Source organism: Halorarius halobius (assembly GCF_024298865.1).
Classification (GTDB): Archaea; Halobacteriota; Halobacteria; order Halobacteriales; family Haloarculaceae; genus Halorarius; species Halorarius halobius.
The window spans coordinates 2,580,313-2,799,937 of the sequence record NZ_CP101161.1 but is presented as its reverse complement, the minus strand read 5'-3'; the positions used below and the strand labels follow the sequence as shown (position 1 = coordinate 2,799,937).

233 protein-coding genes, 6 tRNA genes and 1 pseudogene (2 of these 240 running past the window's edge) are annotated in these 219,625 nt (G+C 69.0%); 106 read left to right on the top strand and 134 right to left on the bottom strand.

Translation table 11 applies throughout. The features are described 5' to 3' along the window. Positions 1-350, bottom strand: the 5' portion of a protein-coding gene (locus NL112_RS14965; protein ID WP_255149648.1) for a DUF5793 family protein. It extends 85 nt beyond the left edge of the window; only the first 350 of its 435 coding nucleotides appear in the window; it begins with the start codon at positions 348-350; its stop codon lies beyond the left edge, outside the window. A gap of 102 nt (positions 351-452) precedes the next feature. Here NL112_RS14965 and NL112_RS14960 point away from each other — a divergent pair, with 102 nt between their 5' ends. From NL112_RS14960 to NL112_RS14915, 10 genes are all read left to right on the top strand, one after another. Further along, positions 453-965: a DUF7549 family protein gene (locus NL112_RS14960; protein WP_255149647.1), complete on the top strand. Its 513-nt coding sequence runs from the start codon at positions 453-455 to the stop codon at positions 963-965. A gap of 78 nt (positions 966-1,043) precedes the next feature. After that, the gene (locus NL112_RS14955) at positions 1,044-2,669 is read left to right on the top strand and encodes a type II/IV secretion system ATPase subunit (RefSeq protein WP_255149646.1); all 1,626 of its coding nucleotides are present in this window, start codon (positions 1,044-1,046) and stop codon (positions 2,667-2,669) included. Continuing rightward, positions 2,669-4,756 (top strand): type II secretion system F family protein, encoded by a 2,088-nt coding sequence (locus tag NL112_RS14950; protein WP_255149645.1) that lies wholly within the window; start codon positions 2,669-2,671, stop codon positions 4,754-4,756. Before NL112_RS14955 ends, NL112_RS14950 begins: the two co-directional genes overlap by 1 nt. Positions 4,757-4,795: 39 nt before the next feature. Then, complete coding sequence (locus NL112_RS14945) at positions 4,796-5,440, top strand: class I SAM-dependent methyltransferase (RefSeq protein WP_255149644.1); 645 nt, start codon at positions 4,796-4,798, stop codon at positions 5,438-5,440. 108 nt (positions 5,441-5,548) lie between these two features. Further along, a tRNA-Gly gene (locus NL112_RS14940) sits at positions 5,549-5,619 on the top strand. A 346-nt stretch (positions 5,620-5,965) separates the two neighbouring features. Next, the gene (locus tag NL112_RS14935) at positions 5,966-7,762 is read left to right on the top strand and encodes a type II/IV secretion system ATPase subunit (protein WP_255149643.1); all 1,797 of its coding nucleotides are present in this window, start codon (positions 5,966-5,968) and stop codon (positions 7,760-7,762) included. Continuing rightward, complete coding sequence (locus NL112_RS14930; protein WP_255149642.1) at positions 7,759-9,780, top strand: type II secretion system F family protein; 2,022 nt, start codon at positions 7,759-7,761, stop codon at positions 9,778-9,780. Before NL112_RS14935 ends, NL112_RS14930 begins: the two co-directional genes overlap by 4 nt. 2 nt (positions 9,781-9,782) lie before the next feature. Next, complete coding sequence (locus tag NL112_RS14925; RefSeq protein WP_255149641.1) at positions 9,783-11,468, top strand: Ig-like domain-containing protein; 1,686 nt, start codon at positions 9,783-9,785, stop codon at positions 11,466-11,468. A gap of 175 nt (positions 11,469-11,643) precedes the next feature. After that, complete coding sequence (locus tag NL112_RS14920; RefSeq protein WP_255149640.1) at positions 11,644-12,231, top strand: response regulator transcription factor; 588 nt, start codon at positions 11,644-11,646, stop codon at positions 12,229-12,231. Further along, positions 12,228-12,842 (top strand): DUF7504 family protein, encoded by a 615-nt coding sequence (locus NL112_RS14915; protein ID WP_255149639.1) that lies wholly within the window; start codon positions 12,228-12,230, stop codon positions 12,840-12,842. The genes NL112_RS14920 and NL112_RS14915 overlap by 4 nt, the downstream gene beginning before the upstream one ends. 3 nt (positions 12,843-12,845) lie before the next feature. Here NL112_RS14915 and NL112_RS14910 read toward each other — a convergent pair whose 3' ends face one another. From NL112_RS14910 to NL112_RS14900, 3 genes are read right to left on the bottom strand one after another with little or no spacing between them, the layout of a single operon-like run. Next, a complete protein-coding gene (locus NL112_RS14910; RefSeq protein WP_255149638.1) occupies positions 12,846-14,141 on the bottom strand; it encodes an MFS transporter in 1,296 nt (431 codons plus the stop codon). A 60-nt stretch (positions 14,142-14,201) separates the two neighbouring features. Continuing rightward, on the bottom strand, positions 14,202-15,008 hold the full coding sequence (locus tag NL112_RS14905; protein ID WP_255149637.1) for an HD domain-containing protein: 807 nt from the start codon (positions 15,006-15,008) through the stop codon (positions 14,202-14,204). Between the two features lie 40 nt (positions 15,009-15,048). Then, on the bottom strand, positions 15,049-15,540 hold the full coding sequence (locus NL112_RS14900) for a redoxin domain-containing protein (RefSeq protein WP_255149636.1): 492 nt from the start codon (positions 15,538-15,540) through the stop codon (positions 15,049-15,051). Positions 15,541-15,640: 100 nt separating this feature from the next. Between NL112_RS14900 and NL112_RS14895 the strand changes: the two genes are divergently transcribed. The 3 genes from NL112_RS14895 to NL112_RS14885 all read left to right on the top strand — a co-directional run bounded on the left by NL112_RS14895 (position 15,641) and on the right by NL112_RS14885 (position 16,378). Next, entirely contained in the window at positions 15,641-15,898 is a 258-nt protein-coding gene (locus NL112_RS14895; RefSeq protein ID WP_255149635.1) for a twin-arginine translocase TatA/TatE family subunit, read from the top strand. A gap of 27 nt (positions 15,899-15,925) precedes the next feature. Further along, positions 15,926-16,219, top strand: coding sequence for a twin-arginine translocase TatA/TatE family subunit (gene tatA, locus NL112_RS14890; RefSeq protein ID WP_255149634.1), 294 nt, complete (start codon positions 15,926-15,928; stop codon positions 16,217-16,219). Between the two features lie 85 nt (positions 16,220-16,304). Then, a tRNA-Arg gene (locus tag NL112_RS14885) sits at positions 16,305-16,378 on the top strand. A 179-nt stretch (positions 16,379-16,557) separates the two neighbouring features. Here NL112_RS14885 and NL112_RS14880 read toward each other — a convergent pair. Next, positions 16,558-17,517 (bottom strand): phosphotransferase family protein, encoded by a 960-nt coding sequence (locus NL112_RS14880; RefSeq protein ID WP_255149633.1) that lies wholly within the window; start codon positions 17,515-17,517, stop codon positions 16,558-16,560. 60 nt (positions 17,518-17,577) lie between these two features. Further along, entirely contained in the window at positions 17,578-19,155 is a 1,578-nt protein-coding gene (locus tag NL112_RS14875) for a cytochrome P450 (protein ID WP_255149632.1), read from the bottom strand. A gap of 176 nt (positions 19,156-19,331) precedes the next feature. Here NL112_RS14875 and NL112_RS14870 point away from each other — a divergent pair, with 176 nt between their 5' ends. Next, entirely contained in the window at positions 19,332-20,081 is a 750-nt protein-coding gene (locus NL112_RS14870; RefSeq protein ID WP_255149631.1) for an endonuclease/exonuclease/phosphatase family protein, read from the top strand. A gap of 7 nt (positions 20,082-20,088) precedes the next feature. Here NL112_RS14870 and NL112_RS14865 read toward each other — a convergent pair whose 3' ends face one another. Continuing rightward, positions 20,089-21,099, bottom strand: a complete 1,011-nt coding sequence (locus NL112_RS14865; RefSeq protein WP_255152608.1) for an MBL fold metallo-hydrolase — start codon at positions 21,097-21,099, stop codon at positions 20,089-20,091. Between the two features lie 27 nt (positions 21,100-21,126). After that, positions 21,127-21,402: a ubiquitin-like small modifier protein 1 gene (locus tag NL112_RS14860; protein WP_255149630.1), complete on the bottom strand. Its 276-nt coding sequence runs from the start codon at positions 21,400-21,402 to the stop codon at positions 21,127-21,129. A 120-nt stretch (positions 21,403-21,522) separates the two neighbouring features. Here NL112_RS14860 and NL112_RS14855 point away from each other — a divergent pair, with 120 nt between their 5' ends. Further along, complete coding sequence (locus NL112_RS14855) at positions 21,523-23,502, top strand: CocE/NonD family hydrolase (protein WP_255149629.1); 1,980 nt, start codon at positions 21,523-21,525, stop codon at positions 23,500-23,502. Between the two features lie 69 nt (positions 23,503-23,571). Then, positions 23,572-24,465 carry a haloalkane dehalogenase gene (locus tag NL112_RS14850; RefSeq protein WP_255149628.1) on the top strand — a complete coding sequence of 298 codons (894 nt, stop codon included), beginning with the start codon at positions 23,572-23,574 and terminating at the stop codon, positions 24,463-24,465. Here NL112_RS14850 and NL112_RS14845 read toward each other — a convergent pair. The 3 genes from NL112_RS14845 to NL112_RS14835 all read right to left on the bottom strand — a co-directional run bounded on the left by NL112_RS14845 (position 24,462) and on the right by NL112_RS14835 (position 27,866). Next, positions 24,462-25,067, bottom strand: a complete 606-nt coding sequence (locus NL112_RS14845; protein WP_255149627.1) for a uracil-DNA glycosylase family protein — start codon at positions 25,065-25,067, stop codon at positions 24,462-24,464. The two genes, NL112_RS14850 and NL112_RS14845, sit on opposite strands and share 4 nt — an antisense overlap. 32 nt (positions 25,068-25,099) lie before the next feature. Next, on the bottom strand, positions 25,100-25,633 hold the full coding sequence (locus NL112_RS14840; RefSeq protein ID WP_255149626.1) for a halocyanin domain-containing protein: 534 nt from the start codon (positions 25,631-25,633) through the stop codon (positions 25,100-25,102). Positions 25,634-25,730: 97 nt separating this feature from the next. Continuing rightward, entirely contained in the window at positions 25,731-27,866 is a 2,136-nt protein-coding gene (locus tag NL112_RS14835) for an LVIVD repeat-containing protein (RefSeq protein WP_255149625.1), read from the bottom strand. A gap of 141 nt (positions 27,867-28,007) precedes the next feature. Between NL112_RS14835 and NL112_RS14830 the strand changes: the two genes are divergently transcribed. Further along, on the top strand, positions 28,008-29,531 hold the full coding sequence (locus NL112_RS14830; RefSeq protein WP_255149624.1) for a cryptochrome/photolyase family protein: 1,524 nt from the start codon (positions 28,008-28,010) through the stop codon (positions 29,529-29,531). Here the strand turns inward: NL112_RS14830 and NL112_RS14825 are convergent, their stop codons facing one another. Together NL112_RS14825 and NL112_RS14820 are read right to left on the bottom strand one after the other, a co-directional pair. After that, a complete protein-coding gene (locus NL112_RS14825) occupies positions 29,532-30,656 on the bottom strand; it encodes an MBL fold metallo-hydrolase (RefSeq protein ID WP_255149623.1) in 1,125 nt (374 codons plus the stop codon). Positions 30,657-30,700: 44 nt separating this feature from the next. Next, entirely contained in the window at positions 30,701-31,372 is a 672-nt protein-coding gene (locus NL112_RS14820; RefSeq protein WP_255149622.1) for a DUF2270 domain-containing protein, read from the bottom strand. Between the two features lie 298 nt (positions 31,373-31,670). Between NL112_RS14820 and NL112_RS14815 the strand changes: the two genes are divergently transcribed. Then, positions 31,671-33,314 carry a hydroxymethylglutaryl-CoA reductase gene (locus tag NL112_RS14815; protein WP_255149621.1) on the top strand — a complete coding sequence of 548 codons (1,644 nt, stop codon included), beginning with the start codon at positions 31,671-31,673 and terminating at the stop codon, positions 33,312-33,314. Here the strand turns inward: NL112_RS14815 and NL112_RS14810 are convergent. Then, a complete protein-coding gene (locus NL112_RS14810; RefSeq protein ID WP_255149620.1) occupies positions 33,311-33,580 on the bottom strand; it encodes a basic helix-loop-helix domain-containing protein in 270 nt (89 codons plus the stop codon). The two genes, NL112_RS14815 and NL112_RS14810, sit on opposite strands and share 4 nt — an antisense overlap. A gap of 43 nt (positions 33,581-33,623) precedes the next feature. Continuing rightward, the gene (locus tag NL112_RS14805; RefSeq protein ID WP_255149619.1) at positions 33,624-36,188 is read right to left on the bottom strand and encodes a heavy metal translocating P-type ATPase; all 2,565 of its coding nucleotides are present in this window, start codon (positions 36,186-36,188) and stop codon (positions 33,624-33,626) included. 155 nt (positions 36,189-36,343) lie between these two features. Between NL112_RS14805 and NL112_RS14800 the strand changes: the two genes are divergently transcribed. Beyond that, complete coding sequence (locus NL112_RS14800) at positions 36,344-37,009, top strand: DUF4396 domain-containing protein (RefSeq protein ID WP_255149618.1); 666 nt, start codon at positions 36,344-36,346, stop codon at positions 37,007-37,009. Here the strand turns inward: NL112_RS14800 and NL112_RS14795 are convergent, their stop codons facing one another. Both NL112_RS14795 and NL112_RS14790 read right to left on the bottom strand, forming a co-directional pair. Next, on the bottom strand, positions 37,010-37,579 hold the full coding sequence (locus NL112_RS14795) for a peroxidase-related enzyme (protein WP_255149617.1): 570 nt from the start codon (positions 37,577-37,579) through the stop codon (positions 37,010-37,012). A gap of 26 nt (positions 37,580-37,605) precedes the next feature. After that, entirely contained in the window at positions 37,606-37,728 is a 123-nt protein-coding gene (locus NL112_RS14790) for a hypothetical protein (RefSeq protein WP_255149616.1), read from the bottom strand. 83 nt (positions 37,729-37,811) lie between these two features. Here NL112_RS14790 and NL112_RS14785 point away from each other — a divergent pair, with 83 nt between their 5' ends. Both NL112_RS14785 and NL112_RS14780 read left to right on the top strand, forming a co-directional pair. Then, positions 37,812-38,300: a metal-dependent hydrolase gene (locus NL112_RS14785; RefSeq protein WP_255149615.1), complete on the top strand. Its 489-nt coding sequence runs from the start codon at positions 37,812-37,814 to the stop codon at positions 38,298-38,300. Positions 38,301-38,347: 47 nt separating this feature from the next. Then, positions 38,348-39,991 carry a class I adenylate-forming enzyme family protein gene (locus tag NL112_RS14780; RefSeq protein WP_255149614.1) on the top strand — a complete coding sequence of 548 codons (1,644 nt, stop codon included), beginning with the start codon at positions 38,348-38,350 and terminating at the stop codon, positions 39,989-39,991. A gap of 9 nt (positions 39,992-40,000) precedes the next feature. Here NL112_RS14780 and NL112_RS14775 read toward each other — a convergent pair whose 3' ends face one another. The 3 genes from NL112_RS14775 to NL112_RS14765 form a co-directional block, all read right to left on the bottom strand. Beyond that, positions 40,001-40,255, bottom strand: a complete 255-nt coding sequence (locus tag NL112_RS14775) for a hypothetical protein (RefSeq protein WP_255149613.1) — start codon at positions 40,253-40,255, stop codon at positions 40,001-40,003. A gap of 273 nt (positions 40,256-40,528) precedes the next feature. Beyond that, on the bottom strand, positions 40,529-40,780 hold the full coding sequence (locus NL112_RS14770) for an MTH865 family protein (RefSeq protein ID WP_255149612.1): 252 nt from the start codon (positions 40,778-40,780) through the stop codon (positions 40,529-40,531). Between the two features lie 159 nt (positions 40,781-40,939). Beyond that, positions 40,940-42,637, bottom strand: coding sequence for an acyl-CoA carboxylase subunit beta (locus tag NL112_RS14765; protein WP_255149611.1), 1,698 nt, complete (start codon positions 42,635-42,637; stop codon positions 40,940-40,942). A gap of 168 nt (positions 42,638-42,805) precedes the next feature. On the opposite strand from NL112_RS14765, the gene NL112_RS14760 reads away from it, so the two are divergent. Both NL112_RS14760 and NL112_RS14755 read left to right on the top strand, forming a co-directional pair. Then, positions 42,806-43,972 carry an acyl-CoA dehydrogenase family protein gene (locus NL112_RS14760; RefSeq protein WP_255149610.1) on the top strand — a complete coding sequence of 389 codons (1,167 nt, stop codon included), beginning with the start codon at positions 42,806-42,808 and terminating at the stop codon, positions 43,970-43,972. 181 nt (positions 43,973-44,153) lie between these two features. After that, on the top strand, positions 44,154-45,431 hold the full coding sequence (locus NL112_RS14755) for an MFS transporter (protein WP_255149609.1): 1,278 nt from the start codon (positions 44,154-44,156) through the stop codon (positions 45,429-45,431). On the opposite strand, the gene NL112_RS14750 is transcribed toward NL112_RS14755, so the two are convergent. Together NL112_RS14750 and NL112_RS14745 are read right to left on the bottom strand one after the other, a co-directional pair. Next, positions 45,432-46,316 (bottom strand): beta-keto acid cleavage family enzyme, encoded by an 885-nt coding sequence (locus NL112_RS14750; RefSeq protein WP_255149608.1) that lies wholly within the window; start codon positions 46,314-46,316, stop codon positions 45,432-45,434. A gap of 36 nt (positions 46,317-46,352) precedes the next feature. Then, positions 46,353-47,159 carry an enoyl-CoA hydratase/isomerase family protein gene (locus tag NL112_RS14745; RefSeq protein WP_255149607.1) on the bottom strand — a complete coding sequence of 269 codons (807 nt, stop codon included), beginning with the start codon at positions 47,157-47,159 and terminating at the stop codon, positions 46,353-46,355. Between the two features lie 144 nt (positions 47,160-47,303). Here NL112_RS14745 and NL112_RS14740 point away from each other — a divergent pair, with 144 nt between their 5' ends. Both NL112_RS14740 and NL112_RS14735 read left to right on the top strand, forming a co-directional pair. Next, positions 47,304-49,094 carry an acyl-CoA dehydrogenase family protein gene (locus tag NL112_RS14740; RefSeq protein WP_255149606.1) on the top strand — a complete coding sequence of 597 codons (1,791 nt, stop codon included), beginning with the start codon at positions 47,304-47,306 and terminating at the stop codon, positions 49,092-49,094. Between the two features lie 48 nt (positions 49,095-49,142). Beyond that, the gene (locus tag NL112_RS14735; RefSeq protein ID WP_255149605.1) at positions 49,143-49,787 is read left to right on the top strand and encodes a TMEM175 family protein; all 645 of its coding nucleotides are present in this window, start codon (positions 49,143-49,145) and stop codon (positions 49,785-49,787) included. 12 nt (positions 49,788-49,799) lie between these two features. On the opposite strand, the gene rbcL is transcribed toward NL112_RS14735, so the two are convergent. Both rbcL and NL112_RS14725 read right to left on the bottom strand, forming a co-directional pair. Next, entirely contained in the window at positions 49,800-51,047 is a 1,248-nt protein-coding gene (gene rbcL, locus NL112_RS14730; protein WP_255149604.1) for a type III ribulose-bisphosphate carboxylase, read from the bottom strand. Between the two features lie 39 nt (positions 51,048-51,086). Beyond that, entirely contained in the window at positions 51,087-51,251 is a 165-nt protein-coding gene (locus tag NL112_RS14725; protein WP_255149603.1) for a hypothetical protein, read from the bottom strand. A gap of 266 nt (positions 51,252-51,517) precedes the next feature. Here NL112_RS14725 and NL112_RS14720 point away from each other — a divergent pair, with 266 nt between their 5' ends. After that, complete coding sequence (locus NL112_RS14720; protein WP_255149602.1) at positions 51,518-54,370, top strand: penicillin acylase family protein; 2,853 nt, start codon at positions 51,518-51,520, stop codon at positions 54,368-54,370. Here the strand turns inward: NL112_RS14720 and NL112_RS14715 are convergent, their stop codons facing one another. From NL112_RS14715 to NL112_RS14705, 3 genes are read right to left on the bottom strand one after another with little or no spacing between them, the layout of a single operon-like run. Then, positions 54,371-55,150, bottom strand: a complete 780-nt coding sequence (locus tag NL112_RS14715; RefSeq protein ID WP_255149601.1) for an HAD-IIA family hydrolase — start codon at positions 55,148-55,150, stop codon at positions 54,371-54,373. A 44-nt stretch (positions 55,151-55,194) separates the two neighbouring features. Next, positions 55,195-55,539: a hypothetical protein gene (locus NL112_RS14710; protein ID WP_255149600.1), complete on the bottom strand. Its 345-nt coding sequence runs from the start codon at positions 55,537-55,539 to the stop codon at positions 55,195-55,197. Then, a complete protein-coding gene (locus NL112_RS14705) occupies positions 55,539-57,959 on the bottom strand; it encodes a penicillin acylase family protein (protein WP_255149599.1) in 2,421 nt (806 codons plus the stop codon). Before NL112_RS14705 ends, NL112_RS14710 begins: the two co-directional genes overlap by 1 nt. A gap of 122 nt (positions 57,960-58,081) precedes the next feature. Here NL112_RS14705 and NL112_RS14700 point away from each other — a divergent pair, with 122 nt between their 5' ends. Next, on the top strand, positions 58,082-59,734 hold the full coding sequence (locus NL112_RS14700) for a potassium channel family protein (RefSeq protein ID WP_255149598.1): 1,653 nt from the start codon (positions 58,082-58,084) through the stop codon (positions 59,732-59,734). A gap of 66 nt (positions 59,735-59,800) precedes the next feature. On the opposite strand, the gene NL112_RS14695 is transcribed toward NL112_RS14700, so the two are convergent. The 5 genes from NL112_RS14695 to NL112_RS14675 form a co-directional block, all read right to left on the bottom strand. Continuing rightward, positions 59,801-60,592 carry a DUF7537 family lipoprotein gene (locus NL112_RS14695; protein ID WP_255149597.1) on the bottom strand — a complete coding sequence of 264 codons (792 nt, stop codon included), beginning with the start codon at positions 60,590-60,592 and terminating at the stop codon, positions 59,801-59,803. An 87-nt stretch (positions 60,593-60,679) separates the two neighbouring features. After that, positions 60,680-61,021 carry a HalOD1 output domain-containing protein gene (locus NL112_RS14690; RefSeq protein WP_255149596.1) on the bottom strand — a complete coding sequence of 114 codons (342 nt, stop codon included), beginning with the start codon at positions 61,019-61,021 and terminating at the stop codon, positions 60,680-60,682. A gap of 519 nt (positions 61,022-61,540) precedes the next feature. Beyond that, positions 61,541-63,472: an archaea-specific SMC-related protein gene (locus NL112_RS14685; RefSeq protein WP_255149595.1), complete on the bottom strand. Its 1,932-nt coding sequence runs from the start codon at positions 63,470-63,472 to the stop codon at positions 61,541-61,543. A gap of 80 nt (positions 63,473-63,552) precedes the next feature. Next, entirely contained in the window at positions 63,553-64,191 is a 639-nt protein-coding gene (gene rdfA / locus NL112_RS14680) for a rod-determining factor RdfA (RefSeq protein WP_255149594.1), read from the bottom strand. Between the two features lie 44 nt (positions 64,192-64,235). Continuing rightward, positions 64,236-64,535 carry a DUF7344 domain-containing protein gene (locus NL112_RS14675; RefSeq protein WP_255149593.1) on the bottom strand — a complete coding sequence of 100 codons (300 nt, stop codon included), beginning with the start codon at positions 64,533-64,535 and terminating at the stop codon, positions 64,236-64,238. Positions 64,536-64,685: 150 nt separating this feature from the next. Here NL112_RS14675 and NL112_RS22915 point away from each other — a divergent pair, with 150 nt between their 5' ends. The 3 genes from NL112_RS22915 (at position 64,686) to NL112_RS14665 (ending at position 66,282) form a co-directional block, all read left to right on the top strand. Beyond that, the gene (locus tag NL112_RS22915) at positions 64,686-64,865 is read left to right on the top strand and encodes a DUF7563 family protein (RefSeq protein ID WP_350356129.1); all 180 of its coding nucleotides are present in this window, start codon (positions 64,686-64,688) and stop codon (positions 64,863-64,865) included. Between the two features lie 378 nt (positions 64,866-65,243). Further along, positions 65,244-65,459: a hypothetical protein gene (locus NL112_RS14670; protein WP_255149592.1), complete on the top strand. Its 216-nt coding sequence runs from the start codon at positions 65,244-65,246 to the stop codon at positions 65,457-65,459. 223 nt (positions 65,460-65,682) lie between these two features. Then, complete coding sequence (locus NL112_RS14665; protein WP_255149591.1) at positions 65,683-66,282, top strand: DUF7344 domain-containing protein; 600 nt, start codon at positions 65,683-65,685, stop codon at positions 66,280-66,282. A gap of 37 nt (positions 66,283-66,319) precedes the next feature. Here the strand turns inward: NL112_RS14665 and NL112_RS14660 are convergent, their stop codons facing one another. From NL112_RS14660 to NL112_RS14650, 3 genes are all read right to left on the bottom strand, one after another. Continuing rightward, the gene (locus tag NL112_RS14660) at positions 66,320-66,934 is read right to left on the bottom strand and encodes a DUF7344 domain-containing protein (protein ID WP_255149590.1); all 615 of its coding nucleotides are present in this window, start codon (positions 66,932-66,934) and stop codon (positions 66,320-66,322) included. 277 nt (positions 66,935-67,211) lie between these two features. Then, the gene (gene glmS / locus NL112_RS14655; RefSeq protein ID WP_255149589.1) at positions 67,212-69,026 is read right to left on the bottom strand and encodes a glutamine--fructose-6-phosphate transaminase (isomerizing); all 1,815 of its coding nucleotides are present in this window, start codon (positions 69,024-69,026) and stop codon (positions 67,212-67,214) included. A 232-nt stretch (positions 69,027-69,258) separates the two neighbouring features. Further along, positions 69,259-69,843: a DUF7344 domain-containing protein gene (locus NL112_RS14650; RefSeq protein WP_255149588.1), complete on the bottom strand. Its 585-nt coding sequence runs from the start codon at positions 69,841-69,843 to the stop codon at positions 69,259-69,261. 720 nt (positions 69,844-70,563) lie between these two features. On the opposite strand from NL112_RS14650, the gene NL112_RS14645 reads away from it, so the two are divergent. After that, positions 70,564-71,121, top strand: coding sequence for a helix-turn-helix domain-containing protein (locus tag NL112_RS14645; protein WP_255149587.1), 558 nt, complete (start codon positions 70,564-70,566; stop codon positions 71,119-71,121). Positions 71,122-71,143: 22 nt separating this feature from the next. On the opposite strand, the gene NL112_RS14640 is transcribed toward NL112_RS14645, so the two are convergent. Next, positions 71,144-71,455, bottom strand: a complete 312-nt coding sequence (locus NL112_RS14640; protein WP_255149586.1) for a HalOD1 output domain-containing protein — start codon at positions 71,453-71,455, stop codon at positions 71,144-71,146. A 344-nt stretch (positions 71,456-71,799) separates the two neighbouring features. Here NL112_RS14640 and NL112_RS14635 point away from each other — a divergent pair, with 344 nt between their 5' ends. Further along, positions 71,800-72,075: a winged helix-turn-helix domain-containing protein gene (locus tag NL112_RS14635; protein ID WP_255149585.1), complete on the top strand. Its 276-nt coding sequence runs from the start codon at positions 71,800-71,802 to the stop codon at positions 72,073-72,075. A gap of 899 nt (positions 72,076-72,974) precedes the next feature. On the opposite strand, the gene NL112_RS14630 is transcribed toward NL112_RS14635, so the two are convergent. Continuing rightward, complete coding sequence (locus NL112_RS14630; protein WP_255149584.1) at positions 72,975-73,898, bottom strand: polysaccharide deacetylase family protein; 924 nt, start codon at positions 73,896-73,898, stop codon at positions 72,975-72,977. A gap of 307 nt (positions 73,899-74,205) precedes the next feature. Between NL112_RS14630 and NL112_RS14625 the strand changes: the two genes are divergently transcribed. The 11 genes from NL112_RS14625 to NL112_RS14575 all read left to right on the top strand — a co-directional run bounded on the left by NL112_RS14625 (position 74,206) and on the right by NL112_RS14575 (position 86,568). Beyond that, positions 74,206-74,769 (top strand): metal-dependent hydrolase, encoded by a 564-nt coding sequence (locus NL112_RS14625; protein ID WP_255149583.1) that lies wholly within the window; start codon positions 74,206-74,208, stop codon positions 74,767-74,769. Positions 74,770-75,028: 259 nt separating this feature from the next. Further along, the gene (locus NL112_RS14620) at positions 75,029-75,997 is read left to right on the top strand and encodes a DUF1616 domain-containing protein (protein WP_255149582.1); all 969 of its coding nucleotides are present in this window, start codon (positions 75,029-75,031) and stop codon (positions 75,995-75,997) included. Continuing rightward, the gene (locus NL112_RS14615) at positions 75,994-77,103 is read left to right on the top strand and encodes a DUF354 domain-containing protein (protein ID WP_255149581.1); all 1,110 of its coding nucleotides are present in this window, start codon (positions 75,994-75,996) and stop codon (positions 77,101-77,103) included. The genes NL112_RS14620 and NL112_RS14615 overlap by 4 nt, the downstream gene beginning before the upstream one ends. Further along, a complete protein-coding gene (locus tag NL112_RS14610) occupies positions 77,096-77,752 on the top strand; it encodes a PHP domain-containing protein (RefSeq protein ID WP_255149580.1) in 657 nt (218 codons plus the stop codon). Before NL112_RS14615 ends, NL112_RS14610 begins: the two co-directional genes overlap by 8 nt. Further along, on the top strand, positions 77,731-78,696 hold the full coding sequence (locus NL112_RS14605; RefSeq protein ID WP_255149579.1) for an ATP-grasp domain-containing protein: 966 nt from the start codon (positions 77,731-77,733) through the stop codon (positions 78,694-78,696). The genes NL112_RS14610 and NL112_RS14605 overlap by 22 nt, the downstream gene beginning before the upstream one ends. Beyond that, entirely contained in the window at positions 78,693-79,325 is a 633-nt protein-coding gene (locus tag NL112_RS14600) for a PIG-L deacetylase family protein (protein ID WP_255149578.1), read from the top strand. Before NL112_RS14605 ends, NL112_RS14600 begins: the two co-directional genes overlap by 4 nt. Positions 79,326-79,562: 237 nt before the next feature. Next, positions 79,563-80,909: a nucleotide sugar dehydrogenase gene (locus tag NL112_RS14595; protein WP_255149577.1), complete on the top strand. Its 1,347-nt coding sequence runs from the start codon at positions 79,563-79,565 to the stop codon at positions 80,907-80,909. Beyond that, entirely contained in the window at positions 80,906-81,949 is a 1,044-nt protein-coding gene (locus NL112_RS14590) for a glycosyltransferase (RefSeq protein WP_255149576.1), read from the top strand. Before NL112_RS14595 ends, NL112_RS14590 begins: the two co-directional genes overlap by 4 nt. A 96-nt stretch (positions 81,950-82,045) precedes the next feature. Then, complete coding sequence (locus NL112_RS14585; protein ID WP_255149575.1) at positions 82,046-83,845, top strand: hypothetical protein; 1,800 nt, start codon at positions 82,046-82,048, stop codon at positions 83,843-83,845. Between the two features lie 12 nt (positions 83,846-83,857). After that, positions 83,858-85,327: a flippase gene (locus tag NL112_RS14580; protein ID WP_255149574.1), complete on the top strand. Its 1,470-nt coding sequence runs from the start codon at positions 83,858-83,860 to the stop codon at positions 85,325-85,327. A 56-nt stretch (positions 85,328-85,383) separates the two neighbouring features. Further along, positions 85,384-86,568, top strand: a complete 1,185-nt coding sequence (locus tag NL112_RS14575) for a DegT/DnrJ/EryC1/StrS family aminotransferase (protein WP_255149573.1) — start codon at positions 85,384-85,386, stop codon at positions 86,566-86,568. Positions 86,569-86,570: 2 nt separating this feature from the next. Here the strand turns inward: NL112_RS14575 and NL112_RS14570 are convergent, their stop codons facing one another. Together NL112_RS14570 and NL112_RS14565 are read right to left on the bottom strand one after the other, a co-directional pair. Continuing rightward, positions 86,571-87,434 (bottom strand): ParB N-terminal domain-containing protein, encoded by an 864-nt coding sequence (locus NL112_RS14570; RefSeq protein WP_255149572.1) that lies wholly within the window; start codon positions 87,432-87,434, stop codon positions 86,571-86,573. A 105-nt stretch (positions 87,435-87,539) separates the two neighbouring features. After that, entirely contained in the window at positions 87,540-89,300 is a 1,761-nt protein-coding gene (locus NL112_RS14565) for a hypothetical protein (protein ID WP_255149571.1), read from the bottom strand. 437 nt (positions 89,301-89,737) lie between these two features. On the opposite strand from NL112_RS14565, the gene NL112_RS14560 reads away from it, so the two are divergent. From NL112_RS14560 to NL112_RS14550, 3 genes are all read left to right on the top strand, one after another. Beyond that, positions 89,738-91,357 carry an alkaline phosphatase family protein gene (locus tag NL112_RS14560; protein ID WP_255149570.1) on the top strand — a complete coding sequence of 540 codons (1,620 nt, stop codon included), beginning with the start codon at positions 89,738-89,740 and terminating at the stop codon, positions 91,355-91,357. Positions 91,358-91,362: 5 nt separating this feature from the next. After that, complete coding sequence (locus NL112_RS14555) at positions 91,363-92,421, top strand: lipid II:glycine glycyltransferase FemX (RefSeq protein WP_255149569.1); 1,059 nt, start codon at positions 91,363-91,365, stop codon at positions 92,419-92,421. A gap of 72 nt (positions 92,422-92,493) precedes the next feature. Next, entirely contained in the window at positions 92,494-93,579 is a 1,086-nt protein-coding gene (locus NL112_RS14550; protein WP_255149568.1) for a lipid II:glycine glycyltransferase FemX, read from the top strand. Here the strand turns inward: NL112_RS14550 and NL112_RS14545 are convergent. The 3 genes from NL112_RS14545 to NL112_RS14535 all read right to left on the bottom strand — a co-directional run bounded on the left by NL112_RS14545 (position 93,539) and on the right by NL112_RS14535 (position 96,972). Beyond that, positions 93,539-95,296, bottom strand: a complete 1,758-nt coding sequence (locus NL112_RS14545; protein WP_255149567.1) for an asparagine synthase-related protein — start codon at positions 95,294-95,296, stop codon at positions 93,539-93,541. The genes NL112_RS14550 and NL112_RS14545 overlap by 41 nt on opposite strands. Positions 95,297-95,362: 66 nt before the next feature. Further along, the gene (locus tag NL112_RS14540; RefSeq protein WP_255149566.1) at positions 95,363-96,685 is read right to left on the bottom strand and encodes a hypothetical protein; all 1,323 of its coding nucleotides are present in this window, start codon (positions 96,683-96,685) and stop codon (positions 95,363-95,365) included. Positions 96,686-96,887: 202 nt separating this feature from the next. Continuing rightward, positions 96,888-96,972, bottom strand: a tRNA-OTHER gene (locus NL112_RS14535). A 191-nt stretch (positions 96,973-97,163) separates the two neighbouring features. Here NL112_RS14535 and NL112_RS14530 point away from each other — a divergent pair. From NL112_RS14530 to NL112_RS14520, 3 genes are all read left to right on the top strand, one after another. Continuing rightward, on the top strand, positions 97,164-98,171 hold the full coding sequence (locus tag NL112_RS14530; protein ID WP_255149565.1) for a glycosyltransferase family 2 protein: 1,008 nt from the start codon (positions 97,164-97,166) through the stop codon (positions 98,169-98,171). Between the two features lie 83 nt (positions 98,172-98,254). Then, a complete protein-coding gene (locus tag NL112_RS14525; RefSeq protein ID WP_255149564.1) occupies positions 98,255-99,178 on the top strand; it encodes an NAD-dependent epimerase/dehydratase family protein in 924 nt (307 codons plus the stop codon). 112 nt (positions 99,179-99,290) lie between these two features. Continuing rightward, on the top strand, positions 99,291-99,425 hold the full coding sequence (locus NL112_RS14520) for a hypothetical protein (RefSeq protein ID WP_255149563.1): 135 nt from the start codon (positions 99,291-99,293) through the stop codon (positions 99,423-99,425). Here the strand turns inward: NL112_RS14520 and NL112_RS14515 are convergent. The 6 genes from NL112_RS14515 to NL112_RS14490 all read right to left on the bottom strand — a co-directional run bounded on the left by NL112_RS14515 (position 99,419) and on the right by NL112_RS14490 (position 104,120). Next, positions 99,419-100,051, bottom strand: coding sequence for a DUF998 domain-containing protein (locus tag NL112_RS14515; protein ID WP_255149562.1), 633 nt, complete (start codon positions 100,049-100,051; stop codon positions 99,419-99,421). The two genes, NL112_RS14520 and NL112_RS14515, sit on opposite strands and share 7 nt — an antisense overlap. A 15-nt stretch (positions 100,052-100,066) precedes the next feature. Continuing rightward, the gene (locus NL112_RS14510) at positions 100,067-101,515 is read right to left on the bottom strand and encodes a PH domain-containing protein (protein ID WP_255149561.1); all 1,449 of its coding nucleotides are present in this window, start codon (positions 101,513-101,515) and stop codon (positions 100,067-100,069) included. Further along, entirely contained in the window at positions 101,512-101,961 is a 450-nt protein-coding gene (locus tag NL112_RS14505) for a PH domain-containing protein (protein WP_350356176.1), read from the bottom strand. The genes NL112_RS14510 and NL112_RS14505 overlap by 4 nt, the downstream gene beginning before the upstream one ends. A 157-nt stretch (positions 101,962-102,118) precedes the next feature. Continuing rightward, positions 102,119-102,838, bottom strand: a complete 720-nt coding sequence (locus NL112_RS14500; RefSeq protein WP_255149559.1) for a YqjF family protein — start codon at positions 102,836-102,838, stop codon at positions 102,119-102,121. Between the two features lie 51 nt (positions 102,839-102,889). After that, positions 102,890-103,663 (bottom strand): inositol monophosphatase family protein, encoded by a 774-nt coding sequence (locus NL112_RS14495; protein WP_255149558.1) that lies wholly within the window; start codon positions 103,661-103,663, stop codon positions 102,890-102,892. A 46-nt stretch (positions 103,664-103,709) separates the two neighbouring features. Continuing rightward, positions 103,710-104,120: a hypothetical protein gene (locus tag NL112_RS14490; RefSeq protein WP_255149557.1), complete on the bottom strand. Its 411-nt coding sequence runs from the start codon at positions 104,118-104,120 to the stop codon at positions 103,710-103,712. Between the two features lie 90 nt (positions 104,121-104,210). On the opposite strand from NL112_RS14490, the gene NL112_RS14485 reads away from it, so the two are divergent. Next, a complete protein-coding gene (locus tag NL112_RS14485) occupies positions 104,211-104,711 on the top strand; it encodes a macro domain-containing protein (RefSeq protein WP_255149556.1) in 501 nt (166 codons plus the stop codon). A 49-nt stretch (positions 104,712-104,760) separates the two neighbouring features. Beyond that, positions 104,761-105,249 carry a hypothetical protein gene (locus NL112_RS14480; protein WP_255149555.1) on the top strand — a complete coding sequence of 163 codons (489 nt, stop codon included), beginning with the start codon at positions 104,761-104,763 and terminating at the stop codon, positions 105,247-105,249. Between the two features lie 24 nt (positions 105,250-105,273). Here the strand turns inward: NL112_RS14480 and NL112_RS14475 are convergent, their stop codons facing one another. Both NL112_RS14475 and NL112_RS14470 read right to left on the bottom strand, forming a co-directional pair. Next, complete coding sequence (locus NL112_RS14475; RefSeq protein ID WP_255149554.1) at positions 105,274-106,143, bottom strand: hypothetical protein; 870 nt, start codon at positions 106,141-106,143, stop codon at positions 105,274-105,276. Between the two features lie 63 nt (positions 106,144-106,206). Then, positions 106,207-106,857 (bottom strand): helix-turn-helix domain-containing protein, encoded by a 651-nt coding sequence (locus tag NL112_RS14470; protein ID WP_255149553.1) that lies wholly within the window; start codon positions 106,855-106,857, stop codon positions 106,207-106,209. 108 nt (positions 106,858-106,965) lie between these two features. Between NL112_RS14470 and NL112_RS22845 the strand changes: the two genes are divergently transcribed. Further along, entirely contained in the window at positions 106,966-107,916 is a 951-nt protein-coding gene (locus NL112_RS22845) for a PGF-CTERM sorting domain-containing protein (RefSeq protein WP_286672165.1), read from the top strand. Between the two features lie 3 nt (positions 107,917-107,919). On the opposite strand, the gene NL112_RS14455 is transcribed toward NL112_RS22845, so the two are convergent. Genes NL112_RS14455 through NL112_RS14440 form a run of 4 tightly spaced genes read right to left on the bottom strand, consistent with a single transcriptional unit; the run spans position 107,920 to position 112,642 of the window. Beyond that, complete coding sequence (locus tag NL112_RS14455; RefSeq protein ID WP_255149552.1) at positions 107,920-108,897, bottom strand: aldo/keto reductase; 978 nt, start codon at positions 108,895-108,897, stop codon at positions 107,920-107,922. A 46-nt stretch (positions 108,898-108,943) separates the two neighbouring features. Next, positions 108,944-109,990 carry an ABC transporter permease gene (locus NL112_RS14450; protein WP_255149551.1) on the bottom strand — a complete coding sequence of 349 codons (1,047 nt, stop codon included), beginning with the start codon at positions 109,988-109,990 and terminating at the stop codon, positions 108,944-108,946. After that, positions 109,980-111,770, bottom strand: coding sequence for an ABC transporter permease family protein (locus tag NL112_RS14445; RefSeq protein ID WP_255149550.1), 1,791 nt, complete (start codon positions 111,768-111,770; stop codon positions 109,980-109,982). Before NL112_RS14445 ends, NL112_RS14450 begins: the two co-directional genes overlap by 11 nt. Beyond that, positions 111,767-112,642, bottom strand: coding sequence for an ABC transporter ATP-binding protein (locus tag NL112_RS14440; protein ID WP_255149549.1), 876 nt, complete (start codon positions 112,640-112,642; stop codon positions 111,767-111,769). Before NL112_RS14440 ends, NL112_RS14445 begins: the two co-directional genes overlap by 4 nt. A gap of 72 nt (positions 112,643-112,714) precedes the next feature. Here NL112_RS14440 and NL112_RS14435 point away from each other — a divergent pair, with 72 nt between their 5' ends. Beyond that, a complete protein-coding gene (locus NL112_RS14435) occupies positions 112,715-113,110 on the top strand; it encodes an SRPBCC family protein (RefSeq protein ID WP_255149548.1) in 396 nt (131 codons plus the stop codon). On the opposite strand, the gene NL112_RS14430 is transcribed toward NL112_RS14435, so the two are convergent. The 5 genes from NL112_RS14430 to NL112_RS14410 all read right to left on the bottom strand — a co-directional run bounded on the left by NL112_RS14430 (position 113,107) and on the right by NL112_RS14410 (position 116,073). Then, on the bottom strand, positions 113,107-113,343 hold the full coding sequence (locus NL112_RS14430) for a transcriptional regulator (RefSeq protein ID WP_255149547.1): 237 nt from the start codon (positions 113,341-113,343) through the stop codon (positions 113,107-113,109). The two genes, NL112_RS14435 and NL112_RS14430, sit on opposite strands and share 4 nt — an antisense overlap. A 118-nt stretch (positions 113,344-113,461) precedes the next feature. Further along, the gene (locus tag NL112_RS14425; protein WP_255149546.1) at positions 113,462-114,043 is read right to left on the bottom strand and encodes a flavin reductase family protein; all 582 of its coding nucleotides are present in this window, start codon (positions 114,041-114,043) and stop codon (positions 113,462-113,464) included. Between the two features lie 50 nt (positions 114,044-114,093). Then, positions 114,094-114,555 (bottom strand): DoxX family protein, encoded by a 462-nt coding sequence (locus NL112_RS14420; RefSeq protein WP_255149545.1) that lies wholly within the window; start codon positions 114,553-114,555, stop codon positions 114,094-114,096. A gap of 114 nt (positions 114,556-114,669) precedes the next feature. Then, positions 114,670-115,707, bottom strand: coding sequence for a tyrosine--tRNA ligase (locus NL112_RS14415; RefSeq protein ID WP_255149544.1), 1,038 nt, complete (start codon positions 115,705-115,707; stop codon positions 114,670-114,672). 237 nt (positions 115,708-115,944) lie between these two features. Continuing rightward, positions 115,945-116,073 carry a hypothetical protein gene (locus NL112_RS14410; protein ID WP_255149543.1) on the bottom strand — a complete coding sequence of 43 codons (129 nt, stop codon included), beginning with the start codon at positions 116,071-116,073 and terminating at the stop codon, positions 115,945-115,947. Positions 116,074-116,215: 142 nt separating this feature from the next. On the opposite strand from NL112_RS14410, the gene NL112_RS14405 reads away from it, so the two are divergent. The 4 genes from NL112_RS14405 (at position 116,216) to NL112_RS14390 (ending at position 118,491) form a co-directional block, all read left to right on the top strand. After that, complete coding sequence (locus tag NL112_RS14405) at positions 116,216-116,602, top strand: nuclear transport factor 2 family protein (protein ID WP_255149542.1); 387 nt, start codon at positions 116,216-116,218, stop codon at positions 116,600-116,602. Continuing rightward, the gene (locus NL112_RS14400) at positions 116,602-116,859 is read left to right on the top strand and encodes a DUF8527 family protein (protein WP_255149541.1); all 258 of its coding nucleotides are present in this window, start codon (positions 116,602-116,604) and stop codon (positions 116,857-116,859) included. Before NL112_RS14405 ends, NL112_RS14400 begins: the two co-directional genes overlap by 1 nt. An 82-nt stretch (positions 116,860-116,941) precedes the next feature. After that, positions 116,942-118,108 carry a thiolase C-terminal domain-containing protein gene (locus NL112_RS14395; RefSeq protein ID WP_255149540.1) on the top strand — a complete coding sequence of 389 codons (1,167 nt, stop codon included), beginning with the start codon at positions 116,942-116,944 and terminating at the stop codon, positions 118,106-118,108. After that, positions 118,105-118,491, top strand: a complete 387-nt coding sequence (locus tag NL112_RS14390) for a Zn-ribbon domain-containing OB-fold protein (RefSeq protein ID WP_255149539.1) — start codon at positions 118,105-118,107, stop codon at positions 118,489-118,491. Before NL112_RS14395 ends, NL112_RS14390 begins: the two co-directional genes overlap by 4 nt. A 9-nt stretch (positions 118,492-118,500) precedes the next feature. Here the strand turns inward: NL112_RS14390 and NL112_RS14385 are convergent, their stop codons facing one another. Together NL112_RS14385 and NL112_RS14380 are read right to left on the bottom strand one after the other, a co-directional pair. Continuing rightward, the gene (locus NL112_RS14385) at positions 118,501-118,881 is read right to left on the bottom strand and encodes a thioredoxin (RefSeq protein ID WP_255149538.1); all 381 of its coding nucleotides are present in this window, start codon (positions 118,879-118,881) and stop codon (positions 118,501-118,503) included. 40 nt (positions 118,882-118,921) lie between these two features. Further along, positions 118,922-119,341, bottom strand: a complete 420-nt coding sequence (locus tag NL112_RS14380) for a DUF488 family protein, N3 subclade (protein ID WP_255149537.1) — start codon at positions 119,339-119,341, stop codon at positions 118,922-118,924. A gap of 91 nt (positions 119,342-119,432) precedes the next feature. Between NL112_RS14380 and NL112_RS14375 the strand changes: the two genes are divergently transcribed. After that, positions 119,433-120,356 (top strand): PLP-dependent cysteine synthase family protein, encoded by a 924-nt coding sequence (locus NL112_RS14375; RefSeq protein WP_255149536.1) that lies wholly within the window; start codon positions 119,433-119,435, stop codon positions 120,354-120,356. On the opposite strand, the gene NL112_RS14370 is transcribed toward NL112_RS14375, so the two are convergent. Genes NL112_RS14370 through NL112_RS14360 form a run of 3 tightly spaced genes read right to left on the bottom strand, consistent with a single transcriptional unit; the run spans position 120,308 to position 121,910 of the window. After that, a complete protein-coding gene (locus tag NL112_RS14370) occupies positions 120,308-121,120 on the bottom strand; it encodes a hypothetical protein (RefSeq protein ID WP_255149535.1) in 813 nt (270 codons plus the stop codon). The genes NL112_RS14375 and NL112_RS14370 overlap by 49 nt on opposite strands. A 44-nt stretch (positions 121,121-121,164) precedes the next feature. Then, positions 121,165-121,620, bottom strand: coding sequence for a DUF5804 family protein (locus NL112_RS14365; protein WP_255149534.1), 456 nt, complete (start codon positions 121,618-121,620; stop codon positions 121,165-121,167). Between the two features lie 38 nt (positions 121,621-121,658). Further along, positions 121,659-121,910, bottom strand: coding sequence for a hypothetical protein (locus NL112_RS14360; protein WP_255149533.1), 252 nt, complete (start codon positions 121,908-121,910; stop codon positions 121,659-121,661). Positions 121,911-121,987: 77 nt separating this feature from the next. Between NL112_RS14360 and NL112_RS14355 the strand changes: the two genes are divergently transcribed. Next, positions 121,988-122,353 (top strand): hypothetical protein, encoded by a 366-nt coding sequence (locus NL112_RS14355; protein WP_255149532.1) that lies wholly within the window; start codon positions 121,988-121,990, stop codon positions 122,351-122,353. Between the two features lie 64 nt (positions 122,354-122,417). Here the strand turns inward: NL112_RS14355 and NL112_RS14350 are convergent, their stop codons facing one another. Then, positions 122,418-123,629 carry a methionine adenosyltransferase gene (locus tag NL112_RS14350; protein ID WP_255149531.1) on the bottom strand — a complete coding sequence of 404 codons (1,212 nt, stop codon included), beginning with the start codon at positions 123,627-123,629 and terminating at the stop codon, positions 122,418-122,420. 95 nt (positions 123,630-123,724) lie between these two features. Beyond that, on the bottom strand, positions 123,725-124,258 hold the full coding sequence (gene cyaB, locus NL112_RS14345) for a class IV adenylate cyclase (RefSeq protein WP_255149530.1): 534 nt from the start codon (positions 124,256-124,258) through the stop codon (positions 123,725-123,727). 91 nt (positions 124,259-124,349) lie between these two features. Here cyaB and NL112_RS14340 point away from each other — a divergent pair, with 91 nt between their 5' ends. Beyond that, complete coding sequence (locus NL112_RS14340) at positions 124,350-125,312, top strand: FKBP-type peptidyl-prolyl cis-trans isomerase (RefSeq protein ID WP_255149529.1); 963 nt, start codon at positions 124,350-124,352, stop codon at positions 125,310-125,312. 272 nt (positions 125,313-125,584) lie between these two features. Continuing rightward, on the top strand, positions 125,585-126,070 hold the full coding sequence (locus NL112_RS14335) for a histidine kinase (RefSeq protein ID WP_255149528.1): 486 nt from the start codon (positions 125,585-125,587) through the stop codon (positions 126,068-126,070). Between the two features lie 122 nt (positions 126,071-126,192). On the opposite strand, the gene NL112_RS14330 is transcribed toward NL112_RS14335, so the two are convergent. Continuing rightward, positions 126,193-126,819 carry an RAD55 family ATPase gene (locus NL112_RS14330; RefSeq protein WP_255149527.1) on the bottom strand — a complete coding sequence of 209 codons (627 nt, stop codon included), beginning with the start codon at positions 126,817-126,819 and terminating at the stop codon, positions 126,193-126,195. A gap of 52 nt (positions 126,820-126,871) precedes the next feature. Next, complete coding sequence (locus tag NL112_RS14325; protein WP_255149526.1) at positions 126,872-127,510, bottom strand: MinD/ParA family ATP-binding protein; 639 nt, start codon at positions 127,508-127,510, stop codon at positions 126,872-126,874. Between the two features lie 129 nt (positions 127,511-127,639). On the opposite strand from NL112_RS14325, the gene pyrB reads away from it, so the two are divergent. From pyrB to NL112_RS14310, 3 genes are all read left to right on the top strand, one after another. Next, positions 127,640-128,542: an aspartate carbamoyltransferase gene (gene pyrB / locus NL112_RS14320; RefSeq protein ID WP_255149525.1), complete on the top strand. Its 903-nt coding sequence runs from the start codon at positions 127,640-127,642 to the stop codon at positions 128,540-128,542. Next, the gene (gene pyrI, locus NL112_RS14315) at positions 128,539-128,997 is read left to right on the top strand and encodes an aspartate carbamoyltransferase regulatory subunit (RefSeq protein ID WP_255149524.1); all 459 of its coding nucleotides are present in this window, start codon (positions 128,539-128,541) and stop codon (positions 128,995-128,997) included. Before pyrB ends, pyrI begins: the two co-directional genes overlap by 4 nt. Positions 128,998-129,167: 170 nt before the next feature. After that, complete coding sequence (locus NL112_RS14310) at positions 129,168-130,037, top strand: alpha-amylase family protein (RefSeq protein WP_255149523.1); 870 nt, start codon at positions 129,168-129,170, stop codon at positions 130,035-130,037. Here the strand turns inward: NL112_RS14310 and NL112_RS14305 are convergent. Beyond that, entirely contained in the window at positions 130,027-130,587 is a 561-nt protein-coding gene (locus tag NL112_RS14305; RefSeq protein ID WP_255152607.1) for an NUDIX domain-containing protein, read from the bottom strand. The genes NL112_RS14310 and NL112_RS14305 overlap by 11 nt on opposite strands. Positions 130,588-130,743: 156 nt before the next feature. On the opposite strand from NL112_RS14305, the gene NL112_RS14300 reads away from it, so the two are divergent. Beyond that, positions 130,744-130,935, top strand: a complete 192-nt coding sequence (locus tag NL112_RS14300; protein ID WP_255149522.1) for a DUF1918 domain-containing protein — start codon at positions 130,744-130,746, stop codon at positions 130,933-130,935. A 4-nt stretch (positions 130,936-130,939) separates the two neighbouring features. After that, the gene (locus NL112_RS14295; protein ID WP_255149521.1) at positions 130,940-131,371 is read left to right on the top strand and encodes an RNA-binding protein; all 432 of its coding nucleotides are present in this window, start codon (positions 130,940-130,942) and stop codon (positions 131,369-131,371) included. A gap of 47 nt (positions 131,372-131,418) precedes the next feature. Here NL112_RS14295 and NL112_RS14290 read toward each other — a convergent pair. Beyond that, positions 131,419-131,502, bottom strand: a tRNA-Leu gene (locus NL112_RS14290). A gap of 39 nt (positions 131,503-131,541) precedes the next feature. Next, entirely contained in the window at positions 131,542-132,054 is a 513-nt protein-coding gene (locus NL112_RS14285; protein ID WP_255149520.1) for an MOSC domain-containing protein, read from the bottom strand. 75 nt (positions 132,055-132,129) lie between these two features. Here NL112_RS14285 and NL112_RS14280 point away from each other — a divergent pair, with 75 nt between their 5' ends. Beyond that, the gene (locus tag NL112_RS14280; protein ID WP_255149519.1) at positions 132,130-132,438 is read left to right on the top strand and encodes a transcription initiation factor IIB family protein; all 309 of its coding nucleotides are present in this window, start codon (positions 132,130-132,132) and stop codon (positions 132,436-132,438) included. Between the two features lie 30 nt (positions 132,439-132,468). Here the strand turns inward: NL112_RS14280 and NL112_RS14275 are convergent, their stop codons facing one another. From NL112_RS14275 to NL112_RS14250, 6 genes are read right to left on the bottom strand one after another with little or no spacing between them, the layout of a single operon-like run. Then, on the bottom strand, positions 132,469-132,966 hold the full coding sequence (locus NL112_RS14275; RefSeq protein WP_255149518.1) for a phosphopantetheine adenylyltransferase: 498 nt from the start codon (positions 132,964-132,966) through the stop codon (positions 132,469-132,471). A gap of 37 nt (positions 132,967-133,003) precedes the next feature. Further along, positions 133,004-133,459, bottom strand: a complete 456-nt coding sequence (locus tag NL112_RS14270; RefSeq protein WP_255149517.1) for a winged helix-turn-helix domain-containing protein — start codon at positions 133,457-133,459, stop codon at positions 133,004-133,006. Between the two features lie 49 nt (positions 133,460-133,508). After that, positions 133,509-134,657, bottom strand: a complete 1,149-nt coding sequence (locus NL112_RS14265) for a glutamate--cysteine ligase (RefSeq protein WP_255149516.1) — start codon at positions 134,655-134,657, stop codon at positions 133,509-133,511. A gap of 49 nt (positions 134,658-134,706) precedes the next feature. Beyond that, positions 134,707-135,270: a DUF3238 domain-containing protein gene (locus tag NL112_RS14260; RefSeq protein WP_255149515.1), complete on the bottom strand. Its 564-nt coding sequence runs from the start codon at positions 135,268-135,270 to the stop codon at positions 134,707-134,709. A 30-nt stretch (positions 135,271-135,300) separates the two neighbouring features. Then, on the bottom strand, positions 135,301-135,930 hold the full coding sequence (locus NL112_RS14255; protein ID WP_255149514.1) for a fibrillarin-like rRNA/tRNA 2'-O-methyltransferase: 630 nt from the start codon (positions 135,928-135,930) through the stop codon (positions 135,301-135,303). Next, positions 135,923-136,762, bottom strand: a complete 840-nt coding sequence (locus NL112_RS14250; protein WP_255149513.1) for an NOP5/NOP56 family protein — start codon at positions 136,760-136,762, stop codon at positions 135,923-135,925. Before NL112_RS14250 ends, NL112_RS14255 begins: the two co-directional genes overlap by 8 nt. Positions 136,763-136,909: 147 nt before the next feature. Here NL112_RS14250 and NL112_RS22910 point away from each other — a divergent pair. After that, a pseudogene (locus NL112_RS22910) lies at positions 136,910-138,363 on the top strand (APC family permease). 8 nt (positions 138,364-138,371) lie between these two features. On the opposite strand, the gene NL112_RS14235 reads toward NL112_RS22910, so the two are convergent. Genes NL112_RS14235 through paaA form a run of 6 tightly spaced genes read right to left on the bottom strand, consistent with a single transcriptional unit; the run spans position 138,372 to position 141,656 of the window. Beyond that, a complete protein-coding gene (locus NL112_RS14235) occupies positions 138,372-138,893 on the bottom strand; it encodes a hypothetical protein (protein ID WP_255149510.1) in 522 nt (173 codons plus the stop codon). A 54-nt stretch (positions 138,894-138,947) separates the two neighbouring features. Further along, positions 138,948-139,115, bottom strand: a complete 168-nt coding sequence (paaE, locus tag NL112_RS14230) for a 1,2-phenylacetyl-CoA epoxidase subunit PaaE (protein WP_255149509.1) — start codon at positions 139,113-139,115, stop codon at positions 138,948-138,950. Next, on the bottom strand, positions 139,112-139,567 hold the full coding sequence (locus NL112_RS14225) for a metal-sulfur cluster assembly factor (protein WP_255149508.1): 456 nt from the start codon (positions 139,565-139,567) through the stop codon (positions 139,112-139,114). Before NL112_RS14225 ends, paaE begins: the two co-directional genes overlap by 4 nt. Then, positions 139,560-140,381: a 1,2-phenylacetyl-CoA epoxidase subunit PaaC gene (gene paaC, locus NL112_RS14220; RefSeq protein ID WP_255149507.1), complete on the bottom strand. Its 822-nt coding sequence runs from the start codon at positions 140,379-140,381 to the stop codon at positions 139,560-139,562. The genes NL112_RS14225 and paaC overlap by 8 nt, the downstream gene beginning before the upstream one ends. A 1-nt stretch (position 140,382) precedes the next feature. Beyond that, positions 140,383-140,712 (bottom strand): phenylacetic acid degradation protein PaaB, encoded by a 330-nt coding sequence (locus NL112_RS14215; RefSeq protein ID WP_255149506.1) that lies wholly within the window; start codon positions 140,710-140,712, stop codon positions 140,383-140,385. 2 nt (positions 140,713-140,714) lie between these two features. Next, positions 140,715-141,656, bottom strand: coding sequence for a 1,2-phenylacetyl-CoA epoxidase subunit PaaA (paaA, locus tag NL112_RS14210; protein WP_255149505.1), 942 nt, complete (start codon positions 141,654-141,656; stop codon positions 140,715-140,717). Positions 141,657-141,739: 83 nt separating this feature from the next. Here paaA and NL112_RS14205 point away from each other — a divergent pair, with 83 nt between their 5' ends. Together NL112_RS14205 and NL112_RS14200 are read left to right on the top strand one after the other, a co-directional pair. Beyond that, complete coding sequence (locus tag NL112_RS14205) at positions 141,740-142,375, top strand: helix-turn-helix domain-containing protein (protein WP_255149504.1); 636 nt, start codon at positions 141,740-141,742, stop codon at positions 142,373-142,375. 186 nt (positions 142,376-142,561) lie between these two features. Further along, positions 142,562-145,909, top strand: coding sequence for a PAS domain-containing protein (locus NL112_RS14200; RefSeq protein WP_255149503.1), 3,348 nt, complete (start codon positions 142,562-142,564; stop codon positions 145,907-145,909). On the opposite strand, the gene NL112_RS14195 is transcribed toward NL112_RS14200, so the two are convergent. The 6 genes from NL112_RS14195 to NL112_RS14170 all read right to left on the bottom strand — a co-directional run bounded on the left by NL112_RS14195 (position 145,906) and on the right by NL112_RS14170 (position 153,018). Further along, the gene (locus NL112_RS14195) at positions 145,906-146,772 is read right to left on the bottom strand and encodes an amidohydrolase family protein (protein ID WP_255149502.1); all 867 of its coding nucleotides are present in this window, start codon (positions 146,770-146,772) and stop codon (positions 145,906-145,908) included. The two genes, NL112_RS14200 and NL112_RS14195, sit on opposite strands and share 4 nt — an antisense overlap. A gap of 43 nt (positions 146,773-146,815) precedes the next feature. After that, the gene (locus tag NL112_RS14190; protein WP_255149501.1) at positions 146,816-147,328 is read right to left on the bottom strand and encodes a hypothetical protein; all 513 of its coding nucleotides are present in this window, start codon (positions 147,326-147,328) and stop codon (positions 146,816-146,818) included. Between the two features lie 40 nt (positions 147,329-147,368). Further along, positions 147,369-147,839, bottom strand: a complete 471-nt coding sequence (locus tag NL112_RS14185) for a MaoC/PaaZ C-terminal domain-containing protein (protein WP_255149500.1) — start codon at positions 147,837-147,839, stop codon at positions 147,369-147,371. A gap of 117 nt (positions 147,840-147,956) precedes the next feature. Next, complete coding sequence (gene paaK, locus NL112_RS14180; RefSeq protein ID WP_255149499.1) at positions 147,957-149,237, bottom strand: phenylacetate--CoA ligase PaaK; 1,281 nt, start codon at positions 149,235-149,237, stop codon at positions 147,957-147,959. A 41-nt stretch (positions 149,238-149,278) separates the two neighbouring features. Further along, positions 149,279-151,042 (bottom strand): hydantoinase B/oxoprolinase family protein, encoded by a 1,764-nt coding sequence (locus NL112_RS14175; RefSeq protein WP_255149498.1) that lies wholly within the window; start codon positions 151,040-151,042, stop codon positions 149,279-149,281. Further along, the gene (locus NL112_RS14170) at positions 151,039-153,018 is read right to left on the bottom strand and encodes a hydantoinase/oxoprolinase family protein (RefSeq protein ID WP_255149497.1); all 1,980 of its coding nucleotides are present in this window, start codon (positions 153,016-153,018) and stop codon (positions 151,039-151,041) included. The genes NL112_RS14175 and NL112_RS14170 overlap by 4 nt, the downstream gene beginning before the upstream one ends. Before the next feature lie 111 nt (positions 153,019-153,129). On the opposite strand from NL112_RS14170, the gene NL112_RS14165 reads away from it, so the two are divergent. The 4 genes from NL112_RS14165 to NL112_RS14150 are packed head-to-tail and all read left to right on the top strand — an operon-like array spanning position 153,130 to position 157,173. Beyond that, the gene (locus NL112_RS14165; protein WP_255149496.1) at positions 153,130-154,308 is read left to right on the top strand and encodes a thiolase domain-containing protein; all 1,179 of its coding nucleotides are present in this window, start codon (positions 153,130-153,132) and stop codon (positions 154,306-154,308) included. Further along, positions 154,305-155,708, top strand: a complete 1,404-nt coding sequence (locus NL112_RS14160; RefSeq protein ID WP_255149495.1) for a zinc ribbon domain-containing protein — start codon at positions 154,305-154,307, stop codon at positions 155,706-155,708. The genes NL112_RS14165 and NL112_RS14160 overlap by 4 nt, the downstream gene beginning before the upstream one ends. Before the next feature lie 44 nt (positions 155,709-155,752). Next, the gene (locus tag NL112_RS14155) at positions 155,753-156,613 is read left to right on the top strand and encodes a 3-hydroxyacyl-CoA dehydrogenase family protein (protein ID WP_255149494.1); all 861 of its coding nucleotides are present in this window, start codon (positions 155,753-155,755) and stop codon (positions 156,611-156,613) included. Continuing rightward, entirely contained in the window at positions 156,613-157,173 is a 561-nt protein-coding gene (locus NL112_RS14150; protein ID WP_255149493.1) for a DUF2391 family protein, read from the top strand. Before NL112_RS14155 ends, NL112_RS14150 begins: the two co-directional genes overlap by 1 nt. On the opposite strand, the gene NL112_RS14145 is transcribed toward NL112_RS14150, so the two are convergent. Continuing rightward, positions 157,170-157,520, bottom strand: a complete 351-nt coding sequence (locus NL112_RS14145) for a DUF8070 family membrane protein (RefSeq protein ID WP_255149492.1) — start codon at positions 157,518-157,520, stop codon at positions 157,170-157,172. The two genes, NL112_RS14150 and NL112_RS14145, sit on opposite strands and share 4 nt — an antisense overlap. Positions 157,521-157,605: 85 nt before the next feature. Between NL112_RS14145 and NL112_RS14140 the strand changes: the two genes are divergently transcribed. The 3 genes from NL112_RS14140 (at position 157,606) to NL112_RS14130 (ending at position 158,376) form a co-directional block, all read left to right on the top strand. Continuing rightward, complete coding sequence (locus tag NL112_RS14140) at positions 157,606-157,785, top strand: HVO_2753 family zinc finger protein (RefSeq protein WP_255149491.1); 180 nt, start codon at positions 157,606-157,608, stop codon at positions 157,783-157,785. 2 nt (positions 157,786-157,787) lie between these two features. Beyond that, entirely contained in the window at positions 157,788-158,054 is a 267-nt protein-coding gene (locus tag NL112_RS14135; protein ID WP_255149490.1) for an elongation factor 1-beta, read from the top strand. Between the two features lie 157 nt (positions 158,055-158,211). Further along, positions 158,212-158,376: a DUF8066 domain-containing protein gene (locus tag NL112_RS14130; RefSeq protein ID WP_255149489.1), complete on the top strand. Its 165-nt coding sequence runs from the start codon at positions 158,212-158,214 to the stop codon at positions 158,374-158,376. 95 nt (positions 158,377-158,471) lie between these two features. Here NL112_RS14130 and NL112_RS14125 read toward each other — a convergent pair whose 3' ends face one another. Next, positions 158,472-159,641 carry a cystathionine gamma-synthase gene (locus NL112_RS14125; protein ID WP_255149488.1) on the bottom strand — a complete coding sequence of 390 codons (1,170 nt, stop codon included), beginning with the start codon at positions 159,639-159,641 and terminating at the stop codon, positions 158,472-158,474. A gap of 140 nt (positions 159,642-159,781) precedes the next feature. Here NL112_RS14125 and NL112_RS14120 point away from each other — a divergent pair, with 140 nt between their 5' ends. The 9 genes from NL112_RS14120 to NL112_RS14080 are packed head-to-tail and all read left to right on the top strand — an operon-like array spanning position 159,782 to position 166,228. After that, the gene (locus tag NL112_RS14120; RefSeq protein ID WP_255149487.1) at positions 159,782-160,012 is read left to right on the top strand and encodes a hypothetical protein; all 231 of its coding nucleotides are present in this window, start codon (positions 159,782-159,784) and stop codon (positions 160,010-160,012) included. A 54-nt stretch (positions 160,013-160,066) separates the two neighbouring features. Continuing rightward, on the top strand, positions 160,067-160,363 hold the full coding sequence (locus NL112_RS14115; protein ID WP_255149486.1) for a 50S ribosomal protein L21e: 297 nt from the start codon (positions 160,067-160,069) through the stop codon (positions 160,361-160,363). Next, the gene (locus tag NL112_RS14110) at positions 160,360-160,716 is read left to right on the top strand and encodes an RNA polymerase Rpb4 family protein (RefSeq protein WP_255149485.1); all 357 of its coding nucleotides are present in this window, start codon (positions 160,360-160,362) and stop codon (positions 160,714-160,716) included. Before NL112_RS14115 ends, NL112_RS14110 begins: the two co-directional genes overlap by 4 nt. Positions 160,717-160,747: 31 nt before the next feature. Further along, on the top strand, positions 160,748-161,326 hold the full coding sequence (locus tag NL112_RS14105; protein WP_255149484.1) for a DUF655 domain-containing protein: 579 nt from the start codon (positions 160,748-160,750) through the stop codon (positions 161,324-161,326). 43 nt (positions 161,327-161,369) lie between these two features. Continuing rightward, a complete protein-coding gene (locus NL112_RS14100; RefSeq protein ID WP_255149483.1) occupies positions 161,370-162,209 on the top strand; it encodes a 16S ribosomal RNA methyltransferase A in 840 nt (279 codons plus the stop codon). Beyond that, positions 162,206-163,546 (top strand): mechanosensitive ion channel family protein, encoded by a 1,341-nt coding sequence (locus NL112_RS14095; protein ID WP_255149482.1) that lies wholly within the window; start codon positions 162,206-162,208, stop codon positions 163,544-163,546. Before NL112_RS14100 ends, NL112_RS14095 begins: the two co-directional genes overlap by 4 nt. After that, the gene (locus tag NL112_RS14090) at positions 163,543-164,124 is read left to right on the top strand and encodes a HemK2/MTQ2 family protein methyltransferase (RefSeq protein ID WP_255149481.1); all 582 of its coding nucleotides are present in this window, start codon (positions 163,543-163,545) and stop codon (positions 164,122-164,124) included. Before NL112_RS14095 ends, NL112_RS14090 begins: the two co-directional genes overlap by 4 nt. Before the next feature lie 44 nt (positions 164,125-164,168). After that, a complete protein-coding gene (locus NL112_RS14085; RefSeq protein ID WP_255149480.1) occupies positions 164,169-165,158 on the top strand; it encodes a 5-methyltetrahydropteroyltriglutamate--homocysteine methyltransferase in 990 nt (329 codons plus the stop codon). Further along, the gene (locus NL112_RS14080; RefSeq protein ID WP_255149479.1) at positions 165,155-166,228 is read left to right on the top strand and encodes a methionine synthase; all 1,074 of its coding nucleotides are present in this window, start codon (positions 165,155-165,157) and stop codon (positions 166,226-166,228) included. The genes NL112_RS14085 and NL112_RS14080 overlap by 4 nt, the downstream gene beginning before the upstream one ends. A gap of 9 nt (positions 166,229-166,237) precedes the next feature. Here NL112_RS14080 and NL112_RS14075 read toward each other — a convergent pair whose 3' ends face one another. Continuing rightward, positions 166,238-166,441 carry a TOBE domain-containing protein gene (locus tag NL112_RS14075; protein ID WP_255149478.1) on the bottom strand — a complete coding sequence of 68 codons (204 nt, stop codon included), beginning with the start codon at positions 166,439-166,441 and terminating at the stop codon, positions 166,238-166,240. 79 nt (positions 166,442-166,520) lie between these two features. On the opposite strand from NL112_RS14075, the gene mobA reads away from it, so the two are divergent. Continuing rightward, positions 166,521-167,141: a molybdenum cofactor guanylyltransferase gene (gene mobA, locus NL112_RS14070; RefSeq protein WP_255149477.1), complete on the top strand. Its 621-nt coding sequence runs from the start codon at positions 166,521-166,523 to the stop codon at positions 167,139-167,141. 56 nt (positions 167,142-167,197) lie between these two features. Here mobA and ndk read toward each other — a convergent pair whose 3' ends face one another. The 6 genes from ndk to NL112_RS14040 form a co-directional block, all read right to left on the bottom strand. Beyond that, on the bottom strand, positions 167,198-167,677 hold the full coding sequence (ndk, locus tag NL112_RS14065; protein ID WP_255149476.1) for a nucleoside-diphosphate kinase: 480 nt from the start codon (positions 167,675-167,677) through the stop codon (positions 167,198-167,200). Beyond that, entirely contained in the window at positions 167,674-168,210 is a 537-nt protein-coding gene (locus tag NL112_RS14060; protein ID WP_255149475.1) for a 50S ribosomal protein L24e, read from the bottom strand. The genes ndk and NL112_RS14060 overlap by 4 nt, the downstream gene beginning before the upstream one ends. Then, positions 168,210-168,434, bottom strand: a complete 225-nt coding sequence (locus tag NL112_RS14055; protein WP_255149474.1) for a 30S ribosomal protein S28e — start codon at positions 168,432-168,434, stop codon at positions 168,210-168,212. Before NL112_RS14055 ends, NL112_RS14060 begins: the two co-directional genes overlap by 1 nt. A gap of 3 nt (positions 168,435-168,437) precedes the next feature. Then, on the bottom strand, positions 168,438-168,800 hold the full coding sequence (gene rpl7ae / locus NL112_RS14050; RefSeq protein WP_255149473.1) for a 50S ribosomal protein L7Ae: 363 nt from the start codon (positions 168,798-168,800) through the stop codon (positions 168,438-168,440). Between the two features lie 196 nt (positions 168,801-168,996). Further along, positions 168,997-169,392, bottom strand: coding sequence for a hypothetical protein (locus NL112_RS14045; protein WP_255149472.1), 396 nt, complete (start codon positions 169,390-169,392; stop codon positions 168,997-168,999). 146 nt (positions 169,393-169,538) lie between these two features. After that, complete coding sequence (locus NL112_RS14040; RefSeq protein ID WP_255149471.1) at positions 169,539-170,555, bottom strand: NADP-dependent oxidoreductase; 1,017 nt, start codon at positions 170,553-170,555, stop codon at positions 169,539-169,541. Positions 170,556-170,639: 84 nt separating this feature from the next. On the opposite strand from NL112_RS14040, the gene tmcA reads away from it, so the two are divergent. The 3 genes from tmcA to NL112_RS14025 are packed head-to-tail and all read left to right on the top strand — an operon-like array spanning position 170,640 to position 173,541. Then, positions 170,640-172,859: a tRNA(Met) cytidine acetyltransferase TmcA gene (gene tmcA, locus NL112_RS14035; protein WP_255149470.1), complete on the top strand. Its 2,220-nt coding sequence runs from the start codon at positions 170,640-170,642 to the stop codon at positions 172,857-172,859. Beyond that, positions 172,852-173,346, top strand: a complete 495-nt coding sequence (locus tag NL112_RS14030) for a DUF456 family protein (RefSeq protein WP_255149469.1) — start codon at positions 172,852-172,854, stop codon at positions 173,344-173,346. Before tmcA ends, NL112_RS14030 begins: the two co-directional genes overlap by 8 nt. 39 nt (positions 173,347-173,385) lie before the next feature. After that, positions 173,386-173,541, top strand: a complete 156-nt coding sequence (locus NL112_RS14025; RefSeq protein WP_255149468.1) for a DUF8014 family protein — start codon at positions 173,386-173,388, stop codon at positions 173,539-173,541. Here the strand turns inward: NL112_RS14025 and NL112_RS14020 are convergent. From NL112_RS14020 to NL112_RS13990, 7 genes are all read right to left on the bottom strand, one after another. Then, positions 173,538-174,269 (bottom strand): GNAT family N-acetyltransferase, encoded by a 732-nt coding sequence (locus NL112_RS14020; protein WP_255149467.1) that lies wholly within the window; start codon positions 174,267-174,269, stop codon positions 173,538-173,540. The two genes, NL112_RS14025 and NL112_RS14020, sit on opposite strands and share 4 nt — an antisense overlap. 53 nt (positions 174,270-174,322) lie before the next feature. Further along, on the bottom strand, positions 174,323-174,721 hold the full coding sequence (locus NL112_RS14015) for a DUF8055 family protein (protein ID WP_255149466.1): 399 nt from the start codon (positions 174,719-174,721) through the stop codon (positions 174,323-174,325). Position 174,722: 1 nt separating this feature from the next. After that, the gene (locus NL112_RS14010; RefSeq protein WP_255149465.1) at positions 174,723-176,381 is read right to left on the bottom strand and encodes an FAD-dependent monooxygenase; all 1,659 of its coding nucleotides are present in this window, start codon (positions 176,379-176,381) and stop codon (positions 174,723-174,725) included. Then, complete coding sequence (locus tag NL112_RS14005) at positions 176,374-178,008, bottom strand: electron transfer flavoprotein subunit alpha/FixB family protein (protein WP_255149464.1); 1,635 nt, start codon at positions 178,006-178,008, stop codon at positions 176,374-176,376. The genes NL112_RS14010 and NL112_RS14005 overlap by 8 nt, the downstream gene beginning before the upstream one ends. 2 nt (positions 178,009-178,010) lie before the next feature. Continuing rightward, on the bottom strand, positions 178,011-178,877 hold the full coding sequence (locus tag NL112_RS14000) for an electron transfer flavoprotein subunit beta/FixA family protein (RefSeq protein WP_255149463.1): 867 nt from the start codon (positions 178,875-178,877) through the stop codon (positions 178,011-178,013). A 133-nt stretch (positions 178,878-179,010) separates the two neighbouring features. Next, positions 179,011-179,340 carry a 4Fe-4S dicluster domain-containing protein gene (locus NL112_RS13995; RefSeq protein ID WP_255149462.1) on the bottom strand — a complete coding sequence of 110 codons (330 nt, stop codon included), beginning with the start codon at positions 179,338-179,340 and terminating at the stop codon, positions 179,011-179,013. 75 nt (positions 179,341-179,415) lie between these two features. Then, positions 179,416-181,128, bottom strand: a complete 1,713-nt coding sequence (locus tag NL112_RS13990; protein WP_255149461.1) for a glutamate--tRNA ligase — start codon at positions 181,126-181,128, stop codon at positions 179,416-179,418. A 212-nt stretch (positions 181,129-181,340) separates the two neighbouring features. Between NL112_RS13990 and NL112_RS13985 the strand changes: the two genes are divergently transcribed. Continuing rightward, on the top strand, positions 181,341-182,381 hold the full coding sequence (locus NL112_RS13985; RefSeq protein ID WP_255149460.1) for a hypothetical protein: 1,041 nt from the start codon (positions 181,341-181,343) through the stop codon (positions 182,379-182,381). A gap of 64 nt (positions 182,382-182,445) precedes the next feature. Here the strand turns inward: NL112_RS13985 and idsA3 are convergent, their stop codons facing one another. The 4 genes from idsA3 to NL112_RS13965 all read right to left on the bottom strand — a co-directional run bounded on the left by idsA3 (position 182,446) and on the right by NL112_RS13965 (position 186,725). Then, a complete protein-coding gene (idsA3, locus tag NL112_RS13980) occupies positions 182,446-183,483 on the bottom strand; it encodes a geranylfarnesyl diphosphate synthase (protein WP_255149459.1) in 1,038 nt (345 codons plus the stop codon). Continuing rightward, a complete protein-coding gene (locus NL112_RS13975) occupies positions 183,480-184,832 on the bottom strand; it encodes a ribonuclease J (RefSeq protein WP_255149458.1) in 1,353 nt (450 codons plus the stop codon). Before NL112_RS13975 ends, idsA3 begins: the two co-directional genes overlap by 4 nt. A gap of 239 nt (positions 184,833-185,071) precedes the next feature. Next, complete coding sequence (locus tag NL112_RS13970; protein ID WP_255149457.1) at positions 185,072-185,860, bottom strand: E3 ubiquitin ligase family protein; 789 nt, start codon at positions 185,858-185,860, stop codon at positions 185,072-185,074. Positions 185,861-185,915: 55 nt separating this feature from the next. After that, positions 185,916-186,725, bottom strand: coding sequence for an SDR family oxidoreductase (locus NL112_RS13965; RefSeq protein ID WP_255149456.1), 810 nt, complete (start codon positions 186,723-186,725; stop codon positions 185,916-185,918). 148 nt (positions 186,726-186,873) lie between these two features. Between NL112_RS13965 and NL112_RS13960 the strand changes: the two genes are divergently transcribed. The 3 genes from NL112_RS13960 to NL112_RS13950 are packed head-to-tail and all read left to right on the top strand — an operon-like array spanning position 186,874 to position 190,709. Beyond that, positions 186,874-187,971 carry a sensor histidine kinase gene (locus NL112_RS13960; protein ID WP_255149455.1) on the top strand — a complete coding sequence of 366 codons (1,098 nt, stop codon included), beginning with the start codon at positions 186,874-186,876 and terminating at the stop codon, positions 187,969-187,971. A gap of 51 nt (positions 187,972-188,022) precedes the next feature. Beyond that, a complete protein-coding gene (locus NL112_RS13955; protein ID WP_255149454.1) occupies positions 188,023-189,159 on the top strand; it encodes an acyl-CoA dehydrogenase family protein in 1,137 nt (378 codons plus the stop codon). A 44-nt stretch (positions 189,160-189,203) separates the two neighbouring features. Continuing rightward, the gene (locus NL112_RS13950; RefSeq protein WP_255149453.1) at positions 189,204-190,709 is read left to right on the top strand and encodes a class I adenylate-forming enzyme family protein; all 1,506 of its coding nucleotides are present in this window, start codon (positions 189,204-189,206) and stop codon (positions 190,707-190,709) included. Between the two features lie 152 nt (positions 190,710-190,861). Here the strand turns inward: NL112_RS13950 and NL112_RS13945 are convergent, their stop codons facing one another. Both NL112_RS13945 and mvk read right to left on the bottom strand, forming a co-directional pair. Beyond that, positions 190,862-191,590, bottom strand: coding sequence for an isopentenyl phosphate kinase (locus NL112_RS13945; RefSeq protein WP_255149452.1), 729 nt, complete (start codon positions 191,588-191,590; stop codon positions 190,862-190,864). After that, positions 191,587-192,570 carry a mevalonate kinase gene (gene mvk / locus NL112_RS13940; RefSeq protein ID WP_255149451.1) on the bottom strand — a complete coding sequence of 328 codons (984 nt, stop codon included), beginning with the start codon at positions 192,568-192,570 and terminating at the stop codon, positions 191,587-191,589. Before mvk ends, NL112_RS13945 begins: the two co-directional genes overlap by 4 nt. Positions 192,571-192,656: 86 nt before the next feature. On the opposite strand from mvk, the gene NL112_RS13935 reads away from it, so the two are divergent. From NL112_RS13935 to NL112_RS13925, 3 genes are all read left to right on the top strand, one after another. Then, the gene (locus tag NL112_RS13935; protein WP_255149450.1) at positions 192,657-193,193 is read left to right on the top strand and encodes an NUDIX domain-containing protein; all 537 of its coding nucleotides are present in this window, start codon (positions 192,657-192,659) and stop codon (positions 193,191-193,193) included. Positions 193,194-193,217: 24 nt separating this feature from the next. Continuing rightward, positions 193,218-193,709 carry an NUDIX domain-containing protein gene (locus NL112_RS13930; protein ID WP_255149449.1) on the top strand — a complete coding sequence of 164 codons (492 nt, stop codon included), beginning with the start codon at positions 193,218-193,220 and terminating at the stop codon, positions 193,707-193,709. Positions 193,710-193,772: 63 nt separating this feature from the next. Then, positions 193,773-193,967, top strand: a complete 195-nt coding sequence (locus NL112_RS13925; protein WP_255149448.1) for a cold-shock protein — start codon at positions 193,773-193,775, stop codon at positions 193,965-193,967. A 167-nt stretch (positions 193,968-194,134) separates the two neighbouring features. On the opposite strand, the gene rpsB is transcribed toward NL112_RS13925, so the two are convergent. The 14 genes from rpsB to NL112_RS13855 form a co-directional block, all read right to left on the bottom strand. After that, the gene (gene rpsB, locus NL112_RS13920) at positions 194,135-194,974 is read right to left on the bottom strand and encodes a 30S ribosomal protein S2 (protein ID WP_255149447.1); all 840 of its coding nucleotides are present in this window, start codon (positions 194,972-194,974) and stop codon (positions 194,135-194,137) included. After that, positions 194,971-196,167, bottom strand: coding sequence for a phosphopyruvate hydratase (gene eno / locus NL112_RS13915; protein WP_255149446.1), 1,197 nt, complete (start codon positions 196,165-196,167; stop codon positions 194,971-194,973). The genes rpsB and eno overlap by 4 nt, the downstream gene beginning before the upstream one ends. Then, a complete protein-coding gene (locus NL112_RS13910; protein WP_255149445.1) occupies positions 196,164-196,340 on the bottom strand; it encodes a DNA-directed RNA polymerase subunit K in 177 nt (58 codons plus the stop codon). The genes eno and NL112_RS13910 overlap by 4 nt, the downstream gene beginning before the upstream one ends. After that, complete coding sequence (locus tag NL112_RS13905; RefSeq protein ID WP_255149444.1) at positions 196,337-196,531, bottom strand: DNA-directed RNA polymerase subunit N; 195 nt, start codon at positions 196,529-196,531, stop codon at positions 196,337-196,339. The genes NL112_RS13910 and NL112_RS13905 overlap by 4 nt, the downstream gene beginning before the upstream one ends. An 11-nt stretch (positions 196,532-196,542) precedes the next feature. Then, positions 196,543-196,941 (bottom strand): 30S ribosomal protein S9, encoded by a 399-nt coding sequence (locus tag NL112_RS13900; RefSeq protein WP_255149443.1) that lies wholly within the window; start codon positions 196,939-196,941, stop codon positions 196,543-196,545. Then, positions 196,935-197,372, bottom strand: coding sequence for a 50S ribosomal protein L13 (locus tag NL112_RS13895; protein ID WP_255149442.1), 438 nt, complete (start codon positions 197,370-197,372; stop codon positions 196,935-196,937). Before NL112_RS13895 ends, NL112_RS13900 begins: the two co-directional genes overlap by 7 nt. Further along, positions 197,369-197,719, bottom strand: a complete 351-nt coding sequence (locus NL112_RS13890; RefSeq protein WP_255149441.1) for a 50S ribosomal protein L18e — start codon at positions 197,717-197,719, stop codon at positions 197,369-197,371. The genes NL112_RS13895 and NL112_RS13890 overlap by 4 nt, the downstream gene beginning before the upstream one ends. Positions 197,720-197,746: 27 nt before the next feature. After that, positions 197,747-197,831 (bottom strand) — tRNA-Leu (locus NL112_RS13885). Between the two features lie 129 nt (positions 197,832-197,960). Next, positions 197,961-198,710: a DNA-directed RNA polymerase subunit D gene (locus NL112_RS13880; RefSeq protein WP_255149440.1), complete on the bottom strand. Its 750-nt coding sequence runs from the start codon at positions 198,708-198,710 to the stop codon at positions 197,961-197,963. Between the two features lies 1 nt (position 198,711). Next, the gene (locus NL112_RS13875; RefSeq protein ID WP_255149439.1) at positions 198,712-199,101 is read right to left on the bottom strand and encodes a 30S ribosomal protein S11; all 390 of its coding nucleotides are present in this window, start codon (positions 199,099-199,101) and stop codon (positions 198,712-198,714) included. Continuing rightward, positions 199,098-199,628 (bottom strand): 30S ribosomal protein S4, encoded by a 531-nt coding sequence (locus NL112_RS13870; RefSeq protein ID WP_255149438.1) that lies wholly within the window; start codon positions 199,626-199,628, stop codon positions 199,098-199,100. Before NL112_RS13870 ends, NL112_RS13875 begins: the two co-directional genes overlap by 4 nt. Further along, positions 199,628-200,149 (bottom strand): 30S ribosomal protein S13, encoded by a 522-nt coding sequence (locus NL112_RS13865; protein ID WP_255149437.1) that lies wholly within the window; start codon positions 200,147-200,149, stop codon positions 199,628-199,630. The genes NL112_RS13870 and NL112_RS13865 overlap by 1 nt, the downstream gene beginning before the upstream one ends. A 33-nt stretch (positions 200,150-200,182) precedes the next feature. Continuing rightward, positions 200,183-200,265, bottom strand: a tRNA-Ser gene (locus NL112_RS13860). Positions 200,266-200,462: 197 nt separating this feature from the next. Then, positions 200,463-200,801 carry a hypothetical protein gene (locus tag NL112_RS13855; protein ID WP_255149436.1) on the bottom strand — a complete coding sequence of 113 codons (339 nt, stop codon included), beginning with the start codon at positions 200,799-200,801 and terminating at the stop codon, positions 200,463-200,465. Between the two features lie 79 nt (positions 200,802-200,880). Between NL112_RS13855 and NL112_RS13850 the strand changes: the two genes are divergently transcribed. Continuing rightward, entirely contained in the window at positions 200,881-201,225 is a 345-nt protein-coding gene (locus NL112_RS13850) for a winged helix-turn-helix transcriptional regulator (protein WP_255149435.1), read from the top strand. Here NL112_RS13850 and NL112_RS13845 read toward each other — a convergent pair. Next, positions 201,222-201,449, bottom strand: a complete 228-nt coding sequence (locus tag NL112_RS13845; RefSeq protein WP_255149434.1) for a DUF7976 family protein — start codon at positions 201,447-201,449, stop codon at positions 201,222-201,224. The two genes, NL112_RS13850 and NL112_RS13845, sit on opposite strands and share 4 nt — an antisense overlap. Continuing rightward, positions 201,446-202,489 carry an Mrp/NBP35 family ATP-binding protein gene (locus NL112_RS13840; protein ID WP_255149433.1) on the bottom strand — a complete coding sequence of 348 codons (1,044 nt, stop codon included), beginning with the start codon at positions 202,487-202,489 and terminating at the stop codon, positions 201,446-201,448. Before NL112_RS13840 ends, NL112_RS13845 begins: the two co-directional genes overlap by 4 nt. Positions 202,490-202,697: 208 nt before the next feature. Here NL112_RS13840 and NL112_RS13835 point away from each other — a divergent pair, with 208 nt between their 5' ends. Beyond that, positions 202,698-203,366, top strand: a complete 669-nt coding sequence (locus tag NL112_RS13835) for an Ntn hydrolase family protein (RefSeq protein WP_255149432.1) — start codon at positions 202,698-202,700, stop codon at positions 203,364-203,366. A gap of 3 nt (positions 203,367-203,369) precedes the next feature. Next, positions 203,370-204,113 (top strand): archaeal proteasome endopeptidase complex subunit alpha, encoded by a 744-nt coding sequence (gene psmA, locus NL112_RS13830; protein ID WP_255149431.1) that lies wholly within the window; start codon positions 203,370-203,372, stop codon positions 204,111-204,113. 6 nt (positions 204,114-204,119) lie between these two features. On the opposite strand, the gene NL112_RS13825 is transcribed toward psmA, so the two are convergent. Next, entirely contained in the window at positions 204,120-205,001 is an 882-nt protein-coding gene (locus tag NL112_RS13825) for a DUF7351 domain-containing protein (protein WP_255149430.1), read from the bottom strand. A 160-nt stretch (positions 205,002-205,161) separates the two neighbouring features. Between NL112_RS13825 and moaA the strand changes: the two genes are divergently transcribed. Beyond that, entirely contained in the window at positions 205,162-206,121 is a 960-nt protein-coding gene (moaA, locus tag NL112_RS13820) for a GTP 3',8-cyclase MoaA (RefSeq protein WP_255149429.1), read from the top strand. Positions 206,122-206,338: 217 nt separating this feature from the next. On the opposite strand, the gene NL112_RS13815 is transcribed toward moaA, so the two are convergent. Then, on the bottom strand, positions 206,339-206,926 hold the full coding sequence (locus tag NL112_RS13815; protein ID WP_255149428.1) for a HalX domain-containing protein: 588 nt from the start codon (positions 206,924-206,926) through the stop codon (positions 206,339-206,341). Positions 206,927-207,029: 103 nt separating this feature from the next. Next, positions 207,030-207,578: a hypothetical protein gene (locus NL112_RS13810; protein WP_255149427.1), complete on the bottom strand. Its 549-nt coding sequence runs from the start codon at positions 207,576-207,578 to the stop codon at positions 207,030-207,032. Between the two features lie 152 nt (positions 207,579-207,730). Here NL112_RS13810 and NL112_RS13805 point away from each other — a divergent pair, with 152 nt between their 5' ends. The 3 genes from NL112_RS13805 (at position 207,731) to NL112_RS13795 (ending at position 211,905) form a co-directional block, all read left to right on the top strand. Then, positions 207,731-210,406, top strand: a complete 2,676-nt coding sequence (locus NL112_RS13805) for an AAA domain-containing protein (RefSeq protein WP_255149426.1) — start codon at positions 207,731-207,733, stop codon at positions 210,404-210,406. A gap of 40 nt (positions 210,407-210,446) precedes the next feature. Beyond that, the gene (locus NL112_RS13800) at positions 210,447-211,664 is read left to right on the top strand and encodes a lactate racemase domain-containing protein (RefSeq protein ID WP_350356174.1); all 1,218 of its coding nucleotides are present in this window, start codon (positions 210,447-210,449) and stop codon (positions 211,662-211,664) included. A 76-nt stretch (positions 211,665-211,740) separates the two neighbouring features. Further along, a complete protein-coding gene (locus tag NL112_RS13795; protein ID WP_255149424.1) occupies positions 211,741-211,905 on the top strand; it encodes a hypothetical protein in 165 nt (54 codons plus the stop codon). On the opposite strand, the gene NL112_RS13790 is transcribed toward NL112_RS13795, so the two are convergent. Both NL112_RS13790 and NL112_RS13785 read right to left on the bottom strand, forming a co-directional pair. Beyond that, entirely contained in the window at positions 211,887-213,017 is a 1,131-nt protein-coding gene (locus tag NL112_RS13790; RefSeq protein WP_255149423.1) for a DUF8073 domain-containing protein, read from the bottom strand. The genes NL112_RS13795 and NL112_RS13790 overlap by 19 nt on opposite strands. Positions 213,018-213,122: 105 nt before the next feature. Beyond that, on the bottom strand, positions 213,123-215,849 hold the full coding sequence (locus NL112_RS13785) for an ATP-dependent helicase (protein WP_255149422.1): 2,727 nt from the start codon (positions 215,847-215,849) through the stop codon (positions 213,123-213,125). 100 nt (positions 215,850-215,949) lie between these two features. On the opposite strand from NL112_RS13785, the gene NL112_RS13780 reads away from it, so the two are divergent. After that, positions 215,950-216,687, top strand: a complete 738-nt coding sequence (locus NL112_RS13780) for an MBL fold metallo-hydrolase (protein WP_255149421.1) — start codon at positions 215,950-215,952, stop codon at positions 216,685-216,687. Between the two features lie 49 nt (positions 216,688-216,736). Continuing rightward, positions 216,737-218,185, top strand: coding sequence for an ATP-binding protein (locus NL112_RS13775; RefSeq protein ID WP_255149420.1), 1,449 nt, complete (start codon positions 216,737-216,739; stop codon positions 218,183-218,185). A 15-nt stretch (positions 218,186-218,200) separates the two neighbouring features. Here the strand turns inward: NL112_RS13775 and NL112_RS13770 are convergent, their stop codons facing one another. Continuing rightward, positions 218,201-219,268: an mRNA surveillance protein pelota gene (locus tag NL112_RS13770; protein ID WP_255149419.1), complete on the bottom strand. Its 1,068-nt coding sequence runs from the start codon at positions 219,266-219,268 to the stop codon at positions 218,201-218,203. A gap of 34 nt (positions 219,269-219,302) precedes the next feature. Beyond that, a protein-coding gene (locus tag NL112_RS13765; protein WP_255149418.1) for a DUF4013 domain-containing protein crosses the window boundary here: on the bottom strand, positions 219,303-219,625 show its final stretch. The gene runs 397 nt beyond the window's last position; 323 of the gene's 720 nt are visible here — the last part of the coding sequence; its start codon lies off the right edge, out of view — the gene reads right to left on this strand; the stop codon is at positions 219,303-219,305.

Sequence of the window (219,625 nt, the reverse complement as noted above, 5' to 3'; positions counted from 1 at the left end):
TGGTCCAGCGTCGTCTCGCCGTCGACGGTGACGACGAGCCGGTAGCGATGTTCCTCGTCGGCCTCGTCGCCCCCGCGGGCCGAGCGGATGAACGCGAACAGCTCCTCTTTCGGTGCGTTCACCTCGAGGATGAACTCGCCGGTGATGCGGTTGGTCACCCCGAGCACGCCCCCGTCGCCGTTCTGGAGTCTGTACGCCACGTCGAGTGCCCCGGCGTCGAGTGGGTCCCCCGAGTCGTCGGTGAGGCGGTCGACGAGTCGGTCTGACGGCCCGTCGAACTGTACGTGGACCGTCGGTAACCCGGAGGGGTCGTCGTCGGTGACCTCCAGGGTGAAGTAGTCACGCCTCATTCCGTACCGTACAGTTCGACGGCAGGCGGCAAGAACGTAACGCCTCCGGGGGTCGTCGGCCGCTCCCGACAGCTTTTATTCCCACCCGGTCGCCGTCCGCGTATGGCCTGGGTCCGGTCGGAGTACGCTGGCGAACTCGCCGTCGTCGCGGCGTGGCTGAGCGCCCTCCTCCCGTGGACGGTGTCGGTCACCACACAGCGCGGCGTGAGCTTCGTCGTCATCCGGTTCCCGCTGTTCACGTTCCAGTTCCTGTTCGGCCTCGATCTGGGGTCGGCGGCCCAGCCGTTCCACCTGGTCACGGCGATGCCGGCGCTGGCCTCGAACCCGACGAACCGGCTGGCGTATCTCGCGTGGCTCGCCGCCGCCGCCGTGCTCGGGGCCGCACTCCTGCTCGCGGTGGCGTACTACGGATGGGAACAGCGCATCGAGGCGGGCCGGGTGGACCCGGTTCGGCTGATGGGGGTCCTGCTCGGCGTCGCCGGCGTCCTGCTCGCCGCGAGCACGGTCCTGCTCTGGCAGGGGTACTTCGGGCTCACCGCCCCGGTGGGGGCGGTCATCGTCCCCGTGCTGGGCGGCGTGCTTCTGGCCGTCGAACGAACCGATACGCCGTCGTGACTGCCGAAATCTCGGGGTGGATTTATGTCTCGTCAACCTGAACACCCAACGAACGTGGGGGAATCGACCGACGAAACAATGTCAGAACCGGACGACGGGGGTTCTACGGGTAACGTTGTCGACCAGCTGAAACGAGCCGTCGAGATGCTCCGGGGCACCCACCTCAGCCTCGAGACGTACGACCCGGCGAAACACGGTTCGCTGGTGAGCGAGAGCCCCCCGACTGACCTGGAGGAAGTCGACCGCTACTGGCTCAACGCACCGTTCGCGTACGTCTCGATTCTCCACGACCCCGTGGAGAACGAGCACCAGTACCACGTCGTCGAACCCCGACTCGACGCCGCCGAGGAGGACCTGCTCGAGACGCTGTACGACGACGTCCGCAACCCCCTGTTGTACGCCGACGACGATGGCGACCCCGAGACGCTCCTGCGGACGGAGCTCCGCAACCGGCTCGAGGAGTTCGGTATCGAGACCGACACGAACGGGTTCTACCGGCTGTTCTACTACCTGTGGCGGCGGTTCCGCGGCTTCGGGCGCATCGACCCCCTGATGCACGACCCGCACATCGAGGACATCTCGTGTGACGGCTACGACATTCCGCTGTACGCCTACCACGAGGACTACCAGGACATCGAGACGAACGTCACCTTCCGGAAGGAGGAACTCGACTCGTTCGTCGTCCGCCTGGCCCAGCAGGCCGGGCGACATATCTCGGTCGGTAGCCCGGTCGTCGAGACGACCCTCGAGGACGGCTCGCGGGCGGAGCTGGCGCTGGGCGAGGAGGTGACGCCCCGCGGCTCGGCGTTCACCATCCGCAAGTACAGCGAGGAGCCGTTCACGCCCATCGACCTGCTGGAGTTCGGCACGTACTCGCTGGAACAGATGGCGTACCTCTGGCTCGCCATCGAGAACAACAAGAACATCATCTTCGCCGGCGGCACCGCCTCGGGGAAGACCACCTCGATGAACGCCATCTCGATGTTCATCCCGCCGCGCTCGAAGCTCATCTCCATCGAGGACACGCGCGAACTCGCGTTGCACCACGACAACTGGCTGTCCGCGGTGACGCGAGAACGACTGGACGAGGAGTCGAACATCACGATGTACGACCTGCTCCGGTCGTCGTTGCGACACCGCCCCGAGTACATCCTCGTCGGCGAGGTGCGCGGCGAAGAGGCAATCACGCTGTTCCAGGCGATGAACACCGGCCACACGACGCTGTCGACGATGCACGCCGACTCGGTTCAGACGGTCATCAACCGCCTGGAGAACGAACCCATCAACGTGCCCCGTGCGATGGTGCAGTCGCTGGACGTGCTTTGCGTGCAGGTGCTCGCACGGTTCGGCGGCGAGCGGGTCCGCCGCGCCCAGACCGTCGCCGAAATCGAGGGCATCGACCAGCGCACGGGCGAACTCGACTACTCGAACGCCTACGAGTGGCTCGCTACCGACGACTCCTTCAGGGAGGGCAACCGGAGCCTGCTCGACGAGATACGCGAGGAGCGGGGCTGGTCACAGTCGGAACTGCTCCGGGAGATGCAGCGGCGCCGTCGCTTCCTGAACCACCTCTGGGAGGAGGGCGTGACCCAGTATCAGCAGTTCACGGCGATGGTCAACCGATACTACGCGGACCCCGAGCGGGTGATGGAGCGCATCGGCGAGTCGGCGGCCGAACCGGAAGCGGAGGCCGCCGACGACTGATGTGGGTCTTCGTCCCTCTGGGGCTGGCGCTTCTGTTGCTCGCGGCGCTCGCGGTGACGACGGTCTCCTCGTGGCTCGACCGCATCGCCACCCGGCTGTCGTGGGCGCTGTTCGGCCGCCTCGAGTTCGACGACCGGCGGCGCGAACGGAGCCTCCGTGGCGCCGGCATCGGGACGCCGTACCGCGTGTACGCCGCAAAGACCAACCTGTTCACGCTGGTCGGCGCGCTCAGCGGCGCGGTGCTCGGCATCTACGTCGGCGCCGCCGTCATCAGCGTGGTGGAGACGACGGAAGCCGGGACGAGCCTCGTCGAAACCGCGGCCGGGGTAGTTCCGGACTGGGCCGCCAGCGCAGAACCGGGCTACTTCACGGTGCTTGTCCTGGCCAGCGCCCTGTTCGGCCTCCTGACCGCGGCACTCATGTACGCCATCCGGTGGCAGGTGCCCAGCATCCGTGCGAACACCCGTCAGCGACAGATAGAGGCCGGGATGCCCCGCACCATCGCGTTCGTGTACGCGCTCTCGCGTGGCGGGATGGCGTTTCCCGACGTGATGCGGACGCTCGACCGCAACCGCGGGGTGTTCGGGACCGCGGCAGACGAGATGGGCGTCGGCGTCCGGAATATCGACCTGTTCGGCGACGACCTCGTGACCGCGGTGCGTGACCTCGCCCAGCGGACCCCCTCCGACCAGTTCCAGAAGTTCACCGAGAACCTCTCGAGCGTGCTCCAGTCCGGTCAGGACCTGTCGACGTTCCTGCGTGACGAGTACGAACGGTACAGCGAAGCCGCCGAGGACCAACAGCGGCGCATCCTCGACCTGCTTGCGACGACCGCCGAGGTGTACGTCACGGTCGTCGTCGCGGGGATGCTGTTCTTACTCACCATCCTGCTCATCATCGGTCTCACCAGCGGCGGGATGCTACTGGTGTTGCAGATACTCACCTACGCCGTGCTCCCGGCGACGAACGTGCTGTTCATCGCGTACCTGACCGAGATAACACAGCCGCTCCGAGCGAGCAAGGATACCCTCGAGGAGGAGACGCCGGGAGCCGGCGACCGTCCTGGAGACGGGGTCGAGCCGGTGCGGGCCGATGGTGCCGGCGTGCTGTCGGAGCGCTCGCTCCGGAACCGCGACCGACTGCACGCGTACCGTCGGCTCAAGGGACTGCTGTCGACGCTCTCGAACCCGTTCGAGGCGCTGATATCGGAGCCGACCCTGCTTCTGTACGCGACGGTCCCGCTCGCGGTCGGGTTCGTCGCCGTCCGCGTCCAGGCGATGTTGAGCGCCGGGGCGTTCAGCGTCGGGGCGTTCGACGACGTGCTCGTGCAGGCGACCCTGTTCGTGCTGGGGACGTTCGCCGTCGTCTACGAGATACAGCGCCGGCGGCTCGAACGGCTCGAGGACGCCGTGCCGGACCTGCTGGAGCGGCTGGCGAGCCTCAACGAGGCCGGCGTGGCCGTCGTCTCCTCGTTCGACAGAGTCCGCGAGAGCGACGTGGGTGCGCTCGACGAGGAGGTCGAACGCATCTGGCGGGACATCCAGTGGGGTGCGACCGTGACGGACGCGCTCGAACGGTTCGAATCGCGGGTCCGGACGCCGTCGGTCACGCGGACGGTGACGCTCATCACGAACGCCCTGCGTGCGTCGAACGAAATCGGCCCGGTGTTGCGTATCGCCGCCGAACAGGCGCGCAACGACCGACGGCTCAAGGAACAGCGCAACCAGGAGATGTTCACCTACGTGCTCGTCATCTACGTCGCGTTCCTGGTGTTTCTCGTCGTCATCGCCGCGATAAACTTCATCCTCATCCCGGCGCTCCCGACCGGCGGGAGCGGGCTGGGGGCCTCGGTCCCGGGGAGCATCACCGTCTCGGAAGCGGAGATACGGGCCTACCGGCTGGCCTTCTTCCACGCCGGGCTCGTCCAGGCGATGCTGTCGGGGCTCGTCGGCGGGCAGATGAGCGGCGGCTCCATCAAGGACGGGGCGAAACACGCGAGCATCCTGCTCGGTGTCGCGTACCTCGCGCTCCTGTACGCACAGAGCGTCAGCGCGACGGCGGCACCGCTGGCGCTGTTGCCGCTCTGAAACCGGGCGACATTTCCCCGGCGGCGACCTCCGGCCCGTATGGACGACCGACGGGCGGTGCGTGACACCTACGACCGCATCGCCGGCCACTTCGCCGCCACCCGCGAGTACCCGTGGCCGGAGGTCGGCGAGTTCCTCGACGGGCGAACGGGCGCGCTCGCGCTCGACATCGGTTGTGGGAACGCCCGGCACGCCGAGTCGCTTTCGACCCACGCCGACCGGGTGGTCGGGGTCGACCTCTCGCGGGGACTGCTCCGGGCCGCAGTCGAGCGCGCGGCGGAGCGCGGCTTCGACGTCGACCTGGTGCAGGGCGACGCCGCGCGGCTCCCGGTCCGGACCGGCGTCGTCGACATGGCCGTCTACGTGGCGACCGTCCACCACCTCCCCACGCGGGCGTTGCGCGTGGCGAGCCTCGACGAACTGGGGCGCGTGCTCTCGCCGGACGGCCGCGCGCTCGTGAGCGCGTGGAGCACCACCCACGACACGTTCGACCGCGAGTCGGGGTTCGACACCACCGTCGACTGGACGCTCCCCGACGGCGAGACCGTCGGTCGGTTCTATCACATCTACGACCCCGACGAGTTCGAGCGTGACCTGGCGGCGAGCGCACTGTCCGTCGAACGCTCCTTTCTCGCCAGCGGCAACTGCTATGCCGTCGTCGGTCCCGAAGGGAAACGCACATAGGCGGAGGCGGAGTACGGGCCGGTGCGAGACCACACGTCGTCGGTGAGGCGCCGGTGGTGAGCGGTTCCGACGGAACCGCGAGCCCGGGTGCACTCGCCGTCGGCAAGCGCGCCGGTGGTCTAATGGTATGACTTTGGCCTTCCAAGCCAACGATCCGGGTTCAATTCCCGGCCGGCGCATTCCTGCCGAACGGGGCTACCCCGCCCTGGACTCGGAGTTCGTCGGTGGTGACTCCTGTATGGGAGGGGTGGGGTCGTTCGATAACATCGGACATCGAACAGAACAGTAGACGACCAGTTATCGGCGGCCATTTTTATCAAGTGGGCCGGGCGGGTCGTTTCAATGCCCAAAAATACCCGGGCTTTTATAATTCCGGACGGGAGCGATTCGGCCGTCAGTCCGGGATACAGCCGTCGAAAATACCGAATACGATTTAACGGTCGAGTCGAATCTCCGTTCAGACCCGAATGTTTAATCCTACACGAACCGACCATCGGTCAACTCCGTTCGGGGGGCAGTAGACAGATGGCAGACTTCTCATGGGATGACGCGGACGAGCGGGGAGAAGAGGCGACCGACGGCGGGACCGCCGTCGCGTCCGAGGCCGACGCGGAGACGACGGACGACACCGAGGCGGTCGACGGGCGAGAGCCCGAGGAGCCGCCCGAGCAGGACCGCGGTCTCGTCGCGGACCACCCGATAAAGGGGGAGGTGCTCCGCGAGGCGAAGGCGTGGTTCAACGACGCGGACCTCGACGAGACGTTCGCCACCGCGCCGTCGACGAACTTCATCAAGACGAAACTGTTCGACTTCTCGTATCTCGACAGCTACGACGAGGTAGAGCGCATCTGGGTGAACAAACCGTTCGCGTACGTCTCCATCCTGCGGGACCCACAGACCGACAAACTCCGCTATCACGTCCACGAGCCGATACTGACGGAGTTCGAGGAGTACGTCCGCGAGGACCTGGTGAAGATACTCCGCAACTCACTGATGTACCAGGACCTCGACGACGGCGACGACCGCGAGGCCGTCTTCGAGCGGAAAGTCGACGAGATAATCGACGACCACGCCGCCGCCACGGTCGAGGACGGCACCCTCCACAAACTGAAGTACTACCTCATCCGCGACTTCGTCCACCTCGGTCCCATCGACCCCATCATGCGGGACCCGAACATCGAGGACGTCTCCTGTGACGGGGTGGACATCCCCGTCTACGTCTACCACTTCGAGCACCGCGACCTGCCGACGAACATCACCTTCGACGGCCAGGAGCTGTCGTCGTTCGCTCTGCGGCTTGCCCAGCGTGCCGGCGAGCAGATATCGGTGTCGGAGCCGCTGATGGACGGTACCCTGCCGGACGGCTCCCGCGTGCAGTTGACGTTCGGCTCGGACGTCTCTACCCGAGGGTCGAACTTCACCATCCGGAAGTTCGCCAACATCCCGTTCACGCCGGTCGACCTCATCGAGCGTGGAACGTTCTCGGTCGAGCAGATGGCGTACTTCTGGATGGCCATCGAGAACAACCGCTCGCTCATCTTCTCCGGCGGGACGGGGTCGGGGAAGACCACCTCGATGAACGCTGTCTCGATGTTCATCCCCGAGGACTCGAAGGTCGTCTCCATCGAGGACACCCGCGAGATTACGCTCCCTCACGACAACTGGATTCAGAGCCTCACGCGCGACTCCATCACCTCGGAGGGTCGCGGCGAGGTGTCGATGTACGAACTGCTCCAGGCCGCGCTCCGCCAGCGCCCCGAGTACCTGCTGGTCGGGGAGATACGGACCGAACAGAACGTCGCGTTCACGTTCTTCCAGGCCATCGGGACGGGCCACACCGCCTACACGACCATCCATGCCGAGAGCGTCGCGGGCGTGTTGAACCGACTGGAGAACGACCCGCTGTCGGTGCCGACCCAGATGATACTCGACCTGGACATCATCTCCGTCCAGAAGCAGACGTTCCTCGACGGCGACCGGGTGCGCCGCAACGACGGGGTGACCGAGATACGCGCGGGCGACGACGGCGGCGAGACGGTGCGGGCCATCGACGTGTTCAACCGCGACGCCGACGCCGACGCCCACCAGAAGATGAACAACTCGCAGGTGCTCCAGGACATCGCCGACGACCGTGGCTGGTCGAAGAAGGAACTCGCCCAGGAGCGCCGCAAGCGCGAGGAGTTCCTCCAGTACCTGCTCGAGAACGACATCACCGGCTACCACGAGGTGACGAACGCCATCCACGCGTTCGGCAACGAGGAGGTCGAACTGATGCGGCAGATAGAGGAAGGAACGCTCAGCCCCGCTGACCTGACAGAATGAGCCAGCCCAACGTCGACGACTCGGCCCCCGTCCCCGAGTACGAACTGGACCAGTACTTCCCGGACCAGCGCGACCTCTCGAGCGAGGAGCGCGACCGCCTCCGCGACCAGCACGGCTACGTGCGGACGTTCTTCAAGACGCGGCCGGAGTCGTTCCGCGACATCCAGCGGTGGCTCAATCAGGCGCGGTTCGGCGAGACCTACGACGTCTACCTCGCCCGCGCGGTCCGCTACGCCGCACTGGCGGCGGTCGTCGGCCTGCTCGTCGGTGCGGCGCTTGCCGCCCAGCTAGCCAGCATGGATGCGTTCGCCCGCCTCGCTGGCGTCGCCGGGACCGGCGCGTCGGTGACGACCTACCTCGTCGGGAGCCTGCTGACGGTGCTTTTCGTCGTGGTCTGTGGAGCCGGCACGTTTCTCGGCCTGTACTACTACCCGCGGAACGTGGTGGCGAGTCGGCGCAACTCCATCGACATCCAACTGCCCCACGCCATCGTCTACATGTACGCACTCAGCCACGGGGGGATGAACACGTTCGAGGTGTTCGAGGAACTCGCGGACGCCGAGGGCGTCTACGGCGAGGTGTCAAAGGAGTTCGACATGATAGTCCGCGACGTGGAGCTGTTCGGCAACGACCTGTTCACGGCGTTGCGCGACGCGCGGAACCTGACGCCGTCGGACAACCTCGAGCAGTTCCTCGACGACACCATCTCGGTGCTCGACTCCGGCAGTGACTTCTCGCATTTCCTCGAGGACGAGGCCGAATCGTACATGGACGAGGCACGGCAGAAACAGGACGAGTTCCTCGACACCCTGTCGGTGCTGTCGGAGGTGTTCGTCGTCCTGTTCGTCGCCGCGCCGCTGTTCCTCATCGTGACGCTTCTGGTCATCAGCCTGCTCGGCGCGAACTCGCTGACGCCCACGTACATCATCATCTACGCGGTGTTGCCGCTGGCGATGGCGGGCTTTCTCGTCGTCGTCGACTACCTCTCGCGGCCGTACGCGCAGAACTCCGGCGAGGTGGAGATTTCGACCGCCGACCGGGGCGGTGACGTCTCGTCCGACGCGGTCGAGGGACACCCCCTGTTCGCCGAGTACGAGGAGCGCAAGCGCCGCGACGACCTCTGGGAAACGGCGACGAACCCCATCGACCACCTCAAGAACCAGAACCCCCTGCTGTCGCTGGTGGGAACGGTGCCGCTGGCGTTCCTGGCGGTCGGCGTGCTCGTGGCGTCCGGGCAGGTCCCGCTGTCGGTCCAGGGCATCACCCAGAACGCGATTCCGGCGACCATCGGCTACTTCGTCGTCCCGTTCCTCATCACGGCGCTCCCGCTGACGGTGTTCTACGAGATACAGCGCCGGCGCCGCCGAAAAATCGCCAAGCGGTTCCCCGACACGCTCAACATCCTCTCGAGCGCGAACCAGATGGGCATCCCGCTGGTCGACTCGTTCGAACTCGTCTCCCGGTGGTCCGAGGGGACGATGGCCGAGGAACTGCGGAAGGTCCGCAACGACATCAACTGGAACTACGACGTCCAGCGCGCGCTGCTGTCGTTCGCCAACCGCCTCCAGGTGCCTCAGGTAACCCGGACGATGAACCTCATCGCCAAGGGCTCGCGCTCCTCGTCGGACCTGGCGAAGATAATCTCCATCGCCGCCGAGGACACCCGCAACCGCCACCAGATAGAGTCCAAGCGGAAAAGCGAGATGAAAGCCTACACCGCAATCGTCATCATGGGCTTTCTGGTGTACCTGGCGGTCATCGTTCTGCTCGATACGTCGTATCTCGGCCCCATCGGGGAGATGGCCGGCGAAGCCTCGGGCACCGCCAACGCCGGACTCGTCGACATCACGAAGGTGCCCGTCGACGCCTACCGGACGGTGTTCTTCCACTCGGCGCTCATCCAGGGCATCGGGAGCGGACTACTGGCGGGCAAACTCGCCGACAACGACGTGCTCGCCGGCCTGAAGTACAGCATCGCGCTCGTCGCGCTTGCGCTTGCGGTGTTCCTGTTCATCTGACCATGTTCGACGAACTCACTCTCGACTCGCGTGCAGTCAGCGAAACCATCGGTGCCATCCTCGTGTTCGGGCTTCTCGTGGCCGTCATCTCGGTCATCCAGGTGCAGGCCGTCCCTGACGCGAACGCCGAAATCGAGTTCGACCACAGCCAGGAGGTGACCAACGACATGGCGAACCTCCGGGTCGCCACCTGGGAGGCCGTCGCCAGCGGCAACAGCCGTGAGGCCGCGGTCAAACTCGGCGTCGACTACCCCGCGCGGCTACTGTTCTACAACCCCCCGCCAGCGAGCGGTAGACTCTCGACGACCGACAGGGCGAACATCACCGTCGAGAACGTCACCAGTTCGACGCAGGCCGGCACGCTGTTCGACAACGTCCCGGTGTACCGCGTCGGGACGAAGGCGCTCACCTACGACATCAACTACAACGTGTACGGGAGCGAACCGGTCCGGACGCTGGAGCCGACGGCCTACTACGAGCGGTTCGACAACGAGACGCTCGTCAAGTCGAGTTCGTTCATCGACGGCCGCGAGATAAGCCTCGTCGCGGTCGGTGGCAACTACTCGGAGGGCGGCGTCACCGCCGAGGCCGTCACGGCGAAGTCGCTGTCGGGGCCAATGAGCGAGTACGAGGTTTCGAACAACGCCAGCGGCCCCATCAACGTCACCGTGCCGACGAAGCTCTCGCTGGAGAAGTGGAACGAGACGCTGTCGGACGAGTACACCCCCTCGGGCGCGTCGGTGAATGGGAGCGGGACCGTCGCCGGCAACGGCCACATCTCCGCGGTGCGCTACAAGCCGCGCTCCGGCGAGTTCAACCACCTGACGGTCGTCTTGGAGCCCGGCCAGTACACCTTCCGTACGGCGAAGGTCGGGTTCGGGACCGGGGGCGACCCTGGGCCGAGATACCTGACTACTACAGTGACGGACAAACGGTCGACTGCCGGGGTCATTGTCCGCGATGAGTTTCACAATCCGGTTGGCGGCGTGACGCTGTGGGCGAACACCTCGTCCGGCACTCTCTCCAACGGGACCGTTTCCGCGCAAAGCGTCCGTGTCACGACCGGCCCGAACGGCGTAGCCACGGTAGAACGAGTTGGCGCTACCGCGACGACGGTTGAGTTCTCAGAGGATTTGAACAATAGTGGAACGGTAGAGCCTAAGCTTGAGGAATTGGATGGCTTCTTTGGTGGCAAAGATGCCCCGATAGTGTTGGGTGATGCCAGCCAGGCAAACAATGATGAGCTAACTATCGAATTGGTTAATACGGGCTCGACAAGACAGATTTCTAGCATTACTCTCGCACATATATCATATGCCGATAACAAGACAGTTGCAGGAGCCCCGAGCCTGGTAGGTGGCACAGCATGTGACCTTGCAAGTCTTCTCACTGGAAGTTGTGAAGATGCTAGTCTAACAGCGACTGGCACAACCGCTCTAAAAGATGGTCCAGATAAGATTACAGAACTAAATGGAACTAGCACCAATATCGTGGAAAAATCTGGACCAGTTGTTCTCAGCAGTGGGCCCACTGTCCCAAGTGGTAGTTCACAGCTCACGCTACAATTTGACGAAGAAGTCCCACTTGACACAGATTCAGGTGATGCAATTATATTAGAAATGACAATCGTCTACGACAGCGGCTATAGCGAGACATACAGCGTCCAATTGTTCGCCAACGAAGCGTAGCAACCCGGTAATCTTTCTCGGATTATCGGCTGTCTCTCCGTTACTGGACTCGATATCGCCGTGAACAGCAGGGTGAATCCGGAAAGTGCAAGTTGCGTCCGATTCGGACCACACTTCCCACACGACATAGACCACCCTTTCATTACAGATGGGGTCCAACCCCTCGTGAAGGTACATGGGTGAGCAAGCCACGGTGCTGGTGGTCGAGGACGAGGAGGCGCTCGTCGAGATCTACACCCACTGGCTCACGGAGGAGTACGAAGTCCGCACCGCGAACGGGGGCGAGGAGGCGCTCGAGCGACTCGACGGGAGCGTCGACGTGGTGTTGCTCGACCGCTTGATGCCGGGGATGACGGGCGAGGAGGTGCTCGGTCGGATTCGCGGGCGGACGAGCGAGTGTCGGGTGGCGATGGTGACCGCGGTCGAGCCCGATTTCGACATCCTGGAGATGGGGTTCGACGACTACCTCACCAAGCCGGTCGGGCACGAGCAACTGCTGGAGACGGTCGAGGGGTTACTGGAGCGGGGGACTCACGCGGAACTGGAGCGGGAGCTGTACGCGCTCGCATCGAAGCGTGCGGCGCTCCAGTCGTCGAAGTCGCCGGCGGAACTAAACGACAGCGAGGAGTTCGAGGAACTGGAACGGCGCATGGGCGACATCCGGAAGGAACTTGAGACGTCGATGTCGTCGATGGATGACGGGGAGTTCGTGGCGATGGTCCGTGAGATAGAGGACGAGGCCAGCCGCAGGGGGTCAGAGTGACGTATCCGGCGGGGGACATCTCCGATGGGCTCTCGTTCGACCCCGGGACGAGCCTGCTCATGTCCGGCGAAGCGCCGCCGGTCCGCGAGCGAGTGCTGGACGCGACGGCCGAGGGCCTGCGCGAGGGCGAGACGGTGCTTCTCATCACGGCGGACCGCTCGGCCGAGCGCATCGTCGACGCGCTCGACGACCGCGGGGGAGTCGACCCCGCTCGGGTCGGCATCGTCGACGTGACGAACGACAAGGGTGCGACCGAGGTGGAGGGCGTGCAGGTGAGTCAGCTATCCTCGCCCAGCGACCTGACGGGCATCAGCCTGGAGTTCGCCAAACACCTCGAACGGTTCGAGTCGGCCGGGCAGGCCGACCGTGTGCGGGTGGGTCTGCTGTCCGTCTCCACGCTGATGATGTACGGCGAACTCCAGACGGTGTTCCGGTTCCTGCACGTGTTCACCTCGCGCATCCGCTCGGCGGAGCTGTTCGGGCTGTTCGCGCTCCATCCCGACATGCACGACGACAAGGCGACGAACACGGTCCGGGCCATCTTCGACGCGGAGGCGACCATCACCGGCGACGGCGTCGACCTCCGGGGCACCGGCTACGCCGACGCGTAGCGGTCAGTCGCCCGGCACCGCTCCGGGCGCGGGCGACGACTCCTGGTACAGGAAGAGGAACACGAGCGTGGCGGCCGCGATGAACGCACCGGCGACGCCGAACGCCACGCCGACGGAGGTGGCGTCCCAGACGACGCCGACGGTGACGGGGCCGGCCACCTGCCCGACCTTCCACGCGACCGAGCGGAGCGACATCGATCCGGCGACGGCGTCGAACGCCTCGCCCTCTTCGACGAACAGCGCCATGCTCGCCGGGAGTCGGATGCTGTCGGCGACGCCACAGACGGCGTAGGCTCCCGCGAGCACGAAGAACGCCGGCGGGAGCAGTAGCGACCCGGCCGCGATTGCACCCCCGAACGTCGGCAACGAGACGCGCATCGTCGGGAACACCGCGGGGGCGAACTCCGCCAGCGGGATGAGGACCGTCCCGAGCGCGTACAGCAGGGCCCCGACCGCGACGAACAGATGTTTGTTGCCGAGGCGGTCGGTGGCGTCGCCGACCACCCCCTGCGTGAGCGCCTTCGTGAGTTTGCCGCCCGCGAGCAGGCCGCCGACGACGAACGGGTTCATCCCGAAAGCGGTCCGGGCGTAGATGGGGAGGAAGGTGATGACGCACATCTTCCCGAAGGAGAGCCCGAGCCGGAAGGTGACGAGCGCGCGCACTGGCCCCCGACCCAACAGCGTCCGGAGCGTCTCCGTGCCGGTCGCCTCCTCGGGATCCGTCCGTCCGCCGGGGTTGTCACGGAGCACGAGAAACACCGCGGCGAACGCGACGACCGTCACCGCCGCCAGAAGGGCGTACGCCTCCGTGAACCCGTAGACGGCCAGCATCGCTCCGCCGACGAGGTCACCGAACAGCGACGAGAACGCGCCCACCTGGTTGTAGGTGCCGAGCCACAGCCCACGACCGTCGTCGGGTGCTATCTCCCCGACGACGGTGGACCCGGTTATCCACAGGAGGCTCGCTCCCACCCCCTGTACGACGCGCATCAGAATCACGTCTGCCACGCTCGAAATCAGCGCGTAGCCGACGAACACCGCGACGTTGAGCACGAGCCCCGCCAGCAACCACCGTTTCGCGTTGCCGGTGTCTATCTTCCGACCGAGCGGGAGCACGATGAGCAACTGGACGACGGCGAACGCCGTCCCGAACAGCCCCTCGACGCTGGAGGTGGTGCCGAAGGCGTCGGCGTACAGCGCCAGCGCGATGGCGATGGTCGAGTACGACTGCGCGCGAGCGAACGCCGTCCCCGACAGCGCGAGGAACTCCGGGTCGCGGAACGCACGGAGCGACGACACTACCTCGAGTGACTCGGCGGCGGACCAAAAGCGGACGGAAAGCGGACGGAAAGGTGACCCCTACAGTTCGATGCGCTCGACGAGGCGCTCGTCCTCCTCGTGGGTGTTGATGGCGACGATGCGGACCCAGTCCTCCAGCCCGGAGTCCTGCAGTTTCGCCTTCAGCAGTTCGTCCACCTGGTAGACGCCCGCCGCGTCGGTCATCTCTATCTCGACGAGCACCGGCCGGTCGTCGCCCTCCGCGAGGGTGACCCGCGTGATGGCCTGCGAGGAGAGCGTGTTGATGCCCCTCCCGCCCCGCTCGTAGGGAATCCGCGAGCGACCCCGTTCCATGTCGAGCGCGTCCGCGACCCGCATCACGCCCGCCTCGGTCGTCAGCGGGTCCTCCTCGGTGTGGTGACAGAGGATGGCGTGGAGCGTCTCCCCCTTGACGCGGACGGCCTCGCCGGCGTCGTAGAACTCCGGGAGGATGCGGTCGAGCACGTCGGCGGCCAGCGGGATGGAGTAGTAGGCGTGTTCGTCGCGGTGGACGACGTGGCCGATGTCGTGCAGGGTCGCCGCCAGCGCGATGATGACCGCCTCGTCGGCCTCCTCGAGCCCCTGGTCGGCCGCGCCGTTGAACTCGACGCCGCCGCGCTTCAGCAGGTCGTACAGACACAGAGCGCGGTGGCGGACGATTTGGATATGCGTCTCGCCGTGGTCGTTGTACCCCTTCCGCTTGACGGGGTTGACGTTCTGGGCCTGCAGATACGTCCGTATCTCGGGGTCGTTTTGAACGAACTCGAGCACGCGGTTCACCCGCTCGTCGGGGAACGCGTGAGTGGCGCTCGGGTCGTACTCACGACCCCCGGCTTCGACGTCGCTCATGTCGGACCCGAGGGGGCGCGGCGCGAAAAGGATTCGGGCCTCAGGCGGCCTCCGCGGCGTCCGCGACCGCGTCGTAGTCCGGTTCCTTGCCGGGATGGTCGCCGACCCAGGCGTACGAGACCGTACCGTCGCCGTCGACGACGAACACCGCCCGCTCCGCGACGCTGGCCTCGCCAGTCTCGACCCCGGGCACGTCCAGCCCCGCGAGGTCCATCGCCACCCCGTACGCCTCGCTCACCTCGCCGGTCACGTCGCTCACCAGGTCGAACGGGAGGTCCTCCTGGTCACGGAACTCGTTGAGGGCGAACGGCGGGTCCGTCGAGACGCCGTACACCGCCGCTTCGCCCGCGAACTCGTCGATACGGTCCCGGAACGTCCGCATCTCGCCGGTGCAGACGCTGGTGAACGCGCCGGGGAAGAACGCGAGCACGATGGGACCGTCCTCGATTCGCTCGGAGAGCGTGAACGACTCGATGTCGCCGGTCGCAAGCGGCGCGGTGAACTCGGGTGCGTCGTCGCCTTCGGTTACCATACGCCAGACTTGCCGCCGGGCTGTCAAGAGGGTTCGTGCTCCGGCAGAAGACTTACAACTCGGAGAAAGGCCTACAAGTCACCTCCCGAACGGTCGGGTGATGCTCGAACTACTGACCCCGGCACAGCTCGGCATCCCCGGCGGACCGGAGCTACTGCTGGTCCTGCTGGTTGCCGTGCTGCTGTTCGGCGCGAACAAGATTCCGAAACTGGCACGCTCGACCGGCGAGGCCATGGGCGAGTTCCAGAAGGGGCGCGAGGAAGTCGAACAGGAACTGGACGAGATGCGCGGGAGTGACGCGTCGACGACCCCCGCGACGGAGACCGCGAGCGACGGCTCGTCAGGAAAAAGCCTATAATCGGGAGCGGGTAATCCACGCACATAGATGCTCGAACTACTCACCCCGGCGCAGCTCGGCATCCCCGGCGGGCCTGAGCTGCTGGTCATCCTGCTCATCGCCGTGCTGCTGTTCGGCGCGAACAAGATTCCGAAACTGGCACGCTCGACCGGCGAGGCCATGGGCGAGTTCCAGAAGGGACGCGAGGAAGTCGAACAGGAGCTCAACGAGATGCGCGAGGGCGCGACGGGTTCGGAGACGGAGACGACGACCACCTCCGAGACGACCACCGAGTCCACAGCGGAGACGACCACCGAGACCGACGAGACGACCCAGAACTGACGGGTACCCCACCACTTCTCTCGACGCCACCGGACAGCGGCGGTGCTCCGCAACCGTTTTCTCGCGGGGGGCGGTGCTCCCGGTGGGACGTGTGGCCTAGTGGACCAGGGCGAGGGGTTCCTAACCCCTAGAACGCGGGTTCGAATCCCGCCACGTCCGCTCGTTCGTCGCTTCGCTCCTCACTCGCGGACGTGGCGTAGTTCGCGCACGCTCCGCGTGCGCTCACTCCCGCCACGTCCGCTTCCTCTCTCCTGCCACGTCCGCTCCCTCTCTCCTGCCACGTCCGCTCCGCTCGCCTCCTTTCACTCTCGGCACGGACGCTCCCGCCCCGACGCGGCTCAGACCGGAATCCGGTCGAGGCGCCGGTTTAGCTCCACGTCGAGCCACGCGGTCAATTCCCCGACCGGTTCGTCGACGAACTCCGCGGTCCGGTCGAGGTAGCCCGACACCCCGAGCAGGCGGACCGCCTCGTACAGGGGTTGGCGGCGCTCGAACCCCTCCGGGAGGCCGCCAGCACGTTCGCGATAGCCGTCGTGGAAGGCGTCGACGACCGCCGGAGGGGCCTCGCCCCGGAGCGGGTCGAACTGTTGGTCGCGCGCCCGGACCACGTCACGGGCGGGGTCCCCGACGTGGGCAATCTCCCAGTCGAGGAAGCCGACCTCGTCGTCGACGACGAAGCAGTTGGGCTGGGCTGGGTCGCCGTGCAGGAGTGCGGCGGGCGCGTCGTCGAGGAGGGGTGCGGCGTCCCGGACCGCCGCGACGACGGCCTCGAAATGCTCGCTCCGTCGGTCGCAGGGCGCACGCGACTGGAGGTTCCGAACCGTGTCGACGAGCACCTCCGACCACGGCGCGGCGTCGACGTCAAGGCCGTCGCCGGTGCCACCGACGACGTGGCCGTGGCTGTCGAACCGGTGGTCGTGAACGGTCGCGAGCGACCGACCGACGCGGCGCGCGAGGCCGCGTCGCCCGTCGGCGTCCGCGTCGTCCCACCGACGAATCAGCGGGTCGCCGTCGACGGGACGGGTGACGAGATACGGCGGGTCGCCGCCGGCGTCGGCCGCGAGCACGTCGGGGACCGGGACGCCGTCGACGCGCTCGACGACGGCGCGCTCGCGGGCGATGCGGATGCCGTCGCCGTCGCTGGCGATCTTCAGGTAACACCGGTCGCCGTCGGCGAACTCGACGCCGACCGTGTGGTTCGCGTCGTTCCACGACGGGCCGGCCGCGCCGACGCGGTCGACTGTGCGGTCCGGGAACGCGGCCTGGAGGGCGGCAGAGACCCGTTCGTCGTCGTCCATGTCGCTGGGAGTCGGTGGCCCGGAAAGGCTCTTGTGGTGCCGTGTGAGCCCGTCACGGAGTCACTCGCGGGGGACGAACCGGACCGCGATGTCGCGGTCCGGCTGGAGGTTGATGGCCGAGTCCACGTCGACCGGGGGCGCGTCGTGTGGCTCGTCGCCGACGAACTCGACGCGGTGGGTCGCGAGCGTCGTCGCCAGCACGACGGCCGCCTCCGTCGTGGCGAGCGACTCCCCGAGACAGGCGTGGCGGCCACCGGAGAACGGGTAGTAGGCGAACTCGTGGCGGCCACCGCCGTCGAACCGGTCCGGGTCGAATCGGTCCGGCTCCGACCAGAACGCGTCGTCGCGGTGGGTGACGTACGGGCTGAGGAGGACGTGCGACCCGGGGGCGAGCGTCGTCTCCCCGTCGGTGAGCGTCACCCGCTCGGCGACCGTCCGCCCGAAGACGGGGAGCGCGGGGTAGAGCCGGAGCGTCTCCTGCCATACCTGCCGCGTGAACGGGACGGCGTCGAGGAACTCCTCGCCCGTCTCGGGCGACGGCTTCTCGGACATCGCGGCATCGGCATCCGGCAGGTCGCCCAACAGCACCGTCTCGCGGGCCTCGCCGTGAACGCGCTCCTGGACCTCCGGGTGGGCGGCCAGCAGGTAGAACGCCCACGTCAGCGCGGCGCTGGTGGTCGCGTGGCCGGCGATGAGCAGTCCCATCACCTCGTGGCGGAGCGTCTCGGGCGTCACGCGGTCGCCGGTGACCGGGTCCGGCCGCCGGAGCCACGCGCCGAGCGCGTCGTCGAACGCCAGGGGCGTCCGCTCTCGCCGGGCGATGATGGCCGCCGCCGCGGTCCGGAGCGTCTCGATGGCCTCCTCGACGCGGCGGTCGTGTCGCCGTGGTAGCGCGACGTGGGGGTCCGAGCCGATGGCGTCGCGCACCCTGGCAGGGAGGTGAATCTCCGCGGGGACGTGACGGGTGACGTGGCTCGTGACGAGCTGGAGCTGCCGGCGCTTGAACTCGTCGCGGAGCGTGTCGACCGCGTCGATTATCGCCACCTCGTGGGCGCGCACGTCCGGGCCGAACAGCGTGTCCCCGAGCAGACGAAGCGAGAGCCGCCGCATCGCCGGCAGGAGCCGTACACCCTCGCCGCCTGCCGTCCGGATGCGAGCGCCGTCGGGCACCGTCACCGGTCCGCCGGGCGAGTCGTCGTCCGCCAGTTCCGCCAGCGTCGCCAGCGTCGTCCCGACCTGGTCGGAAACGGCGCTGGCGGCGGCCGCCGCCGTGAACTCGGGGTTGACCAGTCGGAGCCGCTTGACCCACTCGCCGCCGCCGTCGTCGGCGGTGAGACTCACGATGCTGTCCTGGACGACCCGCCCGAAGTCCCGCGACCCCGGAACGTCGAGCGCCCGGAACGTCTCCGGGTTCCGCTGGAGGACGAACTGTACGTCGTCCGGGTGCGACAGCAGGGTCACGTTCGCGTCGAGCGCGGGATGTATCGCGGGAAGCGACACCCGGTAGCCGTATCGCTCCCTGAGGAGCCGAGCGAACACCACCGGGTCGTCGTTGACCAGCGACGGCACCAACTCGAACACCGCCGGAAGCGTCGAGTCGCCCAGCGCCGGCAGGACGCGACGGTACGGAAGTGCCATGAATGTTAACGTTTGACACGAACACGTATGTGTCTCACGGTGGTTCGCCGACGGACCGCACGCCGAGGCGTCAATCCGGGACGGAGGCAGACCGGCGCGAGACCGTCAGACGGCGTAGCTCCGCGGGCGAAACCGCCCGCCGAAAGCGATTCTACCGCGCGACCGCTACCCGGTCCATGGCCGTGACCCTGCTGTCGTTCAACGTCCGATACAGCGGACTCGATACGGGCGACCGGGCGTGGGAGCGGCGACGCGACGCCGTCGCGAGCGTCGTCGCGAGGGCGACACCGGACGTGCTCTGTCTCCAAGAGGTGTGGCGCGGACAACTGACCGACCTCCGCGAGCGACTACCGGACTACGCCTGGGTCGGCCGCTCGGTGGCCGGCGGCGAACACACGCCCGTCGGCTACGACGCCGACCGCTTCGCGCTCGACGACTGGGGTGCGTTCGGTCTCTCGGAGACGCCCGAGGCCCCCGAGCGGCCGGGGTGGGACGCCGCGCTTCCACGGGTCACGACGTGGGCGCGACTGTGGGACGGCGACCGGTCGCTCACCGCCGTCAGCACCCACTTCGACCACGAGGGCGAGCGGGCACGCCGGGAGAGCGCCGACCTGCTCGCCGACTGGGTGACCGACCGCGAGGAGCCGGTCGCTCTCGCGGGAGACCTCAACTGCGAGCCCCACGACCCCCCACACGCGCGGCTCGTGGACGAGGGACCGCTGGCCGACGCCGGGAGGACCGACGGCGCCGCGTCGAGCGTGCCGACGTTCACCGACTTCGGCGGACCGGACGGCGGGCGACGACTCGACTACGTCCTCCTGACCGACGAACTCCGCGTCGAGCGGTTCGACGTGCTGGACGCGCGGCCCGACGGTGGCTACCCGTCTGACCACGACCCGGTCGTGGTCGACCTGGCCTGGCGGTAGCCGCGTCTCAGGGCTGTCGCTCCGGCGCGAGCGCCCCGGTCACGTCCGGAAACAGCGCGTCGAGGTCCGCCTCCGGGTCGGCCAGCGCGTAGTCGTCGCCGTCGCGTTCGACGACGCCCGCGTCGGTCAGGTGGACGAGATGTGCGTGTGCCTCGCCGGGGCCGTGCAGGATGTGGATGCCGTGCAGGTCGCCGAACAGGTGGGCGCCGACTGTCCACGGGTCCGCCGGGCCCGTCTCGTCGAGCACGTCGACGACCCGACCGGTCCGATGGCGATGGTGCGCGATGATGTCGGCCGCGCGGCCCGGCGGGTCGACGATGGCGCCGCGGTGGCCGGGCCACGCGCGGGTGTACCCTCGGTCGACGACGCCCGCGAGCGTGTCGAGATACTTGCTCAAGGCGGCCTCGACGCGGGTGTCCGCGCCGCCGACGTTCGGCGTGTAGTACGGGAGGAGCGCGTCCCCGGGGAACAGTTCCTCCCCGTCGCGGCCGTCGAACGCGAACCCCGAGAGGCCGGCGCTGTGACCCGGGAGGTGGACGACCTCGAGGTCGACGCTCCCGGCGTCGAACCGGTCGCCGTCCGTGAACGTCGTCACGTCCGGTGGCCGGCCCTCGCCGTCCTCGCTGGTGAGAAAGCCGAGCAGTTGCTCGCGCTTCCCGTCGGGCATCCCCCACTCCTCGGTGAGTCGGCGGAGTCGCGCGTTCATCGACTCCTGGGCCTCGGTGTCCTGGGCGATGAGCGGCGCGTCCTCGGCGTGGGCGTGGACCGAACAGCCCGATTCGGCCTGTATCTCGCCCGCGAGGCCGACGTGGTCCTGGTGCCAGTGGGTAAGCAGGACCCGCTCGACGTCGGCGAACTCGAGGCCGTGGGCCGCGAGGTCGGACTCCAGTTGCTCGCGCGTGTCGGGGTGGGCGATGCCGGTGTCGACGAGCGTCAGGGTGGCCCCCGGCTCGGTCCCGAGGACGTAGCAGTTGTTCTGCCCCTCGAACTCGTGGTTGCCGAGCTGTACCTGCTTCATCTCGAACGGGAGCGAGGGCACGTCCATCTATCCTCCAGCGACGCCGGGGGCGACTATGAGCGTGTCGCCACCGGAGAGCACCCGGTCGAACGCCTCGCCCACGGGGTCGCCATTCACCGAGACGGCGATGGTCGGGCGGACGTCCCCGTCCCCGTCGAACAGCAGTGGGCCGAGCCCCTCGTGCGCGTCGGCGAGCGCGTGGAGCGCCTCGCGGACGGTCGTTCCGGCCTCGAACTCCCGGGTTCGGCGTTTCGTGCCGACGGCGTCGCGGACCGTCGCGTAGAACTCGCAGTCGACCTGCACGGGCCGACCTCGGTGCGGTCGGCCATCAACGTTCGGGCGGCACGTGGCCCCGGCGCCACGGCAAATACCCACGGAGTGACCCGGCTCAAACCCTTTCTGTCGGGCGGTTTTCTCCGATGCATGGACGAGCGACCGCTCTCGCGACGCCGACTCCTGAAGGGAGCCACGGCCGCTGGCCTCGGGACCACGCTCTCGATGGGGTCGGCCGGAGCCGTGCAGGCCAGCGACGACAAGCCGGACCTCGACGAGGTGGACCCCGAACGGTTCAGTTACGACGACGCCGTCGTCGAGTACGAGCAGATATCGACCCGGACGGGCGCCGATATCTGGGTGGACATCGTGCGCCCGGACACCGACGAGGAGGTACCGACCATCATGGTCGCGTCGCCGTACTTCAACACGCTCGGACGCGGCTGGCGCCGGCAACTGAAGGACCCCCACTGGGACCAGCGTGACGTGCCCACCTCGCCGGGCGTCCCGGGACTGGGTGGCGGCGAGTCGGTCCCGTTCCCCGAGTGGTACGACGAGTACTTCGTGCCGCGGGGGTACGCCGTCGCCCTGCTGGACCTGCGGGGGACCCGCAACTCCTCGGGCTGTCAGAAGTACGGCGACCGCGACGAGGTGTACGACATCGTCGACAGCATCGACCACCTCGTCGAGCGGGACTGGTCGAACGGCGCCGTCGGGATGACCGGCGGGTCCTACGACGGGACGATGGCCATCGGCGCGGCCGCCGAACAGCCCATCTCGGGTCGCCACCCGGAGGCGCTGAAGGCCGTCATCCCCATCCGGGCCATCGGTCGCTGGTACGACTACGCGTTCGTCAACGGCGCCCAGATACAGGGCCAGTCGCTCGTCACGCCGTCGCTGTTCACGGAGGTGCTCCCGGCCGCCGACACGCAGAACAGCGGCCTCGACGACGACCGCTACCCCCTGCACGTCCTCGAACGGAAAGCCTGCATGGGGACGTTCGGCGCGGCGGTCTCGCAAGGTCACGCCAACCCCTACCAGGACGCGAAACGCGACTTCTGGCGCGAGCGGTCGTTCACCAAGGACGCCGCGGGCATCAACGCGGCGACGTTCATCATCCACGGGCTGTTCGACTACAACGTCAAGAGCCACAACGTCGGCTACCTGTGGGAGGCGCTTCCCGACGAGTTGCCGACGAAACTGTGGCTCTACAACGGGAAGCACGGCGACCCCCACGTCCCCGAGAGCGAGGGGGGCGCGAAGATAACGCACCCCTTCCGGGAGAAGTTCGTCGAGGCGACCCACCGCTGGTTCGCCCAGCATCTCAAGGATATCGACGCGGGCGCTCACGCCGACCCGGAGTTCGAGGTCCAGCGTGAGGACGGGTCGTGGGAGAACGGCGGCGCCTACCCCGCCGCCGAACGCGACCGGACGCTGTATCTGAACCCCGACGGCACGCTCTCGGCATCGAGCGGGGAGGGTGGAACGGCCGCGTACGCCGACGGCCCCGCATCCGACGCGCCGGAGTCGGTGACGTGGGTGACGGAGCCGCTGGAGCAGGACCTCCGGCTCTCCGGCCAGTTGGGGTTCCATCTCGGCATCATCCCCGAGGGTACCGATGCCACCACGGCCGTCGAGGTGCTGGACGTGCCGCCGGGGGCGGAGCCGAGCGACCCGACGACGGTGAAACACACGCCGGACCGCGACCAGCCCCTGCTGGCCTCCTACGCCTGGATGCGGGCGTGGTACCGCGACAGCGTCCCGATGCGCGGTCGCTCGACGCCTACGGCGGGCGACGCGCTCAACCCCGGCGAACTGGAGGAGGTGACGTTCGGGTCGCTGTACACCGACCTCGTGGTGCCGGCGGGCCACCGACTCGCGTTCCGCGTCTCCGCGGCCGCGGGCGGAACCCTCGCCTCCGAGCAGGGCGGCACGGTCCGGGTCGCGTGCGGTCGGAAGGGGTCGCGGGTCCACCTCCCGGTCGCGCCCCTCGACCCCGACTACGAGGGGAACGACCGCGGCGGCGCAGACGACTCGCCGCTGTACGGCGACCCCGAGGGGTACGACGCCTACCGCGAGGACCGCGACTCGTCGTTCGACGTGCCGAACCTCCCGAATCCCACGTCGTAGCCCGAACAGCGTTAAACTCGCTTCCCGTTCTGGGAAACAATTTTAACCGAGCCGGCCGCTCGATCTACCATGAGCCTCACGAGCACGCCCGAGACCCGGTTCGACGACGTCCCTGACTACGACTACCCACACGAGACGGTCGAGGTGACCGACGACGGCGCGGAGATGGCGTACGTCGACATCGAGGGCGATGGCGAGGAGACGTTCCTGTGTCTCCACGGGGAGCCGACCTGGGGGTTCCTCTACCGGAAGATGGTCGACCGGCTGGCAGAGCGGGGCCGCGTCGTCGTCCCCGACGCCATCGGGTTCGGCCGCTCGGACAAGTACACCGAGCGCGACGAGTACAGCTTCGAGATGCATTACTCGGCGTTCGAGCGGTTCCTCGAGGAGTTGGACCTCGACGACATCACCCTCGTCTGCCAGGACTGGGGCGGCATCCTGGGGCTGACGCTCGCGGGCCACCACCCGGAACGGTTCGCCCGGCTGGTGCCGATGAACACGGGCATCCCGCAGGGCACACAGGAGATGCCCCCGGAGTGGGAGCAGTTCCGCGAGTTCGTCGAGGGGGTCGAGGAGCTCCCCATCGGCATGCTCATCCAGAACGCCACTGCGACGGAGCTGTCCGACGAGGTGCTCGCGGCCTACGAGGCGCCGTTCCCGGACGAGGATTCGAAGGCCGGCGCCCGCGAGTGGCCCGACATGGTGCCCCGGAAGGGCGGCGGCGACGGCGCCGAGATGACCCGCGCGGCCGCCTCTCGGCTGAAGGAGTGGGAGAAGCCGGCGTTCGTGCTGTTCGCGGACTCGGACCCAATCACGCGGGGCAACCGCGACCCGCTCCGGGACCTGATTCCGACGGCCAGCGACCAGCCGGACGTCTGGGTCGAAGGCGCGATGCATTTCCTGCAGGAAGACGCCGGCGAGGAGATAGCCGACCGCATCGTCGCGTTCGTCGACCGCAGTTAGCCGACGGTCGTCGCCACGCCCTTCGTCTGCCGGTAGTCGGAGTCGAGTATCGCCCGGAGCGTGCCGAGCAGACGCTCCCGGTCGCCGGCTTCCCACTCCTCGGGGTCCCTGACGGGGACGACGAGAAAGCCGCGGCCCCGCACCTGCCGCGCGTGGAGCGCGGCCGCGTCGCTCGGCAGTTTCCGGGCCAGCGACGTGTGTTCACGCAGACAGTAGTCGAGCGCACGGTCGCCCACCGGCAGGAGGATGTGGGCGTTGATTGCACGCAGTTCCGCGTCGAGGAACCGCTCCATGTCGGCGAACCCGGCGTCCGTCGGCGGGCCGTCGGTCACCTTCGGGTGGGCGTAGGAGAGATACAGGTTCTCCGCGTCCGGGTCGTCGGCGTACGATTCGGCCAGCAGTCCCACCTCGTGCAGGACGGACTGGATACGCTCGCCCGCCAGCGAGTCGGTGAACGGCACACCGGTGTCGGCACCACCGTGGGCGTACGGGGACTCCCCGACGACGTGGAAGTCGGCGTTGGCGTCCCCGTAGCCGTACACCGCCCGGCCGTCGACCCGCATGCCGAACGGGTTGCTCGTCTCCTCGGTGACGTTCTCCACGCCCGTGAGGACGCGAGCGCGGACGAAAAGCGTTACTCGACGACGATGCCGCCCTTCATGCCGAGGCTCTTGTGCGGACCACAGAAGTAGAGAGCGACCCCGGCGTCGTCGAACGACTGCTCGTAGGGGTCGCCGGACTCCTTGGGGTCGCCACTGGTGAAGTCGAAGTCCGACTGGAACTCACCCTCGAAGGAGTCGCTGGCGACCGACTCGACGTTGTGGAGGCTCCCCTTCCCGGTCCACTGCCACGAGACGGTCGTTCCCGCATCGATGCGGACCGCCGCGGGAGCGTACGCGAAGTTGCCGCCGTTGCCGGACGCACCGACCTCCACCACTACCTCGTCCGTTCCGGTCTCGTCGACGACGGTACCCTCGAAGTTCCCCGCCGCGGGGTCGGCGTTCAGGAACGCCGCGACGCGGTCCGCCGGCGACCCATCACTGCCCGACGTGGGACTGTTGCCGCCGTTCCCGCCACCGGTCCCGGTACAGCCGGCGACGCTCGCCAGCAGTGCCGCCGAGCCGCTCGCCTTCAGAAATCCTCTCCGGCCGAACGATGTCTCGTGCATACGGATAGTAGTTGGTAGGCGATGGGCAAGAACGGGGAGGAGGCGAACGCTACCGTGTCACAGGTTCGTGTGAATCTGACGCGGGCGCTGGCACCGCTTACTCTCCGCGGTCCAGTAGCCGCGCCACGCGGTCACGGATGCGGTCGCGCTGGTGAGCGGCGACGCCCGCGGCGGCCGCGCCCGCGGCCAGGTTCGTGTTGGCGCCGGCCACGACGTTGCTCCGGATGGTGCCGGGAACCGCGTACCAGGTGTCGCCGCCGTCGGGGCTCACCTCGACGGGGCCGAACGTGTAGGCGCCGGATTCGGCGGGCGCCTCGACGAAGTAGCTCAGGCTGTCACCGACGCCGGCGTCGGCGGCGAACTCGACGAACGTGGACCCACCGCCGTCGTAGGTGCCGTCGTCGTTCGTACGGTCGCCCGCTCCTGCGGCGACACCCGACTGGCCGAGGTCGTCGCCCCCGACGACAGACCACGACGAGGGGAGGCGGTCCCGTACCGTCAGTTCGTCGTACCGGCCCGGGAACACGTCGAGGACCGTCTGGTTCGTCTGCCCGGCGGTGAAAAGCGAGCCGTCGTCGCTCACGTCGACGCTGGCGGTGGCCGGTGCGCCGCCCAGCGGGACGCCCTCCGCCTTGATGGCGTGGACGCCCTGGTTGATGTCGGAGGCGAACGTGACGCCGTTGGACTGGACGGCGCCCCAGCAGTTCGGAACGACCGTCGTGAGCCCCTGCATCCGCGACGCCTCGGGCGTGCTGTACTTCGGCCGGGAGTAGCCCTGCTCTTCGAGACGGAAGGCTCCGGGCGACGGCTCGGTCATCTTGAGGAACCGAACGCCGCCGTGGTAGTGAGCCTGATGGACCCAGAGTTCGCCGTCGTGGACGGCCACGTCGGAGTTGTGCGGCGACAGCTCGAAGTTGCCGAACGAGAACGCCGTGTCGTCGCCGTCGCTTTTCTTCTGCCACTCCCAGGAGCCGACGTCGCGGAGTTCGACCACGTCGCCGTCGGACTGGAGGTCGACCGCCAGCCCGGCCTCGGCGTCCGCGTCGTACAGCCCGGAGGCGTCGACGAGGTAGACGTTGCCGGTGCCGTCGGCGTCGTCGGCCGCGGTCGGCGTCTCGTGGCTGGCGACGCAGAACCGCTTGAGGCCGGCGTCCGTCTCGACGAGTTCCGGTGCGGGGCTGGCGAAGTGACAGCGGCCGGTGCCGTTCATGTCGAAGTGGCCGACGAGCTCGAGGTCCTCGGGGTTCGAGGCGTCGAGTATCTGCAGTCCGTTGCCCCAGTAGGAGAGATACAGGGTCGGCTTGCCCGTGACGGGGTCGTCCTGCAGTTCGACGTCGTGGATGTACGCGAGGTCCGCGCCGACCTCGCCCTGCCGCGTGTCGCCCGACAGCGCCCACCGGTTGACCAACTCGAGGCCGCCGCTCGTCCGGTCGAACCGGAACACGTACATCCCGGTGGTGCCGTCGCCGGTGTCGTGGATGGCGAACACGTACTCGTCGCCGCCGATGCGGTGGTGGTAGAGGTTGTGGACGCCGGTGCCCGACACCTCGAACGCGCCGACGAGTTCGGGGTTCCCCTTGTCGGAGACGTCGACCGCGACGACGGCACCGGGTGCGATGGTCGCCGAGTGGTCGTCGAGGTTCGGCGTCGGGTCGCGGGCCTCGCTCCGCGAGGCCGCGCCCACCGGGTCTGCCGTCGGCGAGGGGAACAGCGCCGTGTACGGCTGGGTGCCGAGGAACACGTAGTCGCCGTCGTCGCTCACCTTCAGGTCCATCACCGCCGCCGCGCCGTTGTTGTTCCGTAGGAAGGAGACGACCGACACGCTCCGGCCGTCGAGGTCGCTCGGGTCATCGGCGGCGTTGAACGCCGAGATGTCGAGTATCGCCATTCCGCGACCGGGCGTCGGCCGGTCCGAGGAGAAGAAGGCGACGTACGCGTAGTCGCCGCGCGTCCGTATCTCGGTGATGCCGCCGTAGTGGGGGTCACGGGACTCCGCGTTCGGGTTGGCTTTCGGGGCGCCAGCGTCGCCGAGCGCGTGGTAGCCGACCGGGGTGGCGTTCGCGTGGCCGCCGGGCCGGTCGGACGCGTCCTCGGGGGAGGACTCGACGCCCGTCGTCGAACTGGACCCCCACTCGTGGGCACTCGCCGTGCCGGTGGCGGCCACGCCGAGCGCGCCCGCCGTCGCCTTCAGCACCGCACGCCGCGTCGCGTCGGTCATGTCGTCTCGCTCCATGGGATACCGACACGCACTCCCAGCCACCCAAGAAAGGTTCTGACAAACGCGTCCAAACGTCGGTCTCGAATGCTCCAGACGCCGATCTGTTCCCGCGGAGGCGTGACCGGGGGTTTTGCCCCTGCGGCCCCTACCTCCCCCATGACCGTCCTCGTGTTGGGCGACCAGTTGCACCCCGACCGCGGCCCGGTCGCGGACGCCGACGAGGTCCTCATGGTAGAGGCGCACGGCTTCGCGCGACGGAAGCCGTACCACCCGCACAAACTGACGCTCGTGTTCGCGGCGATGCGGCAGTTCCGCGACCGTCTCCGGGACCGGGGAGTCGCGGTCGAGTATCACACCTGCGAGACGTTCGCGGAGGGGTTCGGCGCCCACTTCGGGGCGCATCCGGCCGACCATCTCGTCGTGATGGAACCGGCCAGCCACGGCGCGGGCGACCGGCTGACCGACCTGGTCGAGGCCCGAGGCGGGACGCTGGAGGTCGTGAAAAACGACCTGTTTCTGTGTGACCGCGACCGCTGGCGGGCGTACGCCGGCGACCGCGAGCCGCCGTATCGCCACGAGGCGTTCTATCGGCACATGCGCCGCGAGACGGGGTATCTGATGGCCGACGGCGACCCCGTGGGCGGGGAGTGGAACTACGACGAACAGAACAGGGAGACGCCGCCCGCCGAGTACGAGCCGCCCGCACCCCCGTGCTACGAGCCTGACGAGACGACTCGCGAGGTGAGCGAGTGGGTTCGCGAGACGTTCGACGGACCGTACGCGGAGGGTGGACACGACTGGGCCGACCCCGAACCGTTCCGCTGGCCGGTGACCAGGGAAGCGGCGCTGGACGCGCTCGACCGGTTCGTCGACGACCGGCTGGCGATGTTTGGCCCCTACCAGGACGCGATGGTCCGCGACGAGTGGGCGCTCCACCACAGCCTGCTGTCGGCGGCCATCAACGTCGGCCTCCTCCACCCCGCAGAGGTGGTCGAGACGGTACTGGAGGCGACACGCGAGCGCGAAGACGTGCCCCTGAACAGCGTCGAGGGGTTCGTCCGGCAGGTCGTCGGCTGGCGGGAGTTCACCCGCCACGTCTACCGGGAGACGATGCCCGACCTCGAGGACGCAAACCAGCTAAACGCGACCGAACCCCTTCCGGAGGCGTACTGGACCGGCGAGACGGCGATGGCCTGTCTGGGCGACGTGGTCGAGGGCGTCCGCGAACGGGGGTACAGCCACCACATCGAGCGGCTGATGGTGCTGTCGAACTTCGCCCTGCTTCTCGGAGTCGACCCCGCGGAGTTGAACGACTGGTTCCACGCCGGCTACGTCGACGCCTACCACTGGGTGACGACGCCGAACGTCGTCGAGATGGGGTCGTACGCCGCGGGCGCGTTCGCCACGAAGCCGTACGCCGCGAGCGCGAACTACGTCGACCGATTATCCGACTACTGTGGCGACTGTCGGTACGACCCCGACGCGACGGTCGGTGCGGACGCCTGCCCGTTCAACAGCCTCTACTGGGCGTTTCTAGACCGCAACGAAGCCGAGTTGCGCGAGAACCACCGGATGGGACTGGTGTACTCGCATCTCGACGACAAGCGGGGCGAGGAACTCGACGCCATCCAGGAGCGCGCGGCCGCGGTCCGCGAGGCCGCCCGCGACGGGGACCTGTAGTCAGTCGCCGGCGGCCGCGCAGTTGTTCGGGCCGAGTTCCCACTGGAGCGCCTCCTCGTCCTCGGGCGTCTCGTGGCCCCTGTTCGTGTCGATGACGGACTCGTAGTTGGGCGGTTTCTCCGGCACGGTCTCGGTCAGCGACTCGACGAAGGCGTCCTCGTCGCGCTGGAGCACCGACAGCCCCGTCCGCAGGTCGCCCACCGTCGCCGTCACGGGCTCCGCCCGCAGGACCCCCGACTCGTGGCCCGGGAGTACGGTCACGGAGTCGGGTTCCGCGAGCAGGGTGCCGTGGAGCGATTCGTACAGCAGTTCGGCGCCGGTCGCGGCGTCGCTCTCGCCGAACTGGAGTTCCGTGCGGCCGACGCCGTCGACGAACAGCGTGTCGGCAGTGCAGACGGCCGCGTCGTCGACGAGGTAGCTGACCATCTCGCTGGTGTGGCCGGGCGTGAACAGCGCCTTCACGTCGACGGTGCCCACCTGGACGACCTCGTTGCGGTCGAGCGGTTCGTACTCGTAGGCGACGCCCCGGTCGGTGGCGTTCGCGCCGAGATGATAGGGGACGTCGAGTTCGTCCGCCAGTTTCCGGCCGCCCGAGATGTGGTCCGCGTGGACGTGGGTGTCGAGCACGCGGACGATGTCGTAGCCGCGCTCGTCGGCCGCCGCGCGGAACTCGTCGGTGTGGCGGGTCGCGTCGACGACCGCCGCCTGCCCGGTGGTGGGGTCGCCGACCACGTAGCCGAGACAGCCCTTCGCGCGGCGCTGGACCTGCACGATTTCGACGCCATCGACGTCGAGGTCGACGTGGTCGTACACGGCGGACCACGCCTCCATCCCGCCCTCGACGACGCGGACGTCCTCGAACCCGTCGGCCTCCAGTTCCGCGGCGAAATCCTCCGACGAGATGCCCTTCGCGCAGATGGTGACGATGGGAGTCTCTTCGGTGAGGTCGGTCTGCTCGCGGAAGTCGGCGGGGTCGAACGTCTGGAACGGCTTGTACTCGTACTGGAGGGCGCCGTGGATGTGCCACGCCTCGAAGCTCTCGGCGTCGCGTGTGTCGACGAGCGCGAACTCCTCGTCGGAGTCGAGCACGTCCCGGAGTCGCTCGGCGGAGATACTGCGTGCCATACCCCGGAGTCCGTGCCCGAGCGGTAAAGTATTGTTCGTCTCGCTCAATCGTCGTCCCAGGGGACGACCTCCTCGCTCCGGAGTTCTCCCTTGGCTCGCCAGCGCCGGGGACGGCACGCCACGGCCAGCGCACCGAGCACCGCGAGCGCGACGACGCCGGTGACGATACTCCCGGGAACGACGCCGACGGCGGCGCTCGTCGGCCAGTCGGCGCCGTGGAACGCGGTCACGCGGAACGTCCACGCCCCGACGACGACACCCAGAAGCGGGAGGTAGACGCGCCTGAGCCGGTGCGCGAGCGCCTCATCGTACGTTATCTTCGGGTCCGGCGAACGGTAGTCGGCGGCGAGTCGCTCGCGCCACGTACCGTGTTCGATGCCCTCCGGCGGGTCCAGCGCGTGTGCGAACACGTTCTCCTGGAGCGTGCGGACCCGCGAGCGCCACATGTCGTAGCCGCGGTAGCGACGGGCCTCTATCCACAGGAACACCGTGAGCATCACGCCCCCGACCAGGATGACGTAGTGGGGGTTCTGCTCGCTGGTGAACGCCCACGTCAGCACCGCCGCAAGCACCGTGACTGCCCAGTTCGTGGTCCGGTCGAGCCGCTCGCGCCAGAGCTTCATCCGGTGAATCTCGCCGCGGTACAGATGCGCAAGCGGCGACCCCGGGTCGCCCTCGAACATGTCGCCGCCGAGCTTCTGGTCGGGACCTCCCATCGTGTGACGACCAGTAGCTATCGGAGGCCGATAAGTATTGTGTGTAGAGTGCAATACAACTGCTCGGGGGCCGCCACGGTCCGGCGGGGACGGCCACTCCCGTCGCCAGCCGGGGGTCGGCGGGGGTCGCCAGACACATAAGAAGACGAATACGACTCTCGGGAGCCGTCGAGGTCACGTGGAGACGGTGAAGACCCGGCGCACGCACCGTGTCAACTGGCCACAGCCCGTCGGTCCGTCGGGTGCGTTACCTACTACAAGAGTTACAGGTTATGGCTCGCACAACCCTTTTCACGGCTTGGTCGGAGATGCCGACAGAGACGCGATGGTGATTCCAACTCCAGACAGCGGCGTGTTGAAGCGACTCTACGCGAACCTCGTCGGGTCGGGGCGGTTCTCGCTCGACATCCCGGACCGCATCCTGCAACGGCTCTACACCTACGGGAGCCTTCGTGACACCGGGTCGGGCGCACAGTTCGAGATAAAGAACCGGTTGCAGGACGCGAAACTGACGGGCGTGTCACGCGTCGTCGTCGACGGCGAGCGGGTCGACCTCGCGGACGTGCGACTCGTCACCCACGACGAGACGACAATCGAACTCGACGACCTCACCGAGGAGGAGTACGTCAACTTCCCGGTCGGTCGGACCGTCATCGTCCGTATCGACGGCGTGACGCTGACGACCGGAAGCCACTCCATCACCGTCGAGTTCACCGCGAAACCGTTCGGCGAACTCACGCTCGAAGTCGAGGACACCATTCGCGACGAGGAGATGGTCGGCGGCATCCCGCGCAACGGGGAGGACAACTACTCGCAGGAGGCCATCGAGAGCCGCCACGAGTTCGTGAAAGAGGAGACGGGCGCCGAACTGGAACACGTCGGCCAGCACTCGTTCGACCCCGAGGTGACCGAGGGGAACATCGAGAACTTCGTCGGCGTCGCCCAGATGCCGCTGGGCCTCGCCGGCCCCGTGAAGGTGAACGGCGAACACGCCGACGGCGAGTACCCTATCCCACTGGCGACGACGGAAGGGACGCTCGTCGCCTCCTACTCGCGGGGGATGAAGGCCATCAACCTCTCCGGCGGCGCGAAGGTGACCGTCGTCGACGACAACATGAACCGCGCCCCGGTGTTCGTGTTCGAGGACGCACGCAACGCGCGTGATTTCCGCGACTGGGTGTTCGACCACTACGAGACGGTCAAACAGAAGGCCGAGGAGACGTCAAGCGTCGCGGAACTCGTCGAGATAGAGGATTATCTCACGAACAACCACGTCCACCTCCGGTTCGACTTCGAGACGGGCGACGCCGCCGGGCAGAACATGGTCGGGAAGGCGACGTTCGCGGCCTGCAACTGGGTGCTCAGCGAGTACGACGGCTACGTCGAGAACTTCTACCTCGAAGGGAACTTCGCCACCGACAAGAAGGCCTCGAAGGTCAACGACCTCAACACCCGCGGGAAGCGCGTCACCGCCGAAGTGACGCTCGACGAGGAGACGATGCTCCACCATCTCGGCGTCGAACCCGAGAGCATCCACCACCACGCGCAGGTGGCGACGCTCGGGTCGTTCTTCTCGGGCGCGAACACGAACGGTGCCCACCCGGCCAACGGACTGGCGGCGCTGTTCATCGCCTGCGGGCAGGACGAGGCGAACGTCGCGGAGTCGTCGGCCGCGATGGTGAACACGACGCTCCTGAACGACAACTCACTGCACGTCTCGGTCACCATCCCGTCGCTCATCGTCGCCACCTACGGCGGCGGCACGAACCTGCCGACGCAGTCGGAGTGTCTCGAGATGCTCGACTGCAACGGCGCCGGCAACGTCAACAAGTTCGCCGAAATCGCCGCGGCCGTCGTGCTCGCGGGCGAACTGTCGCTGGCGTCGGCCATCTCGGCGTCGGACTGGGTCACCAGCCACGACGAACTCGGCCGCAATCGCTAATCGTCGTCGGTCAGGCTCTCCCAGCCGACCCGCTCCTCGATGTCGTCTATCGCGTCCTGGAGCGTCTCGCCCGGCGAGAGCTCACGACCCTCCTCCCACGACGGTAGGAGTTCGCCGTCCGCGTCGAACGCGGGGGCGATGCGGTTCTGGACGGGGTCGTAGTACTGCGGCTCCCCGTCGGCGGTCACGCCGACGAGCTGTGAGCCGTTCTCGTCGTCGAGCGTTTCGGGGTAGTCGCGGACGGTCTTCGGGTCCTGGTCGGTCACGCTCCGGGCGTGACGCGCCCGTGACGGGTAAAAATCGGGGGCGCTACCGCAGGAACCCGAACAGTTCGTAGTCGTGGTCGGGGGTGTACCCCCGGAACAGCAGGCTGTTTGCGAGCACCGACACAGACGACAGCGCCATCGCACCCGCCGCAAGCACCGGCTGAAGCAGACCCAGCGACGCCAGCGGAATCATCGCCGTGTTGTAGCCGAGCGCCCAGAACAGGTTCTGCTTTATCTTCCGGAGCGAGGCCTCGCTCACCCGGATGGCTTTCACCACGTCCAGCGGGTCCGAGCGCATCAGCGTCACGTCCGCCGCCTCGATGGCCACGTCCGTCCCGCTCCCGATGGCGACGCCGACGAACGCCGCCGCCAGCGCGGGCGCGTCGTTCACGCCGTCACCGACCATCATCGCCCGGGAGCCGTCCGCCTGGATGGACTCGACGGCGTCGGCCTTGTCCTCGGGGAGGACGCCCGCCCGGACGTTCTCGGCGGGGATGCCGACCTGTTCGGCGACCGCGCGGGCGGTCCGCTCGTTGTCGCCCGTTATCATCCGGGTCTCGACGCCCCGCTCGCGGAGCGCGGCGACGGCCTCGCGTGCGGACTCCTTGACCTCGTCGGCGACGGCGACCGCGCCGAGCAGTTCGCCGTCGACGCCCGCGAGCACGACCGTCTTCCCCGCCGATTCGAGCGACTCGACGGCTTCGTCGGCCCGCTCGACGGCGACGCCCTCCTCGGCCAGCAGGTCCGGCTTGCCCACGACGACAGACTGGCCGTCGACCGTCGCGCGGATGCCACGCCCCGACACGTTCTCGAACGCGTCGGGCTGGCCCACCTCGATGCCGCGGTCGCGGGCGCCCGCGACGATGGCCTCGGCGATTGGGTGCTCGCTTCCGTGCTCGGCGGTGGCGACGACCGACAGCAGACGCGTCTCGGCGTCGGCTTCGTCGACGGCGAGACCCGCCCCGTCCGCTGCGGGGCCGAGCGGCCGCACGTCGGTCAGCGTCATCTCACCCTCGGTGAGCGTGCCGGTCTTGTCGAACACGACGGTGTCGGTGTCGCGGACGCGTTCGAGCACGTCGCCGCCCTTGAACAGCACGCCGTTTTGCGCGCCGATGGACGTGCCCACCATCGTCGCGGCGGGCGTCGCCAGCCCAAGCGCGCACGGGCAGGCGATGAGCACCGCCGACGCGAACACCAGCACCGCGAACTCGACGACGCCCACCGCGGCGGGGCCGCCCGCGGCCAGCCCCCACAGCGGGAGACCGCCGACGACCCCCGCGAGCGCCTCGGGGAACAGATACCAGACTGCACCCCACGCCAGCGCGTTCAGGATGACCGCGGGGACGAAGTACGCCGAGATGCGGTCCGCGAGGTTCTGGATGTCGGGCTGGCGAGACTGTGCCTCCTTCACCATCGACACTATCTGCTGGATGGCGGTCTCGGAGCCGACCTTCGTGGCCTCGACGACGAGCACCCCGTTGGTGTTGACGGTCGAGCCCACGACTTCGTCGCCGGGGTCCTTCGAGACGGGGACCGACTCGCCGGTCACCATCGACTCGTCGACGGCCGAGTCCCCCTCCACGACGACGCCGTCCGTCGGTATCTTCTCGCCCGGCCGGACTTTCAGCCGGTCACCCACCTCGATATCCTCCAGCGGAACGGTCTCCTCGTTTCCATCCTCGTCGACGCGGGTCGCTTCCTCGGCTTCCATCTCCAGCAGCGACCGGAGCGCTTCGCCGGCCTGGCCCTTCGAGCGGGCCTCCAGGTAGTTGCCCAGCGTGATGAATACGAGGATGAGCGCCGCGGTGTCGAAGTAGAGCCCCGCCTGGGGCAACACGCCCAGCAGGGCGACGACGGAGTAGCCGTACGCCGTCGTCGAGCCCAGCGCGATGAGCACGTCCATGTTCGCGGTCCGGTTCTTCACGACCGCCTTGTAGGAGTTCTCGTAGAACTCGCGGCCGAGCACGACCTGGACCGGCGTAGCGAGCAGGAACGCGACCCAGCCGATAGAGACGGTCGTCCCCGGGATATGCTCGGGGAGCACCCCGGGCGCGAACAGTTCCGCGACGAGCATCCCGACCAGCGGCGCCGCCAGCACCGCGCCGAACAGGGTCAGCCGCTTCTGGTGGCGTATCTCCTCGCTCCGGGCGGCGTCGACGCTGTCGGCGTCGGCCTCCTCGTCGCCTGCCTCCGGCCGGACGGGCGTGTAGCCGGCCGCCTCGATGGCGTCGTACAGCTCCCCCCGAGCGGTCTCGGCGGGGTTGAACCGGACCTGTGCCGCGTCGGTGGCGAAGTTGGCGTCGACCTCGATGACGCCCGGCACGTCGCGGAGCGCCGATTCGACCGTCTCCGAGCAGTTCGCACAGGTCATGTCCGTGATGGCGACCTCGACGCGCTCGTCGACGACGCCGTAGCCCGCGTCCTCGACGGCGTCGTATATCTCCGCCAGCGAGACGCGGTCGGGGTCGTAGGTGACGCTCCCTTCGTCCGTGGCGTAGTTGGCGTCCACCTCCTCGACCCCGTCGAGTTTTCCGACGGACTCCTCGATGGTGCCCGCGCAGTTGGCACAGGACATGCCGGTCAACTGCAACGGTGAGCGATGTGTCATGTCCCTACGTAGGGCCTCACCGTTAATGCGGTTTGTCACGAGGATTCCAAAGTATACCCACATGCAGAATCTAGAGTCAAAAGCAATTCACCACTCTCGGGGCAGATACCCGGCCCCCAAACGGCAAAAGTCGGGCGCGAGAACATGGACACACGATGAGTGTCGAGCAGACTCTCCAGGCCGTGTTGACGAACCCGCAGGTACTCGCCGTGTGGGGCGCTCTCGTCGCCGTTTCGCTCCTCGCGCTCGCGTACGACCTGCGCGCGAACAACTCGGGTATCGCGCCGCTGATGAAGTTCGTGTGGGGACTGACCGTCCTCTACTCGGGGCCGCTCGGTCTCGCCATCTACGCCTACTCCGGACGGTCGGCCATCGACCACGACTCGCTGTGGCGCCGCGGCTTCCGGTCGGTCGCCCACTGCTACTCGGGGTGTGGTGCCGGCGAGGTCATCGGCGTCACCGTCGCCGCCGGCCTGCTCGCGTTAGCGAGCCACTGGGTCATCGCCATCACGTTCGGCTGTGCGTACGTCCTCGGCTACTCGCTGACCGTCGGCCCACTGATGCAGGAGGGCGAGTCGTTCGCCACCGCGATGACGGACGCTCTCTACACGGAGACGCCCTCGATTACCGTGATGGAGATAGCCGCCATCGGCACGGACGTCTGGCTGGCCGGCGAGGCCCACATCGGGCAGGTGCTGTTCTGGTCCGCGCTGATATTCTCGCTGACCATCGGCCTCGTCGTCGCGTACCCCGTGAACGTCCTGTTGGTCAGCCAGGGCGTCAAGGAAGGCATGCAGAACCCGAAGGAAGCGGCCGCCTGACTACTCCCGGCCGAGCGTGTAGAACTCGTCGTTCGGGCGCATGTCCGTGACGACGGCCAGCCGGTTCGAGAGGTTGTAGAAGCCGACGACGCTTGTGATGTCCCAGACCGCTTCCTTCGAAAATCCGACCTCGCGGAGCGCCTGAACGTCGGCGTCGCCCACCTTGCCGGGCGATTCGGTCAACTTCTCGGCGAAGTCGAGCATCGCCCGATGGCGCTTCGAGAGGTCCGCACTCCGGTGGTTGGTGGCGAGTTGGTCCGCGAGTTTCGGGTCCTTCGCGTAGATGCGAACCAGGGCGCCGTGGGCGACCACACAGTAGAGGCAGTCGTTGATGCCCGAAACCGTGACGACGAGCATCTCTATCTCGTGGCGCTGTAGGGCCGTGTCTTCGACCAGCGCGTCGTGGTACTCGAAGAACGGCCGGAAATGACTCGGCTTGTACCCCATCGCCGCGAAGACGTTCGGGGTGAACCCCGCGTCCTCGCGTTCCTCGGCGATTCGCTCGCGGATGTCGTCGGGCAGGTCCTCGACGTCGGGCGCGTCGAAGCGGCCCATCGGTTCGTCGGCCATGCCGACGTGTGGAACGCCCCCGGCCTTTACTGTTCGTCCCCCAGCAGGCGGGAGAGGAGATACAGAAGGAGGTAGCCGACGACGCCGACGCCGAACAGCACCGCGGGGACGAGAAACGGGCCGAACGCGGCCACGAGGGCGTCGAGCATGCTCCGCCTTCGGCCGGAGACAGAAAAGGAGCGTCGGTTTCGGCGGCCCGTACGTTCAAGCGGGAGGGGGCCCGCGTCCCGGTATGTACGCGACCGGGCACTACGGGGCGGCGCTCCTGGCGTACGCCCCCGTCGGCTACCTGCTCCTGGCGTCGGACCCGACGCTGGCGTTCGTCGGCGGGGCGGGCGTCCTGCTTCTGGCGACGCTTCCCGACTACGACCTCCGTGTGCCGTTCGTCAGTCACCGCGGCATCACGCATACGCTACTGTTCCTGCTTGGGGTCGCGGCGCTTCTGGGCGCGGTCGGCTGGCAACTCGGCCAGGGGAGCTACCGGCCGCTGGGCGGGCCGACTCGCGCGGCGGCGTTCGGGGCCGGCGTCGGGGTCATCGGCGTCGGCTCACATCTACTCGCGGACGCGCTCACGCCGGCCGGCGTCCCCTTCCTGTGGCCGCTGTCCGGCGAGTCGTACACGCTGGGGGTTGCCCGCGCGAGCAACACGCTCGCCAACTGGGGCCTGCTCGCGCTCGGGGTGTTCGCCACCGCCGCCGCGCTACTGCTCGCGGGACCGTAGTCGGGACATAAATTTATTACCGGACGACGGGATTGCCGAACGCTACCATGGATCACTTCGAAGGCGCTCCGCTCCGGCACATGGGGGACCTCCCTGCGATGGCCGCCGACCGCTACGGCGACGAGACGCTGTTTACCGCGTTCGGACAGTCGATGTCGTTCCGCGAACTCGACGAAGCGGCGAACCGCGTGGCGAACGTGCTCGTCGACCACGGCGTCGACCCGGGCGACCGGGTGGGGCTGTTCATCCCGAACACGACGCAGTTCCCGGAGGCGTACTTCGGCGCCATCCGGGCCGGCGCCGTCCCCGTCCCGCTGAACCTCCGGATGGACCCGAACACGCTCGTGTACGTGCTCGACAACTCCGAGGCGGACCACGTGGTCGCCTCGCCGCTTTTGGCCGACGAGGCACAGGACCTCGCGGCCGCCGCGGACGTGGGGACGCTCCTGCTCTCGGGCGTCTCCGGCGACGGCGTCGTCAACTACTCGCAGGCGAAAGCCGAGGCCGACGTCGAGTTCGACCGCCCCGACCGGGCGTACGACGACGTGGCCTGCCAGCCGTACACCTCGGGGACGACGGGCAACCCGAAGGGCGTGCTGTTGACCCACGAGAACCTGCTGTCGTCGGTGGAGGCGTACACGAAAGGCGGGCTGGCGGTGGACGCCGACGACTCCATCGTGCTCGTGTTGCCGCTGTTCCACATCTACGCGCTCAACGCCATCCTCGGCACGTATCTGGCGAAGGGCGCGACGATGCATCTCCAGCCCGAACCGGACGGCGAGCAGATGCTCACCGCGCTCACCGAGAGGAACGTGACGACGATGGCCGGCGTCCCCGCGATGTACACGATGATGTGGCGGGAGTACCGCGAGAACCCCGAGAAGTACGACCTCTCGGCACTGCGGTACGTCAACTGCGCGGCCGCGCCGCTCGCCGACGAGGTGCGCCGCACCATCGAGGAGGCGTGGAACGTCCCGATGATAGAGGGGTGGGGGATGACGGAGACGGCACCCGCCGGCACCGTGGAGCCGGCCCACGGCGTTCGGAAGCCGGCTGGCTGTATCGGCCCGGCACTGGAGAACATCGAGATGAAGCTCGTCGACCCCGAGACCCGCGAGACGCGGGTCAGCTACGAGCAGTTGACGCCGTTCCCCGACGACGACATCGATTTCGACGACGAGGAGCAGGTGACCGGCGAAATCGCCATCCGCGGGCCCAACGTGTTCGAGGGGTACTTCGGCCTGCCCGAGAAGACCGAGCAGGTGTTCGACGACGAGGGGTTCTTCTACACGGAGGACATCGCCCGCGTCGACGAGGACGGCTACTTCTGGATGGTCGACCGCGCCGACGACATGATAATCGCCGGCGGGGAGAACATCTACCCGGCGGAGGTCGAGAACGCGCTGTACGAGCACCCCGACGTGGCCGAGGCGGCCGTCGTCGCCGCACCCCACGAGGTGAAAGGTGAGGCGCCGGTGGCGTTCGTCGTCCTCGAGGAGGGAAGCGACGCGACCGAAGCGGACCTGCGGGAGTTCACGCTCGACCACGTCGCCACGTACGCCCATCCGCGGCGGGTGTTCTTCGTCGACGAACTGCCGCGGTCGGCCACCCAGAAGGTCCAGCGCTACAAGCTAGAGGAGGAGGCCGAACAACGACTCGACGGGCCGCTCTCGTCGAGCGAGGAACTGTAGACGGGAGCCTCACTCGGTCGACGACTCGTCCAGTTCCTCGAGTTCGGACTCGGGCGTGACGTAACTGAACAGGTACGCGCTCCCGAGAAGCAGGACGACGCTGACGACGAACCCGGCGGTGTCGTACTCGCCGAACCCGAGCACCGTCGCCGGCGAATCGAGGTGGCCGACGCCGGTGTAGCGGCCCCCGAACACGAACACGCCGAGAAGCCCCAGCAGGAACGGCAGGATGAGCGCGCGCTGTACGATGTCAGTCGTGTCCATGCGCCGCTCGTCAGCCCCGGACGACTTCAACCTCGGGTACGGTTCATCCGACACGAGACGTTCACCGGTGGTCGACCACCCACCCGTCGGTGCCTTTCAGACGGACGTTGCTCGCGGCCGTAGCGACGAGTATCCGACGACGAGGACGGCGTGTGCGGCGTTCGCTGCTCCCGGAAACGGCCCGGACGCTAGTCGACAGGTTCGACATCGGGATGGCGGGCGACGGGCTCTACCGGCTTACGTGTAGGGGTGAGAAACGAACGGCGGGGAGCCTCAGATGTGGCCTTCGTCCTCGAGCTGTTCGATGATGTCGTCGACGAACGCCTCCGGCGAGTCGTACGGGAAGTCGCCGCCGCCGAGCTTCGTGTTGAGCTCCATGGCGGTCATCGAGAAGTCGCCGGACTCGAACGTCGTCGACGGCCCGTTCGGGAGCGCGGGGACGAGGTCCATCGGGCTGTTGATCGGGTAGTCGGCGCCTTCGAACGCGTCGATCATCTGCTGGCGGAGTTCCTCTTTGTCTGCCATAGCCACTCGAACCAACCTACCGATACATCATAAATCGTGGGTTATCGGAAGCGCGAAACCCCCGACGAGGTTTACGGTGGTTCGTTCCTTCGGCCAGCGGGGAATCGGTGTTCCCGACGTGGCGCGCTGAGTTAACGGTGTAAGGCCGCCGGCTCCGAGTTAAAAGAACACGGTGCCGTGGTGGCGGTCGACGGGGTCTCGCTCCTTCGTCTTGTAGACGTCGAGGCGACTCTCCAGTTGCTCCCGGAGGTCGCCCGCGGGGACGAGTTCGTCGACCTGCATCTGCCCGGCCTGCTTGCGGATGTCGATGTACTTGTCGAACTCCTCCTTGGCGGACTCGATGAACGCCTCCTTGCTGGCCTCGTCCATATCCTCGAGTTGACCGCCGAACAGCGCGTGGACGGCGGCGTCGGGACCCATCACGGAAATCTCCGCGGACGGGAGCGCCAGCGTCGCGTCCGGGCCGAAGGAGGGGCCGGCCATCGCGTAGATGCCCGCGCCGTACGCCTTCCGCGTGATGACGCAGAACTTCGGCACCTGCGCGTTCGATGTGGCGTAGATGAACTTGCGGCCCTTCCGGAGCACGCCCTCCTTCTCGACCTGCGAGCCGATCATGTAGCCCGGCGTGTCACACAGGTACACCAGCGGGATGTTGTACGCGTCGCAGGTCCAGACGAACCCCGCGCCCTTGTCGGCCGAATCCGGGAAGATGGCTCCCGAGACGTGTTCCGGCTGGTTGGCGACGATGCCGACCACCTGCCCGTCGATGCGGCCGAGCCCGGTCACGAGTTCGGGCGCGAAGTCCGGTTTCATCTCGATGAACGAGTCGCGGTCGACGACCCGGTCGATGACCTCGTGGACGTCGTAGGCCTTGTTCGGCTCGTCGGGGATGACCGCGTCCAGCCCGTAGGGGTTCTTCTTCGGCGGCTGTGACGGCTGTTCGGGCGGCTGGTTGCGGTAGTTGTCCGGCAGAAGCCGGAGAATGTCCTTGACCCGCTGGGCGGCCGTCTCCTCGTCGGGGACGACGAGGTCCGTGCTCCCCGAGTGCTTGGCGTGGACCTCCGGACCGCCGAGTTCCTGCATGTCGACGTCCTCGCCGGTCATCGCCTGCACGATGCGCGGGGAGGCGATGGCCATGCCGGCGATGTCCTCGACCATCACGAGATAGTCACAGAACACCGGCGTGTACGCCGACCCCGCCACGTCCGGGCCGTAGAGGACGCCGATCTGGGGTACCTTCCCGGAGAGCAGACACTGGTTGTAGAACATCTTGCCGCCCCGATAGCGGTCCATGTGGGTGTCGCCGGGCTCCCGCTCCTCGGCGTTGAGCCGCGCCCCCGTGGAGTCCACGAGCCGCAACATCGGGATGCCGAGGTCCATCGCCCGCTCCTGGATGCGGATGACCTTCTCGACGCCCATCTGCCCGAGCGACCCCGCCTTCACGGTGTAGTCGTTGGCCGTGAACGCCACCTTCCGGCCGTCGATGGTGCCGATGCCGGTGATTAGCCCGTCGGCCGGCAGTTCGTCGTCGTCGCCGTGGCGGGCGAACGTGCCGTCCTCGTACTCTATCTCGTCGAAAATCAGGTCGAGGCGGTTGCGGACGAACACCTTCCCGAGGTCCTCTATCTTCTCGAACCCGCGGTCCGGCCCCCCCGACAGTATCGCCTCTATCTCCTCGCGTATCTCCTCTTCGCGCTCGGTGACGATGGCTCCCTCCTCGCTCCAGTCCCGGCCGGCCGCGGCGACCTCCCCCTCGCCGTCGACGAGTTCGACATCTGTGCCGAGATGCTCCGAGATGGCGGTGGCGATGGCCTGTGCGATCTCCTCGTCAGTGTCGTCCTCGATGTTTATCTCCATAGTAAATTTGACTCTAGTTTAGAGTTTCTCGGCGCGCGTGTGCCGTGCTGTTTTCCGCGATGGGGCAAATATCTATGGGTCAGGGCGGTTCTCTCGGGGCACCGGGTCGGTCCCGGGCCGCGAATCTGCGGCAGAAAACTCTAACCGCGGGTGTGTACAACACGGGGCATGGCACTCGGCGAGACCGAACTGCACGACATGATCCGCGAGTCGGTACGCGACATCGCGGGCGACTTCGACCGCGAGTACTGGCGAGAGCACGTCGACGAGGAGGAGTTCCCGACGGAGTACTGGCAGGCGCTCGCGGACGACGGCTGGCTCGGGGTCGCCATCCCTGAGGAGTACGGCGGCGAGGGTATGGGGATGCTGGAGATGACTATCATCATCGAGGAGCTATCCCGGGGCGGCGGCCAGGGAGGCATCGTGTTCGTCCTGACGCCCGTGTTCGGCGGCATCGGCATCACCCGCCACGGGAGCGAACAGCAGAAACAGGAGTATCTCCCGAAGATAGCGGACGGAGACATGCGCTTCTGCATGGCGCTGACCGAGCCGCGTGCGGGCACGAACACGCTCAACATCGACACCCGCGCCGAGGAGACGGAGGACGGCTGGCTCGTGAACGGCGAGAAGACGTTCATCTCGGGCGTCGAGAACGCCGACACGATGCTTCTGGTCGCCCGCACCTCGGAGTTCGACCCCTCGAACCCGACCCACGGTGTCACGCTGTTCCTCGTGGACGACCCCGCCGAACGCGAGGCCGTCTCGCTGTCGGAACTCGACACGACGGTTCCGTGGTTCGAGAAACAGTACCAGGTCCACTACGACGACCTCCACGTCTCCGAGTCGGACGTGCTCGGTGCGGTCGACGGCGGCCTCTACCTGCTGTGGGACACGCTCAACACCGAGCGTATCGGCGGCGCCGCCTCCGCGCTCGGTGGCGGTCTGCGGGCCGTGGACCTCGCCGTCGAGTACGCCAACGAGCGGGAGGTGTTCGGCGCTCCCATCAGTTCCCACCAGGGCATTCAGCACCCCATCGCGGAGTCGTACGCGAAACTCACGGCGGCCCGCGAGGTCACCTACAAGGCCGCCAAGAAGTGGGACGAGGACGAGGACTGCGGGATGGAGGCCAACGCCGCCAAACTGCTCACCTCGCGGTTCGGCACCGAGGCGGCGGACCGAGCGATTCAGGCCCACGGCGGCAACGGGTTCACCCGCGAGTACGAGGTGTACGACATCTGGCAGAACCTCCGGCTCACACAGACGGCCCCCGTCTCCAACGAGATGGTGCTCAACTACATCGGCGAACACGAACTCGGGATGGAACGCTCCTACTGACGCACCTTTTTCCGCTCGGGTCGCCTGCGGCGACCGCTCGCGCAAAAAATCTGCACGAAAAAGCCCGGCGGCTCGCTCCGCTCTCGCGGATGCTCGACGGCGAAACCACCGCCGCTCGACGTGTTCAGTACTCGGAGATACCCGGGGCAAGTTTTACCCGTGCGTGTGAACCTCTCGCAGTATGGCCGGGCCCCCGCGAACGGAGGGCGGCGTCCGCTATCGGTGGGTGGTGCTCCTCGTGGCGTTCCTCGTCCACGCGACCTGCATCGCGCTCATCTGGCAGGCCGTGCCGCCGCTGAAGCAGGCGATGGCGCCCGACCTGAGGACGCCCTGGCAGCGGGTCGTCGCGGTGTACGCGGCCATCAGTTTCGGCCTCGTCTTCACCCAGTTGCCCGGCGGCGCGCTCGGCGACAAGTACCCCGTCCGGTTCGTCGTCGGTCTCGGCGCGGTGCTCGCGGGCGCGGCCACGGTCCTGCGGTTCGCCGTGCCGTCGCTGGCGGGCCAGCTACTCGTCAGCGTCGTCGCCGCCGTCGGGATGGGGCTCGTCAATCCCAACCTCATCAAGGTCGTCACCGAGTGGTTCCCGAGCGGCCAGCTCGGACTCGGACAGGGAATCCTCATGTCGGGCAACACGCTCGCGTCGGGGCTAGCGCTGTCGCTGTCGGCCGGGGTCGCGCTCGGAACGCTCGGGACGTGGCAGGCGGTGTTCATGCTGTACGGCGGGCTGACAGCCGCGGCGGGCCTGCTGTGGCTCCTGCTCGTGCGCTCACCGCGCGGCGAGGAGCGGCCGCGGAACCCCGACACCGGCGCCGCGTTCACCACCGACGAGCGGGTCCCGTTGCGGGAGTCGTTGCCGGCGGTCATGCGGTCGCCGTCGACGCCGTGGGCGGTCGCGCTGTCGGCGCTGGCGTTCTGGGCCATCCTCGGCTCGCTGGCGGTCCTCCCCGAGTTCGCTGACGCCCACGCCTACGCCGTCCCCGAAGTCGTGCTGGGGACGCCGCTGTATCTCGCCACCGTCGGCGCCGTCGGACTCCCCGTGCTCTCGGACCGGTACAGCCGACGCCTCGGGCTCAACATGGGCATCGTCGGCCTCTCGGGTGGGATTCTGCTCACCGGGTTCGCGCCCTCCTTGCCGGCGTTCGTGCTCGGGATGGCCGTCGCCGGCCTGTTCGGGGGCGGCCTCAACGCGATGTTCTATCTCCTGCCGGGCGAACTCGCGGACATCGAGGCCGCGCACGTGGGAACGATGGCCGGCGTCATCCTCTCGCTGTCGCAGGTGGGCGCCGTCGCCGCCAGCGTCGTCGGCGCGCAGGTGCTGTCCGTCTACGGCGTCGAGGCGTCCGCGATGTTCGTCGCGGTGCCGGTGCTCGCGGGGCTGGCGCTCGTGGGGAGACTCCGTCTCGACGGCCGCCACGCCGGGAGCGACCGGGAGGACGCGACCGCGGCCGTCGACGACTGACTACAGGTGCGGCGCGTCTATCTCCATTATCTCGGCCGCTTCAGCGGGCGTCGCGGTGTCGCGACCGACCTTCGCCGCGAGGTCCGCGGCCTCCGCGACGAGTTCGGGGTTCGTGCCCATCTCCCCGTTCGGTTTGTAGAAGTTGTCCTCGAGGCCGACGCGGACGTTCCCGCCCATCGAGAGCGCGCCGCCGACGAGTTCCCACTGGTCGCGGGAGATGCCGATGACCTGCCAGTTGGCGTCGTCGGGTAGCTGGCGCACCTGATGCGCGAGGTTCTCGATGCTGGCGGGGATACCGCCGAGCACGCCCATGATGAGCGAGAAGTGGATGGGATGTTCGAGTTCCCCGGATTTGAGGAACGGTCGGATGTTGCCGATGTGTCCGGTGTCGAAACACTCCAGTTCGGGCTTCACACCGGCGTCGTTCATCGCCTGAAGCATGTCCCGAATCTCGCCGAACGGGTTCTCGAACACCATGTCGAACACGAAGTCGTCCCGCGAGTCGGAGTACTTCGAGTAGTTCATCGAACCCATGTTGAGCGCCGCGATGTCCGGTTCGACGCCCTTCACGTACTCGATGCGCGACTCGGCGGGTTCGTGGAGCGCGCCCGTCGAGAAGTTGATGAGGATGTCCGTCCGGTCGCGAACCTCGTCGTATATCTCCTGGTACACCTCCTCGTCGAACGTGGGAGAGCCGTTCTCCGTGCGCGCGTGGATGTGCGCGACGGCCGCACCGTTCTCGCGGGCCTGTGCGGCGTCCTCCGCTATCTCTTCGGGCGTGTACGGGATGTGTTCACACTGGTCGCGCGTCGTGAGCGCGCCGGTGAGCGCTGCCGAGATGATTGCCTTGTCGGGGTCGTTCCCCTTGACTGAGTCCTGTTGCATGGGTGTGGTATCGGTGGATGTCGGTCAGATGCTGTGCTATCGGCCCTTCCAGTCGGGTTCCTCGTCCATCAGGAACGAGTTGATGCCCTCCTCGGTGTCGTCGCTCATCGCGATGAGCGAGATGACCTCCTTCATGTGCGAGAGGGCCCCGTCGAACGACATGTCCCGCTGGTCGTAGTACGCCTGCTTCCCCATCTCTATCATCACCGGCGAGGAGTTCGCCAGCGAGTCGACCAACTCGTCGAGTTCGTCCTCGAAGGCGTCGGCGTCGACCACGTCCGTGGCGAAGCCGATGTCGTACGCCTCGTCGGCGTCGATGTGTTCACCGGTGAAAAGCAGGTGGAGCGCCTGCTTCTCGTTGACCGTCCGCATGATGGGAACCAAGGCCTGCGCCGGGAACAGGCCGATGTCCGTCTCGGGCGTGCCGAAGGTGGCCTCGTCCGAGGAGAGAATCACGTCGCACGCGGCCGCGAGGCCCATCCCGCCGGCGAGACAGTACCCCTCGACGGCGGCGACGACGAGCGCGTTCGTGTCCACGATTTCCTCGATGAGCGTCGCCATCCCCGAAAAGCCCTCGCGGTAGGCCATCGGGCCCTGGCCGATGTTGCCGGCCATGCTCTTGATGTCGCCGCCGGCACAGAACGTGCCGCCGGCGCCGCGAATCACGACGACGCGGGCGTCACCCCCGTCGGCGGCCGCCAGCACCTCCTCGAGGCCGCCGATGACGTTGTCGTTCAAGGCGTTGCGCTGGTCCGCGCGGTCGATGGTCGCCCGTATCACGAGCCCGTCGTCGGCGACATCGACGGCGAGGTCCTCGTTCGTGAGTTCGTCGCCGGATACCATACGTACGGGGAGCGTGACACCCCCACATGAAGCCTCTTTTGGAACGGGTAAAACGAGAAACTCGTTGAACGAGGAAAGTCGCGCTGGAAGTTGTCGGTGGGTCGAACCGAACGTTGATTGCGGGCCACAGCAACAGAGTACGACATGGCGACGGACCCCATCGACTTCGGCGCTTTCGAGCGGGGACGCGACTGCAACTACTGGGACCTCGACCCGACGCTCCGTGGCGAGGCCGAGCGCGTCTACCCCGACGAGGAGTTCGCGTGGGCCGAGGCCGACCTCTCCGAACTCGGTCACGCCACCGGCCACCGACTCGCGGACGCCGCCGCCGAGGCCGACCGGACCGGAATGGAACTGCGCACGTACGACCGGCACGGAGAGGTGCGCAACGAGGTGAAGTATCCGGCGGAGATAGAGGAACTCGAACGCACCGCCTACGAGGAGTTCCGCTTGACCCACGACGCATTCCACGCGCCGCCGGACCGAGACGAACCGGTCGGGCTCGTCCACACGCTGACCCAGCAGACCCTGCTGTCGTTCGTGGGCGCGGGGTTCGTCTGCCCGGCGTCGATGACCACCGGCGCGGCCATCGTCCTCGAGAAGTTCGACGACGGGAGTCTCGACGACTACTTCCAGGGGCTCACGGCCGCCGAACTCGACGACCACATCGAGGGCGCGATGTTCCTCACCGAGAAGCAGGGTGGCTCGGACGTGGGCGCAAACGAGGTGCGGGCGGAACCGCAAAGCGACGGCACGTACGAACTGTACGGCGAGAAGTGGTTCTGCTCGAACATCGACGCACAGGGTGCGCTGGCGCTGGCTCGCACACCCGACGCACCCGACGGCACCGAAGGGCTGTCGCTGTTCCTCGTCCCCCGCGTGAAACCGGACGGCGAGTTGAACGACTCGCTGTTCCGACGGCTGAAGGACAAACTCGGCACGAAGAACGTCCCGACGGGCGAAATCGAGTTCCGGGGCGCGGAGGCGTATCTCGTCGGCGAGGAGGGCGAGGGGTTCCGGGCGATGGCCGAGATGATGAACTTCGAGCGGCTGACGAACGCCACCGGCGCCGTCGGCAACATGGGTCGCTCGCTCGTCGAAGCGAAGGTCCGGGCGGCGAACCGCGAGGCGTTCGGCGAGACCATCCAGGAGTACCCGTTGATGCAGCGGGACCTCGTGGAGATGACCGTCGACTACGAGGCCGCGGCGGCGTTCACGTTCGAGGCGACGAAGTTCTACGACCAGTATATGCGCGCGGACTCCCCCCGCGAGGACGCCCCAGACCCCGAGACGGCGTTCAAACTGATGCGACTGCTCGTCCCCGTCGCCAAGTACAAGACCGCGCGGATGGCCGTCGACACGGCCTCCTACGCGATGGAGGTGCTCGGGGGCAACGGCTACGTCAACGGCTGGACGACCGAACAGCTCCTTCGGGACGCGCAGGTGCTTCCCATCTGGGAGGGCACCTCGAACATCCTCTCGCTCGACGTGCTCCGGGTCCTCAACCGGGAGGCCGCCCACGAGGCGCTCCTGCCGCACGTCCGCGACTTGCTAGACGTGGACCACCCGTTCCTCGCCGACCTCGCGGACGACGTGGACGAGCGGTTCGCCGAACTCCAGGAGGCGCTCCTCACGATGGCCAGCGAGGACGAGGAGTACGCCCAGTACCACGCCAAACGGCTGGCCGACCTCCTCTTCGACGTGGTGACGGCCGCCGTCCTGCTCGACGAGGCCCAGACCAACATCGACGAGGACGACGACGCGCGGAAGGCCCTGGTCGCGGAGTTCTTCGTCAATGACCGGTTCGGCTCCGACGAGGCGTACGGCGTCACCAGCGGCGACCGCTCCGGGATGGCGGGGTTCGACGCTATCGCCCGCTACGGCCGGGTCGACCCGGCGGAACTGGAGAGCGAACTGGCGCCCGCCGACGACTGAGCTCCACGGGGCTCACACTGTTGATGGATGGCGACGTAGCCACGCATCATGGCCCTCTCGTTCCAGCGCGAGGCCGCGGAGACCGACCGACTGCTCGCACTCTCGGACGGCGTCATCGCCATCGCAATCACGCTGCTGGTGCTCGAAATCACTGTACCCGAGGCGCCGCTGGGCACGGAGACGGCGCGCATCCAGGCCGTCGTCTTCGACCAGTGGGTGCCGTTCGTCGGCTACGTGGTGGGCTTCCTCGTCGTCGGGAACTACTGGATTCTCCACCGGCGAGTGTTCGTCCACATCGAGGAGCACGACCAGGGCGTCCTCTGGCTGAACCTGCTGTTCTTGCTGTTCGTCGCGTTCGTCCCCTACGGGGCCAGCGTGTTCAGCACGTACCCCGACCAGCTCGGCGTGTCGTTCATCGCCGCACTGCTCGCACTCACCGGCCTCTCGCTCGCGGTGCTCTGGCTGTACGCTTCGCGCAAACGGTTGCTCGAAGCGGGACTCACCTCGCGGCTGGTCGGAATTCAGGCGGCCCGGTTTCTGGCCTCGCCCATCGTGTTCCTTCTCTCGATAGTCGTCGCCGCGGTCGACCCGTCGTGGGCGATGCTCAGCTGGCTCCTGCTCGTTCCCATCACGGCGACGCTGAACTCGCGGCTCGTCGAGAGCATCGAGACGGCGGACGGCGCGAGCCCGTAACGGCCGGCCGCGCTACCGTGGCGACTCGGTGCCCCACTTGTCGAGCGCCGTCCGCAGTGCGGGGACGTCCTCCGCCCGGGCGTCGAGCGATTCCCCGTCCGTCCACGCGTCGACCGCCGCACGGAGCGCCTGCGCGCCGGCCTTCGTCCCGTCGGGGTGGCCGTGGATGCCGCCGCCAGCCTGCACCATCACCTCGGGACCGGTGTGGTCGAGCAGGGTGTCGACGATGCCCGGGTGCAGGCCGCCGGAGGCGACCGGCAACACGTCGGTCATCCCGTAGAGGTCCGACTTGAGCCAGTCGTTGATGCCGACGGTGTCCTCGTTCGCCAGTTTGCCGAGGCCGACGGTGCCGGTGTGGAGGTGGTCGACGCCCGCCAGCCGCGAGAACTGCGCGAGACAGCGCATCGAGACGCCGTGGTGGTCGAGGCGGTCGAACGCCGCGTGCATCGCGCGGTGGGCGTGGATGGCGAGGTCGAGGTCCTCGGTGCGGCGCCGCACCGTCTGGAGCGCCGACCAGCCGGCGGTGATGATGTCGACCATGACGAACCCGCCGCCGTGGTCGTCGACGTACTCGGCGCGGCGGACCATCTCGTCGGTCTCGGCGGTGATGTTGACGAGGTAGTCCTTCCGCTCGCCCGTCTCGGATTCGGCGCGGTCGCGCATCTCGAACGACTGGGTGACCCGGCGCTCGAACGGGTTGAAGTTCTGGTCGGTGAGGTTCTCGTCGTCCTTCAGCAGGTCGACGCCGCCGGTCCAGGCCTCGTAGCCGACGCGGGCGTGTTCCTCGGTCGGCAGGCCGACCTTCGGCTTCGGGACCGTCGCCAGTCCGGGGCGGCCGCCGGCGTCCAGTTTCTCGGTCAGCACGTCGCTCCCGAACTGCGGGCCGGGAAAGGAGGTGGCCAGCGGTTCCGGCCACTCGCAGTCCACGAGGCGGATGCTGTCGACGGCCTTCATCCCCAGGATGTTGCCCGCGATACAGGAGAGTATCTGCGGCAGGCTCCTGGGTTCGAACAGCGGGTCCGGGTACGCGACCCGGACGGTGCCGTCCTCCTGCAGGTCGTAGGCCATCGCGGAGAGCCGCGAGACGTCGGCGTCGACGTCGAGCGCGGCCCAGGTGCCGTTGGAGGACTCGCTGGCGACGCGGGCGGCCGCGGCTTCGAGGTCCATCCCCTCGCCGGGTTCGAGCCGGAACTCACAGACGAGGTCGTCGCTGGCTGGCGTGTACGACTCGTCGAGGAAGTCGTCGTACTCGATTCCCATGCCCCAGGGCTTCGACGCGCCCCCTATTGGGCGTTCGGGTCACTCCGGCTCGCTTGCACGTTCGTAACTGCGGTAGGTCATCGCGTCGCCGTCGACGATGACCGCGTCGGTGCCGTGCTCACAGCCCTCCGGGGGCTCGTCGTCCCCCAGGCCGCCGTCGGTGTCGATGCCCCCGTAGTCGTACGCAGAGTCGTCGAACTCCATATCTGAGGAACGCATCCCAGGGGGCATAAGCCTTTGTCAGACGCTAACACACACCATTATATGGCTCCGGCGCCTACCTACCAGGTTGCGCCTGCCACGACCGCTTCGACCGGTGCGCACCCGGACGGTCGTCGGCCGCCCCACGCACTCAAAAACGGCCGGATATCGACGGGTAGAGGCGTCGATTCGTCCGTTCTCCCACTTGTACGCCCCCTCATCGACGGCAGAACGGGTATCCTGTAGAACCGTGAACGACGGGGTAGTTCATGGAGCGACGCGAGTTCATCCAGGGGCTGGTCGGGAGCGCGGCCGCCACCGGCGTCGTGGGGACGGCCTCGGGCCGGAGCCTCGGCGGCGCGAACGACCCGCTCGCGGAGATAGAGATACTGACCGACGAGTACGACGAGAGCCACGTCTACGCGGACTCCCTGTACGCGCTCGGCTTCGGCAACGGCTACGTGCAGGCCCGTGACCGCCTGTTCCAGATGGACGTCATCCGACACATCGGCCGCGGCAACTCCGCGAAACTGCTGGGGCCGGCGCAACTCCCCTCCGACATCCAGGTTCGCCGGGACCTCTACGGTCCGAACGCTCTCCAGGAGCAGTGGGACGACGCCTCCGAGACGGCCAGCGAGATGCTCCGCGGGTTCGCGGACGGCGTCAACCGTCGGATGACCGAGATGGCCGCGCAGGGGAACCTGCCGGGCGTGTTCGCCGCCCTCGGCCACCCACCGGAGCCGTGGGAGCCGACCGACTCCATCGCCTGTATGAACTACCTCATCGGCGTGTTCGGGGTCAGCGGCGGGAGCGAACTCGGCAACGCCAAGACGTTCCTCCAGCTCGCGGAGTCGCTCGGCTCCGAGCGGGAGGCGTGGGGGGCGTACGGCGACCTCAACTGGCTGGAGACGACCGAGGACCACTACACGACGATTCCGGAGACCGACAAGAGGGTGGAGGGCGGCGAGACGGTCCTCGACTACGACGAGGTGTCCGACGAGCAGTTGCGGTTCATCCGCGCGGCCGGAAACACCGAAACGTGGGGCATCGAGACCGACATCGAGCTTCCGGGCGACCTCGCGAACGGCGTCCCCACCGGCTTCGGCATCATGGACGGGTTCAAGTGGGGCTCGAACGCGCTCGTCGTCGACGGCGACCACACGGACACCGGCAAGCCGATGCTGTCGGGCGGCCCGCAGATGGGCTACTTCAAGCCGCCCATCCCGTACGAGGTCGGCCTCCACGGCGCCGGCTTCGACGCCACCGGCATGGGCGTCGTCGGTGCCCCGTCCATCGTCATCGGCCGGACCGAGAACCTGGCGTGGACGGTCACCTCCGGTCGCGACGACCAGATAGACACCGTCGCGGTCGAACTCGACCCCGACGACAGGCACCGCTACAAGTGGGACGGCGAGTGGTACGAGATGGAGACGGAGACGGTCGTCCACGAGGCCTCGCCCGTCGGCGGCGCGGTCGGCGGGAGCCCCGGGACGCGGGTGGTCGAGCAGGAGGTCGCGCGCATCGAGCAGGACGGCGACGAGATGCCCGTCGTCGCGTGGAATCCGGAGGAGAACGTCGCGTTCGTCCAGCGGAACACCACGCGCTACGACGTGCTCGGCGGCGCGTTCCAGTGGGCCGAGGTCGGGCGCGCGAACGACCTCGACGAGTTCGAGGGGAAGATATCGGAGTTCCCGTTCACGTTCAACTTCCACGTCGTCGAGTACGACCCCGACGAAGAGGAGAGCAACATCGCGTTCATCCACACGGGGAAGGTGCCGGACCGCAACCCCGAGTTCGACCTGCGGTTCCCCCAGCCCAGCGACGGCCACTACTGGACGCGGATGCGGACGGGGCTGGGGCTCGACACCCACGACCGCAACCCGTCGACGGGCTACTACACGAACTGGAACAACGGCCCCGCCGCGGGGTGGCGCGCCGGCGACGGCGAGCAGAACTGGGGGAGCCACCACCGCGTCGAGGTGCTCGTCCACTTCGTCGAGCAGAAGCTCGCCGAGACCGGCGGGAGCCTCTCAATCGACGACATGAAGGCGATAGTGGAACTGGCGGCGAAACACGACTCGACGGCCAACGAGTCCGTCGACCACTTCATCGACGCCGCGGACGCCCCCGACGAGACGCTCCAGGCGATGGGCGAGGAGCTCCAGCGGTGGGCCGACAGCTACTGCGAGTGGGACGACGGCAACGAGAGCGAGCTCAACGGCGACGCGAGCGCGAGCGCACGCGACGAGTACGTGTACGCGGGCCTCGCCATCTGGGAGGAGGTCCGGGCGGAGCTTCAGGAGGGGGTGTTCGGCGACGAACTCGGGCCGCGCAACTACGACCCCAAGTGGCAACCGGACCAGAGCCGGCACGCCAGCGACCACGGCAACGCCAGCGACGACGTGACCTTCCTCGACGCGCTGGACGGCGACACCAGCTACGAGTGGTTCGACGAGCCACGCGAGCGCGCCATCCGGAACGCGATGCTGTTGGCGGCGGACACGCTCTCCGAGCGGTTCGACAGCGACGACCCCGCCGACTGGACCCGCCCGGAACACAAATCGCGGTTCCGGGTCATCGGCGCCGTGCAGGGCGAGGCCATCGACATGGTGAACCGCGCGACGTACCAGCACGCCGTCGCCATCGGCGAGGGGCTCGACGAGACGGGCCGCGCCATCGCGGACGTCTCCGGCGACGCCCTGCCGCCGTCGAACTCCGGGCACGTCAGCGCGGACGAACTCGTCGGCTTCCTCTCGGGCCAGCAGAACGAACCTGACCGCGTCGACGAGCAACTGGAACTGTACGCCAACTTCGACTACAAGCCCCACCCCATCACCCGCGAACAGGTGGAGTCGGTCGCCGTCGAGACGACCACGCTCCGGGCGATACCGGCCCTGGAGAACGTTCCCATCGAACCCGGACGTGACCTGCCGGCCCGCCTCGTCGCCGACCGGGTGCCGGACCTGCCGGAGACGCCAGCGCCGCCCGCATCGCCAGCCGGCTCGTCGTCCGCGACGGGCGACGATGCGTCGGACGACCAGACAAGCGACGAGTCGACGGACGGCGGACCGACGGAGAGCGCCGAGGACGCCCTCGATTCGGTGCTCGACAGGCTCAGGTAGCTACAGCAGGTCGAGCACGTCGCTCAGCGACTCGACGACGTGGTCGGGTTCCGGCGAGGCGCCGTCCGCGTCGGCTCTGCTCGTCCGCCCGGATAACACGAGCGCCGTCCACATCCCCGCGCGGGCACCGAACGCGATGTCTGTGTCCAGGCCGTCGCCGACGACGAGCGTCTCCTCGGGCCGGCAGTGGAGCCGCTCGCACGCCAACTCGACCATCACGTCGGAAGGCTTGCCGAGCACGCGGTCCGGTTCCCGCTGTGCGACGCCCGCGACGGCCCGCGTGATGGCGCCCGACCCGGGGTAGCGGCGGCCGTCGGAGTCCGGATACGTCAGGTCCGGGTCGGTCCCGTAGAACCGGTCGGCGGCGTCGAGCGCCCACAGCCCCTCGGTCAGGGCCTCGTAGTCGAACCCGTACGTGTGCGAGGTGACGGCCACGTCCGCGTCGTCGGGGTCCGTTACGGGGACGACCCCGTGGTCGTGCAACTGCTCGCGTAACCCCGACGAGCCGATGCAGAACACGTCGTCCTCGGCGTGGCGGTCCGCGAGGAACTGTGCGGTCACCTCGCCGGCGGGGAGCACCTCCTCCGTGGTCGCGTCGACGCCGAACGCCGCGAGTCGTTCGACGTACGCCTCGCTGGAGCGCGTCGGGTTGTTCGTCACGAACAGCACGCCCAGCCCCCGGTCGCGCAACCGGGCGATAGCGTCGACGGCCCCCGCTATCGGCTCGTCGCCGCGGTACACGGTTCCGTCGAGGTCGACGACGACGCCGCTGACGTTCATGCGTGGCGTTGTGCGGGGAGGGGTGAAAAGCGGTCGCGTCCCGGCTACACCAGCCCACGAACCGCCAGCGCCGCCAGCGGCGGGAGCGCCAGCGCGGAGCCGACCGCCACGTACACGAGCGGCGCCGCCGTCGCCACCGCGCCGAGCGTCCCGAACCACAGCAGTGCGAGCGCCCACGTCCCGAGGACGGCGACGCCGAACCAGAGGCCGAGCACGCCAGCCCTGGAGAGCGACGGCGCGAGCAGGCCGACGAGCGCCCCGCCGACGACCAGCCCCGCCGGGTGGATGGCGGTCGCCGCGAGGCCGACGACGAACGCGGCCGCGAGCGCCGCCTCGACGCGGTCGCTCTCGCGGAACTCCGCCAGCGCCGCGGGCGTGGCGACGGCCATCAGGAGCCACCTCCAGTGAATCGGATGACGACCGGACCGTCCTCGTCGAGCGGTATCTCGTGGTACTCGCCGTTCGCCCACGGCCGCAACTGGTCGTGGTAATGCGGCGAGTAGGGGTTGCCCGACTGGCCGCCCGGGATGACGCCGTACGCCGCGTCGCTCCCGACGACCATCCGCCACGACGACCCGGCCGGTCCGGAGACGCGGTAGTTCGAGACGGTGTACGGCGAGCCGTCGGTCGGCATCTCCGGGTAGTCGAGGAACGCGACCGGGAACTGGTGGTTCAGGTCGACCCGGTTGTAGTCGCCGTACGTCTCGTAGCCGCGCGCGTCGGCCTGGTCGACCGCCTCCGCGAGCGCCCGGGCGTAGATGTCGGCACGCGTCTCCGTCTCGGGGGTACGCACGTCGTCGAACCACCTGCTGTCGGCGGGCAACTGCTGGAGCGCGTACAGGTGCGGATACGCCGACGCGTCCAGCCCGCGGGGGTGGAACTCGTCGTAGAACGTCTCGTTGCGCACCTCCTCGCGGAACAGGGTCCACAGCAGGGCGCCGCGCGAATCGCGGCTCATCTCGTTGTTCCAGTCGTCGAGCACCCGGGCGGCCTGCCGCGTCTCGGTGTCCATCTCGTCGGTCGCACGGAGTATCTGTGGGACGAACCCCGCGACGGCCCGCGAGGTGGTGTCACGCTGGAGGTCCTGCATGAACGCCGGCGTCACCGGCTCGTCGGCGTCGACGCGGGCCTCCAGTCGCTCGTAGATTCGCTCCCCGCGGTAGGGGTCGGCGTACCGCTCGCTGTAGGCGAGATAGAACCCCGGGGTCGCGGTCACGCGCTGGTTCGCCGTCCCCAGCACGTCGGGGTTATCGACGTGGGGCACCTCCTCGAACGGGACGAACCCCTCGGAGAAGTCGCTCTGTCCGTACGGCTCGAAGCCGCGCCACTCGCCGTGGCCCGCGGAGCCGTTGAACGGCAGGTCGCCCGCGACCCGCTCGCCGTCGGTGTATCGATAGGGGTACTTGCCGGTGATGCGGTACATCGTGTTCCCCTCGCTGTCGGCGGCGACGATGTTCTGTGTCGGCGTGTCGAACAGCCGCAGCGCCTGCTTCACGTCGCCGAGGTCGTTCGCCCGGTTGATGCGATAGACGCCGCGAGCCTCCCGGGTCCCCGTCAGCCCGAGCCACGACACCGCGACGGTGCGGCCGCCCCGCTCCAGAAGCGGCCCGTGGACCGTCTTGCGCACCTCGACGGTCGCGTCGGGGCCGTCAGCGACGGGGATGGTCTCGGTGTGGCTCCGCACGTCGCGCACCTCGCCCTCGTAGACGTACGTGTCGTTGGTCGGCATCCGATAGGTGTAGAGGTCGGTCTGGTCGGCGCCGACGTTGGTGAACCCCCACGAGACGTTCTCGTTGTGGCCGATGACCACCACCGGGAGGCCGGGGAACGCCACCCCACGGACGTTCATCCCCTCCGTCTGGAGATGCATCTCGTACCAGACGGGCGGCACTGTCAGGGAGAGGTGGGGGTCGTTGGCGACGATGGGGTCGCCGCTCTCGGTGTGGTTACCGGAGACGACCCAGGAGTTCGACCCGATGCCGGGGTCGCGCTGGAACTCGGCGAGCGCGGAGTAGGCGCCCGCGAAGTCGCCGCTTCGGCTCGCGCGGCCCGACCGCGTGCTCGCGGGGACGGCGGTGCCGCCCTGCGACCGCTCGACGATGCCGGCGTCGTGGTCGAGATACCGGGGATAGACGTCCGAGACGTTGCCGAACTCCTCCTGCAGGGTCGCGGTCTGGAGGTCACGGAAGTCGCCGGTCAGTTGCCACGCGATGAGTTTGCCGACGAGTAGAGTGTCGGTCGGTTTCCAGGGGCGCGGCTCGTAGTCGTTGAGCCGAAACTCCGTCGGCAGGGAGTTCGACGCCATGTAGTGGTTGACGCCCGCGGTGTACGCGCGGATGCCGTCGCCGGCTTCGGTGTCCTCTACCGCGTCCCAGGAGGCGTTCGCGGCCGCGGCGAAGTCCATCTGCCGGTGGAAGCGGTCGGACTCGACGGCTCGCTCGCCGAACGCCTCTGCGAGACGGCCCCGCATCAGCCGGCGCTGGAGGTCCATCTGGAACAGGCGGTCCCGCGCCTGCACGTAGCCGACGGCGTACGCGAGGGCTTGCTCGTTCTCGGCAGAGACGTGGGGGACGCCGTCGTCGTCGTACCGGACGGTCGCGGTACCGTACGGCGACTCGACGCTCGTCGCGCCCGTCGCCGCGCGGTCGAGGCGGGCGCCGACGCTCCCCTGGTTGGCGCCGTACGCCGGTCCCCACGCGTCGCCGCTTCCCGGCGCGGCCAACTGGAGGAAACTGCCGCCGCCGACCGCCGCCGACGCCAACAGGGCGACGGCGACGAGCGAGACGGCAACCGGTCGGTAGCGTGTCACAACCGAACCACTCCCGGCGGTGGGTTAACGCTGTCGCCGAGCCGGCGGCGGTAGGTCGGCGGGACCACCCCGGCCCGTCCCGTGTCCGAACGGTTATTCCTCCCCCGCCGTACGGTAATCGCATGGACATCCGTCGGCTGTTCTCGCCGGACCGACAACGCCGGCTCATCGTCGGCTATCTCCTCGGGGTGAACGTCGTCGTCCTGGCGTTCGCGGCCGGCTACGTGGCGCTCGTCTCCGCGTTCGAGGGCGTCGACGTGACGTACGTCGAGGCGCTTCTGGTGGTCGTCGAGTCGTTCACCACGACCGGCTACGGCGAGGCGTCGAGACAGTGGACCTCGCCGGTGGTCCAGTTGTATCTCATCCTGATGATGGTCGTCGGCGTCGCGCTCATCTTCACCGCCCTCCCGGTGTTTGCCGGACCCTACGTCGAGAAGCGGCTGTCGACCCGGCCCCCGGATTCGGTCGACGGCTACGCCGACCACGTCGTGCTCGCGGGGCTCACCTCCCGGGGGAAGGCGCTCATCGAGGAGTTGAACGCCCGCGGCCGCCGTTACGTCGTCGTCGAACCCGAGCGCGAGCGCGCGACTGACCTGTACGAGTCGGGCGTCACCGTCGTCCACGGCGACCCCGAGGATGCCGCGGTGCTTCAGGCCGCCTGCGTCGACGACGCCCGGGCGCTCATCGCCGACGTCGACGACGAGACGAACGCGTCCATCGCGCTGTCCGCCCGAACGCTCGACGACGTGACCGTCGTCACCTTCGCCGAGAACGAAGAGACGGCCCGCTACCACCGGTATGCCGGTGCCGAGCGGGCGTTCATCCCCCAGCGGCTCATCGCCGACGGCCTCGCGAAGAAGGTGACCGCCGGGGTCACCCCCGAACTCGACGACGCCGTCGTCATCGACGAGGACTTCGACGTGGTCGAACTTCCGGTGCAGGCGGGCGCCGAACTGGAGGGCGTGACCGTCGAGGGGTCCGGCATCCGCGAGCGAACGGGGACGAACCTCATCGGCGCGTGGTTCCGGGGCGAGTTCGTCTCGCCGCCGCCGCCACAGGAGCGCATCGACGCCCAGACCATCCTCGTGGCGGCGGGCCGCGAGGACCAACTCGAACGGCTGAAGGAACTCACGCTGTCGGAGCGGCGCCAGCGCCGCGAGGGCCACGTCGTCGTCGGCGGCTACGGCGAGGTCGGCTCCCGCATCGCCGCCCGCCTCGACGACGCGGGCGTCGAGACGACGGTCGTCGACCTCCGGGACGACGACGGCGTCGACGTGGTCGGTAACGTCACGGACGACGACGTGTTGCGGGCGGCGGGCATCGACGATGCCAGCACGGTCATCCTCGCTATCGCGGACGACACCGAGGAGGTGTACGGTACCCTCGTCGCGAGGGACGTGGCGCCGGACGTCGAGATAATCGCGCGGGCCGACGCGACCGGCTCCGTCCGGAAGCTGTATCTCGCAGGCGCCGACTACGTGCTGGCCGTCGCCACCGTCGCCGGACGGATGCTCGCGTCCACCGTGCTCGACGAGGAGGTCATCAGCTTCGACCAGGCGGTCGAACTCGTCCGCGTCGACTGCGGGGCGCTTGCGGGCAAGACGCTCGGGGGCGCGGACATCCGGGCGAAAACCGGCTGTACGGTGGTCGCCGTCGAGCGGAACGGCGAGGCGATTACGGACCTCGACCCCGAGTTCCGCATCCGCGAAGACGACGACCTCGTCATCGCCGGCACCGACGCCGACGTGAATCGGTTCGCGAACCTGACCGACTGAACCGGCCTCGCCGAGGTGGGCGTCACGCCGACGCGTGACCGGGAAGCACGTCGACGTTCGGGGGAGCTACGCCTTCGAGACCCAGGTTGGCGCGTCGACGGTGGTGTCTCCGACGCCCTCGGAGACGATGGTGACCTCGACCGACCGCTCCGCGTCGCCCTGCTGGACGGTCGCGCTGTACTGGAACTCGTGGATGCGGCCCTCCTCATCGACGACGAGCGTGGCGGAGAACGACGTGACGTTCTCCATGCTGATGCCCCGGCCGAACAGCCCCTCGGTCGACTCCAGCGTGGCGTCGCTGTAGACGGCGACCAGCTCTCCGTTCCGGCGCTCCACCTCGCTCGACCCGTAGCTGGCGCCCCGCAGTCCCGGGCCGATGAAGTCGACGCCGGTGAACGACGAGAGTTCGTAACGCTGGCTCTGGTTGCCGTAGACTGTCTCGTTGGTGCCCGGCTGGTTCGACTTCACGTACACTCGCCCGTCCTCGTAGTAGCGGACGACCGTTCCCGACACCTGCTCGGAAGTGACGTTGGTTCGGCGGATGACCTCGCGGCTGGACGTCTCGACCTCCTGGTCGTACGTGACGTAGGAGGTGGCGTTCGGCGTCGTCACCGTCGCGTCGTAGACGACCGTGAAGCCGCTGGCGGTGGTCAGCGCCTCACGGTGCCCCGCGGCCGCCGCCGTCACGTTCGCCACGCCGCCCGACTGGAAGCCAGCGGGGTAGCTGAACGACGGGGCCGAAGGGGAGGGCGTCGGCGAGTCGGTGGTCGGCGTCGGGGAGCCGGTGCCGCCGAACGAACAGCCTGCGAGCAACAACATCGACGCGACGGCGAGCGCCGCGAGTGTCCGACTGCGCATACTCGGACGATTGCCGCTCGCCCGATAAGCCTACTGGCCGCGACGCTACTGGCCACCTGTGAGAGTCACCGCCGGCGTCGCCGCGGGTCACTCCTCGGCGCGGACGACGACGTCGCCGGTCGCCCGGACGACCACCTCGCGGCGCTCCATCTCGAAGGTGACCGCGGTGGCGGCGGCGTCGGTGCGTGTGCCGTCGGTCCGCAAGAACGCGTCGAGCGCGTCCGGGTCCACGACGTCGTACAGCGGGTCCATCGCCGTCGGCTCCCGGTCGGTCGCCACCGCGAGCGTCTCGACAACGGCAGTCGACGGGGCCACGGACGCCCAGTCGAACTGTGCGCGGACGACGCCCGTCTCCCCATCCGACCCCATCCCGTCCGTCATGGTCCACCACGGCCGGACGCCCACGAGCGGCGGTGCCGTCTTCTGCACCGGGGGCCGATGCGTCGCTGGGATGGGGCGTCTCGCGTACAGGTCTGTAGTTCGAGTGTCATGGTTGGGCCGAGAGGGAACGTCACCGGGACCGCGGAGCGACCCAGTGCGTCGCCGGGACAACCGGGCTATCGAGAGTTACGTAGCGGTCCATGCGATAAAACCGTTGTGTGATTACTCCGGATACTCTCGGCTTTCGGCCGTCAGGGACGGCCGGAGCATACGGGCGGCCCGTCCACGGAGGCCGGTACCGTGCCCGCGTCCAGCCACGCCCGACCTCACGGCTCGGTATCGGGGGGCACCGTTCCACAGTACGGACACCGCGCACGGTTCACGACGACGTTGACGAGTCGGTCACATCCCTCGCACACTTCCACCAACGACGACGGCTCATCGGCGGTCACGCTCCGGTGGCTCGAAGGCGGGCGTATTCAGTATACACTGCCTACGGTGGGTACAGGGCGCTGTCAGCCGATTCATCTGGGAACCGAGGAGCACCCGTATCGACCGCCGGGCGACTCAGATGTCGGTGACGTAGTGGTAGTCGTCGTCGAGCGCCTGGGCGTCCTCGGGAAGGAGCGCGACGACCACGTACGTCGCGTGGTCGGCGAAGTAGTCGACGAGAGACGCGATGCGCGCGGAGTCGATGGCCTCCAGCGAGTCCATGACGAGCACCGGAAGCCGGTCGGCCACGTCGTGGGCGAGGTAGCCGGCCAGCGCGAACACCAGCCCGGTCACCTCCCGTTCGCTCTCCGAGAGGTGGTCGACGGTGTCCTCGTAGGTCGTGCCGGACTCGGTGGTCCGGACGATGTGGAGCAGGAACTCGGCGGCCGCCTCCGGGCTCTCGCCCACCCCGCGACGCTCTATCCACACGCGCTCGATGTTCTCGTAGCCGAGCAGTTCGAGCAGTTCCCCCATGTGGGCGTTGAACGCGTCGACGGCCTCCCGCTCCAGTCGGTCGACCCGCGTGCGGAGCTCCCGGAGCGTCTCCTCGACCTGCTCCAGCCGCTCGTCGACCTCCGATTGCTCGGCCACCCGCGCCTCCAGTTCGGCGACGTCGGCGCCCATCTCGGCGCGTTCGTCCTCGAGTCGGTCGATTTCGAAGGAGAGACGGGTCACCGTCTCGTGGAGCGACAGCAGTTCCTCGTCGCCGTCGGCGTCAAGGCGTTCGACCTCCGCCTCGAGCCGCTTGACCGTCTCCGTCAGCTCCGTCCGCTCGGCCTCCAGTCGCTCCACGGTTGCCTCTCGGTCGGCAATTTCGGCATCGAGTTCGTCCGCACGGCTTCGAAGCGCGTCGCGGCGCTCCCGGCGGCGCTCGCGCTCCTCGCGGCGTGCGGTCAGCTCGTCGAGTCGGTCCGCGAGCCGGCTCCGTTCCGACCGGAGGCTGGCGCTCAGCTCCCTGAGTTCCGCCAGCGTCTCCTCGAACTGCGAGCGGTCGACCGACGACCCGCAGGTCCAGCAGACCGCCGGGGCCGCCTCCCCCGCGAGCGCGTCGGTCACCGAACCGCCGTCGGTCGACCGCTCGCCTCGGAGCAGTTCGCCGAGCTTCCCGTCGCCGTCGAGCGTCTCCTGGTTCACACGTATCAACGTCTGCAACTGTGAGAGCGTGTCCTCGAGGTCGCGCTTCTCCGAGCGGAGCCGCTCGATCCGCTCCTCCGGGGCCGCCTCGGCGTCCTCGGGGTCGGGGAGCGCGTCCAGTTCCGCGACGACCTCGCGACGCTGTTCCCTAGCTGATTCGAGACTCTCGCGGGCCGTGGACAGCTCGTATCGTACGTCCTCCAGCCGCTCGCGTGCGTCCTCGAGGTCGTCGACGGCCGCCTCGAACGCCCCGTCGGTGTCGCCGGCCACCGCCGCGCGGCGGCGCTCGAGCGCCTCGCGTTTGGCGTCGCGTCGGTCGCGTTTCGCCGCCAGCTCATCGTCGATTTCCGCGAGCCGCTCGCGGGCCGACGCCAACTCCTCGGCCGCGCCGTCGAGCGCCTCGCGTTCGGTCTCCAGCTCCCGCTTCTCCGTCATCCGCCGGTCGATTTCGGCCGCTATCTCGTCGGTGTCGACGGGACGCATCACCACCTTCCGAAGGTCGTCGCCGCGCTCGACGGCGCGGCGAGCCTCGTTGTTCTCGAGCAGGAACGCGTACAGGTCGGCGACCGTCGGCTCGGAGAGGTAGGGGTCGCCCCCGAACGCGACCGAGCCACCCGCCCGCGAGAGCGTCCGCGTCGCCGTCTCGGCACCGAAGTCGAGTTCGACCCGGCCCTCGTCGGCGTCGCCCTTCAGCGACGCGCGCTCGCTCCCGAGGCCGGCCATCACCGCCTGCAGGAAGGAGGTCCGGTTGGTCGCGTTCCGCCCGGCGAGGACGGTCACCCCCGGCCGGAGTTCGACCGACGTGGTGTCGATGCCGCCGACGTTGCGGACGCGAACGTCGAACGGAGCGCCGGACGACAGCGACGGGCCCATACCGGACCACGGGCCAGACCGGACTTATAGACCCGGGTTAGTGGTCGGTAACGGCGACGTACCCCGCGGCGCGACAGCCGTCACGGCTCGTCCAGCCGGCACTGACACCCCCCGCGGTCCAGCAGGGCCGTCGCCGCGTGGACCCGACCGCACGACTCGCAGGTGACCGTCACGTCGACGAACACGTCGAACCCCTCCAGCGCCAGCGCGTCGGCGTCCCGGAGCGCGGTCAACGACCCCTCCGTGACGGCGGCGGTCCGGTTGGCAAGCGCCGCGACGCTGTCGGCCGCACCGTCCCGGCGCTCGGCGGGCGAGCGGTCCGCGCTGGCCCGCGAGACACCGAGACAGTCCGTCAGATGTCTGTGGACCGACTGGTGGGAGACGAACTCGCTGTCGACCGTCTCGACGTCGACGCCCTGTCGCTCGAGGCGGTTCACCAGTTGCGTTCGCTCGCCGGCGCTCGCCGCCTCGCCCGCGAGCGTCCGGTACGTCGTCTCCACGTCGCCCGAGAGAGGGTCGAGGCCCGCCTCGCGCATCGTCGCCGTCAGCACGCGCCGGTTGACGACGCGGGCGAGTTCGCGGACGCTCTCTGACTCGCCGTCGGTGCCGCGCCACCGGGCCGGAAGCTCGGCCGCAAGCTCCTCGAGCCCGTGCGCGTGGAGGACCCGACCAACCTTGCAGTCACAGGCCGCCGACCGGCTGGTGGCTCCCTCGTCCATGTGGGTCCGTGCGCCCAGCCGGATTTAACGCTTGTCCGGCGCCGTCACTCCTCGCGGAGCCTGACCGTCCCGTCTTCGGGGTCGTACTCGACGACGCCGAGGGTGACGAGCGTCGGGACGTGCTCGCGGCGCAGTCGGAGATACCCCTCGCGGTACGCCGCCGGGCTCCCACCGCCGACGAACTCACGGGCCAACGTCCCGAGCCGGCAGGCGCCGCCGGCGTCACGGAGCGTAGTGAGGAACCGGGCGTACTCCTCGCGCCGCGCCGGCCGCCCCGCGAGAAGCGTCGCCACCCGCTCAGGCAGTTGCCCCGACGCCCCATCGCTCCGCTCCGAGCGTGACATACGCCACGCCGGGCCCGGAGACGGCATTAGTATGTGCCGTCTATCAGCTACGCCCCCCCGGCGCGGCGCGTAGTAGCCGACTACTCCGCCGAGTCGGCCGCTCCTACGGCCGCGAAGCCGACGGATAACAATACGGTCGATGGACGGTGCATGGGTGTGATGCAAGAGATTCAACAGCGGTCGACCAGCCGGCCCCGCTGCCGGAACTGTGGATCGCCGGTCTCCCGTCGCTTCTGTCGCGTGTTCGGGGACAACCAGGACGACGTGTACGGCTGTATGGACTGCACGTCGATGCGAAAGTTGACGAAGGGAGCCGCCACCTCCAAGTAACGCGGACACACCGACGCGAGCACGCCCGGGTCGCCCGCGTCGAACCGGACGTACTGGCGTCGTCCCGGGCGCCTGGAGGAGGAACGCGGTAGCCGCAAGCGAGACCCGTAGCCGAACGGGTCCGTCGTCCGGGCCACTGCGGGCCACCGGCCACGCGGCGCGCGCGGACCTACCTAACACCACCTTACTGTGCGTCGGAAGCGAACCGGTCGTGAACTGCCGGGGAGTGGTAACTATCTGGAACGCGACTCGTCGGAACCACTAATCCCGGTAGCCCCATGCTACTCGCCCGATGAGAACACGGCTGGCAGGTGACCCGCGGAAGTCGAACCCTACTGAAAGCGACACGAACGGCGACCCGACAGGGGGTGACAGGCGGTGAGTCTCCCGTCGCGCAAGCAGTGGGAGGAGGTCCCACCCGACCCGGACCTCGAACGGGACTTCGGATACGACCGGGAGCCGCTCACCGCCATCCGGACGCCCGAACACACCGGCCAGTTGATTTTGCTCCCAAGCGAGGAGCGCCAGCTCGAGGACGACGAGTTCCTCGTCGTGGACGACGGGAGCGTCGAACCGCTCTCCGACTGGCGCTGACCCCGGGGTTTTCCACGCGATTCCCGCCGGGGGAAATTTTATTACCCTACCCCTGATTGGAAACGACGGAACTGTTCAATTGGCAACGATTGCGGGGAGAACTCGAAGCAACAACGGACGCACGCATGAATCAGACAGCGGTTTCAGCCGCGGCACCCGGACGCCATCGAGCGTCGTCGGGCCACGGCTACTGGCTACCGGACGACGGGGGGTGGACCGGCCGATGACGGGGGCAGGCGTCGGCGAGGTCGCACCGGGTGACGAGACACACGTCGACTCGTCGACGGGAGGGCAGGAGGCGTCGGCGGACGCGCTGGGACTCGACCAGGTGTTCGAGACGCTCAAGAACCACCGGCGTCGGCTCGTGTTGAACCACCTCCGTGACCACGATGGACGCGTCGAGGTCGGCAAGCTTTCCCGTGCTATCGCCGCGGCGGAGAACGAGAAGCCGGAGGAGGCGGTCACCTCCGACGAGCGGAAGCGCGCGTACGTCGGGCTCTACCAGTGTCACCTGCCGAAGATGGACTCGATGGGCATCGTCGAGTTCGAGAAGTCCCGCGGCCGGGTCAGCCTCGGACCGAACGCCGAGCCGCTGTTCCGGTACATCGACACGGACGGCAACGAGGAGACGGAGGAGGCCGTCCGCTGGCACGTCGTCTACGGGGCTCTCGCCGCGGGGAGTCTCGTCGCGTTCGGGGTCGCGCTTCTCGCCGCCACGGCCACGCCGTGGCTCGTCGTGCCGGCGTTCGCGCTCGTCGTCCTCGCGCTGTCGGCTACGGCGTTCGTCCACGTCCGGACGTGTCGCTGGGACTCCGGGGAGTAGTAGCGCGCCGGCGACCCACCCTCGACACCGGGGCGACTCAGGCGGTCGGAAGCCAGTACTCCGCGGCGTCCCGACAGTGGAGCGCCGAGGTGACACAGAACGCCAGCGAGACCAGGGCGAACCCGACGGTCGTGGCGACCGGCGGCGCGGCGACCGTCGTGAGAACCAGCAGTCCGAGGCTCACACCCGAGAGCCCGAGATAGCGGCGCGCCCAGACGTCGGCGTTCTGGTCGGCCCCGGGGTCCGGCCCCCCGAGATACGGGTCGACACAGCTTCCGTTCTCGCCCAGCCGCACGATGCCACGCGATTTGTTGAACTCGACCACGTCCATCGAGTCCATCTTCGGCAGGTGACACTGGTAGAGCCCGACGTACGCGCGCTTCCGCTCGTCCGACGATATCTGCTCGATGGACTTGCCGGTCTCGTGGGCCGCGACGTGTTCCGCCAGGTCGCTCGTCGACACCGGCTGGTCGTTCCGCTTCAGATAGCGCAACACCAGCCGCCGCCGCTCGTTTTTCAGTACGTCGAACACCTGGTCGAGCGGCAACGCCGTGACGGGTGGCGTTCCCCCTGTCGCCGGCGTCTCCTCGCCGTCGGTCGTCGGTTCCTCCTCCTGTACCTGTGCGTTCTGTCGTTGGTGTGTTGTGCTCATTCCCCGGGTCCTCCGGTCGCGTTGTCGCTGGCCGCACCGTCGGCTGACGGTGCGCCACGAGATGGATGTCTCTCTGTGCCGCCGGCGCGTCTCGGTGCCGTCTGTGGCTGTCCTACCGACTATGTAGCCATTACCGACAGCATCCTATTTATAGATATTCCCGGAGCGACAGGAGCGAGAGGTTGACTCCGAAAAACCGCATGACTGAAAGCCACCGCACTGGCTCGAACGCGGGGAACGGCCACGTCCGGGTAAGCCGCCGATTACCCGACGGCGCTCACTCGACGGTGACGCTCTTTGCGAGGTTACGGGGTTTGTCGATAGCCCTGTCTAGCAGGTCCGAGACGTGATACGAGATGAGCTGGAGCTGGACCGTCGAGAGGACGCCGACGAGGTCGGGATGCGTGTCCGGCACGGTCAACACCTCGTCGGCCTGCTGGAGGACCGCGTCGTTCCCCTCGCAGGTGACCGCGACGACGGGCGCGCCCCGTGCCTGCACCTCCTGGACGTTGTTGAGCGTCTTCTCGTCGCTCCGGCCGGAGAACACCGCGAACACAGGGGTCTCGGCCGTGACGAGCGCGAGCGGCCCGTGTTTCAGCTCGCCCGCCGGGAACCCCTCGGCGTGCTCGTAGGATATCTCCTTGAACTTCAGCGCCCCCTCCAGCGCGACCGGATGCGCCAGCCCGCGCCCGATGAAGAAGTACGCCTCCTGTCGCGCGTACCGCTCCGCGATGACGCCCGCGTCCGTGTCGTCGATGACCGCCTGGAGCTGGTCGGGAAGCGCAGTGAGCGCCCGCACCGCCGCGCGGCTGTCCGCCGAAAGGTCGCCCGTCAGGTCGCGGGCCACCGTCGCCGCGAGCAGGAGGAGCGTCACCACCTGCGAGGAGAACGTCTTGGAGGCGGCGACGCCGATTTCGGGCCCGGCGCGGATGAACAGCGCGTCGTCGCACTCGCGGGCCGCCGTCGACCCGAGGACGTTCGTGAGCGCGAGCGTGCGCGCGCCCCGCTGGCTGGCGTGCCGGAGCGCCCCGAGGGTGTCGGCCGTCTCCCCGCTCTGGGTGACGCCGACGACGAGCGTGCGGTCGTCGAGCGTCGGCGTCGTCTCCGCGTACTCGCTGGCGAGGATGGCCCGCGCGTCGACCCCCTCGCGTGCGAGCAGGCCGGCCCCGTAGAGCGCGGCGTGATAGGAGGTGCCACAGCCGACGAGTTGGACGCGGTCGACGTCCGCGAACGCGCCGTCGGGGAACGCCAACGTCGGCTCGCCCGTCGACTCGTCGATGCGGCCGCGTATCGCCCGCCGGACCGCGTCGGGTTGCTCGTGTATCTCCTTGAGCATGTAGTGGTCGTACCCCTCCTTGCGGGCGTCCTCCGGCGTCCAGTCGAGGCTCCGGACCGCGCGCTCGACCGGCGCGCCGTCGGCGTCGGTGACGGCGTAGCCGTCGGCGGTCACCGTCGCCACGTCGCCGTCCTCGAGCACGACGACGCTGTCGGTGTACTCCAGGAACGCGGGTGCGTCGCTGGCGAGGAACGTCCGATCGTCGTCGACACCCAGGAGGAGCGGCGAGCCACGGCGAGCGGCGTACAGCGCGTCCTCCCCGTCCGCGAGCACCACGAGCGCGTAGCTTCCGTCCAGCACCGACAGCGTCTCGCGGAGCGCGCCCGCCAGGTCCCGGCCCGCCGCGAGATGCTCCTCGAGGAGATGCGGGACGACCTCGGTGTCGGTGTCGCTTGTGAACTCGTGGCCGCGGGCCTCGAGGGCAGTGCGGAGGTCGGCGTGGTTCTCGATGATGCCGTTGTGGACCACCGCGACCTCGCCCGTGCAGTCGGTGTGGGGGTGGGCGTTCGCGTCGGTCGGTGGCCCGTGGGTGCTCCAGCGGGTGTGGCCGATGGCGATGGAGCCGCTGGACAGCCGCTGGCTGATGGTGCCCTGGAGCGCCGATATCTCACCGGCGCGCTTGCATATCTCGATGCCGCTTCCGTTGCGAAGCGCGACGCCGGCCGAGTCGTAGCCGCGGTACTCCAGGTTCTCGAGCCCCGTCAGGACGTTCGAGACCGTGTCGCCGGAGCCGGCACAGCCGACGATGCCACACATCAGCGACCGCCCCCCCGTGGAGCGGAGCGTCGGGTGTCGTCTTCGCTCGGTGCCTCTCGGGTGGAGTAGCGTGTCGTCATTGTCGGTAACATCGGCTTTTCGTCCCGCCGGCACGCGGGTCGCGACCGGCGCCTGTGGACGGGCCTGCTGTACCCGTGCCGCGGCCTTTGTTATGGTCGCGTTGCCGAGCCGATAGCACGCGGTTAGCGACGTAAGTCGGAGCTACGGGCGGTCAGACGTCGGGCCACCGCGGGAGCGGCAACAGGCGGCGCTCGGCCGACGGTGCGACGCCCGCCTCGACGACAACGTGCGCGAGCGCACAGGCGACGAGCGTCGCTACGGTCGCGAGCACGGCAGGACCGGCGACCCCGACCACGAGGCCGACGGCGGTCACGACCGTTCCGAGCGCCACGATGGCGAGATAGTACCGGTACCACTCGTCGAGTTGTGGGTCCCCGGCGCTCAGATACGGATAGAGCCCAGGCGCCGCCGGACCCGGCGAGACGATGCCACGGGTGGTGTCGAGTTCGACGACCGACGCCTCGTCCATGGTGGGGAGGTGACACTGATAGAGGCCGACGTACGCGCGCTTCCGCTCCTGTCGGGTCAGTTGGTCGCGGGCGGTGCCGGTCTCACGAGCGGCGACGTGCTCCGCGAGGTCACCGATGACGACCGGCCCGCCTCGCTCTCGCAGGTACTCGAGAGCGTACCGCCGCCGCGCGTTCCGCAGTATCTCGAACCGGTGCTCCAGCGAGAGGCCCGTCCCCTCCTCGGGGGACGCGACGGCCCCCTCGGACGCCTCCCTACCGCTCGCCATCGCCCTCTCCGTCGATGCTCTCGGCCGGAGCCCGAGGTGGGTGGGTGCACCGGAGTCGCTTCGGTGGGTCGCCGTACCGTGCTGTCTGGACCACGTCGGCACGTGCTACCGTAGACCAAACCTTTGTTATGCACGGCTTGGGTCCCCGCCGCGTGGCCGGCCACCTCGGAGCGGGTAGTCGCACCGGCCACCGCGTCGAGCGGTGGCCCCACCCCGACGTAGGTGTCCGGTACACCGCGTGAATCCGCCGTAGCGTCGCTATTACAATGGTGACACGCGACGGAGTAGCGACCGGGCGGACCAGTCGGCGCGCCGAGACGAGCGCACGACACGGTCGTAGTGGTCGCACGGGGCGCCGCGTCCGCCCGTCCCCCCCTGTGTGCACGCACATCCCGCCGGGTGGCGGGCCGTGGCCGCCCCCCGGCCGGCGGTGTGTCCCCCACCCCCTCATCTTTGACACGGGTCAGCCGTCGAGCGGGGGCGCCGGCGGTATGACTCTCCTACGTGAGCCGGGTCGGTGACGCGTGAGCCGGGCGGCGTTCGGGGTGACTCCCACCTAGCGAACTCCGGGACGGCGGCCTCGTGGGGTAAGACGGCTCTAGGCGTTCGTAGACCGGCTGTAACAAAGTGCGGATACGAACGAGTGGACAGCGATGCCCAGTAACTGGTCGTGGTTCCGAACCGGCGGGAACGGGGGACAGCCACCCGGGTGACCACAGCGTGTCGAGTGACTCGGAGAGCCGGTTGTCACAGGACCTCGTGTTCGACCTCCTGAGTAGCCCCCGCAGACGGATGGTGCTGTACTACCTCAGGGAACACGGCGGGAGCGCCACCATCACGGAGCTGGCCGAGCGCATCGCCGCGATGGAGAACGACACCGACGTCGAGTCGCTCACCAGACAGCAACAGAAGCGCGTCTACGTCTCGCTGTACCAGACACACGTCCCGAAGATGGCCGACTCGGGCATCATCGACTACGACCAGGACAGTGGCGAGGTGGCGCTCACGAGCCAGGCGCGGGACATCGACTCCTACCTGACACCGAGCGTCGCCAACGACTACCCCTGGCATTTCCACTACCTCCTGCTCGCGGCCGCGGGAGTGGTGCTGTTCCTCCTCGATTTCGTAGGCGCCCCGCTCGTCGGCGAGATCCCGACGCTCGTCCTGGGCGGGCTCGTGGTCGTGGCGTTCGCGGTTTCGGGCGTCGTGCAGTACCTCTACTGGCGGCGTCACCGTCGCAGACTCCCCCGCGAACTCTCGGAAGACTCGTTCAGATGATACGACTCGTCGAGCGCGGTCGTCAGTCGTCGGACCGCTCGATGACGGCGATCTCACCGTCGGCGGCGACGGCGACTTCGACCCCGGCGACCGGGAACCGGACACAGCCACCGGCCCGGTCCGACCGCGGCGTCTCCGCGAACAGCGCGTCGAGCGCGTCCGGGTCTACCGCGTCGTACAGCGTCTCGCCACCGCCCGCGGCGTCGTAGCCGGCGGCCGCTTCCAGCGCCGCCACGACACGCTTGCTGAGTCGCTCGTCCGGTTCGGGCTCCGCTCTCGCGAGCACTGCTCCGTCGCTTGGATAGGCACAGTTCGGCATGGGTGTCTCGGACATCTCGTGTTCCGACCGCTGGCTTCCGGGAGTATATACGTGACGCATCAGCCCAGAACCGGCGTAAGAAACAGTCTCGGCGGGTATTCGTCGGTAATACTCCGGAACCCGCGACGAGAGCGAGGCCGGTCGCATCCAGTACGCTACGATTATCGAGAGTAAGCAAGTCTGAACGCCGAAAACGGACGAAAAGGCTATCCCCGGGAACGTGGGAACACTCAGCAGTCACCCCGGAACCGAGCGGCAGGCACCGCCGACGCTCTCGGCGAGCGTTCGTAACGTTCCGGCGAGCACCCGTACCCACCCAGCATGAACCATCAACGCACGCACGCGGAGGGTTGCCGCCCGTGAGCGCGGACTGGGACGAGATTAGCTTCGTCATCAGCTCCCGCTACAGGGTGGCGGTCCTCCGACGACTCGCGTCGAGTCCAGCCACGCCGTCCCAGATAGCCAACGACGCGGACTGCTCTATCGCGCACGTGTCGCGTGCGCTCCACGAGCTCCGCGAGCGGTCGCTCGTCGACCTGCTCGTCTCCGAGGACCGGAAGAAAGGCCGCGTGTACGGCATCACCGAACCCGGCCGCTCGGTCTGGGAGCGCATCGAAGCCGAAAACCTCGTGTGAGCCACCGTCCCCACCCCGTGGGGACGCGCGGGAACGTACTACTCCTCGTCGGGCTCGTCGTCCGGCACCAGCTGGTCCGGACTGCGACGGTACTTCGGTGTGTTCACGAACGCGTCGATTCGGTCCAAGTCGTCGTCTGACAGGAACTCTGCCATGGATGGCGCATGGGCCACGGGAGACAAAGTTATTCGTTTGGTACTCCGCCGTCCACGACACGCTCCCGCACGCTCCCCGAACCGTCCCCCGTACCGTGGTATGTTGATACTTCCCAAGAGTAGCTCCGTTCTAGCATCGAGAGCGGGCAACGACTCGGCCGGTTTCAATACCCGGCCCACTCCGGGTCGACGGTTCGAACCGCCTCGGTGCGAAGATTGTTACATATCTATAGCTGTAACAGAGTGTGTCGCGAGTTCGTCGACCGGCCGGGCGCCGATTGCCGTCGGTGGGTACCGGTCCCGGGGCCGCAACCGAACGAGGAGTAGACGTATCTATCTGGTTGCAAACCTGTCGTTTGAGTTATCACATCGGCTGTGGAACCCCCGGATGGTTCCGCACGTCGTGCGGGGCCAGCGTTCGGTTCCTTCCCCCGGACCGGATCGCTTCGCTCGGTGTCGCGGGCCTCCCCCCGCCCGGGACACGTTCTCGTAGCGACTGCCAACTCCCCGATAACCGGAGCATTACTATCCTGTGAGTCGCCTTACGGCCGTAGTATCACGCATGCGCCTCCGTTGTCCCGCCTGTGATTCCACACACGACGTTCCGTTGCCCGATGGTGGGAGGCCCGAACCGACGACGGAGTCGGACCTGCTTCGCGGTACCGCCGTTCGGTGTCGCGACTGCGGGAGTCGGGTCGACTACTACGTGCTCGCGCTCGAGCGAACCGACGGGCACCGGCGCGACTAACCGTCCCGGCGGTCGACCGGGACGGCCGACGCGGCGAGCCCGTCGAGCACCCGCTCGGCGACGCCGCGCATCGTCTCGACCCGGACGCCCCGTCGCTCGACGTGCTCGAGTATCGCCCGCATACGGTCGCGGTCGCGGTCGTCGACGAGGTTGTTCGGGTGAAGCCAGAGATGTAACACGCCGTCGCCGTCGGCCGCCGCGTCGATGCCGCGACACGCCTGCCGGACGACTGGGTCCCCGAACACCGGCTCCACGAGGCTCCGTGCACGTCCTTCGAAGCTAAACAGGTACAGGGAGGCCGGGACGTTCACCATCCCGTAGCTGTCGAGTCGCGGCTCGACCAGCGGCGGCGTCCAGTCGCCGACGGTGGCCTGGAGGAGCCGCCGGAGCCGCGAGTCGGTGCGGGCGACCGGCGTCTCGCCGCGATAGCAGGTGAACCCCCACTCCGCCAGCACGTCGAGATGGCCCACGTTGTTGCGCGGGAACACGAACGACGCGAGGTCGATATCTTCGGCGTTCGCCAGCGCCACGCTGGCCTCGACTTCCGCGCGTGCCAGTTCCGTCGACGCGTCGCCGAACTCGACGTGGGAGAACGTGTGACAGCCGAGTTCGTGGTCGGCGTCGGCCGCGCGCACGGCCTTGACGAGTTCGCGTCCGAACCGGAGGTCCGGACGGTCGCTCCACTCCCCGCGTTCCCGCGTGAACCACCCGGACGGGTAGTCGCCGTGCTGGCCGTCGCAGTCCTCCAGGAGGAGGTGGCCGACGTACGCCCACGTCGCGGGGACGTCGAACTCGTCGAACAGGTCGAGCAGGGCACGCCACCCCGGTCGGCCGCTCTCGACGCGGCGCTCCGGCGGCTTCGCCAGGTCGTGGAACCCCCAGCCGAGTTCGGCGTCGACCGATATCACGACCGAACCCATCCGTCACCCTCCGTACAGACCAGTTGCATGGGCGTCGATGCGGCACGGTCGCGTTTCGTTATTGAGCCGCTTCCGCCCGCTATCGCCCGCGTACCCAGTTCCGGGGCGCCCGGTCGCCCGCCCGACCCCCCGGAACCGACGGCCCCGGGCGAGTACGCACCTCCTGTGGCGTATGGGAGACATAACAATAGCCGGCCGCGGCCTGGTCCGAGTAGATGACCGACCGTATCGACCGCCCATCTCGCCGGTGTGAGCGGCAGGGCCGCGCTCGGCATGCGGCGCCGGGGGCCCCGCCGGAGCGGGACTGATGTGGCCGTGGGGCCACGCCGCGTTCGGCTATCTGCTGTACTCGCTGTCCCACCGGCTCGCCACCCGGAAGCCGCCGTCGGACCGCCCGACGGTCGTGTTGCTCGCCGCGTCGCTGTTCCCGGACCTGGTCGACAAACCGCTCTCCTGGGGCTGGGGGCTGTTCCCCTCGGGCTACGCCGTCGGCCACTCCGCGCTCGTGGCCGTCCCGCTCGGACTGCTCGTCGTCGGCATCGCGCTCCTCCGTGGCTGGCCCGCGGAGGGGCTCGCCTTCACCGTCGGCTACTGGTCGCATCTGGTTGGCGACGTACTGTACGCGTCAGCCCGGGAGGGCGAACTCGCCGTGTCGCTGGTGCTGTGGCCGCTGGTCAGCCTCCCGCCGTACGCCACCGACCGCGGGCTGTTCGGCAGGACGGTGCTGTATCTCCACGAGTTCCTGGCGGGGTTCGCCAGCGGGTCGTTCGAGCCGCTGACCGTGGCGCTGTACGTCGGCCCACTGTCGGCGGCGGCGCTCCTGTGGCTCCTCGATGGTCGACCCGGTGTGCCGATGCTCGGCAGGTCCTGACGGGGGGCGAGACGGTACTGGCCTGCTACGCACCATCTACTCGCGGAGCCTGTATCCCGCGGGGGCGTTCCGGAGCGGGCGGGCGCCGTCAGCGTCGCCGCGGGCGACGACCCGGGTGGACGGACCCGTTCTCCCGCCCGTAGCACGACCATAACAATATGCGACAGGTCGGTATCACAACCCGGTCGAGGACATGAGAGACGTTACGTCCGAAAAATCGCCGTGGGGACAGTTCGTGGAGTCCGTCTCGGAGTTACCGATGGATTACCTCGGGGTGCTGGGGTTCGTGCTGGTCACGGACGCCCTCCTCGTCTCGTTCCCGCGGACGGCCACGCCGGTCAGGCTCCTGGTCGGGGCACCCCTGCTGTTGTTCTTTCCCGGCTACACGCTCCTGGGGGCGCTGTACCCCAGAGCACGGGACGCGAGACGCGACCCGCACGGTCGGGAGACGGCGGCGTGGGGACCGACCCTGACCCAGCGGCTCGCACTCTCGGTGGCGACCAGCGTCGCACTGGTTCCACTGCTGGCGCTCGCCCTGCAGTTCGCGGACGTCGGCTACGACGCCGGGAGCGTCCTCTCGGTGCTGTCGGTCGCCGTCGTCGGGTTCACGCTGGCGGCGGGCCTGCGACGCGCTCGGGTGCCCCAGGAACAGCGGTTCCGACTCCCAATCAGGAGCGGCGTGGGCAGGTTCCGTGCGTGGCTCGCCGGCCCCTCACAGGTCGACGCCGCGCTGAACGCGATGCTGGCCGTCGCCGTCCTCCTGGCGGTCGCCGCGACGGGGTTCGCCTTCGTCGCGCCCGCCGAGGGCGAGTCGTACACGCAGGTCTCGCTTCTGACCGAGCAAGGCGACGAACTGGTCGCCGGCGGCTACCCCACGGAACTCACGTTCGGCGAATCGGCGTCGGTCGTTTCGGCCGTCGAGAACCACCAGGGCCGGACCGTCAGCTACACCGCCGTCGTCGTGCTCCAACAGGTCGACACCGACGGTGGCGAGCCGACCGTGGTCCGGCAGCAGGAACTCGACCGGGCGCAGGCGACGGTGGCGGCCGGCGAGACGTGGCAGGTGCGTCACGACCTCACCCCGCGCACGACTGGCACGGACCTCCGGCTGACTTACCTGCTGTTCGTGGGTGACGCGCCCGCGAACCCGAGCGTCGAGAACGCCCATCGTCACCTCTATCTCTGGGTCGACGTCGAGGGGCCGGGCGGGGTCGAACCCGGCGGATGACGATGGCCGGGGACGCCCGGAGCGACGGACACGGGACGGTGGTGCCGTCCGCGCTCCCCTCGCCGGTCGTGGTCACGATTCAGCATCCCGCGCACGTCCACTTCTTCCGACACGGGATTCGCGAACTCGAGGCGGCCGGCGTCGATGTTCACGTGTTCGCTCGCGAGAAGGACGTAGCCCGTGACCTGCTCGACGTCTACGACATCGACCACCGGATGCTCGCCGGAACCTCCGGTTCGGCGCTGTCGCTCGCCCGTGTTCAGGCCACCTACGAGTGGCGCCTGCTCCGGGCCGTACGGCGCATCCGGCCGGCCGTCATCACGGCCATCGGCGGCGTCGCCGCCTCGCACGTCGCACCGCTGGTCGGCGCCCGGAGCCTCGTGTTCGCGGACACCGAGCACGCCCGCCTCCAGAACCGGCTCTCGTTCCCGTTCGCCCACCGCGTGTGCACGCCGGTCGGCTACCGCGGCGACGCCGGGCCGAAGCAGGTCCGCTATCCGGGCTACCACGAACTGGCCTACCTCCACCCCGACCGGTTCGTGCCGTCGCGGGCGCCGTTCGACGCCACGGACCTCTCGCCCGAGGAGCCGCTGGTGGTGCTCCGCGTGGTCGCGTGGGACGCCGCCCACGACCTGGGGAAACAGGGACTCACCGGACTGGAGGCGGTCGTCGAGCGACTGGAGGCCGCGGGCGGCCACGTCGTCATCTCCTCGCAGGCGACGCTCCCGCGGGCGCTGGAGCCGTACCGCTACAGCCTCCCGCCCCACGAGATGCACCACCTGCTCGCGCACGCGGACCTGTTCGTCGGGGAGAGCGCCACCATGGCGACGGAAGCGGCCGTCCTCGGGACGCCAGCGGTGTACATCTCCCACTGGGAGACGGGCTACACCGCCGAACTCGAACGGGAGTTCGGCCTCCTGTTCAACCACACGGCCGACGACGCCGCGCGCCGCCAGCGGCGGGGGCTCGCGCGGGCGGAGGCCCTCCTCGACGACGACGGGACCGACTGGGAGAGCCGCCGCCGTCACCTGCTCGCCGAGCGCCGCGACACCACCGACGTCCTACTCGAACAGCTCGCGGACGTGGGCCACCGGGTCGATGACTGACCTCGCCGCGCTCGTCGACCGGCCGGGCGACTGGCATCTCCACACCGACTACACCGACGGGCAGGCGACGGTCGCGGACTACTGCGAGCGGGCCGTCGCCAACGGGCTCGAGTTCCTCGTGTTCTCCGAGCACGTCCGGCGGCGGCTCGATTACGACTACGGCGCGCTCCGTACGGACGTGGAGGCCGCACGCGAGACGTTCGACCTGACGATACTGCTCGGCTGTGAGGCGAAGACGCTCGACACCGACGGCCGCATCGACGCACCGCCCGCGGTGACGAGCGTCGCCGACGTCGTTACGGGCGTGTTCCACAGTTTCGACGGTGACCGCGAGGACTACCTCCGGGCGGCGGCGGCGATGCTCCGGAACCCGGCCGTCGACGTCTGGGGGCATCCCCTGCTCTTTGCCGAGCGCCGGGGGTACGAGCTGACGGACGCGGAGCTGTCCGGGCTGATGGCGGCGGCCGCGGAGGGGGGCGTTCTGCTCGAGCGAAACCGCCGCTACGGGTTGCCACCGAGCCGCCTGGTGGCAGTAGCACCCGACTACGGCGTCGATTTCGTCGTCGGGAGCGACGCCCACGGGGTAAGCCGGTTACTAACTAAGGAACGACTGGCGTATGAACGGGCATGGCTGGCCCAACAGTCCTGATACCGGGAGCCGGGGGTCCGGCCGCCGTCGGGGCGATACAGTCGCTCAGGCGCGCCGGCTTCGACGGGCGAATCGTCGCGACCGACGCGAGCAAGCGGTCGGCGGGGCTCCATCTCGCCGACGAGGGGTACACGGTGCCGCGGGCCGACGACGAGGCCTTCTTCGACGCCGCGTTCGACCTCATCGTCAACGAGGGCGTCGACGTCATCCTCCCCACCTCCGGGTTCGACATCGAGCCGTACGCGCGCCACCGCGACCAACTTCGGGCCGCGGGCGTCGTCCCCGTCATCTCACCCCCCGAGAGCATCGACACCTGCACCGACAAGGCCGCGTTCGACGAGGCGATGCGGGGCGTCGCCCCGCTCCCGGAGACGCACGTCGACCCCGACCCGCGTGATGTGTCGGGATTCCCGCGGTTCGTCAAACCCGTCCGGGGGAAGGGGAGCGAGGGGGCGACGGTCGTCCACGACCGGGCCGACCTGGAGCTAGCGCTCCGTGGCGACGACCGGATGCTCGTCCAGGAGTATCTCCCGGGCACCGAGTACACGGTGGACGTGCTCTCGGACCTGCACGGCAACGCACTCCGGGCTGTGCCCCGCGAGCGCCTCGCCACCAAGGGGGGCATCTCGACGGCGGGCCAGGTCGTCCACGACGAGGACCTGAGCCGCACCTGCCGGCGCGTCGCCGAGTCGCTGGGGCTGGCTGGCCCCACCTGCATGCAGTTCAAGCGCGACGACGACGGGACGGCGAAGCTCATCGACGTGAACCCGCGGCTCGGCGGCGGCACCGTCATCACGACGTTCGCGGGCGTCAACCTGCCGCGACACAGCCTCGAACTCGTCGCCGGCGTCGACGTCGACGTGCCCGAGCCGAAGGAGGTCACTGTGTTGCGCTACTGGGACCAGTTCGTCGCGGGCGAGGGAACCGAGGAGGTCGACGCGTGATCGGCAAGCCGGACCGCGTGCTCGCGCTCGGCGCCCACCCGGACGACGTGGAGATAGGCGTCGGCGGCACGCTGGCGAAACACGCCGACTGCGGGGCCGAGGTGACCGTGGCCGTGCTGACGAGTTTCCCCGAGAACACCGAGGACGCCCGCTGGGCGGAGGCCGAACGGGCGGCCGAGGCGCTTGGCGTCGACATCGAACTGCTCGACGTGCCGGCCGACCGGCGACGGTTCGAGCGACCGCTGGTGGGCCGCCTGGACGACCTGCTCGGCCGGTACGACCCCGACGCGGTGTTCACCCACTGGCTCCACGACTCCCACCAGGACCACGTGAACCTGACGCGGGCGGTGCTGGCGGCGACCCGGAAGAACCGCCGCTCCGTGTACATGTACGAGCCGATGACGCCCGGTGGCATCGTCGCGGAGTCGTTCGACCCACAGCTGTACGTCGACGTCTCGGCGACGGTCGACCGCAAGTTCGCCGCCCTCCGCGCTCACGCCTCGCAGGTGGCGAAACACGGCGACGGCTGGCTCGACGGCATCGAAGGTCGGAGCCGGTTCCGGGGGTTCCAGGTCGGCACGACCCACGCCGAGGCGTTCGAGGTCGTGAAGGCGGTCGAGCGGGGATGACGTAGCAAGAGCTTACGCCGTATAATCCAGACAAGAGATAGACAGTTCTGCGTTCTACCGTCGCCACCGAGAGCACCACCACCCTGTTCTTTCTCCCGGTATACGGTCGCTACACCACGTAATCCCAGTATTACAAAGCGGCGAAATCGCGTCCGGCTTCTGTGTGTCTATGCTGACAGTCGACCCCGTTGTCACCGACGACGAGCGAGCGACGAGACTGCCTGCGGGGGCGGAACGATGACGGCGAGCCAACCGGGCGCCGACCGGAACGAGGTGCTCACGTCAGTCGAACGCGCGGACGGCGCGACCGTCTGTGTGGTCGGCCTCGGCTACGTGGGCCTGCCGCTCGCGGTGGCGTTCGACCGGGCCGGTCACGCCGTCGTCGGCTACGACGTCGACACCGTGAAGGTCGGCCGACTCGCGGACGGCACCGACACGACCGGCGACCTTGGCGACGACCAGGTCGCCGACAGCGACGTCTCGTTCACCGCCGACCCCGCGCTGGTCGCCACGGCCGACTACGTCGTCATCACGGTCCCGACGCCGCTGGGCGAAGGGAACATCCCCGACCTGAGCGCCGTCGAGGCGGCCGCAGGCTCCGTGGGAGAACATCTCTCGCCGGGCACGACGGTCGTACTGGAGTCGACGGTGTACCCCGGTGCGACCCGGGAGGTACTCGTGCCGGCCATCGAGGATGCCTCGGGGTTCACCTGCGGTGAGGAGTTCGCGGTCGGCTACTCGCCCGAGCGGGCCTCGCCCGGCGACGCCGACCGGGGGCTCGACGGCGTCGTGAAAATCGTCAGCGGTCAGACCGACCGCGTCCGGGCCGAACTCGCGGAGCTGTACCGGACGGTCGCCGACGAGGGCGTGTACGAGGCCCCGTCCATCGAGGCGGCGGAGGCCGCGAAGGTGTTCGAGAACGTCCAGCGGGACGTGAACATCGCGCTGATGAACGAACTGGCGATGGCCTGCGACCACATCGGCGTCGACGTCCACGCCGCGCTGGAAGCCGCGGGTACGAAATGGAACTTCCACGACGAGTACCGCCCGGGCCTCGTGGGCGGCCACTGTATCCCCATCGACCCACATTACCTGGCGCACCGTGCCGAGCAGGCCGGGTTCACGACCGACCTGCTGTTGACGAGCCGTCGCGTGAACGAGTCGGTGCCGGGCCACGTCGCCGACCTCGCGCTCCGGGCGCTCAACGAACGCGGGAAGGTGCTCGGGGAGAGCCGACTGCTCCTGCTCGGAGTCACCTACAAGCCGAACGTCGGTGACATCAGGGACTCGAAGGTGGCCGACATCGCCGCGGAACTGCGGACGTTCGACGTGTCGGTCCAGGGGTACGACCCGCACGCCGACCCCGCCGAGGTCCGCCGCCACGTCGGTCTCGACCTCCAGTCGTCGCTCGCGTTCGACGGCTTCGACGGCGTCGTCGTGGCGACGCCCCACGACGCCTTCGCGGGGTTCGACCTCGACGCGATGGCCGAGGCGCTCGCCGACGCGCCCGTGCTCGTCGACGTGTCGGGGCTGTTCGACGCCGACGAGGCGCGCGCGGCCGGCTTCGACTACCGACGGCTATGAGCCGTGAGCGCCCGCCGACCGCCGACCTCACCCCCGAGAGCGACGACGCGGGCCTCGACGTGCTCCAACTGGTCACGTCGCCGCGCCCCTTCTTCGACGACCAGGTCCGGATACTGGAACGGCTCGGCGCCACCTGCACCGTCCTCGAGGTGCCCGGCGAGCACGACCCGGAGGCAGGGCGACGCCGGTCGGTGACCGACTACGTCCGCTTCTATCCGCGCGTGCTCGACCACGGCCTCGACGACTACGACCTCGTCCACGCCAACTTCGGGCTGACCGCGCCGGCCGCGCTCGCCCAGCCGACCCGGCCCGTCGTGGTGTCGCTGTGGGGGACGGACCTCCACGGCGAGTTCGGCTGGCTGAGCCGGTGGTGTGCCACCCGGGCGGACGCAACGGTCGTCATGTCGGCGGCGATGGCGGCCGACCTCGACCAGCCCTGCCACGTCGTTCCCCACGGCGTAGACACCGAGCGGTTCCGCCCGATGGACGGCGAAGCGGCCCGCGACCGACTCGGCTGGTCCGCCGAGGCGCTCCACGTGCTGTTCCCCTACGCGCCGGACCGAGAGGTGAAGAACTTCCCGCGAGCCGAGCGCGTAGCCGAGAACGCGGACCGCCGGCTCGATGCCCCCGTCGAACTGCACGCGGTTTCGGGGGTCCCCCACGAGCGCGTGGCGACGTACATGAACGCCGCCGACGCCATGCTCCTCACATCGAAACGCGAGGGGTCGCCGAACGCAGTCAAGGAGGCGCTGGCCTGTCAGCTCCCGGTCGTCGCCACCGACGTGGGCGACGTACGCGAGCGGCTATCCGGGGTGGCGAACACCGCGGTCGGCCGCTCGGACGCCGAACTCGTCGACGCGCTCGTCGAAGTTCTCGAACGGGGAGAGCGTTCGGACGGGCGGGAGGCGGTTCGGGATATCACGCTCGAACGGATGGGCCACCGGTTACTGTCCGTCTACCGGCGAGCGATGGGCAAGGGTGGCGAACGCCCTGGTCGCCCGGCGGAGCGGGCCGCGAACCGCCGGGAGGCCCGCGAGTAACCCGCCGTTACCCGACGGAACACGACCCATAACAAAGCCCGTTCCGGCGGCAAAGCGGGCAAACAGGTCGTGCGCTCCGCGCGACGAACAGCCATCATGCATACGCACGCTCGGACGACTCGGCTCGGGAAAGTATCGCTCGTCGTCGGACTCGTTGGCGTGGCCGTCGCCGCCGTGGCCGCCCACGAGGCGCCGGCGACCGGTTACGAACTGTCGGTGTACGCCGCCTCGCCCGTGGTGTTCTGGGCCGGCATCGGCATCGCGCTGGCCACCGCGCTGGTCGCCGGACTATCGGCCGGCGTGCAGGCGGACGTGCGCCGTGTGAGCATGGTGCTGGCCGGGGCGGCCGTGACGCTCGTCGTCGGCCTCCCCGTCGTCCGTGGTTACCATTTCGCCGGCCCCGCGGACCCCCTGACACATCTCGGCTGGGCACGCGAAATCGCCGCCGGTACGCTCGCTCCCGCCGACCTGCTGTATCCGGGCGTTCACACGCTCGCCGTGTTCGAGGCGGCGGTGTTCGGCGTCCCCCTCACCCGCGCCATCGAGTACGCCGTCGTTCTGTTCGTGGTCGTGTTCCTGCTGTTCGTGCCGCTGTGTGTCGGGCTCGCCACGGGCTCGCGGCGCGGCCCGCTCGTCGGGCTGTTCGCCGCGCTGTTGCTGTTGCCGCTCAACAACGTCGGCACCCATCTCACCGCCCACCCGTCGAGCCAGGCGGTGCTGTTCCTGCCGTTCGTGCTGTTCCTGCTGTTCGCGCACGCCAGCCGCGAGTTCGGCGAGCGGAGCCTCGGTGCGGTCACTGCGACCGGCGGACTCGCCGCGCTGGCGGGCACCGGCCTGATACTCGTCCACCCGGAGGAGGGGCTGACGCTACTGGCCGTCCTCGCGGCCGTCGTCGGCGTCCAGACGCTCGCGCGCCGGTACCGACCGGAAGGCGCCGTCGCCGCCCACCGCTCGCTTCTGCCACTGTTCGTCGTGCTCTCGGTCGTGTTCCTGCTGTGGGCGCCGCGGCACCCGCGGGTGCAGGCCGGCATCGCCGGCGTCCTCGCCAGCGCCGCCGGCATCGTCGAACCCGGCGGTGAGATAGCGAGCACCGCCGGCTCCGTCGCCGGCGTCGGCGGAAGCTTCGCGTCGCTGTTCGTCAAACTGTTCCTCGGGAGCCTCCTGTTCTCGGTGCTCGCGGCCGGACTCGGCCTCTACAGCGTCAGCGGACGGCTCGACGACGCCTTCCCCGACGACAACGCCCTCAACAAGTACCTCACGGTCGGGATGGTGCCGGTCGTGGCCGGCGTCGTCCTGCTGTTCCTCTCGGCGGCCGGTGACCACTACTTCCGGTACATCGGCTTCGGGATGGTGCTCGTCACCCTGCTGGGTGCGGCCGCACTCACCCACCTGCTCGACGCGGGCGTCGGCCCGCCGGCCGCCCGCGGGACCCTCTCGACGGTCGGCGTGGCGCTACTGCTGGTGTTGACGCTCGCGACGGTCCACCCCTCGCCGTTCATCTTCCAGTCCAACGACCAGATTTCGGAAGCCGAGTACGCCGGCTACGAGTCGGCGTTCGCGGCCCGACAGCCGGGCGTCGAGTTCACCGGCATCAGGGCCGGCCAGGGCCGGTACGCCGACGCGATATACGGGCCGACGTCGGAGACGGCCGCGACGTTCCCCGGGCGGTCAGACCGCGTGCCGACCGACCTGCGCCCCGCGACCTTCGGCGAGTTCTTCGACGAACGCAGGTACGTCGTCATCACGGAACGGGACGTCGAACGCGAACTGGTGCTGTACGACGGGTTCCGCTACTCCAGGGAGACGTTCGCCACGATTCGGAACCAGCCCGGCGTCGCTCGGGTCGAATCGACCGGCGAGTTCCGGCTCTACTACTACCCCGACGAGTCGGCGTAACCCGACGCGCCGATGTCGCTCGCCGACCGGATCAGTCGTGGACTGAAGGCGAACGTCGTGGCGGAGGTACTGTACTCGGTGTCGAACGCGGTGCTGATACTGGTTCTGACCCGGTACCTGCTCACCGCCCCGGCCTACGGGATGCTCCACTACGCGCTGTCGGTGCTGGCCATCGTCGCCATTCTCGGCTCGCTCGGGCTCCCGAAGTCGGCCGCGCGGTTCGTCACCGAGTACGCCGAGACGTCCCCCGGCCAGGTGCGGCACCTGCTCCGCGCGACGGTCGCTGTCGCCGTCGTGCTCGCGGGGGTCGTCGCGGCGATGCTGACCGTCATCAGCGGGCCGCTCGCGGACCTGCTCGAGGAACCGTCGCTGGCGCCGTTCCTGGCACTCGGCGCCGGTTACGTCGTCACGCGGGCGGGCTACGCCTACATCGTGCAGGTGTTCCAGGGGTTCAACCGGGTCGACTGGAGCGCCGTCATGAAAGTCGTCACCGGCGTCGGCCGCCTCGTCGTCGGGGTCGCGCTCGTCCTGTTGGGGTTCGGTGCCATCGGGGTCCTGCTCGGCTACATCGCGGGGTTCGTGCTCGCTATCCTGCTGGGTGGCGTCGTGCTCTACCGGCGGTTCTACCGCCAGTACGAGGAGACGACGACCCCGGAGGAGGGCCTGTTGCGACGGGTGCTCAGGTACAGCGTGCCGCTGACCGCGACCCGGAGCGCGGGCGTCATCGACAACCGGGTCGACACCATCCTCGTCGGCGCGCTGTTGAACCCGACCGCCGTCGCCTACTACGTGCTCGCCAAGCAGATATCCGACTTCAGCGTCGTCCCCGCGTCTTCGTTCGGGTTCACCATCTCGCCCGCGCTGGGCGAACAGAAGGCGAGCGAACAGCTCGGCCGTGCCGCCCGCCTCTACGAGCAGTCGCTCGGCCACGTCCTCCTGCTGTACGCACCCGCCTGCGTCGGGCTCTGGCTGGTCGCCCGGCCGCTCGTTCGGCTCGTGTTCGGCTCGACGTATCTCGGTGCGGTCCCCGTGTTGCAGGTGTTCTGCGTGTTCATCCTCGTCCACGCCGTCAACAAGACGACGAGCGACGGCCTCGATTACCTGGGCCGGGCCCGCTCGCGGGCGATAGCGAAGATGGGGATGGCGGGCGCGAACTTCGGGTTGAACCTCCTGTTGATACCCGTGTTCGGCGTCGTCGGGGCCGCGGTGGCGACCGTCGTCACCTACTCGGCGTACACCGCGGTCAACGTCTACTACATCCACCAGGAGCTATCGCTCCGGCTCGGCGGGCTCGCGCGGGCGGCCGCCGCGAGCGCCGGCCTCTCGGTCGTCGTCGCGGGGGTGGTCGTCGCGTTGATGCCGTACGTCTCCTCGATGCCGACGCTGTTGGCCGTGGTCGCGCTCGGGGGGTCAACCTGGGCGGTGCTGGCGGTGGTGAGCGGCGCCGTCGACGTCGAGTGGGTGACCTCGTATCTCATCTGACCCGTCGCCCGGTAGGCCGACGATAACTATACGTGGAGAAGGCGAGCCTCCGGAGGATGACGGTTCCGGGAGCGCTGTCTCTCGACCCATTGAGACGGGCCTGGCGACGTGGTACGGTCGAGGTACTCCCCCGGTTCGATCTCCGGTGGCTTCCGGCAAGCGCCACACAGCTTCCCGGCTGGCTCCAGGACGACCGCTGGGTGCCGCCGGGGAACCGGGCCGTGTACGCGTACGCGCGGTCGGGGCTCCGGGCGGCACTGGCCGAACTCGGTCTCGGCCCCGGTGACACGGCGCTGTTGCCGGCGTTCATCTCCAGTAGCGCCGTCTGGCCGTTCCACGACCTCGGCATCGACGTGTCCTACTACCCGGTCACGCGGTCGCTCTCCCTGCGGTCGGGGCTGGCCGACCGAATCGAGCGGCTGGAGCCGGAGGTCGTGCTGTTCGTCCACTACCTCGGCTTCCCGGACCAGGAGTTCGGTCGGCTCGCCGCGGCCGCCCGCGACGTCGGCGCGACCGTCGTCGAGGACTGTGCCCGCGGGCTGTTCAGCCGCGACGACCAGGGGCGGCTCCTGGGGACGACGGGCGACATCTCGCTGTTCAGCCTCCGGAAGGTGCTCCCGGCCCCCCACGGCGGCCTCGTGGTGGCGAGCGAGGCGCACGTGCCACAGCCCGCCACGAGCATCCCCGAGCGGTCGTATCTGGTGTCCGCTCTGGGCCGACCGATAGCGTCGCTGTTACCCGAGCGCCCGCCGTCGACGACGCCAAGCATCACGGAAATCGACCGTAACGGCGACGGGCTCTCCGCGCCGAGCGGGCCGCCGGACGCCGCTCCTGGCCGGCTGTCACGGCTGGGTCTCAGCCGGTCCGAGCCGACCGACATCGCTCGTGCCCGCCGGGACCGGTACAGCCGGGTCCGCGACCGACTACGCGACGTTCCGGAGCTCGAGCTTCTCACACCGGCGGTCCACGACGGGGGCTGTCCCTACGGCGTCGCCGTCAGGCTCCCCGGCGGTCCGGACCTCCGCGACCGCCTGTTCCACCGCCTCCGTCGACTGGGGTTCCCCGCCGAGCGGTTTCGGTGGCGGATGGCGTACGGCGAGCCGTCGCTCGAGGAGTTCCCCGGCGCGGTCGAACTCCACGACACGATGCTCGTCGTCCCGACCCACCAGGCGCTCCCGTGGCGCATCGTCGACGCTACTGCCGACGCACTGGTCGACGAACTCCGCGACGGCGACTCCTGAGGTCAGGCTCCGTCGTGTAACAGCGGCCGGATGTCGGGGTGGTCGCGGACGTCCGCCGGAAGCTCCTCGATGTCGCGCTCGCCGTCGGCGACCGCGGCGCGGAACCGTTGCCAGTCGGCGTGACGCACGAGTATCCACACCGGTATCTCGTCGAGGCCGAGAACCTTGGCGATTGCCAGCCGGTTGCGGCCGTCGGAGAACAGCAGTTCGCCGTCCCGCGCGACGCTGACGGCCACCTCGTCGCGGACGATGCGTTCGGTCAGCGACGAGCGCCGCTTCTCTATCGGGTCCGGCGCGTTCTCCGCGAGCAGTTCGCGCTGGCTCTTGTAGCCGTGGTCGCGGATTATCTCGTAGAGACGGTCGATGCGGCGACACCGCCGCTCGAACTCCGCGCGCGTCGTACACCCCCACATCGTCTTCCCCGCCGCTATCTGGTCGACGACGCGGTGGAAAAACGCCGTCTCCGTCCACGGGACGCCCTCGCGGAAATGGGCCTCGTAGGCGCGGTACACGTCGGTCTCCTCGAACGGGCGGTCGACGCGGTCCCAGTCGCCGTCTATCACCTCGCCGGCGTACTTGAACTTCGACTTCTCGAACGAGTTGGTCCGGTGTTCGATGCGGTCGGGGTCGACGCGGACGACCTGGAGGGGGTCGATGCCGGTCCCGTACGGCCGGACCACGGCGTTGCGGGCCCGCACGTACCAGAGGTACGCGCGGGCGTACTGCCCCCAGAGGGTCGCCAGCGACCGCTCGAGTGTGGGGTGGACCCGCATCGCCCGACGCCCGACGCGGCGGAGCCCCGTCTCCACGCGGGTCAGCAGTCGGCCGACGGTAGTCCCGTTAGATGAACTTCCGGGTACGTCCATTCCCCGGCCGCTTCTGCGGGCGCCCGTTTCGTTATGCTCCGCCTGTCGCGGCGTCCGTTCCGCCCGGCGACAGGTAACTCGGTCGAACGCCGGGGCGTACTGGCGTCAGTTTCCGTCGTCGATGACGACCTTCGCGGAGCCCCGGATGTCTAGGCTGGTGACCTCGCCGGAGAACCGGTAGGCGTCCTTGCCGGAGCCGACGACGCCGACCACCGTGTTGCCGTCCGTCCGGTCGGTCAGCGTGTCCCACGCGAGGCCGCCGTCCGTCACCGTACTGAGCGAACTGCTCCGCTCGACATCGCCCGAGACGGCGAACGTGTACTCGCTGACGTTCCGCGTCCGCGTCCCGTCGATGACGATGGTGTTCGGAAGCGTCGTGGAGCCGTCCGTCGAGTCCGAATCGTCGGTCGAGTCCGACCCGTCCGTCGAGTCGTCCGTCGAGTCGTCCGTCGAGTCGTCCGTCGAATCCGACCCGTCCGTCGAGTCGCTCCCCAGGGTGGAGGGGTCGACCTCCTCGCCGTTCAGGTAGACGGTTCCCGGACCGCTCATCTCGAAGGCGGTCACCTCGCCGCCGAAGTAGAAGTCGTCCGTTCCCCCGACCGTGCCGGAGGCCGTCGTCCCGTCGACGGTGTCCGCGGCGTCCGCCTCCGGCCCCTTCTGGAGCGTCTCGGAGACGGAGAACGTGTACTGGACCGGGTCGGTGTAGCCGCTCCCCTGGATGGTCAGGCTGTTGGGCGGCTGGGTCGCGTCGTCGTCGGAGCTGTCCCCGCTGGAGCTGTCGGAGTCGTCCGTTCCGTCGACGGACGACCGGGCCTGCTCACAGCCGTCGCCCTGACAGACGTTCGTGAAGTCGTCCGGGACCGAGAGGTCGCCCGACCCCGTCACGTCGATGTCGTCGCCCGACCAGTCGCCGCCGTCGCGGTCGACGGCCGAGGCACCGTTGTCGTTGCAGACGCGGAGCCCCTGGATGTGGCCGCTTCCGCCCGCGTCCCGGGGGAGAATCTGCACCGGGTAGCTCGACCCCGCGCCCGTGTGGGTGTAGTAGACGTCCGAGTCACGAATCTCCATGTTCTCGCCCTCCTCGCGGACCCAGATGCCGCGCTGGTTCTGGACCGGTGCGTCGGTCGTGTCGTCGTTGACGACGACGCAGTTCTCGACGGTCGAGCCGTCGGACGCCATCCGAATCGAGGAGACGTTGTTGTTCTCGAAGTAGGAGTTGCGCCAGTGGACCGGCCCGCTCGCGGAGCCGCTGGTGTACGTGGCGTTGTTGTTCATATACCGGATGTCGATGCCGTCGAGCACTAGTTCGCCGGCGTGTCCGCCGGGGATGTAGATGCCCTGACCCCAGGTGCCGGCTTCGGCGCCGTCGCGCATGATGAAGTTGCGGACGTGGCAGGTGGCGTTCGGGTCGGTCGCGCCGAACGAGAAGTTACCCCGCTCGGACTGGTCGCCCTCGGTACCGCCGACCTCACCGAGCACCTGCATGTTCTCGACGACCACCGTGCCGCCGCTTGCCAGCACGTCCGGGCCGTGGAACCAGCCGTCGCCGCCGTCGATTTTGAACACGCCACCGTCTCCCCGGAGCGCGGCGTCGGACACCTCACCCGGGAACCCGCCGCCGTTCCAGTTGTACGTGCCCGGCGGCACCAGGACCTCGGTGCCGTCCGTGAAGTGCTCGTCGAGGTACGGGTCGATGGTGTCCCCCTCCGAGAGCCCCTCCTCCCCGAGGTCGACGGTCGTCCGTGCGCTGACCGTACTGGAGAGTACGCCCAGGCTAGTCGTCGCCGCGGCCGCACCGGCGAGCTTGAGGACCGAGCGTCGGTCGACTGTGTGGTTCGCCTTACTGCCGTTCTGGTCGTCCGGCATGCCCGGTAGGACCGAGCTACCCCTAAAGTCGGTTATTACCGCCTTTCAGCCCGGTGTACAGTCTTGATTACCAGTTACCTTCGATTAGTTGCCGCCAACCGAAACTGAGGGTTACTTCCAGTACGCACGGCTTTATTCAACGGTCGTCAGTCGGGGAAGCGAGCGAGCGCGAATCGCATCCTTGTGAGCGTATCCCACGCCGGTACGGGTCGGATACGTGCTCGCAAAGCGACGGGTACCACGGCGCTGTCGACGCGCACGCCCAGTAAGCTACGTCTGAACGGTCGCAGTGGGCCGCCACGGGTATCGGTCGGCGTGCCCGCTGGCTGGCCGGCAGTAGCACGGGAGTCGCCCATGCTCGCCGGGGCGCGAGGCCGCCGGCTTTTCGCCGACGTAGGCCTCTCATAACAAAGCACGCGTCGGGGGTCAAGCCGGGTATGTCCAGTGGGGACTCGACGCTGACCACGCTACTGGTCGGCGTCGACGCGGCCTGTCTGTCGGTGCTGGAACCGCTGTTCGACGACGGTGAACTCCCGACGCTGTCCACGCTGTTTACGGAGGGCGCCGCCGGCGACCTGGAGTCACAGATACCGCCGTGGACCGCGAGCGCGTGGCCGTCGATATACACGGGCGTCAACCCCGGGAAACACGGCGTGTTCGGCTTCCTCCGGTTCGAGGGCCACGACTGGGACGTCGTCAACTACAGCCACGTTCGGCGGCCGTCGGTGTGGGAACTCCTCGACGCCTGTGGCCTGTCGAGCGTCGTGGTGAACGTGCCGGTCACGAACCCGCCGCGACCGATAGACGGCGCGGTACTACCGGGGTACGTCGCCCCCGAAGAGCCGACCTGTCACCCGCCCGGCCTGCTCGCGGACGTTGAGGCCGAAATCGGCCCCTACCGGGTGTACGCTCCAAGGGACGGTGACGATGAACAGGTCGCCTGGTACCGGCGTCTCACCGAGATGCGCGGGGAGGCGTTCCGCTATCTCGCCAGGCGGTTCGACCCCGACTTCGGCTTCCTCCAGTTCCAGCAGACCGACACCGTGTTCCACGAGCGTCCGGGCGACGACGAGGCGGTCAGGGAGGTGTACCGTGCCGTCGACGCCGAACTCGCGAAGACGCTCTCCGCCTGTGACCCGACGAACGTCCTGCTCGTCAGCGACCACGGGATGGGCCGGTACGACGGCTGGGAGTTCCGGGTCAACGAGTACCTCCGCGAACACGGCTACGTGACCGCGACGAACGGCGGGCGCGGCATGCCCTCGTGGGTGACCGCCCGCGAGTCGAGACTGCTGACCGGCGACGACGACACCGCCGTCTCGCCCGGGGCGCTCGAACGGGCGCTCGCCGCGCTGGCCCGCCTGGGCCTCACGACCCAGCGGGCCGCGGCCCTGCTCGATGCGGTCGGCCTCCGTGAGGTGGTCGCCAGACACGTACCGACCGCGGCGACCCGCGCGGCCGAACAGCAGGTCGATTTCGGGGAGTCGATGGTGTATCTCCGTGACGCCATCGAACTCGGCGTCCGCATCAACCTCGACGGCCGGGAGCCGGACGGCGTCGTCCCCCCCGAGGAGTACGAGGCGTTCCGCGAGGAGCTCATCGACCTGCTGGCGGCCGCCGAGACGCCCGACGGCGACCCGGTGTTCGACCGCGTCGTGCCCAGAGAGACGTACTTCGACGGCCCCGAGAGCGGCCGTGCGGTCGATGTCGTGACGGTGCCGAGGGAGTTCGACGTCTCCCTCTCGACGAAGCTCGGCGGCGGACCGTTCGGCCCGCCCGAGGAGCCGTGGAACCACAAGCTCATGGGCTGTTTCGCCGCCGTCGGGGACGCGTTCGACGGGGCCACCGACCCGGGGACACCACACATCTTCGACGTCGCACCGACGGTGCTTTCGACGTTCGACCGCCCGCGCGACGAACGGATGGACGGCGAAGTGATGCCCGTCGCGGACGACTGCGGCGAGCGGCGCTACGAACTGGCGGCGGACAGCCGGACGGAACGCACGGAGGACGCGGAGGTGGCCGCGCGCCTCTCCGAACTGGGCTACCTGGAGTGACACCGATGAGCGACACAGACCTCGAACTCGAGAGCTACGACACGGTGACGGCCGTCAACGAGAACCAGTGGAACAACCTCGTCGAGCAGTCCGACATCGGGAGCGTGTTCCAGCGCTACGGATGGCTCCGCGCGATAGAGGAGGGTCTGGGCCGCGACGTGCGGCACGTCGTCGTCGCCAAGAAGGGGAACCCCGTGGCGTTGCTCCCGAACATCGTCCGCGAACTGCCGGTGCCGGTCGACGCGCCGCTTCTGGACCGCCTGCCGATGAGACAGCTCGTGTCGACGGCGCCGGGCTACGGCGGCCCCGTCGTCGGGAGCGACGAGCGCACCACGCTGTCGATGCTGTTGGACGCCGTCGCACGCGACGGGCGGGGGACGGTCCAGCACGCACTCCGGACCGGTCGAGCCGGCAGTCTGCGGTACGGGAAGCGGTTGCTCTCGCGCGGCTACCGGCCGGACGTGGTGACCGGTCGGTTCGTCCTCGACCTGACCGACGACTGGGACGGCCTGCTCGGGACGATGAGCCGGTCTCGGCGGCAGGCGATACGCCGGGCGCTCGACGGCGACTACGAGGTGTCGGTCGGGCCGCTCGAGGACGTGGCCGCCTTCTACGACGACTACGCCGCCAACATCGAGCGCGTCGGCGGCGACCCGTTCCCGCGCCGGTTCCTCACCGCGCTGTCGGACCATCTCGCCGACCGCCTGCTCGCGGTCACCGTCACCGTCGACGGGACGGTAGTCGGGCGGTACCTCTATCTCGTGGACGAGGAGCGGTCGACGCTCCACCACTATCTCCCGGGCGTGGGGAGCGAGGAGCATTTCGAGCACGCCCCGTCGGAGCGGCTTCACGCCCACGCCATCCAGTGGGCGCTTGAGGAGGGGTACGACCACTACGACCTCGGCTCGACGAGCGCGGATTTCACGGACAGCCAGTTCCGGTACAAGGAGGGGTACGGCGGGCGGTTCGTCCCTACTATCGAGTGGGAGCGGGGGCGGGCACCGCTCCGGTGGGGGGCCTACCGGCTTGCCCGCGACGTCTACCGACGGTTCGCCTACGAGTAACCACGGAGTACGACCCGCTCCGAGTCGGTAATCTGGAAATAGTAAATCCGTCGCCGGCGCGATAGCCGGCCGATGGGAATCGACATCGAGACGGCCGATGCGGCGAGCATCGGTCCGGACCGGTGGGATCGGCTCGTCGAACGCTCACCACAGGGAACCTTCTTCCACCAGTACGCGGCACTGGAGTTGCAGGCCGACCACGCTGGGGCCGAACTCCACCGGCTCGTCGGGTTGAAGGGTCAGGAGCCGGTCGGGCTGTTCCCGGCGTTCGAACTCCGGAAAGGGCCGATTACCGGCGTGTTCTCCCCACCCCCGCGTCTGTGGGTGCCGACGCTCGGCCCGGCGATGGTCAACGTCGAGAAGCTGTCGCGGCGCAAGCGGGACCGCCGCATCCGGGCGTTCATCGAGGGCTCTCTCGACTGGTTCACCGACCGCATCGGCGCCCAGTACGTCAACGTGAGCACCGACGACCGACTCAGGGACCTCAGACCGTTCAAGTGGACGAACTGCTCCGTCGTCCCGGAGTTCACGTACGTGGTCGACCTGACCCGGACCCCGGACGAGGTGCGGTCGGGGTTCAGCGGCGACGCGCGCAACAACATCCGCAACTGCGAGTCGGCCGGCGACAGCATCGAACTCACGGAAGCCGACGCCGAAGGGGCGGCGCTCATCCTCGAACGCGTCCGCGAGCGGTACGCCGAACAGGGCGTCCCGTTCACCGTCGCCCCGGAGTTCGGCGCTGAGCTGTACCGCGCGCTTCCGGAGGGACAGCTTCGGCCGTACGTCTGTCGGGTCGACGGCGCGTTCGCGGGCGGCATCCTCGCCGTCGAGTACGGCGACACGGTGGGTCGGTGGATGGGCGGCGCCCGGCCCGACGAGTCGGTCGAACTCCCGGTGAACGACCTGCTCGACTGGCACGTCATGTCCGAGGCGATGGACCGGGGGTTCGACGCGTACGACCTCATGGGCGCCGGTGACCCGCGCATCAACGACTACAAATCGAAGTTCGGCCCGGAGCTACGGAGCTACGCCACCGTCGAAGGGGGCACGCGCTGGGGTCGCCTGCTGGTCGACCTCTACCGCAAGCGGGGCGTCGTGACGGGGCTGACGGAGGGGCTCAGTCCAGATATCGTTCCGTCCAAACTGCGAGGGAAGTGACCCCGGCGACCGGCGCGAGCGCGCCGGGGTCGCCGTCGCGCAGGCGGTCGCGCAGGTCGGCCACGCCGTCGGCCTCCAACACGGGTCGTGCGGCCGCGCGGTCCAGCCAGTCGTCGATGGTCTCCCGCACGCGGTCGTCCTCGCGGTACCAGTCGAGCCAGCGGACCGGCCGCCCCGTGACCTGCCACTTCAGGTGCTTGAGGACGTAGGCGGCGTCGTGGAGCGCCAGCGGGCGTTTCGGCGCCACACCCGTCCGCTCGTACGGTATCGACGCGAGGTCGTCGTCGAGCGCGACGATGACGTCGCGCTTCAGCGGCGACATCGCGCGCGGTACTCGTCCGCCAGAGAGGGGAAACGTGTCCTGGCGGAACCGTTCGTGAGGCATCTTCCCGACGTGGTCGAGGAACGCGCGGTCGGTGAACGGGACGCGCATCCCGACCTGGCTCCGGTAGACGCGGTTGCCCCGGAAATGCGAGTTCGAGAGGAACGTCCGGAACCAGGTGTCCTGCACGCGGTTCGCCTGCGTCGACTTCTCGCTGTCGGCGACGGCGTCCGCGATGGACGCCTCGGGGTCCACGTCCGCGTCGACGACCGCGCGCGTCTCCTCGGCCGACAGATGCGGGAAGCTCCGGCTGATAGCCTCCGCGGGCGTGGCGCTGTCCATCATGTTGTGGAGCCAGATGTCCTCGCCGAACAGTTCGCCCTGCGGGGCCGCCTCGAGTATCACGTCGACGGCGTCGTGGAGGCCGTCGAACACGAACCCCGGGTTGTGGACGACGTGCCACGCGACCATGCCGTCGGTCGCGTCGATGGCCTTCCCCAGCGTCTCCGCGGGGTCGCCGGGCCGCATCTCGACCACGCTGTTCTCGACGCCGAGGTGGTCGGCGACCTCGCGGGCCGGCGCGAGGTTCGACCCGTCGCTCGGGTTCGAGTCGTAGGTGATAGTCCGGAACGGGCCGTACGCCTCCCTGAGCACGCCCGCAAGTGCGCGGCTGTCGAGCCCACCCGACAGCCAGACGCCCACCCGACCGTCGAGCGTGTCGGCGGTCCGGTCGACGGCCGTCCGGTAGCGGTCGACCGTGTCGTCGACGTAGCCGTCGACGCTCGCCCGCCCGAGTTCCGGCGACCAGTAGCGACGGACGGACACCTCGCCGTCGTCGTACCGGAGCAACGACCCAGGGGGAAGCGCGCGCACCCCTTCGACCAGCGTCTTCTCCCCGAGCACGTAGCCGAACGACACGAGGTCGCCCGCCGCGGCCTCGTCGAGTTGCGGGTCGGGGAGTCGGTCGGCGACCGCCTTCAGTTCCGAGCCGAACACGATTCCGCCGGGCGTCTCGGCGTAGTAACCGGGCCGCGTCGCCAGCGTGTCGGTCGCCAGCGTCAGCCGCTCGCCCGTGTCGTCGACTGCGGCCGCGAGGAACGGGCCGTCGGCCCGCGGCAGGACCGCTGACGGCCGGTCGACGAGCGCGCGGAACAGCGCCGGCCCCTCCAGCCCGAGCGCCGCGCGGTTGGTGATTGCACCGTGGAGCACGCCGGCGGCGCCGTCGCCGGCGCTGGCGTCCCGGCCTGCGGGGTCCTTCGCCCCGTGGCTCACGAGCGCGACGCCGGCGTCGCCCCGCTCGTATCGCTCGGTGTCGTACCACGGCTCCCTGTCGAGCAGTTCGACCATCGAGGACAGCGAGGAACCGCTCACGGTTCCCCCGACGATTCCGACCATTACGGTGCCCCGCTTGGGTGATGGCGGGCTTTGTTAGGTGCCGCCTGCCCGCTCGACCCGGGCGGGTCAGGCGCCGTCCGTCGACGACGTCGGTCGGGGCGTCCCTATCCGCGTGTCGGTCGTGTCGATGGTCGCGTTCTCGAGCACGATAGCCTCCCCCGGCACATCGATGACGCTGTTCGTGATGCGGTTGCCGGTCGACTGTTCGAGATGGATGCCGTTGCGCCGGCGGCCGGACTGCTGTATCGAGACGTCCCTGAACAGACAGCCGTTCCGGCTGTTGACGCTGACGGCGGCGTTGTCCGCCGCCGAGCCGACGATGTCGACCCCCCGGCAGGTGAGCGCCGGCCGGGAGGCGGCGGTGGTCGCGGTCGGAGCCGGCGGCTTTACCCGGAGCGCCGCGATGCCGTCGGTGTCGATGCGGACCGTCGTGTCCCGGACCGTGGCGGACTCCAGCCACTCCTCGACCACTATCGCACCGTCGCTGTACGTCACGTCGATGAGTTCCACGGTGCAGTTCTCGACGCGGGCCGACGCGCCGTTGCGGAGGCGGATGCCTCGCATGTTCTCGAACCCGTTGTCGCCGGCGTCACACCGGACCCTGACGTTGCGGACGACGCCGCCGTTGCCGACACGGACGCTGGCGATGCCGTTGTTCGCGTAGTAGCCGCCGCGGACGACCAGGGGCCCCTTCGAGGAGGAGGCGTACAGGCCGTTGTTCGGGAACGACTCCATCCGGCAGTCGACAAACTCCAGGGCCCCGTAGCTCTGGTCACCGACGTAACAGCCGACCGCCCGCGAATGGGCGACGCCCCCGTCGGGGAGTCGCAACCGCTCGACGACGCCGCGTCCCGACTCGCTGGTGATGTCGAACCTGGTGGCCGCGAAGTCGACCTCCTGGACGCCACGGACCGTCACGTCCCGGACTTCGAGTCCGTCGTCGATGCGGGCCTCCAGCACGCGCGCGCCGGAGTCGCGGGCCGAGCAGTCGAAGTCGACCCCCTCGAACAGCAGGCCACGCGCGCTGTCCGGTTCGCCGAACGCGAACAGGTAGTTCTTGTACCCCGGCGGGATGGTGACCGTGGCGTCCCGGCCGACGACACCGACGTTCGAGAACTCCCGTACGACCCACGGGTCGGACATCAGATACGTACCCGGCGGGAAGAAGAACAGCGTGTCGTTTCCCCGGTTCGCCTCCAGTACGTCGTTTATCGGCTCGTTGCCGGTCGGGTCTGCGCCCCGCTGGCGCACGTCGACGACCCGGTCGAACCGTTCGGTGTAGGGGTACGGCGTCCCCGTCCCCGTCTCCGTCCCGGTCGCCGTCTCGGTCGTGGTGCCGTCGGTCCGGGACGGCGACCTCTCCGTCGGCGACCCCGTTTCCCGGTCCATGACGTTACATCCGGCGAGCACGCCGATACCGACCGTCGCACTGCGTAGAAACGTTCTCCGTCTCATCACTGGTCTCTCGTCCCCGAACGGGCAAGCTACGCATTTCGTTATAGCGTGGTTTCCCGCCGCATGATGGGTGTCAGCGAGCGGGGCCCCCTCGAGCGACACCGTGTTCGACGACTGGTGAGGCGGCGGTCAGGAACGGAAGGGGCGGGATTCGAACCGCGCGAGGCCTCTCGGCCCCCACCGGGCGACCGGTGGTGCTCTCCCAACTGAGCGACCCTTCCAGGCGACGGTCGGCCCTACCGGCCGGAGCGACGTAGTTATCGTCGCGTTACCGCCGCCGGCCGAGCGTCGCCTGGAGTCGAGCCAGCGTGGCTCAGGCTGACGGTCCGCGGCGTCTCAGCGGCCGAGCGACGGTACGGACGTAATAACAAATGACGGGCGGGCGGTAGCCAGCGGGCACCCGACACGAACCATGTACAACGAACAGACGGTCGCCGTCGTCGTCCCGGCGTACAACGAGGAGCCGTTCATCGGGGAGGTGATATCGACCCTTCCCGGGGTCGTCGACCGTGCGTACGTCGTCGACGACGGTTCGACCGACGGGACGTGGGCGGCGATACAGGTCGCCGCCGCGCGTGCGAACGCCGCCCGCTCGGCCGGGGCACCCGTCGACCCCCCGGACGCGGGCGGAGAGCCACCGCCGGCGACGACCGACGGTGGGAGCGACGACCGAGTCGTCGTCCCCGTCCGCCACGACGAGAATCGCGGGGCCGGGGCCGCCGTCAAGACCGGCTACCGGCACGCGCTCGCCGACGGCGTCGACGTGGTCGCGCTCATCGCCGGCGACGGACAGACCGACCCCGAACTCGTCGAGCGGCTCGTGACACCGGTCGCGGCCGGCCGCGCGGAGTACGCGAAAGGGAACCGCCTCGGGGCGGACGACAGGGAACCGATGCCGTCGGTACGCCTCGTCGGCAACCTCCTGCTGACGGGGCTGACGCGGGTCGCCAGCGGCTACTGGTCGATGACCGACTCCCAGAACGGGTCGACCGCCATCGCACGCGAGGCGCTGGAGCGCATCGACCTCGAGGCCGTCTACGACGGCTACGGCTGGTGTAACGACCTGCTGGTCCGGCTCAACACCCACGACACCCGCATCGTCGACGTCCCCCACCGCGCCGTCTACCAGGAAGAGACCAGCCACATCACGTTGTCGACGTACGTGCCCGCGGTGTCGCTACTGCTTTTGCGGGGGTTCCTTCGGCGTCTCCGACGGAAGTACCTCCGGGGAGCGCCCCATCCGGTCGCGCTCGGCTATCTCGGGGGCGGCGCGCTGACGGTCGGCGGCGCGCTCGCGTGGCTCCGGAACCGAGAAGGGGCCCGACTGTCGGTTCTGGGCCTGCTCTCGTTTGTGGTGGCGATGCTCGCGGACGCCGTCGACAACGCCGACCTCCAGGAGCCGTCGGACCGCGACCAGTAACCGGTCGCTACCGCCGCCGCCCGCCGGTAGGGTCGAGGGTACCCCGCCGCATTACTAAGCCGACGCGTCGTGGTCGTTCCGCCGTGTCCGCAGGACCATCGACGACGCTTCCCGGACGTGACGTGCTCGTGACCGGCGGCGGGGGGTTCATCGGGAGCCACCTCGTCGACGCGCTGGCCGACGACTGCGACGTGCGCGTTCTCGACGACTTCTCGACCGGGAGCCGTGAGAACCTCCCGGAGGGCGTGACGCTCGTCGACGGCGACGTGCGCGACCGCGAAGCCGTCGCGGAGGCGGTCGACGGCGTCGACGCCGTGTTCCATCTCGCGGCCGTCGTGAGCGTCGACCGCTCCGTCGAGGCGCCACTCGAGAGCCACGCCGTCAACGTCGACGGCACGCTCGCGGTGCTGGATTCCGCCCGCCGAGCGGACGCCAGGGTGGTCGCGGTCTCGAGCGCCGCGGTCTACGGCGACCCGAGCGAGGTGCCGACGCCGGAGAGCGCCCCCCTCGAGCCGCTGTCCCCGTACGGCGTCGACAAACTCGCCGTCGACCAGTACGCGCGGCTGTACGCCGACCTGTACGGCCTGCCGGCGGTGGTCGTCCGCCCGTTCAACGTGTACGGGCCGCGGCAGTCCGCCAGCGACTACAGCGGCGTCGTCAGCGTGTTCCTCGAGCGCGCGCTGGCCGGCGACCCCATCCCGGTCCACGGCGACGGCGAACAGACCCGCGACTTCCTCCACGTCAGCGACGCGGTAGACGGCCTGGTAGCGGCCGCCGAGTCCGACGCGACGGGCGAAGCGTTCAACCTCGGCACCGGCCGGCAGGTGAGCGTCAACGACCTCGCCGCCGCCGTCAAGGCCGTGACCGACAGCGACGCGCCGGTCCGCCACACCGACCCGCGCTCCGGCGACGTGCGCCACTCCTGTGCGGACGTCGGGAAGGCGCACCGCACGCTGGGGTTCGAGCCCTCGGTGCGGCTCCGGGAGGGTCTGGCGACGCTGGTATAGTCGCCTTACCGGCCGACACGAACCTCGAGCGACGCCGCGCCCACCGACGGGGGGACCGACGCCCCAAAGGAGTCTATAACTATTCTTCATTCCCTCGTCGCCATCGGGTGCAATGTACGAGATTCGCTGTGGTGCGTGTGGCAAAATCGGGTTCCACCCCTCGCGGGCGGGCGCCGAGTCGCGGGCCGAATCACACACCGACAACACGGGACACGACTGCTCCGTGCTGGTGATGGAAAGCTACTGAGCGCGGGCGTCGTTCCGTCCCCGCGTCCCCGTCCGGTACACACGAACGGCCGTGTACGCGACCCACGCGTTGAACAGGAGCGCGCCGACGAACTCCGGGGCTGCGAGGCCGGGAAGCGCGTCGTCCAGCAGGGTCGCCCAGGCGACCCAGACGCCGAGATGGAGGAGTCCGCTGGCGACCGTCGCGGCCGCGCGGCGCCGCGCCCCGACGTAGAAATCACCGACGCCGTACGCGACGGGCGCGGCGATGAACCCGAGGTACCCCGTCGCCGCAAGCGGGAAGTGGTACGGGTGGCCCGCGGGGAAGAGGCCGACGCCAGCGATGGCGACGACGCCGACCACGAGCGGCAGTTGCGCGACGCGGTGGGCCGTCGCCCGCATCGTCGTCCGGAGCGCCGGGAGGAACGCGAGCCCCAAAACGCCGGTCAAAAGGAGTGTACCGTTGAATACCAGCCGCTCCGGGCCGGTGGCGACGCCGAGGTTCGAGAGCGCGTCGGTCCGCCACGCGAACCACGGCGCGAGTCCGACCGCAACGAGGATGCCGGACAGCGAGACGGCGACTGCGGCGAAGCCGGCCATCGCTGAGACGCGACGACGCTCCATCGTGAGGTCGACGTCCGCCGCCACCTACATAAGCACCGGTCAATCGTCGGCGGGCGACACGCGGCGTCGACGCCGCTCGACGAGCGCGTCGTGGAGTTCATCCTCCAGTCGCTCGCGGAGTTCGCTCGCGCGGCCGGCGTCGACGTCGAGCGCGCGGGCGTCCATCCGCCCGAGCCCCGTCGCACCGGCCGTATCGACGACCAGCGTCGCCAGTTCGCGGCGGCGCTGGAACGCCGTCGCCCGTTCGACGAGCGTCTGCACCCGGTAGTACGGCACCACCTTGGTCGAGCGGGTCCAGAACCCCGCGCGAGTGACGACGTGGTCCGCCGCGAGCGCGACGCCGAGGTTGCGCCACTTCAGATGCGCCGCGGGCGGCACCAGAACGAACAGCCCGGCGACCGCCTGCCAGGGGACCGGCAACTGGAAGGGGGCGAACCGCGCGACGGCGTACGCGACACCGACGAGCACTGCGACGCCAAGCGCGTACCGGGCGGCGTACCGCTGTCGCGCCCGCTTGGGCGGCCGCTCGAACGAGAGGTCGCCGAACGGCTCGACCTGTCGGGCCAGCGAGAGCACCCGGTCGCGCTCGGCCAGCGGCACCGCCGACTGGGAGCCCTGCTGTTCGCCGGGGGCGTAGCCGGCCGTCTCGACTTCGAGCGAGGCGTAGCCGAGCCGTCGGGCGATGACGCTCTCCGTAATCGTCACCGACTGCACCTTGTCGAGCGGGATGGTCCCGGTGTACTGCTGGAGTAGCCCCCGTTCGTATCTGAGTTCGTCCTCGCTCCGCCACAGCCGGAACCCGTAGTAGGCGGTGACCGCGCTCACGGAGGAGACGGCCAGCGAGACGGCCACCAGCCCCGCCAGAAGCACCGGCGCGACCGTGAGAAGGGAGGCGAGCGGGAACTCCGGGGAGACCGACGGCACGAACAGCGGGACGACGGCGACGGCGAACGACAGGAGCCGGAGGTCCACCTTCACCACGCCCAGCAGTGCCAGTTCGGTCGGCGTGATGGCGTACAGCTGTTCGGCCGTCTCCGCGGCGTCCTCCTCGGCGGTGTCGCCCCGCTTCCGGCGACCGATTTCGCGCTGGAGCCGTGAGGCCTCCTCGTCGTCGACGTAGCGGAGTCGGGCTTCGGTCTCACCGCCGCCGGCCGTCTCCACCCGGACCTCGGTCAGCCCGAGCGCGCGCTGGACGGGGTTGCGCGAGAGGTCGACGTTCTGGACGCGCCGATACGGTATCTCCCGGGTGCGGACCGACAGCACGCCCGAACGGATGTCGAGCGTGTCCTCGGTGAGTTCGTAATCGAACCGCGCGACGTAGGCGTACTGGTACGCCAGGGTGACGACGAGACCGACGCCGATGACGACGAGCGCCACCTGGAGACCGAACGCTTGCTGGGAGCCGAACGTGGCGAACACGAGTATCCACGCCAGCCGTGTCAGCGAGTCGACCGCGCGGTACGGCACCGACAGCAGGTCCAGTTTCATACCGCGTCTTCACCCTCCGCGGCGATGGCGAGCCGCTTCAGCCGGCGCTGGAGGTCGTCAGCTCGGTCGGGCGTCAGCCCCGGGATGGTCACGTCAGCGCCCCGCGAGCCGGCCGTGTAGACCACGACCGACGCGAGCCCCAGCGCCCGCTCGACGGGGCCCCGCGAGACGTCGACGTGCTGGATGCGAACGTACGGGACGACGGTCCGGACGTGAGCGTACACGCCCCGGTCGAGGGAAAGCGAGTCGTCGCGCACCTCGTAGCGCCACCGCCGGTAGCGGGCGACGACGAGCGCGAGCCCCACCGCCCACAGGACCGCGAACGTCACCACCCCCGGCCACAGCAGGTCGGCGAGCGCGAACGCGGCGACGCCGACGACGGCCCCGAGCACCAGCGCGGCCAGCGTGGCTCTTCCCGCCCACAGATACCTGACCTTGCCGTTCAACCGACGCTCCGGGCCGGTAAGCTCCCCGACCGGCGGCCCCTCCTCGGCCGCCTCGTGGCCCCCGTTGTCGCCGGCGTCGGCGCTCTCCTCCACCCGGCGAACGGCGCTGACCACCTCGTCGTCGCTCATTACCGGCATCTGAACGGCCGGCTACTAATCAAACACGGTGGAGGCGGCCGGCGCGCACGTCGAGCCGCGGCGCGTAGTGACACAGTGGCTCGCCGTCCGGATGGTCGAACCCGTTGGCCGCGAACAGGCCGTTCTCGCGTATCTCCGCGGTCGCGGGCGCCAGCGACCACGGCGCGTGGCCGATGTCGCCGTAGTAGCGCCGCCCGGCGTCGTTCTCGGTGTAGAAGCGGTAGCGTTCGGTCAGGAAGAACGCGCGGGTGCCCGGTTCGGGCTCGAACCGGTCGCCGGCCGGACCGTACGTGGCCTCGAAGTCGGCCGCAGGCAGGTCCTCGTCGACGCGACTGGAGCGGAACGACACCCGACGGCCCCGACGCTCGATGTCCATCGCCGCGCGGTAGTACGGTAGCCGGAACAGTCGCCGGGCGACTGCGACGCCGAACCGGTCGCTGGCGTCGAGGTTGTAGAAGTAGACGCCCGGGGCGCCGTCGTCGTCGCGCACGTACGTCCGGAGATTGAGTTCGCCGAACGAGAGTCCGACCGGAACGCCGCGGGGCCGGATGTCCTCCATGCGGAAGCCGACGACGCCGAGCCACGCCCGGTCGTCGAACGTGTCGACGGTCAGCCCCTCGGGGAGCGTCTCGGCGACGACCGCCGGGGGGACGTCCCAGTGGGCAAAGAGGACGTCGCGCCATGTCATCTCCAGCAGGGCCGGCTCCGAGAGCGTGTGTCCCGCGGTGGCCTCGGCCATGCCGGAACTACGTCCGGAGCCGACTTCGGGGTGTCGCTCGCAGAAGCGGTCTCAGCGGAGTGTGTCGGGCAGGGTCTCGCGGACGGCCTCGCGGGTCGCGTCGTCCGCGGCGAACACGCCCAGCGGCCCGGTCTCGTAGACGGCCGCGCCGGCCTCGCGTGCCAGAAGCGACCCGGCCGGCTGTTCCCACACGTCGGGGTGGAACGTGACGACGGCCTCGATGGCTCCGCGGGCGAGCAGACCCCAGTCGACGCAGGGCGCCCACGACTCCAGCACGCGCTTCGTCCCGCCGTCGAGTGCCGCACGGATGTCGTCGAGCGCCTCGGCGTGGTCGGCGAGCGCCCCGTAGCCCGGGACGAGCGCGACGGTGGCTTGGGCGAGTGGCAGGTGCGTCCCCGTCGAGATGGGGTCGCCGTTCACGGTCGCACCCTCGCCGCGGGCGGCGGCGTAGGTGTCGCCGGGGAGCGGTTCGTGAACCACTGCCAGCAGGGGGCCGCCGTCGTCGCGGACGCAGACGGCGTGCGCGAACGTCGGGACGCCGGCGGCGACGTTGTTCGTGCCGTCGAGCGGGTCGACGACCCACTCGCGGGCGGCGTCACCGCCGACGCGCCCGCGCTCCTCGGCCAGCACCGCGTCGTCGGGGAACGCCTCGCGAATCGTCGAGACGATGCGCCGTTCGCAGTCGGCGTCGAGCGCCGTCGTCACGTCGCCCTCGCGGTAGTCGCCGTCGGGGCGGCCGTCGCGGAAGGCGTCGAGGGAGCGGCGGCCGGCCAGTTCGCAGGCGCGGACGGCCGTCGCCTCCAGCGGGGAGATGGCGTCGCTCACGGCAACTGCGTGGCGGACGCCCGACAAATCGCTGTCGATGCACACCTCACTCGGTGAGCGACTGTTCGATGGCCGCGACCAGCGGCTCCGCCGCGTCGCCACGCTCGATGGCGATGAACAGGCCGGTGTTGTCGTCGAGGTACAGCCGGACGATGGTCACCACGTCGAGCGCGGTCACCTTGTAGCGGACCCGCTCCGCGGCGTCGAACAGGTCCACGGTGAACAGGTCCGTCTCCATGAAGTCGATGTTGACGTAGCCGTGGATGCGCTCGAAGTGCGCCGCCATCTCGTCGTCGGACTCGTACAGCCCACGGGTGGCCTCGGAGACGTACAGCGGGTTGAACTCGTCCTTGTCGAACTCGACGAGGCTGTGGACCGTCGCCTCCGTGTTGAGCGCCGCCTCGAGCGCGGCGTCGGCGTCGATATCGACGATTTCCGGGGGAGCGGCCTGCGACATCGGCCGTGGTTCGGGGAGTGCCGTCGTAATAGTTGCGACGAGTTCGGGCCCCGACCCACCTTTTTGTCCCGCGGGCCGCAACCCTCGGGCATGGAGTTCCGCGTCGTACAGGGCGACATCGCCGCAGAGTCCGCGGACGCGCTCGTCAACGCCGCCGGGACGAGCCTCCGGATGGGGTCGGGCGTGGCCGGCGCGCTCCGGCGCGCGGCCGGCGACGGACTGAACGAGGCCGCCATGGAGCAGGGCCCCGTCGAGTTAGGGAAGGTGGCGGTGACCGACGCCTTCGCGCTGGACGCCGACTACGTGGTCCACGCCGCCGCGATGCCCCACTACGGCGACGGGCAGGCGACCGAGGCGTCCATCCGAGCGGCGACCCGCAACGCCCTGCAGGCCGCCGACGACCGCGGCTGTAGTTCGCTCGTGATGCCGGCACTCGGCTGTGGCGTCGCGGGGTTCGACCTCGCGGCGGGCACACGCCTCATCGCCGCCGAGATACGGGCGTTCGAGCCGTCCAACTTGGCTGACGTGCGGTTCATCGCGTACGACGACGCCGAGTACGAGACCGTGCGCCGGGCCGTCGCGTCGGACTGACGAGCGCGAACGGGCGGGTTTTAAGCCGCGACCGTCGCTGTCGGCCACCATGGTACAGCGTCGGCCGGTGCGGTATCTCGCGGGTGGCGTCGGGCTGTTCCTCGCCGTCGGCGTCGGAGTCGGACTGGCACAGAACTTCACGCTCGCGTTCCTCATCGAACAGCTCGTCGAGCCCGGCACCAACCCCCTCGACAGCACCGTCGTCGGACTGGTGCTCATCGTCGACATCGTGACGCCGTTCGCGCTCGGGCCGCTGGTAGCCGGCGGCACCGGGGTCGTCACCGGCGCGGCCTACGACGACCGCCCGGGCGGTGCCGCCCTGCTCGCTGGAGTCGCGTCCGCGGTCGGTTTCATCGCCATGGCGTTCACGGCCCTGCTGTTGACGTTCATGGTCATCGGCCAGTACTCCTCGGGCGGTGGCGGCGGCGGTGGCGGCCCGTTCTCGCCGTCGGCCATCGTCCCCGTCGTGTTCCAGTCGGCCGCGCCGATGGCCGTCGTCGGCGGTGCCGCCGCCTACATCCGCGCCCGCCTGGAGTAGTCGACGACCGCTCCGGGCCGACGCTCACCAGACGCTCGGGTCGTACTCGAACCGGAGGCCGTCGGCGGCCGTCGGCGGGATGCCGACGGCGGCGAACCGCTCGCGGACCGCCGCGCGCAACTCGGCGTCGGACCGCTCCATCCCCGCGGGCCCGTGGACGGTGACGCCGACGCCGCCGTTCCGGTCGACGTTGAGCACGTACGAGAGTCGCCCGTCGCGGTCGGTCACCTCGGCGCGCGCGACGACGAAATGGAGTTCGCCGGTCGCCCGGCCGTCGCTGGCGTAGTGTAACTCGGTCCAGCCCTGTCCGGGCATGCCGGTGGTGACTGTCCGCTCGTGGCCCTCGAAGGCGGCGTACACCGCCGAGAACCGGAGCCGCTCGGCGGCGTACGTCCGCGGAATCGGTGCGTCGTCGGTGACGGCCCCGCGCATCTCGTCGACGTACCGCTGGGCAGTCGGAGAGTCGACGCCGAGGGTCAACTGGACCCTGTCGAGAAGCCACGCATCCGGGAGCGCGTCGGGGTCGACGGGCCCGAACTCGGGGCCGAAGACGACGAGTTCGGTCCGGCCCTCGCCGGCGAACACGTTGGCCTCGAATCGCCAGCCATCGGGGTGGTAGAACACGGTCCGGACCACCTCGTAGTCGGCGCCGAGTTCGGCGTCCAGGTCGGGGGTCCCGTCGGGGTGGAACCCGGAGGAGCCGACGCGTTCGACGTCGTAGCCCGCGGCGGTGGCGTTCGCCACCACCGCGTCGTAGTCGAACGCCGCCGTCGTGTTCGCGGTGTACGCCGACCGGTCGGCGGAGACGAGGACGACCGCGAAGACGGCGTACGCGGCGGCGACGACGACGGCGAGCGCCACGAGGACGACGGCAACCGTCCGGAGAAGATTCATGCCAGCGATACGACAGCCGCGGAGATATAGCCGACGGGCGGGTCCCACCGGACGGGACGGGCGTTATCGTGCGATTTCCGACAGCAGGCGCGCCTCGATCTTGCGGAGGTGTTCGCCGACGGTCGTCGTGGAGATGTCGACCCGCTCGGCGATGTCCTCGTGGGTGGCGTTGCGGGGCACCTTGTAGTAGCCGACCTCGACGGCGGCGTCGAGTATCTCCCGCTGGCGCTCGGTGAGAAGCGAGGAGAGTTCGCGGAGTTCGGGGTCGTAGTCCGACAGCTGTTCGAGTTCGAGCCGCACGTTGTCGGGGACGTGCTCGATTGCGTTCTGGACCACGTCGTCCTGCCCGATGACGGAGACGCGGATGGAGCCGTCGGGGTTGTACTCGATGGGCGTGTCGAGGACGAGTTCGTGCTCGCGGGTCAGCTCCATCAGCGCGTGGGTCGTCGCGTTCGGGACGAAATGGATGTACGCCTGGAGTTCCTCCCCGGCCTCGCTGACGTCGTAGCGCATGATGTCGTCCGTGCCGCCGAGTATCTCCTCCAGGCTCGCCCGGTCGCCGCGTAACCGCGACAGAGTCACCGCAGTCCCGTCGTTCAGCAGGTTGAGATGCTGGATGGACTCCCGAGTCACGTCGGGATGCTCCGCGAGGTCGTCGGCCGCGGGATGCAGGTCCCCGTCCTCCGGCGAGAGGAACACCTTGACGTACCGCATCGTCGGCCTTTCGGAGCGGGGGGTCTTGTCACCATCGCTTATACTGACCGCTGATTGACGGCAACAGGCGTTTTCCGAACGGGGGCGTTGTCACGCGTACCCGACAGGATGGACCGGACCGCCGCCGCGCTCGTCGTCTGTCTCGCGCTCGCGCTTGTCGCCGTACCGCCCGCGAGCGCCGAGCACGGCTCCCCCTCGAACTTCACGATCATCCCCTACGACCACCAGCCGGGCATCGGCGACGCGACGTACGAACAGCACGCGACGGCCCCCGTCAGCATCGAGTATCTCGACTACATCGGTGCGACCTGGAAGGAGGGCGGGTTCACCGGCTGTGCGGCCACGAACATCGACACGTTCGGCATCGACCGCGACAACGACCAGCCCGGCACGGCGACCGACGAGGGACTGGCTCAGTACGTGGAGTCATCGGAGGTGGGCGAAGACGAGTTCGTCGCCAACTTCTACGAGAAGGACGCCGCGTTCGGTACGTCGACCAACCTCGCGGCCGGCGACGAGTTCGTCTCCGTGACCGAGAACTGCTTCGACAACCCCGGCGACCCGGGCTGGTACCAGATACAGTCGAGCATCGGCGGAACCGCGCCGAACGGCACCTACATCGAGGCGACGGACGTCTCCCACTACTTCTACGTCTGTGACTGCGCCGGCGAGCAGGCGGCCCGCCAACAGCTCGGCCCCCCACCGTCGGAGCCGACCCCCACGCCGTCGCCGACGGCGACGGCCGATCCGACGCCGACCCGGACGCCGCCGGAAGGCACCCCGTTCCCCTCGCCCACGCCGACGGCGACCCCGAAGCAGGCGACGGCGACCCCCGGACCGGCGACAGACGCGGGCGGGGGCGGGTCGGGGAGCGACGCCGTCAGTACCAGCGGCGAGGCCGGCACACCATCGGCGACGGGGACGCCGACCGCGACGCCGCCCGACTGGGACGAGTACGTCCGGGAGACGCCGACCGTCGGCTCCGGCCCCGGCTTCGGCGGCGTCGCGGCGCTCGTCGCGCTCGCCGCGGCCGCGATGCTCGCGCTCCGGCGTCGCTGACCGCTACGAGTGGCCGGACACCGGCACCGGTTCGTACGGCTCCGCCAGCCACTCCTGGTCGGACTCCGAGAGGTCGATGTCGAGCGCCTCGACCGCGTCTTCGAGATGCTCGACCTTCGAGGCGCCGACGATGGGTGCCGTGACCGCGTCCTGGTGGAGTACCCACGACAGGGCGACCTGGGCCATCTTCACGTCCTTCTGGTCGGCGAGTTCCTCGACGCGCTCGTTTATCTCCCGGCCGCCGTTGTCGGCGTACGGGTGCGCCTCCGCGTAGTCGTCGGTCTCGGCCCGCTCGGTCGAGAAGTACGCCTCGTGGGGCCGCGCGAGGAAGCCGCGAGCCAGCGGTGACCACGGCAGGACCGCGACGTCCTCCTGTCGACAGTAGGGGTGCATCTCGCGTTCCTCCTCGCGGTACGCCAGGCTGTAGTGGTCCTGCATGGAGACGAACCGGTCGTACCCCTCCCTGTCGGCGGTGTGCTGGGCGGTGGCGAACTGGTAGGCCCACATCGACGAGGCGCCGTAGTGGCGAATCTTCCCCCGGCGGACGGCGTCGTCGAGCGCCGCGAGCGTCGTCTCGACGGGCGTGTCGTCGTCCCATCGGTGGGTCTGATAGAGGTCGACCGTCTCCATCCCCAGCCGGTCGAGCGAGGCGTCGAGTTCCTGCTCGATGGTCTTCCGCGAGAGGCCACCCGAGTTGGGGTCCGAGTCGCGCATCTCGAAGAACACCTTCGTCGCCACCACCTGCGCGTCGCGGTCGTAGCCGTCGAGGGCGTCGCCGAGCACCCGCTCACTCTCGCCGCGCGAGTACATGTTCGCGGTGTCGAAGAAGTTGATGCCCAGGTCGATGGCCCGCTCGACGAGGTCGTGCCCGAACTCCTCGCCTCGAACCCAGTCGCGCCAGTCAGGACTGCCGAAACTCATACAGCCGAGACAGATGCGTGACACCTCGATGCCGGTCGAGCCGAGCGTCGTGTACTCCATACGGTCGCGACAGCGGGCAGGGAGAAAAGCGTGCCTGCAGCGGAACTCACAGCCGCTCGGCGTCCAGTCGCGTCGCGTACCACCGGACGGCCGCGGCGACGGCGACCCCCGCGGCGAGATACACCACGACCGAGAGATGCGTCGCCGTCGTCGCGCTCCCGATAGCGAGGCGGGCTACGGTCGTGGCGGGATGGGCAGGCAGCAGCGCCGCGACGGCGAAGACGGCGAGCGTCCCCAGCGAGTAGAGCAACTGAGCGCGCTGGCGGCTCGGCACCAGCAGGCCCAGGAGGACGCCCCCGGCCACGAGAATGAGGGCGAATCCGGTGGTCATGGCGACCAGCGAGCCGACGTTCGCCACCTCGATACCGTTGACCGACAGCAGTCCCAACCACAGCGCCGCCTGGGCCGGAGCCAGTGCGACCATCGCCGCTCCCTTTCCGTCGATGATATCCCTGAGTGAGAGGGGTGCGACCCGGAGCAGTTCGAGCGTCCCGCGCTCCATCTCCTCGGTGACGCTGTCGACGGCAGTCGAGCCCGCGATGAAGGTCGGGAGGAACAGGAGCAACGGTACCAGAACGGTGTACGAGAAGCCGAAGTAGGGGCTGGCGGACACCTGCGGCGGGAGGGGGGCGAGGTCGTGGGTCAGATGCTCCGCACGCTCCTGTCGCTCGGCGCGTTCGAACGCCTCGAGCGTCGCGCGCATCCGGACGACGACGAGGGTCTTGCGCAGGCTCGCGTCGGGGACCGTCACGTCGACGCCGATTCGGTGGTCGTCGTGGGTCGCCACCGCCACGGCGTCGAGGCGGCCCCGCTGGAACGCGTCGACGGCCTCGCTCCGGTCGTCGTACATCTGGGCGTCGACGCCGTCGCGGCCGGCCATCGCCGCCGCGAGTTCCCCGGCGGCGTCGCCGGTGACGCCGACTTCGACCTCGCCGCCCCCTGTCGCGCCGGGGTCGTACAGCGTCGTCAGCCCGACGACCAGGAACGACGAGAACGCCGCGACGAACAGCTGGATGAGTAGCGCGAGGACGATGGTCTTCTCTCGCGACAGCGACCCGAGTTCGCGGCGCGCGATGGTCAGTCTACGCGACAAGGCGCAACACCCCGACGTTGTAGGCCAGATGGACCATCACGGCCGTCGACAGCCCGAGAATCCAGCCACCGGTGCCCTCGGTCGCGCCCAGCGACGACAGCGCCGCGGTGACGGTGTGGAGCACGAGCGGCGCGACGAGCAGGCCGCCGGCGACGAGCGGCGAGGCGGTCGCGCCCGTCTGGAACGCGGCGCTCCCCGCTTGCAGTTGCGGCAGGCCCACGAGTTGGACGATGAGCGTCAACTTCTCGCCGAGGAAGAAGCCGACGCCCGAGAAGGCGCCGGCCACGAGCGCGGCCCGCGGCGTTCGGTCGAACCGGGCGTGTTCGAACCCCGCGAGCACGGGAACGCTCTTGGCGAGTTCCTCGATGACGGCCACCGACGCCAGCACCAGCGGGATGGAGACGGCGACGGGGAGCGCGAACAGCGTCGCCACGACCAGAAGTTCCGCGACGAACACGAACGGGATGAGCAGGGCCGTCACGACGACGAGACTGCGCGCCGAGCGGATGCGGCCGGCCAGCGCGTCGAGCAGTTTCAGCGGGACGCGCCGTTGGGTGAACATGTCCTCCTCGCGATAGAGCCCGGCCCCGAGCCCGTAGAGCACGCCCGCGGTGAGCGTCGGCGGCGCCACGGCGAAGGCGGCGTCGCCGAGCGGCACCGCGGTGCCGGCGAGGTCCCGCACGACCAGCGTGAGCGGCGAGATGAGCGCCACGCCCTGCACCTCCGTGAAGACGGCCGGGATGAACGCGTACGACGTGAGGCTCACCGAGATAGCGACGGTGAGGAAGGTGAGTTCCTTGAACGAGCGGGCGAACATCGCCGCGACGAACGTCGCCGCCAGAAACAGGAGCGCGAGGGGAACGACCCCCGCGACGGCGAGCGGCCCGCCGCCGACGGCGACGGCGATGACGGTGGCGGCACCGACGGCCGCCCCGAAGTACGGGAGCGTCTTGCCCGCGATGATGTCGCCGCGGGACAGCGGCGCGACCAGCAGGAGTTCGCCGCGGCGGTTCAGTCGCTCCTTCAGCATCGTCGACCCGTATGCCTGCACGACGAAGTTCAGCGGGAGCACGAACAGGAACGCCAGGAGCAACGACTGGAGCGGGAACGGCGGCGAGAGCTGTGAGGGTGCGCCCGACGACTGACCCGTCCCCAGAATGTCGCCGGAGACGGACGGGAGCCCGCCACCCGACTGGCCCCCGTCACCACCGGCCGTCCCATCGCGTCCGCCCGTGCCGTCTCCACCACCGTCGGTCCCACCCCCGGAGCCGCCGCCACCGGCGTCACCACCACCACCGGCTCCTCTGCCGCCGGGCGCGACCAGTCCGGCGGCGTCCCGGTCGGCGTACTCGATGGTCACCGGGTAGACGGGGAAGGCGGCGGACTCGTTCGGTTCCTCGCGCATGCGACGGTCGTTGTACCGCTCGACTGCGGCACGGAGTTCGGCGACGGCCGCCCGCCCCTTGTCGGTGGGGCGGGCCCGGACCACCCCTCCGACTATCAGCACGTCGAGGTCACCGGCACGGAACGCCTCGCGGGAGGGGTCCGCGACGGCGAAGGTGGCGTCGGCGGCCGCCGGCCCGTACAGCGGGCTGTCCGGCGAGACGCCCACCCGGTAGATGCCGTCGTCGACCGCGACGCCGCCGCCCGCGAGCGTCGGCGCCAGCGCCGCCAGTAGCAGTACGACCCCGACCGTCGCGAGTGCCGTCTTGCGGTCCACCCCGCCCGCGCCCTTCGTCACCTCCCAACGGGCGACCCGCAGAACCTTCCGGGGGTTCACGCGCCGGTCCGTCCCTCCGCGATGTCGAGGAACACCCGTTCGAGGTTCGGCTCCGTGGTGCGGATGTCGGCGACCTCGCCGCCGGCGGCGGCGGCCCGCTCGCGGACCCGGTCGACCGCGTCCATCGAGTCGACGACGAGTTCGTGGCCCCGGTCGGTTGGCTCGCTCCCGTCGACGGGGACCGTCGTGTAGACGCGGTACTCCGTGCGGCCGTACTGCTCGCGGAGGGATTCGACGGTGCCCTTCGCCACCATCTCGCCGCGGTTCATGATGGCGATGCGGTCGCAGACTTCCTCGACGTGATACAGGTTGTGTGCCGAGAACACGACCGTCTTGCCGGCGTCGGCGAGTTCGCGGGTGAAGTCGATGATGTAGTTGGTGGTGAGCGGGTCCAGTCCCGACGCCGGTTCGTCGTACACGAGCACGTCCGGGTCGTTGACGAGCGAGCGGGCGATGGCGACCTTCCGTTTCATCCCCTTGGAGGTGTCGCCGAGCGGCCGCTCGCGGTGGTCGAGTTCGAGACGGTCGAGGGTGTCGCCGATGCGCTCGTCGGCCACGTCCCGCGGCACGTCGTAGAGGTCCGCGAAGAACCGGAGGTACGACAGCGGCGCCATCTCCTCGTACAGCGGCGACTCCTCGGGGAGGAAGCCGAGCCGTCGGCGCATCTCGGTGTCGCCGGGTTCGTGGCCGGCCACCTCGACGGTGCCGCTGGTCGGCTCCAGCAGACCGGCCAGCGTCTTCAGCGTCGTCGTCTTCCCCGCCCCGTTCGGGCCGACGACGCCGAACACCTCGCCCGCATCGACCGAGAACGTCGACCCCTCGACGGCGACGAACTCGCCGTACTCCTTGCGGAGGTCCCGAACGTCTATCACGAGGGTCGAGTGGAACCGGAGCCCCAAAAGGGTGAGCGCCAGTCGTATCTTCGAGCCGTCCCTACGCCCGGTGTGCGACTCGCGCGAACGCCGGACGGCCGGCGGTGGGAGGTGGACCGAGAGATAGCCGCGCCGCCGGAACGGGTCTGGGCGCTGTTGTGTGACACGGAGGCCTGGCCCGACTGGGGGCCGTCGGTCACCGGAGTCGACGCCCCGAGCCGGTTCATCGAGGCGGGGATGGAGGGTCGCGTCCGGACGCTCGGCGGGGTCTGGGTGCCGTTCCACGTCACGGCCTGCGAGAACTACCGGTGGACGTGGGACGTGGCCCGCGTGCCGGCGACGGGCCACCGGGTCGAGGAGACAGACGGCGGCTGTCGGGCCGTCTTCGAGGTGCCGGTGCTCGCCGCCGGCTACCTGCCGGTCTGTGAGCGGGCGCTCCGGCGACTGGACGCGCTGGCGACGCGCTAGCGGGTGGCGATGCGGACCCGGTCTACCTCGTAGAGGTCCTCACCGATGCCGTCGCCGTCACAGCCGTCCGTCGGGCAGGTGTAGTGCCAGCCGTCGCGCGTGGCGGTTCGCTCCGGGAACCGCTCGCCGCACTGCTCGCAGAACAGCATGTCGGCCCCGCAGTTGTCCTTGTGGAGCTCCAGTCGGAGTTCGGAACCGAACGTCCGATTGCAGTCCCGGCACGTATGGGTCATAGTCGAGGGTCTCACGCCCTGCACCTTCAAATACACCCTTTCCATGTCCGGGTGGTAAGTAGACGAGCGGCGGACAGCTAGCAGACACAGGACAGCCGAGCGTCCGACGCTCGCGCGGTCAGTCCGGGCGTTCGAGCGCGAACCGGTCGCGGGTGTATGCGTACTCCGACCCGGCGAGGCGGCCGACGGCGTCGAGTTTCGTCGTATCGAGTTTCCCGTCGGTCGTCACCTCGTCGTCGACGTGGACGTGCGTCACCTCGCCCAACACGAGCGAGGAGACGCCGATGTCGACGAACTCGTACAGTTCACACTCGAAGGCGACCTTCGCCTCCGCGACGTACGGCGCGTCGACGCTCGTACACTCGGCTTTCGTGACGCCCGCTCGCTCGAACTCGTCGACGGCGTGGCTCGTCGCCGTCTCGTTCATCGACCCGACGAGGTCCGCGGTCACGACGTTGTGCGCGAACGCCTCGGTGTCGACGACGTTCCGTGGCGTGTCCTTCAGACCGTCGTCGGCGTCGACGGGCGCGAACAACAGCACCGGCGGGTCGACGCTGGCGACGTTGAAAAACGAGTACGGCGCGAGGTTGTCCTCGCCCTCTGCCGACCGGGTGGAAATCCAGCCGATAGGGCGGGGGACGACGGCGCCCGAGAGCGTCCGATACAGCGACCCCGCCTGCTCGCTCGGGTCTATCTCCACAGGTTGCCTCCACGTCGTGTAGTCATGGTCGGGAGAACGGTCGGAGCGACTTAGAAGGCGCCGATTCCGAGGGCGTAGGGCCACGCGACGCCGCCGAGCGCGAGGAAGCCGAGCGCCGCGCCCGCGCCGAACGCGTTCTTGAGGAACGCCGTCATCTCGTTCTGCTGTTCCTCGGGGTCGTCGACGCTCCAGAAGTCGTGCATCGTCACTGCGGAGACGAGCAGGAACACGGCCAGCGCGCCGGCCGCGAGCACCTGGAACGCGCCGACGACGAGGCCGAGACCGCCCAACACGAGCAGGCCGCCGGAGAACGCCACCGAGAGGCGGGGGGCGGGCAGACCCTTGAACTCGGCGTAGCCGGTCATCTCGTCGAGGTTCGTGAAGTGGTTCAGGCCCATGAACGCCAGCACGCCCCCGAACAGGACGCGCGCCAGCAGGAACACCTCCGCCGCGCCGGCGGAGCCGAAGGGAGTCGACTGCAGTACGACTGTCGTCAGGTCACTCGGTATCATTGCGTTACCGGGTACGGGACTGTGACTTATATCCGTTCCCGGACATTACGGTAACCGAGTGACACCGGTGTCAGCGGGTGGCGTCGGTCACGATGGGGCGGGAGAAAGCCGGCGTCAGGCGTACGTCTCCGGGTATGCCTCGGCGAGCAGGTCGGGCTGGTCGAGCAGGCGCTCGCGGACGGGGTCGATGACCTCGCTGATGGCCGCCGCGGCGGCCGGCTTGAGGTCAGCAGGATGGAGTTCGCCCGAGACGAAGTCCGATTCGAGCGGGTCGTAGCTGTCGTACGTCAGGTCGCCGCCGTACTCGTCGGGTCGCTCGACGACGAACGACTCGCCGCGCTCGTCGAGCACCGGAAACACGAGGAAGCGGAGGTACTCGAGGACGCCGTTGTCCTCCACCTCGCCGGCGGGGCAGTACGCCTGCTGTATCTTCTCGTCGACGGCGTCGGCGTCGTCGGTGAGGTTCACCTTCGAGGCGGCGTCGGAGGCGGACATCTTCCCGCCGGTGAGCCCGGACAGCAGCGGCGCGAACACGCAGGCCGGTTTCTCGTAGCCGTGGTCCGGGAGTATCTCGCGGGAGAGCATGTAGATGCCGCGCTGGTCGATGCCGCCGTAGGCGATGTCGGCGTCGAGCGCGCCGACGTCGAGGCTCTGCATCAAGGTGTAGATGAGCCCGCCGAGTTTCGGGTTGTCGGACTGGCGGACGACCTCCGAGCCAGCCCGCTGGGCGCGCGACAGCGTCGTCTCGGCCATCATCCGGTACAGTTCCAGCGTGTACGGCTCGGAAAGCTGGTAGTCGGTGCCGCGCACGAACTCGACCTGTTCGGGGTCGGCGCCGGCGGCGTCTATCATCCCGCGGATGGCCTCCCGATAGTAGGTCGAACGCGCGTCGAGCAACTCGAACGGCGACTTCTCGTCGTCGAGGTGGGCGTGCAGGTCCGCGATGAGCACCGTCACGTCCAAGTCGGCACGGAGGAAGTCGGCCAGTTTCCGCATCGTGGTGAAGTGGCCGATATGCATCTCCCCGGTCGGCGCGTAGCCGATGTAGGCGTGGGGCGTGTCCTCGCGTTCGAGCAGGTCGTGAATCTCCTCCTCGGTCACCACTTCCTCGGTGAACCGGGAGACGAGTTCGGCGCGCTCGGCCGTGTCCATACACGCGCTTTCCCGGTGAGCGGAATAAATCGTTCGTAAGGAGCGTGGTCGACCGAAGGGAGACCACGTCACGGTGAGCGGCGACCGGAGGGAGCCGCGAACAGCGTGGCCGAGCGACCGCAGGGAACGAGGCCACGTTATCGCGAGCGGGCCGGAGGCCCGCGAGCAGTGTGGTGGGCGCCACCACGGCCGGACCCACGGCTCCCCGGTCAGGTGAACACGTAGAACGGACCCTGTTCAGTCGAGGCGGTGGCTGAACACCGTCTCCGCGAGCGACTCCACCGTCTCCGTCTCGGGAGTAGTGGACTCGGTCTTGATCGGAACCGCCGGGACGCCGGTGTTCGTCGCGTCAGTGTACTGCGTCATTGGCTTCACTCCCCTCGAAACGACGGAGGGTGATAAAGTTAATGAACGATAATGTTAACCTTCTTCCGAAGTCTTTCAGGAATATTAGGACGGCACTCCGCGAGTCGGGAACAGGTAAGTTCGGGGGCGTCCGACGGTGTGTATGGACGCGGTTTCGACCGTACGCGACTACTACGACAGCCTCCGGGGAGGCGAGCCGCTGGCGCCGTACTTCCTCGACGGCGAGACGACGGTGAAGTTCGGCGTCGGCGAGCGGCTGACCGGCTACGACGAGGTGGCCGCCGGCCTTCGCGAGCAGACGGCCACCACGACGGACTGGACGGTCGAATCGACTCGCCTGCTCGTCGAGGAGCGCGGCGACCACGGCTGGTTCAGCGACGACGTGCGGATGGCGTGGACCGACACCGACGCGGAGGTGCGCCACGCGTTCGACACCCGGTGGTCGGGCGTGCTGACGCTGGTCGAGGGCGACTGGCGGTTCGGCACGATGCACGTCTCCGCCGCGGTCGACACGGAGGGGGACGGATAGTGGTCGGCCCCATCTCCTCGGAGGAGCGGTCGGCGTTCGCGCTGAAGGTGAAACTCGCGCTGACGGCCCTCGTCGCGGGGTCGGCGGGGCTCATCGCCGTCGCGGGCGACGCGTCGTTGCCTGTCGTCGCGGCCGCCGTCGTCGGCGGTGTAGTCGCGGGCGCGGCGCTCATCTGGTTCGTGTTCCCCGGGAGCGGCGAGACGAAACGGGGCGGAGGCGAGTCGACCCGCGACGGCGACGACCGTTTCGGGCGGTAGTGCCGCAACCGTGCCGGCGGTCGTGCGGCAACCGTGCCGGTAAACGTCGTATTGATTAGTCTTGACATAGCTATCGTAACCAATGGCACGAGCCGCAGTCGTCGGCGCCGGCATGACGAAGTTCGGCGTCCACGACACACCCCTGCAGGAACTGTTCGGCGAGGCCGCATTCGACGCCGTGGACGACGCCGGCGTCGAGATGCGCGACCTCGACGCCATCTACTTCGGCAACGCGATGAGCGGACAGGCCGAGAACGACACCCACCTCGGCCCGAAGGTCGCCTCGCATATCGGTGCCGCGGGGCTCCCTGTCCAGCGGTTCGAGGACGCCTGCGCCACCTCCGCGAACGCGTTCAAGAACGCGGTGCAGGCCGTCGAGGGCGGCACCCACGACGCCGTCCTCGTCGGCGGCGTCGAGCGGTGTACCCCCGAGACGGGGAAGGACACCCCCGAGATGACGCGCATCTTCGCGTCCGCCTCCCACCGGCAGTACGAACAGCCGGCCGGGCTGACGTTCCCCGGCGTGTTCGCCCTGCTGACGAAGCGACACATGCACGAGTACGGCACGACCGAGGAGCAACTCGCCTCGGTCGCCGTCAAGAACCACTCGCACGGCCGGCTCAACCCCCGGGCCCACTTCGGGAAGGAGACGACCGTCGAGGAGGTGCTCGACGGCCCAGTCGTCGCGGACCCGTTCCGGCTGATGGACTGCTGTCCGTTCTCCGACGGCGCCAGCGCGGTGGTCGTCGTCAGCGACGACCTCGCGGATTCGTACGACGCGCCGGTCGACGTGACCGGCATCGGCCACGCGACCGACGTGACGCCCATCGGCGACAAGGCGACGCCCCACGTGACGCAAGCGGCCCGCGACGCCGCGAGCGAGGCGTACGAGCAGGCGGGCATCACCGCCGACGACGTGGACTTCGCGGAGGTCCACGACTGCTTCACCGGCGCGGAGGTGATGGCCAGCGAGGCCATCGGCCTCGTCCCCGACGGCGAGGGCGGCACCTACGCGGCGGAGGGGCGTACGTCGCTGGGCGGCGACCGGCCCATCAACCCCTCGGGCGGCCTGAAGGCGAAGGGCCACCCCATCGGCGCGACGGGCACCGCACAGGTCGTCGAACTCACCGAACAGTTGCGCGGCACGGTCGGCGACCGACAGGTCGAGGGCGCCGACACCGCGGCGGCACACAACCTCGGCGGTGACGCGGCTACCACCGTCGTCAGCGTGATGGAGGCCCGCTCATGAGCGAGACACAGGAACTCCCGGAGACGCTCCGCTACAACGACTGGGCGCAGGCGGTCACGGAGGGCCGCCTGCTGGGACAGGAGTGTGCCGACTGCGGCAACGTCGAGGGCACCCCGAAAGGCGCCTGCTCGGCCTGCGGGTCGCGCGCGCTCGACACCGTCGAACTGCCGACGACCGGCGAGGTGTACACCGAGACGACCATCCAGGTGCCGCCGGTCCAGTTCGAGACGCGCGGCTACCAGGTCGTCGTCGTCGAGGTGGGCGAGGCCCGAGTGATGGGTCGCGTCGAGGACGGCGGCGTCGCCATCGGCGACGAGGTGACGCTGTCCGGCTACGTCGACACCGACGACGACCATCCCGGGCCGGTGTTTGAACCGACGTAAGCGGTCGCTTCAGGCGTGGCTTTCGAGGCGTTCCGCTAACCACACGGCGATGGGTCTGTCTTCCTCCTCGACGAACCGGACGACCTCCTCGCCGTCGATTTCGACGACCACCGTGGGGATGAGTTCGATGTCGTACGCCGCTACCCGCGGCCCGACCTTCGAGCCGTCGTCGTCTTTCTCGACGGGGTAGTGTTCGATGCGCTCGTCGGGGACGCCCGCGGCCTCAAGCGCCGCGCCGAAGTCCGGGAGTTGCTTGCGACAGTCCTTGCACCAGTCGCCGCCCCACACCTTGTACGTCGTCGAGTCGGGGAGCGCGGCCAGCGTCTCGACGCTCTCCTCGTAGGAGGGTGCGTCCCACGCCGGATTCGGCCGCATCGTCTCCAGGTCCATACCGGAGGCGGGGGCCGACGGCTCTTGAACCCGACGTTGCTCACAATTCCGCGCGGAGATGCTCGCGGAGGACGCGCCGGTGACACCGTTTGTTCTCGCCCTCGAAGCAGACGAGCGCCACGTCCTCGCCCGACGCGACCCGCGAGCGCAGGTCCGCGACGGCCGCCCGCGCGTCGGCATCGTCCGCCAGATACTCCCGGTAGCGTGCCTCGAAGTCGGTCTCCTCCCAGGCGGCGTTGTGCGCGCCCTCGTCGCACATGCCCGCGCGCTTCAGGTCCTCCTGTCGCCGTTTCGCCTCGTCCAGCAGGGCCTCGGGAGGGCCCAGCGCGGACACGTTCTCGTCGACCAGCGCCGAGAACCATCCCGTCGGCCGGCGGACGACGCCGACGAGCGTCCCTCCGCCGTCGTAGAGATCGTGCTGGAGTGCCGCGGCGTACGTCTCCTCGACGGTGCCGGTCATCGGCGGCCGTTCGTCGCGGAGAACCGAAAGGGTTCGGCAGGGTCTGCCGGTGTCCGCAGGCCCCTTACCGTCGGGGGGCTACTGGCGCGTGATGGACGAGAGCATCCTGGGGACCATCGGGTCACCGCTCGTCGAGGTCGAGTCGCCCCCGGGGAGTACGGTCGCCGCGAAGATAGAGTCGAAGAACCCGGGCGGGTCCGCCAAGGACCGCCCGGCGCTGGCGATGGTGGAGGCCGCCGAGGAGTCGGGCGACCTCGCGCCCGGCGACACCATCGTCGAACCCACCTCGGGCAACACCGGCATCGGCATCGCGATGGTCGCGGCCGCGAAGGGGTACGACGCCACCATCGTCATGCCGGCGTCGAAATCACCGGAGCGCAGACAGATAATGCAGGCGTACGGGGCCGACCTCGACCTCGTCGAGGGTGACATCTCCGACGCGAAGGACCGCGCGGACGAACTGGAACGCGAGGGCGACGCCGTCCAGCTCCGCCAGTTCGAGAACCCCGCGAACCCCGAGGCCCACTACCGGACGACCGGCGCCGAGATTCTGGAGCAGGTGGGCGACCGGACCGTCGACGCACTCGTCGCGGGAGTGGGCACCGGCGGCACCATCACCGGAACCGGCCGGCGTCTTCGCGAGGCGTTCCCCGACCTCGACGTCGTCGCCGTCGAACCCGAGGCCAGCGCCGTGCTCTCGGGCGAGGAACCGGACGCCGACACCTTCCAGGGGATGGGCCCGGGGTTCGTCTCCCCGAATCTCGACCGGGACCTCATCGACGACGTGGAGACCGTCGACATCGACGCCGCGGAAGCCGAGTGTCGCCGTCTCGCCCGGGAGGAGGGCATCCTCGTCGGCCAGTCGTCGGGCGGGTCGAACCTCGCGGCCAGACGCGTGGCCGACCGACTCGCGGACCGAGTGGACGACCCGCTCGTCGTCACGGTGTTCTGGGACTCCGGCGAGCGCTACATGTCCACGGGCATGTTCGACGCCGACGGCGAGTCGGACGACTGACCGCCGGCGGTGAGGTCGCGAACGAACAGCAGGGTTGCGACGTTCAAAAGCAGAGACAGCGGTGCGGTCACGAGCACTGCCACGGCCACGCCGACCGGCGGGGCGGCGAACGCCACCGACGACACCGGCACCGAGACGACGGCGGAGACGACGAGGTACGCGAGGAAGAACCCGACGACGCGGGCGTCGTTGGTCGCCAGCGACGCGGCCCGGCGGAGCGCCGGAACGAGTCGCTGGTCGTCCACCACCACGAGATACGGCGCCGTGTAGAACAGGTACGCGAGCACGACCAGCACCAGCACGGCGGCGACGACGGCGCCCATCCCCGCAAGCAGGGCCGCGCCGACGCCGATGACACCGGCGACGGCTTCCAGCAGGGAGAAGCCGACGAGCGGGCGGCCGTACGCTCGCACCGCGTTCACGAAGTCGTACTCGCCGTCGACGGCGGCGTCGATGCTCCCGAGATAGCCGGCCGCGAGCAGGCCGCCGACGACCGCGGAGACGACCAGCGAGACGGCGAACACAGGCACGTCGGCGAGCGTCGCGGGGCCGCCGACGCCGGACGGCTGGGCGTTGACGAACGACCACAGCGACGAGACCGCCCGGGGGAAGCCGAACGTGACGCTGAACATCCGGTCGGTGTTCGACAGCAGGCTCCGGAGACGAGCGACGTCGAGCAGGGAGACGACCAGCGGGACGGCCGCGAGCGGCCACACGCGCCCGGCGAGGTCGAACGCCCGGGCGGGTAAACTGTTGGAGGGCATGCGGGAGGTGGCTGACGCTCCCAGAGCAAAGTGGTTGCGTTCCGCTACGCGCCGAACTCGGATTCCGTCACGCGTACGCGGAGCGTGTCGGCCACCTCCCGCAGGTCGTAGTCGGGGAGCGTCTCGCCGGTCCGGGCCACGAACATCGGCTCGACGAGTTCGTCGTCCCCAGTGACGCCGTACACTTTCAGGAATCGTCCCGACTCCTCGGCGGCCACGTCGTCGTCGCGGATGGCGGCGGCCATCTCGCGGGAGAGCCACTCGGTCTCCGAGACGGACGGCTCGAGCACGAGCGCGGCGTCGACGAAGCGGACGAGATACCAGTTCAGGTCGTTCAGAAGCGACACCGCCGACCCGAGGCTGATGGTCTCGAGCGCGACGGTGTTGTCGTACGGTTCCGCGAGGTCGTAGGTGGCGAGCGCGTCGCGGGCCGTCTCGCGGGAGACGAGTTCGTACCGGAGGTTCACGTCGTCCGTGCCGACGAGACACACCCGCGTCATGTGGCCGGATGGAACCGCGCTCGGGAAAGCGGTTTCGCTTACAGCACCGGCCCGAGCAGTTGGGTGACCGCGCCCACGAGCACTATGAACCCACCTGCGACCGACAGCGCCTGCCCGGCAGGCCGCCACCAGCCCTCCGAGTAGAGTGCGGCGACGACGCCGAACGCGAACAGCAGCATGGCGATGGTCTCTATCTGCGCGTCGACGAAGGTGCCCGAGAACCGGAGGACGACGCCCAGCAGGACGCCCGTCACGCCCGGTCGCTCGTAGAGCACGTCTGTCGGCTCCATACCCGGTCGTCTCGGGTGTGAAACATAAAACGGGTGGTGCGACGGGCTTTTCCACCGTGGCCGCGGACCACCGGGCGATGTACCGGACCGTGACGCGCCTGCTGGGACTGACGCCGACCTACGAGGCGGTCGAGGGGCAGGTCGCCGCGGCGCCCGGCGACGTGACGGTCCTGGACCACACGGCCACCCCGCGGCGCACCGACGAAGGCACGCATATCGCGGTGAGGGTCCGGGTCCGCAACGACGGGACCCAGCCGCGAACCGTCCCCGTCCGCGTGCGGTTCTATCGAGCGCGGTGGCTCGGCCGCCGGGAAGCGGCGCTGGACCCCGTCTCCAGAGCCACCGACCGTCTCGCCCCGGGCGAGGTGGGGACGACCGACGTGGGACTCCGCACGAGCGGGGCGGTCTCGCGGTACGAGGTGCTGGTCGGGCACGACCGGTAGCGACGAAGCGTCGCCGCAGGCGCCGCCGGACGGCCGCGACCGCCCGGGTGGTGAAACCGCGGACTCAGAACGTCGAGAGGTCGCCCTCGATGACTGCCTCCGTGATGGCGGTCACGTCCGCGAGTTCGCGGTCGACGATGGCCTCGACCTCCGCGTCGATGTCGCCGACCGAGACGCCCTCCTCGGTGACCAGCGACACGTCCGCGACGTGGGGGTTGTCGATGGGCTGACCGATCTGGCTCAGCAGGCGGATCTGGAGTTCGCGGATGCCGTCGACCTCCTCGACGACGCTCTCGGCTATCTCGGTCGACAGCAGGTTGTAAATCTTCCCGATGTGGTTGACGGGGTTCTTGCCCGAGGTTGCCTCCATCGACATCGACCGGTTCGGGGTGATGAGCCCGTTCGCGCGGTTGCCCCGGCCCACGGAGCCGTCGTCGCCCTGCTCGGCGGACGTGCCGGTCGTCGTCAGGTAGATGGACCCCTCCTCGATGTCGTCGGCGGTGTTGACGTAGACGGTCACGTCGCGGTCGGTGTAGTCGGCCGCGAGGTCAGCGACGAACTCCCGGACGCTGGCGACCGCCTCCTCGTACTCGTCGAGGCCGTCGACGTACGCGTCGACGATGGCGGCCGCGACCGTCACGTCGATGTCGTCGCCCTCGCGTTTCCCCATCACCTTGATGTCCTGCCCGAGGTGGTCGCCCGGATACTCGGTTATCAGCCGGCGCTCGGCCTCGCGCACGATGGTTTCGGTCTCGGTCAGCGGGGCGTGGCCCACCCCGAACGAGGTATCGTTCGCCATCGGCACCTCCGCACCCTCCTCGCCGAACACGGTCTGGAGGTCGCCCGACCCCTCGCCGAGTTTCACGTCGACCACCACGTCGGTGTCGAGGTCGAGTTCGGGGAACCGTTCGCGGAGGTAGTCGCGGGCCGCCTCCAGCGCGATGCTCTCGGTCGGGATGCGGACGACCCCGTCGTCGGTCTCGTACGTCTTGGTCGCGCGTCCGACGACGAGGATGTAGATGGGCTCGACGACCTCGCCGCCGCCGAACGCGGGCGCGGCGGTGCCGGCGACCAGTTGCGTCTCGTCGGTGTTGAAGTGGAGGACGGTGCCGACCCGGTCGAGATACGCGCGGGCCAGCGCCCGGGAGACGTGTTCGGCGATACCGTCGCAGATGGAGTCCGGATGGCCGAGCCCCTTCCGCTCGACTATCTCGACCTCCTGGTCCTCGACCGCGCGGCCGACCATCGGCTCGACGCGAATATTGCGGTGAGTCATTGCCGGAGCTACCCGTGCGGCGGTTCTATAACTTACGGAAAGTATCTACCCCTGTAGGATAACCCACGCGCATCCGGCATCGCCGCGGGGAGCGGTCACTCGGCGAGTAGCAGACCGAGATACGAGGTTCGGATGCTCGTGTCGGGGTCCAGACCGAGCCGTTCCATGAGCGCGATTGCCTCGTCGCGGGCCGGTTCGATGTCGTCGGCTACCTCGCGTTCGACCTCGACGAACTCCCCGAGGTCGGTCACCGAGTCGAGCGTCACGGTGAATCCCTCAAAGTCGTAGCATTCCCGGTCCTTCTCGACGGTGGCGGCCGGTGTGAACCCGAGCCCCGCGACGATGGCCTCGGCCTCCTCCCCGTCCCCGACGGGCGTCTCGTGTTCCTCCCGGGTCTTCGACTCGCTGTCGAGGAGCGGCCCCTTGTAGGTTAGTTTCGCCGACACCTCGCCGTCGCGGTGCTCCCGACGGATTCGGAACGCCTCGTCAGTCTCCGCGAAGTCGCGGTGGGGGGCGTCGTAGTAGGTGTCGACCTGTCGGACCACGTCCGTCCGCTCGGCGCCGAGTTCCGCCAGCCGCGCCCGGACCGGGCCGTGGTCGGCCCGAACCTTCAGTTCTACCTCGTACACGCGCCTGACTGCGTGAGCGGCCGGGATAACGCTGGCGACCCGTGACGAGCGAAACGTGATTGTTAAGGGTGCGACGAGTGAGATGACGAGTATGAGCGACGAAGCCGATGAGGTCGAGGAGACCGAGGAAGCGGTGGACAGCGACGAGGAGACAGAAGCGGAGGAGACCGGACTGCAGGCCGGAGACTTCGTCCGCATCGCCTACACCGCCCGCACCGTCGACGGCGACCAGCTCGTCGACACCACCGACCCCGAGGTGGCCGAGGAGGAAGGCGTCGACGACCAGGGCACCTTCGAGCCGCGGGTCATCGTGCTCGGCGAGGGCCACCTGTTCGAAGCCGTCGAGGACGACATCATCGGCAACGAGCCGGGGCACTCCGGGAGCGTGACTATCGCCGCCGCCGAGGCGTTCGGCGAGTACGACGAGGAGAACGTCCGCACCGTCTCGAAGGACAAGATTCCGGAGGACTCCCGGCGCCCCGGCGCGCAGGTCCAGATAGACGGCGAGCAGGGCTACCTCGAGACCATCATCGGTGGCCGCGCCCGCGTCGACTTCAACCACCCGCTCGCGGGCGAGGACATCGAGTACGACTACGAGATACTCGAGGAGGTCGACGACCAGCTCGAACAGGCCGAGGGGATGCTCAACATGTTCCTCGACATGGACCTCGAGATGCACATCGAGGAGGAGGAGGTCGAGGAGACCCGCGTCGAGGAGCCCGACGAGGACGACGAGGACGCCGAACCCGAGACGGTCACCGAGACGGTCGAGAAGACCTCGCTGTACGTCGAAGCAACCCCGCAGCTGTCGATGAACCAGCAGTGGATGTTCCAGAAGCAGCAGATCGCCCAGCAGATCATCGACAAGACCGGCATCGACCGGATCGTCATCCAGGAGATCCTCGACGGCCAGGGGATGGGGATGGGCATGGGCGGCATGATGGGCGGCATGGGCGGCGGTGCGCCCGGCGGCGCCGAAGGAGCGGACATCGAGGAGGCGCTCGAGGAGGCCGACATCGACGCCGACGAGATCGTCGACGAGATCGAGGAGTAGACCACCCACTTTTCCCCCGCGGCGCCCAGCGCCACCAGCGGTCAGCGTGGCGAACCCACCAGAGGGGTCCCGGATGCGTCGGCTCGCGGGACCAGTCGGTGAACGCTGCCCCTGCCGCGGGAAGGATGGCGTTTCGATAGCCACAGCAGGCGGAGTAGCGAGGTCAAACCGCCACGGGTTCGAACTGGTAATCTCCCCCGCGTCGAGATGGACGTTCTGAACGATCTACGCGGCTTATCCCCGTCGGGCTCCTCTACGTATCGGTGATTACAATGGCACAAGAACTACGACAGGAGCCGCAGAGTCTCGAACAGAGCGGGACTGTGCGGGACGGCTGGGCGTGGCAACACGGCGTGCAGGCGGGTCTGGTCGGCGGTCTCGTGATGGGCGTGCTGTTCTCGCTGCTGATGCCGCCCGTCATCGAGTCCGGGATTCCGGCGCTCGTCGGGCTGTCCGGCGGCATCGCCGGCTGGTTCGTCCACATGTCGATCAGCGCGGTGTTCGGCGTCGCGTTCGTCGCGGCGTTGACGCACCCCCGGCTCGCAGCCGTCGGGACGTCACCGGCCGGCGTGGTCGGCCTCGGCCTCGCGTACGGCGTGGTCCTCTGGGTCGTCGCCGCCGGCGTCGTCATGCCGCTGTGGCTGTCGGCCGTCGGCTTCCCCAGCCCGCCGCCCCTGCCGAACCTCGGACTGATGGGCCTGCTCACGCATCTCGCGTTCGGGCTGTTCCTCGGTGCGAGCTACGAGTACCTGCGGTAGACCCGCAGGATGGCTCGGTGATTTCTACCCCCAGGTTTTCCACGATAGTCGGCGGATTCACACGGTTGTAGACCCAGTCACGCTGTTCACGGGAGCAGGCCAAGCGAAAGGGACAATCGTGGCTACGCGATGTCGCGGGAGGTGTCGATGGCGACCTCCTCGGCGAGTTCGAGTTTGATGACGTCCGGGATGGCCCGGCCGCCGCGGAACTTCGGCACCGTCAGCCGGTTCTCGACGCGGTCGCCGTTCACCTCGGTGTCGAGGTCGAACACGATGTCGGCCATGTGGAGCGTCGTGTCCCGCAGGGGTGGGACGCCGTTGCCGTTCAGACAGTGGAGCAGGGCGACCGACCCGGTGTTGTAGATGTGGTTCTGCAGTTCGTTCATGAAGTTGCGGAACCGTGGCCCCTCCTGTCGTTCGAGGATGTCCAGCGGGTCGACGATGAGGTTCGACTCCTCGGGGAGCGCGGAGACGAGTTTCGCCGCGTTGTCCAGCGGCGCTTCCCCCGCTACGTCCCGGACCGTCGGGTCGCCCGTCTGCGCCGGCGAGCGGTCGATGGACGAGGAGACCGCATCACCGGTGCGATCCAACGAGAGATACAGCGTCCCGCGGGTCGCAGTGAGTTCGTAGAGGAACAGTTCGGCCTGGCTGGCAGGGTCCGCCGTGAGTGCGACGATACTGCCGGCCGGGATGCCGCCCTCGAGCTTCCGGTCGAGGACGTCGATACCCGTCCGTAACCGTTCCACCATCGTCCGTACTCAACGCCCCGAGAAGGATAAACGTTCTGTCAATACAGCGAAGCTATCCCGAAAACGTCCGGGAACAACCCGTGGCCTCGGAGTCAGGTGTCCGCCATGGAGCGTCGAGGCCCCGGGCGACGGCCCGCCACCGCGGCCGGTCGTCAACCGTCGGCACCGCGACGGGCGTCGGCCACTCCGCCGGCACGTCGACGGCCGGGACGGCTGACGCCTCGTTGAACACCACCCGGCGTGGCGGCGCGTCGAGTCGTCGTGCGAGCACCCCAGCCTTCACCGCGTCCGCGAGCGCCTGCCGAGTGGCGCGGGTGACGAGCACGCTCCCTGTCGCCGCGCGCAACGCCAGACCGTGCGTTCGGCCGGCTCCCGCCGGACAGTCGACGACGACCGGTCGGTCGAGCGCCGCGAGCCGGTCGAGCAGACCCGCGAGGGCATCCACGTCGGCCCCCGGGGAAGCACCGACGAGAGTGACGCCCGCGACCTGCGGCGCCGTCGCGAACGGGTCACCGTCGGCGAGCCCCGTGAGACACCGGCGCTCGACGCCAGCGACTGCCGCGAGATCCGGCAGGTCGAGGTCAGCGTCGACGACCACCGGCTCCCGCCCGTCGCGTGCGGCCGCGACCGCGAGCCCCATCGCCGTCGTCGTCTTGCCGACGCCGCCCTTCCCACCGGTGACTGCGAGCATACGCCGGGTGGACGCCTCATCGTACCTGAACGTTCGGGGGGTCGTGACCCGGCAGTGTACGGCGTCAGCGTTCCGCACGGGGCGGCCCGGTCGGGAGATTCAAGGCGAGGCGGACCACGGTATCCACCGATGCGGCACGACCACGTCATCAGCGCCAGACACCTGTCGCGGGCGGACATCGAGGCGGTGCTCGACCGCGCCGCCGAGATGGACCGCGACCCCGCGGCGTTCCGGGAGGCTCACCCGGACGCGCTGCTCGCGCTCTGCTTCTTCGAGCCGAGCACGCGCACCAAGATGAGCTTCGACACCGCCATCAAGCGGCTCGGTGGCGACTCCGTCGACATGGGACCGGTCGACTCCTCGTCGGTCAAGAAAGGCGAGTCGCTCGCGGACACGATGCGCGTCGTCGAGGGGTACGCCGACGGCATCGTCCTCCGCCACCCCAGCGAGGGCGCCGCGAAACTCGCCGCCGAGTTCGTCGACGTACCCGTCATCAACGCGGGCGACGGCGCGGGCCAGCATCCGACCCAGACCTTGCTCGACCTCTACACCATCCGGGAGAACGCCGGCCTGGACGACATCACCGTCGGCATCATGGGCGACCTGAAGTACGGGCGGACGGTCCACTCGCTGGCGGAGGCGCTCACGAACTTCGACGCGCGCCAGCATTTCATCAGCCCCGAGAGCCTCCGACTCCCGCGGAACGTCCGGTTCGACCTCCACGAGTCGGGCGCGGACGTCCACGAGCACCGGACCGTCGAGAGCGTGCTCGACACGCTCGACGTGCTGTACGTGACGCGCATCCAGCGCGAGCGGTTCCCCGACGAGAACGAGTACCGGAAGGTCGCCGGCGAGTACAACATCGACGCCGACCTGCTCGCGGGCGCGAAAGACGACCTGACGGTGATGCACCCGCTTCCGCGCGTCGACGAGATAGCGCCCGACGTGGACGCGACCGACCACGCGAACTACTTCGAACAGGCACACAACGGCGTCCCGGTTCGGATGGCCCTGCTCGACGAACTGCTATGACAGAGACAGAACTCCGCGTCTCGAAGATAGAGGACGGCACAGTCATCGACCACGTTCCCGGCGGACAGGCGCTCAACGTGCTCGCCATCCTCGGCATCGACGGCACCGGCGGCGAAGAGGTGTCGGTCGGCATGAACGTCCCCTCCGGGCAGTTGGGCCGCAAGGACATCGTGAAGGTCGAAGGGCGGGAACTCTCCCAGGAGGAGGTCGACGTCCTCTCGCTCATCGCGCCGCGGGCGACCATCAACATCGTCCGCGACTACGAGGTGGTCGAGAAACTCCGCGTCGAGCGCCCCGACCGCGTCGTCGGCGTGCTGTCGTGCCCGAACGCCAACTGCATCACCACCGGCGACGAGCCCATCGAGTCGACGTTCGACGTGTTAGACGACGGCGTGCGCTGTGCGTACTGCGACACCATCGTCCGCGAAGACATCGCCGCCCTCATCGAAGTCTGACCCACCGGAACATCTTTGCCGTCGGCCATCGACAACCTACGTGATGTCGAAGAAAGCCCTGTTCGTGGTCCTGCTCGCGGTCGTCGCCATCGCGTACGTGGCGCGCCGCTGAATCATCCTCAACCACCCCCTTCCGAACCACTTACCCCGACAGCGGCGCAACGGCCCCCATGGAGTACGGGGTCGTCACGCGCAACGCCGAGGAGACCGAGCTACCCGAGTTCGACCGCGCGTTCTACGAGGTGAAGGACGTGTCGGGGCGGGCGAACGAGCCGCTCGAAAGCGCCGTGAACATGGTCTCCTGTTTCGGTGACAACGCCGCGGCCGAGGAGACGCCCGAGCTAGTCCCCGTCACCCCCGAGGGACAGCAGGCGACCCGCGACCGCACCTACTTCGACTGGGCGTACGTCTGCCCGACGCACGACGACTACCGCGCGGGCCTGCTGGAGATAATCGAGGACTGCGCCGAGGCGAACGGGGACGTGCGACTCGACGACGTGGGGTTTCCCCGCCCGGAGTACTGCTACTGCGACCGCTGTAACCGCCGGTTCGAGGAGTGGGTGGAGGCCCGCCACGAGCGCGGCGAGGGCCCCCCACCCGAGGAGACGACCAGCGAGGACCGCTACGCGTGGCGTGCGTCCGTCGTGACCGAGTTCGTGGCGGAGGCTGTCGACCGGATTCCCGGTCGGACGTTCTTCACCCTCTACCCGGACCCGTACGGCGACCACCTCTACGAGCGGGCCGGTCTCGACCTGGATGCGCTGGAGTCGCTGGTCGACGAGTTCGTCGTCCCGCTGTACGACACCCACTACGGGACGACGTACTGGCTGGAGACCATCGCACGCGGGTTCGTCGACCGCCTCGACACGCCCGTCTCCGTCGAGTTGTACGCGGTCGAGGTGGATATCGACGACCTCGTGCACGCGACGGAGGTGGCCGGCGAGTACGCCGAGCGCGTCCTGTTCGGCTACGACGCCTCGAACGCGGTGGCGGCGCTCCGACGGAGGGACGCCGAGTCCCGCGAGGGCGTCACCTGGTGAGCACGCGGTCACGCCACGCGCGGATGTCGGCGCGGTCGCGGGTATCCTCCGGGAGGTCGGCGAACCAGCGCGCCTCGCTTATCTCGCCGTCCGGGTCCGACACCTCCGGGTCGGTCGTCCGCGCCGCCGCCGCGAACACCGGCAGGACGCCCCACGTCTCGTGGTCCGCGGCACGTACGTCGACCCGCCCCAGCATCCCGAGCCCGTCGTACTCGACGTCGACGCCCGCCTCCTCCGCGAGTTCCCGCTCGGCGGCCTCGCGGAACGTCTCGCCGTCGTCGATGCCGCCGCCGGGGAGCACCCACATGTCGACCCCCTCGTGGCGGACGAGCAGGAGTTCGCCCGACGGCTTGTAGACGAGCGTGTGGGCCCCGTAGGGGGCGCCCGTCCGCGTGATGCGCTCCGCGAGCGTGCGGAACCGCCGGCGCGAGACACGCTTCGTGTACGCCGGTTCGAGGTCGGGGTCGTGCCGGGAGGCGAGCCGGTGGCGTGCCTGCTCGGCCTGCTGGCGTGCCTCGTCCGCGAGATACCACAGCCGGTCGAGCGTCATGCCCGCCCGGAAGAGGAGAGCGGCCACCGCCCGCGGTGCGTATGAGAGTTCATGCGAGCCGATAGGGGGTGCCCTCGCAATAAGCCTTTGACCCGCTGAATCCGGGCGGGAGCCGAAAGCGACGGGCTTTTGGCTCGGTCGGAAGTACCCGGAGACATGAGCTTCGAAGAAGGCGACTCGGTCGTCCTGCACGACGAGCACAGCGAGTTCGACGGCGAGGTCGGCACCGTCGAGACCGTCTCGGAGACGATGTTCGGCGACGAACAGTACGTCATCTCCTTCGAGGGCGGCCAGGAAGCCGGCATCTCGGAGGACGCGCTGGAAGCCGCGGACGAAACCGACGAGTAACGCCGTGAGTTCGGTCCCGTTCCACTACGTCGACCTACGTGCCTTCTGTTACGCGACGGAGGACGACAAGCGCGTCGCGGACGCGCTCCGCACGTTCCTCCCCGAGGAGACGGAACTGGAGCGGGCCGAAAGCGAGGGGTTTCACGGCGACCGAATCCTCGTGCTGTCGGCGCGATTGGAGCGGGCCGACGACGTGCGCCACGTCCTCGCGAGACTCGACGAACTCGACGACATCGACACCGTGCTCGAGGAACTCGACCAGCGCGTCGACGACGACTGCACCTTCTTCCTCACGCTCGACAAGCAGGCCGCGTTCCGCGGACAGGTGAAACGGGGCGACGGCATCACCCTCCGCGCGAAGGTGGAGGCGTACCCCGCGAAGAAGGACGCGGCCGTCGAGAACGTCCGCGAGGCGTTCGCCGAGTTGCGGGAGTAAGCGTCCGGCCGAGCGATGCGTCTCCTCGCTTGCGCTCGGAGAACGCATGCGCGGGACCGGATTTGAACCGGCGGACTCCTACGAGACAGCGTCCTAAGCGCTGCGCCGTTTCCTGGCTTGGCTACCCGCGCGCATTCCGGAATCCGGCCGAGGGCGACAAGAACCTGACGCTATTCGAGCCGCGACCGTATCGCGTCGACCAGTCCCCTGCCGTCGAACGACAGGTCCTCCAGCAGTTCCACCTCGTCGCCGACCGACACGTCGCCCTCCTCGATTACGTCCGCACAGATGCCACCCCGACCCTTCAGCGCGCTCATCACTCCCGTCTCGCCCGCGAGTTGTTCGACGTGGCGACACGGCGGGCGTCGGCGCGTGCCCTCGAACACAGCGTCCCCGACGCGGAACCGCGCGTTCACGAGCGCGTCGAGGTCCGCCCCTGCGAGGACGACGTTCCGCCGGTGTCGCCCGTCGGAGAGGTCGATGCCGGTGGCCTCCCGGATAGCGTCGACGTCCTCCCGGGCGATGAACGTCACCTCACAGACGTCCATCGGGGAGTAGTAGCCCGTCCCCTCGAAGTAGCGGTCCCCCTCGATGCCCCCCGGGAGCGCGTGAACGCGGTCGACGGACTCCATCGTGGCGGAGCCCTCGGGGGCCGTCCAGATGCGGTCGACGCGGCCGGTCATGGGTCGGCTACGGGCCGTGCCCGAATAAACCCCGCCGAGCGTGGCAGTTAAGCGGCCGCCGGCCGAACTTCGACCGTGTACCGCGCGAGCGACGAGGTGGAAAACGAGGACTGGCTGGCGACGCTCGACGAGGCCGCCGAACGGCTGGACCTCTCGACGGCGGCGCGCTCGCGGGCCGCGGACCTGTTCCTTTCCACGGTACCCGAGTCCGAACGGTCGAAACAGCCGGTGCTGGCGGCGGCGATATACGTCGCCACCCTGACCGCCGGCGAGAGCCGTTCGCAGAGCGACGTGGCCGACGCCGTCGGTGTCTCCCGGCTCTCCGTCCAAAAGCGGTGGAAGGACCTGATGGCGGAGGCCGGGTTAGAACCCCCGTCGTGGTGAGATAGCGCCCGACGCTCCGCGACGCGCTCGCTATTCGGAGACCTCGCTCTGCTCGGCCTCCCGGCCTTCCCGCTCGGGGGTGACGTTCCCGTGTTCGTCGATTTCGCCGTTGACGATGCGCGTCGAGGAGATGATACCGCCGTCCTCCGCACGGACGTGCTCGACGACTTCGATTTCCAGGGGGTCGAGCCCCTTCTCCTCGCGGATGTCGTTGACGGTCCGTGCGCCGTCGACCGTCTCGGGCGAGACGATGAGTACGTCGAACCCCGGTTCGGTGGCGATGCCGGTCGGCTCGTCGAGCCGTCGTACCTCGAACTCGTGGTCGCCAGCGAGTGCGGCGAGTTCCGCCTCGAGGTCCCGCTTGCGCTCGTCGAAGGGGCGGACGTACCGGTCCTCGTTGCGGGTCTTCGGCGCGAGCACGTCGCTGGTAAGACCGACAGTCACGTCCCCGAGTTCGAACGCGCGCTCGAACAGCGCGCGGTGTCCGTCGTGGACCGGGTCGAACGTCCCGCCCAACACGACCTGCATGGCTACCGACAGGGCGGGGGCTCGTAAAGTGGTGTCGCTAGTCGTCGCCGCCCGCTTCTACCTCTATCGACACCGGCCCCTCCGTCGATTCGCTCTCCGTACGCTCGCCGAGCAGGAACTCGTCGAGGTTGAACACGGTGTTGAGTTCCCCCTGTACGTCCTCGACGATGTCGCCCACGAGGTCGGCGGGCGCGATGGCCTCGTACTCGTAGGGGTTGTTCCCGGCGCCGGCGGCCTGTCGCTTGTGGCGATGGACCCGCTCGTCGTCGGTGAGTTCCGCCAGTGCTTCTCTGACCGTGCTCGGATACAGCCCCGTCCCCTCCGCGACCTCCTCGCTCGTGCTGTTCGGGTTCTCGCGGAGGAACACGTAGATGCGCGCTCGCGTCTCCGTGTCCAGCACCCACGCGAGCAGGTCCACGACGCGCTGGTCGAGGTCCTCGGCGCGCTCCTCGAGTCGCTCCCGTACGTCCTCCGATGAGTCGTCTGCAGACATGCGTCCTCTCCCGTGGGACACGAAGCGATTGGCGGTGAAAAAGGCCTCGCTATCCCTGGGTTTGAAGCCCGTCCGGTCGAAGCATCAACGATTCGGCGAGCGCCGCGACGCCCTCCCCCCGACGGCGGCGCTGGCGGGTCGCGCCCGACTCCGACTCGTAGAGGTCGCGGATACCCGAGACGCCCAGCCGTGCGGCCTCGCGGTCGACCAGTTCGCCCAGTCCGACCGTCTCGTCGTGGTCACGGCCGAGCAGTTCGGCGTCGTGGCCGTGCCGGAGCGCGCGCCACTTGTTCTCGTCCAGGAGTTCGCGGCGGTGGTCGTGGCCCACGCTCCCGCTCCGTGGCCCGTTGCCGGTCGACTCGTACACCGCCCACGGGTCGCTCGCGTCCTCGTACTCCTCGGCGTACGCCTCCACGAGCGCGGCGACGTACTCGACGAACGCGAACACGCGGTCGGGGTCCGCTTGCCCGTCGGGGGTCCGCACCTCGACGGTGCCGTGGCCGGTGTGAGGGCGCACGTCGTACCACAGTTCCCCGCGGTCGTTGATACTTCCCGTCTCGACCATCCGGCGCTCGAAGGCGGCGTACTCCTCGAAACCGGCGAACGAGGTGGGCATCCCCGTGTTCGGGAGCCCTTCGAAAATCTTCGCTCGCGCCGAGGCCAGCCCCGTGTCGTAGCCGTTCCAGTACGGCGAGTTCGCCGACAGCGCCAACATTAGCGGGAGGTGCCACCGGAGTTCGTTCGCTATCCACGTCGCCTTCTCGGCGTCGTCGACGCCGACGTGGACGTGCAGGCCCGCGGTCGTGTTCCGGTGTTGCGGGTACTGGATGCGCTCGAGTTGCGCCCGGTAGCGCGGCTTCTCCGCGTGTTCGAGTTCGCGCCACACCGCCAGTGGATGCAGGCCCGCGCCCGCGATGCTGAATCCCTCGCTGTCCGCGTGTTCGACCAGCGCGGCCCGGACCCGACGGAGCGCGTCGTCGGCCGCCGACAGCGACTCGCAGGTCGGCGTCTGGGTCTCGATGACGCATTTGAACAGTTCGTGGTCGAGGCGGTCCTCGAGCAGGGCGGGTGGGTCGGCGTCGTACACGAGTTCGTCCGTACCCGAGGTGGGGTAGCCCCGCTCGTCGACCACGTAGAACTCCTCCTCGACGCCGAGCGTCCCCATCCGGTCGAACGCGTCGGCCGACCCGAGTTCCATCGCCCGCCAGTCCGACCGCGGAGCCTAAAGGGGTTCCGTTACCGGGAACTCACCCCTCGACGTCCATCTCGTACCCCGGCGGGCCGGCGAGGCTGGCGGGCGTCTCGCCCGCTTCGCGGTAGTCGTGTTCGTACAGGGTGCGCCACGGACCGAAGTCGGTCCGTGCGCCGACCTCGACGTTCGGGAACCCGTCGTGGCGGCCGGTGACGCCGACCGTGCCGTCGGTCGCGACCGACACGTCGAGGTCGTACTGGACGGGCGGGGCCGCCTCCGCGAGGGGGTTCCGGGCCGAACACGACAGCGTGAACGTCACCGGGTCGCCCCACTCGACGCCCTCACAGACCACCTCCGAGATGTCGGCTGTCGCCCGCTCCGTGGAGACGCTCCCGTCCTCGTTCTCGACGCGCTCGACGGACCGACCGGCCCGGGCCTCGTCACGGACATCGCCGTAGGTGAAGTCGACCGCGACGACCTGTTCGACCCGCGAGCGGCCCGTGCCGACGGCCCGGTGGGTGAACCCCCGGCCGTCGCCCCGGAACTGCCCGCCGCGAGGGGAGTCGAGCCACTCGTCGGGGATGAACGTCGCCACGCGGAGCGTCACGATGTCGGCCATGGGCGCGGTCCGCCCGCGTCCCGGAAAACGCTACCGCCGGCGCGCGACGACGCCGAGGTGGTCGTCGTGGAACGGCTCCAGCCGTTCCGTGGCCAGTATCTCGTACGACTCGCGGAGCGTGTCGAGTTCCCGCTCGAACACCTCGCCCGGCGCGGCAACCACGTCCTCGGAGCGGGCCTTGATGGCCGCCAGCAACAGCCCCCTCTCGTCGAGGAACGTCGCGTTCGCGTTCGCCACCCGGGCCTGCCCCCGGGTGGCGACGTCCTGCACCACGACGTCGACGGGTTCGACGACGTGGGCGTACGTCTCCGGCTTCCGGGCGTCCTTCAAGAGGGGAAAGAGGTTCGGGCGAGGTTCGGCGGCGTCCAGCAGGTCGCGGGCCGGCCGGGCCGCGAACTCGACGGCGTACGTCGGCCCCGCGACGTCGGCGACGTGCGAGACGGTCGTGCCCGCGGCGGCACCGAGATACAGCACGGTCTCGTCGCCCGAAAGCCCCGTATCCATCCCTTTCTCGAGCATCGCACCGAGTTTCGACCGGCGGGCGTCCCACGCGCGCCAGCCCTCGTCCGTGGGCTCGCCGTACACCGGCGTTCCGCGGGTAGCGAGCCGCTCGCGGCCGTCGAACGTGCGGCGCTCGACACCGTCGGGCAGGTCACTCATCCGGCTCACCCCGCGCGCGGATGGTCGCCATCCGCTCGTCGAGTTGCCGCTCGATGTCGGGGTTCAACTCCCCCTTGTAGTGGTCGGCGCGGGCCGCGATGGCGAGTTTGCCCGCCAGCGCGCGGGCCGCGCTCCCCCGGTCCTCCTGCCGGGTCCCGTGGACGTACTCGTGGGTGTAGATGACGCCGTGCTTGGGTGAGGGCGCCTGCCCGCGCAGATGCGCGAACAGCGCGTCCTCGGCGCCGAGCACCTGTACCGTCCCGCTGGGTTTCTTCGCCAGCGACTCCAGTCCACCCGCGAGCGCGACGAGTCGGGCCGCGAGCACCGGTCCCGCCAGGTTCGCGAGGTTCGGTGCGACCTCCGGGGCCGTCCGCTCGACGTAGGCGCGCAACTCCTCGGCCTCGTCAGCGAGTCCGACCACCCGCTCCGCGAGCGCGACGACCCGCTCTTCCGTCGAGTCGGCAGGCTCCCGTGTGGCCACCGCTCGAGCGCCCTCGATGCCGGTGCCCACCTCGTCGAACAGGCTCCCGGCCCACTCCTGGAGTCGCTCGGCGAGTTCGTTCGCCGTCCGCTCGCAGTCGTCCATCGCCCGGACGGCGTGAATCAACTGGCGGTCCCCCGCGCGCTCGGCCTCGGTGACGGCCGCCCGCGTCGCGGCCATCGCGGCGTCGTGGAGCGCGTCGTAGTAGTCGCTCTCGTCTGCGGCGAACCCCGACTCGACGGCCCGTGCCGGCCAGTCGTCGGGCGCGTCGGCCCGCCCGTCGCGTATCCGGTCGGCGGCGGCCTCGGTGTCGCCGGGGTCGAGGCCCGCGAACCACGCGTCGTCGTTCATACCCCGGCTTGCGTCGGCCGGGGTGAAAGGCCCCTCGGTCAGCGACACCAGCCGTGAGCGCCTCGCCCCGACGGCCGGCGTCGAGCGCGGAGCCGCCGCGGAACCGGCCCGTCAGGGCGTAGCTTCAAGTGTAATGGACGATAGTCAATGACAACCATGTCGGGAGGGGAACACAAACTCGTGACACAGCGCATCGGTCTCCTGGGTGCCGTCGGCCTCCTGGTGGGGACGGCCGTCGGGATGAGCATCTTCGTCGTGCCGACGCAGATGGCCGCGGCCGCGGGGCCGAGCATCGTCCCGGCGGTGCTTCTGTCCGTCGTCCCGATGGGGCTGGGCGTCCTCCTGCTGTTGCAACTCGGCGGCGCCATCCCCGTGGCGGGCGGCATCTACGTGTACGGGTCGCGGCTCGTCGGCCCCTTTTGGGGGCTCGTCAGCGTCACCGTCCCCGTGCTGGCCGTCTGGTCGTACCTGCTGTTCGCGGCGCTGGGGTTCTCGCAGTACCTGAACGGCATCGTCGGTGGCGCCGTCCCGCAGGTGGCGGCGGTGTGGCTCCTGCTCGGGGGGTTCCTCGCACTCAACTACTTCGGCATCCAGGTGGTCACGAAGGTGCAGTTGGCCGCCGTCGCGGTGCTCGTCTGCGGAATGGCGACGTTCATCGTCGGCGGACTCGCGGCGTTCGACGCGTCGAACGTCACGCCGATGTTCCCCGACCCGCTGTTCGCGGAGGGACTGGGCACGTTCTTCCTCGCGGTCGTCCTGCTGTACATCCCGTTCCAGGGGTTCGGCATGATAATCGAGATCGGCGAGGAGTTGGAGGACCCCGTGCGGAACATCCCCGCGTGCTCGCCATCGGGATGGGGGTCGTGACGGTGCTGACCGTCGGCGTCATCGTCGCGCTCGTCGGCGCGGTCCCGTACCAGGCGACCATCGACCCCGAGACGGGACAGGCGTACGCCGCAGGGCTGGCGGCCGTCGCCGACGGGTTCCTCCCCGGGCCGGCCGTCCTGTTCATCGCCGTCGCCGCGCTCGTCGCGGCCGCGACCACCGTCAACACGCTGTACACCTCCTACTCGCGAACCGTGATGCGGGCCGGCCGCGACCACGTCGTGCCGGGCTTCTTCGCCGAGGTCCACGAGGACCACGACACCCCGTACCGCGCGGTGCTCGCGCTCGGCATCCCGCCCATCCTCGTCGCGCCGTTGGTGCCCGTGGCCGACACGACGCTTCTGTCCCACGTCGACTTCCTCGACTGGCTGGTGGTGGTCGTCGTCACGGGCATCTTCGTCGCGTTCGCGCTCGGCGGCGTCGCGCTGTGGAACCTCCCGAAGGAGTTCCCCGGCCGCTACGACAACTCGCTGTACCGGCTCCCGATGCCGGTGTTGAAGGTGGTCGCCGTCGGCAACGTCGTCGTCTCCGTCGCGTTCAGCCTGCTGGTGGCCGCAAGCGCCCCCTCCGCGCTCGCGCTCGTTCTCGGCGTCGTGGCGCTGACGTACCTGCTCTACCGGTATCGCCTCCGCTCGTACGCCGCGCGAGGCGTCGACCTCAAGCGACGGATGAAACGGCTCCACGACAACGAAGAACTCGGGGCGGCCGACGACTGACCCCCGCGTCAGACGCAGGCGACCGTCGGCCCCTCCGCGACGGCCTCGGGCGACGGAGTGGTCTCGCGGTCACCCTGTGCGCGGAGGAGTCGCCCCTCGGTGAGGAGATACGCGACGTGGTGGGGTGCGCCGTCCCAGTGGACGGTGATAGGGGTCCCGGCGTCGGGCGTCGACTGCTCGATGCCCCCGTTGGTGTAGGAAGTCAGTCTGACCAGATACAGGTCGCCACGCGGCGTGACGTGTTCGAGTTCGACGTGCGTCTCCAGATACTGGGTGCCCGGTTCCAGTCGCTCGTTGTGGAGGTACGCGCGCTCGAACTCGACGACGTAGCTCCCCACCGACCCGATGGAGCGATTCTCCGGCGGGTCGGGCCACGCCCGCGGGGACACCTCCGCGGAGCCGTCGGGTGACGGCGTCGTCGCCGCACAGTCACCTGACGGCGTCGGAATCGACTCGGTCGGCGTGCCCGCGAGCGGGCCGGCCGTACAGCCGGCAAGCAGGACCAGAAGGGCGGCGAACAGCGTTCGCATGGCCGGGACGACGGGACGACGGGAAAAGGGCCTTCAGGAGACTGAAACAGCGGTTTACCCCATCGCCTCGAACGGCTCGTCGCAGTCGTTACAGTAGTGAATCGAGCGACACAGCGACGGCCCTTTCGGATGTTCGCGCTCGGTGTTCGTCCCGCCGCAGTACGGACACGCGGCGGGGCCGTCCTCGTCGGTGTCCGTCGAGGGGTCCGGCCGACCTCTCATATGCTCACCCCGAACTCGCGGAGCGACTCCTTGCCCGCCTCGGTGACGAGGTTGAGGTTCCACTCCGGCGACCAGACGAGTTCCACGTCCGCGGCTTCGACGCCGTCGGCGCGTTCGGCGGCCTCGACGACGTCTTCCTGTAACATCGTCCGGGCCGGACAGCCGGTGTAGGTGAGCGTCATCGTCACCGTCGCGTGGACTCCGGCGGTTTCACCGCCTCCGTGAGGCCTCTCCGAAGCCTCCCTGTCGTCGACGTGGACACCGTAAATCAGGCCGAGGTCGACGATGGAGACGGGCATCTCGGGGTCCTCCACCTCGTACAGTTCCTCCCAGACGCGCTTCTCGACGCCGGCCGCCTCCTCGCCCGTCGCCGGCAGGTCCTCGGGGTCGACCCCGCGCTGGTAGTCGGTGTAGCCGCAGTAGTCGGGGCCGCCGTCGACGGGTTCAGACATCGGCCTCGTCGGGGTCAGCCATCAGTTTCGCCGGTTCGTTGCCCAGCATCTCGTAGGTGTAGGTGAACTGGTCGTAGAGGTTCTGCCAGTCGTCGGTGTGGGTGCCGTCGCGGCCCCGCACGCCGGGCAGGTCGGGGTCCGGCACCGTCAGGCCGAGACCCTCGAGGAACGGCGTCGTGATGGCGAGCCAGTCCTCGCGGAGTTCGTCGAGCGGGGTCGACCGGACCCCCATCTCGACGACGTCGTTCTCGTACTCGGTGGGCGCGAACAGCGTCTGCGCGTGCGGGTACAGGCGGTCGAGCGCCGACTGGAGCCGCTGGACCGGTTCGCTGGAGGCATCCTTGCCTTCTGTCAGGCGTTCCAGCCAGTTCTCGGCGTGGTCACGGTGGTAATGTTCCTCGCCGAGCACCTTCCCGACGCGGTCCGCGATGCGGGGGTAGGCGCTGTCCGCGAGCGCCTCCAGTCGCAGGCGCTCGAAGTGGTCGTAGAGGTAGCCCCGGAGCACGCAGTCGGCCCAGTCGCCGTTCTCGAAGGCGAGTTCGGCCATCGTCGCGTGCCGGAACGCGTCGGGGTCGCGCTCCCAGACGAGTTCGGGTTCCTCGTAGCCGAAGTCCTCCAGCAGGTCGTACCAGAGGCGTGCGTGGCCGTACTCGTCCTGTGCGATGTTGGCGACCGCGAGGTCCGCCTCCAGCGTGGGGCCGCGCACCTGCCAGTCGATGTAGCGCTCGGCCATCACGAACTCGTCGTCCGCCAGACACTCGAGTTCGGCCTCGACGGCCTGGCGTTCCCGTTCCGAGAGGTCGGTCGGGTCCATCTCAGTTCCCCCCCGCGGCCTTGCGTTCGTCCTCGGCTTCCTGCTGTTCGGCCTCGCTCTCCTCTATCTCCTCGGCCATCTCGCCCGTGGAGTAGTTCGTCGCCCAGCGGTACTCTTTCTGGGTGAGACCGCCCATCGCCACGTCGTGTTCGTCGGCGTCGACCGTCTCTATCTCGTCTTTGGGGACGACCCACAGCGAGTTGGCGGGCTTGCGGCGCGCGTGCATCACCTGCGCGAACTGCGTTGCCATCTCGGCGTTGGGCGCGTGGACGTCGCCGACGTGGACGTGGTAGTCCTTCCGCTTCTCCTGGCGGAACACTTCCCAGCGCATGGTCAGTCGGCCGCGGCGCTGGTCGTGCCAACGCCGGGCGAATCGTCCACGATGGCTTCGCGCACCCACTCGACGGCCTCCTGTCGGCGCTTGCGCTTGGATATCTGCTCGGCGCCGGTGGGGTACTCGTTTTGCGACACCTCGCCGAACTCCTCCCAGTCGAGGTCCGACTCCTCGACGTGGTAGCGCTCCTCGTACTCGTCGTACTCGACGCGGGGCGTGTCGGGAATCTCGAGGCCGTACTTCTCGGCCTTCGGGAGGTAGGCGTTCAGGAACGCCGTCCGGAGGTCGTCGTTCGTCATCGTCTTCAGGCCCACCTCCATCGAGAAGCCGCCGTGGACCGACTGGTCGTTTGTGGGGCCGAAGAACTGGAGGATGCGCGGCCACCACTTGTCGAACGCCTCCTGGAGCAGTTCCTGGTCGCGCTTGCTTCCGGTCGCTATCTCTCGGAGGATGTCCTCGCCGTGCTTGATGTGGAACCCCTCCTCGAAACATATCTTGTCGATGGCGTGGGCGTACGGCTCCCAGGAGGTGCGCTTGAGGGTGGCCTGCCGGCGCATCGCCGCGCCGTCGACGAAGAACATTATCATCGGCAGTTCGTACCAGTTCTGGACCGGGTAGTGGAAGCAGTTGAGGAACTTCCCCTCGCCCTCCTCGAGTTCCCGGAGCATCTCCTCTCGCGTCTTGATGCCGAGGTTCTCCGCCGCGCGGTACAGCAGTTGCCCGTGACCGATTTCGTCCTGCACCTGCGCGCTGACGGCGAGTTTGCGGTCGAGGCTCGGCGCCTGCCGGATGAACGGGCGCTCGATGTACGCGCCCATTATCTCGCTGTTGGCGTGGAACTGTATCATCCGGGTTGCGGCCTTCCGGTACTCCTCGGGCATCTCGTCGCCGGGGCCGAACTCCCGGGGGCCCGCCCGCTGTTTGACCTCCTCGATGTCCATATCTGCCGGGTTCGGCGCCAGCCACGTAGCCACTTACCCGCACATGGCGCGGTTTTATATACTAACCCACACAATCGTTCGGCATGATTCCGGAGTGCCTCGTCGTCGAGTTCCGGGTCACCGGCGACGACTGCCCGCTGGCGGACGCCTCCCGCGAGGCGGGCGCAACAGTGGACGCGCGGCCGCCCCTGCGGCGCGCCGACGGAAACACCCTGTTGCGGTTCAGCACCGCCGACCCGGAGGTCGGCCGCGCGCTCGACGCCGACGACCGGGTGCGGTATCTCCACCAGTCGCGTGCAGACGAGCGGTACAACTACCGCTGTCTCTCGAAACACCGGTGTATCGTCAACGACCTGGTCGATGTCGGCTTCCTCGTCGACTCGACCCACTACGACCACGGCACCGAGCGGTACGCGGGCGCAGTAGTGGGTCACGACGTGCTCGATGGGGTGCTGGAGGCCGCTGGCGAGACGGTCGGCGTCTCCATCGAGCGCATCTCGCCGCTCGACGACGGCGAGGACGCGCCGGTAGCGAAGCGGTGGGACCTGACGCCGGCCCAGGAGGAGGCCGTGCGGGCCGCCTTCGAGCTGGGGTACTTCGAGGTGCCACGCGGTGCGACGGCCAGCGAGGTGGCTGGCGAACTCGGCGTCTCGAAGTCGGCGTTCCTGGAGCGCCTGCGCCGGGCCCAGGGCTCGTTGCTCGGGCAGATCATCGCATGAGTCGGCCCCGGACTCCGAGCGCGACTTTATTGTGCAGTGGTACTTACGGGGGGGTAAGCGGAGTAGCAACCAGTGGCAGGCGAAACCGGAGACAACAGTGTCGTCACGGTCGTGGGTGGAACCACGGGCGGGGACGACCCCATCGACGAGCGAGGTGTCGACCTTCATGTGCGACGTGTGGCCACCGTGGACGCAGTCGAGCCAGACGAAACCGACTGTGCAGTCGTCGTGGCCGGCGAGGGCTGGAGACGCGCGGTCGAGACGTTGCGAACGACCGCGCCCGCCCTTCCGGTCGTGGTCACCGGCGAGGCGGACCCGGTCGTCGGCGCCGCGGCGTCGCGTCTCGGCGTCGAGTACGCGCCGCGCGAGGCGCTCGATGCCACCGGGGAGACGCTGGCGTCGCGGGTCCGCGAGACGCTGGACCGTGGTCCCGCGTCCGCGGACGGCGGCACCGTGGAGGCCGGCGAAGGCGACCACGAGCGACTCAGGACCCGGGTCGCCCGGGACCCGTGGTTCGAGACGGTGTTCCAGCACGGCACGTCGTTCGTCGCCCTGCTCGCTCCCGACGGGACGCTCGTGCGGGCGAACGACCGGGGCCTCGACGCCGCCACCGAGTCGGCCGACGACCTCTACGGCCGGCCGTTCTGGGAGGTGTCGTGGTGGGCGCGCGACGACGCCGTCGCCACGCGCATCCGCGACGGCGCGACCCGCGCGAGCGACGGCGAGCGAGTGTCGTTCCGGACCGACTACTTCGTCGGCGACCAGCGGCGGAGCGCGGAGATGATGTTCACCCCCGTCGTCGACGACGGCGACGTCGTCGGCGTCGTCGCGTCCGGCCACGACGTGACCGAGGTCGAGCGCAACGAGGACGCGCTTCGTGACCTCCACCGCGTCTCGACGGACGCCGACGGCGCGTTCGCCGGCGTCGTCGACGAACTGCTGGCGGTCGGCTGTGAGTATCTCGACCTCGACATCGGCTTCCTCTCGTTCATCGAGGAGTCGGCCGACCGGTTCGAGGTCGTCACCGCACGCGGCGACCACCCCGACATCCGCGACGGCACCGTCGCCTCGCTGTCGACCACCTACTGCCGGCGCACTATCGATTCCGACGGTCTGCTTGCGGTGACCGACGCGCGCAACGACCCCGGGTGGCGGGACGACCCCGCCGTCGAGAAGTACGACCTTGGGTGTTACGTCGGCGGGAAGATACTCGTCGACGGCGACCTCGTGGGAACGCTGTGTTTCGCCGACGGCGCGGCACGGGACCGGTCGTTCTCCGAGGTAGAGGCGTCGTTCGTCGAACTGCTCGTCGAGCGGGTCACCCACGAACTGGAACGCGAGGAGCGCGAGACGGAACTCCAGGCGGCCCGCGACCGGTTGGACACGGTGCTTTCACGCATCGACGACGGCTTCTTGGCGCTCGACACCGACTGGGAGTTCACGTACCTCAACGACGGTGGTTACGAGGTCATCGACCGGGCGGCTGGGGGCGCGCCGCCGGAAGACGAACTCCCCGGGCAGAACATATGGGACGTGATTCCCGACGCCGCCGGAACCGGGTTCGAGGAGAACTACCGGCGCGCGATGGCGACTCAAGAGCCCGTGAGTTTCGAGGAACACTACGAGCCGCTCGACCGCTGGTTCGGCGTCAACGCCTACCCCTCCGAGGAGGGGTTGTCGGTGTTCTTCCAGGACATCACCGAACGGAAGCACCACGAGCGGGCGCTCAACGCCCTGCTGTCGACCACGCGGAAGCTGATGAGCGCGAACGACCGCGGGGAGATAGCCGCGGTTGCCTGTGACGCGGCCAGCGACGTGCTCGACCTGGAGTACGCGCTCGTTCGGCTGTACGACGCCGAGCGTGACCTGCTCGTGCCGGCCGCGCGGAGCGACGCCGTCGCGGCCGAGATGGACGAGCGGCCGGAGTACGCCCCCGGCGAGGGACTGCCCGGTCGGGTGTTCGAACGCGGCGAGATGCAGACCTACGAGGGCGACGAACCGGTGTTGCCCGGCGACCCCGGCGACCTGTCGACGGTTCACTGCTTCCCGCTCGGCGACGAGGGGACGCTCACCGTCGCGAGCAAGAAGCCCTCCGCGTTCGACCACGACCGACGGACGCTCGCGTCCCTTCTGGCCGCGAACGCGGAGGAGGCGCTCGACCGCGCGCGCCGCGAGGAGCGTCTCCAGCAGTACCGTGCCATCCACGAGAACGTCCGGGAGATGGTGTTCGTCCTCGACGCGGACAACGAGGTCCAACTGGTGACGGAGCCGCTCGCGGACGTGCTCGGGGTCGAGCCCGAGGCCGTGGGTGGCGCCTACGGCGGCGAGTTCATCGCGTCAGAGGACGTGGCGCTCGGTGAGCGACTCATCGGCGAACTCGCGGAGGAGGAGGCCGACGCGAGCCGCGCGTTCGAGACGAGACTCCTGACACCGGACGGTGAACTCCCCGTCGAAATCGAGTTCTCGAAGTTGTCCGGCGAGCAGTTCGAGGGTACCGTCGGTGTCGTCCGCGACCGGACGGAGGTCGAGACGGAGCGGGCGCGGTTCACCAGCCTGTTCGACCGCTCGCCCGACGCCATCACCGACACGGTGCTCACCGACGACGGGCCGATACTCCGGGACGTGAACCCGAGTTTCGAGGAGACGTTCGGCGTCGACCGCGAGCAGGCGGTCGGTCGCTCGACGAACGACCTCATCGTCCCCGACGGGGAAAGCGAGAGCGCCGAACACCTCGACGAACTCGACCCGGAGGCGCTGACCGTCCCCACGGAGGTGGTCCGCGAGACGGCCACCGGAACCGGGACGTTCCTGTTCCGTGGCGTCCACTACGGGGACACGGAGAGGGGGCCGCGCGCGTTCGGCATCTACACCGACATCAGCGACCGGAAACTGAACGAGCGACGCATCGGCCTGCTGAACCGGGTGTTGCGCCACAATCTCCGGAACTCGGGGACGGTCGTCGAGGGGTATCTCGACCTGCTGGCCGAGGAAGTGTCCGGCACCGCGAGCGAGCACGTCGAGCGGGCACGGGATGCCGCCGACCGCATCCTCGACATCGCCGAGCAGGTCAGGGACATCGAGCGCACCTTCGAGCGCGACCAGCGGGAGCGACACCCGAGCCCCCTGATACCGCTGGTCGAGAACGCCGTCGCGGACGTGCGCGAGGACAACTCGGACGCCACGTTCCACGTCGACGTGCCGGACGTGCGAGTCGTGGACGACGACCTGCTGGAGAAGGCGGTGGGCGAACTGGTCGAGAACGCGGCCATCCACGCGGGTGGGAGCCCGGTGGTGTCGGTGACAGGGAGCGTCGAGGGCGGCGCCGTCCACCTCCGGGTGACCGACGACGGCCCCGGCATCCCACGGCGCGAGCGCCGCGTCATCACCGGCGACGTGGACATAAGCCAACTCGACCACAGCCGAGGGCTCGGCCTCTGGCTGGCGTGGTACGCCACCGACTCCATCGGCGGGTCGCTGACGTTCGACGAGGACCACGACGGCGGCGCCGTCGTGCTGGAGCTACCGCTCGCCTAGAGGCCGAGGAACTCCTCGGCGTTCTCCCACAGCAGTTTCCGCTGAACCGACTCGTCGAACCCCAGCTCGGCGAACTGTTCGAGCCATGGTTCCGGCTCTATCATCGGGTAGTCGGTGCCGAACATCACCTTGTCCTGCAGAATCGTCCGCGCGTAGTGGAGCACCTGGTCGTCGATGTAGTTGGGCATCCACCCCGAGAGGTCCATGTAGACGTTCCCCTTCTGCTGACAGATGGCCAGTTGCTCCTTCTCCCACGGGAAGGCGGGATGGGCAAGCAGGATGTCCATCCCCGGATGCTCGGCGGCCACGTCGTCGACGAGCATCGGGTTGCCGTACTTCACCTTCAGGCCGCGACCGCCGGGCGTGCCCGCCCCGAGCGTGGAGTTGCCGCCGTGGAACACCACCGGCACGTCGAGGTCCTCGATGGTGTTCCAGAGGTGGCGGTGCTGGGGGTCCGAGGGGTCGAACCCCTGGGCTATCTGCTGGAACTTGAACCCCGAGAGGTCGAGGTCCTCCACACAGCGGATGGCTTCCTGCACGCAGTCGTCCTTCAGGGGGTCGACGCTCCCGAACGCGACGAAGAAGTCGTCGTACTCATCGCGCACCTCCGCGACGTAGTCGTTCGGCACCGGCGGGTTCCCCGTGTTCGTCTCGGCGTCCCACCCCAGCAGGATGGCTCTGCCGACGCCGGCCTCGCGGTAGTCGGCGACCATCTCGTCGTACGAGCCGGGCTCCATCTCCGCGCCGAACTTGTCGGCGGCGTCCTGCATCATCTGCCCGCCCGCGTCCTCGAGGAACTCCTCGGTCGGCTGGTGGGCGTGCGTGTCTATCGCGCGCGCCTCACCGTCGAGTACGTCTATCACGCTCCGGCGTTCTCGCCCGGGTGGCAAAAATTGCGGCGGTCCGCTACCGGTGGGTGAGATGGAGGTCGACGTTCGTCGGCAGACTGTCGAGCGCGGGCGTCAGCGACCAGACGCTCGTGTAGATGAGTTCCTCGGCGGTCCCCAGTTCCTCGTCGTCGAGGCCGGTGTCCCGCGGCTCGACGGTCACCTCGGCGTGGAGCGTGTCGCCCTGGACGCGAACCTCGCCGGCCGGCGTCAGCATGAGCGACATCGGCGCGTCGGGAATCGAGCGCAACTGCATCACGAGATGGAACACGTCGCCGCCGTCGTTGCGGAGCGTGTCCGCGAGGCTGTCGTCCGTCGCCTCGGTGACGAGGTTCGGCGACTCGTCGCCGACGACCGTGGCGTACACCCGGTCGTTCCCGCCCGGCTGGAGGCCGTTGGCTATCTGGAGCGGGTCGGCCGGATGGACGACGCCCGTCCCCGACTCGGCTCGAACGTCGGGAGCGGAGAGGGCGGAACAGCCGGCGAGCGCGACGGTCGCGGGGAGGGCGGCGAGCAGGGACCTTCTGCGCATGTTTTGACTTGTTGGAACGGGAGAATAAGCCTTCCCGTCGCTACTCGTCGTAGCTCCGCTTCTTGAACATGAACTTCATGTCCCCCTCGAACACGCTCTCGCCGTCCTGGTTGGTCGTGACGGCGTCGATGACGACGATGCCCGCGTCGTCCCGGGAGTCGAGGTCGCGCTTCTCGGTCACCTCGAACTCCGCGGAGATGGTGTCGCCCACGAACACGGGGTTCTGGAGGTCCATGTAGTTCATGCCGAGGAACGCGATGACCCGGCGCTCGACGAACCCACATCGGTGGACGAACCCCGTCGTGAGCACGAACGTGAACGGCCCGTGGCCGATGCGCGCGCCGTACGGGCCGTCCTCGGCGTACTCGTCGTTGGTGTGTATCTCCTCCCAGTCGCCCGACACCGCCGAGTACATCTCCAGGGCGGCGCTCGTCACGGTGCGCCCGGCGCTCTCGAACGTCTGTCCGACCTCCAACTCCTCGAAGTAGTGCGGTTCGTAGGTGACCGGCATACGCCCCGCACGTCTCCGGGGACGGTGATAAATATTGCCGCGACCCGTCTTCGACGGTCGGGGTCCCCGCTCCCGTCGCTCGCCTGCGGTGCTCTCTTTCTTTCGCGTTCCGACCGGCTACCGGTGGTCGAACACGCGCTGGACCTTCCCCGTCGCCTGCCGCTCGATGCCGTCGGGCGGGACGACGGTCACGTCGTCGGGCGAGACGTCCAGCGTCGAGTCGAGCGCCTCGCGGACGCGCCGCTCCACGTCGTCGGTGTCGGCCCCTTCGCGGCGCTCGACGGTGAGTTCCAGCGTGTCGAGTCGGCCCTCGCGGCGGATGTCGATGCGGTACTGCGGCGCGACCCCCTCCAGGTCGAGGACGACCGACTCTATCTGGCTCGGGTAGACGTTGATGCCGCGGACGACGAGCAGGTCGTCGGTGCGCCCGCGGACGTTGCCCATCCGGGCGTGGGTCCGCCCGCAGTCGCAGGGGTCGCGGGTGAGCGTCGTGATGTCGCCCGTCCGGTACCGGAGAACCGGGAGCGCGTCCTTCGACAGCGTCGTCAACACCAGTTCGCCGCGCTCGCCTTCCTCGACCGGGTCGCCCGTCTCGGGGTCGACCACCTCCGGCAGGAAGCGGTCCTCCCAGACGTGGAGGCCGTCCTGTACCTCCGCGCACTCGATGGAGACGCCGGGACCGATGATTTCGGAGAGCCCGTAGATGTCGACCGCGGTGACCCCCAACTCGCGTTCTATCTCCTCGCGCATCGGCTCCGTGAACGGCTCCGCGCCGATGATTACGGTCTCCAGCGGCAACTCGCGTACGTCGACGCCCATCTCGCGGGCCGTCTCAGCGAGATACAGCGCGTAGGAGGGCGTGCAGGTCAGCACGTCGGATTCGAGGTCGCGCAGGAACTCAATCTGCCGGGCCGTGTCGCCGCCACCGATGGGGATGACGCCCGCGCCGAGTTCCTCCGTGCCGGCCTGGATGCCGAGCCCACCCGTGAACAACCCGTAGCCGTAGGCGTTCTGCACCATGTCGTCGGCGGAGACGCCCGCCGCCGTGAGCGAGCGGGCCATCACTTCGCGCCACACCTGCACGTCGTCGTCGGTGTACGCGACGACCTTCGGCTTGCCCGTCGTGCCCGAGGAGGCGTGGATGCGCTCGACGTCGGCGTGGTCGACGGCGAACAGGCCGTCGGGGTACTCCTCGCGGAAGTCCTCCTTCGTCGTGAACGGCAACTCGCGCACGTCGTCGGGCGAGTCGACGTCCGCGGGCGCGACGCCCGCCTCGTCGAGGCGCTCCCGGTAGAACGGGACGTTCTCGTAGGCGTTCTCGACGGCGTCGCGGAGGCGCTCGGCCTGCAGGTCGCGGAGGTCGCCGCGGGGCGCGGTCTCGATGTCGTCGTAGGGCACGCCGCAAACCTTGCCGGCAACTCACAAAGAGGTTCGCCCCGTCAGTCCTCGGCGTCGTCGTCCGCCCCGGCCGCCTCGGTCACCTTCCCCAGGCGTAGGTCACGCTCCCGTGCGGCGGAATCGCGGGCCGCGGAGTCGCCGTACCCGCCGCCGCCGGGCGTTCGGAGGGAGACCACGTCCCCCGCGTCGAGTTCGTGCGTCGACTTCCCCGGCACGCGGTCGCCGTTCACGCGCGTCTCGCCCGTCGCGCCGTCCTCGCCCCCCTCGATGCCGTAGGGGGCGTAACGCTGGCGGTCAGCGAGCACCGAGCAGGTGCAGTCGGTCCGGACTTCGATGTCCCGGCGGAGGCCGAGGCCGCCCCGGAACTCGCCGTCGCCGCCGGTGTCCGGCCGGAGTGCGTACGCGCGGACCCGGAGCGGGTACGCGGTTTCGAGCACCTCGACCGGCGTGTTGAGCGTGTTCGTCATGTGGACCTGCACGCCGTCCATGCCGTCGGCGCCCGCGCGGCCGCCGAAGCCCCCGCCCTGCGTCTCGTAGAACGTGAACGGCGTCCCACCGCCGTTTCCGTCCCCTCTTGCCGGCGTCCCACCGCCGTTTCCGTCCCCTCTTGCCGGCGTCCCACCGCCGTTTCCGTCCCCTCCTGCCGGCGTCCCACCGCCGTTCACGTCCGTCCCGTCACGGGGGTCCGTCCCGCCGAACGTGACGTTGTTCATCGTCCCCTGACCCGCGGCCGCGGCCCGCTCGGGAACTGCCCGCGCGAACGCGCCGAGCACGGCGTCGGTGACCCGCTGGGAGGTTTCGAGGTTGCCGCCGACGACGGGCGCGGGCGGGTCGGGGTCGACGAGGCTCCCGCCCGGCAACGAGAGGTCGATGGGCGCGTACGCGCCGGCGTTCGGCGGGATGTCGGGGTCGGTGACGGCCCGCACTGCGAAGTACGTCGCGCTGGCGGTCACCGCGGGCGGGGCGTTCAGCGGCCCCGCGGTCTGGTCAGCGGTGTCCGCGAAATCGACGGCGAGGTCGTCGCCGTCAACGGTGACGGTGACGACTATCGGGAGGTCCGCGTTGCCCCGGCCGTCGTCGTCGAGGTAGTCCTCGAAGCGGTAGCTACCGTCCGGCAGGTCGTCGATTTCGGCGCGCATCCGCCGCTCGCTGTACGCCCGCAGTTCGTCGAGGGCATCGGCCAGCGACTCGTTCCCCCGGTCGTCGACGAGTTCGCGGAACCGACGCGCGCCGACCTCGTTGGCGGCCGCCTGTGCCCGGAGGTCACCCCGGCGCTCGTCGGGCGTACGGACGTTGGCGAACAGCACGTCGCGGACGGCCTCGTTCGGGGCTCCCGACTCGCGTATCTTGACCGGGGGAATCCGCAGGCCCTCCTGGTACAGGTCCGTCGAGTCAGCCGCGACAGAGCCGGCCGTCGCCCCGCCAACGTCGGCGTGGTGTGCGCGGTTGGCGACGAGTGCGACGAGGTCGCCGTCGTGGAATACGGGTTCGACGAGCGTCAGGTCGGGAAGATGTGCGCCGCCGTGGTACGGGTCGTTGAGCAGGACGGCGTCGCCCGGAGCGAGGGAGTCGGCGGGGAAGCGGTCGAGCGCCGCCTCGACGGAGAACGGCATCGCGCCGAGGTGGACCGGGATGTTCTCGGCCTGCGCGACCATCCGGCCCTCGGGGTCGAACAGCGCACACGAGCAGTCGCGTCGCTCCTTGATGTTCGGGGAGCGCGCCGTCCGCACCAGCGTCGCGTTCATCTCCTCACAGACGGCCGCCGCGGCGTTCTCCACGACCGACAGCGTGACGGGGTCGGTCACGCACTCACCTCCAGACGGATGTTGCCGTCGGCGTCGACACGTGCGGCGTCGTCGGGTCGCACGACGACCGTGCTCTCGGCGCCCTCGACGATGGCGGGACCGTCGAACGCGGTGCCGGTGGGAAGCGCCTCCCGGTCGTAGACTGCGGCGTCGTGCGTCCGGTCGTCGAACCGCACATCGCGGGTCTCGCGCCGGGCGTCGGCGAGCGTGCTACCGGGGTCGACGGGCGCGATGTCGGGAGGGTCGACGACGCGTCGTGCCCGCACGCGGACGGTGACGAGTTCGAGGCTCTCGTCGGGTGCGGCGTAGCCGTACCGGCGCTCGTGGCGCTCGTGGAACCGCTCGGGGACGGCCGCGATGTCGTCGGCCGGCACGCGCACGTCGAACGACTGGCCGACGTAGCGGACATCGACGGTGTGGTCGACCCGCACCTCGCCGTCGCCGTCGCCGAGTCGCTCCCGGGCGTCGGCTTCGAGGTCGGCGAACGTCTCGCCGAGGGCGTCGGGGTCCACGTCGCTCCACGGCCGGACCCGGGACGCCGACTCGTCGGCCACCACGTCGGAGACGAGCAGGCCCAGCGCCGAGAGCACGCCCGCAGTCCGGGGGACCAGTACCTCCCGCATCCCCACCTCCTCGGCGAGTGCCGCGGCGTGGAGCGGGCCGGCACCGCCGAACGCGACGAGGCCGAACTCCCGGGGGTCGTGGCCCCGCTCGACCGTGACGACACGGAGCGCACCCGCCATGTTCGCGTTCGCGACCCGGAGGACGCCCGCGGCGGCGTCCTCGATGCCCTCGCCGAGCGCACCGGCGAGCGGTTCGAACGCCTCACGAGCGAGCGTGGCGTCGCCCTCGGGCAGGAACGCCCCGGGGTCGATGCGTCCGAGGACGGCGTGGGCGTCGGTCACCGTCGGCCGCGTTCCGCCGCGGCCGTAGCAGGCCGGGCCGGGGTCGGCGCCTGCGGATTCGGGGCCGACCTGCAGGGCGTCACCGGCGTCGAGCGACGCTATCGACCCGCCGCCCGCTCCGACGGTGTGGACGTCGACCGTCGGCACGCCGACGGGGTAGTCGCCCACCGTCACGTCCGTCGCCACCACTGGGTCGCCGTCGCGAACGAGCGACACGTCACAGGAGGTGCCGCCCATGTCCATCGTGACGAGGTCCGCGAGGCCGGCGCGCTCCGCGACGTGGGCCGCACCCTGCACGCCCGCGGCCGGCCCCGACAGCAGGGTCGTCACCGGCCGCTCGCGGGCCTCGCGGGCGGTCATCACGCCGCCGTTCGACCCCATCACGCGAAGGGGTGCCGTCACGCCTCGCTCCCGGAGGCCGTCGTCGAGGCGGCCGACGTAGCGGCCGACGGGCGGCGCGAGCGCGGCGTTCAGGGCGGTCGTGAGCGTCCGCTCGTACTCGCGTATCTCGGGAAGGACCTCCGAGGAAACGGAGACGTGAGCGTCCAGTTCCGCGGCGAGCAGGTCGCGAACGCGCCGTTCGTGTGCGGGGTTCTCGTAGGCAAAGAGGAGGGCGACGGCGACGCCGTCGGCGTCGATGCGGTCCGCGAGGTCGCGGACCGCGCTCTCGTCGAGCGGGTCGAGCACCTCGCCACGTTCGTCGAGTCGTTCGGGGACCTCGTAACGCCGGTCCCGCTCCACCACCGGACGGGGTTTCTCCTGGTGGAGGTCGTACAGGTCGGGGCGGGCTTGCCGGCCGATTTCGAGCGCGTCCCGGAACCCCTCGGTCGTGACCAGCGCCGTCTCGGCCCAGTCGCGTTCCAGCACCGCGTTCGTCGCGTGGGTCGTCCCGTGGCCGAAGTAGGTAACCGCCTCCGGGTCGGCGTCGCTCGCGTCGACGCCAGCGAGGACGCCCTCCTCGGGGGCGTCGGGCGTCGAAGCCACCTTCTCGACGGTCACGCGGCCGTCCCGGACCGCTACCACGTCGGTGAAGGTTCCGCCGACATCGACGCCGAGGCGCGTGTCGTCCATGGACGCGGGTCGGCCGGCACGGCCATAAGTCCACGCCGGCCGGGGTTACTTTGTGCCGGGCTTCCTCGGGGGAGGCATGCAGACGAGACACCGACTACGGGGGGGCCGGGCGTGACCGACGCCTACCTCGTCGGCGCGGGCCAGTCCGACTACGGCTCGTTCCCCGAGGAGTCGTACCGCTCGCTGTTCCGAACGGCGTTCGAGGACTGCGTGTCGAGCGTCCCCGACGGGATGGACCCCGACCGCATCGACGAAGCCGTCGTCGGCACGCTCGGCGTCGGTGGCCGCCAGCTCGGGCTGTCGGGGCCGGCCGTCACCGAACACGTCGGCCTCCACGGCGTCCCCGTCACGCGCGTCGAGAACGCCTGCGCCGCCTCGGGCTACGCCGTCCGCCAGGCCGTCCAGGCGGTGAAGTCGGGGATGGCCGACGTGGTGCTCGCGGGCGGCGTCGAGGTGATGACCGACGCCTCGGGCGACGCCGTCCGCTACTGGCTGGGCGTCTCCGGCGAGACGGAGTGGGAACGCCTCTCCGGAACGACGTTCGCGGGCGTCTACGCGCAGATGGCCTCCGCGCACATGCGGGAACACGGAACGACGGCCGAGCAGCTATCCCACGTCGCGGTGAAGAACCACGCCAACGGCGCCGACAACCCCCACGCACAACTCGGCTTCGAGTGCTCGCTCGACGACGCGATGTCGGCGCCCACCGTCGCGGACCCGCTCACGCTGTACCACTGCTGTCCGACGACGGACGGCGCCGCGGCGGCGCTGATAGTCAGCGAAGACGTCGTCGGGGAGTTCACCGACGACCCGATTCGAGTCGCCGGGGTCGGGGCCGCGTCGGACCGCGTGGGGCTGTTCCAGCGCGACACGTACGCGGGCGTGCCGGCCGCCCGCCGCGCGGCGGACGGCGCCTACGGGATGGCCGACCACAGCCCCGACGACCTCGATTTCGCGGAGGTCCACGACTGCTTCGCCATCGCGGAACTGATGGCTTACGAGGACCTGGGCCTCTGTGAGCGCGGCGAGGCCGGGCCGTTCATCGAGTCGGGTGCGACCCGCCCGGACGGCGAGATACCCGTCAACACCTCCGGCGGCCTGAAGTCGAAGGGCCATCCCATCGGCGCGACCGGTGCCGGGCAGGTGGTCGAGGCGTTCGAGCAACTGTCCGGGCAGGCTGGCGACCGACAACTCGACGACCCGCGGGTCGGCCTCACCCACAACGTCGGCGGGAGCGGCGGTGCGGCGGTCGTCCACCTGTTCGAGCGGGAAAAGGAGGTGATGGGATGACCGACGCCGGCATCCACGCGGTCGGCGCGTACGCCCCCGACCACCGGATTTCCGCCGACGAAATCGCGGACGCGTGGGGGCGGTTCGAAGCGTCGGGCATCGAGACGACCGCGGTGCCGGACGCCGACGAAGACGCCGTGACGATGGCGTGGGCCGCGGCGACCCGGGCGCTGGAGGCGGCCGGTAGCGACGGACCGGACCTCGATTTTCTCGCCGTCGCCACCACCACGCCGCCGCTGGAGGAGGAGGACCTGACCGCGCGCCTCGGCTCCCTGCTGGGCGTCCCCGAAGACGCGACCCGTCACGTCGTCACCGGGAGCACGCGCGCCGGGACCCGGGCGCTGGCGCTGGCGCTCGATGCCGCACCCGAGCGCGGTCTCGTCGTGGCCAGCGACTGCCCGCGGGGCGAACCTCACGACGCGCGCGGCCACGCCGCCGGCGCGGGGGCCGCCGCCTTCCTCGTCGGTCCGGACGCGCCCGTCGCCGTCGTCGACCGCGCGGAACACGCCCAGGCGTACCCCGGCACCCGGTTCCGCGAGCGCGGGAGCGACACCCTCGACGGCATCGACGCCGGCACCTACGACCGGAACGCGTTCGTCGACCCGCTCGCGGCCGCGGCCGACCGGGTCGACGCGGGCGAGGTGGATGCGGCCGCGGTCCAGATGCCCGACGGGAAACTGCCGTACCGTGCGGCGTCGGCGCTCGGCGTCGACACCGACGCCGTCGCGGCCCCCGAGACGGTGTCGACTCTCGGTGACACCGGGGCGGCGTCCGTGCCGCTCGGGATGGCGAAGGCACTCGATGCCGGCGCCGACCGCCTGCTGGCCGCCGCGTGGGGGTCGGGTGCCGGCGCGGACGCGCTCGTGCTCGAGCGCGGGGGCGAGGTCCCTACGGCGCTCGCGCTCGACGGAGCGGAGTCGGTGAACTACGGCGAGTACCTGCGCCTTCGGGGCGAAATCACGGCCGAGGAGCCGGACGGCGGCGGCGCGTACGTGTCGGTGCCGACGTGGCACCGGTCGCTCCCCCAGCGCCACCGCCTCGTCGCCGGCCGGTGTCCCGACTGCGGGGCCTACACATTCCCGCCGGAAGGTGCCTGCCGTGGCTGTGACTCGCTCGTCGAGTACGAGGAAGTGGCGCTTCCGGGCACCGGGACGGTCGAGGCCCACACGGAGATAGGGAAGGGCGGCGCACCGCCGGAGTTCGCTGAACTCCAGTCGCGGGCCGGCGGGTTCGGCGTCGCCATCGTCGCGTTCGACACGCCCGACGACGAGACGGCGACGGCACCCGCGATGGTGGTGGGCGAGGCGTCGGTCGGCGACCGGGTGAAAGCGGTCCAGCGGCGACTCTACACCCAGGAGAGCGTGACGCGCTACGGGTTCAAGGTCCGCGCCGTGGAGTGACCCCACGGCGAACCCTTACGTATCCAGCCGCCGCCAGCCGTCCCATGCACGTAGCCGTACTCGGTGCGGGGACGATGGGTCGCGACATCGCACACGTCTGTGCCGTCGCCGGCCACGAGGTGACCCTGCGGGACGTCGACTCGGATGCGCTCGATGCGGCGCGCGACCACGTCGAGTCGAACCTCGCGGGCGGCGTCGAGCGCGGAAAGCTCACCGACGACGAGCGCGACGCGGCGCTCGACCGCCTGACGTTCACCGACAGCGTCGACGCGCTCTCGGGCGCGGGCGTCGCCATCGAGGCAGTTCCCGAGGACGTCGACCTCAAGCACGCCGTCCTCTCCGAAATCGAGGGGGTCCTCGCCGAGGACGCGTTGGTGGCGACGAACACCTCGTCGCTGTCCGTGACGACGGTGATGGACGCGCTCGACGAGCCCTCGCGGGGCGTCGGCCTCCACTTCTTCAACCCGGCGTACGTGATGGGGCTGGTGGAAGTCGTCCTCGGCGAGCGAACCGCCGTCGAGGACCGCGCCGTCGGGTTCGTCGAGGGGCTCGACAAGGAGGCGGTCGTCGTCCGCGACACGCCCGGGTTCGCCTCCTCCCGGCTCGGTGTCGCGCTCGGCTGTGAGGCGATGCGGATGGTCGAGAGCGGCGTCGCCGCGCCCGACGACATCGACGCCGCGATGGAACTCGGCTACCGGCACCCGATGGGGCCGCTGAAGCTAACCGACGTGGTCGGGCTGGACGTACGTCTCGACATCCTCGAGTACCTCCGCGAGGAGTTGGGCGAGCGGTTCCGCCCGCCGCAGGTGCTCAAACGAAAGGTCCGGGCCGGCAAACTCGGCAAGAAGACGGGCGAGGGGTTCTACGTCTGGGCGAACGGGGAGGCCGTCCGGCCCGCGGAGTGATGTCGGCCGACGACCCCGCCGACGAGCCCACCCCCGAGGAGGTGGTCGACGGGTTAGCCGAGCTCAAACGGGAAGTCGACGACCCGGAGGCGCGCGAGCAGGTGGACGACCTGATGGCACAGGTGGCGGAGCTACAGCCGCGGGGGCTCGGTAACGTCATCGTCGGCTTCGACCGGACGGACCTCGCGGAGGCGACGCTCGGCGCGTTGCTGTTCGGCATCCCGATGTTCGTCGAGGGGGGAACGAGCGAGGTGGGCGCGGTGCTCGCGGCACGACCGCTCGCGCTCGCCGGGACGCTCGCGGCCGCCGTGGCGCTCGTGTACGGCATCGTCTACGTCGCTGACTACCAGGACGTCCGGGTCAGGGACCCGATTTTCGGCGTCGTCCCCCGGCGACTGGCGGGCGTCGTCGCCGCGTCGTTCGCCACCGCCCTCGTGGCGATGACCGCGTGGGGCCGGGTCGACTGGGCGGAGCCGTGGCTCGCCGTCTCGACGGTGGCGGTGGCGTTCGTCCCGATGGCCATCGGCGCGGCGCTGGGCGACATCCTCCCCGGAAGCTAGGCGGAGAGCGCCGCCAGCGCGACGACGCCCCACGCGGCCAGTCCGAGCATGAACAGCCCCACCTCGGCCTTGCCGGGGAACGACAGCGACTCCGGTTGCATCGCGCTCGGGTCGGTGATGCCCCGGAAGCCGACTTCGCCGCCCGCGGCCGCCGCGTCCAGCCCCTCGTCGGAGACGGCGAACAGGACCGGGCCGACGACGAACCCGACCAGCGCGAGCAGTAGCGCCGCGTTGCCGAACGAGTAGCCGACGGCGACGCTCCCGGCGTACGCCGCGGCGACGACGAGACCCGCGTACAGACCGGTGTAGCGGAGCAGATGCGGTGCGAGCGCGCGGAGGCTGTCCATATCAGTCCGTTCACACCACCGTGCAAGAAAGTTGGGCCGCGCGCCTTTGAAAAGGGTTAAACCTCGCGACCACGCACCTGCGCGTATGAGCGAGAGCGAGCAGAAGCGTGCACGCAAGTGCATCTCCTGCGGAATCAACATCTCCGGGACGAGCGCCGCCCGGTTCAAGTGTCCCGACTGCGGGCACGAGATCTACCGGTGTTCGAAGTGCCGCAAACAGAGCAACCTCTACGAGTGCCCGGACTGCGGGTTCACGGGGCCGTAACCATGGGGAAGGTCGCCGTCAAACTCAAGGTCATGCCGGAGAGCCCCGAGGTCGACCTGGACGAACTCCAGGACCGCCTCGAGAAGTCCCTGCCGGAGGGCGCGAAAATCAAGGGGTTCGAGCGTGACGACGTCGCGTTCGGGCTGACCGCCCTGCTTCCGACCGTCATCGTTCCCGACGATTCGGGCGGGAGCGAGGCCGTCGAGGAGGCGTTCTCGGGCGTCGAGGACGTCGAGTCTGTCGCCGTCGAGTCGCAGGGTCGGCTGTAGCTCGGTTTTCACCTCCCGAGCGGTCGCTGGTCGCCAGCGACCGCCCGGGGCTCCGCCGGCGCCGATGTGGTTCACACCAGCGGACGTAGTGGCCGGCGGCGCCACCACATGCGTATCGGAAGCGATTTGACCGTCGGAGGAATATCCTGCGGCTACTATGCCCTCCGAAGACACGACCGACGCGGCCGCTCTGGGTCTCACAGTCGTGTTCGTCGTCGGTGTCCTCCTCTACGGGTTCTTCGTCCTCCAACAGCTGTTGCTCTCCGGCATGATAGCTGTTCTCGGGGTGGTCGCGTATCTCGCGTGGCGGCTCCTCCGATAAGCTCCTTATCGCGGGACGGCGGGGGATGCGATGCCGTCGGAACCGCTCGCGGACCGCCGGAGTCGCCGGCTGTCGGGGGCACGGACTCGCGTCCGCTACACCAGCCCCGCCGCCGCGAACGCCTGCCGGAGGTCGTTCTCCAGGTCGTCGGCGTGCTCGATGCCGACGCTGATCCGGATGAGCCCGTCCGAGAGGCCGATTTCCTCCCGCTCTTCGGGCGGGATGGCGGCGTGGGTCATCGCGGCCGGCTGTTCGATGAGGCTCTCGACGCCGCCCAGCGACTCCGCGAGCGTGAACACCTCGGTCTCCGAGACGACGGTGCTGGCTTCCTCCAGCGTCGCGTCGAGTTCGACCGACAGCATGCCGCCGAAGTCGTCCATCTGTCGCGCCGCGAGGTCGTGGGAAGGGTGCGACTCCAGGCCGGGGTAGTAGACGCGGTCGACGCAGGGCTGGCCCTGGAGCCACGCGGCGAGATGCCGGGCGTTCTCGCAGTGGCGGTCCATCCGCACCGGGAGGGTCTTCGTCCCCCGGAGTACGAGAAAGCAGTCGAACGGGCTCGGGGTCGCGCCGACGCTGTTCTGGTAGAAGCCGATGCGCTCGTCCAACTCGGCGTCGTCCGTTATCAGGGCGCCGCCGACCACGTCGGAGTGGCCCCCGAGGTACTTCGTCAGCGAGTGGGAGACGACGTCCGCGCCGTGCTCCAGCGGGCGCTGGAGATACGGGGTCGCGAACGTGTTGTCGACCGCACACAGCGCGTCGTTCTCGTGTGCGATGTCGGCCATCGCCGCGACGTCGACGACGCGCATCAGGGGGTTGGTCGGGGTCTCGACCCACAGCAGTTCCGTCTCCGGGCGCATCGCCTCGCGGACGGCCGCGGGGTCGGTCGTATCGACGAACGAAAACTCGAGGTCGTACTCCTCGTACACCTGCGTGAAGATGCGGTGGGTGCCGCCGTACACGTCGTCGCCGGTGACGACGTGGTCGCCGGCCGACAGCAGGTTCAGGACGGTGTTGATGCTTCCCATCCCCGAGGAGAACGCGCGACCGAACTCGCCGCCCTCCAGCGCCGCCAGGTTCGCCTCGAGGTCCGACCGCGTGGGGTTGCCGGTGCGGGAGTACTCGTAGCCGCGGTCCCGTCCGGGCGCGTCCTGTTCGTACGTGGAGTTCGCGTAGATGGGCGTCATGAGCGCACCCGTCTCCTCGTCGGGGTCCTGTCCGGCGTGGATGGCACGCGTCTCGAAGCGCCCGTCGTCGGCGTTGTCCATACGCCCGGGTCGGCGCCCGCGGCGTAAATCCCTGTCCGTCCGTGTTTCGAGCGTCGAAACGGGTTTGTAGTTTAACCCCCTCCGCCCGCTACTGGGGGTATGCGACGCCGCCGCGTGTCGAGCGTTCGGGTGGGATGCCTATGAGCGGGACCGAGCCGATGGCTCCGTGGGCCTTCAGGGCGGCGCTGTCCGGCCTCCCGGAGGACGAGGTGCGCGACATCCTGGAGAGCGACCGCTGTCCAGCGCCCGAACGGACGCAGGACCACACGGTCTGTGAGCAGGACGGGCCAGGGCTGGTCGTCCGGGACGCCGAACGCGAGGGCGCGTGGCTCCGGAGCGACGAGTTCTTCGCGCTGACGTCGATGCGCTGAGCGGCGGGGAACGCACGATTTATAACGCCGTCGTTACTACGCGCAGGCACGACTATGCCGAACTCCAACGGTCCACTCGAGGGCACCCGAAACAAGCTCAGGAACAAACCCCGAGAGCGAGGTACCTCGCCGCCACAACAGCAGGTCGAGACGTACGAGGCGGGCGAGAAGGTCCATCTCAACATCGACCCCTCGATTCCCGACGGCCGGTTCGACCCCCGGTTCAACGGCCACACCGGCACGGTGCTGGCCGAGCAGGGCACCGCCTACAAGGTCGAAATCAACGACGGCGGGAAGTCGAAGACGGTCATCACGAAGCCCGCTCACCTCCGTCGCCAATCGAACGAATGACGATATTCAAGGAGGTACTGGACGAGGAGTATCTCACCGTCAGCGAGGTGAAAGACGACCTCGCCGACATCGAGGAGGAGCGGGCTCTCGACGAGGAACGCGAGATGCCGTACGAGCTCGCGCGAGCCATCGAGCACGTCAACCGCTTCTCCATCATGTCGACGGAGGACGCCGAGCAGTTCGTCGACGAACTCCAGGAGCTAGAGAAGGTCGACGAGGCGACCGCCTACAAGATAGTGAACCTCCTGCCGCAGGACCGCGACGAACTGCGCGCGCTGTACGCCCAGGAGCGGTACACGCTGTCGGGCGACGAGCTGGACGACATCCTGAACGTCGTCGCCAAGTACGCCTGATTTTTTATACGCCCTCGTCCTAGTCGCAGGCATGAGCGACGCCGGGAGCGACGAGACGGTCGAAGCGGTGGTGCTCGACTACCTGCCCAACGGCAGGCCCGACGACGACCGTCCGCAGTACCAGAAGGACCCCCTCGCGTACGCGCTCGGCGTCGACGACTTCCGGCTGTTCGAACTCGTCGTCGACGAGGACGCCCACGTCCTCGTGGGCGACCGCCTCGTCGTCGAGCCGGCGTCGGCCCGCGAGGACGTCCAGCAGGTGCGAAACGTCGGCATCGACGACCTGTCGAGCACGGCACAGTCGGAACTCGAGTACGCCGTCGAGGACCTCGTCGACGCCGACGAGCGGCGGTTCGTCGATTTCTACAACGACGCCCAGCCCATCACCCTGCGGCTCCACCAGTTGAACCTCCTGCCGGGCATCGGGAAGAAACTCCGCAACGCCATCCTCGACGAGCGGAAGCGCCAGCCGTTCGAGTCGTTCGAGGACCTCGAGGAGCGGGTGTCGGGACTCCACAAGCCCCGGGAGGTACTCGTCGAGCGCATCATCGAGGAACTCCAGGAGGACGACCTGAAATACCGCATCTTCGCGCGCCGCGACGGGGAGTGACAGTCCTGAACGCTTTTATTTGCGAGCGGCCAACGCCCCGCCAGTGACCGAACGCCAGCGACGAGACCCGGACGCACTCATCAGACGTGCCGGGGGCCGTGGCGACCCCGAGTTCGACCAGCATTTCCTGGTCGACGACCGGGTGCTCGACCGGATTCCGACGTATCTGCCGGCCGACGCCGACCGGTCTCATCTCCTCGAAATCGGAGGCGGTACCGGCGCGCTCACCGACCGACTGCTCGCGGAGGCCGACCGCGTCACCGTCGTGGAGCGTGACCCCGACCTCGCGGCCTTCCTCCGCGAGGAGTTCGCCGACGACGTGGAGGCGGGGCGGCTGACCGTCGTCGAGGGCGACGCCGTAGACGTCGACCTCCCCGAGTTCTCCGCGTGCGTCTCGAACCTCCCGTACGGAGTCTCCTCGGAGGTGGCCTTCCGCCTCCTACCGACCGAGCGGCCGCTCGTGTTGATGTTCCAGAAGGAGTTCGCCGAGCGGATGGCCGCCGACAGCGGCACCGACGAGTACGGCCGCCTGTCGGTGACGGCCGGCCACTACGCCGACGTCGAGGTGGTCGAGACCGTCCCCCGTGAAGCGTTCGACCCCCAGCCGCGCGTCGAGAGCGCGGTCGTCCGGTGTACGCCGCGCGCGCCGGACTACGAGGTGCCCGACGACGAGTTCTTCCTGAAGTTCGTCACCGCCTGTTTCACCCAGCGGCGCAAGACGATGCGCAACGCGGTGCGGAACACGGCGCACATCTCCGGGCTCTCGGACCCCGATGCCGTGGTCGAGGCCGCCGCCGAGGAACTGATGAGCAAGCGTGCTGGTCGCGTCTCGCCGGCCGAGTTCGCCGAACTCGCCGCGCTGGCGTGGGAGGTCGGACGGTGAACCCACAGCAGGCGGGGACGACGACTCCCACGCCGGGAACGCCGACGCCGACCCCGCTTCCGCCGAGCGACGGGTTCCTCGGGCCGCTCGTCTCCTCGCGGGCCGAGCAGTTCGTCGCGACGGCGCTGATACTCGGTGCCGTGGTCGCCGTCTCGCTGGTGGCGTACAGGCTCGGCCCTACACTTGACGAGCGGCTGAGCGACGACGGCGTGGAGGCCGTACAGGCGATGCTGGTCACGACGACCGGCATCGTCGCCGGGGTGGCGCTGGTCGCCGTCTGGCGGCTGACCGGCGAGGTCGACGAGGCGCTCCAGGTGATAGACCCCTCCGCACAGGGGAGCGTGAAAGTGCTCATCACCTTGCTGGCGTTCGGGCTGGCGTACACGGCGACGCGCATCACCAAGCGGTTCGTCCGGTTCGGCGAGGGCCGGGACGCCATCACCAACCACCAGCGGGAGATACTCCACCACATCACACAGATAGTCGTGTTCCTGCCGGCGTTGCTGTTCGCCGTCGCGCTGTGGGAGGTGCCCGCCCAGGACCTGTTGCTGTCCGCGAGCGTCCTCGGTGTCGTGCTCGGTCTGGCGGCTCGCCAGACGCTCGGGGCGGTGCTCGCGGGGTTCGTCCTCCTGTTCTCCCGGCCGTTCGAGGTCGGCGACTGGGTCGAAATCGACGAGAACGAGGGCGTCGTCACCGACATCTCCATCGTCAACACCCAGTTGCAGACGTTCGACGACGAGATGGTGATGCTCCCGAACGACCAGATTACGAACGAGGCGGTCGTCAACAAATCCCGGAACAACAGGCTTCGCGTGCAGGTCGACGTGGGCGTCGACTACGAGACCGACGTGGCCCACGCGATGGAGACGGCCGCGAGCGCGATGGAGGGCCACTCGGAGCTGATGGACGCGCCCGAGCCCGACGTGGTCGTCGACTCGTTCGGCGACAGCGCGGTCGTGCTCAACCTCCGGTTCTGGATAGCCAACCCCACTATCCAGAAGAAGTGGGCCGCACAGAACGCGGTGATGGGGGCCGTCAAGGAGGCGTTCGAAGCCGAGGACATCGCCATCCCGTTCCCCCAGCGCGTCCTCGCCGGCCGCGAACAGGCTGACGGACTCCGAATCACGGGCGAACCGGTCGAGACGGGCGACCGGGAGGAGACAGGCGACGGCGACCGCGAGCGACCCTCTCCGGAACCCCCCGACGGCGCGGACGACGACGGCCAGGTCGAGCAGGCCGTCGAGCCCGCCTTCGAGAGCGACCAGGACGTCACGCCGAGCGGGGGGGCCCAGCCCGACCCCGCGACCAACGGCGACGACGAGGACGGGGACGGATGACGGACCTCGCCGACCGCCGGGGAATGGAGACGGAGGTGTACCAGCCGGCGGAGGACTCCGGTCTGCTGGCGACGGCCGCCTGCGAACTCGTGACCGGCGACGAGCGCGTCCTCGAAGTCGGGACGGGGTCGGGCTACGTCGGGGCTCGCGTCGCCGAGGAGACGGGCGCGACCGTCTACGCCAGCGACGTGAACCCCCACGCCTGCCGGCAGGCACGCGACCGGGGGCTTCCGGTCGTCAGGGCGGACCTGACAGCCCCGTTCCGGGCGGGCGCGTTCGACCGTGTGCTGTTCAACCCCCCGTATCTCCCCCGCGACGAGGCCGCCGAGCGCGACGACTGGATGGAGCGGGCGCTGTCGGGCGGGGAGACGGGCCGCGAAGTGGTCGAGGCGTTCCTCGACGATGTCGAGCGCGTGCTTGCGCCCGGCGGGAGCGTCCTGATGCTCGTCTCGACGCTGACCGACATCGAGGCCGTGGCCGCCTACGCCGCCGACTGCGGCCTCGCGGCCCGGACGGTCCGCGAGGAGTCGTACCCGTTCGAGCGGCTGGCGATACTCGAAATTACTCCAGAACATTAGCCGACTTCGCAAATATTAAAGAGCGTCATGACCGAATGCCGGTAATGACCGAACTGGTTTCGACGACGGCGGGACTGTTCCCGCTACCGGACCCCGCGAAAGAGGAGCTGTCGGACCTGAAGGGCCACCAGAAGTCCGACCTCGTCGACGGCACGGAGAGCGAAGCCGTGGAGACGACCTACGACCGTGTTCGCGAGGAACTGGTCGCGGCCCAGACCGACGCCGGCCTCGACCGCGTGGTCGAGGGACAGGGCCGGTGGGACGACATGCTCGCGCACCCGCTCGCCGTCCACGAGAACGTCGACACTGGGGGTATCGTCCGCTACTACGACAACAACAACTTCTACCGCGACCCGGTCGTCACGGGCGAGTTGACGTTCGACGGCGACGTGGCCGCGGAACTGGAAGCGGTCGACGCCGACGGCCTGCAGGCCGTGTTGCCGGGCCCCTACTCGCTCGCGCAACTCGCCACCGACGAACACTACGGCGACGAGGGGACGTTCCTCGCCGGGGTCGCGGAGTTCCTCGCCGGCGAGGCCGAGGCGTTCCCCGACCACGAGACGCTGTTCCTGCTTGAACCGTCGCTCGTCGAAGACGCGCCCGGTGACGGCCTCGACGAGGCGGCAAGTGAGGCCATCGACACCGTCGCCTCGGCGGTCGACAGCGAGGTCGTCGCCCACCCCTACTGGGGGGCACTCGACGAGAAGGTGTACGCGCATCTGATGGACGCCGACGTCGACGCCATCGGGTTCGACCTCGTGAGCGACCACGAGGCGAACCTGTACAACGTCCAGGAGTACGGCACGAAGGAGTCGGTCGCACTGGGCGTCGTCGACGGGCAGAACACGCTCGTCGAGGAGCCCGAGACGGTCCGCGAGCGGTTCGACTGGTTCGCCGACAACGTCCCGGCCCAGTCGTTCGAGCGGGCGTACCTCACCGCGAACACCGAACTGTTCTATCTGCCGGTGAACAAGGCGGAGGCGAAACTGGAGACGCTTTCGACCGCCGCGGACCTCGAGGAGGTGGAAGCATGACGGAGAACCGCGAGCAGTTCCGGCCGCCCGAACACCCGACCGACCACTTCCTGCTGACGACCGTCGTCGGCTCCTACCCGAAGCCGAAGTGGCTCAACCGCGCGGACGACCTGCACGAGGACGACGAATCGGGGTTCACCGACGGCCACCTCCACGAGGCGGAGGACGACGCCTGCCGCGTCATCACCAACGAACACGAGCGCGCGGGGCTGGACGTGGTGGTCGACGGCGAGATGCGCCGCAACGAGATGGTCGAGTTCTTCGCCCACCGCATCGACGGCTACGAGTTCAACGGGCCCGTCAAGGTGTGGGGTCACAACTACTTCGACAAGCCCTCCGTCACCGAGGAAGTCGCGTACGACGAGCCGTGGCTCGTCGACGAGTTCGAGTTCACCACCGGCGTCGCCGACCGCCCGGTGAAGGTGCCTATCACGGGCCCGTACACGCTCGCCAACTGGTCGTTCAACGAGGCGTACGACGACGAGGAGGCGCTGGCGTACGACCTCGCCGACCTCGTCAACGAGGAGATAGAGAAGCTCGTCGAAGCGGGCGCCCGCTACATCCAGATCGACGAGCCGGCGCTGGCGACGACGCCCGACGACCACGCCATCGTCGGCGAGTGTCTCGAACGCATCGCCGCCGACGTCCCCGACGACGTGCGCATCGGCCTCCACGTCTGCTACGGCGACTACTCGCGCATCTACCCGGAGATAAACGAGTTCCCCATCGACGAGTTCGACGTGGAACTCTGTAACGGCGACTACGAGCAGATAGAGACGTTCGCGGACGGCGAGTTCGAACCGGACCTCGCGCTCGGCGTCGTCGACGCCCACGTCGCCGAAGTCGAACCCGTCGAGGATATCAAGGAGAACATCAAGGAGGGGCTGAAGGTCGTCCCGCCCGAGCGGCTCACCGTCTCCCCCGACTGCGGCCTGAAGCTCCTGCCCCGCGAGGTGGCGTACGGCAAGATGGAGAACATGGTGCAGGCCGCCCGCGAACTGGAGTCGGAACTCGACGCCGGCGAGGTCGACGTCGGCTACGCGGGGGCACAGGCACCGGCCGACGACTAGCGAACCCGCCTACGTCTCTATCATCACGTCGCTGGCCTTCACGACGGCCCGCACCTCGTCGCCGACCTCGATGCCCAGCCGCTCGACCGAGCCGCTGGTGATGGTCGCCGTCACGTCGGTGCCGTCGACGTCGACGACGACTTCGGCGACGGGGCCGTCGCTGTCGACTGCCGTCACGGTCCCTTCGAGTCGGTTGCGGGCACTGAGTGCCATACGCCCCCGCACAACGAACTGACTCAAAAGCGTGCCGCCGGGGACAAACCACTTCTCTCGGCGGGACCGAGAGGCGACCATGCCCGCGGGAGCCATCCTCGCCGGCGGCCGCTCGACGCGGTTCGGCGACGCCGACAAGGCCGTCGCCGAACTGGCCGGGACACCGATGATTCGTCGGGTCGCGGACCGCCTCTCGGGCGTGGTCGACGCGCTCGTCGTCAACTGTCGACGCGACCAGCGGGCGGCTATCGAGACGGCGCTGGCCGACTACCCGCACCCGGTCACCTACGCCGTCGACCCCGACCCCGACGAGGGACCAATGGCCGGCATCGGGACCGCGATGCGTGGCGTCGCGCGCGACACGTCGGCCGACTACGCGTTCGTCGCGGCCTGCGACATGCCGTTTCTCGACCCCGGTATCGTCGACCTGCTGGTCGAGCGCGCGGCGGGCCACGACGCCGCCGTCCCCCGTCCCGGGGAGTGGTACGAGACGACCCACGCCGTCTACCGGGCGGACGCGATGGCCGACGCCTGCGACGCGGCGCTCGACAGGGGTGACTCGAAGATACTCGCGCCGCTGGAGGCGCTCGACTGGGTCGTCGTGGACGAGGCCGCGTTGCGTGACGCCGGCTCGCTGGAGACGTTCCGGAACGTCAACACCCGCGAGGAGTTCGAGCGGGCGGCCGCCGACCTCGGGTAGACGGCACGGCCGCTCGCGGCGGAAAAGACGGACGAATCGCGCGGATGGAACCGCGCTCAGTGACTTTCGTCCTCGTACACCCAGTCGGCGGTGTCCATCTCCCAGTCGACGAGTTCCGCGTCGTCGAAGAACAGGTCGATTTCGCGCTCGTTGGCGCCCTCGTCCTCGTGGTCGGAGCCGTGGATGACGTTGTGGCCCAGGTCGAGCCCGTAGTCGCCGCGGATGGTGCCCGGCGCCGAGTCGGCGGGGTCGGTCTCGCCCATCATCTTGCGGACCTGCCGCGTGGCGTCCGCGCCCTCCCAGACCATCGCGAAGACGGGCCCGGAGGTGATGAACTCGACGAGCCCCTCGAAGAAGGGCTTGCCCTCGTGCTCGCCGTAGTGTTCGTGGGCGAGTTCCTCGTCTATCTGCATGAACTTCGCGCCGACGAGCTTCAGACCGCGGTCCTCGAACCGGGAGACGATGTCCCCGATGAGGCCGCGCTGGACGCCGTCGGGCTTCACCATCACGAAGGTGCGTTCGTCGTGGTGGCTCATTCCTCGTCGTCCTCCTCGTCGGCGTCCTCGACGCCGTCGGCCTCCGCACCGCCACCGACGTCCTCGACGGGCTCCTCGTCCTCGTCGCCCTGGTCGGGCTCGGCTTCCGCGTCGTCCTCGTCGACGTCCGCGTCGTCCTCGTCGACGTCCGCGTCGTCCTCGTCGACGTCCGCGTCGTCCTCGTCGACGTCCGCGGCGTCCTCGTCGACGTCCGTGTCCGCGTCGGGCTCGTCGGCCTCGGTCTCACCCTCGGCGGCCTCGAGGTCCGGGGCGTCGGCCTCCGGCTCGCCGGCCGTCGCGGATTCGGGACCGTCGGTGTCGGCTTCCTCGGTGTCGGCCTCCTCGGCGGCCGCACCCTGGGCCCGGCCCGAGTCGGTCCACTCGAGGTCGCGGGCCTCGCGGTCGAGTTCGGTGTTCTTCTCGCACTTCGCGGAACAGAAGTGGTGCGTGGTGCCGTCGTTCAGCACGAGCATCGTGCCCGTCCCGGGCTCGATGTCCGCGCCACAGAAGTCACATTCTCGCGTTCGGGGCATTACTGACCACCGATGGAGTCGGCTTCGCGTGCGGTCTCACGGAGCTGGATGACGTCGCCGACGCGCACGGGGCCGAGGCAGTTCCGCGTGATGATGCGGCCCTGGTTTTCACCCTCCTGGATGCGGCATTTGACCTGCATGGCTTCGCCGTGCATGCCGGTCTTGCCGACGACCTCGATGACCTCGGCGGGTGTGGCGTCGTTGCCCTCTTCCTCGGCGGACATGGGTTATCGCAGCTCCTCGACCTTCTCGGCGATGTCCTCGACGTCGGTGACGGCCTCGCCGGCGTCCGTGATGGCCGCCGCCGCGGAGCCGACCGACAGGCCGGCCGCGTGGCCGACGTCGTCCTGGCTCTCGACGAAGACGTACGCTATCTCCTTCTCGTCACAGAGTTCGGGGAGATGCATGACGACCTCCTCCGGGGAGACGTCCTCCGCGATGTAGACGAGTTCGGCGTTGCCGCGCTCGATGGCCTTCGTCGTCTCGTTCGTTCCTTTCTTCACCGTGCCTGTGTCCCGGGCGACCTCCAGCGCCTCGAGGGCGTCGTCCTGAAGGTCCGCGGGTACGTCGTAGTCTACGTACACACTCATTGGTACTCACCTCCGACACGGTGGCTCGCGCCCCCCCGCCTCCGAACCGCAGTGCGGTTCTCGCGGCACAGTTCCCCGTACCGCGCAGGTCCTTGGCTAGGGGCATCACAACCCCGCGTCGGCTGTACCCCCTGCTACAGAGTCGTGGCATAAAAGGGCTTTTGAACGTTCCTCCGGGTGTCACGCCGCCGCACGCCTACGCGTAGAGGTCGCCTTTGCTCAGCAGGTACAGCAGGATGCCACCCCCCACGAGCAGGCCCAGCAGGTCACCCATCGCCAGGTCGAGCACCAGTCCGAGACCGTTGAACACGACGGTGCCGAGCCAGCCCCAGTACTGCATCGTTACCAGCCCGTAGGTGAACACCAGGCCGGCGGCGACGAACCCGAGCAACAGAACGCCCGCGATGGGTCCCAGTGGATGCGAGACGCCGAACAGCATCCCGATGGGAATGAGCGCCAACAGCGCGCCGATGACGTTCAGCACCGCGAGTATCTTGATGCCGAGCGGCGCACCGTCCCGGCTCGCCCTGCGGTCCGCCGGGCGGTCGGAGCGCCCGCTCGTCGTGGAGGTGTCGTGCGGTGGCCTTCGCATATATTCTGGTCCGAATCCGACGGAATAAGCTTTGGGCCCGACCGACAGCCCCGTTCCAGCCCGGCCGTCCTCGTGGGCATTCACCGGGTCGCCACCGTCCTTCGCGAGGAAGCCGCCGCCACGAACGAGCGGCGTCTCCTCGTCTGTCACGACGACCGTGAGGCGACCTGCACCAGTTGCTTGCCGACGTTGACGCCATCGAACAGCCCGAGGAACGCCTCGGGCGCGTTCTCCAGCCCCTCGACGACGTTCTCGCGGTAGCGGAGATCGTCGGCCGCGATCCACTCAGCGAGCTGGGCGACGGCTTCGGACTGCTGGTCCCGGCTGTAGTCGCTGACGAGGAACCCCTCGACCCGTCCCCGGGTCTCGATGAGCCCTCCGAACTTCCGGGGACCGGTCGGCTGGTCTGTCGCGTTGTAGAGGGCGATCTGTCCGCAGACGGCGACGCGACAGCGCACGTTCAACAGCGGCCACACCGCGTCGGTCACCTCGCCGCCGACGTTGTCGAAGTAGACGTCGACGCCGTCCGTCTCCTCGCGGAGCCGAGCGCGCACGTCCTCGGTCGCGTAGTTGATGCCGGCGTCGAACCCCAGTTCACCGGTGAGCCAGTCGAGCTTCTCGTCGGCACCCGCTATCCCGACCACGTGACAGCCGCCGAGTCGCGCGATCTGGCCGACGACGCTACCGACCGCTCCCGCGGCGGCGCTCACCACGACTGTCTCGCCGGGCGACGGGTCCCCCACGTCGAGGAGTCCGTGGTAGGCAGTGATGCCGGGCATCCCGAGCACGCCGAGCGCGGTCGAGACGGGCGCGCGTGACGGGTCGACAGTCCGGAGGTCGCCGCCGTCGGCGACGGCGTGTTCGGCCCACAGCAGGTTGCCGGTGACGACGTCACCTTCGGCGAAGTCGGCGTGTCTGGACGCGACGACCTCGCCGACGACGCGCGCCCGCATCGGCTCGCCAACGTCCCACGGCTCGGCGTACGACTCCGCGTCGCGCATCCGCCAGCGCATGTACGGGTCGACCGACTGGTACAGCGTTCGGACGAGCACCTCGCGGTCGTCGAGGTCCGGGAGTTCGACCCGGCGCAACTCGAAGTTCTCCGTCGTCGGTTCCCCGCGCGGCCGCGACTGCAGGAGCCATTGCCGGGTCTCAGTGGCCATGACCGGCGCACGACGGGGTGGGTCTTTACCCTTGAGTCAGCGGCGACCGACAGCCCCTTTTCGGGCCCGGCCGTCCTCACGGACATGCACCGGGTCGCCGCCGCCCTCCGCGAGGAAGCCGCCGCCACGAACGAGCGGCGCCTCCTCGTCTGTCACGGCGGGCGCGAAGCGACCTACGACGCCTGCCGTGAGGCGCTCGGCGACGTGCCGAGCGACGGCGTCACGGTCCTCTCGGAGGGCGACATCCTCCCCGCGGAACATCTCCCGCCGCGCCGCTCCGGGGAGTTGCTCGGCACCACCCGCGAGGCGGTGGTCGTCGACTGCCACGACGCCTGCCACCCGAACGCGCTCGGCCGCGCGGTCGGTGCCGTCGACGGCGGCGGCCTGCTGGTCCTGCTCGCGCCGCCGCTCGACGACTGGCCCGACCACCGCGACGGGTTCGACGAACGCCTCGTCGTCCCGCCGTTCGACCTCGACGGCGTCACGGGCCACTTCCGCGAGCGTCTCGTCGCGACGCTCCGCGTCCACCCCGGCATCGCACTCGTCGACGCCGACGCCGGCACCGTCGAACGCGACGGGCTCACCGACCCCGCGCCGCGCCTCCGCGAGGGGTCCGTGACGCCGCCGGACGACCACGCGTTTCCCCGAGCGGCGTACGACGCCTGCCTGACCGACGACCAGGTCGACGCCGTCCGCGCGCTGGAGGCGCTCGCGGACGCGAACGCGGCCGTCGTCGTGGAGGCCGACCGCGGCCGCGGGAAGTCGAGCGCCGCCGGACTGGCCGCGGGCGCCCTCGCCGCCGACGGGGCGGACGTCCTCGTCACGGCGCCGGGCTACCGCAACGCCGCCGCGGTGTTCGACCGCGCCGCGGAACTGCTGGACGCCCTCGGCACGCTCGCAGGACGGGACGACCAGGCCCACGAGGTCCGCGCGGCGAGCGGCGGCCGCGTCCGGTTTGCACCACCACCGGAGGCGAGCGAAGCCACGGCCGACGCACTGGTCGTCGACGAGGCGGCGGCGCTCCCGGTCCGCCTGCTCGATGCGTTCGCCGCCGGCGACCGGCCGGTCGCGTTCACGACGACCATCCACGGCTACGAGGGCGCAGGGCGGGGGTTTTCCGTCCGGTTCCGCGACCACCTCGCCGACTCCGACCGCGAGGTGCGGGAGCTGTCGATGAGCGAACCCATCCGCTACGCCCCGGGCGACCCCGTCGAGACGTGGGCGTTCCGCGCCCTGCTGTTCGATGCCGGCCCCGCCGTCGACCCGCTCGTCGCGGACGTCGAGGTCGGAGACCCCGAGTACGGGCCGCTCGAGACCGACGCGCTGGTCGGCGACGACCACCTGCTCCGGGAGGCGTTCGGCCTGCTCGTCGCGGCCCACTACCGGACCGAACCCGACGACCTCGCGCGCCTGCTGGACGCGCCGAACCTCACCGTGCGGGCGCTCACGCGCGACGGCCACGTGGTCGCGCTGGCACTGCTGGCGTGGGAGGGGAACCTCCCGGCGTCGACGCGGGAAGCGATGTACGAGGGGGCGTACGTCCGCGGGAACATGATTCCCGACGTGCTCACCTCGCAGTTGCGCGACCCCGAGGCCGGCGCTCCCCAGGGACTGCGCGTGATGCGCATCGCCACCCACCCGGCGGTGCGGTCGCGGGGGCTCGGTTCGCGGCTCCTCAAGGAGATACGCCGGGAGTTCGACGGCGACGTGGACTACCTCTCGGTCGGGTTCGGGGCGACGCCCGACCTCGTGCGGTTCTGGCGCGACAACGGCTACCGGACGGTTCATCTCTCGACCTCCCGGAACGACACCTCCGGCGAGTACTCGGCGCTGATGGTCGACCCCGTCTCCGAAGCAGGCCGTGCGCTCCACGACCGCACCGCGGAGTGGTTCCTCCGGCGGGTCGTGGGCGTGCTCGGGGACCCGCTCTCGGACTGCGACCCGGACGTGGTGGCGGCGGTGCTGGCGGCCGTCGACACGACGCCCGACCTCGACCTCTCCGAGCGGGAGTGGCGGCTCGTCGCCGCCACCGCGTTCGGCCCGGGCATCTACGACGTGGCGCCGTCGGCGTTCGCTCGACTGGCGCTCCGGACGCTCGTGGACGGCCGCGTCGAACCGGGCACCGACGCCGCCCGCCTGCTCGCCACGAAGGCGCTCCAGGGCCGCGACCGTGCGACGGTGACCGAGGAACTGGGCTACGTCTCGACCCGCGAGACGATGCGCTCGCTCGGGGAGGTGCTCCGGCCGCTGGTCCGTACGTACGGGCCGGAACTCGCCCAACAGGAGGCGAATCGCCATGGTTGAGATACTCGGCCTGCCGCTGTTGCCAGCGGTCGCGCTCCTGCTCTGTGTGGCGGGCGTCGTCGGGAGCATCCTCCCCGGCCTCCCGGGGGCGGTGCTGTCGCTGTCGGGCGTGTTGCTGTTCTGGTGGCATACCGGCTACACCCGGCCCGGGCCGCTCCTGCTCGCCGTCCTGCTGGGACTGGCGATGCTCGCCCTGCTTGCGGACTGGTTCGGCGGCGCCGTCGCCGCGAAGGCCGGTGGCGCCTCGACGCTCACGACGGTGGTGGCGGCCCTCGTCGGCCTCCTGCTGTTGTTCGTCGCGGGGCCGCTCGGCGTCGTGCTCGGCATCGGCGGCACCGTGTTCGCCCTGGAGTACCGCGAGAACGGCGACCCGGAGGCGAGCCTCCGCACGGCCGCCTACACAACCGTCGGGATGCTTGCGTCCGCGGCCGTGCAGGCACTGCTGACGGCGACGGTGCTCGTCGGGATGCTGTTCGTCGTGCTGTGAGGGCGCAACTGGTTTGTCGATGCGCGGGAACCCTCGGGTATGGAGTGTGCCCGCGAGGGGTGTGACCGGGACGCGGCCGTGCGGCTTCACATCCCGTGGACCGACAACGAGGAGGTCTGCACCGCTCACGCCCGCGGGTTCGTCCAGAAGGAGGGCGTCGTCGCGGAACCGCTGGACGTCGACGACTGGCGCTAGGTCCAGACGGCCATCATCACCTCGTCGACGTAGTCGTCGCCGAGGTGGTAGTGCCGCTCGCGGACGGCCTCCGTCTCCCAGCCGTGCCCTTCGAGGAACGCGATGGCCCCCTCGTTGGTCGCGGGCACCGAGTTGTACAGTTTCTCGATGCCCTGCTCGCCGGCCCACCGCACCGCCCGGTCGAGCAGGCGACCGCCGATGTCCTTCCCACGGTAGTCGGGGACGACGCCGACTGTCAGTTCGGCGGTGTGGTCGAGCGCGGCCGTCTCCGGGTGGTCGAGGTGGACCCAGCCGACCACCTCGCCGCCGACGGTGGCGACGAAGAAGTTCCGCGACTGCACCTCGTTGTGCCGGAGCAGGACGTCCTCGTGTTCCAGCGTCTCCGCGACGTTCTCCCCGACGACGTACGTCCGGTCGCCCAGCGCGTCGTGCATCGCCTCCACCAGCCCACCGAGGTCGTCCTCGTGGGCCTGCCGGATCGTCACGTCGACGCCGTCGCAGTCGTGGGTCTCTATCTCGATGTCCTCGAACGCGATGCGGAGTTCGTCCTCCTCGCGCGAGATGACACCGTCGCGTTTCAGCACGGTGACGTGTGCGCCGAACGCCTCCGGTTCCATCCCGAGTGCCTTCCGGGCCTCCTCGTAGTCGACGGTGCCGTACCGCTCGACGTACTCGTAGATGTCACGTCGGTCGCGGTGCGAGAACTCCAGGTCGTCCGAGAACTTCATGGCACCTGGTAACACTACCCAGCACTTAACAGTTTTTGCCGGCTCCGGCGCCGTCACCCGGGCGGCGTCTCGCCCGGTGCCGATGCCGCGTCCCCCCGCTCGGGCACTTTCGTCAACAGCTGGGCCACGTCGCCGATGTCGTGGGTGCGGACGAGCAGTTCCGCGGCCTCCCGGACGGTGAACTCCGGCTGGTAGTCGACGCCGTAGCAGGCGGCGTACAGCGCCAGCCAGTCGTTCATCGCGCGCTCGAGGCGGTCGAACTCGCGGTGCGAGAAGCGGACCTGCCCGTCGCCGGCCCGCGCCTGCACGTACAGGCCGACGGCCTGCCCGAACCCCTCCCGGAGAAACTCCATCGCCCGTTCCGGGTCCGGCGGGTCCGCGGGCGGGTCGAACGCGGTCCGGTCGCGCTCGGCCCGCCGGGCGAGTTCGTCGATGCGCTCGCCGTACTCCATCCTACCCCTCCTTGAACTCGACCCCTTTGCCGCCCCGGGGGTGTTCCCACTCGGTGTCCGCGACGACGGCACAGGTACCACACTCGACGCACGGCTGGGTGTCGAGGCTGACGACCTTCTCGGTGCCGCCGTTCGTCTGCACCTCCTCCTCGCGGTAACAGCCGCCGCCGAAGCCGCGGGCACTGACGGGACAGGCCGACACGGCGGCGCCCGACGCCGCCCAGGAGTTGTCCACCACCTCGATGTGGGGGTTGCCGACGTCGGTGTCGTACGTCAACTCGCCGATGCGGTCCGCGAGGTCCGGCGGCTCCACCTCGCTGGTGGCGTCGACCGGCTCCCCGAGTTCCTCCGCGATGACCGTCGGGAGCGTCACGTACGGCGTCCGCGTGTCGGGAATCATGCCCACGAGGAACGGCGAACTGTACAGCCGTTCGAGCCGGTCGCCCAGCAGGCGGACGCCGAACCGACCGACGGCGGAGTCCGCGAGGCTGTCGGTGATGCTCGCCAGCGGCTCTCGCTCCCCCAGCGACCCGGCGAGCCGGTAGCGGGTCGGCCGGAGTTTGCCCATCGTGCCGGAGTCTTCCAGTTTCTGCTGGTAGCGGTCGCCCGCCGAGTCGGGGTCGCCGCGCCCCTGTGCCTCGACGAACGCCTCCGCGGCGAGCGCGCCCGCGGTGACGGCGTGGTTCATCCCCTTGATGATGGGCCCCTGCGCCTGCATCTGGCCGGCGGCGTCGCCGACCAGCAACAAGCGGTCCTGATGGGGCGACGGGTGAGCCACCTTCTTCGAGTCGGGGACGAGCTTCGCCGCGTACTCGCGTTCGTGGTACTCGTCGCCCAGCCAGTCCGCGAGCAACGGGTGGGTGAGCAGGGCGTCGAGCAGTTCGTGTGGCTCGGCTTCCTGGGCGACCAGGCTGTCGAGGTGGAACACCGTCCCGATGGACAGCGAGTCGTCGTTGGTGTAACAGAAGCCGCCGCCGCGGACGCCCTCGAACAGGTCGCCCGAGAACAGGTGGGCTATCCCCTCGTCGCCGTCGAGGTCGAACCGGTCGTCCACGTCGGGGCAGTCGACGACGGCCTTCACGCCCTGGAACCACTCGTCCGGTTCGTCCCAGTCCATCAGGCCCGCGTCGCGGGCGAGTTCGCTGTTGACGCCGTCGGCGGCGACGATGACCTCGGCCTCGATGGGGTCGAGTTCGTCCATCGTGACGCCGACGATGTCGCCGTTCTCGCGCAACAGGCCGTTGACGCGCACGTCCGTCAGCAGGCCGCCGCCCGCCTCGCGACACCGCTCGTGGACCTCGCGAGCGAGCCACGAGTCCATCTTCCGCCGGAGCACGGCGTCGGACCACTCGGTGTCGTGTTCGTGGAGGTCGGTGATGTCGAACGACTTGACCTGGTCGCCGGAGATGTTGTGGATGTGGTAGTCCGTGATGGGTCGCTCGGCCGCGGCCTCGCGGAATCCGGGGAACAGGCCGTCGATGGTGTACGGCGCGGACCGCTCGGCGTAGATGAGGCCGCCGGAGACGTTCTTCGACCCGGCGTCCATCCCACGTTCGAGCACGAGCGTCTCGACGCCCGCGTCCGCCAGTCGGGCCGCGGCGGCCGCACCGCCGGGGCCACAGCCGACGACGACCGCCTCGTACTGTTCCCGTTCAGTCATCGCTCGTCACCTCCCCACCGTCGGCGGCGGCGGGCAGTTTCAGTTCGCCCTCGTCGAGCGAGTCGATGAACGCGGGCAATACGTCGAACAGGTCGCCCTCGATGAAGTAGTCCGAGAAGTCCCGGATGTCCGCGTCGGGGTCGGTGTTGATGGAGACGATGGTGTCGGACTCGTCCATCCCGACCTTGTGCTGGATGGCGCCCGACACGCCCGCCGCGATGTAGAGGGTGGGCTCGACGACCTGGCCCGTCTCGCCTATCTGTCGTTCCTCCTTGGCGTACTGCTCGACGTGACCCTCGAAGTCGTACGAGGAGGTGACGATGCCGCGGGTGATGCCGAGCGCGGCGTCCTCGAACGCGTCGGTGAGTTCGACGCCGAGTTCCATCCCGCGGGTGGGGTCGCGGCCGATGCCACGGCCCATGCAGACGACCACCTCGTGGCCCGTGAGGTCGATGCCGCCCTCGACGGTGTCGTACTCCGTGACCTCGACGCGGAACCAGTCCTCGTCGAGGTCGGTCTCGTGTTCGACCACCTCCCCCTCGCGCTCGGGTTCGGGGTCGGGTACCTCGAAACTGCCCGGGATGACCGAGCCACCCTGCGGGTGGAACTCCCGGTTCGGGTTGTCGAGACAGAGGATGGTCGAGTACTCGAAGCCGGAGAAGTCCGGCCGCTTCATGTGGAGGACGCGCTCGAACTCCTTTTTGTCGCCGGCGGTGCCGACCTTCACCGGGTTGGAGATGACCGTGTCCTCGATGTACAGCCCCGAGCAGTCCGACGCGAGCCCCGAGTCGAGTTCCGCCTGCACCTGCGCCGAGAGGTCGCGGCCGTTGTTCGTCGCCGGGAACAGGACGTATCGGGGTTCGTCGTACCCCTTCCAGTCGTAGTCGGCGCGGGCCATGTCGCAGAACACCTCGGTGTACGGCTTGTGGCGGAACCGTTCGAGTTGCGGGTCCTCCTGGTAGACCACCCGGTCGGCGCCGTAGCTGATGCACTCGTCGGCGAGCCGTTCCACGTCGTCGCCGACGAGAACGGCGACCACGTCCTCCTCGTCGCCGTAGTCGTCGGCGTAGCCGTCCATCATCTCGCGGGCCTTGCCGAGCATCTCGCGGGAGACGTCGATGAGTTCGCCCTGCTGGGTCTCACAGTACACCCACATGTCCGCGTAGGTGCCGTCCTCCAGCGCGCGGACGTGCCGTTTGTCCGCGGTCGGGTGGTCGAGGTCGGGGTGTTTCTCCTCCGGAGAGAGCTGTTCCTCGTCGCTCTCCTCCTCGTCGCTCCCCTGGACGGAGTCGATGCGCTGGTTGATGAGTCGCTTGACGGAGCCGCGGTCCTCGCCGTCCTCCTCGGCGGCCAGCATCGCCTCCAACTCCTCGACGTCGTCCATCCCCTTCACCGCGTTCCCGACGTCGGCGGGCGACATCTCGGTGACGTCGCGCTCCTCCTCGCCGTCGTCGTCGTCCTCGGTGAACTTCTCGATGCGGCTCTCGATGAGCGTGACCGCGCCCGCCCGGTCCTCGCCCGCCTTCTCCGCTTCGAGGATGGCCTCCAGTTCGTCGACGTCTTCGACGTCTTTCAGCGCGGGTCCGAGTTCCGCGATGTCGTACTCGCCGGGGTCGAGTTCCGGCACGGTCAGTCACCCCCCGCGGCGAAGCCGCGCATCTCGTCGAACACTTGTTCCATCCCCTCGCTGTCGTCGGGCGTCACCATCGTCGCCTCCCGTTCGGCCGGCGCCTTCGGGATGGGGTCGACGCTGGAGACGATGGTCGGGGAGCCGTCCAGTCCGATGTAGTCGGGGTCGAGGTTGAGGTCGGCGTGGTCCCACACGGTGAGGTGGTCCTCGTAGTCGGGCGCGCGCTCTTCCGTCTCCTCGCGGAGGTCCTTCAGTTTCAGCCGCTCCTCCGCGCGCCGGTAGGTCGGTTCGAACTCGGGGTCCGCGACGATGAACGCCGGCATCGGCGCCTCCACGGTCTCTATCTCCTCGATGTCGCCCTCGACCAGCCGCTTCGCCCGGACCGTGTTCGCCTCGGGGTCGACGTCGAGCGCGACGACGTGGGTGATGACGGGCGCGTCCTCACACCAGCAGGTCTGGAGGCCGGTGTGGCCAGTCTCCCCGTCGGCGGTCTTGAAGCCGGCGAACACGAGGTCCGGCGACTCCTCCAGTTTTTCGAGCCCCGTCGAGAGCGTGATGGCCGTCGCCCACGTGTCGGCCGCGGCCATCTCGCGGTCCGACAGCAGGTAGAGGTCGTCGGCGTACACCGACTCCATCGCCTCGCCCAGCACCTCCTTGTACCCCGGCGGGCCCATGCTCATGACGCTCAACTGGCCGTCGTGACGGACCTTGGTCTGGAGTGCCGCGCGAAGTGCGTGCTTGTCGTTGGGGTTCATGACCGTCGGCGTCTCGCCGCGTTCCAGATGTCCGTCCTCGTCGAACGACACCTGGCCCTCGCGGAAGTCCGGGACGCCCTTGGTCAGTGCCACCATGCGTACAGATGTCATATCTCATGTGGCAATACTGCCGACACCCCTTATCTTTTGTTGCGGATCGGTCCGCCGGACGGCGAAAACGAGGTGTCGAAACGACGGAGCAGGAGCTACGGACGCGGTGGACGAGCGCCGCCGAGCCGTCCGCTCAGGTGCGGCCGGCGCGTCCGGGGTCGACGTCGATGGCGTCGACCGGGCAGACGTCGACACACAGCATGCAGTCGATGCACTGGCTCTCCCGGACGGGGTCGGCTTTGAGTTCGCTCTCCGGGTGGTCGGGCGTGTCGACCCACTCGAACACGTCGACGGGACAGTCCTCCAGACAAGCGCCGTCGGCGATACAGATGTCGAAGTCGACCGCGACGTGGGTGCCGTGGATACCCAGCGTCTCCGGTTCCTCGACTGGCCCCCAGACGTCGTGGCCGTCGTGCTCCTCGACGACTTCTCGGTTCTCTTCGAACTGCGGGTCGATAGCCATGTGTGGCAATCCTTGGCAGGTTACTTAAATTTAGGTGCGAACGCCGGGGGCGTCAGGGCCCGCCCTTACGGACCCTCAGGGATGTGCGTAGTAGCAGACCGTCTCCCGCTCGGAGTGCTCGTCGATGCGTGCGAAGCCGACGCGCTCGAACTGGAGCAGTTCGCCCTCGTCGTAGTCGGTGATGCCGGGTTCCGCGAAGCAGGCCACGTCGCCGTCCATCGTCCGCAAACGTACCGACCGGGAGCCCTCGACGGGCACCCAGTGGACGACGGGGACCCCCTCCTCGCGCACCAGCGAGATGTCCTCGTCCGTGTAGACGAGCGTGTCGCCTTCGCGGCCGACGGGACCGAACCCCTTCAGCCAGACGCGCTCGCCCACCTCGGGGGCGTCCTCGCTCTCGATGAGCACGGCGTCGCCGACGGGGATGTCGCGGTCGCCGCGCTCCTCGTGGTTCGGGTGCCGCGGCGGGTGGGCCACTTCGGGGCCGCCCCGGAGGTCGAATCGGACGCCCTCGCGGACGCAGAACGCCCGGTCCGTCTCCTCGTCGACGAGGTCCCGGTTGTTCGCGTAGATGGTCGACATCGCGAGGTCGACGTTCGACGTGGAGGTGCCCAGTCCGACCATCGACTCGACGATGGCCTCGCCGCGGATGCCCCGCCGCCGGACGGATTTGATGGTGGGCGCGCGCGGGTCGTCCCAGCCGTCGAGTTCGCCCGCCTCGATGCGCTCCCGGATGGTCGAGGTGGACATCGACACGTCGTAGGCGTCTATCTGGACGTGCCCCCAGTGCATCACCTCGGGGTACTCCCAGTCGAAGTAGTCGTAGAGGAACCGCTGGCGTTTCGCGGAGTCCTGCAGGTCGATGCCACGGATGATGTGGGTGACGCCGGTGAGGTGGTCGTCGACGCCCGACTGGAAGTCGAGCATCGGCCAGCAGCGGTAGTCGGCCGCCTCCTCTCTGGGGTGTGGCGTGTCTATCATCCGGAACGCCACCCAGTCGCGCAGCGCGGGATTTTTGTGCTCGATGTCGGTCTTGACCCGCAGCACCATCTCGCCCGACGAGTAGTCGCCCGCGACCATCGCCTCGAACTCCTCGCGAACCGTCTCGACGTCCTTGTCGCGGTGGGGACACGGCTCCGCGTCGTTCTTCAACTCCGAGAACGCCTCGCCCGAACACGAACAGGTGTACGCGCCACCCGCCTCGACGAGGTCCCGGGCGTGCTCGTAGTACGTCTCCACCCTGTCGCTGGCTCTGATGACCTCGTCGGGGTCGAACCCGAGGTAGTCGATGTCGTCGAGGATGGCGTCGTACGCGTCGAGGTCCGGGCGCTTCGTCTCCGGGTCGGTGTCGTCGAACCGGACGATGAAGGAGCCGTCGTACCGCTGTTTGTAGGTTCCGATGACCGACGGCATCCGGGCGTGGCCGAGATGCCACGGCCCGTTCGGATTCGGCGCGGCGCGCATCCGCACCTCGTCGTACTCATCGACGTTCGGGAGGTCCGGCAGGTCGTGGTGGTCCTCCTCCTCGGCCTCGAGTTCCTCGACCGCGTCGGGGTCGAGTTCCGCCAGACGCTCGCGCTTCTCCGCCTCGGGGAGCCCGTTGACCCGCTCGATGACCGGCGCGATGACGCCCGGAATCTCGTCGCCGTGCTCGCGGAACGCGGGGTTCTCGCCCATCATCGGCCCCATGATGGCCCCCACCTGTGCGTCGCTACCGTGCTTGAGCGCGTTGAACAGCGCGGCCCGCTCGGCCTCGCGTTCGACCCGCTCGCGAAGGTCGTCGTCCATTAGCGGGTGCAAGACCGCGGGGGGCGAAAAGCCCGTGGATTCTCGGGCGCTTCGACGCGATTCGTGGGCGACTACGACGTCAGGCCGGCGTCCGAGTTGTGCGTGACTGGCGACGTCACCGATACGGCGGTACGGCAAGACGCGGCTACCAGGGACGGGGGGCGCTCCGGTACTATGCGGATTCATATCAGACGGCCGTCGAAATATACCGGATGGACGCAACACGAATCGTTGCAGCGGGGTCTGTTGGCCTCGCTGGGATGGTTTGGGGCTGGCTTCCACTCCGGTTTCTCCTCACGGGCGGTAACTCGGGATTCGGCATCCTCCTCGCACTGCTCGGGGTGATACTCGGGGCCGCCATCGTCGCGGCGAGCGTGCTCGTGTATCGGAGTGACATCGCCACAAGAGGCGTGGCTCGTATCGCCGGCTGGCACGCCCTCGGGATCGCCGTGCTGGGGCTGATACTCGGGCTCGTCGAACTGTACGCCCCCGGCTCCATTCCGCTGTTTGCGTCGGCGGACATCATCCTGGCCAGCGCGTTCGCCCATCTCCTCATCGGTTACAACGACGTCCGCCAGATTCGAGCCGACGAACTGGCCGACCGCACCCAACGACTCGACGTGTTGAGTCAGGTACTCCGGCACAATCTCCGCACCGAAGCCCAGCTACTGCTCGGCCACGCCGACGACATTCAGCGGAGCGAGACGGTAGACGCGGCCCGCGCGGGTGCCGACCAAGTCCAACAGAGCGCCGAGTCGCTGACCGCGCTCAATCAGAAGGTCGGCGAGGTTTACTGGGCGATGGAGTTCGACGCGGCCGATGCATCACCCACACCGGTCGGGGCGACCCTCGAGTCGGTGGCGGCGCAGTACCGCGGCGACGCGGACGTGACTGTCGACTGCTCGTGTTCGCCCGAGGCGTCAGTTGCCGCCGGCGAGCGACTGGAACGGGCGCTCGGCTATCTCGTGGACGATGCCCTCGTCGGCAACACCGCGAGCCCCGAGGTGACGCTGGCCGCCGACGCGGTCGAAGATAAAATCGAACTGAGCGTCGAAAGCCGGGGCGGTCAAATCACCGACGGCGAGCGTGAGCTTCTGGACGGTGACGCGGACATCACTCAGCTCAACCACTCGCGCGATATCGACCTGTGGGTCGCTCAGTGGATTACGAACGCGTACGGCGGGCAGTTCCATATCGTCGAGAACACACCGGGAAGTCGCATCGAGCTACGGTTCCCCCGCGTCAGCGTCTGAGACGCTACTCGATTGGTTTGGGGAGTCGAGCCCGACGGTGCGAGACCCCCGGGCAGAGAGTGCGCTAGTACTCCCGCTCGACGAGGAAGTCGGCGATGTCGGCAAGCAACGACCGCGCTTCCGTCTCCGGGAGACACTCGAGTCGACCCTTGCCGGAGGCGACGAGGTCGTCGGCCATCTCGCGAGCGAACTCGATGGACCCGGCCTCGCGGAGCTGTTCGACCGCGGCGTCGATGTCCGCCTCGGTGACGTTCTCCGGGTCGTCGGCGTCGACCAGGCCGTCGACGTCGACGCCGTTGTCGCGGGCGTGAAGGGTGACGACAGTCCGCTTCCCCTCGACGAGGTCCGACCCGCGCTGTTTGCCGAGTTTCTCGCTCGGGGTGGTGAGGTCGAGCAAGTCGTCCTGAATCTGGAACGCGCGACCGATGTCGAGCCCGTAGCCGTGGAGCGCGTCGACCGTCTCCTCGTCGGCCCCGAGCAGGATAGCCGGGATGGAGGCGGCGGCGGCGTACAGCACCGCCGTCTTCAACTCGACCATCTCGAGATACTCGTCGGTCGTCACGTCGCCGCGCTCCTCGAACTCGACGTCGAACGCCTGCCCCTCGCAGATTTCGGTACAGGTGGTGGCGAGTTCGTCGAGCGCGCGCACCTCCCGCTCGGCGGGCGCGTCGGTGGCGAGCATGTACTCGAACGCCTTCGAGTATAGGGTGTCGCCTGCGAGGATGGCGGTCTCGAGGTCGTACTCGCGGTGGACCGCCGGCACGCCCCGTCGGAGGTCGTCGTCGTCCATGATGTCGTCGTGGATGAGCGTGAACGACTGGATGACCTCGATGGAGACGGCGGCGGACATCACGTCCACCTGCCCGCCCGTGAGGTCGGGGAACGCCCGGTACTGTTCCGAGCAGGGTTCCGCTTCGGCGAGCGCCTCCGCGGCCAGCAGAAGCACCGTCGGCCGGAGCCGCTTGCCGCCCGCGTCGAGCAGATAGCGGGACGCCTCGTACAGCCGCTCCGGTTCGGTCACCGGAAGCTGTTCGCGGATGGCGGTGTTGACCGCCTCGCGGCGGTCCTCGATGGCACCGCGGACGCGCTCTTCGACGCTCATTCGGTCAGCTGGATGATGTTCCCGTTGGAGGTGACGTGGAGGTCACGCCCCAGCGTGTACCCCTTCTTCGCGGCGAGGTCCACGTACGGCGCGAACCCCTTCATGTCCTGGTGGGCCGGGATGACGTGCTTGGGTTCGAGCGCGTCGAGCATCGCGTAGTGGCCCTCCTCGCGGAGGTGCCCCGAGACGTGGATGTCGTCGTAGATGCGAGCGCCCTGCATGCCGAGCAACTGCTCGGACTGGTAGCGCTGGCCCTCGTTCGTCGGCTCCGGGATGACGCGGGCCGAGAAGATGACCTTGTCGCCCTCGTCCAGTTCGTACGGCGTCTCGCCGCGCCCCATCCGGGTGAGCATCGCGCGTGGCTCGCCCTGGTGGCCCGTGACGATAGGGAGGTAGTCCTCCTTCCCCTCGTTCATGATGCGCTTGAACGTCCGGTCGACGCTCTTGCGGTGGCCGTACATCCCCAGGTCGCCCGGGAAGTCGACGAAGCCGAGTCGCTCGGCGGTGCCGGAGTACTTCTCCATCGACCGCCCCAGCAGGACGGGCTGGCGACCGATGTCCTTGGCGAACTCGACCAGCGACTTCACGCGGGCGATGTGACTGGAGAACGTGGTGGCGACGATGCCGCCGTCGTAATCCTCGACGGAGGTCATCACGTCGCGCAGATGCCGGCGCGCGACCGACTCCGAGGGCGTACGGCCCTTTCGGCCCGCGTTCGTACAGTCCTCGATGTACGCGAGTACGCCCGCGCCCTCGCGGCCGATCTCGCGGAACCGCTTCATGTCGATGGGGTCGCCGATGACCGGCGTGTGGTCCATCCGCTTGTCGAGGCCGTACACCACGGCGCCCTCCGGCGTGTGGAGCACGGGGTTGATGGCGTCGATGATGGAGTGGGTGACGTTGACGAACTCGAGTTCGACCTTGTCGGAGTCACCGATTTTCATCCGTTCGCCGGCGTCCATCTTCACGAGGTCGTTCTGGACCCCGAACTTCTCCTCGCCCTCTATCTGCTGTTTCACCAGTTCGATGGTGAACGGCGTCGCCACGATGGGCGCGTCGTAGCGGTGTGCCAGCTTCGAGATGGCGCCGATGTGGTCCAGGTGGCCGTGGGTCGGCACGATGGCCTGCACGTCACCCTGAATGTCGGACATGACGCGGTCGTCCGGGATGGCCCCCATGTCGATGAGGTCCAGGCTGTGCATCCGCTCGGTCTCGACGTTGTCGTGGATGAGGACCTTCGACAGGTTCAGCCCCATGTCGAAGATGACGACGTCGTCGCCGGCCCGCACGGCAGTCATCTGCCGGCCGACATCCTCGTAGCCGCCGATTGTTGCGATTTCGACTTCCATAGTTGTGTCTGCCGAGGAAGGGTCGCCCCCTGAATGCGGCGTCCGTGGGGAACCGGCGAACACGCGCGACTACGAGCCGCGGCGACGGCCGTCGGAACCGCACAGGCTCACAGCGAGCCCGAGCGGCCGTCTCCGTCCGTCGTGGCCGGTCGCCCACACCACACCCAGGGGCGACCGTATCTCGGTTACCGAGACGTTTCTCACCGAGGGTTAAAAGTCTCGTGGGTCACGCTCGCCGGCTACAGCGGGCCCACGATGCCGACCAGAAGGAGGCTCACGCCGACAAGCAGGGCGACGGCCCCGCCGACGAGATACCAGACGGCGTCGCCCCGGTCATCTACGAGTTCCTGTTCGGAGGCGTTGGCGACGAGAAACAGGTCGGCGTCCGCGTAGCCGTCGTCCGCGTGGGGGACGAGTTCGTAGTCGTTGGCGCCGAACTCCCGGGCGTTCGACCGCGTGGCGGTGCCGTGGACGTACACCTCGTCGCCGGGGCGTATCAGCGACTGTCGGTACTTCCGGTCGCCGACCTGCTGGCCCCAGTCGAGCGCCGAGATGAGCGCGCGGTTCGGGTCGCCGGGCGTCGACTCCAGTTCGAGGAACTCCCGTATCGGTCGTGGGGGCTCCTCGTCGGCGCCCACCTCGACGACGTCCTCGCCGGAGACGTCGAACGTCGCACCCGCAGGCAACACGAGCACGCGGTCGGTACCGTCGTCGACGTAGAACGGCGTCTTCACGACGCCGGAGCCCTCGCTCCGCCAGCTGGACGTCTTTCCCGACTCCTCCCACTCCTCGATTTCCCACTCGGCGACGAGACAGTCCGCCTCGGAGAACGGCGCGCGTATCGGGCCGCCGCCTGCCGGTTCTGCGCGGCCGACCACCTCAGCCGGCCCAGGTGTCAGTGAGAGCACGTCCGTGGTTTCGGTGCCGGCGATGGTCTCGCGTTCGTGGCGACGCCGGCGGCCGTGAACCAGCGCGACCGCACCGACCACGACCCCGAGCAGGCCCGCGAAAAGCACCACGGGGTTCACCGGCACTCACCGCTGGAGGGGCACATACCCGGACGTGCGGCCCGGACGTCAAAAATCAGTACGGTGAGCGGGAGACGTTGTGCCCACCGTCGACGGTGTAGTACGCGCCGGTCACGTAGGCGCTTGCTGGCGACGCGAGGAACACCGCCAGCGGGATGCAGTCCGCCGGCGTTCCGAACCGGTCGGCGACCAGTTCCTCCATCACCTGCTCCGGGAGGGCGCCGCCGGCCGCCTCCGTCACCCCCTCCGTCTCGATGATGCCCGGCGCGATGGTGTTCGCGCGGACGCCGTGTCGGGCCCACTCCGAGGCGACGGTCTGCATCAGGTTGTGGACGCCCGCCTTCCCCGCGCCGGAGTGGGCGTGGAACGGCGCGCCGCCCACGGAGTTGGTCGCGCCCATGGCGATGATGGAGCCGCCGCCGTTGTCGACCATCTCCTCGCCGACCGACATCGTGCAGTAGGCGGTCCCGTCGAGGATGGTACCGACGACGGCGCGCCAGCCGTTCGCCGAGAGGTCCTCGAACGGCGTCAGGAAGTTCGCCCCGGCGTTGTTCACCAGCACGGTCGGCGCGCCCAGTTCCGCGACGACGGTCTCGGTCATCTCGTCGACACGCTCCTTCTCGCGGATGTCGACGGTCGTCGCGCACGCGTTCTGCCCCCGCTGTTCGATGGCCTCTGCGACCGGTTCGAGGTGGTCCATGTTCCGCGAGGCGACGGCCACGTCGGCGCCCAACTCGGCGTACGCTTTCGCTATCTCCTCGCCGATGCCCGTGCCGCCGCCGGTGACGAGCGCGACTTCTCCCTCCAGGAGGTCGTCGGCGAACAGGTCGGTTGCGGGTGGCGTCTCCGGCCACGCATCACTCATCGACACCACCTGCGGGATGCTCCGGTAGCATGGGTCGGTGACTCGCCCGAACGTCTGCGGGGCGGGGCTTATCTCTGCCGGTGGCCGCAACCGTCGGCCGGCGTGGCGAGGCGGTAGGACTATTATCCGGGAGAGAGGGGTCGCCACCATGTCCCAGGGTGCGGTACGGTGGGTCGACCGTCTGCCGGACGCGGCGGGCATCTACCTGCTCGCGGGCCTGCTCACCGTCGCCGGAGCCGGTACCGTCATCCAGCAGTACGCCGATACTGGGACGCTGACCGTCCTGTTCTACGTGTTCATGGACGTGGTCGTTCCGCTGGTCGTCGTCTGTGTGGGCGTCTATCTGGGGCGGACCGACCTCCGCCGCCGGGACGTACTGGTGGTGACCGCGTGGTTCGTGGGCGGCGTCGTCGTCCTCTGGGTCCTGTACAGCTGGGCGCTCCTCCCGGACCTGCTGGAGGGAACGCCACCGTCGGAGTTCTATCCCGAGTACGTCCTCTTCGGCAACCTCGGTGGCGCCGTCGGAGTGGTCGCGGGTCTCAACCGCGCCCGAGCACGGCAGAACCAGCGGCTCGCCGAGCGGACGGCTCTCCAGCAGGACACCCTCGAGTTCGTCAACCACCTACTTCGCCACAACGTCCTGAACGGACTACAGGTCATCGGCGGGTACACCGATATGCTGGAGGACCACACCGACACGGAGGGCCAGCGCCTCATCGACCGCATCGACGAGCGGGGCGAGCACATGACGGAACTCGTCGACAACGTCCGCGTGTTGATGCGGACGCTCTCGACGGATGTCGAGCGCCACCCCACGGAGCTATCGTCGATACTCGACTCGGAGGTGGGGGTCGCCCGAACGGCCTACCCCGACGCCGAGTTCGAGTTCGAGGCGCCCGGGGAGGTCACCGTGAGCGCAAACCGGATGCTCGGTGCCGTGTTCGAGAACCTGCTGGCGAACGCCGTCGAACACAACGACGCCGACACCCCACAGGTCCGCGTCGACGTCTCCGCCGACGGCGAGACGGCGACGGTCCGGGTAGCCGACGACGGCCCTGGCATACCGGAGCGGTACCGCGGGGCGTATCTGGAAGGGAACGGCTGGAACCCCGAGAAGACGGGCGAGGGGCTGGGGCTGTATCTCGTGTCCACGCTGGTCGCGCGGTTCGACGGCGAGGTAGCTATCGAGGAGAACGACCCCCGTGGCACCGTCGTCGTCGTTCGTCTGCCGCTGGCCGACGACTGACCCATCCATCCGCGGCGGTAGCTATACGGGACGGCCACCGGATGGTCGGTCGTGGTCGACTTCAGTTTCAGCGAAGCCGAGCGGGCCATCCGGCGGACGGCCCGCGAGTTCGCCGAGGAGGAGATTGCGCCGGTCGCGCGCGAACACGAGGAAACGGGAGAGTGGCCGCGTGCCGTCTGGGAGAAAGCCGTCGAGACGGGGCTGGTCGGCGGCACCATCCCCGAGGAGTACGGCGGCGCCGGCCTCTCGCAGGTGGAGACGTGTCTGTTCATGGAGGAGATAGCCCGCGTCGACGCCGGGATGCTCGCGGCCATCGGCACCGAGTTCGGCACCCGGATGATACGCGAGTACGGCACCGACGACCAGAAGGAGCGGATACTACGCGGCGTCGCGGAGGGTGAACTCATCGGCGCGCTGGGAAACACCGAGCCGAAACACGGCTCCGACGCCGCGAGCATCGAGACGACCGCCGAGAAGGAGGGCGACGAGTACATCATCGACGGCGTCAAGACGTTCATCACCCACGGCACCGTCGCCGACTACGTGCTGACGATGGCCCGCACCGGCGGGGAGGGGCACGCCGGCATCTCCGCGTTCATCGTCGAGACGGACCGCGACGGCTTCGAGGTCGAACGGGAGATAGAGAAGATGGGCTGGAACGCCAGCGAGACTGCGCAACTGCGCTACGACGGCGTCCGCATCCCCGAGGAGAACCTCGTCGGCACCGAGAACGCCGGCTTCTACCAGTTGATGGAGTTCTTCGAGGAGGAGCGAGTGGGCATCGGCGCGCAGGCGCTCGGCATCGCACAGGGCTGTCTCGACGAGACGGTCGAGTACGTGAAACAGCGGAGCCAGTTCGACCGCGAACTCCGCGAGTTCCAGGCCGTCCAGCACAGCGTCGCGGACATGGCGCTCAAGGTCGAGACCGCACGTCGGCTCGTGTACGACGCCGCCCAGCGAATCGACGACGGGGGGAAGCCGACGAAGCTCGCCTCGATGGCGAAGCTCCACGCCAGCGAAATCGCCGAGGAAGTGGCCTCCGAGGCCGTCCAACTGCACGGCGGCAACGGCTACACCCGCGAGTACCCCGTCGAACGGCAGTTCCGCCACACCAAGATTTACCAAATCGGCGAGGGGGCAAGCGCCATCCAGCGGAACATCATCGCCGGGGAACTGCTGGACCTCTAGGCGGGCCGCGTAGCTTTATCCGCCCGGGCGTGTGTCGTGGTAGCATGAACCTGTACGAGCAGTTCCGTCGGCACGTCGACCGCGCGCCGGGGGCGCCGGCGCTGGTCGACCCCGACGGGGAAGACGTGACGTACGCCGCGCTCGACGAGCGGGCGGGGGCCGTGGCCGCGACGCTGGCCGAGCGGACCGACCCGGGCGACCGCGTCGCCGTCTACATGCTCGACAACGACACGTACGTCGCCTGCGTCCTCGGCGCGTTGCGTGCGGGCTGTGCGGTGACGCCGGTGAACTACCGGTTCGACACCGAGGGCGTCCGGGGCGTTCTGGAGGACGTGCGACCGACGGTGCTTCTGACGGACGACGTGTATCGGAACACCGCCCACGATGTCGCCGCAGACGTCGACGCTATCGAAACCGTCATCGAGGCTCACGAGGGCGGGTTCGTCGCTGACGCGGTCGGCGACCCCGGCGCGGCACCGGCTCCGGTGACCCGACTCGATGACGACGTGGCGGTCGTGATGCACACCTCCGGAACCACCGGGACGCCGAAGGGCGTGGTCCAGACGCACCGCACCGTCGGCGCACAGATAGACGCCGGTGCGGCCCGCTACGGCATCACCCCGGACGACACCGCAGTCGTCGCCGTCCCGTTGTTTCACGTCGGTGGACTCCACTGCGCGACGATGATGGCGCTCACGAACGGGGCGAGCCTCGTCGTCCAGCCGGCGTGGAACGCCGCCGAGTGGGCGCGGCTGGTCGAGGCGACGGACGCGACGTACTCGGGGCTGATTCCGGCGATGATACGTGACCTGCTCGACACGGAGGCGGCCCGCGAACGGGACACCTCCTCCATCGACTTCTGTCTGTACGGCGGGAGCCCGACGCCGGAGGCGCTGTTACAGGAGTTCGAGGAGGCGTTCGACCTGGGCGGGCTGTACGACTTCTACGGGCAGACCGAGGCGTCGGGCGTCTCGGTCACGTACGGCGCGGGCTGGGAGCGCCGTCCCGGCATGATGGGGACGGTCGTCGAGTCGCTGGAGTGGCGCGTCGTCGAGATTGGGAGCGGCGAACCGCTCCCGGCGGGCCAGCAGGGGGAGCTCCAGTTGCGCGGCGACTCCATCATGGACCGCTACTGGGAACTGCCCGAACGCACCGAGGAGGCGTTCGACGACGGGTGGTTCCGGACGGGCGACGTGGTGGTCGCGGACGACGACGGCTACATCTCGTACGTGGACCGGCTCGACGACATCATTCTCTCCGGTGGCGAGAAGGTCGCGCCCGCGGCGGTCGAGGATGCACTCCAGGAGTGGAACCGCGTGCAGGGCGTCGCGGTGTTCGGGACGCCACACGAGCGGCTTGGCGAGGCCGTCACCGCCGCCGTCATCGGGGAGGACGATCTGACGACGGAGGAGGTAGCGGCGTACTGCGACGACCACGGCGGACTGGCGGGCTACGAGACACCCCGTCGAGTCGTCTTCGTCGACGAGTTCCCACGCACCGGGAGCCAGAAGGTGGACAAGGTCGCGCTCCGCGAGCGCGTCGCGGACTGACCAGAGGGGCAGACAGGCGGCCCCGGCAGTCGCGACACGGCATCGCGCTCGCGCCGCATCGTTCGCGGATGGGTGGGCCACGCAACCGCCGAGTTCCATCCGCGACGTGCGCTACGTCACGGAAGCGGTGGCCGCGGAATCGTATATAAACGTTAGCCGACCCGGGTTCCCGGAGAGCCACCCGCGAGGAACGCATCGGTGCCGTCGGCGTCGAACACGTACGCCGGCACCTCGAGCGCGAGCAACTCGCGGACCTTGCCGGCCATCCCTCCCGTAACGTCGGTGGCGTCGCTCCCGCCGAGCGCCTCGGCGGCGTCCTCGAACCGCTCGATGCGGTCGATGACCTCCCCGTCGGCGTCGAGAACGCCGGGGACGGCAGAACAGAGGCCGACCCGGTCGGCGCCGAGTTGCGTCGCGAGGTCGACGACCAGTTCGTCGCCCGAGAGGATGGTCGCTCCCTTGCCCGCATGTGCGACCACGTCGCCGTGGAGCACGGGCACGAACCCCTCCGCGAGCATCGTGGTGATGGGTCCCGACGACACCACCAACTCGCCGGTCGCCGGGCGGACGGCGTTCGAGAACGGGTGGACCGGGACCGCGGGCACGTCCCGCTCGGCAAGCGCCTCCACGACGGCGTCGTTGAGCCGCTTCATCGCGCCGTGGATAGCGCGGACTGCGGCGGCGTCGTGGGTCCCCTCCGTGGTGGTGACGCCGTGCTCGCTGGCGTGGTGGTGGCCGAACGAGCCGCCGCCGTGGACCACCACCAGCCGCCCGTCGTGGCCGGCGATGGCCTCCGCGAGCCGGTCGAGGTTCTCGGTGTCGACGGTCTCGGGGTCGTCCTTCCGGGTTACGACGCTCCCGCCAAGCTTGAGGACGATCACTCGACGCGCACCCCCTCGGTGTCGAGTTCCGCCCGGAACGTCTCCTCGCAACCAGGCGTGTAGTTCAGCGCCGTCTCGACGCCCTCCGTCTCGTCGAGCGCGACGATACAGCCGCCCCCGCCCGCGCCGGTGAGTTTGGCCCCGTCCGCGCCCGCGTCGCGAGCGGCCCACACCATCGTGTCCAGCGACCGCGAGGAGACGCCAAGCGCCGACAGCAGGCCGTGATTGAAGTTCATCAGGCGGCCGACCTCCTCGACGTCCCCCTCGCGGAGCGCGTGCTCACCGGTGCGGACCACGTCCCCGATTGCCTCGACGGTGTCGGCGGCGAACCCGTACGTCTCCCGGAGGTCGCGGACGGTGGCGACGAGTTCGCCCGTGTTTCCCGCACCGCCGTCGTAGCCGACGACGAACGGGAGTTCCGGGGCGTCGTCGATGCGACGGCAGTCGTCTCCCTCGACGCGGACGGCGCCGCCCATCGTCGAACAGAACGTGTCCGCCCGGGAGGCCTGGCCCTCCTGGACCTCGTACTCGACCTGATACGCTCGGTCGGCTAACTCCTCGCGGTCGAGTTCGACGCCGAGTTCGCGGGTCGCGGCGTCGATGCCCGCGACGGCGACGGCCGCCGACGACCCCAGCCCCGCTCCGAGCGGGATGGCCGACTCGATGCTGACGTTGAAGCCGGCGTCCGGCGCGTCGGCCGCGTCGCGGGCCTGCGCGACCGCGCCGTCGACGTAGCCGGTCGCCGCCTCCACGAGGTCCGCGGGCACGTTCACGTCCGCTTCCTCGAGGTCGTCGCCGTACGTTATCGCGAATCCGTCCAGCGAGAGGTCCTCCGCCTCCACCCGGAGGCGGTCGTCGTCGCGCTCCTCTACGGTCACGCTGGCGCGGCGGCCGACCGCACACGGCACCGCCGGTTCGCCGTAGACGACGGCGTGCTCCCCGAACAGATACACCTTCCCCGGGGCGCTCGAAGTGGTCATACCTGTGCGAGCGGGGGCCGGGCGCAAAAACGGTGCGGGTCCCGGCGGGGCCGGGGATTGAAGCGATCCGGTTCCGAGATGCGAGCGTGCACGACCTCACCCGCCGCTCGCGCGAACGGACCGACGAGGTGCTCGTCGACCACGCCGCCGACTACGGCCGGTTCCGCGTCCGTGAGCCGGAGTGGGAGCTGTCGCCTGTCGACCACGACCGGGTGCGCGAGCGGTTCGAGGCGGGCGCGGACGGCGGTGCCGGCGTCTGGGTTACGCGCGACGACAGCGTGTTGCTGGTCCGCCACGCAGACGAGACGGCGTGGTCCGACCCTGGCGGGAAGCGGGCGGCCGGCGAGACGTTCGCCGAAGCCGCCCGCCGGGAGACACGCGAGGAAGCAGGCGTCGACGTCGACATCGGCGGCGTCGTCGAACTCCACGCCGTCAGCCACGTCGCGCCCGACCGGCCGCGGCTCGTCTCCCCCATCGTCGTGTTCGCGGGGTCGTACGCCGGCGGGGAGCCGGCTCCCGACGAGGGAGACCGGGTCGCGGCGGCCCGATGGTTCACCGAGCGGCCCGACGACCTGCTGTACGACGCGCTCGCCGAGTTCCCGTGGCCGACGGACAACGGCTAAACCGGAGGCACCCGAAGAACGGGCATGTCCGTCACGGCGGCGTGTCGCCATCTCGACCGTACGCTCTCGGAGTTGGCCGCCGAGTACGGCCGGCTGGAGGTCGTCCGCGAGCCGCGGGAGGTGACCCCCGACGAGTACGACCGCCTCCACGAACGCGCGAGCGTGCTCGACGGCTGTGGCGGCGCCGGCGCCTGGCTGTACGACCCCGACGGGCGCGTCCTGCTCGTGGACGGCGAGGAAGGGTGGGAGGAGCCCGGTGCACCCCGTCGACCGGGCGACGACTATCGTGAGTGTGCCGAGCGCGCGGTCCGCGAACGGACTGGCATCGACCCCCAACTGGCCGACGTGCGCCACGTCCACGTCCGCTACTGCCACGACTGGACCGACCGCGACCCTATCCCCCAACCGTTCGTCGTGTTCACGGGGACGGCGACCGGCGACCCCGGCCCGGAAGCGACGTGGCACGCCGACCCGCCCGGGGAACTCCTGTACGAACTCCTCCGCGAGTCGGTGTAACACATCTCTCGGGACTCTGCTCTCGAAACCCTTATGTCCCACAGGCGTCTCTCACTAAAAGCAATGGCGACCGGAAAGGTTGACTTCTTCAACGACACTGGCGGTTACGGCTTCATCGACACCGAGGATTCCGACGAGGACGTCTTCTTCCACATGGAGGACATCGGCGGAGAGGACCTGGAAGAGGGTCAGGAGGTCGAGTTTGAGATCGAGGACGCCCCGAAGGGTCCGCGCGCGAAGAACCTGACCCGGCTGTAATCGGGTCGGCTTCGTTACCGGCACTCAGTACCGTTCTTCGAACCATCCACGCCCGACAGCGGTGGCAGTACCGTCCGGGCTCGTTCTTTCGGCGACGCACGACGCCAGCGACGGCACCGGTACGGCGCCGCCGCTGACGACGTGAGAGAAACGAAAACCGAGTCCCGTTACAGGTCGCTCTCGAAGTCCTCGAGCGCGTAGGCGGGTTCGGCACCGCGGCGGTCGAGCGTCTCGTTGGCGAGCAGCCAGTAGACGACGGAGAGAGCCTTGCGGCCCTTGTTGTTCGTCGGGACCACGAGGTCGACGTTCGACGTCGTGTTGTTGGAGTCGCACATGGCGATGACCGGGATGCCGACCGTGATGGCTTCCTTCACCGCCTGCGAGTCACCGATGGGGTCGGTGACGACGACGACGTCCGGTTCGATGTAGCCGTCGTACTTCGGGTTCGTCAGCGTCCCCGGGATGAACCGCCCGGTCCGGGCGCGAGCGCCGACGGCGTCCGCGAACTTCTCGGCCGGGAATCGACCGTACTGGCGCGAGGACGCGACCAGAATCTGCTCGGGGTCGTAGTTCGCCAGGAACGAGGCGGCCGTGCGGATGCGGTCGTCCGTCTGCGAGACGTCCAGCACGTACAGCCCGTCGGTCCGGACGCGATGGATGAACCGCTCCATCGACTGGGTCTTCTGCTGGGTCCCGATGTGGACGCCCGACGCGAGGTAGTCCTCGACCGGGATGAGCAGGTCGGCCTCGTCGTCCGGCATGACGTCCTCGTCGAGGACGGCCGGCTCCTCCTCGGCTTCCTCCTCCTCCTCGGTCTCGTCGGCCTCCTCGGCCGCCGCTGTCTCTTCGGCCTCGGCCTCCTCGTCGGCGGCCTCGGCGGTCTCTTCCTCGTCGGTGGTCTCGGCGACCGGTTCCGGGTCGTCGGCGGGCTCGGCACCGGACTCGCCGGTGGGCTCCGCGTCGACGTCGGATTCGGCCGCGTCGAGACCGTCGTCGTTGTCGCTCATGCGTTTGCCTCGATTCTGATGAGTTCGTTCAGTTTGGCGGTGCGCTCGCCGCCGACCGCGCCCGTCTTGATGAACGGGGCGTCGGTCGCCACGGCGAGGTGGGCGATGGTGGTGTCCTCCGTCTCCCCGCTCCGGTGGGAGATGACGGGGTCGTAGCCGTTGCGCTGGGCGAGTTCGACCGCGTCGAACGCGTCCGACAGCGTCCCTATCTGGTTCGGCTTCACCAGGATGCTGTTGGCCGCGCCGCGCTCGATGCCCTCCGACAGACGGTCGGTGTTGGTGACGAACAGGTCGTCGCCGCAGACGAGCGTGCGGTCGCCCACGCGCTCGGTCAACTCGGCGAACCCGTCGTAGTCGTCCTCGTCGAGCGGGTCCTCGACGTACGCGAGGTCGTACTCGTCGACGAGCGAGGCGATGTAGTCGACCTGCTCGTCGGGCGTGCGGACCGTATCACCGTACCGGTACGCGCCGTCCTCGTACAGTTCCGCGGCGGCGACGTCGAGGCCGAACTTGATGTCGAACCCCACGTCGTCCGCGACCGTCTCGACGGCCTGCTCGACGACGTCGAACGCCTCGCTGTCGTCGACGGAGGGCGCCCACGCGCCCTCGTCACCTTTCGCGGCAGGGATGCCGCGCTCCGCGAGGATGTCGTGGACCTCGCCGTGGACCGCCGCGTTGGCGAACACGGCGTCGGCGACGCTCGGGGCGCCGACCGGCGCGGCGAGGAACTCCTGGATGTGGGTCGCGTCCGCGGCGTGTTCGCCACCGCCGACCACGTTGCCCAGCGGGACCGGGAAGTTCTCGCCGCGGAACGCGCCGCCGAGATGCTGGTACAGCGGCGCGCCCAGCATGTCGGCGCCCGCCTTCGCGGCGGCCATCGAGATGGCGACCGCGCTGTTGGCACCGACCTTCGAGAAGTCGTCGGTGCCGTCCGCACCGCGGAGCGCGCGGTCGACCGACCGTTGGTCGCCGGCGTACACCTGGCCCTCGATGCGCGGCACCGCGAGTTCGCGGGCGCTGGCGATGGCCTCCTCCGGCGGGAGTTCGATGGCCTCGTACTCGCCGGTCGAGGCCCCCGAGGGGGCCGCCGCCCGACCGAAGCCACCGGACTCGGTTCGCACCTCGGCCTCGACCGTCGGATTCCCCCGACTGTCGAGGACGCGGCGGAGCCGTACCTCCGTGACGAGCGTCACGCCTCGTCACCTCGCCGCACCGTGAAGGGGAGGACGCCCGCGTCGTACTCCTCGGCCGCGATGAGTATCGGCTCCGTCTGGTTCGTCTCGATGAGCACGGGCGCGCCGTGTGACACCTGCAGGGCTCGCGCCCCCAGGATGCGCGCCTTCTCGTAGCGGTTGTCCGTCTTCATTGGTAGGGTGCCACCACGTCGACGAGGTCCTTGTGCGAGACGAGCATCCGTCGGCAACAGGCCCGCTCCACGCCGAGTTCGTCGAGGACCTGCTTCGGGTCCTCGTCGCCCTCGCGGGTGCGCGCCTTGAACTCCTCCCAGTGCTCGCCGACGACCTTGCCGCACGTGAAACACCGGACCGGGACCATCATGTGTGAATCACCTAGCGGTAGGACTTCTGGTAGCGGGCCCGTGCGCCGGGGCCGCCCCACTTCTTCGGTTCGGACTGGCGCACGTCGTTGACGAGCAACGAGCGGTCGAACGCCATGAACGCGTCGCGCAGTTCCGCGTCGTTGCTGTGCTGGACCAGTCCGCGGGCGATGGCCGTGCGGGTGGCGTCGGCCTGCCCCGCGAAGCCACCGCCGCTGACGGTGATGTCGACGTCGACGGAGTCGCGCAGGTCCTCCTCGGCGATGCGGAATGGCTCCAGCATCTTGAGTCGCGCCTGCTCCGGTTCGACCAGTTCGACGGGCTGGCTGTTGATTCGCACCTTCCCCGACCCGTCGCTCACGGTGGCGCGAGCGATGGCCGTCTTCTTCTTGCCGGACGTGTTCGTTACCATGTTACGTTGGCCCCCAGGTTCTCGGAAACCTCACCGAGGGTGGTGAAGTTGATGTTCGAGAGTCGATCCAGCGACGTGCCCTCGAGGACGTCGCCGTCCTCGTCGAGCGGGTTGCCGACGTACACGCGGACGTTCTCGAACGCTTCGCGGCCGCGCGTCTCCTTGTACGGCACCATCCCGCGGATGGACCGCTTGAAGATGCGGTCCGGCCGCTTCGGATAGTACGGGCCGCGGTCGGAGCCGACGTCGCGGCGCTTCTCGTACACCTCCATGGTGTCCTCGGCGTTGCCGGTGATGACCGCGCCCTCGGCGTTCACCACGGCGACGCGCTCGCCGTCAAGCGCGCGCTGGGCGACGTTCGAGGCGACGCGACCCATGATGCAGTCCTTCGCGTCGACGACGACATCGGCGTCGAACTCGGCGTGGCTCATCGGATCACCCGCACGTCGGTTCCGTCGGGGTTGTTCTCGAGCGCTTCCTCCAGCGTCACGGTCTCACCGACGTGCTCGATTTTGGTCTCCGCTGACGACGAGAAGTCGACGGCGGCGACGGTGACCTCCTTGCGGAGGGCACCGGAACCGAGCACCTTCCCGGGCACGACGACGGTCTCGTCCTCGCGGGCGTACCGTTCGATGCGGCCCAGGTTCACCTCAGCGTGGGTCCGTCGCGGCTTCTCCAGCCGCTCGGCCACGTCGGCCCACACGTCGCCCCCACCGTTACGGGTGGTGGACTTGAGGTCGGCGATGAGACTGTTGAGTCTCGGGTTCGTCTTGCTCATTCTGTATCACTCCAGGGAGAGAATGGATGCAGGGAGCAGGATTTGAACCTGCGGACGTCTACACGACAGCGCCCTGAACGCTGCGCCGTTGGCCTGACTTGGCTATCCCTGCACGCGGTTTTCGGTACTGCGCGCCCGTTGTTAACCCCTTCGGTGTGACACCGGAAGCCGCCGACAGAGCCGGCGGCGTCGCTCGGTGTCCGGGGCATCCACGGTGTGTGGCTGTGGGCGCGCATCGGTGTTACAGTTGGACTGCCTCTTCGAGTTCGGCGGCGCGGTCGTGGATGGTGTCGACGGCCGCAAGCACCAGCTCCTCCACCGTCAGCGAGCCGTCCGTCTCGACGTGGAACACGAACGCGTTCGGCACGTCCGAGACGGCGACCTCCTTCCCGGGATACCGGTTCGTGAGGTCGTTGCCGAACTCGTCGGTGGCGACGAGCGTGCCGTCCTCGTCCTCGATGACGCCACGGACGATGTGGGGCTCGTCGGACTCGAACTCCTCGCTGTCGCCGACGACTTCGACCTGCTGGAGGTGGCGGTAGCCGACCGCGACCCCGCCCTGATGTTTGGCGTGGGCCTTCCCCGTGTCGAGCACCGCGTCGGCCTCGATTTCGAGGCGCTGGCCCTCCTTCAGGTCGATGATGGGGACGTTCTCGTCGGCCGGCTGGACGAGGTCGTCAGACGACCGGAGGTCGCCGGAGTAGGCGGTGTCCGGCCCCTCGACGTCGAGCGCGAGCGTCACCTCGTCGCCGACCTCGAACTCGCCCGGCGGCGTCGTCAGCGGGACGAGACCAAGACGGAGCCCTATCTGCTCGTCGAACATCACCGACGAGTTCTCGACGACGCGGACCTCGTCTATCGAGAGCGTCGGCACGTCCGCGAGCATCGCCCGTCGAACGCCGTTGGCGAACGCGGGCGTCACGCCGCGAACGAGGAACCGCGCTTCGCGGTCGCCGCGTTCGATGAACTCCACCTCGTATTGCTCGCTCATGTCAGAACCCGCTGTTCTTCGGCGCCCGCGTACCGTCGTGCGGGATGGGAGTCACGTCCTCGATGCGACCGATCTCCAGGCCGGCACGGGCGAGCGCGCGGATCGTCGCCTGTGCGCCGGGCCCGGGAGACTTGTTCAGGTTACCGCCCGGGCCGCGCACGCGGACGTGGAGCCCGTCGATGCCCGCGGCCTTGATCTCGTCGGCGACCGCCTCCGCCATCTGCATGGCGGCGTACGGCGACGCCTCGTCGCGGTTCTGCTTCACGACCGTCCCGCCGGAGGACTTCACGATGGTCTCCGCGCCGGTCACGTCCGTTACCGTGATGATCGTGTTGTTGAACGAGGCATACACGTGTGCGATGCCCCACTTGCCGTCGTTGCTCTCACTCATTCTTGGTCACCTCCCGCACGCTCCGGGTGCAGGTCGTCCGCGAGCGGACTGTTCTCGTCGTAGTCGATGGCGTCCTCCTCGCTCACCTCGACGGTGTAGGAGGGCGTCGTGACGCGTGCGCCGTCGACCGTGACGTGGCCGTGGACGATGAACTGCCGCGCCTGCTGGGTCGTGTTCGCCAGCCCCTGGCGGTACGCGATGGTCTGGAGCCGACGCTCGAGCACGTCCTCGACGTCGAGCGACAGCACGTCGTCCAGCGAGTCGTCCTCGCCGAGCACGCCGACGCGCTGGAGCCGTGCGAGGAACTCGTCGCCCTTCCGGGCGGCGGCCTCGGCGTCGCCCTGCGTGCGGCCCAGCAGTTTCCGGGCCTCGCGGCGGTAGTCGCGCAGTTCCGACTGCGCGCGCCACAGCTCCTCCTTGTTCTTGAGGCCGTACGTCTCCAGCAGACGGGCCTCCTGGTCGATGCGTTCACCCTGGTACGGGTGGTTCGGCGTCTCGTACAGCTTCGTGTTGCTTCCAAGCGGCATTACTCCTCACCACCTTCGGCCTCCTCGGCCTGCTGCTCCTTGATGGCCTCGACGTTGACACCGATGGTGCCCTCCGTCCGGCCCGTGGACTTCGTCCGCTGGCCGCGGACCTTCTGCCCGCGCTTGTGGCGGGTTCCTTTGTAGGAGTCTATCATCTTCATCCGGTTGATGTCCCGCCGCCGGGTCATCTCGAGGTCGTTGCCGAACTCGTGGGTCGAGTCGCCCGAGAAGTAGTGGTCCTGGTGGTTGACCATCCACTCGGGCACCTCGTCGGCGTACCCCTCGACGAGTTCGACGATGTCGTCGATTTCGTCGTCCTCGAGTTTGCCGATGACCGAACGTCGGTCGATGCCGGCTTTCTGGGCGATGATGCGGGCCGTTCGTCGGCCGATTCCGTTCATCTCTGTCAGCGACCGCTCGACTGACTTGGTGCCGTCGAGGTCGGTCTGGCCGATGCGGACGAAGTAGCGGATGTCCTCCTCCTCGTCCTCGGCCTCGGTGTCGGGTTCTTCCGCGCTCATGTGTGGATACGGTTGGTTGTGTGGGTGTGTGAGCGTCGTGGCGGGGATTCGAACCCCGGGGGCATTACGCCACTGAGTTAGCAACCCAGCGCCTTGGGCCACTTGGCTACCACGACCTGCGTGTGTCTGGCGGACGCGTTCGCGTCCCGCGTGTATCTCCGCCCTTGCGGACTCGGGCGCGGAGCGCCCTACATCGATTGCACTCGACACAACTCCCTACCCGTACTTAAGGGTCACGAACGCGTGACGGCCGTGCGACGACGGAACACACGCCGCCGGAACCACCGGGCGCGGGCGCCCGGCGAGACGGTCGCTACTCTGTCGCCGACTCGAGCAGGGGGACCATCCCGTCCAGGAACATCTGCTTGACCCCCTCGGGCCCGGTGATTGTCAGGCTGGTCGTCTCGTACGGCGGCGACACCTCGATGCGGTAGTCGGCGAACGCACAGCACTGGTGTTCGTGGACGACGAACGTCGCCGCCGCCTCCAGCGCCGCCTCGGTCCCCTCGAACCGGAGGGTGACGCCGTCCTCGTGTTCCTCGGCGCCCGCGTACGCGTCCGCAAGCGCGTCGTGTACGAGGCCGGGGCGGTCCGCCGCCATCTCGGCCGTCATCTCGCATGCTATCGGTGGGTCTGACTCTGTCTCGCTCATGCTACGTCTTGGCTTTTTGTTCCAAAGCTATTAAACTGTCAACTCCAAAGTATAGAACGAACTTCGCTCGCTCGAACCCATGTCCGAGAACCCTGGCTCCTCCGAGAAACCCGCCGGATCGCCCCGCTGTCTCTGTCCGCTCGACGGCGTCATGGACCTGCTCAGCCGGAAGTACGCGATGCAGGTGGTCTGTGTCGTCGGCGCACTTCAGCCGGCACGTTACGGCGACATCGAGGAGGCGTTCGGCGAGGTGAGCAGTTCGACGCTGTCGGCGCGACTGGGTGAGTTGACGGAGGCCGGCCTCCTCGACAGGGACCAGCACGACACCATCCCGCCGCGGGTGGAGTACCGGCTCACCGACGACGGCGCCGAGTTACACGAGCGCCTGGAACCGCTCGTCGAGTGGGCCGAACGACGCGACTAATCGCGTTCGAGCGTGCCGCGTTCCTTTATCTGCAGGATGGTCCGCACGTTCCGGTATATCTCGGGCGGCGAGGTGTCCTCCTCCGGGTCGTAGAGGTCGGAGACCCGGTAGAGAAGCGCCGCTAGCTGTTCGGACTCCGAGGAGTCGCCACGCACGTCCTCTGCCACCTCGCGGACGAGCGCCGCCCGCTCCGGGTCGGGGTCGATGCCGTCCCCGTCGCTCATCGCTCCGCTTCGCGCCGCCGGTGGACGATGCCCTGCATGTTGGCCGCCGACTCGGTGAACTCGCGGAACGCCGCGCCCGTCTGGTTGTCGTCCTCGAGGACGATGGGCGCGCCCGTGTCGCCGCCCTCCCGAACCGCGGGGTCCAGCGGCACCGACCCGAGGAACGGCAGGTCGTTCTCGTCGGCGAACGACCGGCCGCCGCCCTCGCCGAAGATGGCGTGCTCGCTCCCGCAGTCCGGACACCTGAACGCGGACATGTTCTCGACGATACCGAGGACGGGCGTGTCGTGTTTGCCGAACATGCGCAGACCCTTACGGGCGTCGTCGAGCGCCACCTCCTGGGGCGTGGTGACGATGACGGCCCCCGAGACGGGCACCGACTGGAGCAGGGTGAGTTGCGTGTCGCCGGTGCCCGGCGGCAGGTCCACGACCATGTAGTCGAGGCCCCCCCACTCGACGTCCTCGACGAGTTGGGTGATGAGCTTGTGGACCATCGGCCCCCGCCAGATGACGGGGTCGTCCTCGCCGACGAGAAAGGCCATGCTCATCAGTTTCACCCCGTAGCGCTCCGGGGGCACGATTGTCTCGTCGGGCGTCGCCTGCGGCCGTTCGTCGGCCTCGACCATCCGCGGGACGTTCGGCCCGTACACGTCGGCGTCGAACAGGCCGACGCGGGCACCCAACTCCGAGAGCCCGGCCGCGAGGTTTACCGCGACGGTGGATTTGCCGACGCCGCCCTTCCCGGAGGCGACGGCGATGACGTTCTTCACGTCCGGGAGCACCTGTTCGTCGGGCGCGATACCCCGGTCGACGCTCGCCGAGAGGTCGACGCTCTCGACGCCGGCTTCCGAGAGCGTCTTGCGCACCTCGGCGGCGATAGCCGTCTCCGTCGGCGAGTACGGCGCACCCAGCGCCAGGTCGACCGCGACGGCGTCGCCGTCCACCTCGACGCTGTTGACGAGTCCCAGCGACACGACGTCGTCGCCGAGGTCGGGGTCCGTGACCCCTTCGAGAGCCTCACGTACGGCGGCTTCGTCCATGCCCGGGCTAGTCTCGGTCGGTGAATAAGGGTTGTGTGTAACGGCGACCGTCAGCGTCGACGGCGACGCGACCGCCGGCGCCGGTAGTCACGGGCCGCGTTCACGGCGCCGGGCGGTCCCACCGACCCGCCGAACCGCCACACGGCGCATCGCCGGCTAAAATTCGCTTTAGCGAGGATATTTCCGTCCCCCCGCCAAACGGGGAGGCATGGAAGGGTTCACTTCAGGTAAGGGCTCCGCGCCGGAGTCCACCCCGGAGTTCGACACCGGGACGACCACCGTCGGCATCGTCGCCGACGACGGGGTCGTCCTCGCCACCGACCGGCGAGCGTCGCTGGCCGGCCGGTTCGTGTCGAACAAGTCGGCCGAGAAGATATTCGAGGTCCACCCGACCGCCGCCATCACCATCTCGGGTGGCGTCGGCGACGGGCAGACGTTCGCCAAGCAACTGGAGGTCCAGTCGTCGCTGTACGAGACGCGCCGGGGCGAGGCGATGAGCATGGAGGCGCTGTCGACGACGGCCGCGAACGTCATCCGCGGGATGCGAGTCGTCCCCCTGCTCGGGGGCGTCGACGGGGAAGGCGGCCACCTCTACAGCCTCGACCCTGCCGGTGGCCTGATGGAAGACACCTACGGCGCCACCGGCTCCGGGATGCAACTCGCGTACGGCGTGCTCGAACGCGAGTTCGAGGAGGGCATGAGCCTCGATGCGGCCGTCGACCTCGCGGTCCGGGCGGTCGCGGCCGCCAGCGAGCGCGACACCGCCTCCGGCAACGGGGCGATGGTCGCCCGCATCACGAGCGACGGCGTCGACATCTACGAGGAAGGCACCGAGGCGGAGACGACCGACGAGCAGGCGGACACCGAGGAGGTCTAACTTATGCAGGGCAACTCCCAACAGCAGGCGTACGACCGCGGCACGAACATCTTCAGTCCCGACGGCCGACTGTATCAGGTCGAGTACGCGCGGGAGGCGGTGAAGCGCGGCTCGCCCACCGTCGGCGTCCGCACCGGCGAGGGCGTCGTGTTCGTCACCGGCGGCCGGCTCCGCTCGCCGCTCCAGGTCGCCGAGAGCATCGAGAAGATACACAAGGCCGACGACCACGTCGGCATCGCCAGCGCGGGCCACGTCGCGGACGCCCGCCAACTGGTCGACGTGGCACGCCGACAGGCGCAGGTAGAGCGCCTGCGGTTCGAGGAGCCAGCCAGCATCGAGGCGCTGACCAAGGAGGTCACCGGCTACATCCAGGAGTACACGCAGGCGGGCGGCGCGCGGCCGTTCGGCGCGGCCCTGCTTCTGGGTGGCGTCGACCCCGACGGCACGCCGCGGCTGTTCGAGACGGACCCCTCGGGGACCCCCTACGAGTGGGCCGCGGTCGCCATCGGCGGCGACTCCGCGGAGATACAGGACTACCTCGAGGAGAACTACGACGAGGGGCTCGACAGCGACGGCGGCCTCGAACTCGCGCTCCGTGCGCTCGCGTCGGTCAACGACGGGACGCTCGACGCCGAGGGGATGAGCGCGGCCGTCGTCAACGGCGACGGCTACCGTCAGCTCTCGGGCGACGAACTCCACACGACCATCGACGACCACGGTCTCGCGGAGACCGAAGCCGACGAGTAACCGCTTCTACGCGGCCGTCGGGTCGGCCGCCTCGCTCTCCTGCGGGTCGACCGTCGTCCGCTCCGTGTGGACGACCGAGCAGTCCTCGCCCACGAGCACCGCCAGGTGGTCCTCGCCGACACGAACGCCGACACGGACACAGACCGGCTCCTCGGAGAGCACCGTCTCCGTCCACTCGGGGCCGACGTTCCAGACCGGATGGTCCCGGACGTCCTCGCCGTGCTCGTGGTACAGCGACACGACGGCCGGATGCTCGAGCACCGTCAGCGCGACTGGACATCGGAGCCCGTCGCCGCAGGCGGTACACTCGAACGTCGCGCGCGGGCGCTCGTCGCTCATCTCGACCGCCCTGTCGGTCGCGCCGCCACACTCCGGGCAGGAGCCCTCGCGAAACACCTGCACCCGGTGGCGGTGGTGGCGGTCGAACGCGTCGAGCAGTGCCTCGTCGTCGTGGGTGGCGTGGCCGCCCGGCGGGAACGGGAGCGCGAGCACGTCCCGGTCGCAGTCGTCGCAGGCGACCGTCAGGACGTTATCCTCGCCGGTCGCGACGAGGGCCCCCTCACAGAACGGGCAGGGGTCGGGGACCGAGATGGGGTCGTGGTCGAACCGCTCGGTGAACGTACCCGCCGCCGTCTCCCTGACGACGGCCAGCCCTGCGTACGTCAGCCGGTAGCCGTCCTCGACTTCCTCGACGTACTCGTCGCGCAACTGGCGGAGATGGTACGAGAAGCCGGCGGTCGTCTCCGCGTCGGTGGCCTCGAACAGGTCGGTGAACCCCCGCGTGACGCGGCGGACGCACCCCTCGTCGACGGCGGCGAGCGCATCCAGTATCTCCATCCGCGTCGCGTCGCCAAGGCGCGCGAACGCCTCGCTCGGGTCCCCAGTCACGGCTTGGCTTCGCGCCCCGCTCACTTAAGCGGTTCAGCCCCGACGACCCCCGCCGGCGACACAAGACGTATCCACGCTGGAGACAGTTCGTAACCGTCTGTGGTTACTGTCCCCTCCTCCGTGGCCGCGAATTTAAGCGTCGTCGTCCGAACGAACGGACATGCTCGTCGACGGGTTCGGCCGCGAGGTGACTGGGGTCCGCATCTCCCTGACGGACCGCTGTAACTTCGACTGCGTCTACTGTCACAACGAGGGGCTTGGCGACACGCGCGGTCCGATGGAACCCGACGACGACGAGATGTCGACCGACGACGTGGTCCGTTTCCTCGAAGTGGCCCGCGAGTTCGACGTGGAGTCGGTCAAGTTCACCGGCGGCGAGCCGATGCTTCGAGCGGACCTGGAGGAGATTATCCGGCGGACGCCCGAGGGAATGGAGACGTCCCTCACGACGAACGGGACGTTCCTGCCGGGGCGGGCCGAAGACCTGCGGGCGGCGGGGCTGGACCGTGTGAACGTCTCGCAGGACGCCCTGGAGCCGGAGGCGTTCCGCGAGGTGACCAAATCGGGCGCGTACGACGACGTCATCGAGGGCGTCCTCGCGGCGGTCGACGCGGGGCTCGACCCCGTGAAGCTCAACATGGTCGTGTTCGAGGCCACCGCGGGCTACGTCCCCGAGATGGTCGAGCACGTCGCGGAGAACGACGGCCTCCAGCTCCAGCTCATCGAGTACATGCCTGAGCTCGCCGGCCGGCCGGAGTGGGCCGTCGACATCGACCGCGTCCACGGCTGGCTGGCCGAGCAGGCCGACCGGGTCGAGCACCGCGAGATGCACGACCGGCGGCGCTACTGGGTGAACGGCGGGATGGTCGAAATCGTCGACCCCGTCGGCAACGAGGACTTCTGTGCGAACTGCCACCGGGTTCGCGTGACCCACCAGGGGATGCTGAAAGGCTGTCTCAACCGCAACGACGACCTGAAGCCGATGGGCGAGATGACCAGCCCGGAGATACGCGAGGCGTTCCGCGACGTGGTCGCCGAGCGGGTCCCGTACTACGGCGAGTACATGGTCAAGGACGACGACGGCGAGTGGGTCGTCAACGAGGAGTACATCGGCGCCTAGAGGACGCGAAGCGACCGATACGGCCGAAGTCGGCTGTCGACCAGTTCCGGGGCCCGGAGCGCGGGGACGGTAAACGGGCCGTTGTTCGCGCAGGAAGCGAGTACGACGAGTCAATCGAGGGGAGTCTCTCGGCGAAACAGCGCCACGGGCAGTGAGGAAAGCGGTTCCGATGGGCCAGTCATATTCTCCTCCCCGTAGAACGACGACCGACTTCGCGTCAGTCCGAGACGGCGTCGCCGACCGCGGAGCCGGTCGCGACAGCGTACCTGTCCTCCGGCGGCAGGTCCGCGACCGTCTCGTCGAGTTTTCCTCGGAACTGGTCGAGGCGGTCGCGGAGCCGCTCGTACTCGGGGTGGCCCTCCAGTTCGGCCGTGTCGTGTTCGGCTTCCAGGGCCGCGGCCTTCGACGCCAGCGAGAAGAACTCCTGCAGGCGGCGGTCGTAGCGGGCCCGCTGGAGCAGACGCTCTACCACGTCGAACAGTTCCGAGCGGCCGACCGGCTTGCGGACGTAGTCGTCGAACCCCATCTCGACGATGTCGACGTCCGGTTCGACGCCCGTGAGCATCGCCACCCGGCAGTCGAGGTCCCGCTCCCGAATGTGGGCGAGGACCTCCTCACCCGACAGCTCCGGCATCCGGCGGTCGAGCAGGACGACGTCGACGTCCGCGTCCAACTGTTCGATGGCTTCGTGGCCGTCGAGCGCGGTCCGGACCGCGTACTCTCCGTCGAGGCTGGCGGCGTGTCCCTCGACGATGCCCTGTTCGTCGTCCACCACGAGCACCGTCGACTCCGGCTCCCCGCTCATGGGTTCGGGTACGATACCCAAAGGGCCCTGTCACATAGTTTTTACGTCAGACGTTGATAAACCAACGCGGAGTCGTGGTGGTCGTCGCTCCCCCGGCGGCCGGCTACTGGAAGCCACGCCCGACATCGTCGTCGTCGACGAGGTCGTCGAGTTCCGCGTCGAGCAGTTCCTCGGCCTCGTCGAACGTCGTCGTCAGTTCGTCGAGTCCGTCGGGCCGGCCGTACTGGTCGTGCTCCATCGGACCGAACGCGGGCGAATCGAGCGCGTCCATCACGTCGTCGAACAGCGCGTCCGGCGTCGTCGGGGCGTCCGCGTGGGCCTTCAGCACTTCCTCTAGCTCGTTGGCCGCGTTCTCGGCCTCGTCCTCGGACTCGAACGGCGACTGGACGCCGAACCGCCCCGACCCTTCCTCGGGGAACAGCGGGTCGAGGTCGTCGTCGATGCGGCGAGCCACCTGCGAGCCGACACCGCGCACCTCGAACGGGTTCTTCGCGTACGTCTTCAACTGGTAGACGCCGACCGAGGGGTGGCCGAGGAACATGTCCTCGCCGACGCCGCCCCGGCGGTCGCCCGAGACGGCGCGCCAGCCGTCGGGGTCGGCGTTCGACTCCACGACGTCCTCGAGAATGTCCTGCCAGTCACGAACGCGCATACACGGGCCTGGGTGCGCACCACTCAAAGGCGTATCGTCCGCGGCACGGCCGTCGAACCGGTCGCCGTTCGCGTTGACGTGGGTCTCGCTCCCTTCGGTCGCTCGACCCACGCTACCGACAGCGTTTTTCTCCCCACGCCGCAGGGGAGCATGTGAACCTCCGCGGCCCGGTCGTCGAGGTGGACGACCCCCGACAGGTCGACACCAGCAACGGCACCGCAGACCTCGCCGAGGTGACGCTGAAGACCGAACGCGGTGCCGGCCCCCCGGTGGATGTCACGCTGTGGGGGAAGTGGACCGAGACCGCGGCCGTGCTCGAACCGGGGATGGACCTGCTGGTCGTCGACCCCGAGCAGGAGGAGTACCGGGGCGAGACGCAGTACCAGACCGGGCGGGAGACGCTCGTCGTCGTCGACCCCGACTTCCTCGTCGACGTGACCGACGTGCGGACGTGGGTGCAGTGTCCGCGGATGTACTGGCTGAACAAGATATCGGCGACGCCGCTCGCGTACCCCGTGATTCGCGGGACCATCGTCCACGAGGTGTTCGGCGACCTCCTGCGGGGTCGCGACCTCGAAGATGCCATCGAGGACCGCGTCGCTGAGGCCGGCCTCGACCTCGGCCTGCTCGGCGAGGACCCCGACGCCGTCGCCGAGGAGGTGCGGCAGAACGCCGGCGCCGTCGAGGGGTGGCTCTCGCAGGGCCGACTCACCGAAGACGACGACTGGCGCTCCGAGCAGACGCTCGTCTCCGAGACGTTCGGCATCAAGGGCCGTGCCGACGCTGTCCGCCGGGGGATGCCGGTCGAACTCAAGACCGGCAAGAACCTCGACCGCGAACCCCGCTTCCACGACAAGGTGCAGGCGGCCTGCTACGCACTCCTGCTTGGAGAACGCGAGGCCGGCGACGACTCCATCGCGACTGCCGCACCCGACACCGGCACCCTCCTGTACACGAAGAACTCGGCGCTCGACCGGGTCGAGGAGTCGGGCGACCTCTCGCCCGCCAAGGAGTTCTCCATCGGCCCGGGACTGCTGAAGTACGTCGTCCGCCAGCGCAACGAAATCGCGGCGATGGAACACGACTTCTCGATACCGACGGGGTACGAGGCCGACGCCATCTGCGAGTACTGCTTCGAGCAGGACACCTGTATGGTCGTCTCCGGCCGCCTCGACCACGACTCGAAGGCCGGGCAGATAGGGACGGCCGTACCGGAGGAGGAACGGGACTACTTCGACCGGTTCTACCGCGCAATCGAGGAAGAGCGGCGCGCCGTCCACGCCGAGTACCGGAAACTGTGGGAGCAGAGCGCCGAACAGCGGGCCGACGACGACCGCGCGCTCATCGGCCTGGAGCCGGCGGGGCGGCGCGAACTCCCCGACGGCTCGTGGGAACTCACCGCGACCCGGACGCGGGACGCCGTCTCGAAGATACGCGAGGGCGACGTGGTGCTCGCCTCGGACGGCCACCCGACCCGTGGCCGGGCGGAACTCGGGCGCGTGCAAGAACTCGGCGAGGAGGTAGTCGTCACCGCCGACGAGCCGCTCGAGTTGTGCCGGCTCGACGTCTACCCCTCCGAGCTCACCGTCTCGCGGCTGTTGTCGGCGCTCCACGACGCCGTCCTCAAGGGCGACCCCGACCGGAAGGACGTGCTGTTCGGGCGGCGCGAACCGGCGTTCTCCGGCGAGGAGCGAACGTACATCGACAACAACGACGCCCAGAACGAGGCGGTCAATCTCGCGGTCCGGGCCGACGACCTCGCGCTGGTCCACGGCCCACCGGGTACGGGGAAGACGTACACGCTCGCGCGGACTGTCCGGGCCCTGGTCGAGCAGGGCGAGCGGGTGCTACTGTCGGCGTTCACCAACCGCGCCGTCGACAACGCGCTCGAGGCGCTCCGCGACCAGGGGTTCGACGAGTTCGTGCGCGTCGGCACCGAGTCGGGCGTCCACGAGGAGATGCAGGGCGCACGGCTCGTCGAGCGGGGCGACCCCGCGGACGTGGCCGGCGACCTCACCGACGCGCCGGTCGTGGCCGCGACGACCGCCTCCTGTGGCTCGCGCACGATGCTCGAGCAGTCGTTCGACGTGGCCGTCGTCGACGAGGCGGGCCAGCTTACGGAACCGGGGACGATGGCGGCGGTGAACCTCGCGGACCGGTTCGTGCTCGTGGGCGACCACCAGCAACTGCCGCCCGTCGTCCGCGCGGAGAACGACCTCCAGCGGTCGCTGTTCGAACGGCTCATCGACGCCCACCCGGACGCGGGCGTCATGCTCGACCGCCAGTACCGGATGTGCCAGCGCGTCCAGTGGTTCTCCAGCGAGGAGTTCTACGACGGGCAGTTGCGCCCCGCCACCCCGGAGGTGGCCGGCCAGTCGCTCGGCGACCTCGGCGTCGCCGTCGACGACCTCCCGCCGGCGCTTCGCGACGCCGTCTCGTTCGTCGACCCGGACGGCACACAGCGGGGCAACACGAACCCGGCGGAGGCCGACCGCGTGGCCGAGGTGGTCGAGGCGTACGTCGACGCCGGCGTCCCACGCGATGAGGTCGGCGTCATCGCGCCGTTCCGCGCGCAGGTCGCGGAGATATCGAAGCGCCTGCCCGAGACGACCGTCGACACCGTCGACCGGTTCCAGGGCTCCGCGACGGAGGTCGTCGTCGTCTCGTTCGTCGCGACCGGCGACCTCGACGGCCCAATCTTCGACGACCACCGGCGGATGAACGTCGCCCTGACCCGTGCGAAGAAGGCGCTCGCGCTCGTCGGGGACGCCGAGGCGCTGTCGAGCGACGAGTTCTACGGGCGACTGCTCCGCTGGGCGCGCGCCTGACGGCAAACTACTCCACGCTGGCACCCAGACGAAGCGTATGGTGACGGTTCCCCACGGCGACGGCTCCATCGACGTGTCGTTGCCCGACTGCGAGGTGACGGTCGCCGACCCGCCGGGCGGCGAGGCGGTCGACCCCCGGGAGGCGGCAGAGCGTGCCGTCGCGTCGCCGCACGGCCCCCGGCTCCGCGACGTGGCCGACGCCGACGACAGCGTCGCGCTCGTCGTGACCGACGTGACCCGTGCGACCCCCGACGACGTGCTCGCGGACGTCCTGCTCGCGGAACTGGCGGCCGCGGGCGTCGACCGCGAGCAGGTCACCGTCGTCGTGGGACTCGGCCTCCACCGGCCGATGACCGACGTGGAACTCCGCGAGGGGCTGGGCGAGCACGCGGACCTCGCGGTCAACCACGACCCCGAGGCCGTCGTGGCGGTCGGCGAGGTGGACGGCGTCCCCGTGGAGGTCCACGAGACGGTCGCCGCGGCCGACCGCGTCGTTTCGACGGGGATGGTCGAGCCCCACCAGTACGCGGGCTTTTCAGGCGGCGCCAAAACGGTCGCTATCGGCGCCGGCTCCGAGTCGTTCATCCGCTACACCCACGGCCCGGAGATGCTGTCCCGCGAGGGCGTCCGGCTCGGCCGCGTCGACGACAACCCGTTCCGCGAGGCGGTCGACCGGGCGGGGGAGGCGGTCGGCGTCGACTTCTGTCTCAACGTCACGCACGGTCCGCTGGGCATCCTCGATGCGGCGGCCGGACGGCCACGCGCGGTAGTCCGTTCGCTGGCCGCCAGCGCCCGCGAGGCGCTGTCGGTCACGGTCGAGGACGACTACGACGCCGTCGTCGCGGGCGTCGGCGCGCCGAAGGACGCCAACCTGTATCAGGCGACGCGGGCGTTCACCTACGTCGTGCTGGGCGCACGAAATCCACTGCGACCGGGCGGCCGAGTCGTCGTTCCAGCGCGGCTAGAAGAGGGGGCCGGTGAGGGCACCGGCGAACGACGCTTCTACGAGCGGTTGTCGGCCGCATCGAGCGCCGGGGCGCTCTACGAGTCGATGCGCGAGGGGTACGACCCCGGCGCACAGCGCGCGTTCGTCGTGGCCCGGGCGCTGTGTAACCACGACTGCTACGTGACGAACAGCGAATCGCCCGACATCGTGGAAGACTGTCTCCTCCAGGCCCGTCCGAACGTTTCGGACGCGGTCGACCCAGACTCGGAGGTGCTTGTCGCCCCGCGCGCGCTGGAGACGTTGCTCTCGTAATCCTCTCGTTCGACGGAAAGGTTATTTGGCGGGGTGTGAACTGTGACACACGATGCGGGAGCCGTCGATGGGGGTGATGGCGCGAACGGTCTCGATGCTTATCGCCGTCACCGCAGTGGGGGGGACGACGCTACTCTGGCAGTATCTCTACCTCCGGGTGACGCTCCCGGAAGCCGTGGTCAGCGTCATTCCGACGGCGGCTATCGGCGCCCTGACCGCGTACTACGCGGTCCGGGGATGAGCGAACTGCTCACGGAGTCGCTCGTCCACCGCCGACTGGAGCGACTCCCGGTCGGGTCGCTCCGAGACCCGGCCGCTCACGACGCCGAGCAGATCGTGTTCGCGGAGCAACTCGACCGCCTCCTCGCGGTCGAGTCCGAGCCGTCGGCCCACGCCCGAGACGGTGGTCGCGGCGTGGAGCGCGTCCCGGAGTTGAGCGACGGTGACGTCGGGCGCTACCTCGGCGCTCCCGTCGAGGCTGTCGGGAAACTCCGTGCTCCCCTCGTCTGACCCGGTCTCTGATTCGGCTCCGTCCGCCGGCGTCCGAGTGCCGTCGGCCGGGGTCGGCTCACTGTCGTCCGCCGACGAGGGCCGCTCCGCCTCGCTGGTCGCCCCCTCCGTCGGTGCTTCGTCCGCCGACGGTCCGTCGGCGTCCGCCTCGGGTTCGTCGGTCGGGTCGGCCGCCTGCTCTTCCTCCGTCGCCCGCTCTTCCTCCGTCGCCCGCTCTTCCTCCGTCGCCCGCTCTCCCTCCGTCGCCTGGTCCGCCCCCGACTGATGGATACCGTGATCGATGAGGTGGCGTCGGAGCGTCGTGACCGTCACGTCCGCGTCGAGCGCGTCGCGTACCTCCGCCAGCGTGTCGTGCCGGTCGTACGCCGCCCGGAGCCGGTCGGGGTCGCGGTAGGCCGGCACGTCGGCGTCCTCGCCCACGTGCGTCTTGGTGTAATGTATCTTCATCCCGTGACGCGTCTCGAACGTCTGGTCGCAGTCCGGGTGGCGGCACGGAATCGTGTCGGCACCGCTCGCCTGACCGGCCTCGTCCTCGGCTGTCGAGGGCGTCGTCTCGTCGCCGGTCACCGCCTTCGCACGCGCCGCGTTCACCGGTGGGTCGGCGATGGACCGCCGCGTCCCCGTGTCGGTCGCGTCCCCCTCAGTCGGGGCGCCCTCCACGTAGCCGTCGCCGGCCTCGCCGGTCACCACGTCGCCCCCCTCCAGCGGTATTTCGACGGTTAGCTCGGCCGTCAGCGGCCCCTCACCGTGGTCAGTCGGCGTCGCGTCGGTCACCCGCGCCCCCGTCGTCTCTACCTGTTCGATGAACGTACCCAACTGCCGGTACACGTCACCAAGACTCATGTAACCCCACACCAACCCGCAGAAGTCAGTGGACAAAAGCTTTGCCACGAGTCAGCATGCAAACAAAACGACACCGGCGGAGTGCGGTGGGGCCGCCCGCCCCGGTCAGTTTCTGTCGGCGGCGGCGACCGCGTCGTCGCCTATCTCCTCCAGCACCCGGTCGTGGAACTCCCGGAGCACCGCCGACTCGTCTTCCGCCAGCACCACGTCGCTGGCCGCAAGCGTCGCCAGGCCGAACGCGCGCGGCGACGGCGAGGCGACCTGCTGGAGTTCCACCGTCAGGTCGCCGTCGGACAGCGCGGCGACGGCGTCTTCGATGGCTTCGACGGCGAGTTTGTCCTCCAGTATCTCGCGGTACGTCTCCTCCATCACCGAGAACTCGTCGAGGTCCTGTGCGAACGACAGCAACATCTCGCTGGACACCTGCTGTTGGGCCGCGGACTTCTCGTGGCCCTTGTACCGCTTGAGGACGAGCAACGCCCGCGTCGCGTTGATGCGGAAGTAGCGCTGGAGCAAATCGGTGCCGTCGAGCGCGGCCCGCAGGTCGCCGCGTACGTCCCCGGCGTCGATGTCGGCGACGACGCCGGCCAGGTCTACCTTCCGGTTGAGCGGCATCGACAGCGTGAACCCGTTGTCGGCGACGGCCACCTGCACGTTGGCGCTCGTCGCCTGTGCACACCGGTAGGCGAGCAGTCGCGAGAAGCCGTCGTTGAACCGCCGGCCGTAGTTCGAGTGGACGTAGTAGTGGCGCTCGTAGGCGTCGTGGTCCATCGTCACCTCGATGGCGAGGCGGTCTGGCGTCGACACCGACTCGGGGCCAGCGTACCGGGCTTGCTGGTCGTAGAGGCGCGCCAGCGCCCGCACCGTGTTCTCGTCAAGCGGGAACTCGCGAAGCCACGCGCGGACCGCGGCCGGGCCACCGTCGTCGAGTCGGTCCAGCAGGTCGCGCTGGAACGCGAGTATCTCGCGCCCGAGGTCATAGGAGAGCGGAAGCCGCTCGGAGAACCACGACGGCACCGTGGGTCGCGCGTTCGTCGGGTCGACGTACACCTTCGAGCCCCGCCGGTAGCGGTACTCGTAGTTCGACCCCCCGAGGACGAACACGTCGCCCGTTTCGAGAGTGTCGAGGTACTCCTCGTCCAGTTGGCCGACCCACTCGTCGCCACCGCGGACGAACACGTCGATGTCGAAACTGTCGGGAATCGTGCCGATGTTCGTCATGTAGATGACCCGCGCCAGCCGGCCGCGCTTGCCGACCAGCGACTCCCCGACGGGGTACTCCTCGTAGTGGTGCTCCCCGGACGGCGAGTCGTTCGTGTCGCGCCACACCTTCGCGTAGGCGTTGCGCTCCTCCATCCCCTCGTAGTCGGCGGTGAGATAGCGGAACAGTCGCTCGAAGTCCCGGTCGCCGTAGTTCCGGTAAGGGTACGCCGAGCGCACTATCCCGCGAATCTCCGATTCCGGACGCGGGCCGTTGATGGCCATCCCGTACACCTGCTGGGCGAGCACGTCGTCGGCGTTTTCGGGGACGAACACGCGGTCGACGAACCCCTCCTCGGCTTTTCGGAGCATCACCGCACACTCGACGAGTTCGTCCCGGTCGAGCGCCATCACGCGTCCCTTGACCGTCTCGCCGAGCTGGTGGCCCGCGCGGCCGACCCGCTGGAGGAGCGAGGCGACCGACTTCGGGGAGCCGACCTGTACGACGAGGTCGACGTGGGGCATGTCGATGCCCAACTCCAGCGACGTCGAGGTGGTGACGACGTCGATGTCGCCGGCCTTCAGCCGCTCCTCTATCTCCTGACGGCGGTCCTTCGACAGCGAGCCGTGGTGACACCCCGAGTCCGACTCGTCGTAGCCGTGGTGCTCGCGGAGGTTCTGGAGGACGCGCTCGGCCCCCGACCGGGTGTTGGTGAACACGAGCGTGTTCTCGTGGTCGGCCACCAGCCCCGCCAGTTCGTCGTAGAACCGCTCGTTGACCACCTCCGGCGGCGTGTGGACGAGGTCGTCGGTCGGACACGACAACTCGAGGTCGAACTCGCGGACGAACCGCGCGTCGACGAGTTCGTACTCGCGGGGGGCACCGTCCTCGTAGCCGACGAGGAACTCCCCGATGGCGTCCAGCGGCTCGACCGTCGCGGAACAGCCGATGCGGGTCGGCGAGGCGTCGCACATCGCCTCCAGCCGTTCGAGCGACACCGACAGATGCGTCCCCCGCTTGTTGTCAGCCAGCGAGTGTATCTCGTCGACGACGACGTACTCGACGCTCCGCAGTTTCTCCTTGAACTTCGGGCTGTTCAGCAGGATGGCCAGCGTCTCCGGCGTCGTGTTCAGGATATGCGGCGTCTCCTCCAGCATCGCCTGCCGCTCGGCGTCGGAGGTGTCGCCGTGGCGGATGGCGTGGCGCACCTCGACGTCCTCGTCGACACGGTCGGCGACCGCCTCCAGTGGCACCTCCAGGTTGCGGTGGATGTCGTTGGCGAGCGACTTCAGCGGCGAGACGTACAGACAGTACACCTCGTTGTCCAGATCGCCCTCGCGGGCACGGCCGAACAGGTCGTCGATGACGGCCGTGAACGACGCGAGCGTCTTCCCGGACCCGGTGGGAGCACACACCAGCGCGTTCTCCCCCTCGTCGATGAGCGGGATGGCCTCCTTCTGTGGGGGCGTGAAGAAGCCGCCGTTCTCGGGGACGAACCCGCCGAACTGCTCGACCCACCACGCCCGGAGTTCGGGCCCGAGTCGGCCGAGCACGTCCGCGTCGTCGATGGCGACCTCGGCGGGGTCGAACCCGACGTCCTCGCGCGCCGCTAACAGCTCTCGTCCACCCATCCTCTCGCCGGCGGTAGGGACGGGAGCCTCAAGGGCGTTCCCCTACCGGAGTGGAACTGGAATCCCGAAGCCCTACCTGCGGGACGGACGAACCGGAGGTATGCGCGTCACCTTCCTCGGCACCGGGAGCGCGATGCCGACCGGCGACCGGTTCCAGACCGGCCTCCTCCTCGAAAGCGACGACGACACGCTTCTCGTCGACTGCGGGAGCGGCGTCGTCCACGGGCTCGCGGCGACCGACGCGGGCTACGAGGCCGTCGACACGGTCCTGCTCACTCACCACCATCTCGACCACGTCTCGGACCTCCTGCCGCTGTTGAAGGCCCGGTGGCTCGCGGGCGAGGAGACGCTGACGGTCGTCGGCCCCGACGGCACCGAGTCGCTGCTGGACGGTCTGCTCTCGGTCCACGACTACCTCGACGGCCGCGTCGACCTCTCCGTTCGCGAGGTCGGGCCGGGCGCGTTCTCCGTCGCCGGCTTCGACGTCCGCGCCGTCGAGACGGTCCACTCGATGCACTGTCTCGCCTACCGGTTCGACCGCGAGGGCGGGTTCACGTTCTCGGGCGACTCCGAGGCGACGGAGACGGTCGCGGATCTGGCCGACGGCACCGCCGTGCTCGCCCACGACTGCTCGTTCCCCGACGAGGTGGACGTGTCGAACCACCCGACGCCGTCGGCGCTGGGCGCGGTACTTTCCGGGCGCGACGTCGACGAACTGTACCTGACTCACCTCTACCCCCACACCGACGGCAAGCACCGCGAAATGGTCGAGAGCGTCCGCGAGCGGTTCGACGGCGAGGTCCACGTCGCCCGCGACGGCCTGACGGTCGAGGTGTGAGCCCCGAAACGGGAAACACCCTTTTGGCCCACGCGGGCACAGTTACCGCATGCACGCTGCGAGCGAGGCGGTCGACGGCACCCCCGAGGCGACGCTGGTGTTCGACGCCGACGGGACCGTCGTCTACAGCGACCTCGACGGGAGCGACGGCGTGGTCGGTGGAGCGGTGTCGTCGCTGTTCGCGCCCGGTGACGCCGACGCGCTCGACGACCTCGTGGGACGGGTACTAGACGGGGAGCCGGCGACCGTGGAAGCGGAGTTCGAAGCCGACGGCGAGAGCCGGCGCGTCGTCGTTCGGGCGCGCCCGGGGTCGTTCGACGGTGGGGCCGCCGGGCATATCGGGCTCCACGCCGGGACCCCGCGGCGCCGGACCGCGGCGGCGCTCGAACGCCTCAACGAGCTATCGGCCGACGAGTCGCTGTCGTTCGCCGACAAGGTGGAGCGGCTTCTCGAGGTGGGGTGCGAGCATTACGACCTCGACGTCGGCTTCCTGTCGTCTATCTCCGACGAGTTCGACGTGCTCGACGCGACGGGCAACCACGAGCGGCTTCAGCCGGGTACGAGTGCGCCGCTGTCGGAGACGTACTGCCAGCGGACGCTCGAAAGCGAGGACGCGCTGGCCGTCGAAGACGCCGCCGAGTCGCCGGATATACCGGACCACGCCCACGAAGCGTACGGGCTGGGCTGTTACGTCGGCGCTCGGGTGGTGGTCGACGGGGAGACGTACGGGACGCTCTGTTTCGCCGACGACGAGCCGCGAGAGCGACCGTTCACGGAACTCGACCGCGCCTTCCTCCAGCTTGCGGCCCGGTGGGTCGGCTACGAGATAGAGAACCGGCTCCGCGAGCGCGAACTCACGGAGCGGCGTCGTCGGTTCGAGGAGTTCGCCGGTCTGCTCGGCCACGACCTCCGGAACCCGCTGTCCGTCGCGGTCGCCCGACTCGACTACGTCCGGGGGCAGGTCGACGACGACCAGGTGGACCCCGACCACTTCGAGGCAATCGAGGAAGGGCTCGACCGCATCGACGGACTCATCGACGACATGCTCCGGTTCGCCCGCCTCGGCGAACAGGTGTCCGACGCCACGGAAGTGCCGCTGTCGGCGGCCGCCGAGGAGGCGTGGACCGCCGTCGGCACCCGCGATGCCGAACTGGTCGTGACCGACGAGGCAGAAGCGGTTCAGGCCGACCGGAGCCGCCTGCTCGCGCTGTTCGAGAACCTGTTTTCCAACGCCGTCGACCACGGCGGGCCGGCGGTGACGGTGACCGTCGGCGCCACCGACGAGGGGTTCTACGTGGCCGACGACGGCCCCGGCATCCCGGCCGACGAGCGCGACAAGGTGTTCGAGATGGGCCACACGAGCGACGACGACGGGACGGGGTTCGGGCTGGCGACCGTCAGCCGCATCGCGTCCGCCCACGGCTGGACCGTGGGCGCCACCGCCAGCGAGTCCGGCGGCGCGCGCTTCGAGTTCGACATCGAGCCGGCGCCGATATGACGCCCCGTGCCGGCGTCACTGGAGCCGGTACCGGAGCAGGGCGGCGACGCCGCCCAGGTTCCCCAACTGTCTGCCGGGGTCGAACTCGCCGGAGAACACCGTCACCTCGCCGCCCTTCTGCTCGACCGTCTCGATGAGGTCGTTGGCGTCGACGTCCCAGTCGCCCTCGCCGGCCCGCTCCTCGCGGAGCCGCGAGTCGAGGATGAGCAGTTCGTCGACGGCGCCGAACTCGGCGGCCTCCATCACCTCGTCGATGCCGTAGGCCGCCTTCGCGCCCTCGGCGATGCGCTCCATCAGTTCGTCGATGAGGTCCGCCTCCGTCGAGATACGGGTCTCGGTCTGCACCTCGTCGACGGCACCCCGCTTCAGCACTTCGTGGACACCCCGCCCCCCGGCCGCGGAGGTGTCGACGACGGTGACCGTCTCGGCCACCTCGGGGACCTCCTCCTGCAGGTAGTCGAGGGCGTCCTGCTTGGTGAACCCCGGGCCAGCGAGGATGACCGCCTCGGCGTCCGTACGTGCGAGCACGTCGGCGAGTTCAGCGAACAGTTCCTCGCGGGGGCGTGCGTACTCGCCCTTTCCGGTGGGTTTGGTGATGGCCGCCCGCTCCTCGACGCCGTACTGTTCGACGGTGTGGACGTACGCCTCGCCCTCCTCGACGGTGGCGATGACGACCTCCGGGTTCTCGGCGGCCTCGACGGCCTCCTGCAGGCGTTCGAGTTGGTCGGTCTGCCAGACCTTCTCTATCTCGAGTTCGGTGCGTTCCTCGACGTTGAGCGTGTGATGGAGGCCCAGTTGGTCCTCCCGGGAGCAGTCGGCTATCTCGCCGCCGACCCGGAGGCGGTTGGCGAACTTGGCGAACTCCACGTCGTCGACGGCGAGTTCGACCCACATGTGCTCGCGCTCGCCGCCGGTGTCGCGCATCTGGTCGTCGTTGCGCTGGATGCGGCGGGTCGTGTCACCGCCGACCCGGTCGCCCGGTTCGAGAACGTACGTGAGGTGCCACAGGTCGTCGAGGCTCTCGGGGACGACGGTGATGCGTTCGCGGCCCCCGTCGCGGCGATGCCGGTCGACGATGCGCATACCGACGCGAGGAGGCGGGGGGAGAAGAGCCCTGTTATTCGTACGTCGCGGTCGAACTGGGGCCGGTCGTGCCGCTGATGCCGAGCCCCTCCGCGAAGCCGCGACCCATCAGGTAGTACGTCACAACCTGGGTGTAAAACGAGAGGAACGGAACCAGCAACAGGCCGATGATGATGAGGTTGAGGATGAACGAGACGATGCCGACGGCAAGCGAGACGACGAAGGCTAGAAGCGCCGCGACCAGGTAGTCGGCGGTGAACGCGGCGTCGGTGACGGTCCCCAGGTCGAACGCGGCCCCGAGGTCGTCGTTGCGGGCGAAGTTGGCCGCCGCCGCGGGGATGAGGTACGCGGCCACCA

Excerpts from the sequence above, each read along its gene's own strand:
- NL112_RS14960 (WP_255149647.1), top strand. The coding sequence starts at position 453 with ATGGCCTGGGTCCGGTCGGAGTACGCTGGCGAACTCGCCGTCGTCGCG.
- NL112_RS14955 (WP_255149646.1), top strand. The coding sequence starts at position 1,044 with ATGTCAGAACCGGACGACGGGGGTTCTACGGGTAACGTTGTCGACCAG.
- NL112_RS14950 (WP_255149645.1), top strand. The coding sequence starts at position 2,669 with ATGTGGGTCTTCGTCCCTCTGGGGCTGGCGCTTCTGTTGCTCGCGGCG.
- NL112_RS14945 (WP_255149644.1), top strand. The coding sequence starts at position 4,796 with ATGGACGACCGACGGGCGGTGCGTGACACCTACGACCGCATCGCCGGC.
- NL112_RS14935 (WP_255149643.1), top strand. The coding sequence starts at position 5,966 with ATGGCAGACTTCTCATGGGATGACGCGGACGAGCGGGGAGAAGAGGCG.
- NL112_RS14930 (WP_255149642.1), top strand. The coding sequence starts at position 7,759 with ATGAGCCAGCCCAACGTCGACGACTCGGCCCCCGTCCCCGAGTACGAA.
- NL112_RS14925 (WP_255149641.1), top strand. The coding sequence starts at position 9,783 with ATGTTCGACGAACTCACTCTCGACTCGCGTGCAGTCAGCGAAACCATC.
- NL112_RS14920 (WP_255149640.1), top strand. The coding sequence starts at position 11,644 with ATGGGTGAGCAAGCCACGGTGCTGGTGGTCGAGGACGAGGAGGCGCTC.
- NL112_RS14905 (WP_255149637.1), bottom strand. The coding sequence starts at position 15,008 with ATGAGCGACGTCGAAGCCGGGGGTCGTGAGTACGACCCGAGCGCCACT.
- NL112_RS14900 (WP_255149636.1), bottom strand. The coding sequence starts at position 15,540 with ATGGTAACCGAAGGCGACGACGCACCCGAGTTCACCGCGCCGCTTGCG.
- NL112_RS14895 (WP_255149635.1), top strand. The coding sequence starts at position 15,641 with ATGCTCGAACTACTGACCCCGGCACAGCTCGGCATCCCCGGCGGACCG.
- tatA (WP_255149634.1), top strand. The coding sequence starts at position 15,926 with ATGCTCGAACTACTCACCCCGGCGCAGCTCGGCATCCCCGGCGGGCCT.
- NL112_RS14880 (WP_255149633.1), bottom strand. The coding sequence starts at position 17,517 with ATGGACGACGACGAACGGGTCTCTGCCGCCCTCCAGGCCGCGTTCCCG.
- NL112_RS14875 (WP_255149632.1), bottom strand. The coding sequence starts at position 19,155 with ATGGCACTTCCGTACCGTCGCGTCCTGCCGGCGCTGGGCGACTCGACG.
- NL112_RS14870 (WP_255149631.1), top strand. The coding sequence starts at position 19,332 with ATGGCCGTGACCCTGCTGTCGTTCAACGTCCGATACAGCGGACTCGAT.
- NL112_RS14865 (WP_255152608.1), bottom strand. The coding sequence starts at position 21,099 with ATGAAGCAGGTACAGCTCGGCAACCACGAGTTCGAGGGGCAGAACAAC.
- NL112_RS14855 (WP_255149629.1), top strand. The coding sequence starts at position 21,523 with ATGGACGAGCGACCGCTCTCGCGACGCCGACTCCTGAAGGGAGCCACG.
- NL112_RS14850 (WP_255149628.1), top strand. The coding sequence starts at position 23,572 with ATGAGCCTCACGAGCACGCCCGAGACCCGGTTCGACGACGTCCCTGAC.
- NL112_RS14840 (WP_255149626.1), bottom strand. The coding sequence starts at position 25,633 with ATGCACGAGACATCGTTCGGCCGGAGAGGATTTCTGAAGGCGAGCGGC.
- NL112_RS14835 (WP_255149625.1), bottom strand. The coding sequence starts at position 27,866 with ATGGAGCGAGACGACATGACCGACGCGACGCGGCGTGCGGTGCTGAAG.
- NL112_RS14830 (WP_255149624.1), top strand. The coding sequence starts at position 28,008 with ATGACCGTCCTCGTGTTGGGCGACCAGTTGCACCCCGACCGCGGCCCG.
- NL112_RS14825 (WP_255149623.1), bottom strand. The coding sequence starts at position 30,656 with ATGGCACGCAGTATCTCCGCCGAGCGACTCCGGGACGTGCTCGACTCC.
- NL112_RS14820 (WP_255149622.1), bottom strand. The coding sequence starts at position 31,372 with ATGGGAGGTCCCGACCAGAAGCTCGGCGGCGACATGTTCGAGGGCGAC.
- NL112_RS14805 (WP_255149619.1), bottom strand. The coding sequence starts at position 36,188 with ATGACACATCGCTCACCGTTGCAGTTGACCGGCATGTCCTGTGCCAAC.
- NL112_RS14800 (WP_255149618.1), top strand. The coding sequence starts at position 36,344 with ATGAGTGTCGAGCAGACTCTCCAGGCCGTGTTGACGAACCCGCAGGTA.
- NL112_RS14795 (WP_255149617.1), bottom strand. The coding sequence starts at position 37,579 with ATGGCCGACGAACCGATGGGCCGCTTCGACGCGCCCGACGTCGAGGAC.
- NL112_RS14790 (WP_255149616.1), bottom strand. The coding sequence starts at position 37,728 with ATGCTCGACGCCCTCGTGGCCGCGTTCGGCCCGTTTCTCGTCCCCGCG.
- NL112_RS14785 (WP_255149615.1), top strand. The coding sequence starts at position 37,812 with ATGTACGCGACCGGGCACTACGGGGCGGCGCTCCTGGCGTACGCCCCC.
- NL112_RS14780 (WP_255149614.1), top strand. The coding sequence starts at position 38,348 with ATGGATCACTTCGAAGGCGCTCCGCTCCGGCACATGGGGGACCTCCCT.
- NL112_RS14775 (WP_255149613.1), bottom strand. The coding sequence starts at position 40,255 with ATGGACACGACTGACATCGTACAGCGCGCGCTCATCCTGCCGTTCCTG.
- NL112_RS14770 (WP_255149612.1), bottom strand. The coding sequence starts at position 40,780 with ATGGCAGACAAAGAGGAACTCCGCCAGCAGATGATCGACGCGTTCGAA.
- NL112_RS14765 (WP_255149611.1), bottom strand. The coding sequence starts at position 42,637 with ATGGAGATAAACATCGAGGACGACACTGACGAGGAGATCGCACAGGCC.
- NL112_RS14760 (WP_255149610.1), top strand. The coding sequence starts at position 42,806 with ATGGCACTCGGCGAGACCGAACTGCACGACATGATCCGCGAGTCGGTA.
- NL112_RS14755 (WP_255149609.1), top strand. The coding sequence starts at position 44,154 with ATGGCCGGGCCCCCGCGAACGGAGGGCGGCGTCCGCTATCGGTGGGTG.
- NL112_RS14750 (WP_255149608.1), bottom strand. The coding sequence starts at position 46,316 with ATGCAACAGGACTCAGTCAAGGGGAACGACCCCGACAAGGCAATCATC.
- NL112_RS14745 (WP_255149607.1), bottom strand. The coding sequence starts at position 47,159 with ATGGTATCCGGCGACGAACTCACGAACGAGGACCTCGCCGTCGATGTC.
- NL112_RS14740 (WP_255149606.1), top strand. The coding sequence starts at position 47,304 with ATGGCGACGGACCCCATCGACTTCGGCGCTTTCGAGCGGGGACGCGAC.
- NL112_RS14735 (WP_255149605.1), top strand. The coding sequence starts at position 49,143 with ATGGCCCTCTCGTTCCAGCGCGAGGCCGCGGAGACCGACCGACTGCTC.
- rbcL (WP_255149604.1), bottom strand. The coding sequence starts at position 51,047 with ATGGGAATCGAGTACGACGACTTCCTCGACGAGTCGTACACGCCAGCC.
- NL112_RS14725 (WP_255149603.1), bottom strand. The coding sequence starts at position 51,251 with ATGGAGTTCGACGACTCTGCGTACGACTACGGGGGCATCGACACCGAC.
- NL112_RS14720 (WP_255149602.1), top strand. The coding sequence starts at position 51,518 with ATGGAGCGACGCGAGTTCATCCAGGGGCTGGTCGGGAGCGCGGCCGCC.
- NL112_RS14715 (WP_255149601.1), bottom strand. The coding sequence starts at position 55,150 with ATGAACGTCAGCGGCGTCGTCGTCGACCTCGACGGAACCGTGTACCGC.
- NL112_RS14710 (WP_255149600.1), bottom strand. The coding sequence starts at position 55,539 with ATGGCCGTCGCCACGCCCGCGGCGCTGGCGGAGTTCCGCGAGAGCGAC.
- NL112_RS14700 (WP_255149598.1), top strand. The coding sequence starts at position 58,082 with ATGGACATCCGTCGGCTGTTCTCGCCGGACCGACAACGCCGGCTCATC.
- NL112_RS14695 (WP_255149597.1), bottom strand. The coding sequence starts at position 60,592 with ATGCGCAGTCGGACACTCGCGGCGCTCGCCGTCGCGTCGATGTTGTTG.
- NL112_RS14685 (WP_255149595.1), bottom strand. The coding sequence starts at position 63,472 with ATGGGCCCGTCGCTGTCGTCCGGCGCTCCGTTCGACGTTCGCGTCCGC.
- rdfA (WP_255149594.1), bottom strand. The coding sequence starts at position 64,191 with ATGGACGAGGGAGCCACCAGCCGGTCGGCGGCCTGTGACTGCAAGGTT.
- NL112_RS14675 (WP_255149593.1), bottom strand. The coding sequence starts at position 64,535 with ATGTCACGCTCGGAGCGGAGCGATGGGGCGTCGGGGCAACTGCCTGAG.
- NL112_RS22915 (WP_350356129.1), top strand. The coding sequence starts at position 64,686 with ATGGGTGTGATGCAAGAGATTCAACAGCGGTCGACCAGCCGGCCCCGC.
- NL112_RS14665 (WP_255149591.1), top strand. The coding sequence starts at position 65,683 with ATGACGGGGGCAGGCGTCGGCGAGGTCGCACCGGGTGACGAGACACAC.
- NL112_RS14660 (WP_255149590.1), bottom strand. The coding sequence starts at position 66,934 with ATGAGCACAACACACCAACGACAGAACGCACAGGTACAGGAGGAGGAA.
- glmS (WP_255149589.1), bottom strand. The coding sequence starts at position 69,026 with ATGTGTGGCATCGTCGGCTGTGCCGGCTCCGGCGACACGGTCTCGAAC.
- NL112_RS14650 (WP_255149588.1), bottom strand. The coding sequence starts at position 69,843 with ATGGCGAGCGGTAGGGAGGCGTCCGAGGGGGCCGTCGCGTCCCCCGAG.
- NL112_RS14640 (WP_255149586.1), bottom strand. The coding sequence starts at position 71,455 with ATGTCCGAGACACCCATGCCGAACTGTGCCTATCCAAGCGACGGAGCA.
- NL112_RS14630 (WP_255149584.1), bottom strand. The coding sequence starts at position 73,898 with ATGGGTTCGGTCGTGATATCGGTCGACGCCGAACTCGGCTGGGGGTTC.
- NL112_RS14625 (WP_255149583.1), top strand. The coding sequence starts at position 74,206 with ATGTGGCCGTGGGGCCACGCCGCGTTCGGCTATCTGCTGTACTCGCTG.
- NL112_RS14620 (WP_255149582.1), top strand. The coding sequence starts at position 75,029 with ATGGATTACCTCGGGGTGCTGGGGTTCGTGCTGGTCACGGACGCCCTC.
- NL112_RS14615 (WP_255149581.1), top strand. The coding sequence starts at position 75,994 with ATGACGATGGCCGGGGACGCCCGGAGCGACGGACACGGGACGGTGGTG.
- NL112_RS14610 (WP_255149580.1), top strand. The coding sequence starts at position 77,096 with ATGACTGACCTCGCCGCGCTCGTCGACCGGCCGGGCGACTGGCATCTC.
- NL112_RS14605 (WP_255149579.1), top strand. The coding sequence starts at position 77,731 with ATGGCTGGCCCAACAGTCCTGATACCGGGAGCCGGGGGTCCGGCCGCC.
- NL112_RS14595 (WP_255149577.1), top strand. The coding sequence starts at position 79,563 with ATGACGGCGAGCCAACCGGGCGCCGACCGGAACGAGGTGCTCACGTCA.
- NL112_RS14590 (WP_255149576.1), top strand. The coding sequence starts at position 80,906 with ATGAGCCGTGAGCGCCCGCCGACCGCCGACCTCACCCCCGAGAGCGAC.
- NL112_RS14585 (WP_255149575.1), top strand. The coding sequence starts at position 82,046 with ATGCATACGCACGCTCGGACGACTCGGCTCGGGAAAGTATCGCTCGTC.
- NL112_RS14580 (WP_255149574.1), top strand. The coding sequence starts at position 83,858 with ATGTCGCTCGCCGACCGGATCAGTCGTGGACTGAAGGCGAACGTCGTG.
- NL112_RS14575 (WP_255149573.1), top strand. The coding sequence starts at position 85,384 with ATGACGGTTCCGGGAGCGCTGTCTCTCGACCCATTGAGACGGGCCTGG.
- NL112_RS14570 (WP_255149572.1), bottom strand. The coding sequence starts at position 87,434 with ATGGACGTACCCGGAAGTTCATCTAACGGGACTACCGTCGGCCGACTG.
- NL112_RS14565 (WP_255149571.1), bottom strand. The coding sequence starts at position 89,300 with ATGCCGGACGACCAGAACGGCAGTAAGGCGAACCACACAGTCGACCGA.
- NL112_RS14560 (WP_255149570.1), top strand. The coding sequence starts at position 89,738 with ATGTCCAGTGGGGACTCGACGCTGACCACGCTACTGGTCGGCGTCGAC.
- NL112_RS14555 (WP_255149569.1), top strand. The coding sequence starts at position 91,363 with ATGAGCGACACAGACCTCGAACTCGAGAGCTACGACACGGTGACGGCC.
- NL112_RS14550 (WP_255149568.1), top strand. The coding sequence starts at position 92,494 with ATGGGAATCGACATCGAGACGGCCGATGCGGCGAGCATCGGTCCGGAC.
- NL112_RS14545 (WP_255149567.1), bottom strand. The coding sequence starts at position 95,296 with ATGGTCGGAATCGTCGGGGGAACCGTGAGCGGTTCCTCGCTGTCCTCG.
- NL112_RS14540 (WP_255149566.1), bottom strand. The coding sequence starts at position 96,685 with ATGGACCGGGAAACGGGGTCGCCGACGGAGAGGTCGCCGTCCCGGACC.
- NL112_RS14530 (WP_255149565.1), top strand. The coding sequence starts at position 97,164 with ATGTACAACGAACAGACGGTCGCCGTCGTCGTCCCGGCGTACAACGAG.
- NL112_RS14520 (WP_255149563.1), top strand. The coding sequence starts at position 99,291 with ATGTACGAGATTCGCTGTGGTGCGTGTGGCAAAATCGGGTTCCACCCC.
- NL112_RS14510 (WP_255149561.1), bottom strand. The coding sequence starts at position 101,515 with ATGAAACTGGACCTGCTGTCGGTGCCGTACCGCGCGGTCGACTCGCTG.
- NL112_RS14500 (WP_255149559.1), bottom strand. The coding sequence starts at position 102,838 with ATGGCCGAGGCCACCGCGGGACACACGCTCTCGGAGCCGGCCCTGCTG.
- NL112_RS14490 (WP_255149557.1), bottom strand. The coding sequence starts at position 104,120 with ATGTCGCAGGCCGCTCCCCCGGAAATCGTCGATATCGACGCCGACGCC.
- NL112_RS14485 (WP_255149556.1), top strand. The coding sequence starts at position 104,211 with ATGGAGTTCCGCGTCGTACAGGGCGACATCGCCGCAGAGTCCGCGGAC.
- NL112_RS14480 (WP_255149555.1), top strand. The coding sequence starts at position 104,761 with ATGGTACAGCGTCGGCCGGTGCGGTATCTCGCGGGTGGCGTCGGGCTG.
- NL112_RS14475 (WP_255149554.1), bottom strand. The coding sequence starts at position 106,143 with ATGAATCTTCTCCGGACGGTTGCCGTCGTCCTCGTGGCGCTCGCCGTC.
- NL112_RS14470 (WP_255149553.1), bottom strand. The coding sequence starts at position 106,857 with ATGCGGTACGTCAAGGTGTTCCTCTCGCCGGAGGACGGGGACCTGCAT.
- NL112_RS22845 (WP_286672165.1), top strand. The coding sequence starts at position 106,966 with ATGGACCGGACCGCCGCCGCGCTCGTCGTCTGTCTCGCGCTCGCGCTT.
- NL112_RS14455 (WP_255149552.1), bottom strand. The coding sequence starts at position 108,897 with ATGGAGTACACGACGCTCGGCTCGACCGGCATCGAGGTGTCACGCATC.
- NL112_RS14430 (WP_255149547.1), bottom strand. The coding sequence starts at position 113,343 with ATGACCCATACGTGCCGGGACTGCAATCGGACGTTCGGTTCCGAACTC.
- NL112_RS14420 (WP_255149545.1), bottom strand. The coding sequence starts at position 114,555 with ATGATACCGAGTGACCTGACGACAGTCGTACTGCAGTCGACTCCCTTC.
- NL112_RS14415 (WP_255149544.1), bottom strand. The coding sequence starts at position 115,707 with ATGGACACGGCCGAGCGCGCCGAACTCGTCTCCCGGTTCACCGAGGAA.
- NL112_RS14410 (WP_255149543.1), bottom strand. The coding sequence starts at position 116,073 with ATGACGCAGTACACTGACGCGACGAACACCGGCGTCCCGGCGGTTCCG.
- NL112_RS14405 (WP_255149542.1), top strand. The coding sequence starts at position 116,216 with ATGGACGCGGTTTCGACCGTACGCGACTACTACGACAGCCTCCGGGGA.
- NL112_RS14395 (WP_255149540.1), top strand. The coding sequence starts at position 116,942 with ATGGCACGAGCCGCAGTCGTCGGCGCCGGCATGACGAAGTTCGGCGTC.
- NL112_RS14390 (WP_255149539.1), top strand. The coding sequence starts at position 118,105 with ATGAGCGAGACACAGGAACTCCCGGAGACGCTCCGCTACAACGACTGG.
- NL112_RS14385 (WP_255149538.1), bottom strand. The coding sequence starts at position 118,881 with ATGGACCTGGAGACGATGCGGCCGAATCCGGCGTGGGACGCACCCTCC.
- NL112_RS14380 (WP_255149537.1), bottom strand. The coding sequence starts at position 119,341 with ATGACCGGCACCGTCGAGGAGACGTACGCCGCGGCACTCCAGCACGAT.
- NL112_RS14375 (WP_255149536.1), top strand. The coding sequence starts at position 119,433 with ATGGACGAGAGCATCCTGGGGACCATCGGGTCACCGCTCGTCGAGGTC.
- NL112_RS14370 (WP_255149535.1), bottom strand. The coding sequence starts at position 121,120 with ATGCCCTCCAACAGTTTACCCGCCCGGGCGTTCGACCTCGCCGGGCGC.
- NL112_RS14365 (WP_255149534.1), bottom strand. The coding sequence starts at position 121,620 with ATGACGCGGGTGTGTCTCGTCGGCACGGACGACGTGAACCTCCGGTAC.
- NL112_RS14360 (WP_255149533.1), bottom strand. The coding sequence starts at position 121,910 with ATGGAGCCGACAGACGTGCTCTACGAGCGACCGGGCGTGACGGGCGTC.
- NL112_RS14355 (WP_255149532.1), top strand. The coding sequence starts at position 121,988 with ATGTACCGGACCGTGACGCGCCTGCTGGGACTGACGCCGACCTACGAG.
- NL112_RS14350 (WP_255149531.1), bottom strand. The coding sequence starts at position 123,629 with ATGACTCACCGCAATATTCGCGTCGAGCCGATGGTCGGCCGCGCGGTC.
- NL112_RS14340 (WP_255149529.1), top strand. The coding sequence starts at position 124,350 with ATGAGCGACGAAGCCGATGAGGTCGAGGAGACCGAGGAAGCGGTGGAC.
- NL112_RS14335 (WP_255149528.1), top strand. The coding sequence starts at position 125,585 with ATGGCACAAGAACTACGACAGGAGCCGCAGAGTCTCGAACAGAGCGGG.
- NL112_RS14330 (WP_255149527.1), bottom strand. The coding sequence starts at position 126,819 with ATGGTGGAACGGTTACGGACGGGTATCGACGTCCTCGACCGGAAGCTC.
- NL112_RS14325 (WP_255149526.1), bottom strand. The coding sequence starts at position 127,510 with ATGCTCGCAGTCACCGGTGGGAAGGGCGGCGTCGGCAAGACGACGACG.
- pyrB (WP_255149525.1), top strand. The coding sequence starts at position 127,640 with ATGCGGCACGACCACGTCATCAGCGCCAGACACCTGTCGCGGGCGGAC.
- pyrI (WP_255149524.1), top strand. The coding sequence starts at position 128,539 with ATGACAGAGACAGAACTCCGCGTCTCGAAGATAGAGGACGGCACAGTC.
- NL112_RS14310 (WP_255149523.1), top strand. The coding sequence starts at position 129,168 with ATGGAGTACGGGGTCGTCACGCGCAACGCCGAGGAGACCGAGCTACCC.
- NL112_RS14305 (WP_255152607.1), bottom strand. The coding sequence starts at position 130,587 with ATGACGCTCGACCGGCTGTGGTATCTCGCGGACGAGGCACGCCAGCAG.
- NL112_RS14300 (WP_255149522.1), top strand. The coding sequence starts at position 130,744 with ATGAGCTTCGAAGAAGGCGACTCGGTCGTCCTGCACGACGAGCACAGC.
- NL112_RS14285 (WP_255149520.1), bottom strand. The coding sequence starts at position 132,054 with ATGACCGGCCGCGTCGACCGCATCTGGACGGCCCCCGAGGGCTCCGCC.
- NL112_RS14275 (WP_255149518.1), bottom strand. The coding sequence starts at position 132,966 with ATGCAGGTCGTGTTGGGCGGGACGTTCGACCCGGTCCACGACGGACAC.
- NL112_RS14270 (WP_255149517.1), bottom strand. The coding sequence starts at position 133,459 with ATGTCTGCAGACGACTCATCGGAGGACGTACGGGAGCGACTCGAGGAG.
- NL112_RS14265 (WP_255149516.1), bottom strand. The coding sequence starts at position 134,657 with ATGGAACTCGGGTCGGCCGACGCGTTCGACCGGATGGGGACGCTCGGC.
- NL112_RS14260 (WP_255149515.1), bottom strand. The coding sequence starts at position 135,270 with ATGGCCGACATCGTGACGCTCCGCGTGGCGACGTTCATCCCCGACGAG.
- NL112_RS14255 (WP_255149514.1), bottom strand. The coding sequence starts at position 135,930 with ATGAGTGACCTGCCCGACGGTGTCGAGCGCCGCACGTTCGACGGCCGC.
- NL112_RS14250 (WP_255149513.1), bottom strand. The coding sequence starts at position 136,762 with ATGAACGACGACGCGTGGTTCGCGGGCCTCGACCCCGGCGACACCGAG.
- NL112_RS14235 (WP_255149510.1), bottom strand. The coding sequence starts at position 138,893 with ATGCGAACGCTGTTCGCCGCCCTTCTGGTCCTGCTTGCCGGCTGTACG.
- paaE (WP_255149509.1), bottom strand. The coding sequence starts at position 139,115 with ATGAGAGGTCGGCCGGACCCCTCGACGGACACCGACGAGGACGGCCCC.
- NL112_RS14225 (WP_255149508.1), bottom strand. The coding sequence starts at position 139,567 with ATGTCTGAACCCGTCGACGGCGGCCCCGACTACTGCGGCTACACCGAC.
- paaC (WP_255149507.1), bottom strand. The coding sequence starts at position 140,381 with ATGGACCCGACCGACCTCTCGGAACGGGAACGCCAGGCCGTCGAGGCC.
- NL112_RS14215 (WP_255149506.1), bottom strand. The coding sequence starts at position 140,712 with ATGCGCTGGGAAGTGTTCCGCCAGGAGAAGCGGAAGGACTACCACGTC.
- paaA (WP_255149505.1), bottom strand. The coding sequence starts at position 141,656 with ATGGACATCGAGGAGGTCAAACAGCGGGCGGGCCCCCGGGAGTTCGGC.
- NL112_RS14205 (WP_255149504.1), top strand. The coding sequence starts at position 141,740 with ATGATTCCGGAGTGCCTCGTCGTCGAGTTCCGGGTCACCGGCGACGAC.
- NL112_RS14190 (WP_255149501.1), bottom strand. The coding sequence starts at position 147,328 with ATGCGCAGAAGGTCCCTGCTCGCCGCCCTCCCCGCGACCGTCGCGCTC.
- NL112_RS14185 (WP_255149500.1), bottom strand. The coding sequence starts at position 147,839 with ATGCCGGTCACCTACGAACCGCACTACTTCGAGGAGTTGGAGGTCGGA.
- NL112_RS14170 (WP_255149497.1), bottom strand. The coding sequence starts at position 153,018 with ATGGACGACACGCGCCTCGGCGTCGATGTCGGCGGAACCTTCACCGAC.
- NL112_RS14160 (WP_255149495.1), top strand. The coding sequence starts at position 154,305 with ATGACCGACGCCGGCATCCACGCGGTCGGCGCGTACGCCCCCGACCAC.
- NL112_RS14155 (WP_255149494.1), top strand. The coding sequence starts at position 155,753 with ATGCACGTAGCCGTACTCGGTGCGGGGACGATGGGTCGCGACATCGCA.
- NL112_RS14150 (WP_255149493.1), top strand. The coding sequence starts at position 156,613 with ATGTCGGCCGACGACCCCGCCGACGAGCCCACCCCCGAGGAGGTGGTC.
- NL112_RS14145 (WP_255149492.1), bottom strand. The coding sequence starts at position 157,520 with ATGGACAGCCTCCGCGCGCTCGCACCGCATCTGCTCCGCTACACCGGT.
- NL112_RS14140 (WP_255149491.1), top strand. The coding sequence starts at position 157,606 with ATGAGCGAGAGCGAGCAGAAGCGTGCACGCAAGTGCATCTCCTGCGGA.
- NL112_RS14135 (WP_255149490.1), top strand. The coding sequence starts at position 157,788 with ATGGGGAAGGTCGCCGTCAAACTCAAGGTCATGCCGGAGAGCCCCGAG.
- NL112_RS14130 (WP_255149489.1), top strand. The coding sequence starts at position 158,212 with ATGCCCTCCGAAGACACGACCGACGCGGCCGCTCTGGGTCTCACAGTC.
- NL112_RS14125 (WP_255149488.1), bottom strand. The coding sequence starts at position 159,641 with ATGGACAACGCCGACGACGGGCGCTTCGAGACGCGTGCCATCCACGCC.
- NL112_RS14120 (WP_255149487.1), top strand. The coding sequence starts at position 159,782 with ATGAGCGGGACCGAGCCGATGGCTCCGTGGGCCTTCAGGGCGGCGCTG.
- NL112_RS14115 (WP_255149486.1), top strand. The coding sequence starts at position 160,067 with ATGCCGAACTCCAACGGTCCACTCGAGGGCACCCGAAACAAGCTCAGG.
- NL112_RS14110 (WP_255149485.1), top strand. The coding sequence starts at position 160,360 with ATGACGATATTCAAGGAGGTACTGGACGAGGAGTATCTCACCGTCAGC.
- NL112_RS14105 (WP_255149484.1), top strand. The coding sequence starts at position 160,748 with ATGAGCGACGCCGGGAGCGACGAGACGGTCGAAGCGGTGGTGCTCGAC.
- NL112_RS14090 (WP_255149481.1), top strand. The coding sequence starts at position 163,543 with ATGACGGACCTCGCCGACCGCCGGGGAATGGAGACGGAGGTGTACCAG.
- NL112_RS14085 (WP_255149480.1), top strand. The coding sequence starts at position 164,169 with ATGACCGAACTGGTTTCGACGACGGCGGGACTGTTCCCGCTACCGGAC.
- NL112_RS14080 (WP_255149479.1), top strand. The coding sequence starts at position 165,155 with ATGACGGAGAACCGCGAGCAGTTCCGGCCGCCCGAACACCCGACCGAC.
- NL112_RS14075 (WP_255149478.1), bottom strand. The coding sequence starts at position 166,441 with ATGGCACTCAGTGCCCGCAACCGACTCGAAGGGACCGTGACGGCAGTC.
- mobA (WP_255149477.1), top strand. The coding sequence starts at position 166,521 with ATGCCCGCGGGAGCCATCCTCGCCGGCGGCCGCTCGACGCGGTTCGGC.
- ndk (WP_255149476.1), bottom strand. The coding sequence starts at position 167,677 with ATGAGCCACCACGACGAACGCACCTTCGTGATGGTGAAGCCCGACGGC.
- NL112_RS14060 (WP_255149475.1), bottom strand. The coding sequence starts at position 168,210 with ATGCCCCGAACGCGAGAATGTGACTTCTGTGGCGCGGACATCGAGCCC.
- NL112_RS14055 (WP_255149474.1), bottom strand. The coding sequence starts at position 168,434 with ATGTCCGCCGAGGAAGAGGGCAACGACGCCACACCCGCCGAGGTCATC.
- rpl7ae (WP_255149473.1), bottom strand. The coding sequence starts at position 168,800 with ATGAGTGTGTACGTAGACTACGACGTACCCGCGGACCTTCAGGACGAC.
- NL112_RS14045 (WP_255149472.1), bottom strand. The coding sequence starts at position 169,392 with ATGCGAAGGCCACCGCACGACACCTCCACGACGAGCGGGCGCTCCGAC.
- NL112_RS14040 (WP_255149471.1), bottom strand. The coding sequence starts at position 170,555 with ATGGCCACTGAGACCCGGCAATGGCTCCTGCAGTCGCGGCCGCGCGGG.
- tmcA (WP_255149470.1), top strand. The coding sequence starts at position 170,640 with ATGCACCGGGTCGCCGCCGCCCTCCGCGAGGAAGCCGCCGCCACGAAC.
- NL112_RS14030 (WP_255149469.1), top strand. The coding sequence starts at position 172,852 with ATGGTTGAGATACTCGGCCTGCCGCTGTTGCCAGCGGTCGCGCTCCTG.
- NL112_RS14025 (WP_255149468.1), top strand. The coding sequence starts at position 173,386 with ATGGAGTGTGCCCGCGAGGGGTGTGACCGGGACGCGGCCGTGCGGCTT.
- NL112_RS14020 (WP_255149467.1), bottom strand. The coding sequence starts at position 174,269 with ATGAAGTTCTCGGACGACCTGGAGTTCTCGCACCGCGACCGACGTGAC.
- NL112_RS14015 (WP_255149466.1), bottom strand. The coding sequence starts at position 174,721 with ATGGAGTACGGCGAGCGCATCGACGAACTCGCCCGGCGGGCCGAGCGC.
- NL112_RS14010 (WP_255149465.1), bottom strand. The coding sequence starts at position 176,381 with ATGACTGAACGGGAACAGTACGAGGCGGTCGTCGTCGGCTGTGGCCCC.
- NL112_RS14000 (WP_255149463.1), bottom strand. The coding sequence starts at position 178,877 with ATGACATCTGTACGCATGGTGGCACTGACCAAGGGCGTCCCGGACTTC.
- NL112_RS13995 (WP_255149462.1), bottom strand. The coding sequence starts at position 179,340 with ATGGCTATCGACCCGCAGTTCGAAGAGAACCGAGAAGTCGTCGAGGAG.
- NL112_RS13990 (WP_255149461.1), bottom strand. The coding sequence starts at position 181,128 with ATGGACGACGACCTTCGCGAGCGGGTCGAACGCGAGGCCGAGCGGGCC.
- NL112_RS13985 (WP_255149460.1), top strand. The coding sequence starts at position 181,341 with ATGGACGCAACACGAATCGTTGCAGCGGGGTCTGTTGGCCTCGCTGGG.
- idsA3 (WP_255149459.1), bottom strand. The coding sequence starts at position 183,483 with ATGAGCGTCGAAGAGCGCGTCCGCGGTGCCATCGAGGACCGCCGCGAG.
- NL112_RS13975 (WP_255149458.1), bottom strand. The coding sequence starts at position 184,832 with ATGGAAGTCGAAATCGCAACAATCGGCGGCTACGAGGATGTCGGCCGG.
- NL112_RS13965 (WP_255149456.1), bottom strand. The coding sequence starts at position 186,725 with ATGAGTGATGCGTGGCCGGAGACGCCACCCGCAACCGACCTGTTCGCC.
- NL112_RS13960 (WP_255149455.1), top strand. The coding sequence starts at position 186,874 with ATGTCCCAGGGTGCGGTACGGTGGGTCGACCGTCTGCCGGACGCGGCG.
- NL112_RS13950 (WP_255149453.1), top strand. The coding sequence starts at position 189,204 with ATGAACCTGTACGAGCAGTTCCGTCGGCACGTCGACCGCGCGCCGGGG.
- mvk (WP_255149451.1), bottom strand. The coding sequence starts at position 192,570 with ATGACCACTTCGAGCGCCCCGGGGAAGGTGTATCTGTTCGGGGAGCAC.
- NL112_RS13930 (WP_255149449.1), top strand. The coding sequence starts at position 193,218 with ATGTCCGTCACGGCGGCGTGTCGCCATCTCGACCGTACGCTCTCGGAG.
- NL112_RS13925 (WP_255149448.1), top strand. The coding sequence starts at position 193,773 with ATGGCGACCGGAAAGGTTGACTTCTTCAACGACACTGGCGGTTACGGC.
- rpsB (WP_255149447.1), bottom strand. The coding sequence starts at position 194,974 with ATGAGCGACAACGACGACGGTCTCGACGCGGCCGAATCCGACGTCGAC.
- NL112_RS13910 (WP_255149445.1), bottom strand. The coding sequence starts at position 196,340 with ATGAAGACGGACAACCGCTACGAGAAGGCGCGCATCCTGGGGGCGCGA.
- NL112_RS13905 (WP_255149444.1), bottom strand. The coding sequence starts at position 196,531 with ATGATGGTCCCGGTCCGGTGTTTCACGTGCGGCAAGGTCGTCGGCGAG.
- NL112_RS13900 (WP_255149443.1), bottom strand. The coding sequence starts at position 196,941 with ATGGTAACGAACACGTCCGGCAAGAAGAAGACGGCCATCGCTCGCGCC.
- NL112_RS13895 (WP_255149442.1), bottom strand. The coding sequence starts at position 197,372 with ATGAGCCACGCCGAGTTCGACGCCGATGTCGTCGTCGACGCGAAGGAC.
- NL112_RS13890 (WP_255149441.1), bottom strand. The coding sequence starts at position 197,719 with ATGAGCAAGACGAACCCGAGACTCAACAGTCTCATCGCCGACCTCAAG.
- NL112_RS13880 (WP_255149440.1), bottom strand. The coding sequence starts at position 198,710 with ATGAGCGAGCAATACGAGGTGGAGTTCATCGAACGCGGCGACCGCGAA.
- NL112_RS13875 (WP_255149439.1), bottom strand. The coding sequence starts at position 199,101 with ATGAGTGAGAGCAACGACGGCAAGTGGGGCATCGCACACGTGTATGCC.
- NL112_RS13870 (WP_255149438.1), bottom strand. The coding sequence starts at position 199,628 with ATGCCGCTTGGAAGCAACACGAAGCTGTACGAGACGCCGAACCACCCG.
- NL112_RS13865 (WP_255149437.1), bottom strand. The coding sequence starts at position 200,149 with ATGAGCGCGGAAGAACCCGACACCGAGGCCGAGGACGAGGAGGAGGAC.
- NL112_RS13855 (WP_255149436.1), bottom strand. The coding sequence starts at position 200,801 with ATGAGCGAGACAGAGTCAGACCCACCGATAGCATGCGAGATGACGGCC.
- NL112_RS13850 (WP_255149435.1), top strand. The coding sequence starts at position 200,881 with ATGTCCGAGAACCCTGGCTCCTCCGAGAAACCCGCCGGATCGCCCCGC.
- NL112_RS13845 (WP_255149434.1), bottom strand. The coding sequence starts at position 201,449 with ATGAGCGACGGGGACGGCATCGACCCCGACCCGGAGCGGGCGGCGCTC.
- NL112_RS13840 (WP_255149433.1), bottom strand. The coding sequence starts at position 202,489 with ATGGACGAAGCCGCCGTACGTGAGGCTCTCGAAGGGGTCACGGACCCC.
- NL112_RS13835 (WP_255149432.1), top strand. The coding sequence starts at position 202,698 with ATGGAAGGGTTCACTTCAGGTAAGGGCTCCGCGCCGGAGTCCACCCCG.
- psmA (WP_255149431.1), top strand. The coding sequence starts at position 203,370 with ATGCAGGGCAACTCCCAACAGCAGGCGTACGACCGCGGCACGAACATC.
- moaA (WP_255149429.1), top strand. The coding sequence starts at position 205,162 with ATGCTCGTCGACGGGTTCGGCCGCGAGGTGACTGGGGTCCGCATCTCC.
- NL112_RS13815 (WP_255149428.1), bottom strand. The coding sequence starts at position 206,926 with ATGAGCGGGGAGCCGGAGTCGACGGTGCTCGTGGTGGACGACGAACAG.
- NL112_RS13810 (WP_255149427.1), bottom strand. The coding sequence starts at position 207,578 with ATGCGCGTTCGTGACTGGCAGGACATTCTCGAGGACGTCGTGGAGTCG.
- NL112_RS13795 (WP_255149424.1), top strand. The coding sequence starts at position 211,741 with ATGGCGCGAACGGTCTCGATGCTTATCGCCGTCACCGCAGTGGGGGGG.
- NL112_RS13790 (WP_255149423.1), bottom strand. The coding sequence starts at position 213,017 with ATGAGTCTTGGTGACGTGTACCGGCAGTTGGGTACGTTCATCGAACAG.
- NL112_RS13785 (WP_255149422.1), bottom strand. The coding sequence starts at position 215,849 with ATGGGTGGACGAGAGCTGTTAGCGGCGCGCGAGGACGTCGGGTTCGAC.
- NL112_RS13780 (WP_255149421.1), top strand. The coding sequence starts at position 215,950 with ATGCGCGTCACCTTCCTCGGCACCGGGAGCGCGATGCCGACCGGCGAC.
- NL112_RS13775 (WP_255149420.1), top strand. The coding sequence starts at position 216,737 with ATGCACGCTGCGAGCGAGGCGGTCGACGGCACCCCCGAGGCGACGCTG.
- NL112_RS13770 (WP_255149419.1), bottom strand. The coding sequence starts at position 219,268 with ATGCGCATCGTCGACCGGCATCGCCGCGACGGGGGCCGCGAACGCATC.